Origin of the sequence: Citrobacter braakii, assembly GCF_002075345.1 — a bacterium.
Classification (GTDB): domain Bacteria; phylum Pseudomonadota; class Gammaproteobacteria; order Enterobacterales; family Enterobacteriaceae; genus Citrobacter; species Citrobacter braakii.
In genome coordinates this window covers 400,964-631,649 of record NZ_NAEW01000001.1, presented here as the reverse complement: position 1 = coordinate 631,649, position 230,686 = coordinate 400,964, and the positions used below count along the sequence as shown (strand labels likewise).

The 230,686-nt window shown below is 50.9% G+C and carries 221 protein-coding genes, 2 tRNA genes, 1 other RNA gene, 4 pseudogenes and 1 other annotated feature (2 of these 229 cut by a window edge); of the genes and pseudogenes, 114 read left to right on the top strand and 114 right to left on the bottom strand.

Annotation, left to right across the window (positions count from 1 at the left end; translation table 11 throughout):
* Positions 1-283 carry the final stretch of a multidrug efflux MATE transporter MdtK gene (gene mdtK, locus BZK42_RS03295; RefSeq protein WP_016152981.1) on the top strand. Its footprint begins 1,091 nt before the window's first position, so only the last 283 of its 1,374 coding nucleotides appear in the window; its start codon lies beyond the left edge, outside the window; the stop codon is at positions 281-283.
* Between the two features lie 38 nt (positions 284-321).
* Here mdtK and BZK42_RS03290 read toward each other — a convergent pair whose 3' ends face one another.
* Positions 322-1,020 carry an RluA family pseudouridine synthase gene (locus BZK42_RS03290; protein WP_016156422.1) on the bottom strand — a complete coding sequence of 233 codons (699 nt, stop codon included), beginning with the start codon at positions 1,018-1,020 and terminating at the stop codon, positions 322-324.
* 133 nt (positions 1,021-1,153) lie between these two features.
* On the opposite strand from BZK42_RS03290, the gene BZK42_RS03285 reads away from it, so the two are divergent.
* The 7 genes from BZK42_RS03285 (at position 1,154) to BZK42_RS03255 (ending at position 7,675) form a co-directional block, all read left to right on the top strand.
* Positions 1,154-1,945 carry a PhzF family phenazine biosynthesis protein gene (locus tag BZK42_RS03285; RefSeq protein WP_080858748.1) on the top strand — a complete coding sequence of 264 codons (792 nt, stop codon included), beginning with the start codon at positions 1,154-1,156 and terminating at the stop codon, positions 1,943-1,945.
* 36 nt (positions 1,946-1,981) lie between these two features.
* The gene (locus BZK42_RS03280) at positions 1,982-2,290 is read left to right on the top strand and encodes a monooxygenase (RefSeq protein WP_016152978.1); all 309 of its coding nucleotides are present in this window, start codon (positions 1,982-1,984) and stop codon (positions 2,288-2,290) included.
* A gap of 245 nt (positions 2,291-2,535) precedes the next feature.
* Positions 2,536-2,931 carry a RidA family protein gene (locus tag BZK42_RS03275; RefSeq protein ID WP_016152977.1) on the top strand — a complete coding sequence of 132 codons (396 nt, stop codon included), beginning with the start codon at positions 2,536-2,538 and terminating at the stop codon, positions 2,929-2,931.
* A gap of 27 nt (positions 2,932-2,958) precedes the next feature.
* Positions 2,959-3,927, top strand: a complete 969-nt coding sequence (locus tag BZK42_RS03270) for a threo-3-hydroxy-L-aspartate ammonia-lyase (protein WP_080858747.1) — start codon at positions 2,959-2,961, stop codon at positions 3,925-3,927.
* 124 nt (positions 3,928-4,051) lie between these two features.
* A complete protein-coding gene (locus tag BZK42_RS03265) occupies positions 4,052-4,693 on the top strand; it encodes a helix-turn-helix transcriptional regulator (RefSeq protein ID WP_080858746.1) in 642 nt (213 codons plus the stop codon).
* Between the two features lie 541 nt (positions 4,694-5,234).
* Positions 5,235-5,729, top strand: a complete 495-nt coding sequence (locus BZK42_RS03260; protein WP_016152974.1) for a putative pterin-binding protein — start codon at positions 5,235-5,237, stop codon at positions 5,727-5,729.
* 17 nt (positions 5,730-5,746) lie between these two features.
* Positions 5,747-7,675, top strand: coding sequence for a putative bifunctional diguanylate cyclase/phosphodiesterase (locus BZK42_RS03255; protein WP_080858745.1), 1,929 nt, complete (start codon positions 5,747-5,749; stop codon positions 7,673-7,675).
* 155 nt (positions 7,676-7,830) lie between these two features.
* On the opposite strand, the gene BZK42_RS03250 is transcribed toward BZK42_RS03255, so the two are convergent.
* Positions 7,831-8,790, bottom strand: coding sequence for a YbgA family protein (locus tag BZK42_RS03250; RefSeq protein WP_075849136.1), 960 nt, complete (start codon positions 8,788-8,790; stop codon positions 7,831-7,833).
* A 203-nt stretch (positions 8,791-8,993) separates the two neighbouring features.
* Between BZK42_RS03250 and BZK42_RS03245 the strand changes: the two genes are divergently transcribed.
* The 5 genes from BZK42_RS03245 to BZK42_RS03230 all read left to right on the top strand — a co-directional run bounded on the left by BZK42_RS03245 (position 8,994) and on the right by BZK42_RS03230 (position 14,783).
* Complete coding sequence (locus tag BZK42_RS03245; protein WP_016156415.1) at positions 8,994-10,103, top strand: AI-2E family transporter; 1,110 nt, start codon at positions 8,994-8,996, stop codon at positions 10,101-10,103.
* Between the two features lie 119 nt (positions 10,104-10,222).
* Entirely contained in the window at positions 10,223-12,007 is a 1,785-nt protein-coding gene (locus tag BZK42_RS03240) for a diguanylate cyclase (RefSeq protein WP_047417683.1), read from the top strand.
* A 218-nt stretch (positions 12,008-12,225) separates the two neighbouring features.
* Positions 12,226-13,230 (top strand): tryptophan--tRNA ligase, encoded by a 1,005-nt coding sequence (gene trpS / locus BZK42_RS03235; RefSeq protein WP_080858744.1) that lies wholly within the window; start codon positions 12,226-12,228, stop codon positions 13,228-13,230.
* Positions 13,231-13,578: 348 nt separating this feature from the next.
* Entirely contained in the window at positions 13,579-13,740 is a 162-nt protein-coding gene (locus BZK42_RS28905; RefSeq protein ID WP_016156412.1) for a hypothetical protein, read from the top strand.
* A gap of 290 nt (positions 13,741-14,030) precedes the next feature.
* The gene (locus BZK42_RS03230) at positions 14,031-14,783 is read left to right on the top strand and encodes an SDR family oxidoreductase (protein WP_080858743.1); all 753 of its coding nucleotides are present in this window, start codon (positions 14,031-14,033) and stop codon (positions 14,781-14,783) included.
* A gap of 700 nt (positions 14,784-15,483) precedes the next feature.
* Here the strand turns inward: BZK42_RS03230 and BZK42_RS03220 are convergent.
* Entirely contained in the window at positions 15,484-16,356 is an 873-nt protein-coding gene (locus BZK42_RS03220) for a LysR family transcriptional regulator (protein ID WP_016152964.1), read from the bottom strand.
* Between the two features lie 108 nt (positions 16,357-16,464).
* Between BZK42_RS03220 and BZK42_RS03215 the strand changes: the two genes are divergently transcribed.
* The 7 genes from BZK42_RS03215 to BZK42_RS03185 all read left to right on the top strand — a co-directional run bounded on the left by BZK42_RS03215 (position 16,465) and on the right by BZK42_RS03185 (position 24,169).
* Positions 16,465-17,655, top strand: a complete 1,191-nt coding sequence (locus BZK42_RS03215; protein ID WP_016156407.1) for an MFS transporter — start codon at positions 16,465-16,467, stop codon at positions 17,653-17,655.
* A complete protein-coding gene (locus tag BZK42_RS03210) occupies positions 17,652-19,514 on the top strand; it encodes an FAD/NAD(P)-binding protein (protein ID WP_080858741.1) in 1,863 nt (620 codons plus the stop codon). The genes BZK42_RS03215 and BZK42_RS03210 overlap by 4 nt, the downstream gene beginning before the upstream one ends.
* A complete protein-coding gene (locus BZK42_RS03205) occupies positions 19,504-20,844 on the top strand; it encodes a hypothetical protein (RefSeq protein WP_047417697.1) in 1,341 nt (446 codons plus the stop codon). The genes BZK42_RS03210 and BZK42_RS03205 overlap by 11 nt, the downstream gene beginning before the upstream one ends.
* Positions 20,845-20,858: 14 nt before the next feature.
* Positions 20,859-21,062 (top strand): tautomerase family protein, encoded by a 204-nt coding sequence (locus tag BZK42_RS03200; RefSeq protein ID WP_016152960.1) that lies wholly within the window; start codon positions 20,859-20,861, stop codon positions 21,060-21,062.
* Positions 21,063-21,208: 146 nt separating this feature from the next.
* Entirely contained in the window at positions 21,209-21,838 is a 630-nt protein-coding gene (locus BZK42_RS03195) for a 2OG-Fe dioxygenase family protein (RefSeq protein WP_016156404.1), read from the top strand.
* Positions 21,839-21,846: 8 nt separating this feature from the next.
* A complete protein-coding gene (locus BZK42_RS03190; protein WP_080858740.1) occupies positions 21,847-23,079 on the top strand; it encodes an ATP-grasp domain-containing protein in 1,233 nt (410 codons plus the stop codon).
* A gap of 31 nt (positions 23,080-23,110) precedes the next feature.
* Positions 23,111-24,169, top strand: coding sequence for an AbrB family transcriptional regulator (locus BZK42_RS03185; RefSeq protein ID WP_249025126.1), 1,059 nt, complete (start codon positions 23,111-23,113; stop codon positions 24,167-24,169).
* Between the two features lie 549 nt (positions 24,170-24,718).
* Here BZK42_RS03185 and BZK42_RS03175 read toward each other — a convergent pair.
* Positions 24,719-25,830 (bottom strand): annotated as a pseudogene (locus BZK42_RS03175) (IS3 family transposase).
* A gap of 35 nt (positions 25,831-25,865) precedes the next feature.
* Between BZK42_RS03175 and BZK42_RS03170 the strand changes: the two are divergent.
* Both BZK42_RS03170 and BZK42_RS03165 read left to right on the top strand, forming a co-directional pair.
* Positions 25,866-26,327, top strand: coding sequence for a branched-chain amino acid transport system II carrier protein (locus BZK42_RS03170; protein ID WP_019076709.1), 462 nt, complete (start codon positions 25,866-25,868; stop codon positions 26,325-26,327).
* Between the two features lie 258 nt (positions 26,328-26,585).
* On the top strand, positions 26,586-27,098 hold the full coding sequence (locus BZK42_RS03165; RefSeq protein ID WP_016156401.1) for a GNAT family N-acetyltransferase: 513 nt from the start codon (positions 26,586-26,588) through the stop codon (positions 27,096-27,098).
* 51 nt (positions 27,099-27,149) lie between these two features.
* On the opposite strand, the gene BZK42_RS03160 is transcribed toward BZK42_RS03165, so the two are convergent.
* The gene (locus BZK42_RS03160) at positions 27,150-28,040 is read right to left on the bottom strand and encodes a LysR family transcriptional regulator (RefSeq protein WP_016152950.1); all 891 of its coding nucleotides are present in this window, start codon (positions 28,038-28,040) and stop codon (positions 27,150-27,152) included.
* A gap of 172 nt (positions 28,041-28,212) precedes the next feature.
* Between BZK42_RS03160 and BZK42_RS03155 the strand changes: the two genes are divergently transcribed.
* On the top strand, positions 28,213-29,349 hold the full coding sequence (locus BZK42_RS03155) for an alpha/beta hydrolase (protein ID WP_080858739.1): 1,137 nt from the start codon (positions 28,213-28,215) through the stop codon (positions 29,347-29,349).
* A 141-nt stretch (positions 29,350-29,490) separates the two neighbouring features.
* Entirely contained in the window at positions 29,491-30,684 is a 1,194-nt protein-coding gene (locus BZK42_RS03150) for an MFS transporter (protein ID WP_016156399.1), read from the top strand.
* A gap of 98 nt (positions 30,685-30,782) precedes the next feature.
* Here the strand turns inward: BZK42_RS03150 and BZK42_RS03145 are convergent, their stop codons facing one another.
* The gene (locus tag BZK42_RS03145; RefSeq protein ID WP_046274913.1) at positions 30,783-31,253 is read right to left on the bottom strand and encodes a GNAT family N-acetyltransferase; all 471 of its coding nucleotides are present in this window, start codon (positions 31,251-31,253) and stop codon (positions 30,783-30,785) included.
* A 248-nt stretch (positions 31,254-31,501) separates the two neighbouring features.
* Here BZK42_RS03145 and BZK42_RS03140 point away from each other — a divergent pair, with 248 nt between their 5' ends.
* The 6 genes from BZK42_RS03140 to BZK42_RS03110 all read left to right on the top strand — a co-directional run bounded on the left by BZK42_RS03140 (position 31,502) and on the right by BZK42_RS03110 (position 35,580).
* On the top strand, positions 31,502-32,482 hold the full coding sequence (locus BZK42_RS03140; RefSeq protein WP_016156397.1) for a GlxA family transcriptional regulator: 981 nt from the start codon (positions 31,502-31,504) through the stop codon (positions 32,480-32,482).
* Positions 32,483-32,560: 78 nt separating this feature from the next.
* Positions 32,561-33,571: a type I glyceraldehyde-3-phosphate dehydrogenase gene (gene gap / locus BZK42_RS03135; protein WP_080858738.1), complete on the top strand. Its 1,011-nt coding sequence runs from the start codon at positions 32,561-32,563 to the stop codon at positions 33,569-33,571.
* A 246-nt stretch (positions 33,572-33,817) separates the two neighbouring features.
* A complete protein-coding gene (locus BZK42_RS03130; protein ID WP_080858737.1) occupies positions 33,818-34,300 on the top strand; it encodes a glutathione peroxidase in 483 nt (160 codons plus the stop codon).
* Positions 34,301-34,499: 199 nt separating this feature from the next.
* Positions 34,500-34,576 (top strand) — tRNA-Val (locus BZK42_RS03120).
* Between the two features lie 4 nt (positions 34,577-34,580).
* Positions 34,581-34,657: transfer RNA gene (locus BZK42_RS03115), tRNA-Val, on the top strand.
* Between the two features lie 200 nt (positions 34,658-34,857).
* Complete coding sequence (locus BZK42_RS03110) at positions 34,858-35,580, top strand: substrate-binding domain-containing protein (RefSeq protein WP_080858736.1); 723 nt, start codon at positions 34,858-34,860, stop codon at positions 35,578-35,580.
* Here the strand turns inward: BZK42_RS03110 and BZK42_RS03105 are convergent.
* The 4 genes from BZK42_RS03105 to puuE all read right to left on the bottom strand — a co-directional run bounded on the left by BZK42_RS03105 (position 35,567) and on the right by puuE (position 39,800).
* Positions 35,567-36,319 carry an ABC transporter ATP-binding protein gene (locus BZK42_RS03105; RefSeq protein ID WP_080858735.1) on the bottom strand — a complete coding sequence of 251 codons (753 nt, stop codon included), beginning with the start codon at positions 36,317-36,319 and terminating at the stop codon, positions 35,567-35,569. The two genes, BZK42_RS03110 and BZK42_RS03105, sit on opposite strands and share 14 nt — an antisense overlap.
* The gene (locus tag BZK42_RS03100; RefSeq protein WP_080858734.1) at positions 36,316-37,320 is read right to left on the bottom strand and encodes a FecCD family ABC transporter permease; all 1,005 of its coding nucleotides are present in this window, start codon (positions 37,318-37,320) and stop codon (positions 36,316-36,318) included. Before BZK42_RS03100 ends, BZK42_RS03105 begins: the two co-directional genes overlap by 4 nt.
* Positions 37,307-38,362: an ABC transporter substrate-binding protein gene (locus tag BZK42_RS03095; RefSeq protein ID WP_080858733.1), complete on the bottom strand. Its 1,056-nt coding sequence runs from the start codon at positions 38,360-38,362 to the stop codon at positions 37,307-37,309. The genes BZK42_RS03100 and BZK42_RS03095 overlap by 14 nt, the downstream gene beginning before the upstream one ends.
* A gap of 175 nt (positions 38,363-38,537) precedes the next feature.
* A complete protein-coding gene (gene puuE, locus BZK42_RS03090) occupies positions 38,538-39,800 on the bottom strand; it encodes a 4-aminobutyrate transaminase (RefSeq protein ID WP_016152939.1) in 1,263 nt (420 codons plus the stop codon).
* Between the two features lie 106 nt (positions 39,801-39,906).
* Between puuE and pdxR the strand changes: the two genes are divergently transcribed.
* On the top strand, positions 39,907-41,382 hold the full coding sequence (pdxR, locus tag BZK42_RS03085; protein ID WP_080858732.1) for a MocR-like pyridoxine biosynthesis transcription factor PdxR: 1,476 nt from the start codon (positions 39,907-39,909) through the stop codon (positions 41,380-41,382).
* 47 nt (positions 41,383-41,429) lie between these two features.
* Here pdxR and BZK42_RS03080 read toward each other — a convergent pair whose 3' ends face one another.
* From BZK42_RS03080 to BZK42_RS03065, 4 genes are all read right to left on the bottom strand, one after another.
* Complete coding sequence (locus BZK42_RS03080) at positions 41,430-42,638, bottom strand: c-type cytochrome (protein ID WP_080858731.1); 1,209 nt, start codon at positions 42,636-42,638, stop codon at positions 41,430-41,432.
* Positions 42,639-42,641: 3 nt separating this feature from the next.
* On the bottom strand, positions 42,642-44,534 hold the full coding sequence (locus BZK42_RS03075; RefSeq protein ID WP_016156387.1) for a flavin monoamine oxidase family protein: 1,893 nt from the start codon (positions 44,532-44,534) through the stop codon (positions 42,642-42,644).
* A gap of 88 nt (positions 44,535-44,622) precedes the next feature.
* A complete protein-coding gene (locus BZK42_RS03070) occupies positions 44,623-45,096 on the bottom strand; it encodes an ester cyclase (protein ID WP_080858730.1) in 474 nt (157 codons plus the stop codon).
* An 11-nt stretch (positions 45,097-45,107) separates the two neighbouring features.
* Entirely contained in the window at positions 45,108-46,535 is a 1,428-nt protein-coding gene (locus BZK42_RS03065) for an aminobutyraldehyde dehydrogenase (protein ID WP_080858729.1), read from the bottom strand.
* A gap of 314 nt (positions 46,536-46,849) precedes the next feature.
* Here BZK42_RS03065 and BZK42_RS03060 point away from each other — a divergent pair, with 314 nt between their 5' ends.
* Together BZK42_RS03060 and BZK42_RS03055 are read left to right on the top strand one after the other, a co-directional pair.
* Positions 46,850-47,575 carry a FadR/GntR family transcriptional regulator gene (locus BZK42_RS03060; protein WP_016152933.1) on the top strand — a complete coding sequence of 242 codons (726 nt, stop codon included), beginning with the start codon at positions 46,850-46,852 and terminating at the stop codon, positions 47,573-47,575.
* 24 nt (positions 47,576-47,599) lie between these two features.
* On the top strand, positions 47,600-48,298 hold the full coding sequence (locus BZK42_RS03055) for a cache domain-containing protein (protein WP_080858728.1): 699 nt from the start codon (positions 47,600-47,602) through the stop codon (positions 48,296-48,298).
* A gap of 21 nt (positions 48,299-48,319) precedes the next feature.
* On the opposite strand, the gene BZK42_RS03050 is transcribed toward BZK42_RS03055, so the two are convergent.
* A complete protein-coding gene (locus BZK42_RS03050) occupies positions 48,320-49,801 on the bottom strand; it encodes an APC family permease (protein ID WP_016152931.1) in 1,482 nt (493 codons plus the stop codon).
* Positions 49,802-50,132: 331 nt separating this feature from the next.
* Between BZK42_RS03050 and BZK42_RS28170 the strand changes: the two genes are divergently transcribed.
* The 5 genes from BZK42_RS28170 (at position 50,133) to BZK42_RS03030 (ending at position 53,583) form a co-directional block, all read left to right on the top strand.
* Positions 50,133-50,273, top strand: coding sequence for a hypothetical protein (locus tag BZK42_RS28170; protein ID WP_016152930.1), 141 nt, complete (start codon positions 50,133-50,135; stop codon positions 50,271-50,273).
* A 204-nt stretch (positions 50,274-50,477) separates the two neighbouring features.
* Complete coding sequence (locus BZK42_RS03045; RefSeq protein ID WP_047417771.1) at positions 50,478-51,311, top strand: ABC transporter substrate-binding protein; 834 nt, start codon at positions 50,478-50,480, stop codon at positions 51,309-51,311.
* Between the two features lies 1 nt (position 51,312).
* Positions 51,313-52,131 (top strand): amino acid ABC transporter ATP-binding protein, encoded by an 819-nt coding sequence (locus BZK42_RS03040; RefSeq protein WP_047417775.1) that lies wholly within the window; start codon positions 51,313-51,315, stop codon positions 52,129-52,131.
* A complete protein-coding gene (locus BZK42_RS03035) occupies positions 52,131-52,916 on the top strand; it encodes an amino acid ABC transporter permease (protein ID WP_080858727.1) in 786 nt (261 codons plus the stop codon). The genes BZK42_RS03040 and BZK42_RS03035 overlap by 1 nt, the downstream gene beginning before the upstream one ends.
* Complete coding sequence (locus BZK42_RS03030; RefSeq protein WP_019076692.1) at positions 52,906-53,583, top strand: amino acid ABC transporter permease; 678 nt, start codon at positions 52,906-52,908, stop codon at positions 53,581-53,583. The genes BZK42_RS03035 and BZK42_RS03030 overlap by 11 nt, the downstream gene beginning before the upstream one ends.
* A 9-nt stretch (positions 53,584-53,592) precedes the next feature.
* Here BZK42_RS03030 and ydhT read toward each other — a convergent pair whose 3' ends face one another.
* From ydhT to ttrS, 9 genes are all read right to left on the bottom strand, one after another.
* Positions 53,593-54,405, bottom strand: a complete 813-nt coding sequence (ydhT, locus tag BZK42_RS03025) for a protein YdhT (protein ID WP_016152925.1) — start codon at positions 54,403-54,405, stop codon at positions 53,593-53,595.
* 3 nt (positions 54,406-54,408) lie between these two features.
* On the bottom strand, positions 54,409-55,194 hold the full coding sequence (phsC, locus tag BZK42_RS03020; RefSeq protein WP_046274688.1) for a thiosulfate reductase cytochrome B subunit: 786 nt from the start codon (positions 55,192-55,194) through the stop codon (positions 54,409-54,411).
* Positions 55,191-55,859 (bottom strand): 4Fe-4S dicluster domain-containing protein, encoded by a 669-nt coding sequence (locus tag BZK42_RS03015; RefSeq protein ID WP_016152923.1) that lies wholly within the window; start codon positions 55,857-55,859, stop codon positions 55,191-55,193. The genes phsC and BZK42_RS03015 overlap by 4 nt, the downstream gene beginning before the upstream one ends.
* 64 nt (positions 55,860-55,923) lie before the next feature.
* Complete coding sequence (locus tag BZK42_RS03010; protein ID WP_046274687.1) at positions 55,924-56,589, bottom strand: YdhW family putative oxidoreductase system protein; 666 nt, start codon at positions 56,587-56,589, stop codon at positions 55,924-55,926.
* Positions 56,590-56,599: 10 nt separating this feature from the next.
* Positions 56,600-58,702, bottom strand: coding sequence for an aldehyde ferredoxin oxidoreductase (locus BZK42_RS03005; protein WP_019076689.1), 2,103 nt, complete (start codon positions 58,700-58,702; stop codon positions 56,600-56,602).
* 120 nt (positions 58,703-58,822) lie between these two features.
* Positions 58,823-59,449: a ferredoxin-like protein gene (locus BZK42_RS03000; RefSeq protein ID WP_016152920.1), complete on the bottom strand. Its 627-nt coding sequence runs from the start codon at positions 59,447-59,449 to the stop codon at positions 58,823-58,825.
* Positions 59,450-59,931: 482 nt separating this feature from the next.
* Positions 59,932-60,141 carry a fumarate hydratase FumD gene (fumD, locus tag BZK42_RS02995; protein WP_003029345.1) on the bottom strand — a complete coding sequence of 70 codons (210 nt, stop codon included), beginning with the start codon at positions 60,139-60,141 and terminating at the stop codon, positions 59,932-59,934.
* Positions 60,142-60,233: 92 nt separating this feature from the next.
* On the bottom strand, positions 60,234-60,818 hold the full coding sequence (gene ttrR, locus BZK42_RS02990) for a tetrathionate respiration response regulator TtrR (RefSeq protein ID WP_049268696.1): 585 nt from the start codon (positions 60,816-60,818) through the stop codon (positions 60,234-60,236).
* Complete coding sequence (ttrS, locus tag BZK42_RS02985; RefSeq protein ID WP_227021734.1) at positions 60,793-62,526, bottom strand: tetrathionate respiration histidine kinase TtrS; 1,734 nt, start codon at positions 62,524-62,526, stop codon at positions 60,793-60,795. The genes ttrR and ttrS overlap by 26 nt, the downstream gene beginning before the upstream one ends.
* Positions 62,527-62,753: 227 nt before the next feature.
* On the opposite strand from ttrS, the gene ttrB reads away from it, so the two are divergent.
* From ttrB to ttrA, 3 genes are read left to right on the top strand one after another with little or no spacing between them, the layout of a single operon-like run.
* Positions 62,754-63,488, top strand: a complete 735-nt coding sequence (gene ttrB, locus BZK42_RS02980) for a tetrathionate reductase subunit TtrB (protein ID WP_019076686.1) — start codon at positions 62,754-62,756, stop codon at positions 63,486-63,488.
* Complete coding sequence (gene ttrC / locus BZK42_RS02975; RefSeq protein WP_080858725.1) at positions 63,489-64,511, top strand: tetrathionate reductase subunit TtrC; 1,023 nt, start codon at positions 63,489-63,491, stop codon at positions 64,509-64,511.
* The gene (gene ttrA, locus BZK42_RS02970) at positions 64,504-67,575 is read left to right on the top strand and encodes a tetrathionate reductase subunit TtrA (protein WP_080858724.1); all 3,072 of its coding nucleotides are present in this window, start codon (positions 64,504-64,506) and stop codon (positions 67,573-67,575) included. Before ttrC ends, ttrA begins: the two co-directional genes overlap by 8 nt.
* A gap of 74 nt (positions 67,576-67,649) precedes the next feature.
* Here the strand turns inward: ttrA and BZK42_RS02965 are convergent, their stop codons facing one another.
* Genes BZK42_RS02965 through BZK42_RS02955 form a run of 3 tightly spaced genes read right to left on the bottom strand, consistent with a single transcriptional unit; the run spans position 67,650 to position 70,167 of the window.
* Positions 67,650-68,462: a MetQ/NlpA family ABC transporter substrate-binding protein gene (locus BZK42_RS02965; RefSeq protein WP_003029358.1), complete on the bottom strand. Its 813-nt coding sequence runs from the start codon at positions 68,460-68,462 to the stop codon at positions 67,650-67,652.
* Positions 68,463-68,483: 21 nt separating this feature from the next.
* Positions 68,484-69,152 carry a methionine ABC transporter permease gene (locus tag BZK42_RS02960; protein WP_016152914.1) on the bottom strand — a complete coding sequence of 223 codons (669 nt, stop codon included), beginning with the start codon at positions 69,150-69,152 and terminating at the stop codon, positions 68,484-68,486.
* Positions 69,145-70,167: a methionine ABC transporter ATP-binding protein gene (locus tag BZK42_RS02955; RefSeq protein WP_080858723.1), complete on the bottom strand. Its 1,023-nt coding sequence runs from the start codon at positions 70,165-70,167 to the stop codon at positions 69,145-69,147. Before BZK42_RS02955 ends, BZK42_RS02960 begins: the two co-directional genes overlap by 8 nt.
* An 896-nt stretch (positions 70,168-71,063) precedes the next feature.
* Between BZK42_RS02955 and ynhH the strand changes: the two genes are divergently transcribed.
* The 3 genes from ynhH (at position 71,064) to lpp (ending at position 73,260) form a co-directional block, all read left to right on the top strand.
* Positions 71,064-71,294 (top strand): protein YnhH, encoded by a 231-nt coding sequence (ynhH, locus tag BZK42_RS29610; RefSeq protein ID WP_419095934.1) that lies wholly within the window; start codon positions 71,064-71,066, stop codon positions 71,292-71,294.
* Positions 71,295-71,301: 7 nt separating this feature from the next.
* Positions 71,302-72,714: a pyruvate kinase PykF gene (pykF, locus tag BZK42_RS02940; RefSeq protein WP_016152912.1), complete on the top strand. Its 1,413-nt coding sequence runs from the start codon at positions 71,302-71,304 to the stop codon at positions 72,712-72,714.
* Positions 72,715-73,023: 309 nt separating this feature from the next.
* Complete coding sequence (gene lpp, locus BZK42_RS02935) at positions 73,024-73,260, top strand: murein lipoprotein Lpp (RefSeq protein ID WP_003029373.1); 237 nt, start codon at positions 73,024-73,026, stop codon at positions 73,258-73,260.
* A gap of 68 nt (positions 73,261-73,328) precedes the next feature.
* On the opposite strand, the gene ldtE is transcribed toward lpp, so the two are convergent.
* The 7 genes from ldtE to sufA form a co-directional block, all read right to left on the bottom strand.
* Positions 73,329-74,333 carry a L,D-transpeptidase LdtE gene (gene ldtE, locus BZK42_RS02930; protein ID WP_016152911.1) on the bottom strand — a complete coding sequence of 335 codons (1,005 nt, stop codon included), beginning with the start codon at positions 74,331-74,333 and terminating at the stop codon, positions 73,329-73,331.
* Between the two features lie 117 nt (positions 74,334-74,450).
* On the bottom strand, positions 74,451-74,867 hold the full coding sequence (gene sufE / locus BZK42_RS02925) for a cysteine desulfuration protein SufE (protein ID WP_016152910.1): 417 nt from the start codon (positions 74,865-74,867) through the stop codon (positions 74,451-74,453).
* Between the two features lie 12 nt (positions 74,868-74,879).
* Positions 74,880-76,100: a cysteine desulfurase SufS gene (gene sufS, locus BZK42_RS02920; protein WP_080858722.1), complete on the bottom strand. Its 1,221-nt coding sequence runs from the start codon at positions 76,098-76,100 to the stop codon at positions 74,880-74,882.
* Positions 76,097-77,368 (bottom strand): Fe-S cluster assembly protein SufD, encoded by a 1,272-nt coding sequence (gene sufD, locus BZK42_RS02915; RefSeq protein ID WP_016156369.1) that lies wholly within the window; start codon positions 77,366-77,368, stop codon positions 76,097-76,099. The genes sufS and sufD overlap by 4 nt, the downstream gene beginning before the upstream one ends.
* The gene (sufC, locus tag BZK42_RS02910) at positions 77,343-78,089 is read right to left on the bottom strand and encodes a Fe-S cluster assembly ATPase SufC (RefSeq protein ID WP_019076682.1); all 747 of its coding nucleotides are present in this window, start codon (positions 78,087-78,089) and stop codon (positions 77,343-77,345) included. Before sufC ends, sufD begins: the two co-directional genes overlap by 26 nt.
* Positions 78,090-78,105: 16 nt before the next feature.
* Entirely contained in the window at positions 78,106-79,593 is a 1,488-nt protein-coding gene (gene sufB / locus BZK42_RS02905) for a Fe-S cluster assembly protein SufB (RefSeq protein WP_016152906.1), read from the bottom strand.
* An 8-nt stretch (positions 79,594-79,601) separates the two neighbouring features.
* Positions 79,602-79,970, bottom strand: a complete 369-nt coding sequence (gene sufA, locus BZK42_RS02900) for a Fe-S cluster assembly scaffold SufA (protein ID WP_016152905.1) — start codon at positions 79,968-79,970, stop codon at positions 79,602-79,604.
* A gap of 724 nt (positions 79,971-80,694) precedes the next feature.
* Here sufA and BZK42_RS02895 point away from each other — a divergent pair.
* Both BZK42_RS02895 and BZK42_RS02890 read left to right on the top strand, forming a co-directional pair.
* Entirely contained in the window at positions 80,695-81,177 is a 483-nt protein-coding gene (locus tag BZK42_RS02895) for an Hcp family type VI secretion system effector (protein WP_016156368.1), read from the top strand.
* Positions 81,174-81,653 carry a DUF2778 domain-containing protein gene (locus BZK42_RS02890; protein ID WP_016156367.1) on the top strand — a complete coding sequence of 160 codons (480 nt, stop codon included), beginning with the start codon at positions 81,174-81,176 and terminating at the stop codon, positions 81,651-81,653. The genes BZK42_RS02895 and BZK42_RS02890 overlap by 4 nt, the downstream gene beginning before the upstream one ends.
* 701 nt (positions 81,654-82,354) lie before the next feature.
* Here BZK42_RS02890 and BZK42_RS02880 read toward each other — a convergent pair.
* Complete coding sequence (locus tag BZK42_RS02880) at positions 82,355-83,242, bottom strand: LysR family transcriptional regulator (RefSeq protein WP_016156365.1); 888 nt, start codon at positions 83,240-83,242, stop codon at positions 82,355-82,357.
* A 122-nt stretch (positions 83,243-83,364) separates the two neighbouring features.
* Between BZK42_RS02880 and BZK42_RS02875 the strand changes: the two genes are divergently transcribed.
* Positions 83,365-84,216 carry a Vmh family MBL fold metallo-hydrolase gene (locus BZK42_RS02875; protein WP_049040477.1) on the top strand — a complete coding sequence of 284 codons (852 nt, stop codon included), beginning with the start codon at positions 83,365-83,367 and terminating at the stop codon, positions 84,214-84,216.
* A 67-nt stretch (positions 84,217-84,283) separates the two neighbouring features.
* On the opposite strand, the gene BZK42_RS02870 is transcribed toward BZK42_RS02875, so the two are convergent.
* The 3 genes from BZK42_RS02870 to ydiJ form a co-directional block, all read right to left on the bottom strand.
* Positions 84,284-84,472: a YdiH family protein gene (locus BZK42_RS02870; RefSeq protein ID WP_029139522.1), complete on the bottom strand. Its 189-nt coding sequence runs from the start codon at positions 84,470-84,472 to the stop codon at positions 84,284-84,286.
* Between the two features lie 77 nt (positions 84,473-84,549).
* Positions 84,550-84,960: a 1,4-dihydroxy-2-naphthoyl-CoA hydrolase gene (gene menI, locus BZK42_RS02865; RefSeq protein WP_016152900.1), complete on the bottom strand. Its 411-nt coding sequence runs from the start codon at positions 84,958-84,960 to the stop codon at positions 84,550-84,552.
* On the bottom strand, positions 84,957-88,013 hold the full coding sequence (ydiJ, locus tag BZK42_RS02860; RefSeq protein WP_049040476.1) for a D-2-hydroxyglutarate dehydrogenase YdiJ: 3,057 nt from the start codon (positions 88,011-88,013) through the stop codon (positions 84,957-84,959). Before ydiJ ends, menI begins: the two co-directional genes overlap by 4 nt.
* A 213-nt stretch (positions 88,014-88,226) precedes the next feature.
* Between ydiJ and ydiK the strand changes: the two genes are divergently transcribed.
* The 9 genes from ydiK (at position 88,227) to BZK42_RS02815 (ending at position 97,494) form a co-directional block, all read left to right on the top strand.
* Entirely contained in the window at positions 88,227-89,336 is a 1,110-nt protein-coding gene (gene ydiK, locus BZK42_RS02855; protein WP_016156362.1) for an AI-2E family transporter YdiK, read from the top strand.
* Between the two features lie 190 nt (positions 89,337-89,526).
* Positions 89,527-89,634, top strand: an RNA gene (gene rprA, locus BZK42_RS02850) — antisense sRNA RprA.
* Between the two features lie 158 nt (positions 89,635-89,792).
* Complete coding sequence (locus BZK42_RS02845) at positions 89,793-90,149, top strand: YdiL family protein (protein WP_019076677.1); 357 nt, start codon at positions 89,793-89,795, stop codon at positions 90,147-90,149.
* A gap of 48 nt (positions 90,150-90,197) precedes the next feature.
* Positions 90,198-91,418, top strand: a complete 1,221-nt coding sequence (locus BZK42_RS02840; protein WP_080858721.1) for an MFS transporter — start codon at positions 90,198-90,200, stop codon at positions 91,416-91,418.
* 240 nt (positions 91,419-91,658) lie between these two features.
* Positions 91,659-92,894 (top strand): MFS transporter, encoded by a 1,236-nt coding sequence (locus BZK42_RS02835; RefSeq protein WP_047417810.1) that lies wholly within the window; start codon positions 91,659-91,661, stop codon positions 92,892-92,894.
* A gap of 21 nt (positions 92,895-92,915) precedes the next feature.
* Positions 92,916-93,782, top strand: coding sequence for a quinate/shikimate dehydrogenase (gene ydiB, locus BZK42_RS02830; protein ID WP_016156358.1), 867 nt, complete (start codon positions 92,916-92,918; stop codon positions 93,780-93,782).
* Positions 93,783-93,818: 36 nt separating this feature from the next.
* On the top strand, positions 93,819-94,577 hold the full coding sequence (gene aroD, locus BZK42_RS02825; protein WP_016152893.1) for a type I 3-dehydroquinate dehydratase: 759 nt from the start codon (positions 93,819-93,821) through the stop codon (positions 94,575-94,577).
* 156 nt (positions 94,578-94,733) lie between these two features.
* On the top strand, positions 94,734-96,329 hold the full coding sequence (locus BZK42_RS02820) for an acyl CoA:acetate/3-ketoacid CoA transferase (protein ID WP_046274671.1): 1,596 nt from the start codon (positions 94,734-94,736) through the stop codon (positions 96,327-96,329).
* 13 nt (positions 96,330-96,342) lie between these two features.
* A complete protein-coding gene (locus BZK42_RS02815) occupies positions 96,343-97,494 on the top strand; it encodes an acyl-CoA dehydrogenase (protein ID WP_003836610.1) in 1,152 nt (383 codons plus the stop codon).
* Between the two features lie 54 nt (positions 97,495-97,548).
* Here the strand turns inward: BZK42_RS02815 and BZK42_RS02810 are convergent, their stop codons facing one another.
* On the bottom strand, positions 97,549-98,439 hold the full coding sequence (locus tag BZK42_RS02810) for an AraC family transcriptional regulator (protein WP_016152891.1): 891 nt from the start codon (positions 98,437-98,439) through the stop codon (positions 97,549-97,551).
* 505 nt (positions 98,440-98,944) lie between these two features.
* Here BZK42_RS02810 and BZK42_RS02805 point away from each other — a divergent pair.
* From BZK42_RS02805 to fadK, 5 genes are all read left to right on the top strand, one after another.
* Positions 98,945-99,709: an electron transfer flavoprotein gene (locus BZK42_RS02805; RefSeq protein ID WP_080858720.1), complete on the top strand. Its 765-nt coding sequence runs from the start codon at positions 98,945-98,947 to the stop codon at positions 99,707-99,709.
* A gap of 21 nt (positions 99,710-99,730) precedes the next feature.
* A complete protein-coding gene (locus BZK42_RS02800) occupies positions 99,731-100,666 on the top strand; it encodes an electron transfer flavoprotein subunit alpha (RefSeq protein WP_019076670.1) in 936 nt (311 codons plus the stop codon).
* 53 nt (positions 100,667-100,719) lie between these two features.
* Positions 100,720-102,009, top strand: a complete 1,290-nt coding sequence (locus BZK42_RS02795) for an FAD-dependent oxidoreductase (RefSeq protein WP_049040471.1) — start codon at positions 100,720-100,722, stop codon at positions 102,007-102,009.
* Positions 102,006-102,299, top strand: a complete 294-nt coding sequence (locus BZK42_RS02790) for a ferredoxin family protein (RefSeq protein ID WP_016152887.1) — start codon at positions 102,006-102,008, stop codon at positions 102,297-102,299. The genes BZK42_RS02795 and BZK42_RS02790 overlap by 4 nt, the downstream gene beginning before the upstream one ends.
* An 83-nt stretch (positions 102,300-102,382) precedes the next feature.
* Complete coding sequence (fadK, locus tag BZK42_RS02785; protein WP_047500314.1) at positions 102,383-104,029, top strand: medium-chain fatty-acid--CoA ligase; 1,647 nt, start codon at positions 102,383-102,385, stop codon at positions 104,027-104,029.
* Positions 104,030-104,124: 95 nt separating this feature from the next.
* On the opposite strand, the gene ppsA is transcribed toward fadK, so the two are convergent.
* Positions 104,125-106,503 carry a phosphoenolpyruvate synthase gene (gene ppsA / locus BZK42_RS02780; protein ID WP_019076667.1) on the bottom strand — a complete coding sequence of 793 codons (2,379 nt, stop codon included), beginning with the start codon at positions 106,501-106,503 and terminating at the stop codon, positions 104,125-104,127.
* A 328-nt stretch (positions 106,504-106,831) separates the two neighbouring features.
* Here ppsA and ppsR point away from each other — a divergent pair, with 328 nt between their 5' ends.
* From ppsR to BZK42_RS02740, 8 genes are all read left to right on the top strand, one after another.
* Positions 106,832-107,665 (top strand): posphoenolpyruvate synthetase regulatory kinase/phosphorylase PpsR, encoded by an 834-nt coding sequence (gene ppsR / locus BZK42_RS02775; protein ID WP_016152884.1) that lies wholly within the window; start codon positions 106,832-106,834, stop codon positions 107,663-107,665.
* 126 nt (positions 107,666-107,791) lie between these two features.
* Entirely contained in the window at positions 107,792-108,838 is a 1,047-nt protein-coding gene (gene aroH / locus BZK42_RS02770; protein WP_016152883.1) for a 3-deoxy-7-phosphoheptulonate synthase AroH, read from the top strand.
* 124 nt (positions 108,839-108,962) lie between these two features.
* The gene (hemP, locus tag BZK42_RS29555) at positions 108,963-109,193 is read left to right on the top strand and encodes a hemin uptake protein HemP (protein WP_072034386.1); all 231 of its coding nucleotides are present in this window, start codon (positions 108,963-108,965) and stop codon (positions 109,191-109,193) included.
* Positions 109,194-109,267: 74 nt separating this feature from the next.
* Positions 109,268-111,253, top strand: a complete 1,986-nt coding sequence (locus BZK42_RS02760; RefSeq protein WP_080858719.1) for a TonB-dependent hemoglobin/transferrin/lactoferrin family receptor — start codon at positions 109,268-109,270, stop codon at positions 111,251-111,253.
* 47 nt (positions 111,254-111,300) lie between these two features.
* Entirely contained in the window at positions 111,301-112,332 is a 1,032-nt protein-coding gene (gene chuS, locus BZK42_RS02755; RefSeq protein ID WP_075847337.1) for a hematinate-forming heme oxygenase ChuS, read from the top strand.
* Complete coding sequence (locus tag BZK42_RS02750; RefSeq protein WP_047358877.1) at positions 112,329-113,150, top strand: heme/hemin ABC transporter substrate-binding protein; 822 nt, start codon at positions 112,329-112,331, stop codon at positions 113,148-113,150. Before chuS ends, BZK42_RS02750 begins: the two co-directional genes overlap by 4 nt.
* Positions 113,150-114,142, top strand: a complete 993-nt coding sequence (locus BZK42_RS02745) for a FecCD family ABC transporter permease (RefSeq protein ID WP_053389675.1) — start codon at positions 113,150-113,152, stop codon at positions 114,140-114,142. Before BZK42_RS02750 ends, BZK42_RS02745 begins: the two co-directional genes overlap by 1 nt.
* The gene (locus tag BZK42_RS02740; RefSeq protein ID WP_080858718.1) at positions 114,135-114,914 is read left to right on the top strand and encodes a heme ABC transporter ATP-binding protein; all 780 of its coding nucleotides are present in this window, start codon (positions 114,135-114,137) and stop codon (positions 114,912-114,914) included. Before BZK42_RS02745 ends, BZK42_RS02740 begins: the two co-directional genes overlap by 8 nt.
* Here BZK42_RS02740 and selO read toward each other — a convergent pair.
* The 6 genes from selO to btuC all read right to left on the bottom strand — a co-directional run bounded on the left by selO (position 114,911) and on the right by btuC (position 120,331).
* Positions 114,911-116,353 (bottom strand): protein adenylyltransferase SelO, encoded by a 1,443-nt coding sequence (selO, locus tag BZK42_RS02735; protein ID WP_080858717.1) that lies wholly within the window; start codon positions 116,351-116,353, stop codon positions 114,911-114,913. The genes BZK42_RS02740 and selO overlap by 4 nt on opposite strands.
* A 61-nt stretch (positions 116,354-116,414) precedes the next feature.
* A complete protein-coding gene (locus BZK42_RS02730) occupies positions 116,415-117,128 on the bottom strand; it encodes an EAL domain-containing protein (protein ID WP_019076659.1) in 714 nt (237 codons plus the stop codon).
* A 319-nt stretch (positions 117,129-117,447) separates the two neighbouring features.
* Positions 117,448-117,912 (bottom strand): NlpC/P60 family protein, encoded by a 465-nt coding sequence (locus tag BZK42_RS02725; RefSeq protein ID WP_003832591.1) that lies wholly within the window; start codon positions 117,910-117,912, stop codon positions 117,448-117,450.
* Positions 117,913-117,989: 77 nt separating this feature from the next.
* A complete protein-coding gene (gene btuD / locus BZK42_RS02720; RefSeq protein WP_080858716.1) occupies positions 117,990-118,739 on the bottom strand; it encodes a vitamin B12 ABC transporter ATP-binding protein BtuD in 750 nt (249 codons plus the stop codon).
* Complete coding sequence (locus BZK42_RS02715) at positions 118,739-119,290, bottom strand: glutathione peroxidase (RefSeq protein WP_047500296.1); 552 nt, start codon at positions 119,288-119,290, stop codon at positions 118,739-118,741. Before BZK42_RS02715 ends, btuD begins: the two co-directional genes overlap by 1 nt.
* A gap of 60 nt (positions 119,291-119,350) precedes the next feature.
* Positions 119,351-120,331 (bottom strand): vitamin B12 ABC transporter permease BtuC, encoded by a 981-nt coding sequence (gene btuC, locus BZK42_RS02710; protein WP_032931198.1) that lies wholly within the window; start codon positions 120,329-120,331, stop codon positions 119,351-119,353.
* A gap of 304 nt (positions 120,332-120,635) precedes the next feature.
* On the opposite strand from btuC, the gene BZK42_RS02705 reads away from it, so the two are divergent.
* The 5 genes from BZK42_RS02705 (at position 120,636) to BZK42_RS02685 (ending at position 125,073) form a co-directional block, all read left to right on the top strand.
* On the top strand, positions 120,636-120,794 hold the full coding sequence (locus tag BZK42_RS02705; protein ID WP_016152871.1) for a DUF1427 family protein: 159 nt from the start codon (positions 120,636-120,638) through the stop codon (positions 120,792-120,794).
* An 85-nt stretch (positions 120,795-120,879) separates the two neighbouring features.
* On the top strand, positions 120,880-122,094 hold the full coding sequence (locus BZK42_RS02700; protein ID WP_080858715.1) for a PfkB family carbohydrate kinase: 1,215 nt from the start codon (positions 120,880-120,882) through the stop codon (positions 122,092-122,094).
* A 31-nt stretch (positions 122,095-122,125) separates the two neighbouring features.
* Positions 122,126-122,860, top strand: a complete 735-nt coding sequence (locus BZK42_RS02695) for an outer membrane protein OmpK (RefSeq protein ID WP_080858714.1) — start codon at positions 122,126-122,128, stop codon at positions 122,858-122,860.
* A gap of 17 nt (positions 122,861-122,877) precedes the next feature.
* A complete protein-coding gene (locus tag BZK42_RS02690) occupies positions 122,878-123,840 on the top strand; it encodes a nucleoside hydrolase (RefSeq protein ID WP_080858713.1) in 963 nt (320 codons plus the stop codon).
* Positions 123,841-123,843: 3 nt separating this feature from the next.
* Entirely contained in the window at positions 123,844-125,073 is a 1,230-nt protein-coding gene (locus tag BZK42_RS02685; RefSeq protein WP_049281905.1) for a NupC/NupG family nucleoside CNT transporter, read from the top strand.
* A gap of 40 nt (positions 125,074-125,113) precedes the next feature.
* Here the strand turns inward: BZK42_RS02685 and ihfA are convergent, their stop codons facing one another.
* The 8 genes from ihfA to thrS form a co-directional block, all read right to left on the bottom strand.
* Entirely contained in the window at positions 125,114-125,413 is a 300-nt protein-coding gene (gene ihfA / locus BZK42_RS02680; protein WP_003030571.1) for an integration host factor subunit alpha, read from the bottom strand.
* A gap of 4 nt (positions 125,414-125,417) precedes the next feature.
* Positions 125,418-127,805: a phenylalanine--tRNA ligase subunit beta gene (pheT, locus tag BZK42_RS02675; RefSeq protein ID WP_080858712.1), complete on the bottom strand. Its 2,388-nt coding sequence runs from the start codon at positions 127,803-127,805 to the stop codon at positions 125,418-125,420.
* Between the two features lie 15 nt (positions 127,806-127,820).
* On the bottom strand, positions 127,821-128,804 hold the full coding sequence (pheS, locus tag BZK42_RS02670; RefSeq protein WP_016152865.1) for a phenylalanine--tRNA ligase subunit alpha: 984 nt from the start codon (positions 128,802-128,804) through the stop codon (positions 127,821-127,823).
* Positions 128,805-128,971: 167 nt separating this feature from the next.
* Positions 128,972-129,096, bottom strand: a sequence feature (Phe leader region).
* A complete protein-coding gene (pheM, locus tag BZK42_RS29040; protein WP_001386830.1) occupies positions 129,047-129,091 on the bottom strand; it encodes a pheST operon leader peptide PheM in 45 nt (14 codons plus the stop codon). Its footprint overlaps the feature before it by 45 nt.
* Positions 129,097-129,216: 120 nt before the next feature.
* Positions 129,217-129,573, bottom strand: a complete 357-nt coding sequence (gene rplT, locus BZK42_RS02660) for a 50S ribosomal protein L20 (protein ID WP_003030578.1) — start codon at positions 129,571-129,573, stop codon at positions 129,217-129,219.
* A gap of 55 nt (positions 129,574-129,628) precedes the next feature.
* Entirely contained in the window at positions 129,629-129,826 is a 198-nt protein-coding gene (gene rpmI / locus BZK42_RS02655) for a 50S ribosomal protein L35 (protein ID WP_003030583.1), read from the bottom strand.
* Positions 129,827-129,922: 96 nt separating this feature from the next.
* On the bottom strand, positions 129,923-130,465 hold the full coding sequence (gene infC / locus BZK42_RS02650; RefSeq protein WP_048997935.1) for a translation initiation factor IF-3: 543 nt from the start codon (positions 130,463-130,465) through the stop codon (positions 129,923-129,925).
* A gap of 3 nt (positions 130,466-130,468) precedes the next feature.
* A complete protein-coding gene (gene thrS / locus BZK42_RS02645; RefSeq protein ID WP_080858711.1) occupies positions 130,469-132,397 on the bottom strand; it encodes a threonine--tRNA ligase in 1,929 nt (642 codons plus the stop codon).
* Positions 132,398-132,983: 586 nt separating this feature from the next.
* Between thrS and BZK42_RS02640 the strand changes: the two genes are divergently transcribed.
* A complete protein-coding gene (locus BZK42_RS02640) occupies positions 132,984-134,051 on the top strand; it encodes an acyltransferase family protein (RefSeq protein ID WP_158083348.1) in 1,068 nt (355 codons plus the stop codon).
* Positions 134,052-134,080: 29 nt separating this feature from the next.
* Here BZK42_RS02640 and BZK42_RS29035 read toward each other — a convergent pair whose 3' ends face one another.
* Both BZK42_RS29035 and BZK42_RS29605 read right to left on the bottom strand, forming a co-directional pair.
* Positions 134,081-136,138, bottom strand: a complete 2,058-nt coding sequence (locus tag BZK42_RS29035) for a tail fiber/spike domain-containing protein (protein ID WP_211280436.1) — start codon at positions 136,136-136,138, stop codon at positions 134,081-134,083.
* Between the two features lie 457 nt (positions 136,139-136,595).
* Positions 136,596-137,207, bottom strand: a pseudogene (locus tag BZK42_RS29605) (Arm DNA-binding domain-containing protein); the annotation flags it as partial.
* 456 nt (positions 137,208-137,663) lie between these two features.
* Between BZK42_RS29605 and yniD the strand changes: the two are divergent.
* Positions 137,664-137,771: a small membrane protein YniD gene (gene yniD / locus BZK42_RS28155; RefSeq protein ID WP_003030590.1), complete on the top strand. Its 108-nt coding sequence runs from the start codon at positions 137,664-137,666 to the stop codon at positions 137,769-137,771.
* A 167-nt stretch (positions 137,772-137,938) separates the two neighbouring features.
* Here the strand turns inward: yniD and BZK42_RS02625 are convergent, their stop codons facing one another.
* Positions 137,939-138,697, bottom strand: a complete 759-nt coding sequence (locus tag BZK42_RS02625) for a DUF481 domain-containing protein (protein ID WP_016152863.1) — start codon at positions 138,695-138,697, stop codon at positions 137,939-137,941.
* Between the two features lie 287 nt (positions 138,698-138,984).
* Here BZK42_RS02625 and pfkB point away from each other — a divergent pair, with 287 nt between their 5' ends.
* Together pfkB and BZK42_RS02615 are read left to right on the top strand one after the other, a co-directional pair.
* Positions 138,985-139,914 (top strand): 6-phosphofructokinase II, encoded by a 930-nt coding sequence (gene pfkB, locus BZK42_RS02620; RefSeq protein WP_016156336.1) that lies wholly within the window; start codon positions 138,985-138,987, stop codon positions 139,912-139,914.
* A 269-nt stretch (positions 139,915-140,183) separates the two neighbouring features.
* A complete protein-coding gene (locus BZK42_RS02615; RefSeq protein ID WP_016152861.1) occupies positions 140,184-141,044 on the top strand; it encodes a fructosamine kinase family protein in 861 nt (286 codons plus the stop codon).
* A 64-nt stretch (positions 141,045-141,108) separates the two neighbouring features.
* Here BZK42_RS02615 and BZK42_RS02610 read toward each other — a convergent pair whose 3' ends face one another.
* Positions 141,109-141,645, bottom strand: coding sequence for a YniB family protein (locus BZK42_RS02610; RefSeq protein WP_019076635.1), 537 nt, complete (start codon positions 141,643-141,645; stop codon positions 141,109-141,111).
* A gap of 168 nt (positions 141,646-141,813) precedes the next feature.
* Here BZK42_RS02610 and hxpB point away from each other — a divergent pair, with 168 nt between their 5' ends.
* The 4 genes and pseudogenes from hxpB (at position 141,814) to tcyP (ending at position 144,845) form a co-directional block, all read left to right on the top strand.
* Positions 141,814-142,482: a hexitol phosphatase HxpB gene (hxpB, locus tag BZK42_RS02605; RefSeq protein WP_016156335.1), complete on the top strand. Its 669-nt coding sequence runs from the start codon at positions 141,814-141,816 to the stop codon at positions 142,480-142,482.
* A gap of 30 nt (positions 142,483-142,512) precedes the next feature.
* A pseudogene (locus BZK42_RS02600) lies at positions 142,513-142,635 on the top strand (SDR family oxidoreductase); the annotation flags it as partial.
* 83 nt (positions 142,636-142,718) lie between these two features.
* Positions 142,719-143,318, top strand: coding sequence for a metal-dependent hydrolase (locus BZK42_RS02595; protein ID WP_087121839.1), 600 nt, complete (start codon positions 142,719-142,721; stop codon positions 143,316-143,318).
* Positions 143,319-143,453: 135 nt separating this feature from the next.
* On the top strand, positions 143,454-144,845 hold the full coding sequence (gene tcyP / locus BZK42_RS02590) for a cystine/sulfocysteine:cation symporter (RefSeq protein WP_019078417.1): 1,392 nt from the start codon (positions 143,454-143,456) through the stop codon (positions 144,843-144,845).
* Between the two features lie 66 nt (positions 144,846-144,911).
* Here the strand turns inward: tcyP and cedA are convergent, their stop codons facing one another.
* Complete coding sequence (gene cedA, locus BZK42_RS02585; protein ID WP_369707928.1) at positions 144,912-145,157, bottom strand: cell division activator CedA; 246 nt, start codon at positions 145,155-145,157, stop codon at positions 144,912-144,914.
* A 209-nt stretch (positions 145,158-145,366) separates the two neighbouring features.
* Between cedA and katE the strand changes: the two genes are divergently transcribed.
* Positions 145,367-147,625, top strand: a complete 2,259-nt coding sequence (katE, locus tag BZK42_RS02580; protein WP_053389169.1) for a catalase HPII — start codon at positions 145,367-145,369, stop codon at positions 147,623-147,625.
* A gap of 36 nt (positions 147,626-147,661) precedes the next feature.
* Here katE and chbG read toward each other — a convergent pair whose 3' ends face one another.
* The 7 genes from chbG to osmE form a co-directional block, all read right to left on the bottom strand.
* The gene (gene chbG / locus BZK42_RS02575; protein WP_019076632.1) at positions 147,662-148,420 is read right to left on the bottom strand and encodes a chitin disaccharide deacetylase; all 759 of its coding nucleotides are present in this window, start codon (positions 148,418-148,420) and stop codon (positions 147,662-147,664) included.
* A gap of 12 nt (positions 148,421-148,432) precedes the next feature.
* Positions 148,433-149,788, bottom strand: coding sequence for a 6-phospho-beta-glucosidase (locus BZK42_RS02570; RefSeq protein WP_016152854.1), 1,356 nt, complete (start codon positions 149,786-149,788; stop codon positions 148,433-148,435).
* 124 nt (positions 149,789-149,912) lie between these two features.
* Positions 149,913-150,755 (bottom strand): transcriptional regulator ChbR, encoded by an 843-nt coding sequence (gene chbR / locus BZK42_RS02565; RefSeq protein ID WP_085951046.1) that lies wholly within the window; start codon positions 150,753-150,755, stop codon positions 149,913-149,915.
* A gap of 10 nt (positions 150,756-150,765) precedes the next feature.
* Complete coding sequence (gene chbA / locus BZK42_RS02560; protein WP_003030618.1) at positions 150,766-151,113, bottom strand: PTS N,N'-diacetylchitobiose transporter subunit IIA; 348 nt, start codon at positions 151,111-151,113, stop codon at positions 150,766-150,768.
* A 55-nt stretch (positions 151,114-151,168) separates the two neighbouring features.
* Entirely contained in the window at positions 151,169-152,527 is a 1,359-nt protein-coding gene (chbC, locus tag BZK42_RS02555; protein ID WP_003030619.1) for a PTS N,N'-diacetylchitobiose transporter subunit IIC, read from the bottom strand.
* An 87-nt stretch (positions 152,528-152,614) separates the two neighbouring features.
* Entirely contained in the window at positions 152,615-152,935 is a 321-nt protein-coding gene (chbB, locus tag BZK42_RS02550; RefSeq protein WP_003832547.1) for a PTS N,N'-diacetylchitobiose transporter subunit IIB, read from the bottom strand.
* Between the two features lie 297 nt (positions 152,936-153,232).
* The gene (osmE, locus tag BZK42_RS02540) at positions 153,233-153,574 is read right to left on the bottom strand and encodes an osmotically-inducible lipoprotein OsmE (RefSeq protein ID WP_003030621.1); all 342 of its coding nucleotides are present in this window, start codon (positions 153,572-153,574) and stop codon (positions 153,233-153,235) included.
* 210 nt (positions 153,575-153,784) lie between these two features.
* Between osmE and nadE the strand changes: the two genes are divergently transcribed.
* Positions 153,785-154,615 (top strand): ammonia-dependent NAD(+) synthetase, encoded by an 831-nt coding sequence (gene nadE / locus BZK42_RS02535; protein ID WP_046275873.1) that lies wholly within the window; start codon positions 153,785-153,787, stop codon positions 154,613-154,615.
* 160 nt (positions 154,616-154,775) lie between these two features.
* Positions 154,776-155,636: an excinuclease Cho gene (cho, locus tag BZK42_RS02530; protein WP_233616910.1), complete on the top strand. Its 861-nt coding sequence runs from the start codon at positions 154,776-154,778 to the stop codon at positions 155,634-155,636.
* Here the strand turns inward: cho and ves are convergent.
* From ves to astC, 7 genes are all read right to left on the bottom strand, one after another.
* The gene (ves, locus tag BZK42_RS02525; protein WP_046275875.1) at positions 155,596-156,171 is read right to left on the bottom strand and encodes an environmental stress-induced protein Ves; all 576 of its coding nucleotides are present in this window, start codon (positions 156,169-156,171) and stop codon (positions 155,596-155,598) included. The two genes, cho and ves, sit on opposite strands and share 41 nt — an antisense overlap.
* Positions 156,172-156,522: 351 nt before the next feature.
* Positions 156,523-157,008, bottom strand: a complete 486-nt coding sequence (gene spy / locus BZK42_RS02520) for an ATP-independent periplasmic protein-refolding chaperone Spy (RefSeq protein WP_003030629.1) — start codon at positions 157,006-157,008, stop codon at positions 156,523-156,525.
* Between the two features lie 349 nt (positions 157,009-157,357).
* Complete coding sequence (gene astE, locus BZK42_RS02515; RefSeq protein ID WP_080858708.1) at positions 157,358-158,323, bottom strand: succinylglutamate desuccinylase; 966 nt, start codon at positions 158,321-158,323, stop codon at positions 157,358-157,360.
* Positions 158,316-159,659, bottom strand: coding sequence for an N-succinylarginine dihydrolase (gene astB / locus BZK42_RS02510; RefSeq protein WP_080858707.1), 1,344 nt, complete (start codon positions 159,657-159,659; stop codon positions 158,316-158,318). The genes astE and astB overlap by 8 nt, the downstream gene beginning before the upstream one ends.
* Positions 159,656-161,134 carry a succinylglutamate-semialdehyde dehydrogenase gene (gene astD / locus BZK42_RS02505; protein ID WP_080858706.1) on the bottom strand — a complete coding sequence of 493 codons (1,479 nt, stop codon included), beginning with the start codon at positions 161,132-161,134 and terminating at the stop codon, positions 159,656-159,658. The genes astB and astD overlap by 4 nt, the downstream gene beginning before the upstream one ends.
* Positions 161,131-162,165, bottom strand: a complete 1,035-nt coding sequence (astA, locus tag BZK42_RS02500) for an arginine N-succinyltransferase (protein ID WP_016152846.1) — start codon at positions 162,163-162,165, stop codon at positions 161,131-161,133. Before astA ends, astD begins: the two co-directional genes overlap by 4 nt.
* A complete protein-coding gene (astC, locus tag BZK42_RS02495; protein ID WP_080858705.1) occupies positions 162,162-163,382 on the bottom strand; it encodes a succinylornithine/acetylornithine transaminase in 1,221 nt (406 codons plus the stop codon). The genes astA and astC overlap by 4 nt, the downstream gene beginning before the upstream one ends.
* Positions 163,383-163,826: 444 nt before the next feature.
* Here astC and xthA point away from each other — a divergent pair, with 444 nt between their 5' ends.
* The 7 genes from xthA to BZK42_RS02450 all read left to right on the top strand — a co-directional run bounded on the left by xthA (position 163,827) and on the right by BZK42_RS02450 (position 170,957).
* Positions 163,827-164,633, top strand: coding sequence for an exodeoxyribonuclease III (gene xthA, locus BZK42_RS02480; RefSeq protein WP_080858704.1), 807 nt, complete (start codon positions 163,827-163,829; stop codon positions 164,631-164,633).
* 223 nt (positions 164,634-164,856) lie between these two features.
* Positions 164,857-165,513, top strand: coding sequence for a TVP38/TMEM64 family protein (locus BZK42_RS02475; protein WP_169922377.1), 657 nt, complete (start codon positions 164,857-164,859; stop codon positions 165,511-165,513).
* Entirely contained in the window at positions 165,510-166,220 is a 711-nt protein-coding gene (locus BZK42_RS02470; RefSeq protein ID WP_080858703.1) for a TVP38/TMEM64 family protein, read from the top strand. The genes BZK42_RS02475 and BZK42_RS02470 overlap by 4 nt, the downstream gene beginning before the upstream one ends.
* 33 nt (positions 166,221-166,253) lie before the next feature.
* Positions 166,254-167,423 (top strand): ABC transporter substrate-binding protein, encoded by a 1,170-nt coding sequence (locus BZK42_RS02465; protein WP_080858702.1) that lies wholly within the window; start codon positions 166,254-166,256, stop codon positions 167,421-167,423.
* On the top strand, positions 167,396-168,931 hold the full coding sequence (locus BZK42_RS02460; RefSeq protein WP_080858701.1) for an ABC transporter permease family protein: 1,536 nt from the start codon (positions 167,396-167,398) through the stop codon (positions 168,929-168,931). The genes BZK42_RS02465 and BZK42_RS02460 overlap by 28 nt, the downstream gene beginning before the upstream one ends.
* On the top strand, positions 168,931-169,563 hold the full coding sequence (locus BZK42_RS02455) for an ATP-binding cassette domain-containing protein (protein ID WP_049271258.1): 633 nt from the start codon (positions 168,931-168,933) through the stop codon (positions 169,561-169,563). Before BZK42_RS02460 ends, BZK42_RS02455 begins: the two co-directional genes overlap by 1 nt.
* 86 nt (positions 169,564-169,649) lie before the next feature.
* The gene (locus BZK42_RS02450; protein ID WP_080858700.1) at positions 169,650-170,957 is read left to right on the top strand and encodes a sulfurtransferase; all 1,308 of its coding nucleotides are present in this window, start codon (positions 169,650-169,652) and stop codon (positions 170,955-170,957) included.
* Positions 170,958-171,057: 100 nt separating this feature from the next.
* On the opposite strand, the gene BZK42_RS02445 is transcribed toward BZK42_RS02450, so the two are convergent.
* The gene (locus BZK42_RS02445) at positions 171,058-171,681 is read right to left on the bottom strand and encodes a CDP-alcohol phosphatidyltransferase family protein (protein ID WP_047358607.1); all 624 of its coding nucleotides are present in this window, start codon (positions 171,679-171,681) and stop codon (positions 171,058-171,060) included.
* Positions 171,674-172,243 carry a carboxymuconolactone decarboxylase family protein gene (locus tag BZK42_RS02440; protein WP_016156315.1) on the bottom strand — a complete coding sequence of 190 codons (570 nt, stop codon included), beginning with the start codon at positions 172,241-172,243 and terminating at the stop codon, positions 171,674-171,676. Before BZK42_RS02440 ends, BZK42_RS02445 begins: the two co-directional genes overlap by 8 nt.
* 79 nt (positions 172,244-172,322) lie before the next feature.
* Here BZK42_RS02440 and BZK42_RS02435 point away from each other — a divergent pair, with 79 nt between their 5' ends.
* On the top strand, positions 172,323-172,736 hold the full coding sequence (locus BZK42_RS02435) for a pyrimidine (deoxy)nucleoside triphosphate diphosphatase (protein ID WP_080858699.1): 414 nt from the start codon (positions 172,323-172,325) through the stop codon (positions 172,734-172,736).
* Here BZK42_RS02435 and BZK42_RS02430 read toward each other — a convergent pair.
* Positions 172,696-172,971 carry a YnjH family protein gene (locus tag BZK42_RS02430; RefSeq protein WP_016152834.1) on the bottom strand — a complete coding sequence of 92 codons (276 nt, stop codon included), beginning with the start codon at positions 172,969-172,971 and terminating at the stop codon, positions 172,696-172,698. The genes BZK42_RS02435 and BZK42_RS02430 overlap by 41 nt on opposite strands.
* Before the next feature lie 237 nt (positions 172,972-173,208).
* Here BZK42_RS02430 and gdhA point away from each other — a divergent pair, with 237 nt between their 5' ends.
* Positions 173,209-174,552: an NADP-specific glutamate dehydrogenase gene (gdhA, locus tag BZK42_RS02425; protein ID WP_016152833.1), complete on the top strand. Its 1,344-nt coding sequence runs from the start codon at positions 173,209-173,211 to the stop codon at positions 174,550-174,552.
* A gap of 63 nt (positions 174,553-174,615) precedes the next feature.
* Here the strand turns inward: gdhA and topB are convergent, their stop codons facing one another.
* The 3 genes from topB to BZK42_RS02410 all read right to left on the bottom strand — a co-directional run bounded on the left by topB (position 174,616) and on the right by BZK42_RS02410 (position 178,278).
* Positions 174,616-176,562, bottom strand: a complete 1,947-nt coding sequence (gene topB, locus BZK42_RS02420) for a DNA topoisomerase III (protein ID WP_019076618.1) — start codon at positions 176,560-176,562, stop codon at positions 174,616-174,618.
* A 4-nt stretch (positions 176,563-176,566) separates the two neighbouring features.
* Positions 176,567-177,610, bottom strand: a complete 1,044-nt coding sequence (selD, locus tag BZK42_RS02415; protein WP_016152831.1) for a selenide, water dikinase SelD — start codon at positions 177,608-177,610, stop codon at positions 176,567-176,569.
* A gap of 116 nt (positions 177,611-177,726) precedes the next feature.
* Positions 177,727-178,278, bottom strand: coding sequence for an NAD(P)H nitroreductase (locus BZK42_RS02410; protein ID WP_016152830.1), 552 nt, complete (start codon positions 178,276-178,278; stop codon positions 177,727-177,729).
* 175 nt (positions 178,279-178,453) lie between these two features.
* On the opposite strand from BZK42_RS02410, the gene sppA reads away from it, so the two are divergent.
* The 3 genes from sppA to pncA are packed head-to-tail and all read left to right on the top strand — an operon-like array spanning position 178,454 to position 182,035.
* A complete protein-coding gene (gene sppA / locus BZK42_RS02405) occupies positions 178,454-180,310 on the top strand; it encodes a signal peptide peptidase SppA (RefSeq protein ID WP_080858698.1) in 1,857 nt (618 codons plus the stop codon).
* A gap of 55 nt (positions 180,311-180,365) precedes the next feature.
* The gene (gene ansA, locus BZK42_RS02400) at positions 180,366-181,382 is read left to right on the top strand and encodes an asparaginase (RefSeq protein WP_080858697.1); all 1,017 of its coding nucleotides are present in this window, start codon (positions 180,366-180,368) and stop codon (positions 181,380-181,382) included.
* A gap of 14 nt (positions 181,383-181,396) precedes the next feature.
* Positions 181,397-182,035, top strand: a complete 639-nt coding sequence (pncA, locus tag BZK42_RS02395; protein ID WP_080858696.1) for a bifunctional nicotinamidase/pyrazinamidase — start codon at positions 181,397-181,399, stop codon at positions 182,033-182,035.
* Between the two features lie 38 nt (positions 182,036-182,073).
* Here pncA and BZK42_RS02390 read toward each other — a convergent pair whose 3' ends face one another.
* The 8 genes from BZK42_RS02390 to BZK42_RS02355 form a co-directional block, all read right to left on the bottom strand.
* Positions 182,074-183,432, bottom strand: coding sequence for an MFS transporter (locus tag BZK42_RS02390; RefSeq protein ID WP_080858695.1), 1,359 nt, complete (start codon positions 183,430-183,432; stop codon positions 182,074-182,076).
* Between the two features lie 140 nt (positions 183,433-183,572).
* The gene (locus BZK42_RS02385) at positions 183,573-184,331 is read right to left on the bottom strand and encodes a DeoR/GlpR family DNA-binding transcription regulator (RefSeq protein ID WP_016152825.1); all 759 of its coding nucleotides are present in this window, start codon (positions 184,329-184,331) and stop codon (positions 183,573-183,575) included.
* 136 nt (positions 184,332-184,467) lie between these two features.
* Entirely contained in the window at positions 184,468-185,451 is a 984-nt protein-coding gene (gene ydjG, locus BZK42_RS02380; RefSeq protein WP_065554659.1) for an NADH-dependent methylglyoxal reductase, read from the bottom strand.
* Positions 185,452-185,460: 9 nt separating this feature from the next.
* On the bottom strand, positions 185,461-186,408 hold the full coding sequence (locus tag BZK42_RS02375) for a carbohydrate kinase family protein (RefSeq protein ID WP_047358601.1): 948 nt from the start codon (positions 186,406-186,408) through the stop codon (positions 185,461-185,463).
* A gap of 4 nt (positions 186,409-186,412) precedes the next feature.
* Positions 186,413-187,249 (bottom strand): ketose-bisphosphate aldolase, encoded by an 837-nt coding sequence (locus BZK42_RS02370; RefSeq protein WP_016152822.1) that lies wholly within the window; start codon positions 187,247-187,249, stop codon positions 186,413-186,415.
* A 24-nt stretch (positions 187,250-187,273) separates the two neighbouring features.
* On the bottom strand, positions 187,274-188,317 hold the full coding sequence (locus BZK42_RS02365; protein WP_047498905.1) for an NAD(P)-dependent alcohol dehydrogenase: 1,044 nt from the start codon (positions 188,315-188,317) through the stop codon (positions 187,274-187,276).
* Positions 188,318-188,334: 17 nt separating this feature from the next.
* Positions 188,335-189,714: an MFS transporter gene (locus BZK42_RS02360; protein ID WP_016152820.1), complete on the bottom strand. Its 1,380-nt coding sequence runs from the start codon at positions 189,712-189,714 to the stop codon at positions 188,335-188,337.
* Between the two features lie 27 nt (positions 189,715-189,741).
* A complete protein-coding gene (locus BZK42_RS02355) occupies positions 189,742-190,818 on the bottom strand; it encodes a zinc-binding dehydrogenase (RefSeq protein WP_080858694.1) in 1,077 nt (358 codons plus the stop codon).
* A gap of 294 nt (positions 190,819-191,112) precedes the next feature.
* Between BZK42_RS02355 and chiD the strand changes: the two genes are divergently transcribed.
* Together chiD and yajD are read left to right on the top strand one after the other, a co-directional pair.
* Positions 191,113-192,366: a chitinase ChiD gene (chiD, locus tag BZK42_RS02350; RefSeq protein ID WP_080858693.1), complete on the top strand. Its 1,254-nt coding sequence runs from the start codon at positions 191,113-191,115 to the stop codon at positions 192,364-192,366.
* Positions 192,367-192,459: 93 nt separating this feature from the next.
* Complete coding sequence (yajD, locus tag BZK42_RS02345; RefSeq protein WP_003832478.1) at positions 192,460-192,804, top strand: HNH nuclease YajD; 345 nt, start codon at positions 192,460-192,462, stop codon at positions 192,802-192,804.
* Positions 192,805-192,848: 44 nt separating this feature from the next.
* Here the strand turns inward: yajD and BZK42_RS02340 are convergent, their stop codons facing one another.
* Positions 192,849-193,124: a YeaC family protein gene (locus BZK42_RS02340; protein ID WP_016152817.1), complete on the bottom strand. Its 276-nt coding sequence runs from the start codon at positions 193,122-193,124 to the stop codon at positions 192,849-192,851.
* Between the two features lie 42 nt (positions 193,125-193,166).
* Positions 193,167-193,580, bottom strand: coding sequence for a peptide-methionine (R)-S-oxide reductase MsrB (gene msrB / locus BZK42_RS02335; protein WP_016152816.1), 414 nt, complete (start codon positions 193,578-193,580; stop codon positions 193,167-193,169).
* A gap of 341 nt (positions 193,581-193,921) precedes the next feature.
* Here msrB and gapA point away from each other — a divergent pair, with 341 nt between their 5' ends.
* Both gapA and BZK42_RS02325 read left to right on the top strand, forming a co-directional pair.
* Positions 193,922-194,917, top strand: coding sequence for a glyceraldehyde-3-phosphate dehydrogenase (gene gapA / locus BZK42_RS02330; protein WP_003030697.1), 996 nt, complete (start codon positions 193,922-193,924; stop codon positions 194,915-194,917).
* A 199-nt stretch (positions 194,918-195,116) separates the two neighbouring features.
* The gene (locus BZK42_RS02325) at positions 195,117-196,001 is read left to right on the top strand and encodes a D-hexose-6-phosphate mutarotase (protein ID WP_080858692.1); all 885 of its coding nucleotides are present in this window, start codon (positions 195,117-195,119) and stop codon (positions 195,999-196,001) included.
* A 95-nt stretch (positions 196,002-196,096) separates the two neighbouring features.
* Here BZK42_RS02325 and BZK42_RS02320 read toward each other — a convergent pair whose 3' ends face one another.
* The 4 genes from BZK42_RS02320 to BZK42_RS02305 form a co-directional block, all read right to left on the bottom strand.
* On the bottom strand, positions 196,097-196,951 hold the full coding sequence (locus tag BZK42_RS02320) for an aldo/keto reductase (RefSeq protein ID WP_080858691.1): 855 nt from the start codon (positions 196,949-196,951) through the stop codon (positions 196,097-196,099).
* A gap of 178 nt (positions 196,952-197,129) precedes the next feature.
* A complete protein-coding gene (locus tag BZK42_RS02315) occupies positions 197,130-197,483 on the bottom strand; it encodes a hypothetical protein (RefSeq protein WP_080858690.1) in 354 nt (117 codons plus the stop codon).
* 10 nt (positions 197,484-197,493) lie between these two features.
* Complete coding sequence (locus BZK42_RS02310; RefSeq protein ID WP_053389182.1) at positions 197,494-197,736, bottom strand: hypothetical protein; 243 nt, start codon at positions 197,734-197,736, stop codon at positions 197,494-197,496.
* Between the two features lie 579 nt (positions 197,737-198,315).
* Positions 198,316-199,062 carry a MipA/OmpV family protein gene (locus BZK42_RS02305; protein WP_016152811.1) on the bottom strand — a complete coding sequence of 249 codons (747 nt, stop codon included), beginning with the start codon at positions 199,060-199,062 and terminating at the stop codon, positions 198,316-198,318.
* A 434-nt stretch (positions 199,063-199,496) separates the two neighbouring features.
* On the opposite strand from BZK42_RS02305, the gene yeaG reads away from it, so the two are divergent.
* Together yeaG and BZK42_RS02295 are read left to right on the top strand one after the other, a co-directional pair.
* Positions 199,497-201,431, top strand: coding sequence for a protein kinase YeaG (yeaG, locus tag BZK42_RS02300; protein ID WP_016152810.1), 1,935 nt, complete (start codon positions 199,497-199,499; stop codon positions 201,429-201,431).
* Between the two features lie 123 nt (positions 201,432-201,554).
* Positions 201,555-202,838 (top strand): YeaH/YhbH family protein, encoded by a 1,284-nt coding sequence (locus BZK42_RS02295; protein WP_016152809.1) that lies wholly within the window; start codon positions 201,555-201,557, stop codon positions 202,836-202,838.
* Positions 202,839-202,913: 75 nt separating this feature from the next.
* Here the strand turns inward: BZK42_RS02295 and BZK42_RS02290 are convergent, their stop codons facing one another.
* Genes BZK42_RS02290 through BZK42_RS02280 form a run of 3 tightly spaced genes read right to left on the bottom strand, consistent with a single transcriptional unit; the run spans position 202,914 to position 204,791 of the window.
* Positions 202,914-203,552 carry a CatB-related O-acetyltransferase gene (locus BZK42_RS02290; protein WP_016156305.1) on the bottom strand — a complete coding sequence of 213 codons (639 nt, stop codon included), beginning with the start codon at positions 203,550-203,552 and terminating at the stop codon, positions 202,914-202,916.
* Positions 203,553-203,587: 35 nt separating this feature from the next.
* A complete protein-coding gene (locus tag BZK42_RS02285; RefSeq protein ID WP_080858689.1) occupies positions 203,588-203,998 on the bottom strand; it encodes a hemerythrin domain-containing protein in 411 nt (136 codons plus the stop codon).
* 22 nt (positions 203,999-204,020) lie between these two features.
* Positions 204,021-204,791, bottom strand: a complete 771-nt coding sequence (locus tag BZK42_RS02280; protein WP_047358594.1) for a class I SAM-dependent methyltransferase — start codon at positions 204,789-204,791, stop codon at positions 204,021-204,023.
* Positions 204,792-204,956: 165 nt separating this feature from the next.
* On the opposite strand from BZK42_RS02280, the gene dgcJ reads away from it, so the two are divergent.
* The 3 genes from dgcJ (at position 204,957) to BZK42_RS02265 (ending at position 207,579) form a co-directional block, all read left to right on the top strand.
* Positions 204,957-206,447 (top strand): diguanylate cyclase DgcJ, encoded by a 1,491-nt coding sequence (gene dgcJ, locus BZK42_RS02275; protein ID WP_016156302.1) that lies wholly within the window; start codon positions 204,957-204,959, stop codon positions 206,445-206,447.
* Between the two features lie 44 nt (positions 206,448-206,491).
* The gene (locus BZK42_RS02270; RefSeq protein WP_080858688.1) at positions 206,492-206,995 is read left to right on the top strand and encodes a YbaK/prolyl-tRNA synthetase associated domain-containing protein; all 504 of its coding nucleotides are present in this window, start codon (positions 206,492-206,494) and stop codon (positions 206,993-206,995) included.
* A gap of 137 nt (positions 206,996-207,132) precedes the next feature.
* Positions 207,133-207,579, top strand: a complete 447-nt coding sequence (locus tag BZK42_RS02265) for a DUF441 domain-containing protein (protein WP_016152803.1) — start codon at positions 207,133-207,135, stop codon at positions 207,577-207,579.
* On the opposite strand, the pseudogene BZK42_RS02260 reads toward BZK42_RS02265, so the two are convergent.
* A pseudogene (locus BZK42_RS02260) lies at positions 207,556-208,354 on the bottom strand (AraC family transcriptional regulator). The gene BZK42_RS02265 and the pseudogene BZK42_RS02260 overlap by 24 nt on opposite strands.
* 99 nt (positions 208,355-208,453) lie before the next feature.
* On the opposite strand from BZK42_RS02260, the gene BZK42_RS02255 reads away from it, so the two are divergent.
* Positions 208,454-209,641 (top strand): CynX/NimT family MFS transporter, encoded by a 1,188-nt coding sequence (locus BZK42_RS02255; protein WP_080858687.1) that lies wholly within the window; start codon positions 208,454-208,456, stop codon positions 209,639-209,641.
* A gap of 37 nt (positions 209,642-209,678) precedes the next feature.
* On the opposite strand, the gene BZK42_RS02250 is transcribed toward BZK42_RS02255, so the two are convergent.
* On the bottom strand, positions 209,679-210,386 hold the full coding sequence (locus BZK42_RS02250; protein WP_046275924.1) for a CTP synthase C-terminal region-related (seleno)protein: 708 nt from the start codon (positions 210,384-210,386) through the stop codon (positions 209,679-209,681).
* Between the two features lie 198 nt (positions 210,387-210,584).
* Here BZK42_RS02250 and BZK42_RS02245 point away from each other — a divergent pair, with 198 nt between their 5' ends.
* Positions 210,585-210,932, top strand: a complete 348-nt coding sequence (locus BZK42_RS02245; protein ID WP_080858686.1) for a DUF488 domain-containing protein — start codon at positions 210,585-210,587, stop codon at positions 210,930-210,932.
* A 7-nt stretch (positions 210,933-210,939) separates the two neighbouring features.
* On the opposite strand, the gene BZK42_RS02240 is transcribed toward BZK42_RS02245, so the two are convergent.
* Positions 210,940-211,188, bottom strand: coding sequence for a putative hemolysin (locus BZK42_RS02240; protein ID WP_080858685.1), 249 nt, complete (start codon positions 211,186-211,188; stop codon positions 210,940-210,942).
* Positions 211,189-211,374: 186 nt separating this feature from the next.
* On the opposite strand from BZK42_RS02240, the gene BZK42_RS02235 reads away from it, so the two are divergent.
* The 3 genes from BZK42_RS02235 to yoaJ are packed head-to-tail and all read left to right on the top strand — an operon-like array spanning position 211,375 to position 212,623.
* The gene (locus BZK42_RS02235; protein WP_080858684.1) at positions 211,375-212,400 is read left to right on the top strand and encodes a sensor domain-containing diguanylate cyclase; all 1,026 of its coding nucleotides are present in this window, start codon (positions 211,375-211,377) and stop codon (positions 212,398-212,400) included.
* Between the two features lie 47 nt (positions 212,401-212,447).
* A complete protein-coding gene (locus BZK42_RS28150) occupies positions 212,448-212,546 on the top strand; it encodes a YoaK family small membrane protein (protein WP_032941789.1) in 99 nt (32 codons plus the stop codon).
* A 2-nt stretch (positions 212,547-212,548) separates the two neighbouring features.
* Complete coding sequence (gene yoaJ / locus BZK42_RS28145) at positions 212,549-212,623, top strand: protein YoaJ (RefSeq protein ID WP_101700011.1); 75 nt, start codon at positions 212,549-212,551, stop codon at positions 212,621-212,623.
* Between the two features lie 49 nt (positions 212,624-212,672).
* Here the strand turns inward: yoaJ and BZK42_RS02230 are convergent, their stop codons facing one another.
* Positions 212,673-212,921, bottom strand: coding sequence for a GlsB/YeaQ/YmgE family stress response membrane protein (locus BZK42_RS02230; RefSeq protein ID WP_016152796.1), 249 nt, complete (start codon positions 212,919-212,921; stop codon positions 212,673-212,675).
* Positions 212,922-213,280: 359 nt separating this feature from the next.
* Between BZK42_RS02230 and fdhF the strand changes: the two genes are divergently transcribed.
* A complete protein-coding gene (gene fdhF / locus BZK42_RS02225) occupies positions 213,281-215,428 on the top strand; it encodes a formate dehydrogenase subunit alpha (RefSeq protein ID WP_080858683.1) in 2,148 nt (715 codons plus the stop codon).
* A 49-nt stretch (positions 215,429-215,477) separates the two neighbouring features.
* Here fdhF and BZK42_RS02220 read toward each other — a convergent pair whose 3' ends face one another.
* The 10 genes from BZK42_RS02220 to BZK42_RS02175 all read right to left on the bottom strand — a co-directional run bounded on the left by BZK42_RS02220 (position 215,478) and on the right by BZK42_RS02175 (position 223,302).
* Positions 215,478-216,125, bottom strand: coding sequence for a hypothetical protein (locus tag BZK42_RS02220; protein WP_080858682.1), 648 nt, complete (start codon positions 216,123-216,125; stop codon positions 215,478-215,480).
* Between the two features lie 215 nt (positions 216,126-216,340).
* Positions 216,341-216,523 (bottom strand): DUF1869 domain-containing protein, encoded by a 183-nt coding sequence (locus tag BZK42_RS02215; RefSeq protein WP_003832433.1) that lies wholly within the window; start codon positions 216,521-216,523, stop codon positions 216,341-216,343.
* 3 nt (positions 216,524-216,526) lie between these two features.
* Positions 216,527-216,889, bottom strand: a complete 363-nt coding sequence (gene yeaR, locus BZK42_RS02210) for a DUF1971 domain-containing protein YeaR (RefSeq protein ID WP_005120376.1) — start codon at positions 216,887-216,889, stop codon at positions 216,527-216,529.
* Between the two features lie 173 nt (positions 216,890-217,062).
* Positions 217,063-217,701: a leucine efflux protein LeuE gene (gene leuE / locus BZK42_RS02205; protein ID WP_016152793.1), complete on the bottom strand. Its 639-nt coding sequence runs from the start codon at positions 217,699-217,701 to the stop codon at positions 217,063-217,065.
* Positions 217,702-217,841: 140 nt separating this feature from the next.
* Positions 217,842-218,492 (bottom strand): metal-binding protein ZinT, encoded by a 651-nt coding sequence (zinT, locus tag BZK42_RS02200; protein WP_016152792.1) that lies wholly within the window; start codon positions 218,490-218,492, stop codon positions 217,842-217,844.
* Positions 218,493-218,577: 85 nt separating this feature from the next.
* Positions 218,578-219,168, bottom strand: coding sequence for an ATP-binding cassette domain-containing protein (locus tag BZK42_RS02195; protein ID WP_049041643.1), 591 nt, complete (start codon positions 219,166-219,168; stop codon positions 218,578-218,580).
* Entirely contained in the window at positions 219,152-219,946 is a 795-nt protein-coding gene (locus BZK42_RS02190) for an ATP-binding cassette domain-containing protein (protein ID WP_080858681.1), read from the bottom strand. The genes BZK42_RS02195 and BZK42_RS02190 overlap by 17 nt, the downstream gene beginning before the upstream one ends.
* Complete coding sequence (locus BZK42_RS02185; protein ID WP_080858680.1) at positions 219,940-220,752, bottom strand: ABC transporter permease; 813 nt, start codon at positions 220,750-220,752, stop codon at positions 219,940-219,942. Before BZK42_RS02185 ends, BZK42_RS02190 begins: the two co-directional genes overlap by 7 nt.
* On the bottom strand, positions 220,742-221,716 hold the full coding sequence (locus BZK42_RS02180) for an ABC transporter permease (protein ID WP_016156289.1): 975 nt from the start codon (positions 221,714-221,716) through the stop codon (positions 220,742-220,744). The genes BZK42_RS02185 and BZK42_RS02180 overlap by 11 nt, the downstream gene beginning before the upstream one ends.
* Positions 221,716-223,302 (bottom strand): ABC transporter substrate-binding protein, encoded by a 1,587-nt coding sequence (locus tag BZK42_RS02175; protein ID WP_080858679.1) that lies wholly within the window; start codon positions 223,300-223,302, stop codon positions 221,716-221,718. The genes BZK42_RS02180 and BZK42_RS02175 overlap by 1 nt, the downstream gene beginning before the upstream one ends.
* Positions 223,303-223,734: 432 nt before the next feature.
* Between BZK42_RS02175 and BZK42_RS02170 the strand changes: the two genes are divergently transcribed.
* Positions 223,735-225,822, top strand: a complete 2,088-nt coding sequence (locus BZK42_RS02170; RefSeq protein WP_080858678.1) for a TonB-dependent receptor — start codon at positions 223,735-223,737, stop codon at positions 225,820-225,822.
* A 284-nt stretch (positions 225,823-226,106) separates the two neighbouring features.
* Here BZK42_RS02170 and htpX read toward each other — a convergent pair whose 3' ends face one another.
* The 4 genes from htpX to BZK42_RS02145 form a co-directional block, all read right to left on the bottom strand.
* Complete coding sequence (gene htpX / locus BZK42_RS02160) at positions 226,107-226,988, bottom strand: protease HtpX (RefSeq protein ID WP_003034964.1); 882 nt, start codon at positions 226,986-226,988, stop codon at positions 226,107-226,109.
* A gap of 192 nt (positions 226,989-227,180) precedes the next feature.
* The gene (gene prc / locus BZK42_RS02155; RefSeq protein ID WP_029139508.1) at positions 227,181-229,229 is read right to left on the bottom strand and encodes a carboxy terminal-processing peptidase; all 2,049 of its coding nucleotides are present in this window, start codon (positions 229,227-229,229) and stop codon (positions 227,181-227,183) included.
* 19 nt (positions 229,230-229,248) lie between these two features.
* Complete coding sequence (gene proQ / locus BZK42_RS02150; RefSeq protein ID WP_003833781.1) at positions 229,249-229,935, bottom strand: RNA chaperone ProQ; 687 nt, start codon at positions 229,933-229,935, stop codon at positions 229,249-229,251.
* A 96-nt stretch (positions 229,936-230,031) separates the two neighbouring features.
* Positions 230,032-230,529 (bottom strand): GAF domain-containing protein, encoded by a 498-nt coding sequence (locus BZK42_RS02145; RefSeq protein WP_016152783.1) that lies wholly within the window; start codon positions 230,527-230,529, stop codon positions 230,032-230,034.
* A 128-nt stretch (positions 230,530-230,657) separates the two neighbouring features.
* Between BZK42_RS02145 and yebS the strand changes: the two genes are divergently transcribed.
* Positions 230,658-230,686 carry the start of a membrane integrity lipid transport subunit YebS gene (yebS, locus tag BZK42_RS02140; protein ID WP_016152782.1) on the top strand. Its footprint extends 1,255 nt past the window's final position, so the window shows 29 of its 1,284 coding nt (coding positions 1-29); its start codon is at positions 230,658-230,660; the stop codon falls past the right edge of the window.

Sequence of the window (230,686 nt, the reverse complement as noted above, 5' to 3'; positions counted from 1 at the left end):
TCAAATATCGGACTCTATCCAGGTTATTGGCAGCGGTATCCTACGTGGTTATAAAGATACGCGTTCCATTTTCTTTATTACCTTTACGGCATACTGGGTACTGGGTCTGCCGAGCGGTTATATTCTGGCGCTGACCGATCTGGTGGTTGACCGGATGGGACCGGCAGGATTCTGGATGGGCTTTATTATCGGCCTGACCTCTGCGGCAGTGTTGATGATGCTGCGGATGCGTTTTCTGCAGCGCCAGCCGTCAGCGGTTATTTTACAACGCGCCGCACGATAATCCCCAAATAGCCGCCATCTGGCGGCTTTTTTATATCCTCAAAACGGGCTGGCGTTTTGGGCCGTCATCCATTCCTGACTGACCGGATGCCTGAAATGCAGTTCACTGGCATGCAGCATCAGTCTCGACGTCCGTTCGGTGCCTGGCAGCAGACGCCCACCATATAAATCGCACCCCAAAATGGGATGCCCCAACTGCTGACAGTGGATCCGCAACTGGTGGGTACGCCCGGTTTCAGGCGTCAGCCGTACCCGCGTCAAAGCGAGTAACGTCCCATCTTGCTGGCGATGATGAAAACGCTCAATAACCTGATAGCGCGAGCGCGCGGGTTTACCGTTAATGGCGCAAATCGACATCAGTGGAAACAGCGCCGGGTCTTTGGCAATCGCTGCGTCTATAACGCCTTCATCGTTTTTCAGATGCCCGCATAACAACGCACTATACACCTTGCTTACCGCGCGCTGACTGAACTGCTGGCAAAGCGCGGCGTTGATAGCCTTGTTACGGGCAATCACCATCAGCCCTGACGTCCCAAAATCAAGCCGATGTACCAGCGTACAGCCGGGGTAAATCTGTACCAGCCGGTGATGTACCGAATCGAGATTCTGCGGATTTTTCCCCGACAAACTAAGCAGTCCGGTGGGTTTATTGATAAGCACCAGATGCTCGTCCTGATAGAGGATCGCTATCTCCTCATGACAAGGCGGGGCAATAAAGGTATCAAGGATCGTAGACATGAGCGGCCAGGATGAAGTGTGGAAACGGATGATAGCGAATTTTTACCACGCAGGCGAATCAGGGCGCTTAACCAATGACAATCATTGCATGATAGAGTGTGGGATATCCTGAGTGCGATGAGAGGGTTACACCGTGCAACAAATCGATTTCTACATGGTAGATGCCTTTACCACTACGACGTTTGGCGGTAATGCCGCAGCAGTATGCCCGCTCGATGACTGGTTGCCCGATGAAATATTATTAAAAATGTCGCAGCAGCATAACCAGTCGGAAACCGCTTTTTTTGTCGCTAGTGAGAATGGCTTCGAGCTGCGTTGGTTTACCACGCAAGGCGAAATTAATCTGTGTGGGCATGCCACGCTTGCCGCCGCACATGTCATCTTTGAACATCTGGATTACCCGGAAGCGACCATTCATTTTGCCACCCGTTTTGTGGGGCCACTGACGGTCACGCGCAGCGGTGATTGGCTGACGCTTGATTTTCCTGCCTGGCAAAGCGAACCTGCCGAACCGCCCGCCTTACTGCTGGAAACATTGGGCATCACCGAATATAAAGAAGTGCGCGTCGCGCGCGATTACATGGTCGTGATGGAGAATCAACAGCAGGTTGAGGCTGTGCGCCCGAATATCCACGCCATGATTCCCCTCGGGAAAATGGTATGTATCACCGCGCCGGGTGACGGGGAATACGATTTCGTCAGCCGTTTCTTCTGCCCGGGTGAAGCGGTCGCGGAAGACCCGGTCACCGGTTCGACGCATAGCATGCTGATTCCTTACTGGGCTGCAAAACTGAATAAAACGCAGATGCTGGCGCGCCAGGTCTCTGAACGCGGCGGCGATTTACGCTGCCAGCTGACAGGAACGCGTGTTTATATTGGTGGACAAGCAGTAACTTATCTGACGGGTAAAGTGCTGTTACGCTAGCAGCCTTACCCGAATTAACCAATCCATGGAGGATTTATGGCAAACAAACTCGTGCAGATACACTTTGATTTTCCTGGTCCGTTTGGCGCTGAGATGTCACATCAACTTGTTGAACTGGCCGAATCCATCAACCAGGAGCCGGGTTTCATCTGGAAAATCTGGACCGAGAACGCAGCAAACCACGAAGCGGGTGGCATCTACCTGTTTCAGGATGAAGACAGCGCTCTGGCCTATATCAAAAAACACACGGCCCGCCTGAAGCACCTGGGTGTGGAAGACGTGACGTGCAAAATCTTCGATATCAATGAACCGTTAAGTAAGATTAACCACGGCCATATCGGCTAATTTTTGGCTTTAACGCCCCGCCCCGGGGCGCTTCTTCACTCCCCTGCTTTACCCTCATCAAAAGCGTTCCCCCTCTTTCACCGCGCCAGGATAGCTATATAACGTGGGTCACGTTTGCCATAGTTCACAAAATCATCACCTGTGAAAACTATCACTAGCCGAACGCGGTATGAAAGCGTATAAAATAATACAAACAGTATTATTTTATACAAAATGGATTATCAATAACTACAGGAGATTCACTTATGTCCGTGGACATTACATTGAACTCATCTGCAGGAGGTTTTCCGCCTGCAGGTCATTACTCACACAGTACAACGGCTGGCGGATTCGTCTTCATTTCTGGTCAGTTGCCGGTCACAAGTGATGGCGAAAAAAAAACGGATGCCTCTTTTGAAGAGCAGACGCGGCTGGTACTGCAGAATATTGATGCCTGCCTGGCTGGCGCTGGGATTTCTCGACAGCACCTGGTGTCAGTACGCGTCTATGTGACAGATATCAACCAATGGCCAACGTTTAACAAAATCTATGGGGAGTGGATCGGTGATTTCCGGCCCTCCCGCGCGGTAGCGGGCGTTGCAGAACTTCATTATGGTTTCGCGCTGGAAGTTGAAGCTATAGCCCTGGCCCCACAAGCATGACGTTTAACGACATACAGGTGAACAACAATGACTGAAATGACACTGCCTGATTATAACGATGTTGCCGCCGCGGCAGAGCGCATCGCCGACTATGCCAACAAAACGCCGGTGATGACCTCCCGAACGGTTAATGACGAATTTGGTGCTGAAGTTTTCTTCAAGTGCGAAAACTTCCAGAGAATGGGCGCGTTTAAATTTCGCGGAGCCATGAATGCGTTACGCCAGTTCACGCCAGAACAACGCGCTGCGGGCGTCGTCACCTTTTCGTCCGGCAACCATGCGCAGGCCATTGCCCTGTCGGCAAAATTGTTGGGGATCCCGGCGACGATTATCATGCCGCATGATGCCCCGGCGGCTAAAGTTGCAGCCACAAAAGGCTATGGTGGAAATGTGGTGATTTACGATCGCTATACTGAAGATCGTGAAAAAATCGGGCGGGAGCTGGCAGAGAAACAAGGATTGACGCTGATCCCGCCATACGACCATCCGCACGTGATTGCGGGCCAGGGTACCGCCACAAAAGAGCTGATTGAAGAAGTGGGTCAGCTAGACGTTCTTTTCGTGTGTCTGGGCGGTGGCGGCCTGCTTTCGGGCTCCTCACTGGCAGCCAAACATCTGTCACCTGACTGCATCATCTATGGTGTCGAGCCGGAGGCAGGAAACGATGGTCAACAATCGTTTCGCAGCGGAAAGATTGTTCATATCGATACGCCGAAAACCATTGCTGACGGTGCTCAGACCCAACATCTCGGGAATATTACGTTTCCGATTATCCAGCGAAATGTGCACGATATTCTGACTGTCTCAGACGATGAATTAGTCGCCTCGATGAAATTTATCGCTGAGCGAATGAAAATTGTCGTGGAGCCGACTGGCTGTCTGGGTTTTGCCGCCGCCAGAGCGCGCAAAGCTGAACTTCGCGGCAAGAAAATCGGCATTATCATCAGCGGCGGGAACGTGGATATCAGCCGCTACAGTGAATTCCTTGCCGGGTAATCAAGAAGGTATCTGCCATGCGGATACCTTATTACCGTCTGAACACTCGCGTCTGGAAAAGCGAACCCTGCTCACTGTAAACTGCCCGCAATCATGGCAACAGGCATCACCGCAGGAGACTGGCATGCCAAAAACCGATAACAACTCACTTCTCAGCCAAATTGACACTATCGCCAGGGGCTTGAGCGAGACCTTCTCTCCGTTTTGCGAAGTGGTGGTTCATGATCTCAAAAATCCTGAACATGCCATTTTATCCATCCATAATAACCTGTCCGGGCGAGAACCCGGCCAACCGGCAACAGAACTGGGTCTGGCGCGAATCGCATCGCCTGAATTTCCCAGCATTATAGCCAACTACAGCAACCAGTTTGCCGATGGCCGCCCGGTGAAAAGTACCTCCATCGGCATCAAGGATGACGAAGGCAAATACGTAGCAGCACTCTGTCTGAACGTGGATATGACGCTGTTTCGTGGCATGCAGAGTGCCCTTGCGCGTTTTACTGAAACCGCTGACTCTCCCATAAAGGAACATATCGATCCCGGCAGTAACGAAGTCATCCGCCAGCGTATCGATGACTTTGCCGCTAAATGCGCAACGACGGCCCGCGCCCTGAAACCTGAAGACCGTAAACGACTGATTCAACAATTACGCAAAGACGGTTTGCTGAACGTACGAAAATCTATGGACACAGTGGCGCAGCATCTGGGCGTCTCCAGAGCAACCGCGTATCTGTATGCCCGCCAGTCGGCTCAGGCTGTCGAATAAACCCGGTTATGCGGCGTTCAGCAAGGTATATCCGCCTGGCTCATGCAGCAAGCCAGCGCGGCATATTCCCCCAATCGCGGTGCATCCAGCCATTGATAAGTTCATTAAGTTGCTGACGATCCTGTAGGTGGTTTTGCGTATTTTGAATTCCTGATAATTGACTATTTTTGAACGTCTGCTACGCCTGTGTAATCTAATCCCGGGAATAGGCAAAAGTTCGATTTATTCAACAAGGTTACCCGCCGATAAAACAACGATTCCCTGTCGCTGCACAAAAAAATAAACCTTTATGATCGTGTGATTTTTTAACAACCACAGAGTGATTGTTTTTTGTACAGACACAACAAAAATCACCGTCCGTTAATAACAGACTTCGCCTGATTTAATAAATATTCATAACCATTAAGCATGGCAACCCATTGATTTAAATGAATTAAAATACAAATAAATTCACATCATCAATAATAGACAGGCGGAATATATAAATAGCGTGATATCTAAATTATAATTCTTTTACATCCGGCTGATTGGTGAGGTTAGAATGCGGTTAATAGTCATGTTGGTAAGCGTTGTGCTCTCCACCCAGCTTTGGGCGGGTGAACTTTCCAGGCCCACCGGTAAAGTTCTTTTAACGTTATCCGGTAATATTGAAAATACAAATGAAGACGGGAAAGCGGTTTTTGATACCGCCAGCCTTGAGAAGCTGGGCATGGTAAGTTTTCAGACCACCTCCCCCTGGTATAATGGACGTACGACCTTTACGGGTATTCCACTACAAAAACTCATGGATTATGTTGGAGCGAGCGGCTCCGTTGTAAAGGTTACTGCGCTTAATGACTACACCACCGTTATCCCTCTCAGTGATTTCAAAAAATACAATGCCATCCTTGCTTTAAAAATCAACGGAAAATATATGCGCATCCGTGATAAGGGCCCATTATTCATTGTGTACCCCTATGACAGCATGCCGGAACTAAATAATCAGATTTATTATTCAAGGTCTGCATGGCAGGTCAGTAGTATGGATATTGAGTAAGCGTTCAGAGGAACATCATGAACAGAATACTGGCTGGCATCATCTTTTTTCTTTTTATATCGACCGGATATATCTCTTTCCTTGTGCATGAAAGGCAACAAGAGCTACAGAAACTGACTCACTACACCGATTCCTGGTCTGCCGCTCAGTTGGTATCTCAATATTACCGATTTGAATCGTTGCTTGGTCTTTACACTATCGATGATACGATGAATCTTGATGATGTACGCATGCGTCTCGACATTATGCTCAGCCAGAGTGATTTGATAAAAGAAGGTGATTTGGGGCGCTACATAGAAAGCAACATTGCCCACCGTGAGCTAGCGGTAACACTTGAAAATACCCTTAGTTATCTGGATGATAATCTCGAGAAAATGAACCGTCCAGCACTCCAGGCGTATCTGAAAAAAATGCATACCCTGGATGCACAACTTGGCCGTCTTTCATCCGGCGCATTAAACAAAGATGTTAACTCGATTAATAACGCCAACCAAAAAATTCAAACGCTGTACTATATTTACTCAACGACATCTGTACTGCTAATAATACTGAGTGCGATTCTGGGCGTGCTCATTTTTTATCAAAACAGAAATATTCTGCGGGCGCACCTTCAGGTCAAGAGTCTTGCCGAAGAACTGCAAAAATCGAAGGAAAAGCTACAAATTCAGAATGCCAAGCTGGAATATGACGTCTACCATGACTCGCTCACCGAGATGAATAACCGCCAGCTATTCTGGAGCGATTTAAATAAAACAATCGAAATGGCAGAGAAAAATAACGATGCTGTGACGGTGATGTTGTTTGATTTAGATCGATTCAAAGAGGTCAATGATACGTATGGTCATGATGCCGGTGATATGTTACTGCGCCAGATATCGGATCGTCTGATTTCGACAAGCCTTACGTCGGATACGTTGTATCGCTTAGGCGGGGATGAGTTTGCGTTTCTCTCAAGTGGTCTGACAGAAAGTCGGGCCGTTTCGCGAGCCCAGAAAATATGTGAGTTTATCAGCCAGCCCTACACCATTTACAACACAATTATCAACATAACCACCTGTGTTGGCATTGTTATCTCAGAAAATGAGCGTCGCTCTGACTATCTTTATAAATTTGCCGATCTGGCCCTTTATGAAGCCAAAAATGAAGGCTCTGGCAAAATAAAAGTCTTCCGGCAACGAATGTTAGAAAAACTGCAGGAAAGCAGAACGCTTGAGCATGATATGGCATTAGCAATAGTGAACAAAGAGTTCGTGGTGTATTACCAGCCTATTGTCGATTCTTTCAGTCAGAAAATATACAGCTATGAGGCGTTAATTCGTTGGGGCCATCCTCTCAAGGGCCTACTGTCGCCGGATAGCTTTATTCCTGTTGCTGAAAAAACAGGGATGATTAATGAGATGGGGAAAGCGGTGCTCGAAATTGCCTGCAGGGAAGCCGCGGGTTGGGCGGTTCCGGCTAAAATTTCAGTCAATGTCTCCCCTGTCCAGCTAAGCAGCAAGGCCTTTGCAGGAATCGTGTTAACCATTTTGAAAGAAACTGGACTTCCACCTGACCGCCTCGAACTGGAAGTGACTGAATCCTCTCTCTTTACCGAGAGTGCTACGCCGATAAATACGCTTAATAAGCTCCGGGCCCTGGGGGTAAAAATCTCCATCGATGATTTTGGTACCGGATACTCTTCTCTTTCGCGCCTCAGCAGACTGGCCTTCGATAAAATCAAAATAGACAAGTCCTTTGTGCATTCGATATCTACGCAGGAAGACGCCCTGACTATCATCAAACTGATCACGGGCATGGCGAAATCTCTCAATATGAAAGCTGTTGCAGAAGGTGTTGAAACGCAGGAGCAACTGACAAGACTTCAGGCTCTGGGCTGCGATTTCGCGCAAGGATATCTGTTTGGCAAACCTCAGCCTTGTATCGATGAAGAAATTAGAAACGGTTAAATCGCGGCCGGCACATTTGCCCGTGGGTGCAGGGCCGCATTTTTATCATCGATTACACACCGTGAAAGTTATCCCTGCTTAAACGCATCAGAAAACAGCAGGGATAACCTTCGCGAACAACGGATATTTTTGCCCCAGATTTACTCGCTATCAGGCTAATTAATCATTAACCGTAGGGCTAAATCCTTCGGATAAGGATCAAAATAGTTCTGGGTAAGTAAATAGCTGTCTGGGTATTCAGCAAGGTAGTGCTTGAGCAGAGTCAGTGGCGCCAATATTGGCAGCAGTCCGCCGCTATAGTTGAGGATAACGTCACGCAACTCTCCGCGCTGGCGGGTGTTCAACCGATCGCGGAAGTAGCCCTGAATATGCATCAGTACGTTGGTATGATTTTTCCGTGAGGCGGGCTTTTTGAGGATCGCCATTAGCTTTTCGCGATATACCACGAAAAAAGCGTCCAAATCATCCCATTGATGGAGCGAGGCCACGAAAGGGCCAATATCCCGGTAACCCGCCTGGTGATGAGCCAAAAGCTGGAGCTTATAGCGGCTATGGAAGTTGAGTAAACCGTGGCGAGTAAGACCAGTGGCTCGCAGCATATTAAGCTCATGTAACGCGAACACTCGCTCGACAAAGTTCTCCCTCAGCACCGGATCGTGCAAGCGGCCATCTTCTTCGACCGGCAACCACGGGTAGGTTTCCATTAAGGTGCCGGTAAACAGACCGGTTCCCTCTTTTCGCCCGCGATTTCCCTTTTCGTCATACAGCCTCACTCTCTCCATTCCGCAGCTCGGTGATTTAGCACAGACGATAAAACCCGACAGACCGCCAAGCCCATTGATATATGAAGCGGTGAAATCGGACATTTTATCGGTTACATCCTCACCAGGCGCATGGCTAAAACACATGCGGATATTCCCCTGGGCGGTTTGAACCAAACGCAACGCGGGGCGTGGTACAGGCAAACCGATAGACATCTCCGGGCAGACAGGTTTAAAAGTCACCCACTGAGCCAGCTCGTCCATCACAAATCCCATCCGTTTATGCCCGCCGTCAAATCGCACGGCTGAGCCGGTTAAACATCCACTAATCCCGATTACAGGTTGAGTGTTCATAACGCCCCCTCTTTTTTTGACGCCCTTTTTCGGGAAGAAAAGTATGACTGTTTCACTAATAAATCATAGCGTACGTTATTTATCTGTCGCAGGCTCCCTACGAAAAACAGGTTAACCAATTTAAGAAAATATGCGCAGCGAAAGTTGGTAATTCCCCTGAACGGTTCTATAGTCGGGACTGCTTCTCATTACAGGGTTCACTAATGCGATTTAACGGACTGACTAAAGGTTTCTTCATTTTCATACTTGCCCTCGTGACCTGGGCGTTCTTCGATGTGTTGTCTCCCTATTTCTCTGCCATTTTGTGGGCCGCAATCTTAACCACCATCTTTAACCCGGTGAAAAACAGACTGCGCAGCGCGCTTGGCGAACGTAACGGGCTGGCGTCACTGCTCACCATCGGCATCATCTGTCTGATTGTTTTTATCCCACTGATGGTGATCTTCTCCTCGTTGGCTATTGAGCTGAACGTGGTGTATGCCAAATTACAACAAAACGACACTCAGTTCCCGGAAGTGGTCACCGCCATTATTTCGTATCTTCCTGACTGGGCCAGAGGATTCCTCGCAGAACATAATCTGGATAACGTCGCGCAGATCCAGAAAAAACTGTCCGACGTTGTACTGCAGGGTGGACAGTACCTCGCCGGCAGCGCGTTCCTGATTGGTAAAGGGACATTCGGCTTTGCTATTAGCTTTGGCATCATGCTGTATCTGCTGTTTTTCTTACTGAAGGACGGGCCGTACCTGGTGCGCCAGATTCTGGACTCATTACCGCTTTCTGATTTTGCCAAACAGCACCTGTTTGCCAAATTCGTCGGCGTGACGCGGGCAACGGTCAAGGGTACAGCGGTCGTGGCGTTGGTTCAGGGTATTCTTGGCGGCATCGCGTTTGCAATTGTCGACATCGACGGCAGCGTCCTGTGGGGCGCGCTGATGGCGTTTCTCTCCCTCGTGCCCGCGGTCGGCTCAGCGATCGTCTGGGTACCTGCGGCAATCTTCCTCTTCGCCACGCACCAGCTGTGGCAAGGGCTGTTTATCGTTGGCTTCTTCGTGATTATCGTCGGGCTGGTGGACAATATCCTGCGCCCGCTACTGGTGGGTAAAGACACCAAAATGCCGGATTATCTGATTCTGATTTCCACTCTCGGCGGAATGGAGATCTACGGCATTAACGGCTTTGTGATTGGCCCCCTGATTGCCGCACTGTTCATTACCTGCTGGAACCTGTTTTCCGGGCGCGATCATGAAGGTAACGTGGAAGGAATCGACGAAGCCTTTATGGAAGAAGGAAAAAATCCTCCAGATTTATGATGGCAGGACGATAACAGAAGGCGGTCCTGAGACCGCCTTTTTTATTTTCACGCAAAATCATACGTTTCCTATAATTTCAATCATGCTTATTCATTAATCGTCGCAGAAGGAACTAATCAGTGCGAATTGCCACAATCACCAACTGGGCCTACAGCGCGACGGTGTGTCTGACCATAGCCTCCGGCGTTGTCATGTTGATGGCCTCCAGCGCCGATAACACCGAACGCCAGGTGGTGGAGCAGCGTTATCAATTCGATCAACTGACCGAAGAAGTCGAGCTCGATGCCTGGTCGCTGTCCGATCTGGCACGCGAATATGTTATTGCAAAAGACCCGGAAGCGCTTAACGCCTACCGCCAGAAAGAAGCGTCGCTGAAAGCCGTTGAACAGCGACTGTCGAAACTAAAAGACATTGGGGCGACGGATGAAGAACTGGCGCTATTGCATGAAGGGCTGCAGATTGTTGATGCCCTGCAGGATGAGCAAGCTGCGGCGCTTGCCAGCGTCGCGCGCGGAGAAGAGTCGCAGGCCATCGCCCTGCTGTATGGCAAATCCTATGAACAGGAACTGGAGCGAGCCCAGGACCGGATAGATCATTTCCGTCAGTTACTCGACAGCCGCGTACGCAACACCATTGAAGATGCCACTCAGACATCGCGCACGCTACGTACGGCTTCGGAAGTGATGGTCGGGCTGACGGCGCTGCTATTTTTGTTCGTTCTCGGCTTTATTTTAAAACGCCGCGTACTGCGTCCCGTGGTGCGTTTGAGCGATGTGGTTAACCGTCTGGCATCGCAGGATTACGCCGTTGAGACACCCAGCTTTAATCAGATCGACGAAATCGGCGATATGGCGCAGGCGATCCGCATTTTTCGCGAGAACGGCCTGGCACGTCAGCGACTGGAGAAAGAACGAGACGCCGACTGGGCAATCCGCGAGCTGCTCGCACGTATGACTCAACGTTTGCAAGGCTGCGAGAATTTTGCCGATGTCATTAATGTGGCAGAGCTGTTTGCGCCGAATGTTGCTCCCGGTATTGCCGGGCGGCTTTACATACTGGATCGAGAGCCCTGGCAGATGCGCTGCGTTGCGCAATGGCTTTCACCGCAGGGCAAAGCGGATGCTTTCCACCCGGACGAATGCTGGGCTGTGCGCCGCGGTCAGAGCCATCCACCGGTGCAAGGCGAACCCGATATCGCCTGCTACCATCTACCGGAATCATGCCAGCAGCATACCCTGTGCGTGCCACTGATTGCCCAGGGTGAAGCCATCGGCCTGCTCTCATTCCAGAACCTCAGCAATGATTCCGCTCCCTCTCGCGCGTATCTGGAACTGATGGCGGAAGCACTCGGTCTGGCGTTAGCCAACCAGCGCCTGCGTGATGCGCTGCTGGAGAAAGCGCTCTACGACCCGCTAACCGGCCTGCGCAACCGTCACCATCTGGAAGATACGCTGCGCACCCAGATGAGCCAGGCAGTGCGTAACAAAGAGCCAATCAGTTGCCTGATGATCGATATTGATCATTTCAAAAATATTAACGACCGCTTTGGCCATGAGGCGGGCGATAGCGTGATAAAAAGTATCGCCACTACTATTCAGCGCGTTGTCCATGACAGCGGCATGGCCTTCCGCTACGGCGGTGAAGAGTTTCTGGTGTTGCTGGCCAATACGGATGAGCAGGCCGCCAACCGCTTTGCGACAGATATTTATAATGGTGTACGCGAACTGTCGCTGCGCTTTGGACTCTCAGAGATTGGTCACGTTGATGTCTCTATCGGCGTTGCCAGCTATCCGCAGCACGCCCAGAGCGACAATCTTCTGCGCGCCGCAGACGTGGCGCTGTATCGCGCGAAAGAGTTAGGCCGTTCGCGCATCGTGAGCTTTGGCATGCTGGAAGCGAGCTAAGATACGCCAGTACGCCGCGCATTGCTTTACCTCTGAGCCAGGCGGTGATATGTTGACTGGATGAACACAAAACACAATATCACCGCGTTTAATCACAACCTGTGGTGGCTGCCTTCTTAAAGGCGGTCAGAATGTGTTTTCCCCATTTTAAATAACCGCCGAAAGGCGGTTATTTGCATTTAAAGACCCCTTTCGGTTTTTTGATTAAGGAGTCTTACATGAACAACAAAACTATCATCCTCACTGGCGATCGTCCCACTGGCCCGCTGCATCTCGGCCACTATGTTGGCTCTCTGCGCCAGCGCGCCACGCTGCAACATGATTATCAGCAGTTTATATTGGTTGCTGACCTGCAAGGGCTAACCGATAACGGCAGCACACCACAAAAGATCCGCAACAATATTCCCGAAGTGCTGGCTGATTACCTCGCCGCAGGAATCGACCCGTCACTCACCACCATTTGTCTGCAGTCGGCCCTGCCCGCCCTCGCTGAGCTGACCGCGCTTTATATGAACATTGTTACCGTGGCTCGCGTGGAGCGAAATCCTACGGTCAAAAACGAAATTGCGCAGAAAGGATTTGCCCGCTCGTTACCGGTTGGCTTTCTGGTTTATCCCATCAGCCAGGCAGCAGATATTACCGCTTTCAAAGCCGAGGTGGTTCCCGTCGGCGACGATCAGTTGCCCATGATCGAACAGACCAATGAGATCGTGCATAAGATGAATAATCTGTTACCGACCTCTGTCTTGTCGCATTGTAAAGCGCTACTGAGTGAGACCAGCCGTCTTCCAGGGATCGACGGTAATGCCAAAATGTCAAAATCGCTCGGCAACACTCTACTCCTGTCCGCCAGCGAAGAGGCCATTCATCATGCGGTCAGCGCAATGTACACCGATCCCAATCATCTAAAAGTGTCCGATCCGGGGCAGATTGACGGCAATATGGTATTTACTTACCTCGATGCTTTTCATCCGGATAAAGCGAAAGTGGCGGAGATGAAAGCACATTATCAGCGCGGCGGGCTGGGTGACCGGACATGCAAAAACGAGCTGGAGATGTGCTTGCAGGAGCTTATCGCCCCGATGCGCGAGCGGCGGACAACCTACATCCAGGATAAAGGTATGCTGATGGCGATGCTCAAAAAAGGAAGCGAAGAGGCGCACGAGGTCACGCAGCAGACATTAAAAGAAGTAAAGCAAGGGCTGGGTTTGCCGGTGTTCTGAACTCGAAGCACTACAGGTTCGATAATTAAAGATAGCTCCCGACGAATGACAATCGCCGGGAGTGGCGCAGCTATGCGTTGACGCGTAAAGATAACCTCTGTCACAGAGGCTAATTAATTCGCTGTTTAATAATCCGCGCAATACGATATGTCGTTTTTTATGCAGTGCTATTTCTACCCGGCCCTTCAATTATTTCAGCTAATCATTATGAATTACCCATTACATGTACGGGTTCGAAATCCTCACCTTGCCTGAGATATGATTATTTGTTAAATTAACCGCATTAGCGTCAAATACATTGAGCATTACACAGACGCTATTTATACAATAATGAATGATGGAGTTAAAATGAAGTATGCGTTTGCATTAATGTTGAGTATTGTATTGTCAGGTTGTACCGCAAATGATTGGGTGGATGCTGCAAGTGGGATAATGCAGGCAAAAGACCAACACGATAAAGACGCAAGAAACAATCGCATCAAAGAAGCCAACAGGGCTGCAGGCTACTGATATCTAAATGATTAGCACATCCCTCTTCTTGTCTTTATAAACAGAAGAGGAATGGTATTCTAAACAAATTTACTGACTAAATAGCACAATTAAAATTGGTGTATAGCGCATACATATCCTTGCAGAGAATATAATAATCTAACGCTCAGTCCGCTCCGCGCCAGATGCTGGCTTTGCAAGTCCCCTATCCCTATTCCTCATGTAAAAATGGCACTAATTGAAAGATGCCAATCCACCTCCTCATGTATATCTATATCCACACATAGTCATAAAGAAAAGGATGGATGAAGATGCTAAGAGGTAAAAGAGCTGTAATTACGGGTGGAGGTGGAGGATTTGGTCAGGCGCTGTGCGTGTGGCTGGCGCAAGAAGGCGTCGAGGTGGATTTTTGCGCGCGGCGTGCTGATGATATTCAAAAAACTTGCAGTATCATCGCGGCTGAAGGCGGGATTGCAAAAGGATATATCTGTGATTTAACCCAGCCTGAATCCCTTTCGCAGTTTTCTTCTCAGTTGTTAACTTCAGACAAGCCCATCGACATTTTAATCCTTAATGCCGCCCAGTGGCTGTCAGGAACGTTAGACGATCAACCAGACGCAGAAATTATCAATACCGTCAGTTCAGGCCTGACAGGTGCGATTTTACTGACTCATGCATTGTTGCCTGGGTTAAGACGTTCAGAAAGCGCGGATGTCGTCTCAATAATATCTTCATGTGGGATTCCGAATTTTACGGATTCAATTGCGCATCCCGCTTTTTTTGCCAGCAAACACGGGCTTAGCGGATTCACATCTAAACTGTCACACCAGTTGTCCGAAGAAAATATACGTGTGACCGGGTTGTATCCACCGGATTTCGAACTTACCGGGTTAGATACGTTTGTCGATAGTCAATCCAGAATGGGGGAACGTTTATTAAATGGACGCTCAGTCTGGGAAACAATTCGTTTTGTGCTCGCTCAACCGCGTAGTTGCCATATAGGTAGTATCTACTTTCAAGGTCCAACTCGCGAGAAACTGAGTTCCAGGGGCTGGCGTTGCTAACTCCCCCAAGATAATAATCATTGGAGCTCTTCTCAAGTACAGAGCGTTTAACTGTTTTGTTAAAGCCTGAACAATAGTACTTTTCCCGCTTTCTGGCAGGAAGCTGAAAATGATTAGAATAGTTTGGCTATGAAATGATGAAATCCAAAAGTAATAAAACACATTAGCCCCTGACTTGAGGGATTTTGCGCCTCTATTACCACAAGCGATATGACAAGCGTCGAAAAGTATTACTGCCAGTCTTACTCGTGGCAGTCCTTGGGTCTGTCAGCGTAGCCGTTAGCCTCGATGTAACTGAAATCAATTTTGTTAGGAACATTTTTGCATATCAACATGTTATTCCCCGTCAGGGTCAATTGCCGTGCAGGATGCTGGAGCACAACAGGATCGCCGTTATCTGGGCATTGAAGTCGATGATGCGTTAGAGATCTCTGAATCGATTGAAGTCTAAGGTTGTCAGGGCTGCAACAGCAGCCCTGTGCCAATGGCAGACTGGCAACGAACGAATCAGAGAGCAGATGCCGTTCTTACTACAAAACAGTGGTCAAATTTCTTGACCAATCCCAGGAAAGAAATCTTCAGCAACTCTATTAAATTGCATTAGTCAATCCTGAAACTGAAAGCCTGCATCGATAATAGATCCATATAGAGTATTTACCAGCCCAAAAGCCCTAACGGCACAATATGGTTGTGGAATACCTCAGTGGGATGAAACAAAGGAAACAAAGCAATTCAATACCCGGCTAACCTCACGATTTTTAAGCCATATCATCATAGTATTGACATTACCAATGTGAGGAGTAATAGAGTGGCACCGTATGGGGAAGCTCGTTTCATACTGTTTGACGACGCTCTCAGGCAATAATGCAATGCCCATTCCGGCACTTACGCAACCAAGTATTGCCTGAAAAGAACCAAACTCCAGCGGGTCGTCATAATCGACATTTTGTAGCCGTAACCATTGCCCAAGCCGGGAACGATAATTACATCCTTTCACAAAGACGAGCGGCCTTGTCACCTCCAGATCGGCTCCCGTCACGACATCACCATGCTCTGCGGCCGTAACCAGAACCAGGGTTTCCTGACACAGCACCTGCGTTTGTAGCCTTGAATTGTCTACGTGCAACGCCTTGTGGTCAGCGACGAAGGCAATTTCAAGTTCACTATTCTGGATCTGACGAACTAACACATCTGTCGGTGACGTTTTTAAGTTTAATTCTACGGAGGGCATTTCACGGTGGAAGTTTGCCAGCAAAGCAGGAAGTCGGACGGCGGCAGTGGTTTCCATTGCGCCAATGCGCAGAGGGCCAGCCGCTTTCGTTCCCTGCATAGACAACTCGGCTTCGTCTAAAAGCGCGAGGATTTTGTTAGCGTAACGCAGAAGCAGTTCACCTTCAGGGGTGATGTGAAGACGATTCTTCTCGCGAACAAACAACGAAACATCCAGGCTGGACTCCAGTTGCTTGAGCCGCGTCGTGACGTTTGAAGAAACGCAGTGCAGATTACGGGCTGCTGCGGTGATAGAGCCGGTTTCCGCGACGGTTTTAAACAAATTTAATGAGGTACTGTTCATCGTGTCTGTCACTCAAAGTGAAGGTTTTCGTCTTTTTTATTAACTTTTTATTATCATTTCTTTATGTAACATAACAATCAAATCTGATTGACATATTGAGCCTGAAAAATGGATCTTGATCACAATGTTATTGGCCATCGCCAGTTGAGCACGGCTGTCTTCGGTATGATTGTTTTAACGCTGGGGATGGGAATTGGTCGGTTTTTATATACTCCGATGCTGCCGGTCATGTTGCATGAAGGCATTTTTAATTTTTCGCAATTATCGTTAATCGCAAGCGCGAATTACGCCGGATACCTGGTTGGCAGCCTCCTGTTCTCGTTTGGTATTTTTGGTGGCCTGAAGAATATCAAAACGATGTTAATTTGTGCTGCATTAGTCACCGGCCTGCTTATTTTTGCGATGGCAGTAGTCACGCACCCTGATATAGTAATTGTTATTCGATTTATCGCCGGTGTTGCCAGCGCAGGCATGATGATATTCGGGTCGATGCTTATGCTACAGCATACCCATAATCCGTTTGTCATTGCTTCTTTGTTTGCCGGCGTCGGGGTGGGTATTTTTATAGGCAATGAATATGTTATAGCCGGTATCGCATATGCATTAAATTCAAAGCTACTATGGATCGGCGCGTCAATCATTTCAGCTGTACTCTTCATCGCGCTGATTATCTTGCTGCCTGCAAATAAACACGTTCTACCTCCTCAGAAAAAAGCTTCGTCATCCGAGCCGAACATCCAGTGGTGGAATTTAGCATTGTTATATGGACTGGCAGGCTTCGGTTATATCATTGTAGCTACTTATCTCCCTTTAATGGCCCGGGGAGTGGGTAATGAATTTCTGGCCAACCATATCTGGTCTATTGTTGGCCTTGCCGTTATCCCAGGATGCTATGGTTGGTTATGGGCTGCACGCAAGTGGAGCATATTGTCCTGCCTGAGTGTTAACTTAATTGTGCAGGCGAGCTGCGTTGTGATGGCCTCGTTTATCCATTCCCCGCTTTTATTGACCTTGAGTTGTATTGGCTTTGGTGCAACTTTCATGGGAACCAGTTCTCTCGTTATGCCACTCGCGAAAAAGATTTCTGCACCACAGAAAATTAATCTTCTGGGTCTGGTGACGTTAACATATGGCATTGGGCAAATTGCCGGGCCATTAATCGTGAGTGCGTTTCAGAACAATAAAAACGGGATGACTATTTCAATATTATCTGGCGCTTGTGCGTTATTTATCGCAGCAGGGATTAGCTATGTTCAACACAGCAAAGTTAAATACTCTCAAAGTTGGAGCAAAGAATGAAAAAGACAACCGTTGCTATTATAGGAATGGGGCCTCGGGGGCTTAGTATTCTGGAAAGGATTTGTGCTCAGCATGCACAACGTAAACAGAACGAACATATTAATATTGTTATCGTTGATAAAAATGCGATGGGTGTAGGTGCGCACAGTTTATCGCAGCCCGACCATTTATTGGTTAACACCGTTGCTTGCCAGATAACATTATTTGGTGATGCGACGGTAAAAAATGCCGGATCTTTCCGTTCAGGGCCATGTTTTCATCAGTGGGTTAATGAGCAGGGCTATAAAAATGTTGATGGCCGTTATTTAAAAGACGTGGCTGGCAAACCAATTGACGCCAACGATTATTTACCTCGTCGATTATTAGGTGAATACTTAAATTGGTTTTATCACGAAACTATCAAAAGTTTGCCTGACAATATCTCGGTTACACAGATAAATCAGCAGGCCAACAACATTCTGATTCAGGACGATGCGAAGTCTATTATTGTCTTGGAAGACAGTCAGCGTGTGGTGGCCGATTACGTCTATTTAACCACTGGTCACAGCGACAACGCCAAAACGTTTGACGATCATCTTGTTGAACGATTTATTGCCAATAATTATAAGAAAAATGAACGCCTGGACTACTATTCGACTCCTTATCCAATAAATAATTTGAATAAAATAACAGCGGAATCAAATGTGATTGTTCAGGGTATTGGTCTGACTGCCTATGATGTCATTTCGCAACTCACTATCGGCAGGGGTGGAAAATTTAGCCGGGAAGAGGGTGAGCTTCGCTATCATCCTTCCGGAAAAGAACCGGGTATTTTTATCTATTCACGTAAGGCTCTACCTTTTAGCAGTCGCGGCGCGAATCAAAAAGGCGTTTCTGGGCAGTACTCCCCACGCTTCTTAACGGCAATGGCTATCAGAGAATTGCGGTTGAAAAATGTGTTTGAGAAAGGATCTTCAAAAATCGATTTTCTTGAACAAGTTTTCCCCTTACTGCATAAAGAAATGTGTTATGCCTATCGTTCAACCCTAAATGGGCAGTGGTTAGATGCTGGCTCTTATGAACCGAGCGCTGAAGACATCGCGGTAATTGACAGTGTGCTTTATCCACATCAATCACAGGAACATCTGAGTTTAAAGGATTATACTCAATGGTTTATGTATTTCCTGCGTAAAGATCTCCAGGAGTCTGAGGAGGGCAATGTCCATGGCCCGATCAAAGCGGCGACAGACATTATTCGTGATGTCAGGGATATTTTACGAGAAGCGATTGATAATTCAGGGCTTGAATCGCGGTCACATCAGTATTTCCTTGAGCATTTTAATCCTATTTTTAACCGCATTGCCGTTGGCCCGCCGAAGTTAAGAAATGAACAACTATTAGCATTAATGGAAGCGAATGTGGTGAGTCTGGCCGGTGGTAAAGATTCAAGGTTAGTATTGAACGACTGCGAAGGAAAATTCGAAGTTCACTCACCTTTTAAAGAAGAGAGTACTGAGATTCAGGCTGATGTTTTAATCAAGGCGAAAATTGCCAGTTTTTCGCCACTACATGACGCTTCACCGTTAATCAGAAATATGACAGCCAATGGTATTGTTCGTCCATTTATGAATGAGGGGTATCACCCGGGTGGGCTGGATATCGATCAATGCCAGCATCCTATTAATCGCATGGGGGAAGCGCAGACGGCTTTTTGGGTGCTGGGCAATCCTGCGGAAGGCGCGAATTTTTACACCTACGTCCTGCCACGTCCGCTGGTTAATTCAAGATTCCTGGTTGATGCAGGCCGTTGTGTCGCAGATATGTATCATCAAATGATGGTGCGGCAGGCTCAGCCAGAGGTAGCGATAAATGCAGACTGAGCAAATCCAGGCCCGTGGCAAGGCGTGGCAATCATTGCAACCTGCGTTAGCGATAACATCATTGCTGGTATTTCTGTTCGCTTGTGCGTTGACGGATAAACATGCGGCGATGTCGGCTATTGCGGGAGTTACCGCCGTGCTCTACTTCGCATCGACATTTGCTTTCTGGTCAAAAAAATCATCCGCCAGAAGTGGTGTGATTATTTTTCTCTGCTCGATGATGTTTCTTCTTGCTACCAACAACCTGAAAGGCATTGTGCTCCCTGCAATTTTTTCGCGATATTTTGATGTGATTTTACTGCTTGTTGGTATTGCCTTATTACGACAAGTCATGGCCTCTCTTAATTTTACAGCTGTTCTAGGAGGATATTTTTCGCGTAGAAAAACATCGAACATGACTTTTGGGGTTACGTTATTGACGGCGTTCTTAACATGGCCAATGAGTCTGGGGGCAATATCATTGCTGCTCGATGGCCTCAAGTCAGTTATTGGGCCAAGATTCAACCTGGCAAAGATTATTACGCGCACCGTATGCATTACGATGGTACTGATGCCAACCACCATCGGCGCTGCTGCCGTTTGGGCGGCAATGCCTGACGTACCGCATCTTAAGGCGATGCTGGTGGGTATCCCTCTCTTTTTATTCAGTATCTTGTTCAACCAAAGCGCAAAAGTGACGGTAATTGCTGAAAACGAGACGGTGACACCCAGCCGTGATGGGATGCGGTATATCCTGCTATGTGTAGGTCTGTTCTGGGGAGTATTCATTTTTTCATTAACGGTACTGAATCTTAATTCACTGCAAAGTATTGCCTTTACAGCAGTCGTGCTCTTTGTTGTCGATCATCTGGTTAAAAAGGATAAACCCTGGGCTGAGCAATTAACTGAATCAGCACAGAATATATCCGGTGAGGTATTGTTGCTTTTAAGCTGTAGTGTGTTGACCTCAGTTTGTTGGCTGCTTTTTTCCCATGTACCTGAGGGTATCACTGCTTATGTTGGCGGGCTGACAACGTTGCAGATCTACGCGATTATTTTGTTCATCGTACCGCTTTTTGGTTTATTAGGTATCCATCCACTGATTATCTTTAGTATCGCATGGTCGATATTTTCTGATTATCTTACGGGGGGGATGGTTGATTATCAGATATGGATTTGCTTATTTATTGCAACTCAGCTTATTTCTCCCGTATCGATCAATGCTATTTTCGCCGCAAACAGTCTGAATGTATCACCCAGTAACACCAGTTTTAAAATGCACTACGGTTATGTTCTATCGTTTAATCTCTTTGCACTTGTTTATCTTGGTGCAATGTCAAAAATTATCTAATAAAAGGAGTTCATATGCCCTACGTAAATATTAAAATTACTAATGAAGGTGCTACCGATCAGCAAAAGAAAAAATTAATGGAGGGAGTGACACAACTATTGGTTGATGTCCTGAATAAAAACCCCAGCACAACCATCGTGGTCATTGATGAAGTGGAGACTGATAACTGGGGAATTGGTGGCGTGCCAGTGACGGAGTTACGTAAAAAAAGCAAGTAGAGTTATTTAAAAAGTAAGGAGCCTGCCTCCTTACTTTTGCCCATAGATTATCAGTATAAAAGAGTCTGCAATATTATTTATTGTTGGATATGCATTTCATATCTTATAAGTAGACTGCTCAAACTACCGTATTAAGGACGTTATCTATGCACGCCTATCATCATATTCGACTGGGGAAGACTTCAGCGAAAGTCAAAAATAGTTTTGATGAATTACTACCCGATCCATGGCTTAAGGCTGAAGATGGTATTTTTCGGTTCAGAAGTTACATGCAGGCCAGGGCCGGACGTGAAAAGTATTTTGATCTGTGCGCAGTGGGTGAGTTTTTTCAAGCGGAAAAACTGAACAATTACGCTGGCGGTATTGCAAGAAAATACCCAGAAATAAAACAAGACGTTGCTGAAGAAGTGATGAATCTGGTGTTTCGTAAGCTTTTGCCATTGCTTCCAGACACGACTTACAATATTGGCATTCATCAAATAAGAATAACGACAGATGACCGAAGGCCTGGATATCCCGCTCCAGAGGGTATTCATAAAGATGGTTTTAAGTACATTGCAATCTATTGCAGCGAAATTGAGAATGTGACTGGTGGAGAAACCACGCTTATTCCTAATCATGATGGGGGCAATGATGCCTCTACGTTCAAACTGCATGCGGGCGATGCAGTAATATTCAATGATGTGAATTATCAGCATTATACCGCGGCAGTGGTTCCTTTGTTGCCAGGAAAAGGTTATCGGGATGTATTTGTCATTACATTTGATATTGAATGAGAAAAACAATGAATATCTTGCTGTGTCCACCAAAAATTATTTTTCAGCACTCACGTGAAGAGTGGCAGTCATTGCAATCAGTGGCCCCGGTTCTGATTGCAACGTGCGCAAGCCAGATCGATAATATTCTTGATCATATGGGGGCAGGTTTTTATTTCCTTTTTTATGAAAACTTTAATGATAATCCCTTCGTGGAAATGGATATTTACCACTACGCCCAGGACAATAAAGCAACGGGTATCTTTTACCTCGCCGAAATCGATGTTCTGAGGGCCGCGCGAATCAGCGATCGTCTGGGTTTGACACACGACCGTGAAAAAAAGGCCATGTTCTTCCGTGATAAATTTATGATGAAATCGCTTGTTCAGTCTCATCAGTTACCGGTTCCTGCTATGGCACGCGTCGACAGTGCGACTGCGATGGCGCGATTCATTGCCGAACAGGGATATCCCTGCGTCATCAAACCTAATGATGGGCGTGGATCACAGGGCGTGGTGGTTCTTAAAAATGAAGGCCAGCTTTATAAATATCTGGCGCAGGTTAAGCCGCAAGAGTATCACAATCTGCTCATTGAAAAATTTATCGAAGGCGAAGCTTATCAAATTAATGCGTTGTATTTAAAAGGAAAGGCGATATTTGTTTCTGCATCTCGTGCAACCGTCTCCTGCCTGGATTTTCTATCCGGGAAAACATTAGGTCTGGTTATGGAAGATGACACGCCGCTGCATCGTAAACTGATTGCCTACACCAAATATCTTGCTGAAGAGGTTTTTCCAACGGAAGAAAACGCATTGCTTCACCTTGAAGTTTTTGTTGATAAAGATAACAACATTATTTTTGGCGAGCTTGCTTGCCGATTAGGTGGCTGCTTTGTCAATGAAGAATTAGGGGCCGCTTTTGGTCTTGATCCTCGAATGACCTGGCTTAAAGCCAGTTTATGCGAAATCTATCCGCAGGATTTATCGCAAAGACAACCCGTTTTACGGGTTGGCCAATTAAATGTGCCGCCTGCACAGGGCACGCTCCTCTCTATTGCGGAAAAATGTCCATTGCCTTTTGTGGTTAAATATCGGGCAACAGGTGTCGTCGGCCGCCAATATGACGCGATGAAATTAACAAATGGCGAGATCGTGAGTGCTATTGTTCAAGCGGAGTCCAGCCGGGAAATACACGAACGTCTTGATGCATTGACCCAATGGGTTGCTGAAAATACCCTTTGGGTTAACGAAACCGTTCACTGAGTATTTAACACTCCCGGTAGCCAGGAGAAAGGTGTATGAAATTATTGTTAGGTTTTGCTCTTTGTATCCTGGCTGGGTTGGGTTTTACCTATTGCAACGTTCCGTTAGGTATGATGTTTGGCCACTTATTACCGTGCTGGTGTTAAAACGTACCGGTCTTTCTGTGCCAGTACTGCCGGGCAGCCTGACGGTGATTCAACTCTCTCTTGGTACGTCAATTGGTCTTTTATTTCGCGATTTTTCTTTTGGGGCGCAAGGAAATATCGCATTTTTACTGGTGTTGTTATTAGTATGCTTATCCCTGCAATTCACCGCATGCTACTTGTGGTGTATTCACCGATTACGCTGGAGTAAGGAAGAGGCGTTATTGGGCGCCGTTCCGGGGGCAATGGCAGCGGTATTAGCGCTAGCGTCCCATGTTAAAACGCCGCCGCAAAAAATTATCATTTCGCACTCGCTACGGCTCATCACATTGACCTTATTTGCCGGATATATTACCGGCGGTGCGCAAACCCATATGGCCATGCCGCCTGTATTGTTTGCAACGACTAATGTGCTCTGGCTATTGGGTATTGTCTTTGCGGGCTATGTGTTGGGCAAATGCCTTGAACGCTTCCACTTTCCTGCGCCCTTTATGATCACGTCGTTGCTTTGTGCAGCACTCCTGCACCCTTTGTCATCTCAGACTGTGTTTTTTCCCGATATTTTCAATCAGTTCAGTATGATCCTGATGGGCATATTACTGGGGCATCATTTTATTGCATTTACGTTGACTGCATTTTTGCGTCATCTTTGGTCTTCAATACAGCTCATTGCTATTGGACTGGGTGTGACGGTCATGATGGCATTTACAGCGGCGCATCTTCTGGATTTTCCATTTTATTTATTGATGCTCTCCTGGGTTCCCGGGAGTGTGGAATCAATGTCCTTTGCGGCACTGGCGCTTAACGCGAATGCGAGTTTTGTGATGGCAAGCCATATTATACGCATGTTGCTCATCCAAACGATCCCTGCAATAGTTATCTACCGCAAAAGAGAGGTTATAGAAGGTAATAGCGCTAAAACCAGTAAGCCGACGAGGCCGCTGTAGGGGGTTATGACCTCCGTTATGAGCATAACGTTCGTTGCGAATTTTATACAGCTCATCATGAACAGCCCGTAGGTGGACAGGGAGATCATTCCGCTGGAAAACGCAAGTGCCATTGCTTTTGGCGAACAAACGTGCGTAGCTGACCACAAAAGCGGTTGTTAACATCTCCTGTTCCATCATCGATTCAGTAGTGATTTCAAACTTGGTCGTACGAAGCCGACGATAAATGTAACTAAGGCTTGTTGTAGTAGGTATTACCTTTATAAGTCTAATCAGACTTTCAATCTCTTTATCGCAACCGCTAATAATCTCCGCCCCTTTCTTCATTATTTGTTCAAAAGGCGCTCTTAGATCAGCTGGTAATTTGCTAAAAAATTCTTCAGAGACGCTCTAATAGTCGTTGCCTTCAAAAATAGGAGGTGGTGACATAGCCATCTGGGTAAACCCTGTGTTGAGAAATTGCACCATTTTCAAACTAACTGGCGGGGTTTATCAAGATAAATTAAAGTCTCCATTTGGCTTAGAAGCGGAAATGTAAATAGACCCGTTTTAGTTCCATGCATTTTTTGAGATCCCGGCCAAATAATGGTGCTGTCGGTATTCCTCCGGTGTCATATTGTTCAGTGATTCATGCGGGCGTTCACAGTTATATTCTGACAACCATTTCTCCGTGATTTCCCGCACTTCATTCAGCGTTCTGAACAGATAAAAATCGAGTATTTCTGTACGGTATGTCCGGTTAAAGCGCTCAATGAAAGCGTTCTGCGTAGGCTTACCTGGCTGGATAAACTCCAGTTTTACTGCATGTTTCTCTGCCCATTCAGCCAGTGCCAGAGAGATAAATTCCGGACCATTATCCATGCGCAGCATGACCGGATAGCCGCGATTTGCCGCAATCCTGTCGAGTACACGGACCACGCGCAGAGCTGGCAGATTCAGATCGATTTCAATCGACAACGCCTCACGGTTAAAGTCATCAACAACATTGAACGTGCGAAAACAACGGCCACAGACCAGGGCATCAAGCATAAAATCGACAGACCAGCTCTGGTTCAGCGCTTAAGGCGTGGCCAGTGGCGAGGGATTACGCACCGGCAACCGCTGTTTGCCCTTACGACGAAAGTTCAGCTTCAGCAGACAGTAAATACGGTGGATCCTTTTGTGATTCCACGGGTGTCCCTGCCGCCTCAGAACCTGAAAAAGTTTCGGAAAACCGTATCGTGGGTATCGCTCTGCCACTGCCTGCAACGCGACAATAACGGGTTCGTCACGCGTGGTATCCGGACGGTAATGGTAAACCGTTCTGCTCAGGTTAAGACTCCGGCAGGCCTGACGGATACTGAGTCCAAATGTCGTTATCAGATGAGTGACCAGCTCACGCTTAAAGGCTGGTTTTAAAGCTTTTTTTCGATAACGTCTTTCAGCGCCCGGTTCTCAAGGCTCAGGTCGGCAAACATCTGTTTGAGACGTCGGTTCTCGTCCTCAAGATCCTTGATCTTTTTAATATCAGAAGCCTCCATGCCGCCGTATCTGGACTTCCAGTTGTAGTAGGTGGCTTCAGAGATACCGGCCTCCCGGCAGACATCTTTAACAGTTCGTCCGGCTTCAACCGACTTAATCACAGCGATGATCTGATGCTCAGTAAAACGGGCTTTACGCATAGCGATCTCCTTCGTTGGCAGATTGATTATGCCGGATGATCTCTAAATGTGAATGGCACGATTATGCGGGATGTTTACAGTCCCACAGCCCGGTGCGGGGCGCAACGAACGGTATGCAGGTGATGAGCGCCTATGTCGAGACTGTTTTTGGCGTTTATGGCCGGGTGTTGTTGGCGGCGATCATTACCCTCGCCTGTCTGGTCACGGCCATTGGTCTGACGACCGGAACAGCGCGCTATTTCAACCAGACGACCGGTGCGTCTTATGGGCTGCTGGTGACGCTCTCCCTGATGGTGTCAGCAGCACTTGCCGTGCTGGGACTGAATTCCCTCACCGCAATGGCGGTTCCCGTGCTGTGCGCCATTTACCCGGCTGCGCTGGTCGTGGTCGCGCTGGGCATCGTTAGAAAATGGACAGACGTGCCGACGAATCTGTATCAGTTGCTTTTCTATAGCGCCCTGGCAGTGGGAATAATGAGCTTGTTTGTAAAATCCTGAATGAACAGCCGCAAGTTCGGAAGATGTCTTTTCATTTTCGCTCAAAGCAGACCAGGCAATCAGTTGGCCTGTCTGCTTCGAGCCAGAAGCTAACATCGATAAAAAATAACTTAATGGTCGAGCTCCACCAACTTCAGACCTTAGATTGCGTATTCAAAGTTTGAGGGTAAGACAGTCACAACGGACATATAGACTTAACAGGCCGTATATATTACAAATTTAAGATCATTTTTCTCTCATAAAGTAAGGGCCTCTCCCATGTCTTTAATCATACGACAAGCAACATTAGCCGATTCGGGATTACTAAATGAGCTTGGCTACCGCTTCTATACTGCGCACTTTAAGCATATGTGGAAGTCAGAATCAGAATTTGATAATTATTTGGAGGGTGAATATTCACTTCCTGTTATTGAGCAGAGTATTAATGATAAAAACATTAGCTGGTATATAGTTGAAATCGAGCAGCCGATTGGTTTTGTGAAGCTGACATGGCAAGCAACTATCCCGAATACAGACATCAGCGGTGTTTTACTTAATAAACTCTACCTTGCCCCAACCAAAACGAATCAGCATTACGGTCAACTAATGTTTAATAAAGTCATAGATCTTGCCCGAAGTCAGGGGAAAAAATATTTATGGCTGGAGGTTCTTGAACAAAATGAACGTGCTCAAAAATTCTATAAAAAGCAGGGAATGAAACACATCAGCGACATCATTTTCGAAACAAATTCACAGAGGAGCATACTCAAGTTAATGGGGATGTGTATATAAGGCCCGCACCTCGCTCAGACCCGTTACCCTGACACGTGTGCAGCCTCGCCTTCATTCATAAATTCTCAGTGTATCGATAACTGCTCGCAGAGCGGGAGACACATTGCGGTGCGGATAATAGAGAAATGAGCCTTCCAGGCGTTGACTGTAGCGTTGTAAAACTCTGATGAGCGAACCCTCTTCTAAATCATCGGACACCAGTTCTTCCGGAACATAAGCCAGCCCCAGCCCCAGTCTGGCGGCTTTGGCTTCCATATAACTGTCAGCAAAAGCCCATTGTCCCTGCGGCTGATGAGTTATTTTTTTACCATCCTGTTGAAGCTCCCATGTATAGAGGCTTCCATCGCCAAATTGATAAGCGATGCAGGGATGAACCGCCAAATCTGCCGGGACTTGTGGAAAGCCATAGCGGCGAAAGTGTTCTGGCGTACCAACAATGGCCATCTCCATGTCGGGGGAAATACGGACCGCTATCATGCCACCGCCAACTTCCGGTCCGAGACGTACACCGGCATCGAATCTTTCCGCAATAATATCGACAAACCGACTTTCGCTAATGAGTTCCAGCCGGATGTCAGGATAGCGTTGCTTAAACACCGCAAGCTTTGGCAGGAGCAGTTTATCAATAGCGTGCTGACTGGCATTAATCCGTACCGTACCTGACGGGGACTGGCGATAATGGGCCAGCGTGGCAAGCCCCATATCTAAAGCGTCGAATCCTGACTCAATAGTCCGGTAGAGTTGTTCGCCGGCATGGGTGAGCGATAGCCTACGCGTAGTGCGAGCCAGAAGCTGAACGCCCAGTCTTTCTTCAAGTTCGCGTACGGAACGGCTTATACCTGATTGTGCCAGGCCGAGTCGTTGCGCCGCAGCGGTAAAACTCCCTTCCCGCACCACCTGCATGAACAGGTATAAATCATTATAGTTTTCCCGTTTCGCCATCACGTTTCCCTCGCTATCGCATCACTATTTAGAACAATATGGTATTAATTCTAGCAATTTTACCCCTCTAATAAGCACTATTACTGCTCACTATAATGCTCGCATTGCAACAAAGCACAGCAGTGTTGTCCGTATGAAACCTGTATCTATCACGTTTTATGAGGGGATTTTGATGACTGCCTTCACCAAAAAACTGACAGCCGCGATACCAGCCATGCTGCTCTGCGCATCATTAAGTGGAGTTACAACGATGAGTTATGCCAATACAACCAATCCGAACGCGCCAGTTTCACTGGTCGAGACATGGGATAAAACCTTCGCTAAAAGTACGAAAGTTAATCACCGTAAAGTGACCTTTCAGAACCGCTTCGGGATCACCCTGGTCGGTGATCTCTACATTCCAAAGGATCGCGGCGAGCGCAAACTGGCGGCCATTGCCATCAACGGGCCTTTCGGCGCGGTGAAAGAGCAGTCCAGCGGTCTGTATGCGCAGACGTTGGCTGAGCAGGGATTTGTTACCCTGGCTTTTGACCCTTCATATACGGGGGAAAGCGGTGGCTATCCGCGTAACGTTGCCTCTCCGGATATCAACACCGAGGATTTCAGCGCGGCTGTTGATTTCCTTGGCCTGCAAAATGAGGTTGATCGAAATCGTATCGGATTACTGGGTATCTGCGGATGGGGCGGGATGGCCTTAAACGACGCCGCGATGGATACCCGCGTGAAAGCGGTGGCGACCAGCGTGATGTATGACATGAGCCGTGCGATGGGGCATGGCGTAGGTGATGGTAAAGACCGTTATACCACTGCGGATCGTCGCGCCGTATTACAGTATCTGAACGCACAGCGCTGGGAAGATGCGAAGAACGGAGCTTTCGCGCCCGGCGGGCATGACATTTATGTTGATGAAAAGGGGGACGTCAGTACGTCGAAACGTATTCTGCCAGAAACGTTACCCGCAAATCCTAATCCGGTTCTGAAAGAATTCTTTGATTATTATCGCATGCCGCGTGGTTTCCATGCGCGTTCGGTCAACTCAACTGGGGCCTGGAATGCGACGATGCCGCTGTCATTTATGAATATGCCGCTGCTGAGCTACGCCAATGAAGTCACTATCCCCACGCTTATCGTGACCGGCGAAAAAGCCCATTCACGCTATTTTGCTGAAGATGCCTTTAGGACGATCGGCAGCAATGAGAAAGAGCTGGTGATTGTGCCGGGGGCAAATCATGTTGATCTGTACGACAACGTTGCGGGTAAGATTCCGTTTGCTAAATTTGAGCAGTTTTTCAATACCAACCTAAGATAATCGCCCCAAGCCGCCTGATATTTGCAGGCGGCTGTAAAACGCCTGCAGATCATTTTCATCCATGTTTTGACGTGATTTCCTGAATGACGTCTGTCCGGACTGCGCCTGAACCTGGCCGATTCGATATTAAGAGATCTGATAATGTCCACAGTAAGACTAAAACCGCATTACGAAAAAAAGCATGCGCATTGGGGGGGCGTGTTTGCCATGACGCTGTGCGTGTTTGTGCTGATCGCTTCCGAGTTTATGCCGGTCAGCCTGCTTACGCTTATTGCCAGTGATTTACACATTACCGAAGGGCTGGCTGGCCAGGGAATTGCAATCTCTGGCGCGCTGGCGGTCATTACCAGCCTGACTATCTCCCATATTGCCGGAGATCTGAACCGAAAACATCTCCTGCAGGGGCTGACGGTTTTAATGGCCATATCGGGGATAGTCGTCGCCCTGGCACCCAGCTATCCGGTTTATATGCTGGGGAGGGCCCTGCTTGGGGTGGTTATTGGTGGATTCTGGTCCATGTCTGCTGCAACCGCCATTCGGCTCGTTCCGCAGCATCAGGTTCCCCGCGCGCTGGCGATTTTTAACGGTGGGAACGCGCTGGCTACCGTTGTAGCGGCACCGCTTGGCAGCTATCTGGGGACGACCGTGGGCTGGCGAGGGGCATTTTTATGCCTCGTTCCCCTGGCTATAGCCGCGTTCATCTGGCAGTGGGTCAGCCTGCCATCGATGGAAAACGATAAAAAACAAAAATCCCAGAGATCTATGCGTCATCTGTTCCGCATCACCATTGTCCCTGCGGGACTTCTGGCCTGCGGATTCTTCTTCATGGGGCAATTTGCCTTATTTACCTACGTGCGCCCCTTTCTTGAGACCGTAACCCGCGTAGGCCCTACTGGTCTCTCTCTGATTTTGCTCGCAATAGGCGTGGCGGGTTTTGTCGGCACACTGGCCGTATCAATATTCCTGAACACAAGTTTTTATCAGACTTTAATCATGATCCCCCTGCTTATGGCAGCGACTGCCGGGGCGTTACTGCTGGTTGGACACAGCATCTGGGCTGTTGCCGTATTGCTCAGCCTGTGGGGACTACTAGCAACGGCTGCGCCAACGGGATGGTGGACATGGATAGCGCGGGCACTACCCGAAGATGCAGAGGCGGGTGGTGGCTTAATGGTTGCGGTGATCCAGCTATCAATTGCTCTGGGTTCAACGGCAGGTGGGATGGTATTCGACACTCTGGGATGGCGCAGTACTTTTGGCTTGAGTGGTTTCTTACTTCTGGCGGCAGCAGCAATGACGATTGTCACATCCCGTCAAAACTGCAAAGCAAACTAGAACTATCCATTCATTTCTGGCGTGCTCTCTGTCATGGCATACGGCAGAGAGCCGAGTGTCCGCCCTCGCTGATCGCGGAACTTTAGCCCAGTTATCTTCTATTTTTTCACCAAATATTTTCGCATCAGTGCATTTTGTAATGTCACTCCGCGACAGGCAGGAAACCCACGTTCCACAACATGAAAGCCGTGTCGTAGAAAGAACGCCTCCGCAGCCTTACTGACATTTGAAGTCAGTTCGCCAATTCCACGTTGTCTGGCTTCTTCATGAATGCGATTCATCAGTAGTGTCCCTACTCCCTGTCTCGGGTAGGTTCCCGAGACAAAGAAATGGTCAATGTACCCATTTGGCTGAAGATCTGCATATCCAGCTATTTCACCATCCACTTCAACAACAAAGGGGCGTAATTCCTTCATATGATTGGCCCATTGTTCCGGGTCGATATCCGTTGGGGCCCACGCATCTATTTGTTCCTGTGTGTAGTAATGTGATGCGAGGGTATGTACAGAAGATAAAAAGACGCTGAATAACGAAATTTCATCTCCATTACTAAACCTTCTGATTTTCATAAGACCTCGTCAGGAGAGTGACTTGTAGAACAATACCATTTTTGGTGTAGCAGAGCGTCAGCCCCTCGTGGTGAGTTTAATGGGTCAATGCAACGCTATTCTTAATCAAGGGAGATGCTCAGGCAACGCCGTTGAGTCAACATCAAACCATCGGCCTGTGGCGGTAATGTCGCTACGCCACGGGTAAGGCTTTTTCCAGTTGAGTATGTAATATTGACTTATTGTGTAAAAAGATTACTTTTCAGGACATGAAGAAGATACTCATTATTGTTCCCGATGGCGGTATGCTGTTTGAGTCCGCCGGTATTGCCGACATTCTGATGCAGGCCAACCGCCTGCATCCCAAAGGCGCTACGGAGACGTGTTACCAGGTTCAGTTAGCGACAACGCAACCGCATCAGGTGATCCATGGTCAGTCCGGCCTAAATCTACTGGCAGATCATCGCCTACATGAGATAGATCCTCGCGAACCTCTCGATACCATCATCATCACTGGCAGAGGTCAAAACCCGCAGGAAGGGATTGCAGTGGTTGACTGGCTACGCCTTGCCGCTCCCCACGCCCGCCGCATTGCATCCATTTGCGGCGGCGCGATGCTGCTGGCAGAAACCGGGCTGCTGGACGGCAGACGAGCCACCACCCACTGGAAGCTACTGGAAACTATGCAGGCAGAATTCCCTAAGGTGCGCGTCGAAAGCGGTCCGCTCTATATCCAGGACGAACACATCTGGACATCAGGTGGCGTCAGTTCCGGCTTTGACCTGACGTTAGCGTTAGTTGAAGAGGATTACGGCTTCAGTCTGGCGCGCGACGTCGCTCAGGATTTCGTCATGTACCTGCGCCGTCCCGGGGGACAACTCCAGTTTAGCCGCTACAACCTTCAGCAGACCAGCACCCTGGGCCCGATTAACGATCTGCTCACCTGGCTGCTTGAGAACCTCACCGCCGATCTCAGTGTGGATAAACTGGCGGAAAAAGTCGCCATGAGTCCGCGTAATTTCACCCGCGTGTTTACCCGAGAAACGGGCGCATCACCGGCACGCTATGTGGCTGAAGCCCGTCTGGCCGCAGCACGACAGCGTCTGGAGCAGACCAACGAGACGCTGGAGCGTATCGCCGAACAAACAGGATTTGGCAGCAGCATTAACCTGCGACGGCTGTTTGAAAAACAGCTTCACCTGACGCCTGGTGAATATCGCCAACGCTTTCACTGTCGTAAAATGGCGTAAAGTGATCCTTTTTTGTCATTTACGCCAACACGTGACCGGCCTAAATTTACTCCAGAGACAACAGATAAGGAGTTCATCATGGTAAAGGTCGGTATTAACGGTTTTGGCCGTATCGGACGTAACGTACTGCGTGCTGCACTGGGTAACCCGGAAATCCAGATCGTGGCAATCAACGATCTGACAGACAGTAAAACGCTGGCGCATCTGCTGAAATACGACTCGCTGCTCGGTAAACTCGACGCCGACGTCACCGCCGGTGAGGGGCAGTTGGTGGTTAACGGTAAATCCATTACCGTGTTCAGCGAACGCGACCCAGCCAACATCCCATGGCGTCAGCGTGAAGTCGATATTGTCATTGAAGCAACCGGCTTCTTCACTGAACGTGACAAGGCGGCGGTGCATATCAACAGCGGTGGCGCAAAACGAGTGATTATCTCCGCCCCCGGTAAGAACGATGATTTAACCATCGTGATGGGCGTTAACGATCACCTCTACTCCGCGGATAAACACTTTGTCGTCAGCAACGGTAGCTGCACCACTAACGGTCTGGCACCTGCCGCACAGGTTTTGCACCAACATTTCGGCATTAAGCATGGTTTGATGAATACCACCCACGCCTATACCAACAGCCAGGCGCTGCACGACCAGCCGGAAAAAGATCTTCGTGGTGCCCGCGCCGCTGCATTGTCGATTGTCCCCTACTCCAGCGGTGCCGCGAAGGCGCTTGGCAAAGTCATCCCGGAGCTGGATGGTCGCTTAACCGGTTACTCGCTGCGCGTACCGGTTCCGGTGGTGTCCATTGTCGATCTGACCGTAACGCTTGAGCGGGATGTTACAGCAGAGGAGGTCAATAATGCGTTTCGTGACGCCGCCGCGACAGGGCCACTGAAAGGGATCCTCGGTTACAGCGATGAACCGCTTGTCTCAAGCGACTATCAGGGTGACCCGCGCTCATCCATCATCGACGGCCTGTCAACGCTGGTGATTGGCGGCAATATGGTCAAAATTCTGGCGTGGTACGACAACGAATGGGGATTCTCTAATCGCCTCGTCGACCTGGCACTGCTAATGGCAAGGCACGAACGTTAATCCCCTGCTCTCACACTCTCTCTAAATCCACGCCAGGCGTGGATTTTTTTATATCTATATCGCGCACAACGTCACGCCCCCCATTTTTAGTCGTCACCTAACGATGCTGCTGGGGTGACGCGTTTAAAAACGTTAGCGATAACCCGACAAAATAATAAATCGCCAGCACTTCAACGGTCAGTTTATTAATCAGACAGTTGCGACCATAATAAAATGAGTAATGCGATCTTATTTGAGGATTCCGGCATGATCACCTTTTATCAACTTACAGCCACCCGTCTGCATGGTGAGCCCGTCACTATGGCCGACTACGCTGGCAAACTGGTTCTGGTGGTCAATACTGCCAGCCATTGTGGCTTCACGCCGCAATATGCAGGCCTCGAAGCGCTTTACAAGAAGTACGCCGCGCAGGGTTTGGTGGTGCTTGGTTTCCCCTGCAACCAGTTCGGTAATCAGGAGCCTGGCGGGGCCGACGACATCTCGCAAACCTGTCACATCAACTACGGTGTGAGCTTCCCGATATTTGAGAAAGTGGAAGTCAACGGTGCGGCTACACATCCGGTGTTTCGTTACCTGAAAAACGAATTACCCGGCGTGCTGGGTGGGCGTATCAAGTGGAATTTCACTAAGTTCCTGATCGGACGTGACGGCAAACCGCTCAAGCGTTTTGCGCCGTTCACTACCCCTGAGAAAATAGAAACCGCGATCCTTGCTGCGCTTAAAGTCTGAGCGCACCTGTCATTCAAACAGTCCCCATTATGCCCAAGCTCACTGTCTGAATAAAAAACACGCTGCAAAATCAACAAAATATAATCAACTTGCTTAATTACTCTGCAATCGCGTGAGTTCAGGAAGAAAAATGCTATTTCCCTCTTGCCTCATTCGGTCTGTGCCGCTAATATTCGTCCCCGTTGTCACCTACAACGTTGCGTTCATAGCTCAGTTGGTTAGAGCACCACCTTGACATGGTGGGGGTCGTTGGTTCGAGTCCAATTGAACGCACCATCTTGCGTCCGTAGCTCAGTTGGTTAGAGCACCACCTTGACATGGTGGGGGTCGGTGGTTCGAGTCCACTCGGACGCACCAAATTATTTCTATGATTTGGTGCTATTTCCCTTCGTTACACCTCATAATTTCTTTTTATTGCCTCCTGTTCGTAACCTTAAGCTTAATCATTACTCCGTATGATGCTGGCACAAAGCGATGCGCCAAAGCCTTCTAAACTCTATGCTCAGCGCGTATCATTTATCCTCTTCGCAAACCTTTTTCGCCAGAGATCGGATACCATGCCCTCTTCCATTCTTCTGTTTGCCGCGGGCAGTTTACGCCTGGCATTTGCCCCTTTAATAAGCCAGTTCTCGCGCCATAGTGGAATAGACGTGAAGGTGGAATATGGTCCGGCCGGTTTATTACGCGAGCGTATTGAAGCCGGTGAACCGTGTGCGCTCTTTGCCTCAGCCAATCGGGAGCACCCGCAACGCCTGCTGGCTTTGCAAAAAGCTGTCCTCACGCAAACCTTTAGCTGGAATCAACTGAGTCTTGTCAGCAACCGAAACGGAGCCTGGCTGGATTTGCTCCGCGACCCAACGCTACGAATAGGTACATCCACGCCCGGCTGCGACCCTTCCGGAGACTATACCTGGGCATTTTTCGACAATATGGATGTAGTGGATCCAGGACTCGGACAACAGCTTAGGGCGCGCGCCATCCCGCTGGTTGGTGGGCGTGATACGGTGAAAATCCCGTCTGGTGAACTGGCGAGCGCCTGGATCCTTCGCCAGGGACTGGCCGATCTGTTTATCGGCTACGCGCATTACGCGAAAACGCTGCGCGCCCAACCCGACGTGCATTATGTAGCTATCCCTGATGAGCACAATATTCGCTGCGAATACCAACTGGCGGTGCTCGACGCATCCAACGAGGTGATGGCGCTGGTTAAATTCATGCTCTCCAACGGCGGTCAGGCGTTTCTTACCGCCGCCGGGTTTTTACCTCTTAACGACGAATAGAAAACAGCGGTGCGATAAACGGCGTCGGGTGGTTCTCCAGACTGAGTTTTCGCAGCGGTAAGCCATAGGCCTGGAACAGATTCTCTTCCGTCACAATGCTGTCCGTTGGCCCTGCCCGCCATTTTCCTTCGGGGAGCAGCAGCAAAGTATGGGTGGCTATTTGTAACGCATGCAGCGGATCGTGGGTCGAAAAAAGAATGCTGCATCCCTGTAGATGGGCCAGATCGCTGATGAGCTGAAGCACCACCTGCTGATTGGCGAGATCCAGCGCGGAGCACGGTTCATCAAGCAGCAGCGTTTGACACTCCGTCACCAGCGCCCGGGCTATCATCACCAGTTGCTGTTGCCCCCCGGAAAGTAAGCTAAAAGAGTGGGAAGCAAGCTGGGCAATATTTAACTGCTCCAGCGCCTGGGTCGCTCTTTGTTGATCCTGCTGGCTGGGTTGCGCAAAAAGCTTCACGTGCTGTACCCGCCCCATCAGCACCACGTCGCTCACCGTATAAGGAAATGGCAGGTGGCAATGCTGCGCCACAATCCCTATCCCGCCGTCAATTTCAATGCTGCCGTCCAAAGCTGGTAGCGTGCCGGTTAGCGTATCGAGCAGCGTACTTTTACCCAGGCCGTTACGTCCCAGCACAGCCCAGATCTCACCTTTCTGACAACTGAATGTAAGCGGCTCAAATAGCGGCGCGCGATACCCATAGGTAAGCGTATTTACACGCAATGCGGCAGGTTTCATGATGTCTCCCGGCGGCTGGAGCGGATGAGTAAAAAAGCAAACAGCGGCGCGCCGAATAATGCGGTGATGATCCCAAGCGGTATCTCCGCGTGCATCAGGGTACGGGCAATATCATCCACCACAATCATAAAACCGCCTCCCATCCAGAAGGCGCACGGCAGTAGACGACGATGATCAACCCCCACCAGCAAACGCGCCAGATGCGGAATAACCAGCCCAACCCAGGCGATACTGCCGCTGACCGCTACCTGAGCGGCAACTAAAAAAGCGCAGCACAGCAAAACGCTGCGTCGCAGAGGAACCACCGCGACGCCTAGCGATCGGGCATCTTTATCATTGAGTGATAACAGGTTTATCCGCCAGCGTAGCTGGTACAAAACTGTCGCAGCGATACCAACTGGAATCGCCAACAGCAGAACTTTATGCCAGTTAGCCGTCGCAAAGCTGCCGAGCAGCCAGAACACGATATTGGGTAACGTTTCTTCGGTATCAGCCTGATACTGAATCAGGCTCACCAGCGCGGCAAAAAAACCACTCAAAATGATACCCGACAGGATCAGCACCAGCGTATTCTCCAGCCCCTGCAGCGCAGCAATGGCATACACCAGGATCAGCGCCGTCAGACCGAAGAAAAACGTTGAACCCATCATCAACCACGGCGACAGGCCGAGCAGAATAGCCAGCGTTCCGCCAAAAGCGGCCCCGGACGTCACGCCAATAATATGCGGGTCGACCAGCGGATTATGAAATACCCCTTGCAGCGTCGCGCCACATAACCCCAACGCACCACCCGCCAGCAGCGCCATCAGAATTCGCGGTAGCCTGACCGTCCAGATAACCTGACCGGCAATCCCTTCAGCGTCGCTATAGTGCATCAGGTGATAAAAGACTTCGCTTAATGACAGCGGATATTGTCCGAGACACAACGAACCAAGGCCCAGCAACAGGACCGTCGCGATTAAGAGTGGTTGCTGGAGTAAAATGCGCTTACTTAACTGCATCAGGCTGCCAGTTCACACGATAAAAACGCTGATAGTAGTCTTGCGCCTGCGCATCAACATCCACGTCTTTATAGGCGTCCGGGTACAGTTTTTTGGCCATCCACAGCTCACCAATCGCCAACGCTTCAGGCATCGGATAGCCCCAGGCTTTGGCGTACTCAGGCATCAACCAGACGCGATGATTTTTCACCGCATCAATCCCCTGCCAGTTAGGATCGTTTTGGATCTCCGTTACCACCTGCGGGTAGCGATCCTGAACAAAAATTACCTGCGGGTTCCACGCCAATACCTGTTCCAGCGCAACCTGACGGGCGCCTTTCACACTGGCAGCCGCCACGTTTAGCCCACCCGCGTGCTGCATCATAAGTCCCGTGTACTTCCCGGAGCCGTAAGTCATCAGGTCGGGGTTAGCCATATAAATACGGACTTTTTGCGCATCCGGGATTTTTGCGACCGGCGCATTGAATTTTGCCCGCGCCGCAAAAACGTAGTCGATCAACGTCTCAGCTTGCGGTTTGCGCCCCACGACGTCCGCAATCAGGCGAATCCCCTGCTTTAACCCTTCGTTGTAGACCTGCTCTTCATCGGCCATGGTCGGGTTCATTTTATTCTGTTGCCCGGCTGCATCCTTGCGCAATGAGATTGCCACGACCGGAATACCGGCGTTCTGAATCTGCTGGATCATCTCCGCAGGCGCATAGTTGGCGACAAAAACCACCTGTGGATGAATCGCCAGTAGGCTTTCGATATTCACGCTGGTGAGATCGCCCGGCGTCGGCAATGTGGCAATTGCCGGCATAAAGCGCGCAAACTCAGGCCCGAGCTGTTTTTTCCAGCTCGACATCACGCCAATAATGTCCTGCTGAGCATTAAGCTGGACCAGAATATTCAGCGTCTGGTGTTGCAGCACGACCACTTTGTCGACGTGGTCCGGAATCGTGACCTGACGACCAAGCTGGTCGGTGATCGTACGGTCGGCCTGGGCAGAAAACGCAAACAACATGCTGGCGCATACCAGCACAAAAGAGCGGAAAGTTAACATGGGATACCATCTGGATAGCGGAGTAAAAACGATGTGTATTAAATTATATAACGATATGACAGGCAACCCATTCGCGATAAATACCGCACGACACACGAGGAAGATCAATTTATGCCGACAAAAAAGCCGACGGTGATGACCACCGTCGGCTGTGGGTAACACTATGACTAACGGATTATTTGGTTGCCGCTTTAATGATATCGAGCGCTTTGGCGAACTGATCCTGCGGGATCGTCAGCGGATAAAGGAAACGAATAACGTTGCCATACTGACCGCAGGTCAGCAGCAGTAATCCTTGCTCAAGGGCTTTCTTCTGCACGCGTTGTGCGGCGGCTGCGTTGGGTTCTCCCGTCGCTGCATCACAGAATTCAGCGGCGATCATAGAGCCTAAGCCGCGCACTTCGGCCAGTTCAGGACACCCGGTTTGCGCGTCAGTCAGAGTGGCGCGCAGTTGTTCGCCAAGAGCTGCCGCACGCTGGCACAGCTGTTCATCACGAATAATATCCAGCACCGCATGAGCTGCCGCAATTGACAGCGGGTTTCCGGCGTAGGTTCCGCCCAGACCACCCGGCGCAGGCGCATCCATAATTTCAGCTTTGCCCACGACGCCAGACAGCGGCATGCCGCCTGCAAGGCTTTTTGCCATAGTCATCAGGTCAGCTTTGTCAGCGTAGTGGTCCATCGCAAACAACTGGCCCGTACGGGCAAACCCGCTTTGCACCTCATCGGCGATCATCACGATGCCATGCTCGTCGCAAATACGGCGGATGGCAGCCACAAACTCCGGCGGCGCCACCACGAAGCCCCCTTCACCCTGGACGGGCTCGAAAATAATCGCCGCGACCTGAGTGGGATCGATATCGGCTTTAAACAGGCGCTCAATCGCTTTGATGGAGTCCGCCGTAGAAATCCCCTGCAACTCGCAAGGATACGGCGCGTGGTAGACGGAGCCAGGGAACGGGCCGAACCCTTTTTTATACGGCGCCACCTTGCCGGTTAACGCCATCGTCATGTAGGTACGCCCATGAAAACCGCCGCCAAAAGCAATAACGCCAGGACGGCCGGTATGTGCGCGCGCAATTTTCACCGCATTTTCGACCGCTTCAGCCCCGGTGGTGAAGAATGTGGTTTTGCGCTTGCCGTCGATTGGCGCAACGGCGTTGATTTTCTCCGCCAAAGACACATAGCTTTCGTACGGGACAATCTGATAAGCCGTATGGGTAAAAGCCTGCAGTTGCGCTTCGACTGCCTGCACCAGGCGAGGATGACGGTGTCCGGTGTTCAGCACGGCAATCCCGGCGGCAAAATCAATGTACTGATTGCCTTCGATATCGGTAATTGTGCTGTTTTCTGCTGACTGGGCATAAAAATCACACATTACACCCACGCCACGCGGGGTGGCATCCAGACGACGTTGTTGCAGGTTTTTATTGTTCATTCTCTACACCTTGTCCATTAATACATTTAGGTTGAATTACCCTTTAAATTTAGACGCCATCTGGTACTTTAATCGAGAGCCAAATCGTTTTATTTTAAGGATCCAAATGCGTTCACTTGCCGGAGATGTGATCAAGCAGGCATTTAGCCAGCAGACCGATGAAAAGCTGCATCGTCGCCTGTATGCCGCCATCTGCAGTTGCATCCTCGAAGGTAGCCTGAAACCGGCTACCCGAATGCCTCCGTCGCGTGACCTGGCAGGCGAACTGACGCTATCGCGCAATACCGTCCTGCGGGTTTACGAGCAATTGCAGGCCGAAGGTTATATTTCCGCGCGCACCAGCAGCGGCACATTTGTCACCGACAGCGTGCTGGACAATCTTGACCTGCGTCCCCACAAAGAGCCCGTTGCCGCCACACTGGAGGATCACACCCGCTTATCTGCCCGCTGCCTTGAGCTGCTGGGCCATGCCAGCGCCAGCCCTCGTCAATGGGGCGCATTTATTCCAGGCGTACCTGATGTGGAGCATTTCCCTCACCGGGTACTCAAAAAAATTCAGGATCGGCTGGCGAGACGGTTGCGCCCGGAGTTTCTCACGTACGATGCCGCAGGCGGCGTGACTGAGCTGAAAGAAGCGCTGGCAGACTATCTGCGCACCGCACGCGGGGTACGGTGTTCACCGGCGCAAATTCTGATTACTGAAGGTATTCACCAGGCGCTGGATCTGGTGACCCGGACGCTATGCAACCCGGGGGATAACGCCTGGATTGAGGAGCCGGGCTACTGGGGAATCAAAAATATTCTGCGCATCAATGCGGTTAACTTTTCGGCGATCCCGGTTGATGAACAAGGTATGGTGCCGCCAGAGGCTGGCGAATCCGCGCCAAAGCTGATTTTTGTGACACCGTCACATCAATATCCGCTCGGTTCGGTAATGAGCCTCAACCGCCGTCGGGCACTACTCTTTCGCGCACGTGAAACGCGAAGCTGGATAGTGGAAGATGACTACGACAGCGAATTTCGCTTTTCCGGCCAGCCAATTCCATCATTGCAGGGACTGGAAGAAGAGACGCCGGTCATCTATATCGGGACATTCAGTAAAACACTCTACCCCGCACTGCGGCTCGGTTATGTGGTACTGCCCAAACCGCTCGCCGCGCCGCTGAAGAAGGTTCATAACGACCTCTATCGTGGTGGACATTTGCTGATTCAGGCAGCGCTGGCGGAGTTTATCCGCGAGGGTTACTACGCGGCGCACATTCGTAAAATGCGCCAGTTGTACAGTCGTCGCCGCCAGACGTTGGTAGAGCTTATCAGTCGCCAGTTGGGCGAGCAGTATCTTGGCTCCTTCAGCAGCAACGCCGGGTTACATATGATTCTACAGTTGCCCGTCGGGAGCGATGACGTTGTCATTGCCCAACAGGCAAATGCGCAAGGGTTGCTGGTGCGCCCGCTGTCTCGCTATTACGTGAATGAAGAGAAACGCAGCGGCCTGCTGCTGGGATTTGCCAGTATTGAAGAGCATGAAATGGCGTCGGCGTTTACCCGACTGGTGGGTATTATCAGAGTAAACGCCGTTTAAGCACTGCCGGATGGCGCTGCAAGCACCTTGTCCATCCGACATGCTGTTTAATGTGACGCTTTTTTAATTCCTGCCAGGTCCTCCTGGCTTACTTCGCCATTCCCTTCTCCCCAACTTTTACGCACGTAATTAATCACGTCGCGCATTTCGTTGTCGCTTAACATGCCACCGTAAGCCGGCATCTTAAAGGAGACGCTGCCACGCGTTGTCGGTGTTTCTGCGCCGTGGGCAATCACTCTGAATAGCGGCGTCGGGTCATCAACCATCACCAGCGGATTGTTGATCAAAGAAGGTGCGTTATCATCCGTACCTTTCCCCTCCAGACCGTGACAGGTGGAGCAGTAACGGTTATAGGTCACTTTGCCCGCCTCGGGTGAATTCGACCAGGACACCGTAGTTGCCGCTGCGCGCACCGTTTCAGGCTTCTCGCTTTTCAGGCTCAGCAGATATTGCGCGATCGCCGTGGCATCGTCATCGGTCAGATACTGTGTACTCTGCGTGACGACTTCTGCCATCGAACCTGAAACCGCGGCATGCTTGCTTTTACCGGTCAGCAACAGCGATTTTAATTCCTGCTCAGACATTCCCGTGCCGCGCAGCGAGGGCGCATACCAGCCGTCGATCATCGCGCCGCTCAGGTACTCGGCATCAGCATTGGTATACGCTTTTTCGTTCATCGCCATGCCTCTCGGGGTATGGCAAGAACCGCAGTGTCCGGGACCTTCCACCAGATAAGCGCCCCGTTTTACTAACGCAGCGTTGTCATCCGTTTTAGCACGCTCTACAGTCGTCGCTGGCGCGTCGGTAAATAGCCAGTTCCAGATATGCAGCGGCCAGCGGGCGGAGAGTAGCCACGGAATGGCATTCTCTTTATTGGGCTGCGCAGAGGGGGTGACATCATGCATAAAATAGCGATACAACGCCTGTACATCGTCATCAGAAAGTTTCGCGTAAGAGGGATAAGGCATGGCCGGATAGAGCGGATGACCATCTTTAGCAATTCCCTGACGTACGGCCTTGTCAAAATCCTCGTATGAGTAATTACCAATACCCTGGGTCTTGTCTGGGGTAATGTTGGTCGAATAAATATCCCCTACCGGAGTAGGAAACTTTTTGCCACCCGCCATCGCCGCCCCCCCTTCGGTGGTATGACAGGCCACACAGTCAGAGATACGGGCGATATATTCGCCATTAGATTCCGCTGCACTCACAGAGGCGGTAAACAAACAGGCGGCAAGAACGGTTACGTTACGCATAGATCACCCCATATCCTTGAGTTCATTAACCGCACGCCATGCCTGGTCGATGGCCGTATGGGCATAAGCGCCCCAGTCAGAATCGGAATTAGCGATGGCAATGCGACCAACTGGCTGACGCGCCCGCTCGATAATTTCTGGCATTTTATCCATATCATCGAACAACGCGTTGGCGTAATACGCATAGCCATGCGCCCAGCGGTTAACTGTAATGGCGGAGATATCGCGTTGATTATCAAAGCCCGTTGAGCCAAACATTTCCTGCAACTGGGAGCGAATCATCTCCTCATGCGTCGCAAATGTGGTCCCCAGTAAATACGCTCGCCCCAGACGGAACTGTTCTCTGGCCGACAAATTACTGCCCGGATAAGTAGGCACATAGACCATGTGAATGACCATCGGATCGTCCGGTGAGGCCGGGTGTTGATACCCGCCGATGCTGACCGGATAGTCGAGCTTAATCCGGCTGTAAGGTGCCGCCGGAGAGTAAAATTCATGCACGCCAAGCTGTTTGAACGCCTGCCAGTTTTTGACCACCACGTTGGTGTACACCAGCGGTGCCTTCACGTTCAGTTTGAGATCCGCCTGCTGCTGTTCCGGCATCTCAGGCACCAGATACGGGATCATCATGTTATAGCCCGCCATGATGGTGTTTTTACCGCGCACGCGATGCATTTTGCCGTCACGCAGATAGGTCACCACCACGCCATCCTTTGTGTTGGCCGCATTAATCACCGTGCTATTCAGACGCAAGCGCGTGGTGTTTTCCGGCAGATCCAGCTTTTCGTAATGCAGTCTGGCAAGGACAGAGTCTTCCATCGTGTTACCCGGTAGCGCATCCGGCAGCATATACCTGACTAACAGTCGGGCCAGCCCGGCGTTACCGTCAGGGAAATGGTAAACATACGGCTCTTCGAGGTCGGCCAGCGACTCGCCGTCCAACGGCGGTATTCCCAGCGCCTCCATGCCGGGTAATGCGCACGCCCTGGCATCGCTACAGGAAATGCCTTCAATGCCGATGGCAAAGAAGTCATTAGAACGCTGCTGAAAATAGAGCAGCGCCATTTTGCTCAAACCAACTTTTGTGGCCAAAAATTCACTGTAGCTGTGGGTATCCAGCCATTCCATTTTCTCATCGACCGTCATGCCCGGAAGATAGTCGCCAGGATGGACGTGCAGGTCGATCAACGCCTTTCGGTCGTGCTCACTTAGCGGAAAATCATTGATAAAGTCTTCAATTTTACGGCCATTGAGCCTGTTCGGCGGGATATCATCAGATACCGCGCGCCCCGGATCGCCGCTGACGATTTTTGTTTCGCCAAAATTCTTTTTGTCGAAGAAAACACCGCGACTGAGCTGCCAGTCGGGGTAGAAGTTTACGTCAAAACTCTCTTTTAACCGCGTGACGCTGACGCCCACGGTTTCCATCAGTTTTTGCACCTCAGGGCTGAAATTGTGCGCGGGCGACTGGAATGCTTCGCTGCCGCCATAGCCGAGTAATTTCTTACCTGAGCTCGTAAATTCGTTACGTTTGGCGTGTCCGCCAAAATCGTCATGGTTATCGAGGATCAGGATCCGGCTATTTTGCCCGGCAAGCTGGCGCCAGAAACAACCGGCAGCCAGCCCGCTAATACCGCCGCCCACAATCACCAGATCGTACTCTTCCTCAACGGGCAGAGCGTTTAAATCAAAATGTTTATGCTCGCGGCCTACTGCATGCGCCATTTCAAACGATCCAGGATGATTACCCCGCAGCCCCGTCAGCCCTGGCGGATAATAATTTCCATCTATAAATGCGTTTCCCTTTCCTGCCGCCCTGACCCATTCCAGCGGGGTAAGCCCCGCCGCAATAGTCACCGCGACGCCGTTGAGAAAATCACGTCTGGTAATTGCCATTAACTTTTTTCCTTATTGCTACACACTGCCCTAAATACGACACAAATAAGAGATGTCCCCCTTCATAGTAATAAAGGGGTACAGCCGACTATTTCCCTGGCTTTAACTCTTCATCCAGTTTTTTAGAATCATAATAATCACCCTGCCAGGTGATTTTACCTGCTTTAACATGAATATAGCTGACACCTTCAAATTTTATCGGATTATTTGTCGGCGGACTCCCTGCCCATTCACCACTATTTTTGCCAGAAAATTCCCAACGAAACGCCACGGTATCTTCGTCGTAAACGGGTTTGCCGACCATTTTCCAGCTCAGGTCTGGCACCGCCTTGATAAAGGCACCGATAACGTCTTTTTCAGCTTTTTCTCTGCCATTTATCGGTTCGCCAGCGGCGGCATCATAATAGACTGCGTCATCAGCAAGATATTGCGCGGCTCGCGAAGCATCGTGTGCATTCCAGGCCGCCATGTACTCTTTAACGGTATTCAGCGATGTGCTTTCTGCCAGGCTATAGCCCGAGAACATCATGAATGAAAGCACCGCTATGTTTAATGTTTTCATCGACATCCTCTCTATTCAGAAATGTCACACATGATATGTTTCACCCGGGTATATTCTTCGAGCGAGTAGGATGAGAGATCTTTGCCATAACCCGATTTTTTGAACCCGCCGTGCGGCATTTCGGCGCACAGAGGAATGTGATTGTTAATCCACACGGTGCCAAAATCGAGGTCAATGCTGAAGCGCTGTGCGCGACCATGGTTACTGGTCCAGACGCTGGCGGCCAGACCATATTCCACATCATTCGCTTTGTGTAGTCCCTCTTCATCAGTCGAAAACGACTGAATAGTCATTACCGGTCCAAATACTTCATGCTGAATAGCTTCGTCATTTTGATGCAATCCGGAGACGATCGTCGGCTCAAAATAGAAGCCCGGACCTGGCCCGGTACGCCCACCTGTTTCAATTTTTGCATGTGCCGGTAAACGCGCAATAAAGCCTTTCACCTGCTCCAGTTGGTTTTTACTGTTCAATGCGCCATATAGCGCAGCCTGATCCGCTGGCGCTCCAAATTTAATACTCTTCGTTTTCTGAACCAGCTTTTCCAGGAATTCAGCGTAGATGGATTGTTCGACCAGAATACGCGTAGCCGCCGTGCAATCCTGGCCAGCATTGAAGAAGCCTGCCGTGGTGATCGTCGCGATCGCCTTGTCCATATCTGCATCAGCAAACACCACCGCAGGCGCTTTCCCGCCCAATTCCAGATGCGCCTTGGTCAGGTTCGCCGCTGCCGAAGCCGCAACCTGTAGGCCCGCTCGGACCGAACCGGTAATCGAAACCAGTGAGGCCTTCGGGTTTGAAACCACCAGCGAACCGGTGCTGGCTTTACCTAATACGACGTTAAACGCCCCTCTTGGGAACAACGGCGCGGCCAGTTCAGCCAACAGCAGCGTGCTGACCGGCGTGGTGTCGCTGGGTTTTAATACGACCGTATTGCCTGCTGCCAGCGCTGGCGCAATCTTCCATACCGCCATCATGAACGGGTAGTTCCATGGCGTGACTTGTCCAACGATACCCAGCGGTTCACGGCGGATAGTCGAGGTAAACCCGGCGGAATATTCCCCTGCCGCTTTCCCTTCGAGACAGCGCGCCGCACCGGCAAAAAAGCGGATGGCATCGCAGGATGCCGCGATCTCTTCCTTCTCAATAAAATGGCGAAGCTGACCGGTCTCCTGACTCTGCGCGTTCACCAGCCGCTCAACGTTTCGTTCAATCTCATCTGCCAGTTGCAATAACGCCTTTTGCCGCTGTGCCGGCGTCGATTTTCGCCAGATGATAAACGCCGCCTCCGCCGCCGAGTAGGCCTGCTCCACCTCTTCCGCATTGGCGTTGGGTGATAATGCGTACGTTTCGCCGTCGACCGGACTCACCAGTTCGAAGGTATCTTCGCTACGACCTGCTACATATTGCCCATTGATAAAATGCTTCAGGGTTTTCATGTCTGTCTCCTGTCCGTTAATACATAAAGAATCTTATGTAATATATATATTGTAAAAGATTTTCAAATGCGCAACATTGACACTATGATAAGCCTCGCATTTTTAACTTAATTTTTACATTTTCGAGATAAGGCTTTTCATCGTGAGCCAACGCGTTTGCTCAGCTCATCATGAGGTTATCGGGACACACATCCGCTTGTGCAGTGACGTTGCGCATAGGCATGTAAAATAACTCGGCCATTCTTACCTTCCTTGCCCGACGGGCATGTGTTAAAAATGGTCGTTGTTTCAGGGAATTGAGTGCAGAAAAGATTATGATTACTCACGCGGTCATATTTGCGCCTATCGGGCAGGTCAGTCGTTCAGACCAGATAGTGCAGCGCCTGTCAAACGCCATTATCACGGGGTTGCTGGAGCCAAAAGAACAGCTCCCCAACGAAACTGATTTGGCAAAGATGATGGGTGTCTCACATATCACTATCAGAGAAGCGCTAAACACGCTTCGGGCTAATAATCTTATCCATACGGTTCGTGGTCGTAATGGCGGGAGCTTCGTTTGCGAAAATATTGATGGCAAAAACAGCGCCCTGCATCCGTTCAAAGCGATCAGTACGGATTATCTTTCTGACCTGGGCGAAATGCATTGCGCCATTATCAGCCATAGCGCAAGGCTGGCTTCCAGACGGATGACCGGCGCGGATATCGCCAAATTTCGCGAGTTTGTTGAGGTGCTCAGCAAGGCAAACTCACCAGAGCTTATGACCCAGGCCGATATGCGCTGTCTACTGGCGATAGCTGCCAGTTCACATTCGGCGCGACTGGCCAATCAGGAGCTGCAGGTCCAGGCTGAATGGGCATCGCTGGTGGCGATACTTTATCGCGCAGACAACATTCATGCCGAAATTATTGCGCTTTACTCGGCACTGGCCGATGCGCTGGCTGCTCACAACGAGGCAGAATCCGTGCAGCTTGCCACACGGATCATCGACTCGTTTACCTATTACCTTATTGAAAAAAAGCTGAAATATAACTCGAACTGACAATCAGTGAAGGCAGGACAGACAATGAGCTCTTCGACATCCTTAAGCGCATTAATTCGTAAGATTGATGATATTACCGCCTCTACCGTAGATTCTACCGTTGCGCTGGCGAGGAGCATCCATGAGGCGATTTCCGGGGTGCAAAAGGCCTCAGCAGAAGTTGTCCTCGATCCATCGGTGAGATCTACCGTTCAGCAACACATCAAGCGCACCCTCAGTAACAATCATTACTGTTCAGGGGCCGGGTTCGCCAGCCATATTGAGAGCACTGCCACCACAAAAGAGTATTGGCTGCTGGAATGGTGGTATAAGAAAGATAATGGTTTGAGTCAGGCGCACCTCGATTTAGATCAGGCCACCCAGCAACGTCTGGATTTCAGAACCTTCGAGTGGTTTAAGCACTCACCTCCGGCAGGAAAAGCCTATATCCACGGTCCCTACGTCGACTATATCTGCAATATTTCCTACACCCTGACCTCGGCAGTGCCGATCTACTACAACGATCAGTTTCTTGGCGTTGCCGCCGTCGATCTGCTGGTCAGTCAGATTGAGGCCGAACTGCTTTCCTACGCTCATCCTGACTATGTCATTCTGACCAATCTGGAAAACAGAATTATCTTTTCCAGTTGGCCACGTTTTCGCGTGGGTGAATTACTCTCTCCCGCAAACAGTACCGTTGTTTATCAGAGCGACTACTTTATCCTTTATCACTATCAAAACTAAGGGCCCGAAGGCCCTTAGTGTTTAGTTATCCTGCCCCATATTCAGCTTGTTAGCGTAGGCAATGGCGTCGTTTTCCGGTGCCGCAGAGCGACCAAACGGTCGGGTCAGGAACATATAGATAAGCCCGGAGCCAACGACAATCGCCAGGCCGAACAGTACCGTCCAACGGTCGATGAAATCGCTACTGTCTGCCGGTTGCGCCAACAACCAGATCCCACACAATCCATAGGCTAGCGCCAGCACGTTCACAATCACGCCCCAACCGCCAATGGTCCACTCCCCGGCCGGTTTCCAGCCTTTCAGGCGCTGGCGCAGTGCGGCAAGCACAACCATCTGGAACGAGATATAAATACCGATGACGGCAAACGCGGTAATACGCGACAGATTGTCTGGCTGGAAATAGACCCAAACGCAGATGATGACTGGCAGCAGACAGCTAACAACCATCGCATTATCCGGAACACCATTTTTAGAGATCTTTGACATCCACTCACTTCCCGGCAGCATTCTGTCGCGGGAGAAAGAAAAGATAAGGCGGCTTAACGCAGCCTGCAGAGACAAAATGCACGACAGCATCGCCACAATCGCGACGATGATAAAGATAGTTGCGCCAGTTTCACCAAGAGCTTCATTAAGGATGGCCGGAATCGGGTCAGACGTTTTGCCATTCACGATACTGACCAGATTTGGTGAAGCCAGGAGGTATCCCATGACGGAAATAATCGCCGAAATCGCACCAAATACGATGCTTAAAATCATCGCAACCGGGATCTTTTTACTTGGATTCTGTACCTCTTCCGCAACGTTACCGCAGGCCTCAAAGCCAAAGAACATAAACAGCCCCATCAGCGCGGCAGACATAAATGCGGTGGAATAGCTGCCGTCATGCGCCAGCACGCCCATCGAATCAAAAATTACGGAGAATGGCTGCGAACGGTGGAATATTAGCAGATAAATTCCCAGCGCAATCACGCTAACGATTTCACACCAGAAGCCAATTTTTGCGACCCGAGCCAGATTTTTAGTCCCGGACATATTAACAGCCATCATCAAAAGCAGCAGCAGGACGGAAGTCGCCAACATAGTGGCTGGCGTCTGACCATAGTGAAAGAGCGACTCAACAAATGTTGAAGTATATTCCGCGATTGACGTAATGGTGACCACCAGTGCCCACAGGTAAATCCAGGCAGCGATCCACGCATATTTCTTGCCCCATAACCTTCTGGCCCACGGATAAAGCCCGCCGGTTATCGGATACTGGGAAGCGACCTCACCAAACACCAACGCCACCAAAAGTTGTCCACATGCGACGATTAAAATCCACCAGACTGCGGGCGGCCCCGCCAGCGTTACGGCCAGTGCAAACAGCGAATAGACGGCGGTAAGCGGCGAAAGGTAGGTAAAACCCAACGCAAAATTTGAAATAAGACCGATCGAGCGATTGAACTGTTCTTTGCCATCTTTTTGAAAATTATCGTTTTTCTTATCAGGTGTCTGTTCCATATAGCTTTCTCTTTTGTGGAATAGTCGCAGGGTTGAACAATTAATGTATAAAAGATATTAAGTTATATGTATAGTGATTTTGTCGCTAATTTGTTAAAAATGATCGCACATCACGTTAATGAAAAAGTGAAAGTAGAACAGTCGAGGGCACAAGCATTTTTCGGTATTTACGCTTCACGGTTCTTTAGCAATTGCGAATTGTTGACCAACTGGCGGGTAAACAGGCACCTCGAATTGAGTTCGACGCTAAGTAGCAAGAATCGCTGCTGTTAAGCAACATTTTTGCAATATAATAATGTGATGTTAAACGCTGAACCTGAGCAGGTGAATGATGGAAATTGATCTCGATAATCTGGTCTTTGATGGACTGGAAGAAGCGCAAGAGCGTAATGCTGAACGTCTGGAAGATGCTGACAAGAAAGCGCAGGACATTATTGCTGATAATGACTGCGGCGACGCCTGTAAAATCTGATTTCCAAACCGGCGCAATGCCGGTTTTTTTACCGCCAGACTATGCCCCTCCTCTTATCTACATTTCCCATCGCGTTTACCCATTTTTAACACCGCTTTCACTAATAACATTTTGTAAATAGATAAGAATTTTTTCTTATTTTGTCCTGAACGTAAGGTATGGGAGCGTAAAAAGCACAAACCAAAAACGACAGGGATTTACATCATGATGGCAACGAAAACTTACCGCGCTAAAAAAACACTGTTGGCACTCGGCGTGCTGCTGGCCACCGGCATTGCCGCCTCGCAGGCTCAGGCTGACCAACTGGCCGATATCAAAGCCGCAGGTGTAGTAAAAGTTGCGACATTCGACGCGAATCCGCCGTTTGGCTCCGTCGATGCCAAAACGCATAAGATTGTCGGCTATGACGTTGATTTTGCTGAAGCGCTGGCAAAATCCCTCGGCGTAAAACTGGAACTGGTAGCGACTAATCCGGCAAACCGCATTCCGTTATTACAATCCGGTAAAGCCGATTTAATCGTGGCGGATATCACGATTACGCCTGAGCGGGCGCAGGTCATTGACTTCTCCGTCCCCTATTTTGTTACCGGGCAGCAGTTCCTGGTACCGGCCAAATCCCCGGACCAGCTCGATGCATACAGCAAAGCGCGAATCGGTGCGGTGAAAGGCACTACCGGTGAGCAGGCGCTCCATCAGCGCTTCCCGCAGTCGCGTGTGCTGGCCTACGACGATATTCCACTGGCGTTAACCGCGCTACGCAATGGCAATGTTCAGGCCATCACCCAGGACAGTACGATTCTGGCCGGTCTATTAAGCGGTGCGCCGGATAAAGCAGATTTCAAAATTCTGCCAGACCTGCTGAGCAAAGAAGAGATTGGCGTGGGAGTGAAAAAAGGTGAGCCAGCGCTGTTAAAAGCCGTCAATGATGAGCTTTTGAGGCTGGAATCTACCGGGCAGGCGGCAAAAATATATGATGTCTGGTTTGGCCCTGAAACCAAAAATCCGCAACCCCGCGCCTTTAAAATAGAAGCGAAGTAATATGCTCTCAGCCCTGTTTCATCGTTGTGCAGTTTCCGCGGCGGATTTTACCCATTTGCGCCAGGCAAGCGTCGAACTGCGCAATGTCATCAAACAGTTTGACACTCACACTGTACTTAACGGCGTCAGCCTGTCAGTTGAACCCGGTGAAGTGGTGACTATTCTGGGCCCTTCTGGCTCAGGAAAATCCACGCTTATACGCCTTATCAACCAGCTTGAGTCGCTCAGCGGTGGCGAAATTTTCATTGATGACAAACCAATTAGTCAGTTGCGCGGGGCAGCATTACGCCAGTTACGCAGCCGTATCGGTTTCGTTTTTCAGCAATTCAATCTCTATTCGCATCTGACAGCGCATCAGAACATCTCACTGGCGCTGGAATATGTTCACGGCTGGAACAAGGCGGCAGCGGCGCGTCGGGCACTCGAATTGCTGGATCAGGTGGGACTGGCAGAAAAAGCGAGCGCTTATGCCGCACAGTTGTCCGGTGGGCAGCAACAGCGCGTGGCCATCGCCCGCGCGCTGGCCTCATCGCCGCAAATCCTTCTGTTTGATGAGCCCACCTCCGCGCTGGATCCAGAAATGATCGGCGAGGTATTACAGGTGATGAAAAACCTGGCCCACAGCGGTATCACCATGATCGTCGTGACCCATGAAATGCATTTTGCCCGTGAGATTGCCGATCGCGTGGTATTCATCGATGGCGGAGAAATTCTTGAAGTGGCCGCGCCGGAGGATTTTTTCACCCGGCCACAGCACCCGAGAACCCAGCGTTTCCTGAAAAAAGTGCTCGACCCGTTACACCAGGAGTCATCGCTATAATGCTTGCAATGGACTGGCAGGGAGTGCTGAGCGGGCAACCTCTGCAATGGATAATTTCCGGTTTTCTCACCACGCTCTGGGTGACACTGGCAGGTGTCGTACTCGCCACGCTCATTGCCATCTTCCTACTCGGGCTGCGTCTGACGGGCCATCGCTTCAACAAAGCGGTGGTCAGTGTATGGGTTTCGGTGTTTCGCAACACGCCTTTACTGGTGCAACTGATGTTCTGGTATTTTGCCGCATGGAACTGGCTGCCCCGCAACGTCATTACCTTCATCAATGCAGAGCATCCCTGGTCTATTCTGCCAGGCGATGTCTGGTGGTTAACACCAGAGTTTATCTGTTCAGCATTGGGGCTGGGCGTATTTACCTCGGCATTTTTGGTCGAGGAGATCGCCTCTGGTTTACAGGCGGTTTCTGCCGGACAACGTGAGGCTGCCGTGGCGCAGGGTTTTTCATCCTGGGCAACGTTTCGTCACATTCTGCTTCCTCAGGGACTGACGAACGCCTGGCAACCCATTGTTGGGCAATACCTTAACCTGATGAAACTTTCCTCGCTTGCCAGCGGTATTGGATTTGCTGAGCTCACCTACCAGGTGCGGCAAATTGAGAGCTACAACGCGCACGCGCTGGAAGCCTTTGCTGTTGGCACTGCGCTCTATCTGTTCACCGGCATCGTTCTGGGTATGCTGCTTACGCGTCTTGGCCCACGGCCTGCATCGGGTAAATCGTCCAAGGTTAAAACGCGTATCTTCAGCGTCAGGAGCATACTGCATGATCGCTAACATTTCGGTCATTACCGACAATCTTGATTATCTCCTGTGGGGACGGGTGGCGGATGGACAACCCGGCGGCGTTCTGCTCACGTTGTTGATGGCTCTCGGCGCGGCGCTGCTGGCCTTGCCTGGTGGGATAGTTCTTGCCTGCTGCGCCTGGCGTTTTCCGGGCACGGTTCGCAACGGGTTGTTTATCTGGGCGGAGTTTATTCGCGGCATTCCGCTAATCTTTGTGATTTTCTGGATGTGGTATTTGCTACCCATGCTGACCGGAAGCGATCTCCCCGGAGCCGTTACCGTGACGCTGGCGCTGGCATGGTTCACCGCTGCCTCGGTCATGCACTCAGTGTATGCAGGAATTAGCGCGCTGCCTGGCGGGCAATATGATGCTGCCGTGGTTCAGGGTTTTCGCCCGTATCAGGCCCTGTGGCTTATCTTATTGCCGCAGGTGCTGCGTAACGTACTGCCATCGCTGACGGGGATTTTTATTGGATTACTGAAGGACACGTCGCTGGCGTTTATCGTTAACGTGCCGGAACTCACAACGGTTGCGGGTCAGGTTAACAGCCGGGTACAAATCTATCCGGCAGCCATTTTTATTTTTACGGGACTGGTCTATTACCTACTGTGCCTGAGTCTGGAGAAAATCACCCAACGCCGCTTCGCGTTAAAATGAGATCACGGCTCAACATTCCACAAACTGGTGGTCTTCGTTGAGCCGATATTTCACGCCCGCCCGGATGTTATTTTCCCCCTCAACGGCAAGCGCAAAACGCATTCTCTCGCCATCGTGATAGGCCAGCGCCGCACAGCCGCCGGGACCGAGTATTATCGAATCGACAACACCGGTACTGGCAACAACGGCGTTCTCTCCGCTGGCAATAATGTGGATGTTGTCGGCGCAGTTGGCGATTTTAGACTCTGCGCCAAAACAGGCCAACTGAGTTAAATCACCACCGCAAGCAATCCGATTTCTGTCGCCGAGCGAACTGATGCGTACGCGCATGCCGGTACTGGCGATACGCGTCCCGTCACCCACGCTACTGATACGTGCCGAATTTCCCGCAACCGCAATTCGCCCGCGATCGCCTGAACTGCCGATATGCGCGTTATAGCCTACGCTACCAATACGTGCGCTGTAACCTGCGCTGGCGATCTGTGCGGCATACCCGGCGCTGGTGATTTTAACGTTATCGCCTGCACAACTGAATCGGGCATTATCTTCTGCACTCGCCAGCGGACGGCTGATTTCCCCCGCCGTTTGCACACGGGAAATATTCCCCATCGCGCGAATATCCTGCTGGGCAAAACTCGCCTCTTCCCGCCATTTTGACCAGCCGTATTCCACCAGACTATTTGCCCAGTCTGTATACCCTTCCCGCTGGAGCGCACGATGGACATCAGCATAGCTTCCGCCAGTTGGAAACGCGCGTAGAAACCAGCGATACATTACGGGCCCAACGCGCCAGGCCCGTAAGTCACTTCGCGTAATCATCATCGCTTAATGCCGGTGATAGCCATCCACCATACACTTGAAGGTTTCGCCCGGCGTACGACCTGTCGTGCAGAGATAAAGATGCCCAAAAATGAAAAACAGACTGATTATTGCCAGCGCGAAGTGCGCCTGGAGCAACCAGTAACGCACGCCGGGGAACAGGTCACCGACAACCGTCGGATAGAGCGATAACAACCCTGAGATCAGCAGCAGTGGCAGTAAGCCATACATCACGCCAACATAGGCCGCCTGCTGTAGCGGGTTGAATTTACAACGCTTTGATGCCGGGAATGGGTGTGACTCGCCCTGCATAATGCCAAACAGGTAAAAACGCGTTTGTCTTTGCGCTCGTCCGATCCAGCCCTGACGTTGAATAATATAGTGATGCCCGTTGCCGCCAATCAGATTGATCAGGACAAAACCAATCCAGCAGGCGAGCAGCAAAAAGCCGCAGATCTCATGCACGGTAAGCAGGCTTTTCATCACCGACGCACTGACGACGGAGAAGTGATTGACCAGGCCACTGACCAGAAGTAGCAGAAATAGCAGCGCATTCGACCAGTGCCACAAACGAACGGCCTTCGAGTATAAATAGACTTTCTCACCGTGCCCTGCCGACGCTTTATGTGCGGCCCGAAAGCGCAGCATGGCGTGTAGCGCCAGCACCAGCCACATCCCCACCAGCATTAATCCGGCGATGACCAACCACACAGGCCAGTAGTCCGGTGAAAACAGGGGAACATACTGCGCAAGCTGGGCGTGAAACTGTTCGGCATTCTGCGACGCGTTCATACATTTTCCTTTTTAATCAAATGTTGACCGAACCGACGATACAGATGGGGTTTCCCGGCGCCTGCAAGTTGATGCTCGTAATACTTATTTTCTCTCAACCAGGTCTGAATTTCCGGGCTATCTTCGCGACCAAAAATCAGCGCATGTTCCGGGCAGGCGTTAACACAGATCGGCGGGAAACCTTTCGCCAGACGAGATTCAGCGCAGAAGTCGCATTTATCCGCCACTTTGGTCTGCGGGTTGAGATAACGCACCTGATAAGGACACGCGCCAATACAGTAACTGCAGCCGATACAGGAAGACGTGTCTACCCGCACAATGCCGTTGTCATCTCGCCATGAGGCGCCGGTCGGACACACCTCAATACAGGGGGCATCATCACAGTGCTGGCAGGACTGACGGAAGTAGTGATACAGCGTTTCGTTGTCGTTGTCCGAAACCGGAATATGAGCTATCGACAAACGGCTACCCTGCGCAGGAACATGGTTGGTTTTCCTGCATGCGCGGGCGCAGATATTACATCCGTTACACAGTGATTCATCGTGAATCATGACGTAATGTACGTCTTTAGAACTCCTGGTACTCGCTAACAGATTTTGACCTGGGCCAGTGAAAAAAATCACCGTCCCCATGCCAATGACAAATTTTCGTCGGGTGAAGGACATCGGGTTATCCTCTAATACTGTGACAGTGGTCGTCCACACGTTCCATGACATCAACCTGAATAATTCAGGGGTTCTGATACTGCTCAACCTCAAGCCATTCGCACAGGCCGTACGCTTTGCCATAACTCATAAAACGTTCGCTGAACAAATAAGGCTCCGCATTTGACGATTCCACAGTCCGTATATCTGCATAATCAGGATGCGTTTCCATGGCCGTGAGCGCAGCGGCAATCTGTTGAGACTCAAAGCGATACGGCGGTTGCGTCAACATGGCGACCTTATAAGGGCGAGGATACGTTCGACAGTCGAAGCGTACCGCCTCGGCAATCGCACGGCAGATGTCGTTTTCCACCACCTGCACACACATGTCGGCGTAATTTGCCGTCATGGTTTGCGTCGAATAGAAATATGCTTCTTCCGCACCCTGCACACAGGTGATATCCGCACCATTCGCGTCCTGGCCCAGCACATCCAGCAGCGCGGAAAGATCGGTTTCAGGAACCGAATAAGGCGGCAGCAAAAAGACACTGCGCGCCACCAGTTGCCCCGATGCTGAATGCTGACGGATAAAATCTGCCACAATCGACTCCGGGCTGGCTGGTTCCTGAACCTGGGGCGCATTCATCTGTTCTACAGGCGGGTGAAACGCCTGCAGCCACTGTCTCTTTCGGCTATCCACTTCGTCAGGAAACGCCTCAACGGGGGTCAGAACGTCGCTCACGTTAGTCATCTCGCATTCCTTACGCCGGCAACAGATCTTGTGCAGCCAAATCAGCGGCTACATCTTCAAGTCCGAGTCGGTTCAGGGTTTCACGCGTTGGGCAACCCAGCTCTGGATCCCAGCCCATTTCCTGATAGAACATCGTCAGCGACTGACGCATATCTTCCCTGTCCATCTTGTCGGTCCCTTCAGTGAAGACCGGGATCTTCGGATCTTTATCAAACACCCAGGAGCAGATGAGATCGTGCTCATTGCGCATATCTTTGGTTTGCATCAATTTGACCGTATAGGCACGGTGCAGGGTAAAGATGCGTTCAGCGGCCAGGTCCAGACTCTCCTGCGTGGTTTCATCGCCGGTGACCGCCTGGAAGAATTTTGCTTCCAGATCCAAATCTCCGCGATAGTTACGGCTCTTGAGTGGTGAAACCGTCATCGGCCACACCCAGTTGCACAGCGTAACCGCGTTATGCAGGCAGACTTTCAGCAGCGTCCATTTGGCATATTTGATCTTGGCGGCATTGATCGGGGTGTAGTTTTTGGTTTCGTCGTATGCATCCTGCGAACCAAATAGCTCGCCCGCCACTTCGCGCTGTAATTTCAGCGGTAAACCGGAACCGATGAAGTTGATATGGGTGTGCGCCATACAGTCACGGTTAAACATACAGTTGGTGATCGCCCCCACCTGTGCAGAGGCCTCGTTTGCATGGTGGACAGGAAAACCAAACGGCGACCACAGTTTATTTTTGGCATAACCCCAGTACTCTTCGCCCAAATTCCAGCGTTCAGCAATGGCATACGATCCGTCCGCAAGATGGCTGAGTTCCCCCACGCGATGCGCCAACCGGTAGTAAAAATCCTTAATAAAATGAGGATCGCCCGCTTCCAGCTGATCCCAGCGGATCTCCGCATACTCTTCAGCTGGCAGTACGCGCTTAAAGACGCCTTTCGAATAGCAGTAAGTAAAATCACGGTGCAACTGCCCGTAGTTACACCAGATGCCATAATCGTCAAACAGGTTCAGACCAATCAGATTTCCCACCACGCGCCCATCGTCTTTATCGTCGAAATCTTTCGGGCCATTGGGGAAAATGGTGGTGTGGACAAAGTTCGCCACGCAGGTGTTACCGCCAGTACTTGGCACGCCAAAATCTTTCACCCGCGGGACATTGAGCTGCGACATACAGCGAATGGGGCATGAATGGCAGCCGCTCATTTTGACCGTGTATTTCTCAGCGGCTGGCCCCAGATCGAACACGGATTTATAGGTACGGAAACCCACGGTATTCTGGTTACCCGGCGGGATTTCCCCGGTTTCGATTGGTCCCCCTTCTGCCGCGCCCCAGAACAGTCCCTTACGGGCCGTCCAGCGCGAGTTTGGCGAAGAGTATTCTGCCCAGGCCTGCGGGGTGCTTGGCACAACGTGGTTGTTGTTGGCACCGATGAGCTCGGTCATCATGTAATCATTGAGCCGCTTCATCTCTTTACGATCGGCAATATTGACCCCTTTGGTCCCTTCTACCGCAATAGCCTTCAGGTTTTTCGACCCCATTACCGCGCCAGTACCGGCGCCTCCGCTGTGGTTGCGACTGTTGATCATGCAGGAGAGCGGCACCAGATTTTCACCCGCCTGACCAATAGCGGCGACGCAGGTTTCCGGGCTGGTAATGCGGCAAATCTCTTCGGTTGTGGCACGCGTTCCCTTACCCCACAGGAAATCGGCTTTTTCGATGCTGACCTTTTCGTCTTTAATGTTGATCCAGACAGGCGTCGCGGACTTGCCTTCGATAATAATGGCGTCGTAACCGGCGAATTTCATTTGCGCAGCAAAGAAGCCGCCCATATGAGCATCCACCACTAAATTGCCTTTGGTAAAAGTCGATAAGGAGGTGATATTGACGCGGGAGCTACAAGGGGCACCAGAGCCCGTTAATGGCCCGGTGGCGAAAACCAGTTTATTCCCTTCATCGAAAGGCATGGTGCCTGGCGGGACTTCGTCGTACATAATTTTATAACCAAAGCCCATCCCGCCGACAAATTTTTTAAATTTACTGGAATCTTCAAGGGTGATATTCCCCGTGGTGAGATTGACCCGTAAAATATTACCTGTCCAACCATTAGCCATCATGTTTTCCTTTGCAAGAAGGTTTAATAGATATACCCGCCATCCTTCAGGCAGTTTTTTTTTGCAAAACTGCGATATTTTTGGCAATTAATGACGCGTATCAGGCATACCTGCTATCTATCAAACAGTAATATCTTTCCACTCGATAATTTTTAATGCCCCAGTCGGACAAGCATTGGCGCACTCCCCACATAACACACATTTTGAGGATTTTTTTGTTTCAGTATTCACGGTCGCCATCATCCACGGGCAGGCGGTGGTACAAGCGCTGCAGCCAATACAACGTTTATGATCCACCGCAATACAGCCGTCTTCCTGTTTCCAGGTAATAGCGCCAATGGGGCAGACCTTCATGCATTGCGGATCTTTGCACTGACGGCAGGTATCAGCGGTATAGTTTAAATCGCCATACAGTCCGCCACCGGACCCGACGCCATCATCGCCAAAGAAGAAGTTGCGATGGATTTTTATACGGGAAAAGAAAGTCCCCACGGCACCATCGTTATAATTGGTACAGGAAATTTCACAGCGGTGGCAGCCAGTACAGCGCGCTCGCTGGGTCACCAGCACCCCTTTCGGCGTATTGATAAGCCCCACGGTACCGCTGTCGATATCTTCCTGCTTACAGCCAAAAAGTGATAACAGTGCAGGGGCGATGGTTAATCCCGCCAAACCTTTTCCTGATATCCGCAGAAATTCAAGCCGCGTTAAACCACAATCTAAAAATGGACGATCAACCTGATTCATTTATTTCGCATCCTCTTCGCAAACGCTGTGTTAGCAACACCTCCAGGCTAAATTAAACCCGTGCAACTCAAGCCATTTCGGGCGGTTAATGTTGCCAACAACACGTAAATTTTTGCCCTAACCTGATCGCGTAAAATGACGGTGGTTAAACTGAATGAATCTAATCCTTTAGGGTTAGGCGTAAAGATAATGTGGTTATTCAGCGCTCATAGTTTTGATCGTCATCAATTAAAAAACGGAAGGGAAATAATAAATGCGGAGTGAGATTTATTATCATTAAGATAAGTTGAAATAATATTTCACATGCTTTGCAAATATTTGTGACTCTACTCGCATATATATTTTAATATATCATTCGGAATATAACTCAATATACAGCGAAGGTTACTCCTCTAATTGCAGCACTAAATTATATATATTGATAAATTAACGTGACGAGAATAAAAGGACGGCGAACGAGACCACCATCCTCTTTTTGTGGATTAACCGGCTAATGCTTTAATGACGGTCTCAATAGCCTGTTTTTCTAACTCGCTGCGCTTCACACGCTGGTTGGCGAGGGTGGTTCTCAGTACTCCCGCAATGACGATATGCTTAGGCTCTTGTCCCAGATCGCGCATTTCCAGCACTACTTTACCGACTACTCTGCACATTTCACGGTACAACTCATCGTCTTTGGTCTGATTTCCCATTTTTTCCCGCTCGTCATTAACTCAAACCAACAGCATATATCAGTCTGACGGATTAGACAAAATTCAATGAAAATCAAATAAATGTCATAAATTTACTGAATCCTCTGCAGTCGATTAACCAGTTCAGCAAGACTCCCCGCCTGCATTTTTTCCATCACCCGCGCCCGATGAACCTCAACCGTGCGCACGGCAATATTCATGGCATCAGCAATTTCCCGATTCATTAACCCTTTTGCTACCAGTTGCGCCAGCTCTCGCTCCTTTGGCGTAAGCTGCTGATAGCAAACCACGATCTCTTGTCGCGAAAAGGCGGCGTGAGAAATCTGCACTGCATGCTCTAACGCCGCTTGCAGAGGCGCGGCGGAAACCGGCTTTTGCAAAAAATCGACCGCACCGCGTTTCATTTGCTCAACCGCCATCGGCACATCGCCATGCCCGGTGAGAAATACCACCGCCAGCGTACTCTCACGCTGGCGCATGGCTTCATGCACAGCATGCCCATCCAGTACAGGCATACGCATATCCAGCAAAAGTACGCCCACCTGATGCAGATTTGCCTCGGAGAGGAATGTTTCGCCTTGCTCCCAGCAACACACCTCATATCCCAGACTTTCCAGTAAAAACGCGCAAGCCTGGGTGACGGCGATATCGTCATCCAGCAGATGAATGATTGCCACGACGGCCTCCCTCCGGATTTTGCTTAAAATGTAATGTCACTACCACGCCCGCTTTTTCATCTGGAGCCTGATGATTTTTGATCTCAATGTCTCCGTTTGCGTAGCGCACCAGCCGCTGGCAAATGGCTAGCCCCAGCCCCATGCCCTCTTTACGGGTGGTCATAAACGGCTGAAAAGCCTGGTACAGCTGCACCTCATCAATACCTCCGGCGTTATCCTGCACCTGAATACTCATATCACCATCCTCACGCTGAGCGCTAAACCACACGGTGGTTGCCCCCGCCTGGGCGGCGTTGAGAACCACATTGGCCAGTACCTGTTCGAGGAGAACACTTGGCAACGTTAATGTTAACGCCTTACCGATCTGCGTTTGCAGCGCTACCGCCGGGAATTGCTGTGGCATGCGTAATAATTGCCAGACGTGATGGATAGCATCGTGAACGTTGACGACCTGCCAGTCATCGGTCATCACCGGATTGCCCTGTGCCTGGCTGACCCACTGGCGAAGATTGTGCAGCGTATCAGCCCCCCGCTGCGCCTGGGTATCAATGTGCTCCAGCGCGGGCAGCAGCGGATGCTGTTGATCCTGACTACGCAGGCGGATCAGACAGCCCTGCGCATAATGACGGATAGCCGATAGCGGCTGATTGAGCTCGTGGGCAAAACCCGACGTCATCTCGCCAAGCACGCTCATTTGGCGAGCGGTTTCCAGCTCCTGTTCCTGTTTGCGCAACAATACGTTGTTTCGCTCCAATTGCCTGCCGCGTCGGCGGACCAGCAACATCACCCAGATGTAATTGAGCGTCAGCAACAACAGTACGAGAGCCGCGGCCCCCATCGCCAGCCGATGTTGAATAAACCAGCTTTTGACATCCAGCCACAACTGGCGCTGCTGCGGATGCTGGCGGACATCGCGCAGCAACGCTTCCACCTCGCGGGTCGAGGCGGGCGCCCCCCAGCGAAACGTCGCGTTTTGCGGCGCATTGAACAGGGCCCGCGTGACGCGATCGGCCAGCTCGTCGCTTACCGCAGGCAGTGCCGCAAATGACCAGTCAGGATAGAGCGGCGTACTGGTTAAACAGGGAATCGACGTTGGATGGTTAAGTACGGCCGTAAAATCTGTTTTACGAATAAGCCCTTCTTCGTCCATTTTTTCCAACAGGCACACCGGCACAATCACCGCCTGTACGGCTTTTTCACGTAATAAATAGAGTAAGGCATCGGCGGGAAATCCGGTAAACGTCAGGCGCAAATCGCGCTCCGGGCGCAGGCCGGCATCGCTGAGCGCTTTATATCCCAGCAAATAGCCGCCAAATGCCTGAGCATCAATGGCACCCACCGTTTTGCCGATCAGATCGTGTGCGGAGGTTATCCCGCTATCGCGCCTGACGAGGATCGCGCTGCCAATCACATTACTGGTGGCTTTCCCCCCGCGAGTAGAACGGAGTGACGCCAGCCAGCGTAGCGCAGCGCGGCTGTTTAGTTGAACAAATTGCGCCGGATTCGTGACCACAAATTGTACCGTTCCACGATTCACCGCCTCCTGCATTTGCCGCAGGTCCAGCGGTTGAATATGAAACTGTTCGCCGGGAATTTGCTGATTCAACAGGGTTTCCAGCGGCTGCCAGTGATTACGCGTGGAGACCTCCCCACGCATCGCCAAAACGCCAATGTTCCATGTCTGAGCCCTGACCACACCGCTTAGCATCCATAGCGACACCAGCACCGTCAGACATTTTGCTACGTTGCGTCCCACTCAATTATCCCTGTCAATTATGTTGTTTTAGATCAACAACAAGCCGGGTATGTGGTTAACCACAATAGAGTACCCCCCGTCACGATTTTTACACTGTAAATCATCAAGATTCTTTATTCATCACACGCAAACCAACGGCGTGACCAATGTTTCGTTGTTGCATCGTGACGGGAGAAAATATGGACAGTAGTAAACGGCAGTTTCTCCAGCAACTGGGCGTCCTGACCGCTGGCGCATCACTGGTACCCTTGGCTCAGGCGCAATTTCCCTTCTCGCCTGAACGCCATGAAGGCTCACTTCAGCATCGCTACGCCATGCTGGTTGACCTGCGACGCTGTATCGGCTGCCAGGCCTGTACTGTCAGTTGCGCCATTGAAAACCAGACGCCGCAGGGTGAATTTCGCACCCTCGTTAACCAGTACCAGGTGCAGATTGAAGGTCAGCAGAGCGTCACCAACGTCCTGCTGCCGCGGCTGTGCAACCATTGTGATAATCCTCCCTGCGTGCCCGTTTGCCCGGTACAGGCTACCTTCCAACGCGAAGACGGCATTGTGGTGGTCGACAACACGCGCTGCGTGGGCTGCGCCTACTGCGTGCAGGCCTGCCCTTATGATGCGCGGTTCATCAACCATGAAACACAAACCGCCGATAAATGTACCTTTTGCGTTCATCGCCTCGAAGCTGGCCTGCTCCCGGCCTGCGTGGAATCCTGCGTCGGCGGCGCGCGCATCATAGGCGATATCAAAGATCCGCACAGCCGGATTTCTCAAATGCTGCGTGAACACCATGACGCCATCAAAGTCCTGAAACCGGAAAACGGGACATCACCGCACGTGTTCTATCTGGGTCTGGACGAAGCGTTTGTAACCCCGTTGATGGGACGTGCTCAACCCGCTCTCTGGCAGGAGGTTTAAATGAACCATTCACTGGTTATTGAAGAGGTTCTGGCCCATCCCCAGGACGTAAGCTGGTTACCCTGGGCCGTACAATATTTCTTTTTCATCGGCATTGCCGCCTGCGCCGCGCTGTTCGCCTGCGTGCTTCACTGGCGTAAACAAGAGATGCCGGAACTGGAAAACCTGACGCTGTTAATCGCCCTGACCTGCGCGATTACCGCGCCGCTGGCGCTGACCGCTGACTTACACCAAACCGCCCGCGTCTGGCATTTCTACGCCTGGCCGACGCCGTGGTCCTGGATGCCCTGGGGCGCGCTGTTTTTACCGCTCTTTACCGGCTTCTTAGGTCTGTGGTTTCTGGCGCAGCATGTTAAACGGTTAACGCTTAAAAGTTACAGCGTCACTAAGTGGCTGGCGATAGGTAGCGCCTTGTCAGCCATCGGGTTGCTGGTATACACCGGCCGCGAAGTGTCGGTAGTGCAGGCGCGTCCCGTCTGGTTCAGCTACGCCTTTCCGGTTGCGATGTTCCTCAGCGCGCTGCAAACGTTTCTCGCCCTGCTCATCGCCGCGACAAAACGCGAGGGAACATTGACTCGCAAACTGGCGTGGGGGCAGACAGTCACCCTGATAGTACTGGCTTTGGTCGTGGTGATATGGATGAGCGGCAACACGCTTTCCGGTTCGGCTATTCGCCAATGGCTGAACGTTGCCCCATTAGCACGACACTACGCTATCGGTTGGGTTACGCTATGGCTTGTTTCGCTTGTCCTGTGCGGGCTGGTGCTCCGTAACCCCTTATCGCTGCCGCTGCGCATATTACTTGCATTTAGCGCGATGGCGCTGTGCTGGCTGATGCGCTGGACGTTACTTATCCAGGTGCAGACCGTACCGAAATTTAACGCGCTGTTTAATCCTTACACCCTGCCCGGTGGTACCGATGGCTGGCTGGCCATTGTGGGCACCTTCGGCCTGTGGATAGCACTGATCATTATTGTTCGTGAAGCCCTGAACGCGATCGCAAGGAGAATGCAACATGGCTAATTTAACCCGTCGTCAGTGGCTTAAAGTAGGCCTTGCCGTAGGTGGCATGGTGACTTTTGGCCTGAGTTATCGGGATGTGGCAAAGCGCGCGATAGACGGTTTGCTGGACGGCTCCTCGGGCAAAATTACCCGAGACCGCATCTTTGGTAACGCCCTCATCCCCGAAGCCAATGCCCAGCCGCGCTGGCAGCAGAACCCGCAGCAGGTTATCTCCATGACACAGTGCTTCGGCTGCTGGACGCAGTGTGGCGTGCGGGTGCGCGTTGACAGCGAACAAGGCAAGGTGTTGCGCATTGCGGGCAACCCCTATCACCCATTGTCTCACGAGCACCATATTGACGCCTCCGTCCCCTTTGCCACCGCAATGGAACAACTGGCGGGCGAAACGGGTCTTGACGCTCGTTCCACGGCCTGCGCCCGTGGCGCAACCTTACTTGAAGGTTTATACAGCCCGTTACGCATTCTCCAGCCCATGAAACGTGTCGGCAAACGCGGTGAGGGAAAATGGCAGAGCATCAGCTTTGAACAGCTGATCAAAGAGGTGGTGGAAGGCGGCGACTTGTTTGGTGAAGGCCACGTTGACGGCTTGCGGGCAATCCATGACACCAACACACCGCTTGATGCCAGGCATCCCGGCTTTGGCCCTAAATCCAATCAACTGCTGGTCACCAATACCAGCGATGAAGGACGTGATACATTTTTGCGCCGCTTTGCATTAAATAGTTTTGGCAGTAAAAACTTCGGCGCTCATGGCGCTTACTGTGGTCTGGCATACCGGGCCGGTTCCGGTGCGTTAATGGGCGATCTGGATAAAAATACCCATGTGAAGCCCGACTGGGACAATGTCAAATTCGCGCTATTTATGGGAACGTCTCCGGCGCAATCCGGTAACCCGTTTAAGCGCCAGGCTCGCCAACTGGCCAGCGCCCGTTTACGCGACGACTTCCGTTACGTGGTGGTGGCACCGGCCCTGCCATTGACCACGGTGCAGGCTGACAATCGCGGCCACTGGCAGCCTGTACGTCCGGGAAGTGACTCCGCGCTGGCGATGGGGATGATCCGTTGGATTATCGAAAAACAGCGTTATAACGCCGATTATCTCACCATTCCCGGCGTACAGGCCATGCAGCAGGCCGGAGAAAAAAGTTGGACTAACGCCACGCATCTGGTGATTACCGATGAGCTTCCAACCCTTGCCGGACAGCATTTAACCCTCGCGCACCTGAGTGCAAACGCCGCCCAGGAGCCGGTGGTCATTAACGAGGCCGGCGAAATTGTCGCCGCCAGCAGTTGCCCACGCGCGCAGCTGTTCGTCACCCGCCAGGTCACGCTGGCAGACGGTCAGACGGTGACGGTAAAAAGCAGCTTCCAGTGTCTGAAAGAGTCCGCCGGGAAACTAACGCTGACGCAGTACAGCCAGCAATGCGGCGTGTCTGAAGCTGACATTGGCGCCCTGGCCGACGCGTTTACCCGCCATGGCCGCCAGGCAGCGGTGATTACGCACGGTGGAATGATGGCAGGCAATGGATTTTATAACGCCTGGGCGGTGATGATGCTCAATGCGCTGATTGGCAATCTCAGTCTTGAAGGCGGCGTATTTGTCGGCGGCGGCAAGTTCAATGGCGCCACCGACGGTCCGCGCTATAACATGGACAGCTTCGCCGGGAAGGTAAAACCAAAAGGATTAAGCATCGCGCGCAGTAAAACTGCTTATGAGTCTTCCGAAGAGTATCGCAATAAGGTGGCCGCCGGACAATCGCCCTTCCCGGCCAAAGCCCCGTGGTATCCGTTTGTCGCAGGCCAGCTTACCGAACTCCTCGTCTCGGCGCTGGAAGGCTACCCTTATCCACTGAAAGCCTGGATCTCCAACATGACTAACCCGTTCTACGGCATCGCAGGGTTGCGCGGCGTGGCGGAAGAAAAGCTCAAGGATCCTGCGCGTCTGCCGCTGTTTATCGCTATTGACGCCTTTATGAACGAAACCACGGCGCTGGCTGATTACATCGTGCCGGATACCCACAACTTCGAAAGTTGGGGATTCAGCGCCCCGTGGGCCGGCGTTGCCAGTAAAGCCACCACCGCGCGTTGGCCGGTAGTGACAGCGGCAACCAGCAGTACCGCTGATGGTCAACCCGCCTCGATGGAATCTTTCTGTATCGCAGTGGCAAAACGTATCGGGCTCCCCGGATTTGGTGACAATGCGATTACCGATCCGCAGGGCAATCACTATCCGTTGAATCGTGCGGAAGATTACTACCTGCGACTCGCCGCCAATATTGCGTTTATGGGCAAAGCACCGGTCGCTGAAGCGCAACCGGAAGACCTGGCGCTGACTGGGGTACAGCGGATCGTGCCTGTGATGACCCAAACGCTGAAAGCCGATGAAATCAGCCGGGTGGCATTTATCTACTCCCGCGGTGGGCGTTTTGCGCCGGACAACAGCGGGCGGGTTGAGAATCGGATAGGCAATGCGTGGGAAAAACCGCTACAAATCTGGAATGCGGACGTCGCCGCGCACCGCCATGCAATTACCGGCGAGCGCTACAGCGGCTGCCCGGCCTGGTATCCTTCACGCCTGTCAGATGGGCGTGCGGTCGAGGAGTTGTTCCCGGAACAAGAGTGGCCGCTGAAACTGATTTCTTTTAAATCCAATACCATGTCCAGCGCCACGGCGGTGATCCCACGTTTGCATCATCTGAAGCCGGTTAATCTGGTGGCGCTTAATCCGCAGGATGGTCAACGATATGGTTTAGCGCACGGCGATATGGTGCGTATCACCACGCCTGGCGGTCAGGCGCAGGCGCAGATAAGCCTGCTTAATGGCGTGATGCCGGGCGTGATCGCCATTGAACACGGTTATGGGCATAAAGAAATGGGCGCGGCGCAGCATACGCTCGACGGCAAGCCGATGGCGTTTGACGCACAAATAAGGTCGGGGATTAATCTCAACGATTTGGGCTTTGCGGATCCTACCCGGCAGGTAGCCAATACCTGGCTTGACTGGGTGTCAGGTGCAGCGGTGCGCCAGGGGTTGCCAGCGAGGATTGAGCGAGTGAAACTCTAGCGCCGGATGGCCACGCCAACGCGTTTTATCCGGCCTACAGAACATCGTAGGCCGGATAAGGTAACGCCAGCGGATCAGTTATTTACCGGGATCACCGCACCTTTATATTTGGTGCGGATCCAGTCCTGGATCTCTTTTGAGTGCAGGACATCAACCAGCGCCACGATATCTTTTTTCTTCTCGTCGCCACGATGCACGGTAATGATGTTGGCATACGGGTTGTTTTCACCACTTTCGACAGCGATAGGATCTTTCACCGGATCCAGCCCGGCGTCGATGGCGTAGTTGGCGTTAATCACCACCGCATCGCCTTCGTCGTTGTTATACATCTGCGGTAACAGCGCGGCTTCCACGTTAGGCAGGAACTTCAGTTTTTTCGGGTTCTCGACGATATCGCTAATGCGCGCGGTGACTTTATCCACGCCCGGCTTCAGCTTGATTACGCCCTCTTTTTCGAAAATCGACAGAATACGGCCTTCCTCAGATACCGCATCGCGCATGATGACCTTGCCGCCTTCCGGCAGATCTTTAAGCGATTTCACTTTTTTCGAATAGATCCCAATTGGCTCGATGTGAATCGCTCCGGCACTGACGAAATCATAGGTTTTATCGCCCGCATGATCTTTAATCACGCTGTTCAGGTACGGAATATGCTGGAAGTAGTTAGCGTCAATCTCACGGCCAGCCAGCGCGGTGTTGGGCAGAATGTAATCCTGGAACGGTTTAATCTCTAAATCGATCCCCTGCTTCGCCAGAATAGGCTTAGCCTGCTCAAGGATCTCCGCGTGCGGCACGTTAGAGGCGCCAACGGTCAGAGTATCTGCCCAGGAGGCAAAGCTCAGGGCGCTTAAGGTTGCTGCGGCGAGTAACGTCAGTGATTTTTTCATGATAATGGTTTCCGTATTTTATTAGCGTTTATCTAACAGAGAGGTGATCACATCGCCGCAAAGCTGGATGATGAAGACAATGAGCAAAATCGTCACCGTCGCCACCAGCGTGACGTCGCTGTGGTTGCGCTGGAATCCTTCCAGATAGGCCAAATTCCCTAAACCACCGGCGCCAATCACCCCTGCCATCGCGCTGTAGCTGACCAGCGCAATCAGCGTCACGGTGATCCCGGACACCAGGGCAGGAGAGGATTCCGGCAGTAAAACCCGAAAAATAAGCGTGCTTAGCCGTGCGCCCATCGAACGCGTCGCCTCAATAACGCCTTTGTCGACTTCACGCAGGGCAATTTCGACCAGACGCGCATAAAACGGTGCCGCCCCTACGATCAGCGCAGGCAACGCGGCATTAGCGCCGAGAATGGTGCCAACCATCGCTTTGGTAAACGGGATCAGCAGCACGATCAGAATGATGAACGGGATGGAACGAAAGATATTCACCACCAGCGAAATAACGCTATACACCGCGCGATTGTGAAACAGTCCGCCGCGTGCGGTCAGGAACAGCGCCAGACCAAGTGCAACGCCCAGGACAAAGGTCGCCGCGCCAGAAAGGACCGTCATGTAGAGCGTTTCCTGGGTTGCTGCCAGCAGTTGTTCCCACTTCAGATGAGGAAACAGTTCTTCAGCCATGGTTGATTACCTCGCCTTCAATGTCGCTCTGGCGCAGATCGGCCAAAATATTGTTCAATTGTTCCTCAGAGGCCACAACGTGCACCCAAAGCTGACCAAACACGCCGTGCGCGGTTTGCGTCATCTTGCCGTGTAAAATGTTAAACGGCAGGCCATAGCGCAGGGTCAATTCGCCAACCACCGGCCGATGCGTACGTTGCCCGGTAAACGTTAGCTTGATCACCACACCGCCCAGCTCGCGGGCCAACTGTGGGTTAAACTCGTCTTCCTCGGTGTACTGACTCACCTGACGAACAAACTGTCGGGTGATCGGCTGCTGCGGATGGGTAAAGACGTTGAGCACGTCGCCTTCCTCAACGACCCTGCCGTTTTCCATTACCGCGACGCGATCGCAGATTTTGCGTACCACGTGCATTTCATGCGTGATCAGCACAATGGTTAATTTGAAGCGGCGATTAATATCGAGCAGCAAATCGAGGATCTGATCGGTAGTTTGCGGATCCAGCGCCGAAGTGGCTTCGTCACACAGCAGAACGTCAGGATTGTTCGCCAGCGCACGGGCAATTCCTACCCGCTGTTTTTGCCCACCGCTAAGCTGGGACGGATACGCATTTTCACGACCGCTCAGCCCCACCAGCGAAATCAGTTCAGCAACTCGCGCTTTAATTGATGCTTTTGGCGCTCCAGCAATTTGCATAGAGAACGCAATATTTTCACTAACCGTTCGTGACCACAGCAAATTGAAGTGTTGAAACACCATGCTGATTTTCAGTCGCGCCTGACGTAACGCTTCCCCACGGGCGGCAGAGATATCGTGGCCGTTAATCGTTACGCTGCCTGAAGTCGGTTTTTCCAGACCATTAAGTAAGCGTATTAAGGTGCTTTTCCCCGCCCCGCTGTAACCAATAATTCCGTAAATCTGTCCCTGTTCAACCGTCAGGTTGACGTTATCGACAGCGGTAATGGCAAGCCGACCTGGTGTAAACACTTTCGAAATATTTTTCAGGACAATCATGTCGTTTAGGTATCCGCTGCTGCTTATTGTTCTGCTGCTAGCGCTTTTGGCTGTTTAGCAGTATGGATGTCCAAACGAGTGTAATCAGTGAGATTGGCTTTTAAAATGAATTAAAACGCATTTGATATAACTTTTAGAAATATGTCGGTTTGATCGGCGTTATACACAAAAAGTCAGGGATTGGGATGTAATGCTTGTCAGTTAAGCATTATTGAGAACATATGATTTCGGCTCAGGGTTCCGTTCACCTCAGTGGTATCAATTCTATGAGGCTCAGATACCCGTGAACGCGCAAGGGAGGCTCATCGATTTTCAGCCGGACCGGGGTCATCGCTGCAACGCACTGACTTCCAGTTAACTCTGTTTTGCTGTTCAGATAAAAAACGCAGGTGGTCAGGTGTGGGCTGGTCCGGCTGAAAATTGCCGACGTGTTTCCGTAAGGCCGGGAGAACCCGCAGGGATGCGGGTTCAGGGCGCGTTTTGCAGGGACGCTACCTCGCGCCCGGCCCGGTAGCCTGGAGGAATAAACGGAGGGGACCGCGGAGCGGCAATTTTCCTGCCGGGAGCCGGGATTGTTAAGGGTACGGCGATAGTACCCTTAACACGTTCGCAGGAATCGGTGTTTCAGAGAAACGATGAACATGAGGTGAACGGAACCCTTTCTCTGCGATGGGATGTTCATTACCTCCGCCAACACATGTTGATGCTTTCTGAAACTAAGGTGTTAGCTGAACGGGATTGGGATGACAATTACACCTTGTTGCGCAACAAATGCTGCTGCGAACAACCTCTTTATCCATACCTGGAAACAAATTAATGAATATTTTCTGTAAAACTGCACAGAAGTGTTTTGAAACGCTGTTTCCATTTTCCTTTTTGATAATTTTCAGCGTATAATGCGCGCCAATTGTCTCTTGAATGGTTTCAGCACATTGACCTGTAAAACTCAACGACTACAAAACTCACCATCCCGTTGGGCTGAAACACAAGCACACATTCCTCTGCACGCTCTTTCGATGTCACCTATCCTTAGTGCGAGGCATCACAACTTTCGTAACTCAGGTTTAGCTTCCCGTCCGTGCGCGGCGGGAGCCAGATTTCCATATCCTTCTCAACTTAAAGACTAAGACTGTCATGAAAAAGACGAAAATTGTTTGCACCATCGGTCCGAAAACCGAATCCGAAGAGATGTTAACCAAAATGCTGGACGCGGGCATGAACGTCATGCGTCTGAACTTCTCCCACGGGGACTATGAAGAACACGGTCAGCGCATCAAGAATTTGCGCAACGTCATGAGCAAAACCGGCAAGAAAGCCGCAATCCTGCTCGACACCAAAGGTCCGGAAATCCGTACCATCAAACTGGAAGGCGGTAACGACGTTTCCCTGAAAGCGGGCCAAACCTTCACCTTCACCACCGACAAATCTGTCGTCGGCAACAACGAAATCGTTGCTGTTACTTATGAAGGCTTCACTAAAGATCTGTCCGTCGGCAATACCGTTCTGGTTGACGATGGTCTGATCGGCATGGAAGTTACCGCTATCGAAGGTAACAAAGTTATCTGTAAAGTGCTGAACAACGGCGATCTGGGCGAAAACAAAGGCGTTAACCTGCCGGGCGTTTCCATCGCGCTGCCAGCACTGGCTGAAAAAGACAAACAGGACCTGATCTTCGGTTGCGAGCAAGGCGTTGACTTCGTTGCAGCATCCTTTATCCGTAAACGTTCTGACGTCGTTGAAATCCGTGAGCACCTGAAAGCGCACGGCGGCGAAAACATCCAGATCATCTCCAAAATCGAAAACCAGGAAGGCCTGAACAACTTCGACGAAATCCTCGAAGCATCTGACGGTATCATGGTTGCTCGTGGCGACATGGGCGTTGAGATCCCGGTTGAAGAAGTTATCTTCGCGCAGAAGATGATCATCGAAAAATGTATCCGTGCACGTAAAGTCGTTATCACTGCGACCCAGATGCTGGACTCCATGATCAAAAACCCGCGTCCGACCCGCGCTGAAGCCGGTGACGTAGCGAACGCCATCCTCGACGGTACCGATGCAGTAATGCTGTCTGGCGAGTCTGCAAAAGGTAAATACCCGCTGGAAGCCGTCACCATCATGGCAACCATCTGTGAGCGTACCGACCGCGTGATGACCAGCCGTCTGGACTTCAACAACGACAGCCGCAAACTGCGCATCACCGAAGCCGTTTGCCGTGGCGCGGTTGAAACTGCAGAAAAACTGGATGCTCCGCTGATCGTTGTAGCAACCCAGGGCGGTAAATCTGCTCGCGCAGTACGTAAATACTTCCCGGATGCCACCATCCTGGCGCTGACCACCAACGAAACTACCGCGCGTCAGCTGGTGCTGAGCAAAGGCGTTGTTGCACAGGTAGTTAAAGAAATCAGCTCTACCGATGATTTCTATCGTCTGGGTAAAGAAGTCGCTCTGGAAAGCGGTCTGGCTCAGAAAGGTGACGTTGTGGTGATGGTTTCCGGTGCACTGGTTCCGAGCGGCACGACCAACACGGCATCCGTTCACGTACTGTAATAATTCCAACGCGAATTAATTTGCTTAAAAAAGCGCCCTGGTGGCGCTTTTTTTATTTTATCGATAGCTACAATTAATAAAAAATCAAATCGGATTTCACTATCTAATCCGTGATTATCTAAGATGAATCCGATGGAAGCTTTCTGTTTTCACTCGGGTTTTTAGCCGTTTTTGCACAATTCGATGCTTCTTTGAGCGAACGATCAAAAATAAGTGCATTCCCATCAAAAAAATATTCTCAACATAAAAAACTTTGTGTAATACTTGTAACGCTACATGGAGATTAACTCAATCTAGAGGGTATTAATAATGAATCGTACTAAACTGGTACTGGGCGCGGTAATCCTGGGTTCTACTCTGCTGGCAGGTTGCTCCAGCAACGCTAAAATCGATCAGCTGTCTTCTGACGTTCAGACTCTGAACGCTAAAGTTGACCAGCTGAGCAACGACGTGAACGCAATGCGTTCCGACGTTCAGGCTGCTAAAGATGACGCAGCTCGCGCTAACCAGCGTCTGGACAACGCAGCTACTAAATACCGCAAGTAATAGTATCTGTGTAATAAAAATGGCGCACATTGTGCGCCATTTTTTTTGCTCTGAATTTCCCTTCCCTGTTATTGCGTAGCACGCACCTCTGCATCCTCTCCCGGCACGCCATTCTGTGCAGACTTCACTTCCGCGCCATTGCTTACGACCGACGCTTGCCCGGCCGTTACGGTGACCGGATAGCCGGCACGACGATACAAGGCTCTTTCCACCAAACTATTATCCACGGCTTTATTGTCTTTAAACTGGGTAAAACCGGCTGGCAGCACATACGGCATGGTCTGGACGTTTTGCTCCTCCTCCGGCGACAGCGGTCGATGCACCTCGACATAGCGCATTCCGTTCGGCTCTATCGAATATTTTATCGGCTCATTAATCACCCGAACCGGCGTTCCTGTCCGGACCTGAGCAAACAGTGCTTTGATGTCCGGCGCGTTCATGCGAATACACCCAGAACTTACGCGCAGTCCCACGCTGTCCGGTGCACTGGTGCCATGGATCAGATATTCACCATTTCCATGTGCCAGACGCAGTGCAAAGCGTCCTAACGGGTTATTTGGCCCGGCAGGTACTACCGGCGGTAATGTTATGCCGCGCTCCAAAGAGCGTTTACGGATGCCTGCTGTAGGGGTCCAGGTCGGATTCGGGATTTTCTGCCCAACCCGGGTTTCCATTACCGGCGTTTCCAGCCCCTGCAAACCGATACCAATTGGGAAAACCTGAACAATATTCTCTCCCGGCGGGAAGTAATACAGACGCAGTTCCGCCAGATTCACAATAATGCCTTCTCGGGGTGCATCCGGTAGCAGTAATTGCGAGGGAATAGTAATCAGCGTTCCGGGTTTAGGTACGGGGGCAATAGTATTATTGGCTTCAAGGATCAGCATTGCGGCGGTATCAAACTTACGGGCAATCGCCTGTAGGTTTTTATCGCCTTCCTGCACGGTGTAGGTTTGATTTTGCCCAACAAGACGGCTGTTCGCCTGAGGCAAAGGATAATCGACCGCCCATGCGGCCTGAATAGCGCTGTAAGCGCCGATTAGCATTAACGTAATAACAGACGCGCGTTTCATACTCACCCCCCTGGCGTTCCTGCCGGACGGCGTCGAGCGCCCGATCCGGCCTACGAGTCACTGCGTTGCACTACCTCACTCTTTCACGTCGAGCTGAAATTGACGTGTTTTATCAGTTTAGCTAAGAGTTGCGGCTTTGGTGCGAATAGCCCGAATCATCGCCTCCAGCCCTTGTGAACGAGACGGTGTGAGATGCTGTGCGAGCGCCATTTTTTCAAACCACGGACGCACATCAAAATTCACAATATCCTGGGCCGTCATGCGGTCATATAAAATGAATACGACAGCGATAAGCCCTTTCACAATTGCCGCATCGCTGTCGCCTTGTAATTCAATAATTCCTTCAGCATTCTGACGCATGACAATCCATACCTGACTTTGACAGCCCTGGATGCTATTTTCCGTATTACGATCGTCGTCGTTTAATTCCGGCAAACGCTGACCCAGTTCAATAATGTACAGGTATTTCTCTTCCCAATTAGCGCAACGCAGAAAATTACGCAACAACTTTTCTTTATCCGGCAGCGCAGCCATAACGCCTCCCTGTTATCCCAGTAAGTGATGAATACGCTTGAGGCCCGTTACCAGGCGATCCACTTCTTCGTGGGTGTTGTACATGGCAATCGACGCCCGGCACATCGCAGGAACGTTATAGTGGGCCATCAGCGGCATAGCGCAGTGATGCCCTGTCCGCACGGCGATGCCATAGTTATCAAGAAAACTCCCGACATCATAGGCATGATGTTTGCCGAGGTTAAACGCAATCACCCCCAGACGGTTATCCGGCCCGTAGAGCGTTAAATCCGGCACATCCGCCAGCTGTTCCAGCGCATAGCGCATCAGGAATTGTTCATATTCGCTGATTTCAGTAAGCCCCAGCGCGGAAACATATTCAATAGCCGCGCCGAGTCCAATAATTCCCCCGGTGTTTGGCGTTCCGGCTTCAAACCGCCAGGGGGCTTTGGCCCACGTCGTCCCCTGGCTCAGGCTCACCGTCGCAATCATCGACCCACCGCCTTCCCACGGCGGCATCTCCTGCAGCAACGACTCTCTGGCATACAGAACGCCAATACCGGTTGGCCCGTAGAGCTTGTGCCCAGAGAAAACATAGAAGTCGCAATCCAGCGCCTGCACATCAACCTGATGATGCATAACTGCCTGTGCGCCATCCACCAGCACTTTCGCGCCGTATTGATGCGCCAGCTCAATCATCTCAACCAATGGGTTTTCCGTGCCCAGCACGTTAGACACATGGGTAATCGCCAGCAGTTTCGTGCGATCGTCAAACAGCGTCGGCAGCGTTTCCAGTTGCAACGTACCCTCTGTATTGAGCGGAATAACGCGCAGTTCTGCACCTACGCGGGCGCACAACATCTGCCAGGGCACAATATTGGCGTGGTGCTCCATTTCGCTGATGATAATGTTATCGCCCGCCCGCACATTGCTGCCGCCCCAGCTGTTAGCTACCAGGTTGATACCTTCCGTTGTGCCGCGAACAAACACCAGTTCTTCAGCTGAACGGGCATTGATAAACAGCGAGGCGAGCTTGCGCACATTCTCCATTTTTTCCGTGGCCTGCGCGCTCAGCGTATGGATCCCGCGGTGGACCGCGGCATAGCCGTGACGGTAAAACTCGGCTTCGGCATCAATCACCTGGTTAGGCTTTTGCGCACTGGCGGCGCTATCCAGATACGCCAACGGTAAACCGTTCACTTCACGCGTCAGGACCGGAAAATCAGCCCGCACTTTTTCAATGGGAAATGTCATGCTACGCCTCCCGGCAAGCGTTGGGCGATCCGTGCCAGGACCTGTTGTTTCAGCGTTTCCTCGCCCAGGGCTTCCGTCAGCTCAGCGGCAAACGCATAGAGAATCATTTGTTGGGCATCCTGCTGGCCGATCCCGCGCGAACGCAGATAGAACATCTGCTCGTCGTCGATCCGCCCTACCGTCGCCCCGTGGCTGCATTTCACGTCGTCGGCATAAATTTCAAGCTGCGGTTTGGTATCTACTTCCGCCAGTTTTCCGAGCAGCAAATTATTGTTGGTCATCTGACCGTCGGTTTTAATGGCGTGCTGAGCGACGTTGATCAGGCCATTGAATACCGCCCGCCCCTTATCGCTGACAATCGTTTTATGCAGTTGTCGACTGTTGCAATATCCCTTGTTGTGCGCAAGCCAGGTGCGGGTATCGCAGACTTCATTTTTCACCGGCATCGCCAGGCTGTTAAGCCGAAGCGTGGTGTTTTCGCCGTTAAGCTGGGTGCTGGTGTTATGGCGCAACACCGCATCACCGAGTAAAAAGCTGTGGCTGGCGGCCGTGGCATCAGCGCCCAACTGAATATCATTATGCGCGAAGTGGTGGCTGAGCGGATTCTCAAACGCCAGTTTGATGTGACGCAAGTGTGCGTTTGCCGCGACGTTCATCGTTAATCGTGCACCGGTAAAATGGCGATATTCGCTGAGGCTGACATAGTGTTCAATGACGGTGGCTTCTGCGCCTTCTGCCAGATCCAGATGGTGGCGATAGTGCGCCGTGTTCACCTCATCACCCGCCAGCCCCTGGGTAATGTGCAGCAGCAGCAACGGTTTTGCCGGTCGCTGGTTACGCTTCACCTGAATGTGCGTTACGCTGCGGGAGAGGCTTTCGGTCAGGTGCAGAAAGACTTCCGGTTGGATAGCCGCCGGTAGCGACTGGCGCACATCATCAACGGTAATGTTAAACCCGCTACCTTCCACGCTGTCGCTGAGCGTTGGACAGAATTGCCCGTCAACAAACACCAGGCGGACAGCATCAATAGCCGGCGCTAACGCTTCACACTGGGCGGACGTTATCTCAGTGACATGACTGACAAACTGGCTGTTGGTTAATCCTTCCAGCGGTGTGTATTTCCAGTCCTCATGCTTACGCGTTGGCAGTCCCAGACGCAGCATCTGCTGCAGGTGCTGATGGGCATGGTGCGAGCGCGTCTCCCCTTGCGTTTCAAACAGATGATGCCACTGTTGCAGCACGTTACTGCTGTTCGCTAAGCCAGCCATAACCTTGCTCCTCCAGTTGTTTGACCAGCGTGAAATCACCGGATTTCACAATTCGCCCCTGGTAGAGAACGTGCACATAATCGGGTTTGATGTAATCCAGGATGCGCTGATAGTGGGTGACGATAATGAATGAACGTTGCCCGTCGCGCAGCGAGTTCACGCCATCCGCAACGACTTTCAGCGCGTCGATATCCAGCCCGGAGTCCGACTCATCAAGAATGCACAGCTGAGGTTCCAGCACCGCCATTTGCAAAATGTCATTACGCTTTTTCTCGCCACCTGAGAAACCAACGTTGACCGAACGCGTTAGCAAATCTTCCGGCATCTTCAATAACGCGATTTTCTCTTCCATCAGATCCTGGAAGTCAAACCTGTCCAGAGACTCTTCGCCACGGTAGCTGCGCACCGCATTCAGTGCCGTTTGCAGGAAAAACTGATTACTGACGCCGGGGATTTCTACCGGATACTGAAATGCCATAAAGATCCCTTCACCGGCCCGGTCTTCGGGTGACAGTTCCAGTAAATCCTTACCGTTAAATTCTACCGTCCCGCCGGTGACTTCGTAGTCATCGCGCCCGGCGAGCGTTGCGGAAAGCGTACTTTTCCCGGAACCGTTCGGCCCCATAATGGCGTGTACCTCTCCGGGGCCAATATCCAGGCTCAGCCCACGCAGGATCGCCTTATCTTCCACACTGACCTGTAAATCTTTAATGCTTAACATGTGCTTTCCTTAAATTTTAACCGACGCTGTGTTCAAGACTTATGGCGAGAAGTTTTTGCGCTTCAACGGCAAATTCCAGCGGCAGTTCAGAGAACACGTCTTTACAGAAACCATTGACGATCATCGAAATGGCATCCTCTTCGCTGATGCCGCGCTGCAAACAGTAAAACAGCTGGTCTTCACCAATGCGCGAGGTCGTGGCTTCATGCTCAAGCTGGGCGCTATTGTTACGACACTCCACATACGGGAAGGTGTGCGCTCCACAATCCGCGCCAATCAGCATCGAGTCGCATTGGGTATAGTTGCGGGCGTTGGTTGCGGTCGGCATGATCTTCACTAAGCCGCGATAGCTGTTTTGACTGTGTCCCGCAGAGATCCCTTTCGAGATAATGGTCGATTTGGTGTTCTTGCCGATGTGGATCATCTTGGTGCCGGTATCGGCCTGCTGATAACCACTGGTCAGCGCGACGGAGTAGAATTCGCCGATAGAGTTGTCGCCGCGCAGAATACAGCTTGGGTATTTCCAGGTAATGGCCGAGCCGGTTTCCGACTGCGTCCACGACATTTTGCTGTTTTCGCCTTCGCACAGAGCGCGCTTGGTGACGAAGTTCAAAATGCCGCCGGTGTTACCATCACCAGGGAACCAGTTTTGTACCGTCGAGTATTTCACTTCGGCATCTTTGTGGATGATGACTTCTACCACCGCGGCATGCAGTTGGTAGCTATCGCGTACCGGGGCTGAACAGCCTTCGATATAGCTGACGTAACTGCCCTCATCCGCAACCAGAATGGTGCGTTCAAACTGACCGGTTTTTTCCGCATTTATACGGAAATAGGTCGACAGTTCCATTGGGCAACGCACACCTTTCGGGACATAAATAAACGTGCCGTCGGAGGCCACCGCCGCATTTAGCGCCGCAAAGAAATTGTCATTACCCGGGACAACCGTACCCAGATATTGTTTTACCAGCTCAGGGTGATCGTGAATCGCCTCACCAAACGAACAGAAAATAATGCCCTGTTCCGCCAGTTTATCGCGATAAGTTGTCGCCACCGACACCGAGTCAAAAATGGCATCAACCGCCACCTCTTTGCCTTCGCGGACCGGCACGCCAAGCTGCTCGAATGCGTCCTCAACTTCTTTACTTAAAAACGCATTTGCCCCCGTTTGCTGCACCGCGCCCGGCTCAGACGCGCAGGTTTCATCGCAATTACCGCAGGACGGCGCGGAGTAATAACTGTACTCCTGGTAGTTCAGCTTATCGTAATGCGCTTTTAGCCAGTGCGGCTCTTCCATGGTTAGCCACGCTTTAAAGGCATTCAGGCGAAATTCCAGCATCCAGTCGGGTTCATTACGTTTTGCCGAAATCGCGCGCACGACATCTTCGTTGATCCCTTTCGCCAGCTCATCGGTTTGTAGATGGGTGAAGAAGCCCTCTTTGTAATTAAGGTGCCCGCCAGCCCAGGTGTTGACATCGTCAGTTGCTTCAGTATTACGAGACATAGTACCGCCTATACCCCAAAACTTTCGCCACAGCCGCATTCGTTCTGGGCTTTCGGGTTATGAAATTTAAATAGCTGATTTAATCCTTCGCGCACGAAATCAACTTCTGTGCCGTCGATAAACGGCATCGCCTGTAACGGTACATAAAGTCTGGCCCCCTCCGTTTCAAACAGCAGATCGTCTTTTTCCGCCTGGCGAACGGTGTCCAGCACGTAGCCAAATCCCGCGCATCCCGTTTGCTTCACGCCTAAACGCACGCCTAACATGTCGGGTTGCTTTGCCACCAGCTCGCGGATGTGCGCCGCAGCCGCTGGCGTTAACGTCAGACCACGCCAGGCAAAATCGTCCGGGTTAAATGTTCCTGAATGCAATTCCATAGGGTTACCTCGAGTCACTAGCTTTCAAGCTATAACAACATGTTAGTGATAATGATTATCACTTCAACCCCTCAACAGCAGGGGCATTCGGGTTAATCGCCCTTTTTGCCCCCTTTTACTAAGCATAGACCCTGCTGCGTGGGTTAACAGGGATGGATTTTTTTGTTCAATGCATTGATTAATAATGGATTTTAACAATTGAATCGTACAGACAGGTCAAAGACTAAAAGATGTATAGATAATGTCTATTTAAGTGATAAGTTTTAAAAATTTAATGAAATCATACGACTATTGTATAATCATTCTCTTAATCTCTTCTTGTTATAGACAAAAACGGACTAGTTAATCCTCTAAATTGCGCCCCAGTGCGTTTTTGCCCCCCAAACTTCACCCTTTTTCATGCGCCCTCTGCGCGTGATTTATCCCAAACACCACAACACCTTCCGAACAAAATCGACAGTACGGTTTGCGCGTCTACTTTTAAGATCCTGCTTGATAGCATTACAAAGACTTTCTCAATATCAGAATTAAGAAATATATTTCGCTTCAAAATCTCACTATTCTTATATGTGCATCATTACTATTCATTTTTAATTCTAAGCTTTTTATTCCTCTCATAAATATCAATAAAACATAATAAAAATGTATGACATTTATTGCCTTGCGTATTCATGCGTCATGTCGTTTATTACAGTTACCTTGCGTATGTGAAATGGAGTTTTAAATGGCTATACCTGCGTATTTGTGGTTAAAAGATGATGGAGGAGCAGACATCAAGGGTTCTGTAGATGTTCGCGACCGTGTGGGGAGCATTGAGATCTTAGGGTTTAGTCATGGCCTGCACCTCCCTACCGACAACAACACAGGGAAAATAACAGGAACACGAGTACACACCGCTCTTATATTTGAAAAGGAGTTTGATAGCTCCAGTCCATATTTTTACAAAGCAGTAGCCACTGGACAAACCCTTAAAGAGGCCGAATTTAAATGGTACAAAATCAATGATGCAGGACAGGAAGTTGAATACTTCAATATGCTACTCGAAACAGTGAAGGTGGTTTCAATTTGTCCTCTAATGCATGACGTGAAAAACGCAGCCACTGAAAAACACAATCACCTTGAAAGTATTGCTCTTAGATATGAACGAATAACCTGGAAACACTGCGACGGGAATATAATATTTTCTGATTCCTGGAGTGAACGGTGATTCGTTGCACATTTCATTTAAACGGTGGGCAGCTATCAAGTCTTAGCTGCCCCGGAGTTGGCTTCTTCCCTGCATATTCAGGTAACAGTGGGGAGCATAGAAACAACCCTGAATCGATAGCAATTAAGGATATCGGGCCGCTTCCTCCCGGTAAATACTATATTGTTTCGCGTCCGAAAGGCGGGATTTTCAGCGCAATTAAAGATTATACTGCGTCAGAGATTAGCGGTTCAGACCGCGATATCTGGTTCGGATTATTCAGAGAGGATGAAAAATTAGATGACGTTACGTTCTATAACAAGGTCAGCCGTGGGTATTTCAGATTGCACCCTGCGGGGTATACTGGCGTCAGTAATGGCTGCATAACTCTTCCCAGCAGAGCTCATTACAACATACTCCGGGAAGCACTTTTAAGCACTCCACAAATGCTGGTTACCCCCAGTCTTCGTGCATACGGCACTATTCAGGTGTATTAATGAAACATATTAAAAAAGTCATCACATGGTATTTATTTGCAATATCTTGGGTTTGTTTTTTTCTATTTATTTTCAAATATTTACCTGAAAATAAATTATTTGATTTAATCTATCCCGATGTGAAAGAGATGGACCCCAGCGTCTGGGACAATACACACATGACCATTATCTTTATGGGCGCATTATTATTGAACGGAATTTTTATATTGTTCATGTCAATGATAATGGAAAGATGCAAAAATTAAATGAAAATGCTGAACAGTGGGACTTCAGTCCCACTGTTTTCAGTATCGAACCTACCCCACTGCCAATTTAGGCGAGTTCACATTCCACAACCCAATTGGCTGGCAACAAGGTCATCTAGTCAGTATGCGTCGTTGATAGCCAGTTGCCTACAGCACTGTCCTCAATCGCAAGGCTGGTAAAAAAAATTCTTTAGATTTAGATATATACTCATTTTACAGAATTAATATCTATTTAGAGAGACGTAGGAATGACGGGAGGGAAAAAATTCAAATTATGAACAAACAACAAAAAACCCTTAAGGCTGCTTGCTGGCAGGCTTAAGGGTTCCGGCCCCATCCGGCGCTTATCTCCGGCACTCACGATGGCTTAGCTCTTGAAGGGGCGATAAGAATAATCTCACTTCCGGATATGTTTTGTTTAACACAAATTGCGATTTGACTATTTTATAAGCGTATTCAATCAATTATTAGGCGCTGTTTTTCACTGAGCGCGTCCAGCAACAGGCGCAGTCCTGCAGGCTGATGCTCCCGCGAAAGATATAAACCATAAATTGGCAGGCTTTTTGGTTGAAGCTCGGGCAAGAGTCTAACCAGCTTTCCCTGTGCCAGCCCTTCCCGCGCCTCCAGTTCCGGCACCAGCGCAATGCCCGTTCCCGCCAACGCCGACTCACAGAGCAACGAAGAGATCCCGGCGCTCAAATTGCCTTTAATCGCAACAGCGGCAGCCCGCCCCTGGGCATCCAGAAAGTGCCAGGATTTTCCGGCAAACCCGCTGTAGTAGAGACAATTATGCTGCGTAAGGTCGTCGATAGTCTCAGGAGTGCCATGTTGATGCAGGTACTCTACAGACGCGCACAGTACCGATTTACAGTCGCCAAGGCGACGGGCAATAGTTCCAGGTTCAGGGTTTTCCGTTATACGGATCGCCACATCAATGCGTTCTCCAACGAGGCTTACCGGTTGATTATTGATCTCCACCTCGATACGCAGTTGCGGATACTTCGTCAGAAACGCGGGCAGTACCGGCGCTAAAATATGCATAGCTGTAAAATGCGCACAGGCCACACGTAGCGTGCCAGAGGGAGTTTGCGCGGCGCTGGCGGCACCAATATCCAGCGAAAGCTGCGCCAGAGAACGCGTTTTCACTAATGCCTCTTCACCCGCTGGCGTGATTGTCAGACGGCGCGACGAGCGATGGATAAGCCTTGCACCCGCCCATTTCTCCATCTCGTCGAGGTAACGACTGACCATCGGACGGGAAAGCCCCAGCGCACGCGCGGCGGCGCTCAGACTGCCCAAATCACAGATATGGTTGAATACCGTTGCCGCCATCACTCTGTCCATTGCATCCCATCCGATCGTTTTATGAAACTCAGCATGTCCTAATAAGGGAATTCTAACAGATCCGAATTTCCTTAAAATACAGGAACTATCAAAAGACAATTTCCTGCACAAGGATACCTGGCATGAAAGTTAAAACGCTGGCCCTGCTGTTACCTCTGTTCGCCTCTTCATCCTTTGCCGCGACGCTACAGCTGGACGTCTACAATCCACAGGACAAGGCTATTTTCCCGGTCTCTTCAACGCTGGTTTCAGGACCGAAAGAAGCAATATTGTTTGACGCTCAGTTCAGTACTAAAGATGGTGAACAGCTGGTGCAGATGATTCGCGCCAGCGGTAAAACGCTAAAGGCCATCGTGATCACCTCCGGCGATCCGGATTTCTATTTCGGACTGCAGCCTATCGTCAAAGCCTTCCCACAGGTAAAAGTCCTGGCAACACCGCACGTAGTAGACCATATCCGTGCCACCAAAGAGGCCAAACTGCAATTCTGGGGTCCGCAAATGAAGGATGGCGCGCCAACATCGCTCACCGTTCCGCAGGCGACAACGCAAACGCATTTCACAGTTGATGGTGAAACGCTGGAGCTGCGCCACCCTAATGATTATGCAGCCTATGTCTGGATCCCGGCGAACCGTGCCATTATTGGCGGTACCGGCGTGGCGTCTGGTATACACGTCTGGACGGCGGATACGCAATCTGCAGAACAGCGTAGCGCGTGGCGTAGCGTACTGAGCGAAATGCAGAAGTTACAACCCACCCAGGTGGTCCCGGGGCATTACATCGGCGAACGCCCTGTGGGCGATAAAGCGATTCGCTTCACACAGGACTATCTGCAATCGTTTGAGCAGGCGTTAGGGGCGAAGAAAGGTTCGGATTATGTGATTAAAACCATCACCGCGGCATGGCCAGGTCTTGCAGACGCAAGTTCTCTGGAGCTAAGTGCGAAGGTTAATACTGGTGAGATGAAGTGGTGATTGAGATTTAACGCAAAAAATAACCCCGAACGCGTGTCGGGGTTTCATTACGATAAGCATACCGGAATCAATGAACGCCCATGCGCCAGGCAAAATAGATCTCTTCTTTAAGTTCAGTCGAAGAAAGCGTCAATAAATCCGCGAACTCCAGCTCTAACTGTTTCAGTCTTTTCAGGTACTGAGCTGGTGAAAGATCGGTTTTATCACGACGTAAAAACTCTATTGCCAGTTGGGCCGGGTCTAATTGGGTAGACATATCATCCTCGCTTGTGTTCAAAACCTGCACAGTATAACACCATTCCCTGTGCAGATAATGACCAAAAGCAATATGCATCACAAAATTGCTGTTGTCAGACGCGACGTGCAGCACAATCGTCCCTGCTCATCGAAGATTTCGATTTGCCATACCTGATGACGGGAGCCGGTATGCACCGCGCGACATACCCCTCTGACGCGCCCTTCCCGCGCCGAGCGAATATGGTTGGCGTTGACCTCCAGGCCCACCACTTTCTGCTCACCCTGAGTACACAGATAACCAGCCACCGAACCAATGCTCTCAGCCAGCACCACGGACGCGCCGCCGTGCAGCAAACCAAATGGTTGTTTAGTACGGTGGTCTACCGGCATTGTGGCTTCCAGCGTGTCATCGCCAATGTGCACAAAACGAATATCAAGCAGCCCAACCATATTTCCTTCACCCATGGCGTTGAGCGCTTCGAGTGTGACTTCACGTTTCCAGATCATCCTATAATCTCCAGCAGTGCCTGTAATGGATGGCGAACGCCCGTGCCTTCAACGCGTTTAACCTGACTGCGACAGGAGTATCCGGTAGCCAGACAACGGTTACGCGGCAATCGTTGCATTGCCTGGTGCCATGATAGCTCATAGATCCCCAGTGAGTTCTGATGATTCTTCACTTCGTGGCCATAGGTGCCCGCCATACCACAGCACCCTACGCTGATGTTCTCCAGCTTCGCGCCAAAGCGGGCAAAAATAGCCGCCCACTGAGCAGGCGCGCCCGGCAGGGCCGTCACTTCGGTACAGTGTCCAAAGAAGTACCACGGTTCACCGCCCACAGCGACTGGCGGCTGTGACTCCACAACTGTCGATAACCATTCGTTGGCGAGTAACACATGGAAATCGCCCCGATGTTCCCCGAGCGCCAGTTTGTATTCATCGCGATAGCAAAGCACCAGCGCCGGATCGACACCCACCATCGGAATATTCAGCTTCGCCACCCGATTGAGAAACTCAGATGTTTTCTTTGCGGTTTTAGCAAAACGGTTTAAAAAGCCCTTAATATGCTGGGCCTTGCCGTTTGGCGAGAACGGCAGCAGTACCGGCTGCAAACCCAGCTTTTCAACCAGACGTATAAAATCAGCCACCACCTGTGCATCGTAATAGCTGGTGAACGGATCCTGCACTACCAGCACCGTACGGGCTTTTTGCTCAAGGCTGAGTAATTCGAGCTGTTCCAGCGTCATATTGGCGGAACGATGGCCAACCAACTGACGTTGAAGCGACGGCGCAGACAGCAGCGGTAAGTCGACCATGCCGATGTGCTTTTTAGCCAGATTACGCACCAGCGGCTGGTTGATGAAGAAGTTAAACGCGTTGGGCGCCCGCGCCATTAACGGCGCATAACTCTCAACGGTCGCCACCATGTGATCGCGCAACGGCCGCAGATAACGCGTGTGATACAACTGCAGGAAGCGTGAGCGGAACTCCGGCACATCGATTTTAATCGGGCACTGTGTGGAGCAGGCTTTACACGCCAGACAACCCGACATTGCCTCTTTCACTTCGTGCGAGAAATCGTATTCACCTTTGCGCGCATGCCAGCTGTTGCGGGTACGGGCAATCAGCGTACGTAAACTGGCACGTTTTTCCGGTAGCTCTTTTTCCAGCTGTAGCGGGTCAATCCCGCGATCTGCCAACAGACGCAGCCATTCACGCACCAGCGTAGCTCGCCCTTTCGGTGAATGGATGCGGTTGAGGCTGATTTTCATCGACGGACACATCGGGCTTTTCGCATCAAAGTTAAAGCATAACCCGTTGCCGTTACACTCCATCGCCCCACGCCACTCCTGGCGTACGGCCAGCGGGATCTGACGGTCATACGTTCCGCGCTTCACCGCGTCCACTTTCATCATCGGCGCATCAACATCTTCCGGTGGACAGATTTTGCCAGGATTGAGCCGGTTTTGCGGATCAAACACCGATTTCACTTTACGCAGTTCGCGATACAGTTCCTCACCGAAGAACGCCGGGCTATATTCTGCACGAAAACCTTTCCCGTGCTCACCCCACAGCAGACCGCCATATTTTGCCGTCAGCGCGACAACATCGTCAGAAATGCGTTTCATCAGCACTTCCTGCTGCGGGTCGCACATATCCAGCGCCGGTCTGACGTGCAGCACGCCTGCATCCACGTGACCAAACATGCCGTAACTCAGGCCGTGGCTATCGAGCAGCGCACGGAACTCGGCAATATAGTCAGCCAGATGTTCCGGTGGAACGCAGGTATCTTCAGCAAACGGAATCGGCTTCGCGGCCCCTTTCGCATTCCCCAGCAGACCGACGGCTTTTTTACGCATCGCGTAAATGCGCTCGACGCCCGCCAGCTCAGTACATAGCTGCCAGCCTATAACGCCCGCTTCCTGACGCGCGATTAAGCCATCCAGCCGTTCGCACAGTGCGCTGACTTGCGAATCAATCAATGCTTCATCGTCACCGGCAAACTCCACAATATTCAGACCCAGCATCTCTTTATCCGCCACATCGGTAATCAATTCACTTACCGAGTGCCAGACAATATCTTCCCGTGCCAGGTTAAGCACTTTGGAGTCGACGGTTTCTACCGACAGCGCGCGCGCTTCCACCATCACCGGGGCATTACGCAATGCCGAGTCGAAAGAGTCGTACTTAACGTTAACCAGTTGTCTGACTTTGGGTAGCGGCGTGATATCGAGACGGGCTTCGGTGATAAACGCCAGCGTACCTTCAGAGCCAGTAAGAATGCGGGTTAAATCAAATTCGGTCATCTCATCGTTAAAGACGTGCCGCAGATCGTAACCAGTCAGGAAGCGATTAAGTTTCGGGAATTTATCAATGATCAGCTGTCGGTTGTCGCGGCAACGCTCATAAACCGTCTTGTAGATGCGGCCAATAGTGGTGTTGCTATTACCCAGCGTTTGGGCAAGTTCGACCGGCATTGGCTGGGTATCAAGAATATCGCCGCCCATCAGCACCGCGCGGATACCCAGCACGTGATCGGAGGTTTTACCGTAAACCAACGAGCCTTGTCCGGATGCGTCGGTATTGATCATCCCACCCAGCGTTGCCCGGTTACTGGTGGATAACTCGGGGGCAAAGAAATAGCCGTAAGGCTTCAGAAACTGGTTGAGCTGGTCTTTTATCACCCCGGCTTCGACCCGCACCCAACCTTCCTGCGCATTGATTTCAATGATGCGGCTCATGTAGCGGGACATATCAACAATAATGCCCTGATTCAGCGCCTGACCGTTGGTCCCGGTGCCGCCGCCACGTGGGGTAAAAATCAACGAAGAGAAAAGAGGTTCCGCCGCCAGACGAGCGATGAGCGCCACATCTGCGGTTGAACGAGGGAATACGACAGCATCGGGAAGCAGCTGATAAATACTGTTATCCGTCGACATTGTCAGACGATCGGCATAGCTCGTTGCCGTATCGCCCGTAAATCCTTGCTGCTCCAGTGCCTGCAAAAAATTGAGCACCAGTTGAACGACACCTGGCGCCTGAGAAATTTGTGGAATCATTATAGTGACCCTTTCCTGCGGTCTGTGTTGTGAATTTAATCGTTTGCGTGTTGCTTTGTTTGTTGTATCACATTTTTTTCTAATACGCTCAGCAGATTTACAGGCAGAATCCGCCTGTTAAAAACCGCTGAAATTGCTCATCATTACAGGGTGTCATTAAAGTGTTCACGTCGCGTCAACGTTCTGGCGCAAAGACAAAGGTGAAAAGTATTTATGGTAAATTTCCGCCAGCCCAAGGATATTGCACAAGTGCTGCTATCGGCGCTGTTTTTAGCCGTCATGATTGTGGCCTGTCTTTGGATTGTTCAGCCCTTTATCCTCGGTTTTGCATGGGCGGGGACGGTGGTCATTGCGACCTGGCCGATCCTGCTACGCTTACAAAAATTGCTCTGGGGCCGTCGCTCGCTGGCCGTGCTGGTGATGACCCTGCTGCTGGTGCTGTTGTTCATCATTCCTATCGCGCTACTGGTCAATAGCATTGTTGATGGCAGCGGGCCATTGATCCATGCCGTAACCGCAGGCGATATGACCCTGCCGGATCTGGCGTGGCTGAACAGTATTCCGTTGGTCGGCGCAAAATTGTATGCCGCGTGGCACAGTCTGCTGGATATGGGCGGCGCGGCCATCATGGCCAAGGTTCGTCCTTATATCGGCACGACGACGACCTGGTTTGTTGGCCAGGCTGCACATCTTGGCCGCTTTATGATGCACTGTGGTCTGATGCTGCTGTTCAGCGCCCTGCTGTACTGGCGCGGTGAACAGGTGGCGTTAGGTATTCGCCACTTCGCTTGTCGCCTGGCATCCAAACGTGGCGATGCCGCCATTCTGCTGGCAGCACAAGCCATTCGCGCCGTCGCATTAGGCGTTGTGGTCACCGCGCTGGTGCAGGCAGTGCTCGGTGGCATTGGTCTGGCGGTAACCGGCGTGCCGTACGCCACGTTGCTGGCGGTATTGATGATCCTGTCTTGTCTGGTGCAACTGGGACCATTGCCGGTGCTGGTCCCGGCCATTATCTGGCTGTACTGGACGGGCGATTCAACCTGGGGCACGGTGCTGCTGGTGTGGAGCGGCGTGGTCGGAACGCTGGATAACGTTATTCGCCCGATGCTGATTCGCATGGGGGCCGATTTGCCACTGATCCTGATTCTCTCAGGGGTCATCGGCGGACTGATTGCCTTCGGCATGATTGGTCTGTTTATCGGCCCGGTTGTACTGGCCGTGTCCTGGCGTCTGTTCTCCGCCTGGGTAAACGAAGCCCCTGCGCCAGGTAGCGATCCCGACGAAATCCTCGAAGAAATTGCTGAAATCGAACGCAATAAGTAATCCCAATCCCACGTCAGGCGGCACCGCCGCCTGATTGTTTAACAATACTAATCAATTCCGCCCGCTTACTGAATAAGACCCAACGTTATCCTTCTTTAAATACTCATTTGCTTCGCAAATTATTTACAGTTTTTAAACTATTGAGATGAATCTGATCGACGTAAAAAATCAGTATGCCTACTATTAGCCCATGGCTTTAGATCAACACATTGATTTATAAGCATGGAAATCCCCTGAGTGAAACAACGAATTGCTGTGTGTAGTCTTTGCCCATCTCCCACGATGGGCTTTTTTTTGTCCTTGGCGCGCCTCGCCACCAACCTTACCGCACCACAGCTCATCTCTTCCCCGTTGATAAACAAATAATATTGCACAAGATACTGTGACTCTCTTCAAGCCGAAATATCCACAGCAATGTTATTACTATTCCACCGTCTTTTATGAGGTGATCAAATAATGAACGCATTAGAACTCCAGGCTATCCGCCATATTTTTGCTATGACGGTAGAAGAAAGCGCTATGTATATCTCGCGGGATCACAATGTTGCCGCCTGGCAACAATGGGAGAATGGCGAAAGGGAAATCCCGGAAGACATCACGCGCATTTGTGCAGAAATGAAAGCCAGACGAAAGTTAAGAATTAACGCCATTATCGAAAAAATAAATAACCGTATCGGTAATAACACCATGCGTTTCTTTCCCGATCTGAACTCTTTTCAGGCGGTTTATCAGCACGATGATTTTCTCGACTGGAAAATCTATCAATCGGCCGCTGTTGAACTGTATGCCCACGACCTTGAGCGTTTGTGTTAAGAGACCGCAGCGCCACACTCATTTAGCCTCTTCGCTGAGTAACATATTATGAAAAACACCTATTTCTCCACTGCGATAGGGCTGTACTTTAATTACCTGGTACACGGCATGGGGGTCATTCTGATGAGCCTCAATATGTCTTCACTGGAACAACAGTGGCACACCGATGCCGCAGGCGTCTCAATTGTTATTTCCTCACTCGGCATTGGCCGTTTAAGCGTGTTATTGGTGGCGGGCATGCTTTCCGATCGCTATGGCCGCAGACCGTTTATTATTTTCGGCATGGCCTGCTACCTGCTGTTCTTTGTAGGCATCATCAATACTCACAGCATTTATATTGCCTATGCTTTTGGATTTTTAGCCGGAATGGCAAACAGTTTTCTTGACGCCGGAACTTACCCCAGCCTGATGGAGGCGTTTCCCCGCTCTCCCGGCACGGCTAATATCTTAATTAAAGCGTTTGTTTCCATCGGTCAGTTTCTGCTGCCGATGATTATCAGTCTGCTGGTGTGGGCAGAACTTTGGTTTGGCTGGTCCTTCCTTGTGGCGGCCGCGGTGATGCTAATCAATGGCGTATTTTTGTTTCGCTGTCGATTCCCGGCCCATCCTGGGCATCAAGCCCCCCTCAAGGCATTACCCGTTGAACAGAAAAGCATACAATCTGAACATCGTTGTTCTCTTCTTGATCTCGCCAGTTACACTCTGTACGGCTACATCGCCATGGCGACATTTTATCTGATAAGCCAGTGGTTGGCACAGTACGGACAGTTTGTCGCCGGGATGTCCTACACCTTATCGATCAAGCTGTTAAGCATATATACCTGCGGTTCTCTACTGTGTGTGTTGATCACCGCGCCACTGGCACGAAAGACGGGGCGCGCAACCTCTCTGTTAATGCTGTACACCTTTATCTCATTTATCGCCTTGCTGATGGTTTGCCTGCATCCGTCGATCTACATGGTGATCGTCTTCGCGTTTGTCATCGGTTTCTCTTCAGCCGGAGGCGTTGTACAAATCGGTTTAACGCTGATGGCCGCACGCTTTCCCGATGCGAAGGGCAAAGCCACCGGGATTTACTACAGCGCGGGCAGCATTGCGACCTTCACCATCCCACTGATAACGGCAAGACTCTCGCAGACCAGCATTGCTCACATCATGTGGTTTGATACCGGTATAGCCGCGGTAGGCTTCCTGTTAGCATTGTTTATTGGCTATCGCAGCCGTATCACGACAAAGCAGCAACTAAACATGGCGACGGTCGTAAAATAACGCGGATGCAATATTGTTCTCCCCCGCTGCAAAATAATTGGTCGCGGTTTTAAAACTTCAGCAAAATCTTGGTTGAAAGAATTAAGTTTCACAGTTGAGCATGCAACATACCTGGTAACTTAAACGCCATGCTATGTAGGCACAATATCAGCACCCCAGTATATTAATCACAAGGTCGCCGCAATTTAAACAATATCGACGAGCACAGAACAATTTTAAAATCCGCAAGGAGTTGTGAACATGTCTCAAAATAAGACCTTTAATACGCCATTTCTTTTGGCGATAATCTGTATTTATTTAAGTTATTTTTTACACGGCATTAGCGTCATTACACTGGCGCAAAACATGAGTTCTCTTGCAGAAAAATTCTCCACCGACAATGCTGGGATAGCCTATTTAATTTCCGGCATTGGTCTTGGCCGCCTGGTGAGTATTTTATTCTTTGGTGTGCTCTCAGATAAATTTGGTAGACGGGCTATCATTCTGTTAGGGGCAATTCTGTACATGCTGTTTTTCTTCGGCATTCCCGCCAGCCCGAATCTGATGATTGCCTTTATTCTCGCTGTTTGTGTCGGCGTCGCTAACTCGGCCCTGGATACAGGGGGCTATCCGGCATTGATGGAATGCTTCCCTAAGGCATCTGGGTCAGCGGTTATCCTGGTTAAAGCGATGGTCTCATTCGGGCAGATGATCTACCCCATCGTCGTCAGCACCATGCTGCTCAACCATATCTGGTACGGCTATGCGGTCATTATCCCGGGGGTACTGTTCGTCGTCATAACGTTGATGCTGCTCAAAAGCCGTTTCCCCAGCCAGATGGTGGATGCGGGCATTGCAAAAGAGCTACCGCAGATGAACAGTAAACCGCTGGTCTGGCTGGAAGGCGTAGCCTCCGTTATGTTTGGGGTGGCCGCATTCTCGACCTTTTACGTCATCGTAGTCTGGATGCCGAAATACGCGATGGCATTTGCCGGCATGGCAGAAGCCGACGCGCTGAAAACCATCTCTTACTACAGTATGGGTTCGCTGGTCTGCGTGTTTATTTTTGCTGCACTGCTCAAGAAAATGGTTCGACCCATTTGGGCGAATGTGTTTAACGCCGGGCTGGCAACCCTCACCGCAGCGGTTATCTATTTATATCCATCCCCATTGGTGTGTAACGCCGGTTCATTTCTTATCGGGTTTTCTGCCGCAGGCGGTATTTTACAGCTCGGCGTTTCGGTGATGTCAGAGTTTTTCCCCAGGAGCAAAGCCAAGGTCACCAGTATTTATATGATGATGGGGGGCGTAGCCAACTTTATTATCCCATTAATCACCGGATACCTTTCAAACATTGGTCTGCAGTACATCATTTTGCTGGACCTTGCATTTGCTTTGCTGGCCTTCATCACCGCCATCATCGTCTTTATTCGTTACTACCGCGTATTTGATATTCCCAAAAATGATGTGCGGTTGGGCGAACGTTATTTTCAATAAATTGCTTAGAAGGAGTATCAAATGGACGTAACTGCAAAATATGAACTGATTGGTCTGATGGCCTACCCGATCAGACACAGCCTGTCGCCTGAAATGCAAAATAAGGCATTAGAAAAAGCGGGATTACCTTTTACCTACATGGCATTTGAAGTCGATAACTCCACGTTTGCTAATGCGATTGCCGGGCTGAAGGCCTTAAAAATGCGCGGTACCGGAGTCTCAATGCCCAACAAGCAACTGGCATGTGAATATGTTGATGAATTAACGCCTGCAGCCAAACTGGTCGGCGCGATTAATACTATCGTCAATGATGATGGTTACCTGCGCGGCTACAATACTGATGGCACGGGTCATATTCGTGCCATCAAGGAAAGCGGTTTCGATATCAGGGGTAAAACCATGGTACTGTTGGGCGCAGGCGGCGCGTCAACGGCCATTGGCGCCCAGGCGGCGATTGAAGGCATCAAAGAAATCAAACTCTTTAACCGTCAAGATGAGTTCTTTGCCAAAGCGCAGGAATTCGCCAAACGTGTTAATGAAAATACCGATTGCGTGGTCACCGTTATCGATCTCGACGATCGACAGGCTTTTGCGGACGCACTGGCAAGCGCGGATATTCTGACCAACGGTACGAAAGTGGGAATGAAGCCGCTGGAGAACGAATCTCTGGTGACCGACGTTTCCCTGCTACGCCCGGATCTGCTGGTGACTGAATGCGTCTACAACCCGCATATGACCAAATTATTGCAACAGGCACAACTTGCCGGTTGCAAAACGATTGATGGTTACGGCATGTTGTTATGGCAAGGGGCTGAACAGTTTAAACTCTGGACAGGGAAAGATTTCCCTCTTGAGTATGTGAAACAGGTTATGGGTTTTGCAGCCTGATGGGCAAGCATTTGTAAAATATTTAAAGGGTAATCGATGAAAACCGTAACCGTAAAAAACCTCGTCATTGGCGAGGGTGCGCCGAAGATCATTGTCTCACTGATGGGTAAAGACATCGCAACGGTAAAAAGCGAAGCGCTGGCCTATCGCGAGGCGGATTTCGACATTCTGGAATGGCGCGTTGACCATTTCACCGAGGTGTCCTCCGTTGATGCCGTACTGGAAGCTGCACGCGCCATCCGCGAGGTGATGGCTGACAAACCGCTGCTGTTCACCTTCCGTAGTGCCAAAGAAGGTGGTGAACAGGCGCTGGCTGTCGAAAACTATATTGCGCTAAACCGTGCGGCGGTAGATAGCGGTCTGGTCGATATGATTGACCTGGAGCTTTTCACCGGTGACGAACTGATTAAAGCCACCGTCGAATATGCACATGCAAAAAATGTCGCCGTCATTATGTCGAATCATGATTTCCATAAGACGCCAGCGGCACAAGAGATTGTCCTGCGCCTGCGTAAAATGCAGGAGCTTGGCGCTGATATCCCGAAAATCGCCCTGATGCCGCAAAACAAGACGGATGTATTGACCCTGCTTGGCGCAACTCTGGAAATGCAGGAACGCTATGCCGATCGCCCGATCATTACTATGTCGATGGCTAAAACAGGGGTGATTTCACGTCTGTCCGGTGAGGTTTTCGGTTCAGCGGCAACCTTTGGCGCGGTGAAAAAAGCCTCTGCCCCTGGGCAAATTTCGGTCACCGACCTACGTACCGTTTTGACCATATTGCATCAGGCGTAATAGTACTGTTTATCCATATTAATATCAGTAATGCCCTGCCCCAGATATTCGCTTAATCCCGAATATCGGGCAGATGGCCGGACATTATTAAATAACTCACATTATTATTGTCGAATATAGCGACAGGTAGTCGCACGCATATAATCTGGAGTTCACATGAAATTATCAAGACCAAAACGCATTGATGGTCGGGTCCCCGTATTATCCGCAGCGGATGCCATTAATTATATTCCTGATGAGGCAACGCTCTGCGTATTAGGCGCAGGCGGCGGTATTCTCGAAGCAACAACATTAATTAACGCGCTGGCTGAAAAATATAAAAATGCACACTCACCCCGAAACTTATCATTGATTAGCCCAACGGGATTAGGTGACCGTGCTGACCGTGGAATTAGCCCGTTAGCACAGGAAGGTTTAGTCAAATGGGCATTATGCGGCCACTGGGGACAATCACCACGAATTTCTGACCTCGCTGAGCAGAATAAAATTGCCGCCTATAACTATCCTCAGGGCGTATTAACCCAGACCCTGCGTGCCTCGGCAGCCCACCAGCCGGGTATTCTGAGCGAGATCGGTATCGGAACATTTGTCGATCCCCGCCAACAGGGCGGAAAGCTGAATGAAGTGACCACCGAAGATCTGATCAAGCTGGTGGAAATTGATAACAAAGAGTACCTCTACTACAAAGCCATTGCGCCAAACATCGCCTTTATTCGCGCCACCACCTGCGACAGCGAAGGTTACGCCACGTTTGAAGATGAAGTTATGTATCTCGACGCGCTGGTGATTGCTCAGGCCGTTCACAACAACGGCGGTATCGTCATGATGCAGGTGCAAAAAATGGTGAAGAAAGCCACACTGCACCCAAAAGCCGTGCGTATTCCGGGCTATCTGGTCGATATTGTGGTCATCGATCCCGATCAAACTCAATTGTACGGCGGTGCGCCGGTTAACCGCTTTATCTCGGGCGATTTTGTCCTTGATGACAGCCAGCAGACTGCCCTGCCGCTCAATCAGCGTAAACTGGTGGCCCGACGCGCCCTGTTCGAAATGCGCAAAGGCGCGGTCGGCAACGTTGGCGTGGGTATCGCCGATGGTATTGGTCTCGTTGCTCGCGAAGAAGGCTGCGCTGACGACTTTATTCTGACGGTCGAGACCGGCCCGATTGGCGGAATTACCTCCCAGGGCATCGCCTTTGGCGCCAACGTCAACACCCGCGCGATTCTGGATATGACCTCCCAGTTTGACTTCTACCACGGCGGTGGGCTGGATGTATGCTATTTAAGCTTCGCCGAAGTGGATCGCCACGGCAATGTCGGCGTACATAAATTCAATGGCAAAATTATGGGGACCGGCGGTTTTATCGATATTAGCGCCACCTCGAAGAAAATAATATTTTGCGGCACCTTAACTGCCGGAAGCCTGAAAACGGAAGTTGCCAATGGCAAATTAAATATCGTGCAGGAAGGCCGGGTGAAAAAATTCGTCAACGAATTACCTGAAGTCACTTTCAGCGGAAAAATTGCACTCGAGCGCGGACTGGATGTGCGTTACATCACCGAGCGTGCTGTATTTACGTTAAAAGAAGATGGCCTTCATTTAGTCGAAATTGCGCCAGGAGTCTCTTTGCAGGAAGACATTCTGGACAAAATGGATTTCCCTCCGGTTATTTCTCCGGAACTGAAACTGATGGACGAAAGATTATTTATCGATGCTTCGATGGGTTTTATATTGCCCGATGCCGCCAATTAAAAGGAGTACCCTGATGGATTTTTCATTAACTGAAGAACAAGAGCTGCTGCTTGCCAGCATTCGCGAACTGATTACCAGCAATTTCCCGGAGGAATATTTCCGTACCTGCGATCAGACGGCTACCTATCCGAAAGAGTTTATGCGCGCCCTTGCGGACAACGGTATTTCAATGCTGGGCGTTCCGGAAGAGTTCGGCGGTATCCCGGCAGATTACGTCACGCAGATGCTGGCACTGATGGAAGTTTCCAAATGCGGCGCACCCGCTTTTTTAATCACGAACGGTCAGTGCATTCACAGTATGCGTCGTTTTGGCTCCGCCGAGCAGTTACGTAAAACGGCAGAAAGCACCATGGAAACGGGCGATCCGGCTTATGCGCTGGCATTAACCGAACCGGGAGCAGGTTCAGACAATAACAGCGCCACCACCAGCTACACCCGCAAAAACGGCAAGGTATATCTCAACGGGCAAAAAACCTTTATCACCGGCGCTAAAGAGTATCCTTATATGCTGGTACTGGCTCGCGATCCGGAGCCGAAAGATCCGAAGAAAGCCTTTACGCTGTGGTGGGTGGATTCGAAGAAACCCGGCATTAAGGTTAATCCGCTGCATAAAATCGGCTGGCACATGCTCAGCACCTGCGAAGTCTATCTTGATGATGTTGAAGTAGACGAAAGCGATATGGTCGGCGAAGAAGGCATGGGCTTCCTCAACGTCATGTACAACTTTGAGATGGAACGGTTGATCAACGCCGCGCGTAGTACCGGTTTCGCCGAGTGCGCCTTCGAAGATGCCGCCCGTTACGCTAACCAGCGCATCGCATTTGGTAAACCGATTGGCCATAACCAGATGATCCAGGAAAAACTGGCGCTGATGGCGATTAAAATTGAAAACATGCGCAATATGGTGTTGAAAGTCGCCTGGCAGGCCGATCAGGAACAGTCGCTGCGGACCAGCGCGGCGTTGGCAAAACTGTACTGCGCCCGCACGGCAATGGAAGTGATTGATGACGCCATTCAGATCATGGGCGGGCTGGGTTACACCGATGAAGCGCGCGTTTCCCGATTCTGGCGCGATGTTCGCTGCGAGCGCATTGGCGGCGGCACCGACGAAATTATGATTTACGTCGCCGGACGCCAAATCCTGAAAGATTACCAGAATAAGTAAGCGGTAATTCGTGCCGGATAGCACACAAGCGTTTTCCGGCACGAGCCAGGGTAATCAGACCTCTGGCATCAAACATTCCTGCTCAACAAGATTATTTTTAAACTGCTTGCGATAATCACTGGGGGTACAACCCACATGCCGCTGAAAGAGTTTGGCAAAGTGATCGACATTTTCATACCCTACCCGCCAGGAGATTTCCGCTAACGAAGCTTCCGTATTCGTCAGGGCAAATTTCGCCTCGGTCATTCGTCGCTGAATCACATAATTGATCGGCGAAATTCGATACTCCTTAGTAAATTCATGGCAGATATAACTCACGCTGGCCCGGAATTTTTTGGATAACTGATCGAGAGTAATTTTTTCACGGAAGTTATTATTTAAATAAACCAGCACATCTTTAATTAAGACATCTTTTTTAATATAACCTTGCTCAGAACGATAGGCATTTTTAAAGTTTTCGTAAAATAAAACGGTTAAAGCATAAGCAAAAGCGTCGTAGGCTGAAGATGTCAGGTTATTTTTGCTCTGGGGGAGCATAACCCCCAACTCATTAAAGATACTCTTAATAACTTCCTTCCCCTGAGTAACGCTAATCACCGGACACGAGTGCATCTGCAATAGCTGATTATCCTGCCAGCCGTTGAAACGAAAACCGTAGAGCGCGCAGGTGTAAGTCGTTGCAGGTGCGCTACTATCCGAAGCAACCGCATGAAGTCGCCCTTGCTCTATCACCACGATATCCCCGGCATGCGCGACATACAGCGACGAATCGATAATTAATCTTGCGACCCCTTTTTTGACATAAATAAGCTCTGTTTCATTATCGTGAACGTGATGACCCGACTCCCAGTTAGGGTCATCACTGATGACGAATCGCGAGAATCTCGGGGTTTTCCCCTGTTCAAAAAGGGTCTCCACGGCATTATCAAAACAGCGTTGATACATGACAACCTCCACCTAAAGGCAGCAATTTTGGGATTATTAATATCAGAAAATAAAAATGATAATGACGTTATACAACGTTATTCCTTCCCGGCGAAACAAAATTATTTGCGCCGTCTGCAAGATGACACCTTTTGCTTTGGTACATTGCTGTCATTGATTATTTGCGTTTTATAATAATCAAAAAGAATAAATGTTATTAAGCCTGCATTAATAATTTACATATAAGAAACAAATTCAGCGCAGAGGCGATTAAAAACATGATGCATTTCGCAATTATTTTCACTGTCTTTGTGTTCCCGTTTTTTCCTCTGGGACGCACCGTCTGATTATTGCTGATAAACCAGGCATTCCCGGGACGTTTTTTTTGCAAGATTGTTGGCAATGAAAACAGATTTCCCCGTCGAAAACAGCCCTCCCTCTGTCGCACACTATTTTCAGTCAATTTTCCCTACTGTCGATAATGACGCACCACGTCATCATCCACACGAGAATCACTGGAGATGCCATGAAAATAATAACCTGCTTTAAGTTGGTGCCTGAAGAACAGGACATTGTTGTTACCCCACAGCGCTCGCTTAACTTTGACCGGGCCGATGCCAAAATCAGCCAGTTTGACTTAAATGCGATAGAGGCCGCAGCGCAGCTTAGCGCGGAGGGTGATGAAATCATCGCCTTAACGGTGGGCGGGTCGCTACTACAAAACTCCAAAGTGCGTAAAGACGTGCTGTCCCGCGGGCCGGACAGTTTGTATATGGTGCAGGATGCACAACTGGAGCATTCATTACCCCGGGATACCGCTCAGGCGCTGGCCTGTGCGGCCAACAATATGGATTTCGACCTGATGCTGTTCGGTGAAGGATCGGGGGATATCTACGCGCAGCAGGTCGGCTTACTGGTTGGCGAACTATTACAGCTCCCGGTGATTAATGCCGTCAGCAGCATCCAACGTAACGGCGATCGCCTTGTGGTTGAGCGCACACTTGAAGATGAAGTCGAAGTAATTGATCTGCCGCTCCCCGCCGTACTGTGCGTGACGTCGGATATCAACACACCGCGTATTCCCTCGATGAAGGCGATTCTGGGCGCGGGTAAAAAACCGGTCACCCCGTGGCAAGCCAGCGATATTGGTTGGATACCTGCATCACCGTTAGCGGAACTGGTGAGCCTTACCGTGCCGCCGCAAACCGAACGTCAGCACATCATTCTGGAAAATGACTCAGCAGAAGCCATTGTCGAACTGGCTGAACACCTGAAAAAAGCCCTGAACTAAGCCCAACGGAGAGAAATCATCATGAGTAAATTAGCCAACGTCTGGGTGTTCAGCGATAACGTAGAACGCTATGCAGAATTAATGGCCGGCGCTCGCCTGTGGGGTGAGCAGGTACACCTTATCGTACAAGGCAGCGACCAGGCCAATCAGTTGCAAGCCTTGGGTGCCGATAAGATAGTCGTGCTCGACGCAACCTCCGGTTTACAGCGTGTTGAAAATTACGCTGAGACCATCGCCGCCCTGATGCAGGAACACGCCGGGCTGCTGCTGATGTCCGCGACTAAACGAGCCAAATCCCTTGGCGCACGCTTAAGCATTCAGCTCAACGCAGCGATGGTGAACGACGCCACATCGGTAACGCTGGATGCAGGCATTTTGTTCGCCGAACACCGGATGTATGGTGGTCTGGCATTTGGCAAAGAAAAAATCAAAAGTACGCTGGCGATTATCACGCTTGCTCCAGGCCAGCTTGAACCGGTCGCGGAAAATGCCTCGCACAACTGCCCGGTTGTCTCAGCAACGTACATCGCGCCGCACCATGAAGTGATGTGCCTGGAGCGTCGTGCCAAATCCGTGAGCAGCGTGGATCTCAGCAAAGCCAGGCGCGTGGTGGGTGTGGGTCGCGGTCTGGTGGCGCAAAACGATCTGGAAATGGTGCGCCAACTGGCATCTGTGCTGGGTGCTGAAGTGGGTTGTTCACGACCGATTGCCGAAGGCGAAAACTGGATGGAACGCGAACGCTACATTGGCGTTTCTGGCGTGTTATTGAAATCAGACCTGTATCTCACGCTGGGCATCTCAGGACAAATTCAGCATATGGTCGGCGGTAACGGCGCGAAAGTCATTGTCGCCATCAACAAAGATAAAAAAGCCCCTATTTTCAATTACGCCGATTACGGTCTGGTGGGCGACATCTACAAAGTGGTTCCGGCCCTTATCGACCATCTCAGCCGCTAATCCCGTTAACGCACATCTCCCGCTGCCCTCGCGGCGGGAAAGGAGCATAAAGCATGTCAGATGAAAAATTTGATGCCATTGTGGTCGGGGCTGGTGTAGCGGGTACAATGGCAGGTTACGTTATGGCCCGGGCCGGACTGGACGTACTGGTCATTGAGCGCGGCAACAGTGCTGGCAGTAAAAATATGACCGGCGGGAGACTCTACGCGCATAGCCTTGAGCGCATCATGCCCGGATTCGCGCAGGAAGCGCCTCTCGAACGTAAAGTCACCCGCGAAAAAATCTCCTTCCTGACCGAAGAGAGCGCCGTTACCCTCGACTTCCATCGTGAAAAAGACAACGCGCCAGCGCAGGACTCTTATACCGTTTTGCGCAACCGGCTTGACCCATGGCTAATGGAAAAAGCGGAACAGGCTGGCGTGCAGTTCATCCCCGGCGTGCGCGTCGACGCGCTAATTCGCGAAGGCAATAAGGTCACCGGTGTGCAAGCCGGGGACGATATCCTTGAAGCCAATATTGTCATCCTTGCCGATGGCGTTAATTCTATGCTGGGACGGTCGCTGGGAATGGTTCCCCCCTCTTCTGCGCAGCACTATGCCGTTGGCGTAAAAGAGCTGATCGGCTTACCGTCGGCGGTGATTGCGGATCGGTTCAATCTGTCAGGCAACGAAGGTGCAGCCTGGCTGTTCGCAGGTTCACCGTCTGATGGACTGATGGGAGGCGGATTTCTGTATACCAACCAGGATTCCATCTCTCTGGGCCTGGTGTGTGGTCTGGGGGATATTGCCCATGCCACGAAAAGCATTCCGCAAATGCTGGAAGACTTTAAGCGACACCCGACTATTCGTCCGCTGATTGCCGGCGGTGAACTGCTGGAGTATTCCGCACATATGGTACCGGAAGGCGGTCTGGCAATGGTTCCGAAACTGGTTGATGACGGGGTAATGATCGTCGGCGATGCCGCTGGTTTCTGTCTGAATCTGGGTTATACCGTGCGCGGCATGGATTTGGCGATAGCTTCCGCAGAAGCCGCCGCCCAAACAGCCATTGCAGCAAAAGAGCGCCAGGATTACTCGGCCAGTAGCTTGATGGATTACAAACGCGCCCTCGAACAGGGCTGTGTGATGCGTGATTTACAGCATTTTCGCAAGATCCCGGCGCTGATGGAAAACCCGCGCCTGTTCACCCAGTATCCCCGCATGGTGGCCGATATCATGAACGATATGTTTACCGTCGACGGAAGCCCAAATCAGCCCGTTCGCAAGATGATCATGTCCCATGCCAGGCAGATTGGGCTGATGAACTTACTGAAAGACGGCATCAAGGGGGCCACCGCACTATGAATCAGGACACTAACGTTAACGTCGACGTCAAACTGGGCGTCAATAAATTTAATGTTGATGAAGGCCACCCGCACATCATTCTGGCTGAACATCCCGACCTTAATGAATTTCGCAAGTTGCTGAAAGCCTGCCCCGCCGGACTGTATAAACAGGATGAGAGTGGAAATATTCATTTTGATTCCGCAGGCTGCCTGGAGTGCGGCACCTGCCGGGTGCTGTGCGGTGACACGATCCTCACACAATGGGAATACCCGCTCGGAACATTTGGCGTTGATTTCCGCTACGGCTAACGGATTTTGCATGTTGTACGCCGGATTGGCCCCGCCTGGCCATCCGGTCAGATGTATGCCGAAATAATCCTGGGAATAACTTCATGAGTATCACACTTACGTTTAACGCCGAACGTCGCCAGGCCTGGCGACAACTGGGTTTATGGGGAGATGCTTCGCTTGGCGATTACTGGCACCAAACCGCCAGAGCCATGCCGGATAAAATCGCCGTGGTTGATAATCATGGCGCTTCATATACCTACGCTGCACTCGACGATGCTGCCAGCAGTCTGGCAACCTGGTTTGTAGCCTGCGGGATCCAACCCGGCGATCGCATTGCCTTTCAGTTGCCTGGCTGGTGCGAGTTCACCATTATCTACCTGGCCTGCCTGAAAACCGGAGCCGTTTCCGTACCACTGCTGCCTGCCTGGCGCGAAGCGGAACTGGTGTGGGTACTGAACAAATGCAAAGCGAAGATTTTTTTCGCACCGACGTTGTTTAAACAGACCCGACCGGTTGATCTGATCCTCCCCTTGCAAAACCAGTTGCCGCATCTGCAACAGATTGTTGCCGTAGATAAACTGGCACCGGCCACCGCCTCGCTGGCGTTCAGCCAACTGCTTCTGGCTCCGCCATTAACCCAGGTTATTAACGTTCACGCCGATGAACTGGCTGCCGTGCTATTTACCTCCGGGACCGAGGGAATGCCGAAAGGCGTAATGTTAACCCACAACAATATCCTTGCCAGCGAACGCGCCTACTGTGCCCGACTCAATCTCACCTGGCAGGATGTGTTTTTGATGCCCGCCCCACTGGGACACGCTACCGGTTTTTTGCATGGCGTTACCGCGCCGTTTTTAATCGGCGCACGCAGCGTATTGTTGGATATATTCACCCCAACCGCGTGTCTTGAACTGCTCGAGCAACAACGCTGTACCTGCGTGCTCGGTGCAACCCCCTTCGTCTACGACATGTTGTGTAGTCTGGAAAAACGGCCCTGTGATCTCACATCACTACGTTTTTTCTTATGCGGTGGCACCACCATTCCGCAAAAAATTGCCCGTGACTGCCAACAGCGCGGCATTAAATTGTTAAGCATCTATGGTTCGACGGAGAGCTCGCCGCATGCGCTGGTCAATCTCGACGATTCACTTTCACGCATGATGAACACCGATGGATATGCCGCCGCAGGCGTGGAAATTAAAGTCGTCGATGAAGCGCGCAATACGTTGCCTGCAGGGGTCGAAGGTGAAGAGGCCTCGCGTGGCCCCAATGTTTTTATGGGCTACCTCGATGAGCCTGAACTGACCGCCCGCGCGCTGGACAAAGATGGCTGGTATTACAGTGGCGACTTATGCCGCATGGACGAAGCGGGATACATCAAAATTACCGGGCGTAAAAAAGATATTATTGTGCGCGGTGGGGAAAACATCAGTAGCCGCGAAGTGGAGGATATTTTATTACAGCATCCGCGCATTCATGATGCCTGCGTTGTCGCGATGCCAGACGATCGGTTAGGTGAACGATCGTGCGCTTATGTGGTGCTGAAACCGCCGCATCATTCGCTGTCGCTGGAATCAGTGGTGGCCTTTTTTAGCCGCAAACGGGTGGCAAAGTATAAATATCCGGAACACATCGTCATTGTCGAAACGTTACCGCGCACGGCGTCAGGCAAGGTACAAAAATACCAGCTGCGTCAGGATATCATTCAGCGTTTAAGCGTGGAGAGTGTGGAAAGCGTTGAAGGGTAAAGTACCGGATGGCGATGCTAACACCTCTAATCCGGCCTACGTTGCATACTAACCGTAGGCCGGGTAAGGCATTTACACCACCATCCGGCATGATGTTACTTCTTCAGTTCAGCCAGGCTCAGCCAGGTCTGCACGACGGTGTCCGGGTTCAGCGACAGACTGTCGATCCCCTCTTCCATCAGCCAGGCGGCGAAGTCTTCGTGATCGGATGGACCCTGACCGCAAATACCCACGTATTTGCCCTGTTTCTTGGCTGCACGAATCGCCATCGACAGCAGCGCTTTCACCGCGTCGTTACGCTCATCAAACAGTTCAGAAACCACACCAGAGTCTCGGTCCAGTCCCAACGCCAGCTGCGTCATGTCGTTTGAACCGATGGAGAAGCCGTCAAAGTACTCAAGGAACTGCTCGGCCAGCAAGGCGTTGGACGGGATCTCGCACATCATGATGATCTTCAGTCCGTTCTCACCGCGTTTCAGCCCCTGACGCGCCAGCTCTTCCACTACCGCTTTCGCCTGGGCAACGGTACGTACAAACGGTACCATCACTTCTACGTTAGTCAGGCCCATATCGTTACGGACACGTTTCACTGCGTCACATTCCAGCGCGAAACAGTCGCGGAAGCTATCAGCAATGTAACGGCCCGCCCCGCGGAAGCCCAGCATCGGGTTCTCTTCATGCGGCTCATAACGCTCACCGCCGACGAGGTTGGCATATTCGTTGGACTTAAAGTCTGACATACGCACGATAACGCGTTTTGGATAGAACGCCGCACCCAGCGTGGCGATCCCTTCCGTCAGACGACCAACGTAGAATTCACGCGGGGAATCAAAACCTTTCATCATGCCGCGGATTTCGTTTTGCAGCTCAGGCGTCTGGTCATCGAACTCCAGCAACGCACGCGGGTGTACGCCAATCATGCGGTTGATGATAAATTCCAGACGCGCCAGGCCGACACCTTCGTTTGGCAGACAGGCGAAGTCGAAAGCCCGGTCCGGGTTACCCACGTTCATCATCACCTTCAACGGCAGATCCGGCATGGTCTCCACGCTGGAACTCTTCACGCTGAAGTCGAGCATCTCAGCGTAAACATAACCGGTATCACCCTCGGCACAGGAGACAGTGACTTTCTCACCGTCCTTCATACGCTCGGTGGCATCACCACAGCCAACCACGGCCGGGATCCCCAGTTCACGGGCAATGATCGCCGCGTGACAGGTACGACCGCCACGGTTGGTGACAATCGCCGCCGCTTTCTTCATGATCGGTTCCCAGTCCGGGTCGGTCATGTCGGTAACCAGGACGTCGCCAGGTTCGATACGGTTCATTTCGCTGATGTCCTGAATGACTTTGACCGGACCCGCGCCAATGCGGTGACCGATAGCACGACCTTCAGCAATAATTTTACCCTGAGCATGCAGCGTATAACGCTCCATCACCTGGCCGCGCGAGCGCACGGTTTCCGGACGCGCCTGCACAATGAACAGCTTGCCGGTATGACCGTCTTTCGCCCATTCGATGTCCATCGGACGACCGTAGTGCTTCTCGATCTGTACCGCCTGCTTCGCCAGCTCCTGCACTTCTTCGTTGGTCAGGGAGAAAATGTCGCGCTGCTCCTGCGGTACATCTTCAATCGTCACCTGCTTGCCGTGTTCCTGGGTTGGCGCGTAGACCATACGGATTTTTTTCGAACCCATTGTGCGACGGACGATCGCCGGACGGTTTGCCGCCAGAGTCGGTTTGTGCACGTAGAATTCATCCGGGTTAACGGCACCCTGCACGACCATCTCGCCCAGGCCCCATGCGGAAGTGATGAACACCACCTGATCGAAACCGGATTCGGTATCGATGGAGAACATTACGCCGGAAGACGCGAGGTCTGAGCGCACCATCCGCTGAACGCCAGCAGAGAGCGCTACGCCACGATGGTCATAACCCTGGTGAACGCGATAAGAGATTGCTCGGTCGTTAAACAGCGAGGCGAAGACGTGTTTGATAGCAACCAGTACGGCATCAAATCCCTGGACGTTGAGGAAGGTTTCCTGCTGACCGGCAAATGACGCATCTGGCATATCTTCTGCGGTGGCGGAAGAGCGCACGGCAAAAGAGGCATGGGCATCGTCTGCTGACAGCTGCGCGTAGGCATCGCGGACGGCATTTTCCAGCTCCGGCTGGAAAGGAGTGTCGATAATCCACTGGCGGATCTGTGCGCCGGCTTTCGCAAGCTCGGTGACATCGTCAATATCCGTTTTATCCAGCAGCTCATAAATGCGCTGGTTTACACCGCTCTGGTCCAGAAACTGGTTAAACGCATCGGCGGTCGTTGCAAAACCATTCGGTACGGAAACACCCATACCGGAAAGGTTAGTAATCATTTCACCCAGGGAGGCATTTTTGCCCCCAACTCTGTCTACATCATTCATGCCGAGTTGGTTATACCAAAGCACCAGCGGTGACGAGCCATTGTTGGACATCGAACAATCCTTATATATGAACGAGGTTAGGAAACTCAATTTTGCGTAATTATCTTTGCATATTTACTTCAGCGAAAAAAACGGTGAATCGTTCAAGCAACTTTATTTTTTATTTTTTCAGATTGTTTCCGCATTTGCGCAAACCCGCGAGCCACAGGGGATCACCACAAAAACTACCGGTATAAACATTTGTTCCGAAAAATGAAATGTACTTTTCAGTAAATATAAAAATACCGTTTCATTTTACAAAATAGATGCAGCAATATTCGCTTCTGGCGAATTTTAATTTATGCTTTCAGAGAATTATGTCAGCCCCAGGATGAGCAAAATGGATAATGCTGTTGATCGTCACGTATTTTATATTTCTGATGGTACGGCCATCACCGCCGAGGTATTGGGCCACGCGGTAATGTCGCAATTTCCGGTTACGATCAGCAGCATTACGCTGCCGTTTGTGGAAAATGAGAGTCGTGCGCGAGCGGTTAAAGACCAGATTGACGCGATCTATCAACAAACTGGCGTGCGCCCTCTGGTGTTTTACTCAATCGTTTTGCCGGAAATTCGCTCGATCATTTTGCAAAGCGAAGGATTTTGTCAGGATATCGTGCAGGCGTTGGTGGCCCCACTGCAGCAAGAGATGAAGCTCGACCCTACGCCGATCGCCCATCGTACCCACGGCCTGAACCCCGGCAACCTTAACAAGTACGACGCGCGCATTGCCGCCATTGATTATACCCTCGCCCATGACGACGGCATTTCGTTGCGCAACCTCGATCAGGCGCAGGTGATCCTGCTTGGCGTTTCCCGTTGCGGTAAAACCCCGACCAGTTTGTATCTGGCCATGCAGTTTGGCATTCGCGCGGCCAACTACCCCTTTATTGCCGATGATATGGATAATCTGGTGCTGCCAGCGTCCCTGAAGCCGTTACAGCATAAATTGTTCGGCCTGACCATTGACCCTGAGCGCCTGGCGGCCATCCGCGAAGAGCGCCGGGAAAACAGCCGTTACGCCTCGATGCGCCAGTGCCGGATGGAGGTTGCTGAGGTGGAAGCGCTATACCGGAAAAACCAGATCCCATGGCTGAACAGTACCAATTATTCGGTAGAAGAGATTGCTACCAAGATCCTCGACATCATGGGGCTGAATCGCCGCATGTACTAGAATGCTAGTGCATTGGTTCGATTTTTTGTTATTATGCTCGCCACCAGGCAGGATGAGTATGATATTGTGATATACATCACTTCCCGGTAGTCCTGCCGTTGAAGCAACAAATTTCTGAGACAAGTAATGAACAGAACCGATGAACTCCGTACTGCGCGTATTGACAACCTGGTCACTCCAGCAGAGCTTGCGCAACGGCATCCTGTTTCGTCCTCCGTCGCCCGTCATGTTACGGACTCCCGACGCCGGATAGAAAAAATTTTAAATGGTGAAGACGCTCGTTTACTGGTGATCGTAGGTCCCTGCTCGATTCACGATCTTGATGCCGCCATGGAATACGCGACGCGTTTACAGGCGCTGCGCGAAAAACATCAGGCGCGTCTGGAAATCGTGATGCGCACTTATTTTGAAAAACCGCGCACCGTAGTGGGCTGGAAAGGCTTAATTTCCGACCCGGATTTAAACGGCAGCTACCGCGTGAACCACGGCATTGAACTGGCGCGCAAACTGCTGTTGCAGGTCAATGAACTGGGCGTACCCACGGCAACAGAATTCCTCGACATGGTGACCGGTCAGTTTATTGCCGATTTAATCAGTTGGGGAGCCATTGGCGCACGCACCACCGAAAGCCAGATCCACCGTGAAATGGCCTCTGCGCTTTCCTGCCCGGTCGGCTTTAAAAACGGTACGGATGGCAATACGCGTATTGCCGTCGATGCGATTCGCGCCTCCCGTGCCAGCCATATGTTCCTCTCTCCGGATAAAACCGGCCAGATGACCATTTATCAGACCAGCGGTAATCCTTACGGGCATATCATCATGCGCGGCGGTAAAAAGCCGAATTATTATGCTGAAGATATTGCCGCCGCCTGCGATACCCTGCACGAATTTTCCCTGCCTGAACATCTGGTGGTCGATTTTAGCCATGGCAATTGCCAGAAGCAGCATCGTCGTCAGTTGGACGTTTGTGATGATGTGTGCCAGCAAATTCGCAATGGTTCGACGGCGATTGCCGGGATTATGGCGGAGAGTTTCCTGCGTGAAGGTACGCAAAAAATCGTTAGCGGCCAGCCGCTGGTTTACGGCCAGTCCATTACCGACCCGTGCCTGAACTGGGAAGATACTGAACTGCTTGTTGAAAAACTCGCCTCTGCGGTTGATAGCCGTTTTTAATGCTGTTCGCCGGGTAACATCACGTTGCCCGGTGCTAATCCTTTGTTTTCCCCCTCCTTATTGTACAAAATCTATTCTCGTCACAATTATTTCACAAAAAGGCTTGCCGCAATTTTGCAGTTTGATGATAATGATTATCATTGTTAAATTGATTGTTATTTTTAAACACTATTCACGTATGGATAACACAACAACGCCCGCAAAAGAAAAAACACCGCCTGCCGTCGCGCCAAACGAGCGCCGAATTGACAGTAAAAGTCTGCTGGGCAAAGAGGGGCGCGTGATCATAGAACACGATGGTCAGCTCTATCTGCTGCGCCAGACACAAGCCGGAAAACTCATTCTGACCAAATAAACACCACTTTTCGCCAGCCACCCAGGTAGTACCCAGGCAGCCAGCGCTTTTCGATTTCCTAATGGAGAGTTGCTATGCCACACCTGCACACTGCATCCCTGCGCCCTTCGCTCTTGGCGCTGGCGATTATCAGTAACCTGCCCGCCGTCGCGTATGCGGCGGTAGAAGATATGACCGTCACCGCTACCGGCAATGCCCGAAGTGCTTTTGAAGCACCGATGATGGTCAGCGTGATTGATGCCACCGCGCCGGAAAACCAGACCGCCAGCTCGGCAGCCGACCTGTTGCGTACGGTTCCGGGCCTGACCCTTGACGGCACCGGTCGTACTAACGGCCAGGACGTGAATCTGCGCGGCTACGATCGACGTGGCGTTCTGGTGCTGGTTGATGGCGTTCGTCAGGGAACCGACACCGGACACCTGAACAGTACCTTCCTCGATCCGGCGCTGATCAAACGCATCGAGGTCGTCCGTGGCCCTTCTGCACTGCTGTACGGTAGCGGCGCGTTAGGTGGTGTGATCGCCTATGACACTGCGGATGCCAAAGATCTGCTGGAAGCCGGTCAAAACAGCGGTTATCGCGTGTTCGGTACCGCGGCAACCGGCGATCACAGCCTCGGTATGGGCGCCAGCGCGTTTGGTCGCACCGATACGCTGGACGGACTGCTTGCCTGGTCCAGTCGCGATCGCGGTGATTTGCGCCAGAGCAACGGCACTACGGCACCAAACGACGAAGCGATTAACAATATGCTGGCGAAAGGCAGCTGGAAAATTGACAGCGCCCAGACGCTGGCCGGCTCGCTGCGTTACTACAACAATGACGCCCGTGAACCTAAAAACCCGCAAACCAGCGCGGCGGATGCCACCAGCAACCCGATGACCGATCGCTCAACCATCCAGCGCGACGCGCAACTGACCTACTCGATTGCTCCAGCCGACAATGACTGGTTGAACGCGGATGCCCGCGTCTACTGGTCCGAAGCACGCATTAATGCGCAAAACACGGATAACACCGGCGAGTTTCGCAAACAAACCACCAAAGGCGGCAAAATCGACAACCGCAGCCGCCTGTTTACCGACTCTTTTGCATCTCATTTGCTGACCTACGGCGGGGAATACTATCGTCAGGAACAACAGCCAGGCGGCGCAACCACCGGTTTCCCGGAGGCAAAAATCGATTTCAGCTCCGGTTGGCTACAAGATGAAATCACCCTGCGCGACCTGCCGGTTACGCTGCTGGGCGGTACCCGTTATGACTCTTATCGTGGCAGCAGCGACGGCTATGAAGATGTCGATGCCGATAAATGGTCGTCCCGCGCCGGGCTCACCGTTGCGCCAACCGACTGGCTGATGCTGTTCGGATCATACGCTCAGGCCTTCCGTGCGCCGACCATGGGCGAGATGTATAACGATGCGAAACACTTCTCGATTGGCCGTTTTTACACCAACTACTGGGTGCCGAACCCTAACCTACGCCCGGAAACCAACGAAACCCAGGAATACGGATTTGGCCTGCGCTTTGACGATCTGTTGATGGCGAGCGATGCGCTCGAATTTAAAGCCAGCTATTTCGACACCAAAGCGAAAGATTACATCTCCACCAGCGTCGACTTTGCCGCCGCGACAACCATGTCCTATAACGTACCCAACGCCAAAATCTGGGGCTGGGACGTGATGGCGAAATATTCCGCCGATCTGTTCAGCCTCGACATGGCCTATAACCGTACGCGCGGCAAAGATACAGACACCGGCGAATACATTTCCAGCATTAACCCGGATACCGTCACCAGCAAACTGAACGTACCGGTTGCGCACAGCGGTTTCTCCGTTGGCTGGATAGGTACATTTGCTGACCGTTCAACGCATATCAGCAGCAGCTACACGAAACAGGCCGGTTATGCGGTAAACGATTTCTACGTGAGCTATCAGGGCCAACAAGCGCTGAAAGGCATGACCACCACGCTGGTACTGGGCAACGCCTTCGACAAAGAGTACTGGTCGCCGCAGGGCATTCCGCAGGATGGTCGTAATGGCAAAATTTTCGTGAGTTATCAGTGGTAATCACTTTTCCCCGGTTCGCCGGGGCAGCAATCTGGAAGGAAGAGACAATGAATCATTACACACGCTGGCTGGAACTGAAGAAAGAAAATCCGGGCAAATACGCACGTGATATTGCGGGATTGATGAATATTAGCGAAGCCGAACTGACCTTCGCGCGCGTCGGTCATGACGCCTGGCGCTTACGGGGCGAAGTGCGTGAAATCCTCGGCGCACTGGAAGCTGTCGGCGAAACCAAATGTATATGCCGCAACGAATATGCGGTGCATGAGCAGGTTGGTGCGTTTACCAATCAGCACCTGAACGGTCATGCCGGACTGGTACTCAATCCGCGCGCTCTCGACCTGCGCCTGTTCCTCAATCAGTGGGCAAGCGTGTTCCATATCAGCGAAACAACCGCCCACGGTGAGCGTCAGAGCATTCAGTTCTTTGACCATCAGGGGGATGCGCTGCTGAAGGTCTATACCACACAGAATACCCTCATTGAGGAATGGGCTGCGTTGCTGACCCGTTTCATCTTCGCGGAAAACCCGCCTCTGGCGCTGCAACCCGCCCCCCCTTCTGCTCCAGCCACCGTCACGGTCGATGCGCAGACCGTGGATCAAGAGTGGCGAGCCATGACCGATGTACACCAGTTCTTCGGTCTGCTGAAACGCCACGATCTCACCCGCCAACAGGCGTTTAACCTGGTGGGCGACGATCTGGCCTGTAAAGTCGCAAATAGCGCTCTGGCGCAGTTACTCGACACCGCGCGCCAGGATGGCAATGAAATTATGGTCTTTGTAGGTAATCGTGGCTGCGTACAGATTTTTACCGGTGTGATAGAAAAACTGGTGCCGATGAAAGGCTGGCTGAACATATTCAACCCGACATTTACCTTACACCTGCTGGAAGAGAGCGTGGCAGAAACATGGGTAACGCGCAAACCGACCGCCGATGGCCACGTCACCAGCCTGGAACTGTTTGCTGCCGACGGCACGCAAATCGCCCAGTTGTATGGTCAACGAACGGAAGGCGAACCAGAGCAGACGCAATGGCGCGCGCAAATTGACGCACTGACGCCGAAGGGGCTGGCCGCATGAAAAAACTGCTGGTCCTGATTGCGCTACTGCCCATCGTCGCGATGGCTGCGTCCAGGGAACGGGTTGTTGCTCTCGGTGGCGATGTCACCGAGATTGTATACGCACTGGGAGCACAGTCTTCCCTTGTGGCGCGAGACAGCACCAGCCAGTGGCCTGAAGCAGCAAACGCCCTACCTGATGTCGGTTATTTGCGCCAGCTCAACGCCGAAGGGATCCTTGCCACCCGCCCTACGCTGGTCCTTGCCAGCGCGCAGGCGCAGCCCTCTCTGGCGCTAAAACAGCTCGAACAGAGCAACGTCAGGGTTGTGACAATCCCGGCAAGCAACGCGCTTAATGTGATTGATGAAAAAATTCGCGTCATCGCCGAAGCCACCCATAGGGAGGCCGATGGCGAAACGCTGCGCACCCGCTTACGTCAGGAACTGGCGGCGTTGCCGTCATCTGAACTTAACAAACGCGTGCTGTTTATTCTCAATCATGGCGGGATGACCGCGATGGCGGCGGGCCAGCAAACCGCAGCCGATGCGGCTATTCGTGCCGCCGGTTTGCGCAACGCAATGCAGGGTGTTAACCGCTATCAGCCGCTGTCGCAGGAAGGTGTCATTGCCAGCCAGCCCGATCTGGTGGTGATTTCACAGGACGGCGTTAAGGCGATGGGGGGCGAAGATAACCTGTGGGCGCTGCCGGGCCTGGCGCAGACGCCTGCCGGACGAAATAAACAGGTATTGCAGGTTGACGATATGGCGCTGCTCGGCTTAAGCGTACGCACCCCGCAGGCCATTTTGCAGCTTCGCGCTAAAGCAGAGCAATTGCCCTGATGTCGCGACGTATCCGTTGTTCTTTATGGACACTCGCACTCATGTTGGTCGTGATGACAATTATGGCTACCGGTTTTGGCGCGTTGCGCCTGCCGGTAAGTCTGCTGTGGCGTGATGGCGATGAGGCACTGCGTCAAATCTGGCTCACCATTCGCCTGCCCCGCGTCCTGCTGGCGCTGGTGATTGGCGGTTCTCTGGCGCTCGCGGGCTGCGTGATGCAGGGCCTGTTTCGCAACCCGCTTGCCGATCCGGGATTACTGGGGATAAGCAGCGGAGCCGCCTGCGCCGTCGCCCTGTGGGTAGTGCTGCCGGTCTCTTTGCCCGCGCTGTTGATGCTGTACGCCCCCATGCTGGCCGCTTTTCTCGGTGCGCTGGCGGCAACGGTGGTTATTTTTATCCTTAGCCAACAGCGCGACGCTTCACTCTCACGTCTGCTGTTGGTCGGTATTGCCATCAACGCGCTGTGCGGGGCGGCGGTTGGCGTTCTGTCGTGGGTCAGTAATGACGCGCAACTGCGCCAGCTGTCGCTATGGGGGATGGGCAGTCTGGGGGCCGCGCAATGGTCCACGCTGTTGGCTGTCACTTCATTGACTGTCCCGACGGTGCTGATCATCTGGCGTCTGGCGCCGGCGCTGAACCTGCTGCAGTTAGGTGAGGAAGAGGCGCATTACCTCGGTGTAGATGTGCGTATTGTTCAGCGTGTTTTGCTACTTTGTAGCGCACTGCTGGTTGCCGCAGCCGTGGCGGTAAGCGGCGTAATTGGCTTTATCGGGCTGGTTATCCCGCATCTGATGCGCATGTGGCTCGGCTCAGACCATCGGGCCGTTATCCCAGGTTCCGTGCTGGCGGGCGCATTTTTATTGCTGATAGCCGACACGCTGGCCCGTACGGCGGTTGCGCCTGCGGAAATGCCGGTCGGTTTGCTAACCAGTCTTCTGGGCGCACCGTGGTTTTTATGGCTTATTTTTCGTCAGCGAGGACCTCATGGCTGAACATTTCATCGCTGAAGGGCTTCACTATCGCGTCGCGGGCAGAGCGGTGATTGACGACGTCACTCTTGCTCTCGAAAAAGGTGAACTGGTGGCGCTCATCGGCCCAAACGGTGCGGGGAAATCCACCCTGCTGCGCCTGCTGACCGGTTTTCTGAAACCGGCTACAGGGCGCTGCGTGCTGGCGGGTAAACCGCTGGATGAATGGCATAGCCAAACACTGTCGCGGCATCGGGCGGTGATGCGCCAGCAAACACAACTGGGATTTGACTGGCCGGTAGAGGCCGTCATCGCGATGGGGCGTGCGCCCTGGACCCAGCGGTCGGAACCTCGACTTATCGCTCAGGTGATGGAAATGACCGGATGTACACCGCTGGCGGGCCGGCAATACGCCGCGCTTTCCGGCGGCGAACAACAGCGAGTACAGTTAGCCCGTGCACTGGCGCAACTTTGGTGCGACGGCGCGCCTCGCGGCTGGTTATTCCTTGATGAACCGACCTCTGCGCTGGATCTTTACCACCAGCAGCATCTGTTGCGCTTGCTGAAGACGCTTACCGCTTCACAAGAGCTGCATGTGTGCATTGTGCTTCACGATCTGAATCTCGCCGCACTGTGGGCAGACAGAATAGTGTTGCTGCACAACGGCAGGCTGGTGTCGCAGGGAACGCCAGAGGCCGTGTTACAGGCCGATGACCTGAAGCGCTGGTATGGCGCCCAGGTACACGTTGGCCAGCATCCGGCCAACGGATCCCCGCAGGTGTTTCTGGCCCCTTAGCTTGAACAGCTCACCTCCAGCCGTTTGCCCCAGTCAGGTGGACGGCTGACATAGTCATCATCACGATCGACAAATGGGGTACGCAACGCTTCGTGTAACCGATGCAGCTCGGCGTAATCCCCCTGCTCTGCCTGATTAATCGCCCGTTGCGCCAACCAGTTACGCAATACCATCGCCGGATTAGCCGCCTTCATCTGCGTTTGTCTGACTGCGTCGGCAATGTTGTCTTGCTGCAGGCGTGAGCGATACCGTGTGAACCAGTCATCAAACGCTGCGCGTTCGATAAACTCATCGCGCAGCGGGGATTGCGCGCTGTGTTGTTCCGTCTGACTGAGCATGCGAAACGTTCGCGTATAGTCGCTTCTTTCCCGCGCCATCAGGTTAAACAGTTCACTAAGCAGTTCGTTATCGTTTTTTTGCTCGCTAAAGAAGCCAAGCTTTTGTCGCATCCGCTGACCGTAGCGAGTTAACAGCGCCAGTTGATAACTGTCCAGCGCATCATTAAGCGCCTCGACCGGGATAAATGGCGACAGAGTTTGCGCCAGACGTTGCAGGTTCCAAAGCGCCGCGGCCGGTTGATTATCGAAACTGTATCGCCCCTGGTTGTCTGAGTGGTTGCAGATAAAATCGGGCACGTAGTCATCAAGGAAACCGAATGGGCCGTAATCCATCGTCAGTCCCAGAATCGACATGTTGTCCGTGTTCATGACACCATGCGCAAATCCCACCGCCTGCCAGTCCGCGATTAACGTCGCAGTACGCGTGACAACATCGTTAAACCACAGCTGATACTTATCGGCTTCTTCCTGCCATTGCGGCCAATAATAGCGAATCGCAAAGTCAGCCAACTGGCGCACTTTTTCCGGCTCGCGGCGATAGTAAAAATGCTCAAAATGGCCAAAGCGCATATGGCTTTGCGCCACGCGAATGAGCATCGCCCCTGATTCTACCGTTTCGCGATACACCGGCGTGTCGCTGGTAACAATCGACAATGCCCGCGTGGTCGGTATTCCCAGGTAATGCATCGCTTCGCTGGCCAGGCTTTCGCGAATTGTCGAGCGCAGTACGGCGCGACCATCCCCCATACGGGAATAAGGCGTAAGTCCGGCGCCTTTCAGGTGCCAGTCACACGTTGAGCCGTCAGCGAGCTGTTGTTCGCCCAACAGTATCCCGCGTCCATCGCCAAGCTGGCCCGCCCAGACGCCAAACTGATGTCCGCTATAAACTTGCGCTAAAGGCGACATCCCGGGAAGCAAAGATTCACCGCCCCAAACACCGGCTCCGGTTGGAATATCAAATAGCGTCTCTGGAATAGCTAATTGCTCCGCCAGCGCATCGTTATGCCAGATCAGGCGCGCGTTTTTCAGGGGAGTGGGTGAAAGTGCTGTATAGGTTGCTGGTAATTCATCACGCCAGCGGGTGGTAAAAGACAGGGTCATAGGGCCTCCTGTCTCTAGTGTAGACTGTTAAAAGCCTGTTAAACACCAGCAAATATGAGGGTTATATCTTCGCGAGCGAAATTATCTGCGCGGGGGGCACAGCAGGCCACAGCGCGCCCTGCATGGCGCTGAATCCCAGAGGCAGTACGCGCGCTAACATCTCGGGTGTATCAATACCGCTAATGATAATTGACTCACTGCTGGGAAATAGCTGTGCCAGGATAGCCCGCATAAACGGCTCAAACGAAATATGTGTAATCCTTTGTTGAACAAAGTTTTTATCGAGCACGACGCGTTTGAACAGCCCATCAAAAATTGCCCGGTTTGATATGCCGCCAGCACCATAGTTTGTCAGTACTAATGGAAATCGCGCCGCCAGTGCTGCCAACGTTGGATTCGCTTTTCCATTATTTAACTCTGGATAGTTTTCATTAATAGCCAGTTCCAGAAATGACAATCGTTCAACTTGTGAAGCAAATTTAGCATCTGATAATAAAGTATTAGCAATTGCCGGCGTTAAATTAATCCAGGCAGAAACCTTTCGTTGAATAAAAAAATGTTGGCATGTTTCGATTAATTCAAGCTTTTCGGTAAATAAGCGACATTGCTCTTCGTCCGACATCCGAGGTAGGACCAGCTCGGTGGGTATACGCACATCCCCCTGCGCACTGGCAAAACTGGTAATGATATCTACGTATTCAAGATCGCCTTTTTCGTTTCTCGCAGGGAGAAAAGAGAACTCTGAATGGTAAAGAGTATCCATTGAAACAATCATCGTGCCAGCCCCTCTGCATAGGTGTTATCCGGCATCCTGTAGCAAAGGATGGAGAAATACGTTATTGCTGATGCAAGTAGAGGCCCTTTCATTTTTCCCTTTATAGCCAGTAAATCGAATCCCTTTTTTTTAGCTTATCCTGATTATAAGCGAATATCCAGCTTTGCACTTTTTAATATCTCGGAATAAATCATATTTTTAGCAAGATACGCTCTTAATGTTCAGGGGTATTGTCCGGCTGGCTGCAGAAATAAGAAGTTACTAACAAATGGAAATGTCGAGGCTGCTCAGCCGTAGGCAGCCTCGTGACTGATGAGGATTAAATACGTCGCGCCTGCCAAAAGTTTTTGCGCCAGTAAACGTTGTCCAGTGATGAGCGCATCACACCACGGCTGGTTGAGGCATGAATAAATTGATTATTGGTATCATAAATTCCGACATGCAGACCGCTTTCCCCAGACCCGGTTTTAAAGAACACCAGATCGCCGGGCAGCAAATCATCTTTATCAATTTCGGTACCAATCTTTGATTGCGTGCGGGTATCACGCGGGAGTTGCAGATCGAATTTATCGCGCATTGTCATCAATACAAATCCAGAACAATCCACTCCGCTACGGCTCATGCCGCCATAACGATAGGGTGTGCCATGCCAGGTTTGTAGCTGGTCATTAAGCCCGGCGATAACGGCGATAGAATCCGACAAGCGGGCATTTGGCGCAGGAGCACGATGGCTGCTGCAGCCCGCCAAAAACAATGCTGTGATGAAAAGAAGCCAAAAGCGCATTCAGGACGAATCCTCTGAATTATATTTTTATGTCAATTTAGCGTGGAAATTATATGATTTTCAAGAACCCATTTAACTTAAGTGGTTGATATGAGCATTCTGTGGCCTTCAATATCCAAACGACGGAAGTTCACGCCATAAGCCGCAGACAAATTGGCTGGCGTTAGTACCGTATCACGAGCACCACTGGCAAGCAGCTTCCCGCGTTTGAGGAGCCAGGCCTTGTGCGCATGACGTAAGGTGTGATTAAGGTCATGACTGCTCATTACAATCGCGATGCCCTGTAAACACAGCTGACCCAGCATCCGGTCCAGCGCATTTTGTTGCGCCACGTCCAGGCTGTTCATCGGCTCATCCAGCAGTAAAAGCTGGCCGAATGGATTCGCTTGTGGGCAAATCTGCAGGATAACCGCAGCCAGGCGCACGCGCTGCCACTCACCGCCGGAGAGCTGATTCACGCTGCGTCCCAGCTTATCTCCAAGCCCAAGCGCATCGGCGATTTCCTGTAACAGATCGGTGCGTGCTTTATCGGGTTGATGCAGCGTCAGAAAATGCCAGACCGGCATCGCAAACGGCGGGTTTTGCTGTTGCGCAAGATAAGCACGATATTGCGCCAGCTTTGCTGCCGGCCATTCATCCAATGACACATCACCAAAGGTGATGCTGCCCTTGCCGGTCGTCAGCCCCGCCATTCGCGCCAACAGCGTGCTCTTTCCTGCGCCGTTAGGCCCCACTAAATGCAGGATCTCCCCTGCTTTTATCTCACCAGAAAGCGGGCCAAGTCGGGTCGATTCTGCTACGTCCTGTAGCTGCATCAATCGAGACATTAGTTTGCCAGCGCCATCTTGATGGATTGCACCAGAACAGGATCCTCAGGCGTCATATCAGGTGAAAATCGTTGCAGTACCTGACCATCCCGACCCACTAAAAACTTCTCGAAATTCCACAGAATATCGTCCGGGTAGAGCGGCGCCCGACCTTTACTCGCCATACGCTCATAGAATCCACTATCCGCAGGCGCGACGGCGGTTGGCGCGGCATCAATCAGTTTCTGATACAGCGGATGGCGTCCCTCGCCATTGACCTCAATTTTGCTGAACATCGGGAAGGTAACGCCCCAGGTGGTACTGCAGTACGTTTTTATTTCCTCTTCACTGCCCGGCTCCTGGCCCAGAAACTGGTTGCAGGGGAACCCAAGAACGGTAAAGCCCTGCTGATGCCAGGCTTTCTGCAGATTCTCCAGTTGCTCATATTGCGGCGTTAGCCCACATTTTGAAGCAACGTTGACGATTAACAGCACATTTCCGGCATACGGCTGCAGTGAGGTCACCTCGCCGTCGATGGTCGTCACGTCTGTATCGAGGATAGTGTTTTGCATAGCATCTCCAGAACAACAGGTGGATTTTCAGTTTTTAATCATAGACCGAATCAACGCGTTCTAGCGCGCGGCTTTTAACAATAGCCAGATAAATACCGGTGCGCCCATGGTGGCCGTCACCACGCCAATTGGCAGCTCAGCCGAGGCCAGCACCAGACGCGCGACAACATCAGCCAACAGTAATACGATAGCGCCAGCCAATGCGCAGCCCGGCAGTAACACGCGATGATCGGTTAAGCCGCACAGCCGCAGAATATGTGGGATCACAAGCCCAATAAAGCCAATCGCTCCTGCCAGAGCCACGCTTACGCCAACCATCCAGCCTGTGGCGACCACCAGCAAGTTGCGCCAGAACCATAATGGCAATCCCAACTGACGTGCAGAAGTCTCCCCCAGCGCCAGCATATTCATCGGCTGCGACTGACAGCATATCCACACCAGCACCGGAATCAACGCCACCATGAGCCAGGCCTGATGCCAGTCAACGCCGCCAAAGCCCCCCATCATCCAATACATTAGCTGTCGCAAATCAAAAGAAGTGGAGAAGTAGATGGCCCATGTCATTAGCGCGCTACAGATAATCCCCAGCGCCACCCCCGCCAACAGCAGACGGCTGGTAGACAAATGACGGCGGGCAAAACGGAGCAGAATAAGCGTGATAATCAGCGCCCCAGCGATGGCGCATAAACCCAACGCCCAGCCGGGGAGCTGCCCCTGCCCCAGCAACACCGCCGCGATGAGCCCGACTCCCGCGCCATTAGACACGCCCAGTAATCCAGGCTCTGCGAGCGGGTTTTCAAAGAGAGCTTGCATCACTGCGCCAGATAAGGCCAACGCAGCGCCTACCAGCAAAACGGCGAGGGTACGGGGAAATCGGATTTGCCAGACGAACAGATCACCGCGGGCGCTGAACCAGTCGCCGGGGGCGATCCACTGTTCTCCTGCGCATAAGCTAATCACGAGCATGACCAATAGCAACAGCGATAAAGTGCCTAACCAGTATCGGTCTCGCCGACGTTGTAATTGTGCAAAAGGTTGCATGTTTATACTTTTTTTATGGGTTATCTCATTAATTTTACGATGAAAGCAAAAAACATGGAAGGAAGCTCTACCGCAAATGAGGCAATGGCCCAAAACAGCATGAACCTTAGACTTTTGCCTAATGCAATGCTGGCAGCAATACCAGGTAGTAGCTGTCATTATTAATATCGTTCCTGAGATTAAATAAATAACCACAACCGGACAGGATGTCCGGTTGCAGAAGTTTTGTGTGATTGTCTTCTCATCAATACGTAAATATATTGTGTAGTCTTCATATCATCATAACACCCTCAGGAATTATCTTATGGATATAATTCTTTCGCTTATTGCCGGTGCAATTATTGGTTTCATATTTACATTAATAAAACTCCCCATTCCAGCCCCTGCTGCCTGGCCTGGTGTATTTGGTATCATCGGTGTACTTAGTGGTAATCAGATCTTTAATTATTTATTCAACAAATAAATTCATTCACCAAAGAAATTAACGTATAGACAAAATAAACTTATTACATGGACCTCTCATCACATTCATGAAAAGTGAGGATTAGATGCCCTGTCGTTACAAAAAACAGCGTCTTCGCTATATTTTAACACTACTCAAAAAACAAGGAAGTGTAAAAATATCATCTCTTGTTAAGGTACTTGATGTTACGGAAAGAACACTCCGCCGCGACATCAATGACCTCGTAAAAACAGGACATGTCCGCTCATGCTATGGAGGTGCTGTATATAATCACGACAATGCATTCCCATTATATGAGAACAACTCTCTTTATTTGCACCAAAACATCATCATTAACCAATCAAAGATCGAACGAGAAATATCAATGAACGAAAACAATGGGAAAGTTTACATTCTGGGTTCATTTAATACCGACTTAGTATATCGGCTTCACCGTTTTCCTATTTCAGGAGAAACCACGCGCGCGCTTTTTTCCTGTTGTTTACCCGGAGGGAAAGGCAGCAACCAGGCGATAGCATCCGCACAAGCCAATGCTCGCACTTATTTTACAGTCAAATTAGGTGAAGATGAGTTTTCAACCAAAGCCCAGCATTTTTTAAATGGCGTAGGATTAGAAAAACTAACAATCTTTACCAAAAATGATGCACCAACCGGCAGTGCCGTAGTGATGATATCCGAAGAGGCTGGCGATAATGTAATCGTTATTAATCCAGGGGCTAATCAGGAAATAACGAGTGAAGAAATTATATCCTGTTATGACGAGATAGGCACCGCCAATGTTTTTTTGACGCAGATGGAAAACAATCCTGATGCTACAGCTCAAGCTATTAAGTTCGCACATACCGCCGGGGTGATGACAATCCTGAATCCAGCACCATGGCGCAAGGAAGTGACAGATCTTCTCCGCTGGACACACATCCTGACCCCAAACCTCACAGAAGCAGAGGCGATAATTGGCAAGGCTATTCGTACGCCAGACGATATTCGTCAGGCCGCCGAAACCATGCACCAAATGGGACCACAATATATTCTAATTACGTTAGGCAAAGATGGGTGCTGCTTATTTGATGGTTCTACTCACCAACAGTTCCCGGCATATCCCGCCGTTAATATTGATACATCCGGCGCCGGTGATGCATTTAATGGTGCACTCGCTGCACGACTTGCCTGTGGAGAAAATATTGCCAACGCAATTCATTACGCCTGTGTATTTGCAGCACTGGCCGTAGAGCGTGAAGGCGCAGCCAATATGCCATCCCATGAACTCGTATTAAAACGATTAGCTTGTACTAAATACTGATATTAACCCACCACAAAAATAGGGATATAAAATGAAAAAAATCGCCTTCGGGGCTTTATTATCGTGCGTAGCTTTTTCCTCATTAGCTGAACAACAATACGGTTGGGGAAATATACATTTTGACTATCAATCCTGGGATGCCGGTGTTAAAGACCTCGAATATGAACAAGCCTTAATTGGTATTGAGGGAGGTATTGGTTTTGATTGGGGTGAAATGTACGGTTTTTATGATTTTGAAAATATTCTAGATGACGAGGGAAATCAGGGGCAGACTGCGAATGGTGAAATCCATACCTACCTCTGGAAAACAGGTGCCAGCTTATTTACAAAAGTCTATAATTCGCAAAGCCCCAATTTTAAAGAGACGAATCAATTTATTGGGCTTGGCTATACCGACCTGAAAGGCGATGGATGGTGGTTTAAACCCTGGATTGCTCGTCAGTACATTACCGCACACAGTAATTTTGGCCCAGCTTATGATATTAATGGAATCAATGGTTTCTCAATTGGATGGAACGCTGGTTATGCTTTCAATCTTCTCAACCAGGACTTCTTACTGTCCAATTGGAATGAAATAGAACTTGACCGTAATGATGACTATACCGCTAACAATCATGGTAGCAATGGTTTAAACGGCGGCCTGAATATTACCTGGAAAATCATGCCTCATATATCCACCACATTAATGTATCGGTACTTTTATAACAAACTTGGTGCGGATGGATATGGCGATATTCTCATTTATCGACTGGCCTACGACTTCTAACTTAAGGAACATTAACGATGTTAAGTATCCACTGGCCTGAATTAACTTCAGCGCAGCGTATTGCCTTAATTACGCCACCTAAGTATGGCAAAGTGCCTATCGTTATTGACAGCGATACCTACAATGAAATTGACGATCAGATGGCCATTGCCTGGGCATTCTTACACCCGGAGCGCCTCGATCTGCAAGCTGTATACGCCGCTCCGTTTACCAACCACTATTTTGGTAAAGAGGGCTCGCACACATATGTTGACGATCCCGCAGTAGGCATGCAACTGAGCGTCGATGAGATCTATCGCGTATTTAACAAACTCCCCCGCCGCGAAAACATACCGCAAATATTCCAGGGTTCAACACGCTATCTGAAAGATAGCAACCAGCCGGAGATGTCAGCAGCAGTACAGGATTTGATTAACCGGGCAAGAACGGCTGAGCAAACATTACATGTACTCGCAATCGCCGCGCCGACCAATATCGCTAACGCACTGCTCCTCGCGCCGGACATCGTCACAAAGATTCATGTCATCTGGCTTGGGGGTAACAGTTATGCCTGGAAAGATAATCATGAATTCAACCTGATGCAGGACATTGCGGCGAGTCGGGTACTTTTTGATAGCGGCGTAGCGCTCACCCAAATCCCCTGCTTTGGCGTGGCTAACACTATGGCCTCATCGGTCCCAGAGATGCAGCACTATTTTGCAGAGACCAGCCGCATTGGTAGCTACTTTGCTGAAATTGCCCCGCGATGCCCCTGGATTGGTTTTGCATCCCGCAAAGTCATTTGGGATATCACTACGGTTGGCTATGTCCTGAATCCTGACTGGTTCACCTGTGAATACCGTACATCCCCTTTGATCAATGACAATCTGAGCTGGAGTTTTGATAACCGCCGTCACGTCATTCAGGTCGCAAAATTTATTGAGCGGGATGCTCTCTTTAAAGATCTTTTCCGTAGCATCATTGATGCCGATGAGGGATAAACCATGCAGATACTCATCGTCATACTTGGCATTGTTGTCCTGTTACTCGTTGCCTGGCTATGTTCAGAAAATCGCAAAGCTATCCGGTTTCGCACCGTTGGCGGCGCCTTTGCAATCCAGGCTCTTTTTGCTGCATTTATCCTGTATGTCCCCTTAGGGGAAAAAATCTTACTCGCCATATCAAACAGTCTGTCAGGCATGCTGAACTATTCGTCGGAAGGGATTAACTTTCTCTTCGGGAATCTCGGACAGTTCAAAATGGGGTTTGTATTTGCCGTGCATGTTCTGCCGATTATCATTTTTATGTCAGCATTGTTCTCCGTGCTGTACTACCTGGGCATCATGCAGTGGATTATCCGCCTCATCGGTACGGGTATCCATAAACTGCTGCGCACCAGCCCGGCAGAATCCATGGCTGCAACGGCCAATATTTTTGCGGGCAATACTGACGTCTTCGTCCTGATGAAGCCTTATGCGCCACGCATGACGCGCTCAGAACTGTTTGCCCTCATGACAGGTGGTGTGGCCTCTATCGCAGGCTCTGTGTTGGTTGGCTATGCCAGTATGGGGATCGAAATTCGCTATCTGGTAGCCGCCTCTTTTATGTCAGCACCAGGCGGTCTGTTAATGGCGAAAATGCTGTTTCCAGAAACGGAACCCGAAAACACTGCCGACGTGACGGGCGATATGCTTGGTCAAGATGAAAAGCCCATCAACATCGTTGAAGCGGCGACAAATGGCGCGACTATCGGGCTGAAGCTCGCCGCTAACGTGGGGGCAATGCTTCTGGCACTGATTGCATTAATTGCTATGGTGAACGGCTTGTTGGGCTGGTTTTGTGGCTTTTTCGGCTATGGTAACGTCACGCTACAATTTATCTTTAGTTACCTCTTTGCTCCGGTTGCCTGGCTGTTGGGCATTCCCACTAACGAAGTCTTGCAAATTGGCAGCCTGTTAGGTCAAAAATTGGTGTTGAATGAGTTCGTCGCGTATACCAGCTTTATTCCAATGAAAGACCAACTGTCGGAATATTCGCAGATAATAACGATCATGGCGCTGGCTGGGTTTGCCAATTTGTCCTCTCCTGCCGCATTGATTGGCGTACTGGGGGGGATTGTGCCGGGGAAAAAAAGTTTCATTGCTAAAATGGGGCTTAAAGTGATCCTGGCGGGCACGTTGTCTAACCTGCTGAGCGCAGCACTGACCGGGCTGTTTTTCCTTCTGGCCCACTAAGAAAAAAGGCCGCATTCGCGGCCTTTTTAGTTAGTTCAGATTACTCTTCTTTCGGCGTTGCGTTTTCAACCCGGCTTTTTAACTTCTGTCCGGGTCTGAAGGTCACCACGCGCCGTGCTGTAATGGGAATATCTTCGCCCGTTTTCGGATTACGGCCCGGACGTTGATTCTTATCACGCAGATCGAAGTTACCAAAACCAGAGAGTTTTACCTGCTCACCATTTTCCAGAGCACGACGGATCTCTTCGAAAAACAGCTCGACCAGTTCTTTGGCATCCCGCTTGCTAAGCCCAAGCTTATCAAACAGATATTCTGACATTTCAGCTTTTGTAAGCGCCATAGGTTCAATCCCTCAATGATGCCTGGAATCGCTCTTTTAATGCCTCTACACATTTGGCGACGGTAGCGGCAATCTCCTCTTCTTCAAGTGTACGGCTGGTATCCTGAAGGATCAGGCTGATAGCGAGGCTCTTATAACCCTCCGCAACACCCTTACCGCGGTACACGTCAAACAAGTTTACGCCAACTACCTGATTTACGCCAACTTTCTTACATTCGGATAAAATATCCGCAGCGGGAACGTTTTCTGCCACAACGACCGCGATGTCGCGGCGGTTCGCCGGGAAGCGAGAAACTTCACGCGCCTGAGGCACCACGCGGTCTGCGAGCTTGTTCCACTCCAGTTCAAACACCAGAGTGCGACCGTTCAGATCCAGTTTACGTTCCAGTTCAGGATGAACAACCCCAATGAAACCAATGCGTTCACCTTTCAGATAAATCGCCGCAGACTGCCCCGGATGCAGTGCTGGATTCGCTTCAGCTTTGAATTGAATATCCGCCAGCTTGCCGGTCAGGTCGAGAACCGCTTCCAGATCGCCTTTCAGATCATAGAAATCAACAGTCTCTTTTGCCAGATTCCAGTGTTCATCATGACGGTTACCGCAGATCGCGCCCGCCAGCATCAGATCCTGACGAATCCCGAGGTTGGCCTGCGTGTCCGGTACGAAACGTAAACCCGTTTCGAAAATACGCACGCGGTTTTGCTGACGATTCTGGTTGTACACTACCGTAGACAGCAAGCCGGTCCACAGGGATAAACGCATTGCCGACATATCAATCGAGATTGGGCTTGGCAGCAACAGCGCTTCTTCACCCGGGTGCAGCAGCGCCTGGACTTTCGGGTCGACAAAGCTGTAGGTAATAACTTCCTGGTAGCCTTTGTCATTCAGCATGGTTTTTACGCGTTTCAGCGACAAATCCGCTTCACGATGCGTACCCATGATAAGACCCGCCTGAATTGGCATATTCGGGATATTGTCATAACCGTATACGCGGGCGACTTCTTCGACCAGGTCTTCTTCGATCTCCATATCGAAACGCCAGCTCGGCGCTACCGCTTTCCACTCATCTTGCCCTTCCGTGACATCACAACCCAGACGGCGCAGAATATCGCTCACCTGCTCATCTGCAATATGGTGTCCGATCAGACGATCCAGTTTGCTACGGCGCAGCGTAATGGTTGCGCGTTTTGGCAGCGAGGCTTCGTTCGTCACGTCAATGATTGGACCCGCTTCGCCGCCGCAGATATCAATCAGCAGGCGCGTAGCACGTTCCATGGCTTTATGTTGCAGCGCCGGATCGACACCACGCTCATAGCGGTGAGACGCATCGGTGTGCAGACCGTGACGACGTGCGCGACCGGTAATAGACAGCGGGCTGAAGAACGCGCATTCCAGCAGGACGTTTTGCGTTTCATCATTCACACCGGAGTGCTCGCCACCAAAGATGCCACCCATTGCCAGCGCTTTGTTATGGTCCGCAATCACCAGCGTATCCGCATTCAGCTTCGCTTCACTGCCGTCCAGCAATACCAGGGTTTCACCTTCTTTTGCCATGCGGACAACAATCCCGCCTTCAATGCGGTCTTTGTCGAATGCGTGCATCGGCTGGCCCAATTCGAGCAGCACATAGTTAGTCACGTCAACCACAGCATCGATCGAGCGGATGCCGCAACGACGCAGTTTTTCTTTCATCCACAGCGGGGTTGGCGCTTTAACGTTAATGCCTTTCACCACGCGGCCCAGATAGCGTGGGCAGGCTTCCACCGCGTCGACCTGAATCGGCAGGACGTCGCTAATGGTTGCGGCTACTGGCGCTATTTCCGGCTCAACCAGAGGGGCTTTGTTCAGTACAGCAACGTCACGTGCCACACCGATAATGCCTAAGCAGTCGGCGCGGTTCGGAGTGACGCTGATTTCGATAGTATTATCGTCAAGCTTCAGGTATTCACGGATATCGGTACCAATTGGTGCATCGACAGGCAGTTCGATAATACCGTTGTGATCGTCGGAAATGCCCAGCTCGGAGAACGAGCACAGCATGCCTTCAGACGGCTCACCGCGCAGTTTCGCGGCTTTGATTTTGAAATCGCCCGGCAGAACGGCACCAACGGTTGCTACAGCCACTTTCAAACCTTGACGGCAGTTTGGCGCACCGCAGACGATATCCAGCAGGCGGTCGCCGCCGACATTCACCTTGGTGACGCGCAGTTTGTCAGCGTTAGGATGCTGAGCGCACTCAACCACTTCACCCACTACAACGCCGTTGAACGCGCCAGAAACAGGATCCACACCGTCAACTTCCAGACCCGCCATCGTGATTTGGTTTGACAACGCATCGCTATCAATCGCCGGGTTTACCCATTCGCGTAACCACAGTTCACTGAATTTCATTGTTTTATCCTGCCTTTATTTAAACTGTTTGAGGAAACGCAGATCGTTTTCGAAGAAAGAACGCAGATCGGTTACGCCGTAACGCAGCATGGTCAGACGCTCCATACCCATACCGAATGCAAAGCCAGAGTAGATTTCCGGATCGATACCGACGTTACGCAGCACGTTCGGGTGAACCATTCCGCAACCCAATACTTCCAGCCATTTGCCATTTTTACCCATCACATCGACTTCCGCAGAAGGTTCGGTGAACGGGAAGTAGGAAGGACGGAAACGAACCTGCAGGTCTTCTTCAAAGAAGTTGCGCAGGAAATCATGCAGCGTGCCTTTCAGGTTGGTGAAGTTGATGTTGGTATCAACAATCAGCCCTTCCATCTGATGGAACATTGGGGTGTGCGTCTGATCGTAGTCGTTACGATATACGCGGCCCGGAGCGATAATACGGATCGGCGGCTGTTTTTCTTTCATGGTGCGGATCTGCACGCCGGAAGTCTGCGTGCGCAGCAGACGCGTCGCATCAAACCAGAAAGTGTCGTGGTCAGCGCGCGCCGGGTGATGGCCAGGAATATTCAGCGCATCGAAGTTATGATAGTCATCTTCGATTTCCGGACCGGTCGCCACGGTAAAGCCCAGCTCACCAAAGAAACTTTCAATGCGATCGATAGTCCGCGTTACCGGATGCAAACCGCCGTTTTCGATACGACGCCCAGGCAAGGAGATATCGATCGTTTCTTCAGCCAGACGAGCATTCAGCGCGGCATTTTCTAATTCGGCTTTACGCGCGTTCAGCGCTTGCTGAACCTGCTCTTTGGCTTCGTTTATCACCGCACCTGCTGCCGGGCGCTCTTCTGCCGGCAGTTCACGCAGGGTAGTCATCTGAAGGGTCAGGTGCCCTTTCTTGCCCAAATATTCGACGCGGACATTGTCTAACGCGGCAACATCTGAAGCCTGGTTAATGGCGGCCGTTGCACTGGCAACCAGCTCTGCGAGATGTGACATGGTTTTCCTCGTTATGTTGCGATATTCACTAGTCGCTCGTATATACACAAAATCATTCAGGCTGAGTCAAGGCAGCAGTAGAGCGCTAATCCTCAGGAGCGTACACACGTACGAGACTGGGGGAAGCGACTGCAGCCAATGCAGAGGCAGCCTGAAGGATAACGTGTATAAAAAAAGCCTCCACCAGGGAGGCTTTTAGGCGCTGTTTTCCGTTTCTTCTTTCACGCGCAAGCCTCCTGAGTTCAGGTGCTAAAGTAAAAGAAGAAGCGGAAAATAGCAGCATTCATGCTTGCGTTACCTTGTGTGGTAAAAACCGGACAACCTTTATTGAAAAGGCTTACGGATAAATTGTCAACCAATTGATTGCACTACAAATAAAAGAGAGGGAGCCAGGCTCCCTCTTTTCACCGGCTTATGCCAGAGCTGCTTTCGCTTTTTCGACCAGAGCGGTGAACGCTACTTTGTCGAATACTGCGATGTCAGCCAGGATCTTACGGTCGATTTCAACAGAGGCTTTTTTCAGGCCGTTGATGAATTTGCTGTAAGAAATACCGTTCTGACGTGCTGCTGCGTTGATACGCGCAATCCACAGTTGACGGAACTGACGCTTTTTCTGACGACGGTCACGATAAGCGTACTGACCAGCTTTGATAACAGCCTGGAAGGCAACGCGGTATACGCGAGAACGCGCACCGTAGTAGCCTTTAGCTTGTTTCAAAATTTTCTTGTGACGTGCACGGGCAACTACACCACGTTTTACGCGAGCCATATGTGCTCTCCTGTATCTATATTCTTAGTAAAAAAATTAATTAAACGTTAACGGCTTATGCGTACGGCAGGCACGCGATAACCAGACCCAGATCGCCTTTAGAAACGAGGCCTTTTGGACGCAGGTGACGTTTACGCTTAGTAGATTTTTTGGTCAGAATATGACGCAGGTTTGCGTGCTTACGCTTAAATCCACCACCACCGGTTTTTTTGAAGCGCTTAGCAGCACCGCGTACGGTCTTAATTTTTGGCATTTTAATAACTTCCACTTCGCATTGTTAATAAACGAAACGTAGGCGAACAACGGCTGTGGAACTCGCAGGCTCCACAGACATTGCTACTTGAAGGCCTTACTGTTTCTTCTTAGGAGCGAGCACCATGATCATCTGGCGGCCTTCGATCTTCGTAGGGAAGGATTCGACTACTGCCAGTTCACTCAGATCGTCACGGACGCGGTTGAGCACTTCCATACCGATCTGTTGGTGGGCCATCTCACGACCGCGAAAACGCAGCGTGATCTTAGCCTTATCGCCATCTTCCAGAAAGCGTACCAGGCTGCGGAGTTTTACCTGGTAATCGCCATCGTCGGTGCCAGGACGGAATTTAATTTCCTTAACCTGGATAACTTTTTGCTTTTTCTTCTGTTCCTTAGAAGACTTACTCTTTTCATAAAGGAACTTGCCGTAGTCCATAATACGACAAACTGGCGGTTCGGCGTTAGGGCTGATTTCAACTAAATCTACTCCAGCTTCTTCAGCTTTTTCGATCGCTTCTCTCAGACTCACAATACCCAAAGCTTCGCCTTCCAGACCTGTTAAGCGAACTTCCAGGGCGCGAATCTCGCCATTGATACGATTCGGACGTGCCGTTTGAACTCGTTTTCCGCCTTTAATACCTTATTCCTCCAGTTGTTGAAGACTGCGGCTGCGAATCTCTTGTTGCAGCTTCTCAATCACTTCATTTACGTCCAGGCTGCCCAAGTCTTTGCCACGACGGGTGCGCACGGCAACTTTGCCTGCTTCTACCTCTTTGTCGCCACAGACCAACATGTAAGGGACACGACGTAAAGTGTGCTCGCGGATTTTAAAGCCAATCTTCTCATTTCTCAAGTCTGCTTTTACACGAATACCCGCATTTTGTAGTTTCTGCGTTAATTCGTTGACGTATTCAGACTGTGAATCGGTGATGTTCATGACGACAACCTGAACTGGCGCAAGCCAGGTCGGGAAGAAGCCAGCGAACTCTTCGGTCAGGATACCGATGAAACGTTCCATCGACCCAAGAATTGCGCGGTGAATCATAACCGGCACCTGACGCTCGTTGTTTTCGCCAACATAAGAGGCGCTTAAACGGGACGGCAGAGAGAAGTCCAGCTGTACAGTACCGCACTGCCATGCACGATCGAGGCAGTCATACAGGGTAAATTCAATTTTCGGACCGTAGAATGCGCCCTCACCCAGTTGGTACTCAAACGGGATGTTGTTTTCTTCCAGCGCAACGGCCAGGTCAGCTTCAGCACGGTCCCACATTTCATCGCTACCGATACGTTTTTCGGGGCGAGTGGACAGTTTGACGACGATTTTCTCGAAGCCAAAGGTGCTATACATATCGTAGACCATACGAATGCAAGCGTTAACTTCATCACGGATCTGCTCTTCTGTACAGAAGATATGTGCATCATCCTGAGTGAAGCCACGAACACGCATCAGGCCATGCAGCGCGCCTGACGGCTCATTGCGGTGGCAGCTACCAAACTCGGCCATACGCAACGGCAGATCACGATAGGATTTCAGACCCTGATTGAAGATCTGCACGTGGCCCGGGCAGTTCATGGGCTTAATGCAGTATTCACGGTTCTCAGAGGAGGTCGTGAACATCGCATCTTTGTAGTTATCCCAGTGACCTGTTTTTTCCCACAGCACGCGGTCCATCATGAACGGACCTTTAACTTCCTGATACTGGTATTCTTTCAGTTTTGAGCGAACAAAGACTTCCAGTTCACGGAAGATTGTCCAGCCATCATTGTGCCAGAACACCATACCCGGCGCTTCTTCCTGCATATGATACAGGTCAAGCTGCTTACCGATTTTACGGTGGTCGCGTTTGGCCGCTTCTTCCAGACGTTGCAGGTAGGCACTCAGGGCTTTTTTATCGGCCCACGCAGTACCATAAATACGCTGCAGCATCTTGTTATTGCTGTCGCCACGCCAGTATGCCCCAGCGGTCTTCATCAGTTTGAAGTGATGACAGAAACGCATGTTCGGCACGTGCGGGCCACGGCACATATCGACATATTCTTCATGATGGTACAAGCCAGGCTTGTCATCATGGGCAATGTTTTCATCAAGAATGGAGACTTTATAGGTCTCGCCACGCTTCACGAAGGTTTCACGCGCTTCGTACCAGCTGACTTTCTTCTTAATGACATCGTAGTTTTTCTCAGCGAGCTCGTGCATCCGCTTCTCGAGCGCCTCGACATCTTCCTGGGTTAGCGTACGGTCAAGATCGATATCGTAGTAAAAACCGTTATCAACAACCGGTCCGATCGCCATTTTGGTGTGCGGCCAGAGTTGTTTGATCGCGTGCCCTAACAGGTGCGCACAGGAGTGACGAATGATCTCCAGACCTTCTTCATCCTTCGCGGTGATGATGGAGAGCTTCGCATCATGCTCAATCAGATCGGAAGCATCTACCAGCTCACCGTCAACACGGCCAGCAATAGTGGCTTTCGCCAGACCTGGACCGATGTCCAGCGCAACATCCATGGGGCTTACAGCGTGGTCGTAATGGCGTTGGCTGCCATCAGGAAGAGTAATAACAGGCATGTTATATCCTTATTTGCAGTGGTGACCCACACGTAAGATCACATACAAAGAGAAAATTTATTTGTTTACAGTAAGTTGTGCAACCATCTAACCAACAATCGCTAAATTGGTACACAATCTGGTACACAAATGAAAAACTGACATCCTCAGTCCCTCACCCGGTAAAATGATGGTAACACTAAAAAAGTGGTGATTGCACCACTCTGTTTCACATTGATTCAAATTGTCTTGCAACAATTGATGCGATCGACTAAGCGAGAACAGCACAAAGCCTTGCAAACCGATGCCACGCTTTGAGTGCCCAGTTTTTATCTCGCGTAACATGAAGCTCTAGCGCAAATGAATCACATCGTCATATGTTTCGCGATTTTGCCCAGTATATCATTGCCAAGATTCGCATTATTACAATCGGCATTGCTTCCTTAGATGTTAGGCTAATAATTAAACCATGTGCATGGAAAGCAATCCTCCACTGTTAGTGCATGCCAATTTCTATCACATGGATCGCATAAGTAGATTACAAGTTATAGAAGTGAAATTCTGCTTATGTTATGATCGGATTACTCCTATTAAAGCATATAACCATATGAACTCTAAAATAAATTCACTCCAAGCATTACGAGGTATAGCTGCAATAATGGTTATGTTTTTCCATTATCGCTATCTGCTGAATATTAGTTACGATGGCCTTGGTGACAGGCTATTTATTTATGGTGGTTACGGAGTAGATATATTCTTTATAATTAGTGGGTTTGTAATTACTTTATCATCAGTTAATAAACCAACTGGTATTAGAGGTTCTATTGATTTTGTAAAAAATAGAGCCAGGAGATTGCTTCCTGCTTATTATGTGATTCTTATATTAACTGCGGCGGCACTTGGTGGATTCGAGTTATTAAAATCTCCAGAAAAGGCAAGCAATTTACTCAGCGCCTTTTTATTTATACCTGAATTTGCAAACAGACCACCAACACTTATTAATACATCTGAGCTATTTAGCATAAGATGGACGCTTAACTATGAAATTTATTTCTACATAGTTATGGCGTTTTCAATGATTTTCCATAAGAGATGGACCGTTCTTTTTGCATGGTTTTTTATCGCATTAATTGTTATCCCAGTATGCATATCTGGAAATATACCAAATAATGCAAGTTACGCATTAACAACAAATGCATACATTAACCTTGCGACAAACCCTATGGTTTTTGAGTTTTTGATTGGTGTTATGTTTGGATTGTATTACAAACAGATCAAAAATTTACCTTATAACATTAGGTTGATTATCACAGCATTTTGTATTGTTACAATATTTGCTTTGTATCTTAAGTACGATAGTTTTACTCGCGCTGACATGCAGATGGGATATGTATCCGCATTGTTATTTCTTGCTTTGCTTGTTAACCAAGACTTTCTTGACAGAGCAACACCAAAATTCATGGTGTTTCTTGGTGAGATATCATATTCACTCTACCTAATTCACTTGGGTCTGAGTTCAATAATGAACAACCACTTCCCAATACTAAAAAACGTTGACGGTCTGGTAAAGTTCATTCTTTATTGTGGTATTTCGATCTTTTTATCTTGGTTATCTTATAGGTTTGTTGAAAACTCATTCCTGCTCAAGAAAAAGAAAAAATTGGCAAAAGCATAAAATTAAAGGCCGGATAATCCGGCCTTTTTTCATGACCTCAATATCACTCCAACCCAGTCATTACCCATACGCGTAAGCTCAATTGTTGTGAATGCTACTATAGTAACGTTAGTATTACCAGGAAGCCTAATTCCTCCCTGGTTTGCTGTAATTGTGATTGTTCCTCCGGCACTGAGATCACTCCTTCCGATTAATCTTATTTTGTAACCGTCAGGCTTTGTGTTGAACTGCTCTGTAAACCCAACAATGTTAACCGTCGATCCAGTCTGGTTCGGATACACATAAACTGTAATTTCATTTCTAGACGCACCAGGGATTGGAACGCTCTGGTTTCCTCCAGCTGTTGCAGACCACCTATAAATATTTGGAGGCGAAGGCTCTGTGATTGATAATACTGTTCCAGAATCAAGTATTGCATTATCAACTATATCTAAAGCAGTGTTTCCATCAAGATACGTTTTACCAACATTAGCACGGTGGCGCAGAACTGTACCAACCCCTTCACCTGTGTTTGATATGAAAAAATTACCATCAAGAAGGTTTGGTGAGCTTGCATAAAGTTCACCAATATAATCAGCCGTTCCGTTGAAAACACGATATTTTATATCACGAATCTTATTGCGTTTAACCTCCTGACCATAATCAGAGCGAATGTTTACGATCCTGTTGTTGGCACCAGGTCCATTAATGGTAACTGTTCCACCAATAATTTCATTGTCATTTGCCGGGGTCAGTGATTCTTGATGGTCAAAAATACCAAATGCCGACTTAAACCCTCCATTGTTAAACATCTCAATATCTGGGTTAATCGCCTTACATTTGCTTACTCCTTGGAAAAATATAACATGGTCATTACCGTTGAAATCACCATTCTTGATGCTGGTAAACTTACCTCTGATGACTCTACAACCAGTACACCCCCTTGAAAACTTAACATTATTGAGTCCTCCAACTGCACCTTCAACATTACCGAGAATAGATGAATTATGTATGCAAATCGGGTCAATAAAATCAAAATCTGTAGTTGGGTAGCCAGTACCGGAAGCAGATGTGCAATGCAAGTTTACAAGCAATCCATTCTCTGCATAAGGTTTAACACATGAACCACCAGAACACCCAAGAACCTCAATATTCCCTCCAGCCTTTGATTGTCCTATAAATCTTGGTGATCTAATATCTGGATCAACAGCACCAATTATGACAAGATTACCGTGGTTAGGACCTTTATGACCGGTTCCGTCAAAGGTGCATCTTGTGGACCTAACTTTTGTTCTCCGGGTGGAATCTGATGGCCCATAAGATGTATTCCCCATTCTCAATGGGGTAACATCTGCAGATCCTGTAAAATATAAATCGCGAACCTCAACATTATTACCAGTCATTTCAATGGCACCAAAACTCTGGTTAAAACTGGATCCTGACAAAGTAATCCTAGACTGGTTAATATTGAAAATCTTTTTGTTGTCACTGCTAATGATTACGTTATTTGTTAGTGTAACATCTATATCCTGATCAATACGGTCAAACACAGCCCACAGAGCAGGAAGAAGTGTTGTTACATCTGACCCACTGTCCACATATGATGATAATTTCGCAGACCTTCTGTTTGCCAATAAATATTCATGAAGAGTACTAACATTTCCATAAACATCAGTTGTTCTAATAAGCGTATCACCATCCGCGCTATCAAGATCCTTTCTCAATACATCGCTTATATCTACTGACTGCCATTTCCCTTCTCCCGTTCCACCAGAAGACGATGGTGTTGAGCCAGGTGGAACTGTTTTTGGCAGTGTTGCCAGATCGTCCCATCGATACCAGATATTTGTCGAAGTATCCTGCAGAACGTCGCCAGCAGCAGTAACTGTTCCACCACCCTGAAATGTTCCTGCCAGATTCCATCCAAGATTGTAGATTTGCTGAAGTGTTAACTGCTTAAGGCCTTCAATCGTGTAATGAGTATTACCAAAACGGTCAATATATTGTTGAGCCATTGAAGTAACAAACTCGTCAATTTTCCCTGCGTTAAATTTCAGGTCGCGCGGCGATTCACTTGGTACTGGCATGTTTGTCGGTTGCGTAGCCATATTGATTCCATAAAAAAACCCGGCGCAGTGGCCGGGTTGTGCTGTGAAAGTTGGTGTTCTATTCGTAGATCTTGTCGCTGTACTCAGCGAGAGTTAATGCGGTACTCCCCTTTCCATCTGGTTGCTTAGCAGTGACAGTCCATCGCCCGGAATCAAGCTCCTCTGAGGTAGCAATTGCGTATCGCGAAGGTGACTGAACGTCGAAGCCGTCATAAAGGTTGAGAGTGATAGCGGGAATTTCAGCAGTGAATCCGAATGGCGTGTCTGCGCGTGGTGATGCTGGATAGCGCGCCGTAGTCGCCCCCATCGAGTCGGTTATCTGAACGAACATCGATCCGGAGAAGGTGATCCTCTCATTGGTTTCAAAGTCATTACCGGTACGCGACACGATATAGCCAGCCTGCTGATTGGTGTCGTATGTATCTGGCACCTGGACCATATCCCCGATATTCACCCATTCCCCATCATCCGGGCGGCTACCGACATCATTAATTTCGAGTAACATTAGCGAATTTGAAGTTATACGTTTTCGGCGCAGCGCATAGCGGATCACCTGTTTCATCTTCACCAGAACGTTACCGGCCTGAACCGGCGAGCCACCTTTCGTTATGCGCAGGAATATCTGCTCCCACTCAACGGGGCTCATCTCATCTGCTATCAGTCGGCCGTAATTGTCGGTAACGTGAAGCTTCAGCATCCGCTTCCAGTATTCGTACTTCACCATCTCTTTCACTGATGGTGTTTCCAGCCACTCATCAACGAGAGTGCTGATGCTCGGCGAGTTGGATACGATGTCCCTGGCTTTCTTCCTCTGCATTGCCGGGTCGCGTCCCTCTTCCAGCCAGCCCTTGCATTCCTCCATAGCGTCACGGGCTTCTTTAATCGACATCTTGCCGTAGGTGCCAAGTTTTAGCCTGGCCGGTTTCCCGTTGAAGCGATAGCGGTACTGAAAGGTGATAAGTCCCTTTGGGCTGATCCTGGCAGAAAGTCCACCTCCGTCAGCTATCTCCTCTGGTCCATCATATGGCTTGCCAGCTATACGCCTGAGCTTGGTATCGTTGAGAGGCATGCTTGTCCCTGTTCAGCTTTATCGGAATTGGTACACGATTTGGTACACAGATTCTACGACACGAACAAGGACAACATGAACTAAATTGAAACGGGTAAATTGAATAAAGTCAGGTGTGATGCGGAATTGGTGAAACAGGTAGAAACAGGCAGGAATGAGGTGAAATTCTGGATGGTACTTACACGTAAGATCACATACAAAGATTCAATATTTAAAATCATCAAAAAGGTGTGGGCTGATTCCCGCTTCACTCTGCGAAATATGTCACTGGTCGCCTTAATGGCTACACTGGACCTACACCCGCTTTTTGATAACACCGTTTGACAGTGTACACGGCATTACGAGCCGATCAAAGCAACAATCAACGCGCACTCTATGATGTAAATCAATTCACTGACACCCTGACGTTTTTGTTACACTTGTATAAAGTCATCTAACCTGAGCAGGAAAAGGACAATGCCAACAAATCGCTTTGCGAAGAAACACTGGAAGATGGTTGTGATACTGCTCGTTATTTGTGCGGCAATGCTGATGCTACGTTGGGCTGCGATGATCTGGGGTTAAAATACTGGCACACGCTGTTCCGGTTCCGTTGTATTTATCAATTAAATCGAATTCGTCTGAAAATAGCGCGTTATTGATAAGTATTAAAAATAAAACACAGATTTAATATTAAATAAATTTAACGTTAATTGAGAAAAGCCGGGCCAATTATTTGACCCGGCTTGTCATTACATACGATAGCCGAGTGACACAGTAGTACGACGATCGGTATGCTCCGGCGCTGTTGCCGGTGGTTCAGAGTTCCAGGTAACGTTGTAAGCCACCTTTAACCCAAAGTGTTCGTTGATGGCAACGTTCAAGGCTGTTTCAGAATTGAGCGTTGTATCGTCAGCACCAAATACCGACACACCTTGCGTAAACTTAGTATTGTCCGTCATCTGCCACGCATAGGCCCCGGACGCATAGCCCAGCGGCTGTGTTTCGGTGGTGCCATCCGTGTGCTCGTCATAGCGCACACCAGGACCGAATTCAAAACGGAAGCTGTGCACTGGTCCGTTGAGGAACTGACGACCATAACCTGCGGTCAGCACGTCACGCTCGCGATAGCCGTTGTAACGGTCGGTCAGCCAGCTTGCCTGCCCAAAGAGATAATCATAGTCGGTCATGTTGTAACGACTACGGCCACCTACGGCATATTTCTCTGATGAACGCTCATCATTTGAGGAGGTATTGCTGGCATTTCCCCACAAAGACCACGCCGTAGTTTGACCGTACCAGGTCATGGTGGTGTCTGCAGTTAAAGAAGAACTTTTTGTGTTGCCTGACTGGGCGAGATATCCCGCGTTCAGGTTACCTTCAAAGGGTTTTTTCGCGCTGGAAGGGTCATCCATGACAGTAAAAACGGAATCATCGGCGGCAGCCTGCATTGACGCAAGCAGGCCACCCGTCAGCAGTAACGCTGCGGGCACTGTCTTCAAAAGCTTCATTTATTAAGAGTCCGTACAACAAAAAAAGAGACCATAACGGTCTCGGAAACTTTCATATGGATCAATGACAAAAGACCCTTGAAAGGTAACAAATTATAAAAAGACTCGAATAACATAGCAATAAATTCTTATTTCATTTTTTGAATAAGAGCGTTCCTAAACCGTTTTTTTATTTATATATCTTTAACGCGATTATTTTAAATAAAGATATGAAAAATCATGTTGTTAATTACTTCACTTTCGGGGGGTTAAGTGCCAGACTGAGGACAGCCTAACAGGAGGTAAAGATGGTACGTATCTATACGTTAACACTTGCGCCCTCTCTCGATAGCGCAACAATCACGCCGCAAATCTACCCGGAAGGTAAGCTTCGCTGTACCTCGCCGGTTTTTGAACCCGGCGGCGGCGGTATCAACGTCGCTCGCGCAATTGCCCATCTTGGCGGCACCGCTACGGCCATCTTCCCTGCGGGTGGCGCCACCGGAGAGCATCTTGTTGCTTTGCTCGCCGACGAAAATGTTCCCGTATCCACCGTCGAAGCTAAAGACTGGACCCGACAAAATCTCCATGTCCACGTTGAGTCCAGCGGCGAACAGTATCGCTTCGTCATGCCAGGCGCTGCGCTCACCGATGATGAGTTCTACCAACTTCAGGATCAGGTGCTGGAAATTGAGTCTGGCGCACTGCTGGTTATCAGCGGCAGTTTGCCGCCTGGCGTACAGCTTGAGAAGCTGACCCGGCTCATTACCACAGCACAAAAACAAGGGATTCGCTGTATCGTCGATAGTTCTGGCGAAGCGCTGGCGGCAGCATTAACCATCGGCAATATCGAACTGGTCAAACCCAACCTCAAAGAACTGAGCGCGCTGGTGAATCGCGAACTCACGCAGCCCGATGATGTGCGCAACGCCGCACAGGAAATCGTGCAAAGCGGAAAAGCGCATCGCGTAGTGGTCTCGCTTGGACCACAAGGAGCGCTGGGCGTTGATCGTGAAACCTGTGTCCAGGTGGTTCCGCCACCGGTGAAGAGTCAAAGTACCGTAGGTGCGGGCGACAGTATGGTCGGGGCCATGACGCTTAAACTGGCGGAGAGCGCACCTTTTGCAGATATTGTTCGTTACGGCGTCGCCGCAGGTAGCGCCGCCACCCTGAATCAGGGTACGCGTCTGTGCGCTTTAGACGATACGCAAAAAATATACGCGTATCTGGCTCAGTAATGACGGCTTCCCCTTGTCTAGATACAAGGGGATTTCCCCGTAAAACTGTCGGCATGGGTGTTATACGTCTATGATAAAAAATCACATGATTACAAAGCAGTGAATCATGTGCGACCAGGCGTCTTCACAACTATGCGAGGTGAAGAAGAACGACACACATTAAGTGCCTTTCCAGCGATGACGCGTCCGTGGTGTGCGTCAGTTCGTGTTTTTTAACCGCATTCTTGCGCTAACCTTATGATCTGGCAGACAACATGGGGAGAGACATCATGTGGCAGGCTATCAGTCGTCTTTTAAGCGAGCAATTAGGTGAAGGCGAAATCGAACTGCGTAACGAACTGCCCGGCGGAGAGATCCACGCCGCATGGCATTTACGCTATGCGGGGCGCGATTTTTTCGTTAAATGCGATGAAAGAGAGCTGTTAACCGGCTTTACGGCGGAAGCCGATCAGCTGGAGCTACTTTCTCGCAGTCAAACCGTATCTGTACCGAAAGTCTGGGCGGTAGGCGCAGACAGAGATTACAGCTTTCTGGTGATGGATTTCCTCCCTCCCCGTCCGCTTGATGCGCACAACGCGTTTATCCTCGGCCAACAGTTGGCGCATTTGCATGAATGGAGCGATCAGCCGCAGTTTGGGCTCGACTTCGATAATGCGCTCTCTACCACGCCGCAGCCCAACACCTGGCAACGTCGCTGGTCAACCTTTTTTGCCGAGCAGCGTATTGGCTGGCAGTTGGAACTCGCCGCTGAAAAAGGCATTGCGTTTGGCAATATCGACGCCATTGTCGAGCATGTTCAGCAGCGTCTCTCTTCCCATCAGCCGCAGCCATCTCTTCTGCATGGTGATTTGTGGTCCGGGAACTGCGCCCTCGGCCCGAACGGCCCGTACATCTTTGACCCTGCCTGCTACTGGGGGGACAGAGAGTGTGACCTGGCAATGCTGCCGTTACATACCGATCAGCCGCCGCAACTCTATGACGGTTATCAGTCTGTTTCTCCGCTACCATTGGATTTTCTCGACAGACAGCCTGTCTACCAGCTCTATACGCTGCTGAACAGGGCTATTCTGTTCGGGGGACAGCATCTGGTCGTGGCGCAGAAAGCGCTGGACAGGTTACTGGCGGCTTAGCAAAGTCGCACGTTGCTTATCTGGCCTGGCGTTTCGCAACGCGTCAGGCCTGATAGTGCAGCAGTTACAAAAAGCCCAGTAATGAAAAGAAGAAGTAGCCAATCACGATAACGATCACCGGCAAAATATAAAGCGGGAAAATTTGTAAAAAGATCGTATGGTGCGGTACCACAATACGCGACTCAAGTTGCTCGCGTGATAACCCTTCACTGCCCTTTGCCTGTTCCAGAATCAACTGATCCTCAACGCCCTCGCGTAAATAACGCGCCTGACGGCTCATTCTGGCGCCTGAATCCTGCAACGCCAGACCGATAAAAATCAGAATGAAAATCAGCCAAAAAACGAGATTCAGTCCACTTTGAAAATCGGGCGTCGGCGAGTTATACCAAAACACGTTAAGAAAAGGTGTGTTCACACGCATCATGTCGATCATCACGTGAGCAAAATCGAGCATGACCGCGTTAATCCCTTCCTGCTTTTCGCTGTGCGCATACATAAACTTCAGTACTGAAACCAGGGTTGAAATCAGCGCGGGAATGAAAATCACCCATCCCACCAGCCTTTTCAAGATGGCAATGCGTCCAGCTTGTTGATACGTCATGAGTTCCCCTTGATTAAGACGTGTCATTTTGGCCTAAGTTTACCCGTTGATTATCGTTTTCGCCTGATCTTTAAAGGCGGTATACTGCTGAATTAGCCATAATGAACGCTCAGAGCCCGTCCAGGCTGGCTCTTAATCCCTTTTATCACCCGTAAAGGAGAGGTTGTGATGTCAACCCCGCGTCAAATTCTTGCTGCAATTTTCGATATGGATGGATTACTGGTCGATTCTGAACCGCTTTGGGATCAGGCCGAACTGGATGTGATAGCAAGTTTAGGCGTTGATATCTCCCGCCGCCATGAACTTCCCGATACACTTGGCTTACGCATCGACATGGTGGTTGATTTGTGGTTTGCACAGCAACCGTGGAACGGTCCCTCACGTCAGGAAGTAACCGAGCGCATCATTACCCGCGCAATTGCGTTAGTTGAAGAAACAAAACCACTGCTGCCGGGCGTGCGTGAGGCCGTGGCATTGTGTAAATCTCAGGGGTTGAAAGTAGGACTGGCATCCGCCTCGCCGCTGCATATGCTGGAAAAAGTGCTAACCATGTTTGATCTGCGCAGCAGCTTCGATGCACTGGCTTCTGCGGAAAAACTGCCCTACAGCAAACCGCACCCGCAGGTTTATCTCGATTGCGCGGCGAAACTGGGCATTGACCCTATAAACTGCGTAGCACTGGAAGACTCGGTGAACGGCATGATTGCTTCGAAAGCCGCCCGTATGCGTTCCATCGTAGTACCTGCGCATGAAAATCAGGACGATCCTCGCTTCGTTCTGGCCGACGTCAAACTGGCCTCGCTCACCGAACTCACTGCCGCTCACCTGCGCGGCTAATCCTGCGACGGGCAATGATCGCATTGCCCGCCTGCCGGACGCTGGGGCACGCCTGATGATCTGAAAGGCCCGGTCGTGTTCCTCGCAAGTGCTGCCTCGGACTATATACATGGCTATACGCTGGTCGTGGATGGCGGTTGGCTGGCGCGGTAAAGGCGCACTTGTGACAAAGGGTTACAACGTCACCTCTTCCGCCTACTGTATAAAACCCCTATACTGTATGAATCGACAGTTTATTGGGTTTTATCATGACGGCGGAAGGTCACCTTCTTTTTTCTATTGCCTGTGCGGTATTTGCCAAGAATGCCGAGCTAACGCCCGTTCTTGCGCAGGGTGACTGGTGGCATATTGTTCCTTCAGCCATTTTGACGTGCTTACTGCCGGATATCGATCATCCCAAATCCCTGCTGGGGCAGCGTCTGAAGTGGGTATCAAAGCCCATTGCCCGGGCATTTGGTCATCGCGGGTTTACGCATAGCCTGCTGGCGGTTTTTGCCCTGCTGGCCACGTTTTACCTGAAAGTCCCTGATACCTGGATAATTCCGGCTGATGCCTTACAAGGTATGGTTCTCGGTTATCTCAGCCACATTCTGGCCGACATGTTGACCCCGGCGGGCGTCCCCTTGCTTTGGCCCTGCCGCTGGCGTTTTCGTCTGCCTATCCTCGTGCCGCAAAAAGGCAACCAACTGGAGCGGTTTCTGTGCATGGCGCTGTTCGCGTGGGCAATCTGGATGCCGCAGACCGTACAAGAGAACAGTGCGGTGCGCTGGTCATCACAAATGATAAATACGCTGCAAATGCAGTTTAATCGTTTTATAACGCACCAGGTTGACTAATAAATCAGCCAAAAAGTTATTTTTGGCATAAACAATTCCATTTGAATATAAGAGGCAAGTCACAGTTCTGCTAATCTTGCGCCAACAGAATCACCGTCACACGGTGATACGCATAATAAGATCAGGAGAACGGGGATGAACTATCCATTAATCGCGAACATTATCGTGTTCGTAGTGCTGCTGTTCGTGCTGGCGCAAGCCCGTCACAAGCAGTGGAGTCTGGCAAAAAAAGTACTGGTCGGTCTGGTCATGGGTGTGGTGTTTGGCCTCGCCCTGCACACCATTTATGGTTCCGACAGCCAGGTTCTTAAAGATTCCGTACAGTGGTTCAACATTGTCGGCAACGGTTACGTCCAACTGCTGCAGATGATTGTCATGCCGCTGGTGTTTGCGTCTATTCTCAGCGCCGTTGCGCGTCTGCACAACGCCTCTCAGTTAGGTAAAATCAGCTTCCTGACCATCGGTACGCTGCTGTTTACTACGCTGATTGCCGCGCTGGTAGGGGTTCTGGTGACCAACCTGTTCGGCCTGACCGCAGAAGGTCTGGTGCAAGGTGGGGCCGAAACCGCTCGTCTGAACGCGATTGAAACCAACTATGTTGGCAAAGTAGCTGACCTCAGCGTTCCACAGCTGGTGTTGTCGTTTATCCCGAAAAACCCGTTTGCCGATCTGACCGGAGCTAACCCGACGTCAATTATCAGCGTGGTTATCTTCGCTGCATTCCTCGGTGTTGCCGCACTGAAGCTGCTGAAAGATGATGCGCCGAAAGGCGAGCGTGTGCTGGTCGCTATCGATACCCTGCAAAGCTGGGTGATGAAGCTGGTTCGTTTGGTGATGCAGTTGACGCCGTACGGTGTTCTGGCGCTGATGACCAAAGTGGTTGCGGGCTCCAACCTGCAGGACATCATCAAGCTGGGTAGCTTCGTCGTGGCCTCTTATCTCGGTCTGGGCATTATGTTTGTGGTACACGGGATCCTGTTGGGTGTTAACGGCGTTAGCCCGCTGAAATACTTCCGCAAGGTGTGGCCGGTGCTGACTTTCGCCTTCACCAGCCGTTCCAGCGCAGCCTCAATTCCTCTGAACGTTGAAGCGCAAACCCGTCGTCTGGGCGTGCCTGAATCCATCGCCTCTTTTGCCGCCTCCTTTGGCGCCACCATTGGCCAGAACGGTTGTGCAGGGCTGTACCCGGCAATGCTGGCAGTAATGGTCGCCCCGACCGTCGGGATCAACCCGCTGGACCCGATGTGGATTGCCACGCTGGTTGGTATCGTAACCGTCAGTTCCGCAGGGGTTGCGGGTGTGGGTGGCGGTGCAACGTTTGCCGCGCTGATCGTCCTGCCAGCTATGGGTCTGCCGGTCACGCTGGTTGCGCTGCTGATTTCCGTTGAGCCGCTGATCGATATGGGTCGTACCGCGCTGAACGTGAGCGGTTCTATGACAGCCGGTACGCTGACCAGCCAATGGCTGAAACAGACCGATAAAACAATTCTGGACAGCGACGATAACGCCGAACTGGCGCATCGCTAAGTCTGTTAGACTGAAAAACAAAAAAAACCGCCGGAGTGTCATGCTCCGGCGTTTTTTTTATATCCATTAATCGCTCAGTTCATTTTCCTGGCGAACCTGATTAGCCCAGCGTTGCGCTGATTCCGGGACCGTAAATGCAGGTGAACGCTGAAACGCCTCCCCTATTAAGACAAAAGCGACATATTTTCCGCGCAGTATCCATACGTCACGAAACGCATCCATTTTAACTGCATGCTCTGGTGGGGCTGGCTCCACGCGAGGAACATAGCTAATTACCGGACGATTTTGTTGGCGAAGAGGTTTCATAATCAGTTGCTTCACTAAAGACTAATTCTAAAAATCAGAAAACGGCTATCTTAGCCGATTTTGCCTCCTGACGTCCTGCCTTGCGTGCGCTGTTTGCCTGGTTCATCGCGCTTTACGCCCTCGGTCAGTTCCTGCACCACTGAGCAAGTGGTCTATAGTTAAAGCTTTTGACGGCAACAACGACCTTTAAGCGATGAAAACAGGAGACGAGTTTAATGTCACAGAATGATAAGCACCCACTCCATCACTCAGCGCCGGTTCATGATGCCAGCGAATCCCAGCCAGGACTTGACTCACTGGCGCCAGCAGACGGTTCACATCGGCCAACACCTGAACCCACGCCACCAGGCATGCAGCCCACCACGTCCGGTAGCTTAAAAGCGCCTGACACCAGAAGTGACAAACTCAACGCGCTGGAAAGTTTTCGCAAAGGCAGCGAAGATTTTGCTCTGACAACCAATCAGGGAGTGCGCATCGCGGACGATCAAAACTCTCTGCGCGCAGGAAACCGTGGGCCAACTCTGCTGGAAGACTTTATCCTGCGGGAAAAAATCACCCATTTTGATCACGAACGCATCCCGGAGCGGATCGTACATGCCCGAGGTTCTGCTGCTCATGGTTACTTTCAGCCCTATGCCAGCCTCAGCGCGACAACGAAAGCGGACTTTCTGAGTGATGAAAATAAAATCACCCCGGTTTTTGTCCGTTTCTCTACGGTTCAGGGCGGCGCAGGCTCAGCGGATACGGTCAGAGATATTCGAGGATTTGCGACCAAATTTTATACTGAGGAGGGCATTTTCGATCTGGTGGGAAACAACACGCCAGTCTTCTTCATTCAGGATGCCCATAAATTCCCGGATTTCGTTCATGCGGTAAAACCGGAGCCGCATTGGGCTATCCCACAGGGTCAAAGCGCCCACGATACCTTTTGGGATTATGTCTCGTTACAGCCAGAAACGTTGCACAACGTTATATGGGCGATGTCCGACCGGGGTATTCCACGCAGCTATCGCACGATGGAAGGCTTTGGCATTCACACGTTCCGGTTGATAAATGCGCAAGGGAAAGCCACCTTTGTCCGTTTTCACTGGAAACCGCTGGCGGGCAAAGCTTCGCTGGTATGGGATGAAGCGCAAAAACTTACCGGTCGTGATCCCGACTTTCATCGCCGCGATCTGTGGGAAGCTATTGAAGCAGGCGATTATCCAGAATACGAACTGGGGCTGCAGCTCATTCCTGAAGAAGACGAATTCAAGTTCGATTTTGACCTGCTCGACCCGACCAAGCTGATCCCAGAAGAGCTGGTTCCGGTGCAACGCGTCGGTAAAATGGTGCTGAATCGTAATCCGGATAATTTCTTCGCCGAAAATGAACAAGTCGCTTTTCATCCCGGACACATCGTCCCTGGTATCGATTTTACCAACGATCCCTTGCTGCAAGGCCGCTTGTTTTCGTATACCGATACCCAAATCAGCCGCCTGGGCGGGCCCAACTTCCATGAAATCCCGATTAATCGCCCGACCTGCCCGTACCATAACTTCCAGCGTGACGGTATGCATCGTATGGACATCGATACCAACCCGGCCAACTATGAACCTAATTCCATCAATGATAACTGGCCGCGTGAAACGCCGCCGGGGCCAAAACGCGGTGGATTTGAATCGTATCAGGAACGGATTGAAGGAAACAAAATCCGCGAACGTAGCCCCTCTTTTGGCGAATACTATGCGCACCCTCGCCTGTTCTGGCTAAGTCAGACGCCAATTGAACAGCAGCATATTATCGGCGGATTCAGCTTCGAACTCAGCAAAGTTACGCGCCCCTATATTCGGGAAAGAGTGGTCGAACAGTTAGCCCATATTGATACAGCCCTCGCCGAGGCGGTTGCCGATAATCTCGGTTTTGAGCTAACCGAGGAACAGGCCAAAATCGCCCCACCGGCCAACGTCAATGGTTTGAAAAGTGCGCCGTCACTCAGTTTATATGCGGGTGCGCAAGGTGAGATTAAGGGCCGCGTGGTCGCCATTCTACTTAATGACCAGGTGAAATCAGGCGACCTGCTTGCCATCATGCAAGCCTTACAGGCCAAAGGCGTTCACGCCAAACTGCTCTATTCCCGAATGGGTAATGTGGTTGCCGATGATGGTTCCGTCCTGACAATCGCCGGTACCTTTGCGGGTTCACCATCGCTGACCGTCGATGCGGTTATCGTTCCGTGTGGCAATATCGCTGATATCGCTATGAACGGTGATGCCCGATATTACTTACTCGAAGCGTATAAGCACTTAAAACCTATCGCACTGGCTGGCGATGCGCGTCAGTTTAAAGCAACGTTGAATATCAAAAATGAAGGAGAAGAAGGCGTGGTGGAGGCAGACAGTGTAGACGCACAGTTTATGGATACCCTGCTGACGCTAATGACTGCGCACCGCGTCTGGTCACGCGCCGGAAAAATCGACACGATCCCTGCCTAAAAAAATGCGGCGCATTATGCGCCGCAAACTCAGGAGTTAGACGTTCAGAAAACTGCCAAGACGATAACCGCGCTCCGCAATAGCATATTTCAGTGACGGAGACGTCAGCACGTCGAGCTCAGTTAAGCGGGGGTAACAGTAGGCACTTTGACGAATAATGTCATCGATAAAGGCCGGATGACACATCACTTCCAGCGAGGACTCTCCCCGGTCTGCTGACGCGTCAAGCGTTTGCAAAAACAGGGCTTCAGAAATCGCTTCACCATAAAACTCGCTGCTGAATCCCTGGGAAGTCCGTAACGTCTGCGGAAAGTCAGACGCCTGGAATACCGTCTGACGATCGATCCGTAACGCAATCCCCCGTTGGGCAGCAAACCCGGCCACGATAGGGAAAATCTGCGGGAACATATGCACATGGTGATGGCTATCCAGATGCGTTGGCTCCCGCCCGAACAGGTCAATAAAACGCTGATACTGCGCGGCCAGTTCCTGAGAAATTTCATCCAACGGCAAGGTGTCTTCTTCAGCCATCTGCCAGATCCATTTTCCCAGTAACCCGTCACGAGTAAGGCCTGGCATTGCCGTCAACGGCCTGCCCAGCGTCAGAACAAAATGCATCCCAACGGCAAGTTCAGGAATGTCGCGACTCAGCTGTACCGCATGGTCAATGGCTGCGCCATTAACCAGTGCGGTTGTCGAGGTGACCACGCCATTGCGACAGGCTTCAACAATGCCGTAGTTTTGTCCTTTACTCAGGCCAAAATCATCCGCATTTACAATCAGTACGCGTTCCATAGCCGACCTCAGTTAGTGTTGTTCGCTTTTGAGTTTCTCGATACACCCGGCGAAGTTTGGCAGCCATTTTTCATGCGCCAGAATCAGCTCACGCGCCAGAATCTCGGCATCGCTGTCAGAATGCACCAGCGGACTCAGGTTCAACGCCAGCAGCACATCATTCAGCTCACCGCTCAGTGCCGCATTGCTCGCCGCGACTTCAAAGCCTTTTATGGTATAGATAAGGCCCAGCACTTTCTCATCAAAATGGGTAATACGTGGGTGCGGCGTGGCGCCGTTGCGTCCCAGTGTACAGGTCATCTCAACCGCCCAGTCCGCCGGGATATTGTCAACATGCCCATGGTGCGGAACGTTGACATAGTGCTCGGTCTGTTTGTCGTTGTAGATGGCGTTGATCACTTCACAGGCCGCATCGGAGTAATAGGCTCCACCACGCTGTTCCAGCTCTTTCGGTTTCACGTTCAAATCCGGGTTTTTGTACAGATCAAACAGTTGTTTCTCCACTTTCTGTACCACCTGAGCGCGAGCGCCGCCCTTATAGTATTCACCCATTTCAATCGCCAGCATCTCTTTTGGCTTGAAGTAATAGAGCAAATATGAGCACGGCAGCAGCTTCAGCGAGCGAATCAACCCTTCACTGAACGGCAGATCGAAGATGTTCTTCACGGTGGAGGCTTTCAGTTGACCTGAAGCCACGCCATCCAACAGTTCATCAAAGCGTGATTTACCATTCACCAGCACGTCTTTAATGAAGACCATATGGTTCAGACCGAACAGATCGATGGATAAGTCATCGCTCTCTTTCAGCGCCAGCACATCGCTAATGAACATTTTCATGCCAACAGGAATATTACATACACCGATGAATTTCTTAAAATTCGTATGGCGATAGACCGCTTCCGTCACCATCCCGGCCGGGTTAGTAAAGTTAATCACCCACGCATTCGGGCACAGTTCTTCCACATCTTTGACAATATCAAAGATAACCGGAATAGTACGCAGACCTTTGAACAGCCCACCAGCGCCGTTGGTTTCCTGCCCCAGATACCCGTGACTCAGCGGAATGCGTTCATCCTTTTCGCGGGCTTTCAGTTGCCCTACGCGCAGCTGGGTGGTAACGAAATCAGCATCTTTCAGCGCTTCACGGCGGTCCAGCGTTTTAAACAACTTCATCGGCACGCCAGCTTTATCGATCATGCGCTGGCAAAGGTCAAAAATAATGTCCAGCTTCTCTTTTCCATCGTCGACATCAACCAGCCACAATTCAGAAACCGGTAATTCATGATAGCGCTTAATAAAGCCTTCAAGTAACTCAGGGGTGTAGCTGCTCCCGCCACCGATAGTGACGACTTTTAATTTCTGGCTCATACTTTCTCCCTTCAGTGTCAAAACACTGACGTGTATTATGCTCAACCCGTTTGTCAGGTATAGCGTGGCTGTCCCGACGCTATTTTGGGCAAGCTATAAAAAATGGGTTATTGGCAAATAATATCTACTGATTAAATTCAGTTAATTTCTTACGATAGCTATTAGGTGTAAATGACGTCAGCTTTTTAAACGTTTTAATAAACAGACTTGGACTACTGTAGCCAGATTCGTAAGCAATATCCGTTACAGAATAGTTAGTCATTTCCAGCTGTTTTTTAGCAAAGTTAATGCGGATTTCATTAATGATCTGCATCGGCGTTTTGCTGTAATAACGCTGGGTTGCGCGGGTCAGATACTCCTGGGATTTCGCGGACAGGTGTACCATGTTTTCCAGCGCATTCTCGCTAAACTGCCGTTTGTCATGCATGGTCTCCACGGTGGTTTTAAGCCACTGCGGAATATCATCCAGCACCTGCTCTTCGCGATGATGGCGCAACCGGTTAATAATATAGAAGGTGACCACTTCTACAAATTCATCCAGTCCACTCTCGCGAAAGTTCAATGATGCAATAACCGTTTCAATGTAAGTGAGAAACGAATTATTCGCCCGATAGACCTGCGATGCAACGAAACAAAATGGCAGCAGCGGGTGGTAGTGCTGTTCAAAAAAGCGTTTACTGATACCGACGTTCAGGATCCTTGTCGCCCCAAAATCATAAAAACTCTGGTGGTGCGATCCCAATGGAATAAAAACAAAGTCCCCGCGTTCGAGCAATACGCGTTTACCGTTGATTTCCTGATAATAGCGCCCGGTTAAAACCAGGGTAAATTCGTAGTAGTCATGCTGATGCAGCCCGCTGATGCTCTCAGTTTTGTTATAGATGAACACATGGAAATTTTTGCCATTAAACAGCTGCTGCTCATAGACGGTTTTGATTTCCGGTGCGTTAATCTGTAGCTGCATTATGCACTCCTCGCTATTTCAGCTTTTCGTGAAGCTCAATCAGTTCAGTCACCAGCTCACGCGCCAGCATTGATGTCATCAGGTGGTCCTGAGCATGAACCAGCACCAGGCTAACTTTCATTTTACCTTCGCCCTGATCGCCTTCAATCAGTTTCGTTTGCACGAGGTGCGCTTCATTCAGCGCCAGACGAGACTGGTCCATCATAGCCTTAGCTGACTCGAAATCGCCTTGCTTGGCCATTTTGAGCGCGCCGTACGCCAGGCTACGCGCCTGACCGGAGTTGATGATGAGACCCATCACCACTTCTTCGAGTTCTTCTGCTTCTGACTGCGTGTCGACGATGTTTTCGATATCCAACATACTTTTTTCCTCTGGTTCAGTCCGGCATGACCGTGAAGCCATGCCGGATTAAATTTTAGAATTTCAATGCGTTAGCGATATCTTCTTCGCTTTCTTCTTGATCAATAACGTTCTGCGCTTTGTTGGCTACCACCACGAACGGCAGATAAACCAGCGTGGCGATACCAAGGTTGAACAGCGCAACCAGCAGAGCTGCGACGCTACCGTTGGTGTTAAAGAACGCGCCCAAACCGGTTGGCATGGTCCACGGTGCGATGTTGGTAATCGGTGGAATAATGCCGGAGTAATAAGCTGCCAGCGTAATCGCCGCCAGAATCGGTTGCACCAGAATGAACGGGATAAACATCACCGGGTTCATGATGATCGGCAGACCGAACAGGATAGGTTCGTTAATCTGGAACAGGCCTGACGGCAGTGCCAGTTTAGCAACCTGACGATAATCCGGACGACGCGATGCCAGGAAGATAGCGATAATCAGACCCAGCGTAGCCCCGCTACCCCCGAGGAAAATATAGGAGTCGAGCATCGGTTTCGCCCAGACGTGGAAGGTCTTTCCAGCTTCCAGCGCGGCGTCTACGGAACCAAACTGTTGGTAAATGGAGATGTTTTCCAGCGCCCATGGCGTCATGATACCGCTGTCCAGCGCGGTCAGCGCCAGTGAACCGTGAATACCGAAGAACCACAGCAGCGGAACAAAAATCACGTAGGCCCAACCCACCACGCTGCCCAGCGATGCCAGCGGAGTTGAAATGGAATCCATGATGATCTGGTGGAAGTTCGTACCCCAGGTGTTCAATGCCCAGGCGATGATCCCCATAATGGAGAGGATAAGGAAGCCAGGAATCAGCGCAGAGAAAGAGCGCGACACGGATGTCGGTACGCTATCAGGTAATTTAATCACCCAATTGCGACGGACCACAAAGGTGAACATTTCCGCGACCGCGAGGCCGATAATAATACCGGAAATAATATTGGCACCGCCGAGCCAGTTCGCGCCAACGGCATAGGCTTCACCCACGCTATATGGCGTTACGGTCATAAACGCGGCGACGGATAACAGCCCGGCAGCCAGAGAGTCGACTTTGCGTTCTTCTGCCAGCGCCATACCGATAAAGAACGGCGCCATCAATGACATGATACCCAGCGTACCGTTATAGACGTTTCCACCAATGCCTTTCAAACTATTCAGCGTTTCAATAGTTGAAGCATCAAGTCGAATGCCCATTGAATAAAAAAACGACCCCTCCCCAAAGCTCAGGAAAACGTTATTGATTAATACAAACATGGCCCCTGCGAGGGTTAACGGCATTAAACGAATAAAACCGTTTTTGATTGCATTAACGTGTGGCTGCTTTCCAATTTTTACAGCAAAAGGAAGGAGTACCTTTTCAAGTGAAGCAATAGCGTTACTCATAGAAAAATACCCTTAAATACCGCAATTAATAATTGCGGTGAATGTTAATGAAATAACTCTTTGACGGGAAAAATTAAAATAAAATAATTAATTTGCTGCGGCTTTTTTAATTGCTGCAACCGCAGCCTTAAGCACGCCTAAACCATCGACTTTGCCATACAGCAGCGAGTCAATCACTTCCACAGGCTTGTTGGGTAACAAACGCTGAATTTCGGGCAACATATAAGCAATTTGTGGACCTAATAATACAACATCGGCCACTGGACCTTTTTCTCCGGCCAGCGTTTCAGGAAACGCTTCAATAATAACCGGTACTTCGTATTTTTCGGCCTGAGCACGCATCTTCGAAACCAACAATGAAGTCGACATGCCCGCAGAACAAAACAGATAAATGTGTTTCTTTTCCATTAAAACGATCCTCATGTGCGATTATCTGTCACCAGACACTCCGCAAGCCCTAACCTGCATCCATGCTCTGGGTAACTTGCGTCAGCTAAATTACTTTTTTAGGTGGCTGAAATGAGTATACGGGATTGCACCGGCGGATGGTATTTCCTTGACCAACTAAATTGTCTCTCCTTGACCTGGCGTTATGACCACCCTCACACTTCAGGCAAATAATTCGCGTCAATAATTAAGATCGTGTGACATAAAAAAACCGGCGCAGTGGCCGGTTTTCCCGAGTGCTCAGGCAATAAACAGTTGTTACTTCTTCGCTGCCTGCGGGTCGGTGTCGTACTCTGCGCAGGTCTGGTAGCCAGAGTTAATCACGTGTCCGGTGTCATCTAAAGCAACAAAATAGGTCTCAGCTTTACCATCTCGTTGACCCAGGATGTAGGTCTGACACGTCCCACGCGCATGGATCATACTGACTTCGGAAGACGGTTTACCGGCAATCTGCGCTACCTGCGCCCGGCTCATCCCTTTCTTCACATCTTTCACCACGGGCTGAACAAATTGGTCTTTCGTACGATCGTAGGCCGTACACCCTGCCAGCATAGTCAAAACAGCCGCTGCGCTCAGAATTCCTGTTAGATTCTTGTTCATATTCCGTCCTCTTGTATTTCAGCGTGTTATATAAGCCTGGAGCACAACAACGCATTTTTCAAGCAATCAGAGGATACTTAGGTGGTTTCGGAAAATTCTATTAAAACAAAATGATGCTATATCAGGCTCGCATCCCTTGTCGTTTGGGCCTCAACGCGTTAGCTTTAACACATCATTTTTTTGATCATTTTATTTTTCGGAGGGGGTTAAATGACTCTGCAGCAAGAGATAATCCAGGCGCTTGGCGCAAAACCGCACATCAATGCAGAAGAAGAAATTCGCCGCAGCGTGGATTTCCTGAAATCGTATCTGCAGACCTACCCCTTTCTGAAATCGCTGGTGTTGGGAATTAGCGGCGGACAGGACTCAACGCTCGCGGGAAAACTGTGCCAGATGGCGATCACCGAGCTGCGAAAAGAAACGGGTAATGACGCACTGCAGTTTATTGCCGTACGCCTACCGTATGGCGTTCAGGCCGATGAGCAGGACTGCCAGGATGCCATCGCCTTTATTCAACCGGACCGCGTACTGACCGTCAATATTAAGGGCGCGGTGCTGGCCAGCGAGCAGGCCCTGCGTGAAGCGGGTATTGAACTGAGCGATTTTGTGCGTGGCAATGAAAAAGCCCGTGAACGTATGAAGGCACAATACAGTATCGCCGGCATGACCAGCGGGGTTGTCGTGGGTACCGATCATGCTGCAGAAGCCATCACCGGATTTTTCACTAAGTACGGCGATGGCGGTACCGACATTAACCCACTATTTCGTCTGAACAAGCGCCAGGGCAAACAACTGCTCGCCGCGCTGGGGTGCCCGGAGCACTTATATAAGAAAGCACCAACTGCTGACCTCGAGGACGATCGCCCTTCTCTGCCGGATGAAGCCGCACTGGGCGTCACTTACGACAACATCGACGACTATCTGGAAGGAAAAACGCTGGATGCCGACGTCGCAAAAAAAATTGAAGGCTGGTACGTGAAAACTGAGCATAAACGTCGCACACCGATCACCGTGTTTGATGATTTCTGGAAAAAAGCGTAATCCTTTTCCCTTCAAAATGCCGGGTAGCGCCAGGATTGGCCCTATCTGGCATTAGCCTGCTGAATCTCATGCCGCTTTTTTAATCGCCCTCAAACTGCTACACTGGATGAATAACCAGCATCTGGAGTCAACAGTGGTACAGCGTCAATCAGCCCCTCGTATGACATTTGAGGCAGCGGCAATCTATGAATATCCCGAGCACCTGCGCCCGTTTTTGAGTGCGCTTCCCACCGCGCCAGGCGTCTATCTGTTTCACAGTGATAGCGACACCATGCCGCTTTATATTGGTAAAAGTGTCAATATTCGCAGCCGTGTGCTGGCGCATCTGCGTACCGCAGACGAAGCGAGTATGCTGCGTCAGGCCAGGCGCATTAGCTGGATTTGTACGGCCGGAGAAATTGGCGCCCTGCTGCTGGAAGCGCGGCTTATCAAAGAACAGCAGCCCCTGTTTAACAAACGGCTGCGACGCAATCGCCAGCTGTGTGCCTTGCAGCTTACCGACCGAACGGTTCAGGTGGTTTACGCACGAGATATTGATTTCTCCCACGCCCCCAATCTGTTTGGCCTGTTTGCCAACCGCCGCGCAGCGCTACAGACGCTGCAAAGCCTCGCCGATGAACAACAGCTGTGCTACGGCCTGTTGGGACTGGAACCCCTCAGCCACGGGCGCGCCTGTTTTCGCTCCGCGCTTAAACGCTGCGCCGGAGCCTGCTGTGGGAAAGAAAGCCCTGAAGCGCATCATTTGCGTCTGGTAGAAGCCCTGGAAAGAGTGCGCGTAATCTGCTGGCCGTGGAGCAATGCCATTGCGCTGCAGGAAACCCGCGCTGAAATGACGCAGTACCATATCATCAATAACTGGCTGTGGCTGGGAGCCGTTTCAACGCTGGATGAGGCAGCTACACTGGCGCGAATGCCGGCCGGCTTTGATCAAGATGGCTACAAAATTCTCTGCCGGCCTATTCTGTCTGGTCAATATGACATTATTGAACTGAGTCCGGAGAATGCCCCGGCATCCAGTTAATCTCGCTGAACAGCAGTTTCCCCTCGCGCTCCAGCAGTCGTAACGTGTGTTTACCGTCGTGCCAGCTTGCACCCTGATCGACGGTCAACAACTTATCACCCAGTTGCCAGGCTCCGCTGATAACAAACACCACGCCGCCGCGCGAACCAAAGGTCGTAAAGGTGCGATCGGCAACTCTGACTTTTGCCTGGCAGACATCCCGTCGGGTCATGATATTAAAATCCATCGACATCTGCCCTTCCGTCAGCTTCGCTTTTACCACCTTGTCACCGGCAAAGGTAAAAGGCTGATGCTGTTTCAGGGTATGCGTGAAGGTGTTCGACTCTTCCAGCGTCACTTCTCCGCCTTCCAGCAGAGTAATCACGCGTTCTACGCCGGGAAAAAGAGAAAACTCTCCATTCGCTGCGATGGAGGCGATACTCGCCCGCCAGTGAAAATCTCGTGTTGCTGGCGGAAAACAGCAAATCTCACGCGTTTCTCCCGCACCATTTCGCCACAGATTGACCGGCATTTTGCGGATATCAAAGTATTCCATCATCCCTCCAGAAAGGCGCAGCACGGCAGCCCACCGTAAACAGGCAGCCATAATTCATCATTGTTATGTTCACCCTGCAGATTATTGTTATCGGCAGCAGAGTTGATTTGCCTTAGCGATGAACCCGGTGTTTTGCAAAAAAGAACAACGCGCCCTCCAGGTGGAATTTTCGCGGGCTTCAGGAGAATAACGTGTCACAAGCGCGGTGCAAGAGGCAGCAAAGAAAAAACCGCCGATCCTGCCCACCTCGTTAAACGTGTTGTGGACAAGAGCGGCGGTCTTGAGTTTGGTTTCACACTGTGCGGCAATCAGCCCACACAGCGTGAATGATATAGTGTAGACGCTGAAAGATTACTCAGCAGCTTGCGGCATTTTACCCTTCTGCGCGGCACGTTCTGTCAGACGCTTCTCAAAATTGGCATTAAACTGCTTTTTCTGTTCCGGGGTCAGAATGTTGTAAATCTTGTTCTGAGTTTCCATGTGCGCCAGCATGTTGGCTTTGCGCTGTTCTTCCATCTTCGCAATCTGCGCTTCCGCTTTCGCTTTATCGAAGCTATCGCTGGCGATGATGTCGTGCATTGCGCGGCGCTCTTCCAGCGGCGGACGTTTCATCTGATCGCGCTGACCTTTCATGATCTCGCGAATCTGCTGTTTCTGCGCATCGGTCAGGTTCAGGTCTTTAAACATCATGTCATGATGCGGGGCAAACTTACCGTTGTGGTGCATCATTGGTTTGGCATCAGCTGGCGCAGCTGTTGTCGTGTCAGCGGCGTGGGCCAGGTTAGCAGCGCCCAGCGCCAGGGTAGAGGCAACAAACAGAGCAGTCAGTTTACGCATAATTTCTATCCTTTCTTTCAGTTATTTTGACGACACTCATGCGACTCTTATGCAATGTGATGTCGTGTTGACGAGATTAACTTTACCGGCTTAAGCGTCAATTAATCAGAGCAACGGTAAAACAATGAAAGTGTAAAAAACAAACTTTCATCAATTATGGAGAAAAAAAGAATAAATTGCGCAGAGTTGCAATAAAAAATTACAACAGGATGATTTTGAAGGGATTATGAAGAACTATACCTCATCCCTGATTATTAAGAAAGCAATTCACCAGGAATAATCTGTAATAAATAAAAACAGCACGTAAAAATAAGCCCTTAGGGATAAACCAAAAGGGCATATATATTTGTCACAATTTTTCGAGCATCAATCCGGCGCGTAAACCACAGGCCACGTTTGGATTTGGAAAAAGAACGTATTCAACATCATGGGTGACGGTAAAACGTTCATCACCGTCCTGCGCCAGCAAGGTGCCCTCTGTAAAAGGGGTAAAGTTGAGCGTCTGGTTATCCATGTGAAGAATGAAATCGTCGCTACGCCGCGTGATTTGCGACACCACGCGGTAACGCAGCGGAGATGTTTCTCCCAGTGACATTCGCTCGCCCTTTAGCAGCTTCGCCAGCGCATCTGCCGTCTGCGCAAACTGAGTCAGATCGTTTTGTCCAAACGGCAGCGCTTTACCCAGTTCCAGCGTGCAGGCCAGCGCGCCAAAATGTTCAGCGCTAAAATGGGTGAACGTGCCGCCAGGTGTCTGATGGAAAACCAGCGCCTCCAGCCCTGCCTCTCCCAGCCATCCCAAAAAATCTTCGTCCCAGGCAACGTTGCGTTGTGGCAACACGCCAAAGCGCAGATGCTGCGAGCCGCGAATCGCGGTGTGCAGATCCAGATGCCAGCGGACTGGCTCTTTCGCCCGCGAATAAAAATCCTCCAGACACAGCTCAAGCTGATGGGCTCGGTGCGTTTCTTCACTCGCGGCAAAAATCTGCCAACGGCCGCCAAACATACGGTTCAGGTCGCTATGACAATAACGTTGTCCCGCCGCCAGCGCCTGCGGGTTCCCCAGAATCACCAGCAGCCGCCATGTGAGCGTTAGTTCACCGCTAAACAGCCTGGAGAGAATTGAATCAAGTATCTCTACCGGGGCCGTTTCATTGCCGTGGATCCCCGCAGACAGCACCAGCGAATATTCCGCCGGAGTGACCGGCGTCAGCTCCAGAATTCCGTGACCAATCCACTGCCAGGAAAAGCCGCGAGCTGTGCCCTCGGTTGTCTCGGGGGTTATCCCTGCCAGCGTCTGGGCCAGAAAATTATCCATGGCTGGTCCTCTCCTGCTGGAAGGGATACACAGAGCCGAGGTTGAGCAATTGCGTCAACGTATCCAGCGCTTCACGCCCCTCACGCAACAGCTGCGGGTCGGCAAGGTCGGCGGCGGTAAGACGATCGCGATAGTAACGGTCGATCCAATTATTCAGCGTGTTAAACAGATTATCGTTCATGATAACCGCCGGATTTACGGCCTGCAGCTCCTGTGGAGTAAGCACCACTCTCAGGCGCAGACATGCCGGACCGCCGCCGTTGGACATACTTTCACGCAGATCGAATACCTGCAGGTCATCGATCGGATTGTCTTCCTCGAGCAGACGGTTCAAATACCGCCACACGCCCGCATGCTCCCGACACTCCTGCGGCAGGACCAGCATCATCGAACCGTCATCACGGCTCAGTAACTGGCTGTTAAACAGATAGGTAGTCACCGCATCCTGCACCGACACTTCCGCAGCAGGGACTTCCAGCGGGGTAAAACCTGCCACCTGACTGCGTAACTGCTCGAACAACGCCTGCTGTCTGGCAAACGCCAGCTGATGACAAAACAGTACCTGGCGATTCGACACCGCAATCACATCGTTATGAAACACGCCAAGATCGATAACGTCCGGGTTTTGCTGGGCAAAAATGCGCTGATGCGGGTTAACCTGATTCAGTCGGGCGACCGCCTCGCTGGCCTCACGGGATTGCCTCGCCGGATAGCGCTTCGGATGGGATGCATTCCCTTCTTCACGACCGTAAACAAACAGCTGTACGCCAGGGTCGCCGTAATCCCCGCCGAGGCGGTTATGGTTTGCCGCACCTTCATCACCGAATAGCGCAACCTGGGGTAACGCACCGTGGACCGTAAAACTATTCTCATCACGGAAAATCGCCCGTAGCAACGCTTCGGTGGTCGGCGCTTCCAGCGAACGGTGAAACTTATTATTCAGATTCGCCACCGTCAGATGCACTTTCCCGTCCAGCGCATCGGCTGAAGGGCAGACCGTTGCCGCATTCGCCACCCACATAGACGATGCGGAGCTGGCGCTGGAGAGCCAGTGAGGCGCCTGACGCGCCACGTTCTCCAGTATCTGTTCGTCGCGGCCGGTAAAGCCCAACTGACGCAGCACCGGAATATACGGCCGCTCATGAGGCGGGATCACCGCCTGGGGAAATCCCGCATCCGCCAGCGCTTTCATCTTTAGCAGACCCTGCTTCGCCGCCAGACGCGGGTTCGATACCTGAAAACGATGTTTGGTTGAGGCCTCATTACCAAATGACAGCCCCGCATAGTGGTGGGTCAGCCCCACCAGACCATCAAAATTTACCTCACGGGCTTTCATAACTTATCCTCGCGAGAAAAATCCAGGCCGGGGCTAAGCGTCGTTGGCAGCGTTAAGGCCGGTGATTCCAGACTTGCCATCGGCCAGGCGCAATAATCTGCGGCATACCACGCGCTGGCGCGATGGTTCCCGGAAGCGCCAACGCCGCCAAACGGCGCTGTACTCGCCGCGCCGGTTAACGGCTTATTCCAGTTGACGATCCCGGCCCGCGCCTCGAGCAGCAGTTGATCAAACTGGCTGCGATCGGGGGAAACCAACCCACACGACAATCCAAAGCGGGTGTTGTTCGCCATACGAATTGCGTCATCAAAGCTGTCATAACGCCAGACGCCAAGCAGCGGTCCAAAGACCTCTTCATCGGGTACGTTCGCCGCCCCGGTCAGTTCGATGATCCCTGGGGTGAGCAGTGACGTTCCGGCTTGCACCAGACGTGGCGCTAACAGCGTCCGGCCCCCTAACGATTCCAGACGCTGCCAGGCATCATAGACATGCCGCGCGGCCTGTTCGGAAATCAGCCCGCCAATAAATGGCTGCGGTTCTGCGTCCCAGTTGCCGGGCATTAAACGCTGGCTGACGTCCACCAGGCGCGTCAGGAACGCATCCCCCTGCGCGCCTTTTTTAACTAACAGGCGACGGGCGCAGGTACAACGCTGTCCGGCGGTGACAAACGCGGACTGAATAGTCAGATGCACTGCGGCATCAATATCTTCCGGGTTCTCAATAATCAGCGGGTTGTTGCCCCCCATCTCCAGAGCGAGGATTTTTTCCGGCTGGCCGGATAGCTGTCGATGCAGTTGATAACCAGTATTGGCACTGCCGGTAAACAGCAGGCCATCGAGATCGTCCTGCCCGCTCAGCGCCTGCCCCGTATCGCGACCGCCCTGCACCAGGTTCAGCACACCCGGCGGCAATCCCGCCTGCTCCCACAGCTTTGTCACGGCTTCACCGGTCCACGGCGTCAGCTCGCTGGGTTTGAAAATCAATGTGTTGCCTGCCAGCAGTGCCGGAACAATATGACCATTGGGTAAATGGCCAGGGAAGTTATACGGGCCAAAAACCGCCAGCACGCCGTGCGGGCGATGGCGCAACGTCGCTGCGCCATCCGGTAATTCGCTGTGATGCTCTCCGGTACGCGCATGCCAGGCTTTCACGGAGATGGCAATTTTATTGATCATCGCCGTCAGTTCCGTAGCGGCTTCCCAACGGGGTTTGCCGGTTTCCCGGGCGATAATCTGTGTGAGTTCGGCTTTATTGCTTTCCAGCAATGAGGCAAATTTTTCAACAATGGCCTGGCGTGCGCCAAAGGGCTGTTTAGCCCAACTGGCAAAGGCTGCGCGCGCGGCCCGGCACGCCTGCGCTACCTGGGCTGCATCGGCATCATTGCCCTGCCACAGCACATCACCGCTTACGGGATTGGTTTTCACCCGACGCTCGCCCAGCCCCGTCACCCAGTCGCCGCTTATCCATAATGTCATGCTGTTTTCTCCTCTGCACAAAGACGCACAAAACGTACATGGTCGCCCGCGTGACATTTCAGGGCGTCCAGTTGCGCCGCCGTCAGCACCAGACGCTGAGTATCCGGGTCGGCACGAACCAACATGACGCGGAAGTTTTGATAATTTTCATTGGCAACCAGACAAGCAGGATAATCGCCCGGCGCAGGCTGCCCTTCAGCCACCTCCACCAGCCTGCTTTTACGGATAGCCCGTACCCGGTCAATATCGCACTCCAGGGTCGGTCCGCCGTCGAAAATATCGACGTAGTTGCGGTAGCGAAATCCTTCTTTCTCCAGCACCGCCCGCGCAGGAGCCGTTTGCGGATGCACCTGACCAATCACGCTTTGCGCTTCGTCAGACAGGAAATGGGTATAAATCGGATGCTTAGGCATCAGTTCAGCAATAAAGGCTTTTTGCCCGGTTCCGCAGAGAAAATCCGCCCGGCTGAACTCCATTGAGAAAAAACGTTTGCCGAGGCTTTGCCAAAACGGAGAGTAGCCGTGTTCATCGATCACGCCGCGCATCTCGGCCACGACCTTCTCATTGAACCGGTCACGAAAGGCCGCCATAAACATAAAGCGCGACTTCGACAACAAATAGCCGTTGCCTTCTTTACGCCAGTCCGGATCGAGAAACAGAGAACAAAGTTCGCTACTGCCCGTGTGATCGTTACTCAGAAACAGCGTCGGCAGCGCGTTATACACGTTCAGCTCTTTCGAGGCGTGCACCAGTGTACCGACCCGGTAGTTGTACCAGGGATCGTTAAGCCCCACCGCCACCTCAATGGCGCAAATCCCTGCCACGGTTCCGCTGGCGCTGTCTTCAAGCACAAACACATATCCCTGCTCACTTTTGGGCAACTCACCGCGCCAGGTTTGTAGCGAACGTTCGATACGCGCCATCAGCGTAGCTTCATTCGCCGGTAGCGAGGTCAACCCGCCGCCGGTCTTACTGGCAAGCTGCATCAGCGCGGTGATATCAGCGCGTTCAATGGGACGAATCACCATCATGATGAACCTCCTGCTTTAATGCGTTCGCAGGCCAGCGCAAAGCGATCCAGTCCGGTGGCGATTTCTTCTTCGCTGACGTTTAACGCTGGCGCAAACCGCACCACATTAGCGCCAGCAATCAGCACCATCACTCCGGCAACGGCCGCTTCTTGCGAGATGAGTTTTGCTTTCCCGGCAAATTCCGCGTTCAGCACACAGCCAATCAGCAGTCCGAGCCCACGAATTTCACTAAACAGTCCAAAACGTTCGTTAATGGCGTTAATACGCTCCACAAACCAGTCGTGGCGCTGTTTCACTCCGTTAAGCATTTCCGGCGTGTTAACAATTTCCAGCAGTTTTCCCGCCACCGCAGTGGCCAGCGGGTTTCCGCCATAGGTTGTACCGTGCGTACCGACCGTCATCACACTGGCGCAACGCTCTGTCGCCAGCAGTGCGCCGATGGGGAAACCACCGCCCAGCGCTTTTGCTGTCGTCAGCAGGTCCGGCGTAACGCCGTAGTGCATGTAGGCATACAGTTCGCCGGTACGGCCAACCCCGGTCTGAACTTCATCAAAAATCAACAGCGCATTATGGCGATCGCATAATTCACGCAACCCCTGCAAAAAGGCGTTTGTTGCCGGCACTACGCCGCCTTCTCCCTGCACCGGCTCCACAATAACCGCACAGGTGTTGTCATCAATCAGTTGGCTGGCAGAGTCGAGATCGTTATACACGGCATGGCGGATATCCGGCGGCAGTGGCGCGAAGTCCTGTGAATAGGCGGGCTGTCCTCCGGCACTGACGGTAAACAGCGTGCGACCATGGAAAGCATTTTTAAACGCCACAATGCCGCTCTTCTGGCTACCAAAACGATCGTGGGCATATTTACGTGCCAATTTTAATGCCGCTTCGTTAGCTTCTGCGCCAGAGTTACAGAAGAAAATACGCTCGGCAAAAGTGGCATCAATCAGCTTTTTCGCCAGGCGCAGCACCGGCTCGTTGGTGTAGCCATTTCCCGTATGCCAGAATTTGCTCGCCTGGTCGTTTAATGCCTCGTGCAATGCCGGATGTGCATGACCCAGCGCGTTAACCGCAATGCCTCCCGCGAAATCGATATACTCTTTACCCTGCTGATCCCACAGACGTGAACCTTCGCCACGCACCGGAATAAAAGGGGCCGGAGCGTATACGGGCATCATCCATTCATCAAAATTTTCACGCGTAATTGACAGAGACATAGCGACCTCAACGGTAAATAAAAGGTTATTTATATGTTAATAAATATAGTGTTTGCGGTGTAAATGTAGATTGCAGGCTTCGTGCCAGCCAGCGAAAAAAGTGCATAAACGGAGGGCGGTGACGGAATATCAACGAGTTACAACCTGACGATATTCACTGTATGTGCATATAAAGTGAATATGTTTGCGTACCAGATGACTAAACAGAGGAAAAAACGCAATTTTATTCAGTCGCCAAATATAATTCTGGAATTGTGATCGTATACGAAATTTATCGGAAATTATTGCTCTATTCCGACGCGCTACGCGCCAAAACGGTGCAGTTTTTGCTCCATCGTTAACACCATTAGCAATCATTGTTGGAATCAGGTGACAAGAAGCAGTCAGCCTGCAGAAATTCTGCTACCATCCTTGCACTATTCATCTTGCAAAGTGGCAGCGACTATGAAATTTGTCTCTTTTAATATCAACGGCCTGCGTGCCCGTCCCCATCAACTGGCAGCCATTGTCGAAAAACACCAACCGGATGTTATTGGCTTACAGGAGACAAAAGTCCACGACGATATGTTCCCTCTCGAAGAGGTAGCAAAGCTGGGTTATAACGTCTTTTATCACGGTCAGAAAGGCCACTACGGCGTAGCACTATTAACGAAAGAAACGCCGATTGCGGTGCGTCGTGGCTTCCCGGGTGATGGCGAAGAAGCGCAGCGTCGTATCATCATGGCGGAAATTCCGTCGCCTCTGGGCAGTATCACGGTGATCAACGGCTATTTCCCGCAGGGTGAAAGCCGTGACCATGAAACCAAGTTCCCGGCTAAAGCCGCGTTTTATCAGAACCTACAAAACTACCTGGAGACTGAACTGAAGCGCGACAATCCGGTATTGATCATGGGCGATATGAATATCAGCCCAACCGACCTCGATATCGGTATTGGCGAAGAGAACCGTAAACGCTGGCTGCGTACCGGCAAATGTTCCTTCCTGCCAGAAGAGCGCGAGTGGATGGAACGTCTGCTGGGCTGGGGTCTGGTAGATACCTACCGTCACGCCTGGCCTGAAAAGAACGACCGGTTCTCGTGGTTTGATTACCGCTCAAAAGGCTTTGACGATAACCGTGGTCTGCGTATCGATCTGCTGCTGGCGAGCAACCCGCTGGCGGAGCGCTGCGAAGAAACAGGCATCGACTATGAAATCCGCAGCATGGAAAAGCCGTCCGACCATGCGCCTGTATGGGCTAAATTCCGCGTCTGATCGTCTGCGTATTTTCACTCTCCGGGCCTGGCCTGGAGAGTCTGTTTATTCTGTGCAAAATCAATAAAGCCACGGTAATACATTGTTGCGGCCGGAAATTTATTATATCTTCGCGCGCACTTTTCGCTGACGAAAACGCCACATTGCACTCGGTTTTACAGGAGAACCCCCATGAAAAAGAAGTTCACATAACGCAGAATACCGGCTGCTAATTGTTGCGGTATTGTTCTGCGTTCTGGCGGGAGTTTTCCATCATTACGGTCTGACCGATCTGATCATCAATTTCCATCATTTACAAGATGTCATCCGCCAAAGCGGCCTGTTCGGCTATACCCTTTATATCCTGTTGTTTATAGTTTCCGCGCTGTGTCTGATCCCAGGCAGCATTCTGGTGATCGTCGGCGGTGTGCTGTTTGGCCCGGTGACAGGGACGCTTATCTCGTTAGTGGCGGCAACCATGGCTTCGGCGCTGTCATTTATGCTGGCTCGCTGGCTTGGCCGGGAATTACTGCTGAAATACGTTGGCCATACGGCAACGTTTCAGGCTATCGAAAAAGGCATTGCCCATAGTGGAGTAGACTTTCTGATCCTGACCCGGCTCGTGCCACTGTTCCCCTATAACATTCAAAACTATGCCTATGGACTGACGGCCATTCCGTTCTGGTCATTTACCGTGATATCTGCGCTAACCACCTTGCCCGGCATCTTTATCTATACGCTGATGTCGCACGAACTGGCCAGCGAAGGGATTAGCTGGGCATTTATCGGTAAGCTCAGCGTTGCGGGGCTGGCGCTATTCGTCCTCGTTCAGGCAGCCAAAGCCTGGGCGCGACATAAACATGTCGATCCGGCGCCCGGTCACGAGTACGCGGGTAAATGATCAAGATGAATAAAGCGCGGCGGACACGCTATTACCGTATAAGCTTGCTTGCCCTGCTGCTGCTCGCCCTGATGGCGTGGGCGTGGATACCTGGCGTGAGTGATTTTCTTCACGGCAGTCTGGCGGCATTTACCACGCTCGATCAGCATGCTCTTGAGAACTTCATTCGTTCTTACGGAACCCAGGCGGCGGTCGTGTCGTTCTTCCTGATGATCTTACAGGCCATCGTCGCACCGCTTCCCGCCTTTGTGATCACCTTTGCCAATGCCTCGCTGTTTGGCGCATTTTGGGGCAGCGTTCTGTCCTGGAGCAGCGCGATGGCAGGCGCGGCGCTGTGCTTTTTTATTGCCCGCGTTTTAGGTCGCAGCGCGGTGGAAAAACTGACCGGAAAAACGGTGCTGAACAACATGGACACTTTTTTCGAGCGCTATGGCAAGCACACAATTCTTGTCTGTCGCCTGTTACCTTTTGTGCCGTTCGACCCGGTAAGCTACGCAGCAGGCCTGACCTCGATTCGTTTTCGCCATTTCTTCATCGCCACCGGCATCGGTCAGTTACCGGCCACTATCGTCTATTCATGGGCTGGTAGCCTGTTAACCGGCGGCACATTTTGGTTTGTTACCGGCCTGTTCTTCCTGTTCGCTCTGAGCGTGGTGATTGCCGTGGCCAGAAGCCTTTATCTTGAGCATCAACGGAAAAAGACCTGAGTCTTTCCCCCCATTTTTAGCAATGGAGATATTATGCGTTACTGCTTATTGTGCCTGAGTTTGCTGCTCTCTCCGCTGGCGGCTTTCGCCGAGGACACCAGTTGGCAGCAAATCAAAAATGACGCCCGCGGTCAGACGGTGTGGTTCAACGCCTGGGGTGGCGACAACGCAGTTAACCAGTATCTCGACTGGGTTAGCGGCGAGATGAAAACACACTATGCCATTAACCTGAAAATCGTACGCCTGGCGGATGCCGCCGACGCCGTAAAACGTATCCAGACGGAAGCGGCATCCGGGCGAAAAACCGGTGGCTCGGTCGATTTACTGTGGGTGAACGGCGAAAATTTCCGCACGCTGAAAGAAGCCGGGCTGCTACAGACCCAGTGGGCACAAACGCTGCCTAACTGGCGCTATGTTGATACCCAGAAACCGGTGAATGAAGACTTTTCCATTCCAACGGAGGGGGCTGAATCACCGTGGGGCGGCGCACAGCTTACATTTATTGCCAGGCACGATCTCACCGCGCAGCCGCCGCAATCCCCGCAGGTACTGCTTGAGTTTGCCCAAGCGCACCCTGGCACGGTGACCTATCCGCGTCCGCCAGACTTTACCGGAACGGCTTTTCTTGAGCAGTTGTTAATTTCGCTCACCAACAAGCCGCAGGCGCTGAAAACAGCGCCCGATGCGTCCACATTCGCCGATGTTACCGCTCCATTGTGGCATTACCTTGATGCTTTGCATCCTGCCCTGTGGCGCGAAGGTAAAGATTTTCCGCCCACGCCAGCGCGAATGGATGCGCTGCTCAACGGTGGCACCCTGCGTTTATCAATGACCTTTAATCCTGCCCACGCGCAGCAAAAAGTGGCCAGCGGTGAATTACCCAAAAGCAGCTATAGTTTTGGTTTCTCACAGGGCATGCTCGGCAACGTGCATTTTGTCACCATTCCAGCGAATGCGCGTGCCAGCGCCGGAGCGAAAGTCGTGGCAAATTTCCTGCTTTCACCCGAAGCGCAGTTGCGTAAAGCCGACCCGTCTGTCTGGGGAGATCCTTCGGTGCTTGATCCACAAAAATTGCCTGTCGACCAGCGTAATGCGCTGCTGGCGCGGATCCCACAAGGGCTCCCTGCCATGCTGCCAGAACCGCATGCTGCATGGGTAAACGCTCTGGAACAAGAATGGCTACGCCGCTACGGTACACATTAATTCTGCTACTCTGGGCCATCATGGCGGGCGTTTACCTGCCGCTGGCACCAGCGGCTTTTTCTCTGATAACGCCGGCGCTGAGTACCAAACACTGGCTGGCGCTATTTAGCGATCCTCAACTCCCGCAGGCGTTACTGGCAACGCTGGTTTCCGTAAGCCTCGCGGCTGGTGGCGCGCTGATCATCGCCCTGCTGGCGATCCTCGCCTTATGGCCCGGCGCAGGCTGGGCGCGTCTGTGCACGCGTCTTCCGTGGCTGCTGGCGATTCCGCACGTTGCCTTCGCCACCAGCGTACTGTTGGTTTTTGCCGAAGGCGGCATGCTCTGGCAATGGCTCCCGTTCCTCAGCCCCCAGCCTGACCGCTACGGCATTGGGCTTGGCGTGACGCTGGCGGTAAAAGAGAGTGCCTTTTTGTTATGGATCCTCTCAGCTCTGCTGAGTGAAAAACAGCTTTCGCAGCAGGTTATCGTCCTGGATTCGCTGGGTTACAGCCGACTGCAATGCCTGAACTGGCTGGTTCTGCCCTCTCTCGCCCCCGCGTTAGGCAAAGCCATGCTGGCGATTGTCGCCTGGTCGCTCTCGGTAGTGGATGTAGCAATCGTCCTTGGCCCCGGAAACCCACCAACGCTTGCCGTGTTGAGCTGGCAATGGCTCAGTCAGGGCGATGCCGAGCAACAGGCTAAAGGAGCACTCGCCAGCCTGCTGCTGGTACTGCTGCTACTCATCATCGCGCTGGCGGGGTATCTGCTCTGGCGCGCCTGGCAACGCACTATTCCCGCAGTAAACGGGGAACGCCTGCGTTTTTCATCCTGTACAATCGGACGTTCGCTGGTACAACTTTTGCCCTTTGGCGGTGTGGTGTGCGCGCTGGTTCTGGCGCTGATCGCCAGCTATTCGTCGCTAAATAGCGAGGCGCTCAGCACTAGCCTGCAACTGGGGCTTCTCTCCAGCGTGCTGGCGCTGCTGATACTTTTTGCCTGGCTGGAATGGGGTCCGCAAACCGGACACCGTTGGGTCTGGCTACCGCTCATTTTGCCTGCGCTGCCGCTGGTAACTGGACAGTATCTGTTGGCGTTATATGCCGGACAGGATGGGCTGATGATAACCATTGTCTGGGGACACCTGCTGTGGGTGATGCCATGGATGCTGTTTGTGCTCAAACCGGCGTGGCGACGCATTGACCCACGATTGATTTTGATTGCGCAAACGCTGGGTTGGACCCGGGGGCGCATATTCTGGCAAGTAAAATGTCCGCAGCTGGCGCGCCCGGCGCTGGTTGCCTTCGCGGTAGGGTTCTCAGTCAGTATCGCCCAGTATATGCCGACGCTGTGGTTAGGCGCCGGGCGCTATCCCACGCTGACCACCGAAGCGGTGGCATTAAGCAGCGGCGGCAGCACCGCCATTCTGGCAACCCAGGCGCTATGGCAGCTTCTGTTACCGCTTATAATTTTCGCACTGGCGGCGTTTCTCGCTGCGTGGATTGGCCGCTTTCGACAAGGACTCCGCTAATGCTCATTGTACAAGGCGTTTCGTTGTACCAGGGTACGACGGCGCTACTGAAGGACGTTAATTTCCAGGTTAATAAAAGTGACATTGTCACCATTATGGGGCCTTCCGGCAGCGGTAAGTCTTCGTTATTTTCGTGGATGATCGGGGCGTTGTCTCCTCAGTTTCAGGCGTCAGGCGAACTGTGGCTCAACGAACAGCGCGTAGACACACTGCCTACTGCGCAGCGCCAGATTGGCATTCTGTTTCAGGATGCGCTGCTGTTTGACCATTTCAGCGTTGGGCAGAATTTACTGCTGGCCTTACCCGCCAGCGTGCAAGGTCCCGCCAGACGCCATGCGGTGGAAAGCGCCCTCGCACGCGCGGGCCTGGCAGGATTTTATTCACGCGATCCGGCTTCGCTCTCCGGCGGGCAACGCTCGCGTGTCGCCCTGCTTCGCGCGCTACTGGCACAACCCCAGGCGCTGTTACTCGATGAACCCTTTAGCCGGCTGGATGCGTCGCTGCGCGATACCTTTCGCCAGTGGGTCTTCACCGAGGTACGTAAACTGGGTATTCCGGTGGTACAGGTTACCCACGATGCGCAGGACGTTCCGCCAGCAGGTCGCGTATTACAGATGGAAAACTGGGCGTGAATGTGGCGATATGCTGCGTTAACGCAAGGTTTTTACTTAACTGGCGGCACAGAATGTCGTCCTCTTTTTCAACGTCGGGCTATTCGATGAAACGTGTTTCTCAAATGACCGCGCTGGCACTGGCTTTAGGGCTCGCTTGCGCTTCTTCCTGGGCTGCTGAAACAGCACAGACGCTCACCCTCAACCAGTTACAGCAAAAGCAAGGCGCGGCGATCGATACCCGTCAGAGCGCTTTTTACAACGGCTGGCCGCAATCGCTTAATGGTCCTTCAGGACACGAGCCTTTCGCACTGAACCTGTCTGCCGCCTGGCTCGACAAGATGAATGATGAACAACTCAGCGCCTGGGTTAAGGCACATCACCTGAAAACCGACGCGCCTGTGGCATTGTATGGCAGCGATACTGACATGCAGGCCGTCAAATCCCGCCTGCAGAAAGTCGGCTTTAACGCTATCTCAACCCTCAGCGATGCGCTTACGGACCCTGCCCGCCTGCAACGTCTGCCGCACTTCGAACAGTTGGTTTACCCGCAGTGGCTGCACGACCTTCAGCAGGGTAAAGAGGTGACCGCCAAACCGGCCGGTGACTGGAAAGTGATTGAAGCCGCCTGGGGCGCGCCGAAGTTGTATCTGCTCAGCCATATCCCTGGCGCGGGCTACATTGATACCAACGAAGTCGAAAGCGAACCGCTGTGGAATAAAGTGTCCGACGCGCAGCTCAAAGCGATGCTGGCGAAACACGGCATCCGCCACGACACCACGGTGATTTTATACGGCCGCGATGTCTACGCCGCCGCGCGCGTGGCACAAATTATGCTGTATGCAGGTGTGAAAGATGTTCGTCTGCTCGACGGCGGCTGGCAGACCTGGTCTGACTCAGGTTTACCGGTCGAACGCGGTACGGCACCAACGGTGAAGCCTGAACCTGATTTCGGCGTGACGATCCCTGCCCAACCGCAACTGATGCTGGATATGGAACAGGCTCGCGGTCTGCTGCATCGCCAGGATGCGTCTTTGGTGAGCATTCGTTCATGGCCGGAATTTATCGGTACGACCAGCGGCTATAGCTACATTAAGCCAAAAGGTGAGATCGCAGGGGCGCGTTGGGGCCATGCAGGCAGCGACTCCACCCACATGGAAGATTTCCATAACCCGGATGGCACCATGCGCAGCGCCAATGACATCGCCGCCATGTGGAAGCAATGGAATATCCTGCCAGAGCAACAGGTCTCATTCTATTGTGGTACCGGCTGGCGTGCTTCGGAAACGTTTATGTATGCCCGCGCAATGGGCTGGAAAAACGTCTCCGTCTACGACGGTGGCTGGTATGAGTGGAGCAGCTCTCCGAAAAACCCGATCGCCAGCGGTGAACGGGGTCCGGACGCCAGCAAGTAAGATTGCCATTGTTGCCGGATGCAGCGAGAACGCTTTACCCAGCCTACATAAACCATCGCTGTAGGCCGAATAAGCGAAGCGCATCCGGCAACGCACTACGTTACGCCTGACGCTGGACCGCTTTCAGCGTCAGATATCCGCTCCAGATCCGGGTGAACGTCGTCATCCAGCACAGCGCGCCAAAGACCCACGCCATTACGGCAAAATATTCCGGGAACAGACATCCCAACACAAACAGCAAAATCGTCTCGGTTCCTTCAGTCAGTCCGCCCAGATAATAAAACGATTTATGCGCATAACCGGGGTTATCAATCTGATGCTTTGCCGCCAGCGCGGCGAAGGCCAGAAAGCTGCTGCCGGTGCCAATAAACGCGAACAACAGCCAACCGCCTGCCAGCGCATTTTGCGCCGGCGCAGCAAGAATAAAACCAAACGGCACTAAGGCGTAAAACAGAAAATCGAGCGAGATATCGAGAAATCCTCCCGCGTCCGTTAGCCCTCTGCGCCGTGCCAGCGCCCCATCCAGCCCGTCAAACAGCCGATTGAGTACAATGGCCACCAGCGCCGCCATATACCAGCCTAACGCCAGAAATGGCAACGCCAGCACGCCAATAGCAAAACCGACCAGCGTAAGTCCGTCCGGGGTAATCGCCGGTTGATCAATGATGCCCACGCAGCGATGCAAAAGCGGTTTTAATCGCGGATGAAGATGGCGGTCAAGCATGCGGGCGTCCTTTAAAACTGTCGCACAGTCCCTGGGAGGGAATATCGAGAGCGGCATTAAAACGCGCCGAGAGATTTTGAAACGCAATCAGCGCGGTCATTTCAGTAATGGCGTCATCGGTAAAATACTGCTTCATCTGCGCTTTCAGCGCATCGTCAACCTGTGGTGGCGTTGCGGTGACCGCATCAGCATAGGCCAGCCCTACACGTTCTTCTGCGCTAAATAGCGTTGATTCTTGCCAGTTGGCAACCTGTAAGACTTTATCCAGCGCGCCGCAGCGTTCAGCCAGCCGTAAACTGTTGGCGTCAACGCAGAAAGCGCAGTGGCACACCTGAGAAACGCGGGTCATCAACAGCGCGCGCATCACTGGCGACAGGCGCGCCTTTTTACGCTCCAGAAACCCGACAAACAGCGCCACCAGCCAGAACAGGAACGGCATCCGCCCCCACCAGCGCGTGGGATGCAGCACATCACCATAATGTTTTTTCTGCGTAGCAACGAGCGGTTGCAAACTGGAAGGGATACGCGTTAACGGTTTTACCCACGACTGAGGATCGTTCAACGGTGGCTCCTGAATACTTTAGATAAAACAAAGATAACGATAGTATGTCATTTTCTACCGTTAGATCTTGATGAATATAATGAAAACCCTCGACGTGGTCGCCGCTATCATTGAGCGTGATGGCAAAATTTTACTGGCTCAACGCCCGCAGCATGCGGATCAGTCAGGTATGTGGGAGTTTGCTGGCGGTAAGGTTGAGCCGGGGGAAAGTCAGCCAGAGGCGCTGGTCCGTGAACTGCGTGAAGAGTTGGGCATCGAGGCGGTCGTTGGACGCTACATTGCCAGCCATCAACGCGAGGTTTCGGGCCGACTCATTCACTTACATGCCTGGCATGTACCGTCATATCAGGGGGAGCTGAAAGTGTATGAACATCAGGATATCGTCTGGTGTTCAACCGAAGAGGCGCTGCGTTATCCGCTGGCGCCTGCCGATATCCCGCTATTAAAAGCGTTTATCCTTTTACGCGACGCCAGACCAGCGGATTCGTGCTGATCGTTTTATCATCACGCTGGCACTGAAGCAAAACGCCATCCGCTTTAATCACCGCCCCTTCTGAGTAGTTTTGATCCTGATAAATACAGCACTGACTACAGGGTTGCGCCCGCTGACCGCTGGAACTGAACACTTCCGGCGGGACATTCACCTGCACGTCCGGGCGATAGAGCTGATTTGCCAGCGTCGCGCTGGACACCAGTGCCAACGCTCCTGCCATGATTATACGGCGCATATTCTTTCCTTTTTGACTGACAGCTATGCTCAGTATAACGGTATAAACCGGCAGAAACTTTAGCCCTTGCCATCATCGCTTTTGGTTATGACCCACGCCGCAATATTAATTTACTTAGCGCGGTTAATTTTTTCTTGCGTCCCGTCACACTGCTGATGTTATAGTCAAAAACTGCAAAACACTTAACACAAAAATCAAAAATATAACCATATCAATACATAAGAGGTACTTATATCTATGGATCAGACACGTTCTCTGGAGTCATTCCTTAACCATGTGCAAAAGCGCGACCCGAATCAGACCGAGTTCGCGCAAGCCGTTCGTGAGGTAATGACGACACTGTGGCCCTTCCTCGAGCAAAACCCGCGTTATCGTCAGATGTCGTTGCTGGAACGTCTGGTTGAACCGGAGCGCGTGATCCAGTTCCGCGTCGTCTGGCTGGACGATCGCAATCAGGTGCAGGTCAACCGCGCGTGGCGCGTGCAGTTTAGCTCCGCCATTGGCCCATACAAAGGCGGGATGCGTTTCCACCCTTCCGTGAACCTGTCGATCCTGAAATTCCTTGGCTTCGAGCAAACATTTAAAAACGCCCTGACCACGCTGCCAATGGGCGGGGGTAAAGGCGGGAGCGATTTCGATCCGAAAGGTAAAAGCGAAGGCGAAATCATGCGTTTCTGCCAGGCGCTGATGACCGAACTGTTCCGCCATTTAGGACCCGATACCGATGTTCCGGCGGGCGATATCGGCGTAGGCGGTCGTGAAGTCGGCTTTATGGCCGGGATGATGAAAAAACTGTCCAACAACAGCGCCTGCGTTTTTACCGGTAAAGGTCTCTCTTTCGGCGGCAGCCTGATTCGCCCGGAAGCTACCGGCTACGGTCTGGTGTACTTCACCGAAGCGATGCTCAAACGCCATGGTCTGGGCTTTGAAGGCATGCGCGTGGCCGTCTCTGGTTCCGGTAACGTGGCGCAATTCGCCATTGAGAAAGCCATGGAGTTTGGCGCGCGAGTAGTTACCGCCTCCGATTCCAGCGGAACCGTGGTCGACGAAAGCGGATTTACCAAAGAAAAACTGGCGCGTCTGTGCGCGATCAAAGACAGCCGCGACGGCCGCGTGGCGGATTACGCCCGCGAATTTGGCCTGACCTATCTGGAAGGCCAACAGCCGTGGTCGGTTCCGGTTGATATCGCCCTGCCGTGCGCCACCCAGAACGAACTTGATGTCGATGCGGCACGCGTGCTGATCGCCAACGGCGTGAAGGCTGTCGCCGAAGGGGCAAACATGCCTACCACCATCGAGGCCACCGATCTGTTCCTGGAAGCGGGTGTATTGTTCGCGCCGGGTAAAGCGGCCAACGCGGGAGGCGTAGCAACATCCGGTCTGGAAATGGCGCAGAACGCCGCACGTCTGGGCTGGAAAGCGGAGAAAGTGGATGCGCGCCTGCACCACATCATGCTGGATATTCACCATGCCTGCGTCGAGTACGGCGGCGAAAGCAAGCAAACCAACTACGTACGTGGCGCCAACATCGCGGGATTCGTGAAAGTTGCCGACGCGATGTTGGGCCAGGGTGTGATTTAATTCAGATCTATTGTTCCCGTCGGCTTGATGCGGCACACATGCCTTATCCAGCCTAAGAGCGCACTACAGGCCCGCCTCTTCAGATGGCGGGCTTTTTTTCGCCGTGCGTTTACGCGGCGCGCTCTTTTTCTTGTCACCACCACTACTACCCGGTGCGGCAATACCACGGAAGCGTCGTACCGGCGTGCTGCGCGCCTGATCGATTAGCTGATACAGCGTCCCCACCAGCGGCTGCATGAAATCCTGATATCGACACTGCTTTTCGCTGATTTGGGTCAGGATAGATTCCCAGTGCGCGGTCATATCCGGGCGCGTCGCCATTTCAGGCAGCGAATGAAACAGCGCTTTTCCGGCATCGGTAGAATGGATATAGCGCCCCTTCTTCACCAGGAAACCACGCTTAAACAGCAGCTCGATAATCCCGGCGCGCGTCGCTTCCGTTCCCAGTCCGTCCGTTGCGCGCAGGATCTTTTTCAGATCTTTATCCTGCACAAAGCGCGCGATTCCGGTCATCGCTGACAGCAGCGTGGCATCGGTAAAGTGCCGCGGAGGCTGGGTCTGTCGTTCAACCACTTCGCCTTTTTCGCACAGCAGCTCGTCGTCTTTTGCCACCACCGGCAGCGGCGTCCCGTCGTTATCTTCGTCGCGCTCTTTGTTGCCAAGCAGCGTACGCCATCCGGCCTCCGCCAGAAAACGGGCTTTGGCGACAAACTTACCTTTCGCGATGTCCAGCTCAATAACGCACTTCCTGAATACCGCATCCGCGCAAAACTGCATCAGATATTGACGGGCAATCAGGTTGTATATCTTCGCTTCATTATCGTTCAGGTTGATGGACGAACTGCGCGCGGTTGGAATGATGGCATGGTGGGCATCCACTTTTTTATCATCCCAACAGCGGTTTCGCGTATCGGGATTGACCGCCGGTTGCGGAAGCAGATCCGGCGCATGGACACTAATCGCGTTCAGCACCGCGTGACGTCCGGCAAAGTGTTCTTCCGGCAGATAACGGCTATCCGAACGCGGATAGGTGATCAGTTTATGGGTTTCATACAGCTTCTGGCAGATATCCAGAACGTTTTGCGCACTTAAGCCAAAGCGTTTCGCCGCTTCAATCTGCAACGCCGACAGCGAAAACGGCAGCGGCGCGGATTCTGATTCCCGTTTATCGTTATAGCTGGTGACGATCGCCGGCTGACCGTTAATGCGGTTTACCACGTGTTCAGCCAACGTGCGGTTTAGCAAGCGCCCTTCTTCATCCTGATACGGCTCACACGCTTCGCTCGGCTGCCAGATAGCGGTAAACCGCTCATCGGCGGGCGTCACGATATGCGCCTTTACCTCGAAGAAGTCTTTGGCAACGAAGTTTTCAATCTCTTCATCGCGACGCACAACCAGTCCGAGCACCGGCGTTTGCACGCGCCCGACCGAAAGTACGCCCTGATAGCCCGCGTTACGCCCCAGAATGGTATAAGCGCGCGTCATGTTGATACCGTACAGCCAGTCCGCCCGCGCTCGCGCCAGTGCCGACACGCAAAGGGGGATGAACTCACTGTTGGCGCGCAGACGCTCAATCGCCCGCTCGACGGCCTGCGGGTTGAGGTCGTTAATCAGGCAGCGTTGCACCTGCTGGCGCTTTTCAGGGGCCAGTTGCAGGTAATCCAGCACTTCATCCACCAGCAGTTGTCCTTCACGATCGGGGTCACCTGCGTGAATGACTTCACTGGCCTCATGCAAAAATCGCTTAATAACGTTGAGCTGTTTGGTCACCGAGGGACGCGGCTGCAGTTGCCACTTTTCCGGGACAATCGGCAGATCAACCAGACTCCAGCGAGCATAACGACTGTCGTAGGCATCTGGCTGCGCCTGTTCAAGCAGGTGACCAATACACCAGGTCACCACTTGCCCGTTTCCGCATTCGATAAAACCGTCACCTTTGCGATGCGGCTTCGGCAGCACATCGGCGATAGCGCGCGCCAGACTCGGTTTTTCGGCAATAAACAATCGCATCGAGTTAACGGATCTCAACCATGGCGCGACCGCCACGAGCTTCCACTAACTCACCAATCGCGGTGAGGTCGATGCCAAACTGCGCCGCTGCCGCTTTAACTTCGGCTTCAGCTTCCGGCGTTACCGCTAACAGCAGACCACCGGAAGTTTGCGGATCGCAGAGCAGATCGCGAACCGACTGCGGCATTTCACCCATCAGGTGTCCGTAGCTGGCAAAGTTACGCTGGGTACCGCCCGGCACCGCGCCCTGCGCGATGTATTCTTCAACACCTGGTAGCTTAGGAATAGCCTGGTAGACGATCTGCGCCTGAACGCCGGCCCCCTGACACATCTCGCTCAGATGCCCCAGCAGCCCAAAACCGGTAACGTCGGTCATGGCTTTCACGCCGTCGATATCGGCAAATGCCGCCCCGGCAATGTTCATCCGGCACATCACTTCCGTCGCCAGCCCTTTGTGCTCGTCCTTCAGCAGCGATTTTTTCTCTGCGGTGGTCAGGACACCAATACCCAGAGGCTTGGTCAAAAACAGCTTGCATCCCGCCTCGGCGGTGCTGTTTTTCTTCACGCGCTCAGTTGGAACAACGCCGGTTACCGCAAGACCAAAGATAGGCTCAGGCGCATCGATAGAGTGCCCCCCCGCCAGCGCGATACCCGCCTGACGGCAGGCAAAGCGTCCGCCTTCGGTTACTTCGCGGGCAATTTCCGGCGCCAACTTATCAAGCGGCCAGCCCAGGATAGCAATTGCCATAATCGGTTTGCCGCCCATGGCGAAAATATCGCTGATGGCGTTGGTGGCGGCGATGCGGCCAAAATCAAACGGATTATCGACAATCGGCATAAAGAAATCGGTGGTGCTGATTACGCTGGTGCCGTTTCCCAGATCGTATACAGCCGCGTCGTCGCGGGTTTCATTACCCACCAGTAAGTTTGGATCAACAAACTTCGCCTGCTCGCTGTGCAGGATGGTTTCCAGCACTTTTGGGGAAATTTTACAACCGCAACCGGCTCCGTGGCTGTATTGCGTTAAACGAATAGCTTGCTCGCTCATGGACATCTCCTGTCATTGCAATCCGGATATGGTAGCGCTCATTCCATGATGTGGTAAGAGTGACTGTCTGAATTCGGGTGCCTTTGCTCATAATCCAGACAGTTTTGCCGTTGATATCAGAAATAACGGACGAATGCGCTCGGATCGGCAAGGGTAATCGTCGTGGATGCTTTCAACTGTGGTGTGCCCAGATAGAGAAAACCGACGATTTTATCCTGTGGGCGACAGTCAAACGCTTCGCGGACGACCTCACTTTCGGTTAATGCGCCACTGCGCCAGATACCGCCAAAGCCCTGGGCAATGGCAGCCATCTGCATGGCCATCACCGCACAACCGGCAGACATTTCCTGTTCCCATAGCGGAACCTTGTCGTTTGCTTCACATTTCGCCACCACGGTAATAATCAGCGGTGCGCGAAACGGCGCGCTGCGCGCTTTTTCCTGGGCCTTCTCATCGCTGCCAGATGCAATAGCGCCTTTTTCAAGCACGGCGGCAAAGCGTTCACGCCCTTCGCCCTCAATGACAAAGAATTGCCACGGTTGCAGCGTTTTGTGGTCCGGCGCGCGCATTCCCGCGCGCAGAATATTTTGCAGTTGCTCTCCTGCCGGGGCCGGTTCGACGAGACGAGAGGCGCTACGACGGGTCATAAGTAATTCGAGTGCATCCATTTGCTTAACTCCAACAATGAAATTTATTCACAAAATTAACACGTGAGCGGATTTTGTTACAGCACAGGCGGTGATTCCTGCTGACAAGTGCCTGTCGGGTCATTACGATAGCCTCATCTTATCGCCTTTCTCCGGGATTTCGGGGTGGCGTGTTGTTAATTGGTAGGGAGAATACATGCGAACCCTGTGGCGATTTATTGCCGGATTTTTTAAATGGACATGGCGATTACTCAATTTCGTCCGTGAATTTGTGCTTAACCTGTTCTTCATCTTTTTGGTGCTGGTTGGCGTGGGCATCTGGATGCAGGTCAGCAGCAGCAACACCAGCGAACACGCTGAGCGAGGCGCGCTGCTGCTGGATATCTCCGGGGTGATTGTCGATAAGCCTTCGAGCACCAGTCGTTTAAGCGTTATTGGTCGTCAGCTGTTTGGCGCCAGTTCCGATCGTCTGCAGGAAAACTCCCTGTTCGATATCGTGAATACGATTCGCCAGGCAAAAGATGATCGCAACATCACCGGCATCGTGATGGATCTGAAAAATTTTGCCGGGGCAGACCAGCCTTCCATGCAGTATATCGGCAAAGCACTGCGGGAATTCCGCGACAGCGGTAAACCGGTCTTTGCCGTGGGCGATAACTTCAGCCAGGGGCAGTATTACCTCGCCAGTTTTGCTAACAAAATTTACCTCTCTCCGCAGGGTTCCGTTGATCTGCACGGCTTTGCCACCAACGGTCTGTACTACAAGTCCCTGCTCGTTAAGCTGAAAGTTTCCACGCACGTATTCCGCGTCGGGACCTATAAGTCTGCCGTAGAGCCGTTTATCCGCGATGATATGTCTCCTGCCGCGCGTGAAGCCGACAGTCGTTGGATCGGCGAGCTGTGGCAGAACTATCTCGACACGGTCGCCGCCAACCGCCAGATCCCAGCTCAGCAGGTGTTCCCTGGCGCACAGGCGATGCTGGACGGTTTGACGAAGGTCGATGGAGATACGGCGAAATATGCGCTCGACAACAAACTGGTGGATGCACTCGCCTCCAGCGCCGAAGTCGAAAAAATGCTGACCAAACAGTTTGGCTGGAGCAAAGCGGATAAAAACTATCGCGCCGTCAGCTATTACGATTATTCGCTGAAAACACCGGCGGATACCGGAGACAGCATTGGCGTTATCTTCGCGAACGGCGCGATTATGGACGGTGAAGAAACCCCAGGAAATGTGGGGGGCGACACCACTGCCGCACAAATCCGCGAAGCACGTCTCGATCCGAAAGTGAAAGCTATTGTACTGCGCGTGAACAGTCCTGGCGGCAGCGTCAGCGCCTCGGAAGTCATTCGTGCTGAGCTGGCTGCGGCAAAAGCGGCGGGTAAACCGGTTGTCGTGTCCATGGGCGGCATGGCGGCCTCCGGTGGCTACTGGATCTCCACCCCAGCCAGTTACATTGTGGCGAACCCCAGCACTTTGACCGGTTCAATCGGGATCTTTGGTGTGATCAACACCGTAGAAAACAGCCTGGGTTCCATTGGTGTACATACCGATGGCGTGGCCACTTCCCCGCTGGCGGATATCTCCATCACCAAAGCGTTACCGCCTGAAGTGCAGCAAATGATGCAATTGAGCATTGAAAATGGCTATAAGCGCTTTATCACGCTGGTCGCGGATGCACGTAAGACAACCCCTGAGCAGATTGACAAAATCGCGCAGGGTCACGTCTGGACCGGTCAGGATGCGAAAGCCAACGGACTGGTAGACAGCCTCGGTGATTTTGACGACGCCATCGCGAAAGCGGCTGAGCTTGCCAAGCTGAAACAGTGGCACATTGCGTATTATCAGGATGAACCGACATTCGTCGATATGATAATGGACAGCATGTCAGGCTCCGTTCGCGCCATGCTGCCCGAAGCTATTCAGGCCATGCTCCCGGCGCCGCTTGCTTCTGCGGCCAGTGCAGTTAAAGCGGAAAGCGATAAGCTGGCCGCGTTTAACGATCCGCAAAACCGATATGCGTTTTGCCTGACCTGCGCCAACGTTCGCTAACAATTGCCCCCTCTTCGGGATGAAGAGGGGTTTTCATTGAGACAGAAGAAAAGTCATGCAAAAGAAATCGATTTACGTTGCCTATACCGGCGGTACCATTGGTATGCAGCGCTCAGAACAGGGTTATATTCCTGTTTCTGGTCATCTCCAGCGTCAACTGGCATTGATGCCTGAATTCCACCGCCCGGAGATGCCAGACTTCACCATCCACGAATACGTCCCGTTGATGGATTCCTCCGACATGACGCCGGAAGACTGGCAGCATATTGCGGAAGACATTAAAGCACACTACGACGATTACGATGGTTTTGTCATTCTGCACGGCACCGACACCATGGCGTTTACGGCTTCAGCGCTCTCTTTTATGTTGGAGAACCTGGGTAAACCGGTAATTGTGACAGGGTCACAAATTCCGCTGGCAGAGCTACGTTCAGACGGGCAAATCAACCTGCTCAATGCGCTGTACGTTGCGGCAAATTACCCGATCAATGAAGTAACCCTGTTTTTCAACAATCGACTGTTTCGCGGCAACCGTACCACTAAAGCGCACGCCGATGGCTTTGACGCCTTTGCCTCACCCAACCTTGCGCCGCTACTGGAAGCCGGGATCCACATCCGTCGACTGGGAACACCGCCAGCACCGCACGGCGCAGGTGAACTGCTTGTTCACCCTATTACTCCACAACCGATTGGCGTAGTCACCATTTATCCAGGTATCTCCGCTGATGTGGTGCGTAACTTCCTGCGCCAGCCGGTGAAAGCGTTAATTTTGCGCTCCTACGGCGTGGGCAATGCACCGCAAAATAAAGAGTTTCTGCAAGAACTTGAAGATGCGAGCTCACGTGGCATTGTGGTGGTGAACCTGACCCAGTGTATGTCCGGCAAGGTAAACATGGGTGGCTACGCGACGGGTAATGCCCTCGCCCACGCTGGCGTGATTGGCGGCGCGGATATGACTGTCGAAGCCACGCTCACCAAATTGCACTATTTACTGAGTCAGGGACTGGATGTGCAGAGCATTCGTAAAGCTATGACGCAAAATCTGCGCGGCGAGCTCACCCCGGACGAATAAAGGAGTCTATGCCCATGGCCCGAGCCTTACTGTTGGTCGATTTACAAAATGACTTTTGTGCCGGCGGCGCTCTCGCTGTTCCGCAAGGCGACAGCACAATCGAGATTGCCAACCGTCTGATTGACTGGTGCGCCCTACGCGGCGACACGGTTGTTGCCAGTCTGGACTGGCATCCGGCTAATCACGGTAGTTTTGCCAGCCAGCATCAGGTCCCCCCCTACAGTCAGGGACAACTGGATGGTCTGGCGCAAACGTTCTGGCCCGATCATTGCGTGCAAAACAGCGAAGGAGCGGCCCTGCATCCGCTGCTGAACCAGCGTGCGATAGCGAAAACCTTCACCAAGGGCGAGAACCCGCTGGTCGACAGTTACAGTGCGTTTTTTGATAACGGTCGTCGTCAGGCAACCGCGCTGAACGCCTGGCTGCTCGAACACCGTATTGCTGAGCTTATTATCATGGGTCTGGCTAGCGACTATTGCGTTAAATTCACCGTTCTGGATGCCCTCGATCTTGGTTATACCGTCAGCGTTATTACCGACGGCTGCCGTGGCGTCAATATTCAACCCCAGGACAGTGCAGAGGCGTTTATGGAAATGGCCGCAGCGGGCGCAACGCTGTATACGCTTGATGACTGGCTGGAAACCCATCGCTAATTGATGTCGACAGGATCCCCCCCTGTCGGCACGTTATCTCAAGCCAGTGTCGAAATCTCCTCCAGCGAAATTTTGCGTGTTTCGATGCCAAAGCAAAAAAGAATCAGCGCGCACAGCACCAGCATTATGCCTAGCACGATAAAGACCGTAATCGAGCCGTAGCGGGTCAACAAGATAGCGACGCCATAGGGCGTAAATACTGCGACAATTCTTCCCACGGCATTCACAAAGCCCGATCCCCGCAATCTAAGGTGTGTGGGCCACAGTTCGGGGACATATACCGCAGAGGCAAAGCACACGTACATATACAAAAAAAAGATCATCACCAGCCCATAGCTCAAAATAGCCCACTCTTCGGTTTGAATCGAATAGAAATATCCGAGCAGCGCGATAATAATCAACAAGAATGAACCAAACAATCGACGTGGAAAACGATCAATAATCAGTGTGGCAATAAATATCCCAACGGGTGCGCCAATCATAATTATCGCGGTCATAAAAATAGATTTCGTCACATCGATTCCCGAGTTAACAAAAATCGTCGGGATCCATACCGTAATGGTATAGAGCGAAATATTCATCGCGATAAGCACGGTGATTGCCACCAGCGTACAACGCAACATCGGCCCTTTGAACAAGAGCCAAAATGAATCACTTTCCGTGCTTATATCCGCCGTCAGGCAATCGCTATGGCAGGAAGGTAAAGTGATGTTTTTTTCTTTCTGAATTTGCAGTTCCACCTGTAGAAGATGTTTTTCAGCTTCGTTTCTCTTTCCTTTGCCAGCCAGCCAACGAGGAGATTCAATATAATACTTTCCCGACAGATACCATGCTAAGAGCATCGCCATGCCACCGAGTAAAAACATCATCCGCCAGCTTAGAAAGGCGATAATCACAACGCCAATCGCCGCTGAAAGCATCGGCGACCAGTTGCCGACAAACGACAGGCGAGCAGACCACTTCCCACGCACCCCGGGCGGAATAAATTCAGTAAATGAGGCATAGCCCACCATAATCAGCGCACCCATTCCGCTCCCCATTAGGAAGCGGAAAAAGATAAGCCAATACATGTTAGGCACAAACGTTGCCGCACAGGCAGAGACCCCGACGATCAGCAAATTGAAGCGGAACGCTTTGCGTCGACCAAGATAATCACCAATAAAGCCACCGGTTAGTGAGCCAATAAAATAGCCAAACATCAGAGCCGAGGTAAACGCGGCGTTGAGGTAATTATTTGACCAACCGGTACTGACTAATTTTGCCAACACCACATTCCCGGAATAGCTGAGAAAACCGGTGACTAATAAACTAAAACTGATAATGCCGAAAATACGAAAATGAAATCGAGATAAAGGCAAGCGATCTAATCTTGCACCGATAGGGTCACATTGTTCCATCTGGATGCCTCAAATTAAGCTAAATAGAAAGTATGGCGATCGCGGCAGAAAAAATCTCACCGCGCCATCCATCATCATTAGATTCTTATGGCATTTTCCAGGTGCAAACTAAAATAATATCGACACGACCCACGTTAAAATTAATATACGAGTTGAATATTATTTTCTTTGCAAAATGCAATCCACTCTGCACCCGGTGCCTTATTGGTTATTAGGTAATTAATATGGCTAAAGTCCACGAGCTGGACGAACGCTTTACGATCGAACTTAGAATGATCAACCAACAGAGCCACCTCGGTCGCCTGGCGGATCATCGTCTTTTTGATTTCCGCTTCCGCTTCGTTAGAGTCAAGCGCTCCGCTCTGCATATCCAGACCTTTGCAGCTCATCACCAGGATATCAACATGATAGCGGCTGATAATCTCCTTGGTGATCCTTCCCTGAAGCGACAGCGTATTCTTATTTAATTCACCGCCAGTAGAAACAACGTTAATTTCTGACTGTGCAAGTTCATGAAAAGCTTCAGCCGAGTTGGTCAGTAGCGTCAGATCGTTTCTTTCCTTCAACAGTTTCAATAATTCCATCGCGGTACTGCTGGCGTCGGCAGCCATGGTGGTCTTATTTTTAATGAACGGTAATGCATTACGGGCAATGATCTGCTTTTCTTCAAAAAAAGATTTTGCACGCTTATAAAAATGGATATTGTCGGACAACGCGGTTGTATTGAGTACAGCACCGCCATATGTTCGGGTCAAAAAACCTTCATCTTCCAGTTTTTCCAGATCGCGGCGAATCGTTTCTTCAGTCACCTGAAAGATCGAACTTAAATTAGATACCGCTACTTTCTTATCATTCACCACCATTTGCTTAATGGCCTGAATCCTGTCTTTTGCCGCCACGATGACACCTCTGTTTGCTGCAAAGTAATAATAAGACCCAAGTATCTCACAGGCCATGTTTATTTTCAAAATAACATGTCTGAATCACAGATTTTAGTGCTATTTTACACAGAAACAGAGGTGAACCCCATTTGGCTTATTTTGTATCCAACGCCTCAGCCATTCGCCTCATCAATAAAGAATCATCATCGGTCAGGGGAATCGTTAACGCCTGAACATTATCACGGACCTGTTCAGGTGCGGTTGCGCCGCTCAGCAAGGTGATTAAATCGCTTTGCTTTAAAATCCACGCCAGTGCCAGCGCGGGGATTGTGCAGCGGTATTTTTCGCACAACGGCCGCCATTGCTCAAGCATGTCAATCACCCGTAGCATATTGTCTCGTTGGAACCAGACTTTGTTGGCCCGCGCCCCGCCAGGGACATAATCGCGATCAATAGTTCCGGTCAGTAGACCCTGCTCAAGCGGTGAATATACCTGCACCACGATGCCATGCTGCTGACATAACGGCAGCAGTTCAGCTTCCAGTGCCCGGTCAAGGATGCTGTACTTGGCCTGGATGATATCCAGCTCACCGTGTTTGAGATACTCCCTGATATGTTCCGCATCGACGTTAGCCGCACCGATAGAACGAATTTTCCCCTCTTTCTTGAGTGCGTTTAGTGTATCGACCGTTTCCGCAATCGGCGTAAAACAGGGTTCGACCGACTGCCAGTGGGTCATGTAGATATCAATGCTCTCAATACCCAGTCTTTGCAGACTGGCATCCACCTCTTCGCGAATCGACTCGGGTGTGAGATTTTTATACAACTGCCGGTCGCCCACTTTGTTAAACAAACTTCCTGTTCGCTCCCAGACGATGCCGCATTTGGTTTCAACAACGATATCGTTACGCGGCAGTTTTTTCAGCGCCAGCCCGACAATCACTTCACTATTGCCGAAGTTGTAACCTGGCGCGGTATCAATCAAATTAATACCGCAGCGATGCGCCTCAACAATGGTATCAATACAGACCTGCAGATCGAGATCGCCGTTCCACGCCGGACCGCCGCCAATCGCCCATGTGCCTAATCCCATGCGGGAAAGCGTAATATCCGTACTGCCTAAAGGAATCATTTTCATCTGCCGCTATTATCCTTCATATTCATCGAGAAGTTGTTCAACCAGCTTTCTGTTCTTCACACCCGTCGTGGCCCCTACGCTCAAAACCGATATGGCCGCCGTTGCATTAGCAAACAGCGCGCACTCACGCAGTGTTTTGCCTTCAAGCAGCGCGGAAATAAATCCCGAGGCAAAATTGTCTCCCGCGCCGATAGTGTCGATGGCGGTAATTCCCGAAACGGCTGGAACCTCGATTTTCATATCGACACGTTTGATAAAGCAGCCTCTCTTGCCGGTCTTAATCACGACTGTTTTCACGCCGCAGTTCAGGAAACTGTCGGCAATGTCATCCAGCGTCTCTTTCCCGGTGAGCAGTTTGGCCTCCTCAAAATTAGGAAACAGATAATCCACGTAGCTCAATGCCTGTCGAATATCTTTCAGTGTTTCATTAAGCCGCGGTTTTATCATATCCGCACAGATAATTAACCGATGCGCTTTCGCCTGAGCGAAAATTGCCGTCAGTGCATCGCTATCCAGTAACGGGCTATTAAAAATACTCGCCAGCGACAGCAGCTTTGCTTGAGAGAAGCGGTCAAAATCAACATCGCTGATATTCAGCTTCCACAGGCTGCCGTTACGGTTAGTCACGAAAGTACGCTCGCCATCGGCGGTGACTAATCCCACGTTAATAGATGTATCAATTGCGGCATCCTGCTTCAGGCTCTGAATATCTATATTCTCCCGACGACAGTGGTCGAGAATAAAATGACCTGCTGCATCAGCACCTACCCGGCTCATTAACGCTGTACGATGACCGAGACGAGAAATAATAGTCGCTTCATTAATTGCGTCGCCGCCGGTTGTCATCGCTATTCTTTCTAACGGATAAGAATCAACATCAAAAATATTTTTACTCACCGGCTGTAAGGGAATATCAACAATAGCTGCCCCTATACAAATAACCTCGATATTATCCATGTTGTCATTCCGCTTTACCGTCAGAACCAAACAATTTAATTTTCTCCAGCGCGCGCTCTTTTACCGCTTTGCGAACTTCACGTTCAACGTGCAGGAAGGGCTGATTCTGGTTCTCCTGCACTGCCACCATGGCAGCCTGGCACAGTTCGGTATGAATGTTGATTTTAGAGATACCTAATGAAATGGCTTTTTTGATATCCGCATCGCTGATACCCGACGCACCATGCAACACCAGTGGCACGGATACGGCTTCCCGCACGCGTTTAACCACGTCGAAATTCAGTTTCGGCTCTGAGGTATAGACGCCGTGCTGGTTACCAATCGCCACCGCCAGAGAATCGCAGCCGGTACGCTCGACAAATTCCGCCGCCTGGTTCGGATCGGTATAGTGATAACCCGCCAGCGCTTCTTCGTACACCGTTTCATTGCCCACATGGCCCAGCTCAGCTTCGACCGGCACACCCAGCGGATGGAAAAAATCCACGGCCTCTTTTGTCAGACGAATATTCTCTTCGAAATCAAAGGCAGAGGCATCACGCATCAGCGAATTCATACCATGAGTCCAGGCGTTATGGATAATCTCCATGCTACGTCCGTGATCCCAGTGGGTAATAACTGGAACCGAGGCCTTTTTAGCCATTGAAACCATCATGTGCGAAAAATCTTCGAACGAGGTATTACCCACAAAACCAGTACCGAAAGAGATAATCACCGGCGATTTCGATTCTTCCGCCGCATCAATCACCCCCATTAGCATTTCCGCATTCCACACGTTAAAGTGAGCAATCGCATAATGTTTATTTTGGGCATCATTTTCCCAATATTTAATATCTGCCAGCATAGTTATTTCTCCCTTTCCGATAAATTAATGATTTACTTTAATTACGCCTTTAATAATTTCGCTTTTGTTATTCACGGATTCATCAAACGCGCGCTGAACATCTGCATAATCGTAAATATGCGTCACCATCGATTTCACATCGAACCGACCGGAGGATATGGCTTCAATAGTAACCGGATAGCGGTTGGCGTAACGGAAAACGGTCTGAATAGACACTTCACGGTTAATTTTGAGGAAATTAATTGCGGAATCACCAGGTACTGTACCAACGATCATGATTTTCCCGCCGCGCATCACCAGATACGGCGCCTGCTTAACGGTTATGGCTGAACCGGCAGTTTCGAAAACAATGTCCGCGCCCATATCGCCAGAGAACTGCTGGCAGCGGACAATGGTGTCCTCTTTTGCACCGTTTATAACGGTTGTCGCCCCGAGTTGTTCAGCCATCGCCAGACGTTTTTCCAGCACATCAACCACCGCGATCTCGGTTGCGCCCAAACATTTACACGCCTGCAAAGTCATTAAACCAATACACCCCGCCCCAAGAATGACGATTTTCTTACCCGGTTTAACGTCTGCCAGCATTGCAGCATGCATACCCACCGCCGCTGGTTCCACCAGCGCACCTTCCAGGGTGTCCATGTTATCGGGCAATTTGTAAGTGAAACTCTCCGGATGACACAGATAGTGGGTTAGCGCGCCGCGGTAGTTGGGCTGCGTAGCCATAAAATCGACGTCCGGGCAGATATTGTATTTCCCTTCCAGGCAGTAGCGGCAGTGACCGCACGGTACACCGGGTTCAATATTCACCCGATCACCCGGTTTAAATTTGGTGACACGGTTCCCTACCGCCACCACCGTACCGGCGCATTCATGCCCCAAACCAATTTCCTGATTAGGATCTTTCGGCGGAATAAAAGGACCTGATTCAAAACCGTGAACATCTGAACCGCAAATCCCAACGTATTCAACTTTGATCAGCACTTCATGCTCATTGGGCACCGGAATATCGGCGGCGATGATTTTCATCGTGCCCGGCGTTTTTAATATCGCTTTCGAGTTTTTCATTTTATTTCCCGTCAATATTATTTGCTTGTAACTGCATCAATCCCGAGACTTTCGACAGAGACGCCTTTGGTTTCAATTCCGATGGTAGCAATGGCAATGGCGACAATAATGGAGACCGCACCTAGCAGTACAAACACCCCTGTCACGCCGTAACCATTAAGTAATACTGCGACTGCATAAGGTGCGGCGATACCACTGACACGCCCGACAGCGTTGGCCAGTCCCGAACCGCGAAGTTTCGCTTCGGTCGGCCATATTTCCGGAACGTATACAGCGGAGGCATAACAAACATACATATAGACAAAAGTAATCAGGAAAAAACCTATTAATGTAATTAGCAGCATACTGGTTTGCAGCGAATAGATATAACCCAGCACAGCAATTAACACTAATAACCCCACCCCCATTGTTTTTCTCGGAATTTTATCCATTACCAGCATGGCGATAAAAATCCCAAATGGCGCACCGAACATGCTCATGGTATTTAAGACAATGGAGTCTTTCAGATTAATACCCTGGGTCATAAATATTGTCGGTAGCCAGTTAATTAAGGTGTACTGAACGACGTTCATGGCAATCAGAACAAAAGAACCCAAAATAACCCGCTTCAGCAATACACCTGTTAATAAGGCGGAGTACGGTACAGAACGAGGTTGTTTACCATCATCCTTTATCACGACTGGCGGAAGAGGCTTACCGGTCTGTCGAATGACACCTTCTTCAATTGCCCGCATCACCTTTTCGGCTTCCTGGTAGCGCCCGCGAGACTCCAGCCAGCGAGGCGACTCAGGGAAACTGCGCCAGGCAATAACAGTTGCTATGAGCGACAGCACCGCAGGAATCAACAGCTGTACGCGCCAGTTCCATTCCGCGCTGATAAGTGGCGTCAGCCCCATCGCGATCAGTGAACAGAGCGGATAAGACCAGTTGCCGATAAACGAGACCCGACTCGACCAGGTACCACGATTTCTGCCAGGCATATATTCGGTAAACCCGGCAAATAAGGTGACCAGCAGCGCGCCTAATCCAACTCCCATCACAAAACGACAGGCGATCAGGAAGGTCATATTGGGTGAAAACGCACCAACGATCATAGAAAAAATATGAATCGCTTCATACAGAATAAATGCATTTTTACGCCCGATCTTATCGCCAATAATTCCCCCACCGAGCGCACCGAGAAACATTCCAGCCGTCGTAATGGCAGAGAATGTGGCGGTGGTGGAATTATCAGTCCAGCCAAGTTCTTTTAATTGCGCGAGAATTAATCCGCCGACGGCATTACTCCAGCAAACCAGTAATCCGAAGGCAACCATGGCAAACATAGACGTATGCCAGCGACAGTCAGGCAGCCTGTCCAACCTCGCGCCGCAGTGTGGTTTTGCTATCTGTTCCATCCGGGAACCTTCCTTTAATAAATGGGGTTATTCATCAAAGTCGTAGGTCATGATGACCTTAATCGCGGTCTTATCGACCATCGCGTCAAAACCTTCTCGCCATTGCGATAAGCCGATACGGTGAGTGATCATCGGTTTGACTTTTATCGCACCGCTAGCGAGCAGGCGAATAGCATTGCGCCAGGAAGTGGAATCGTAGGCCATATGACCAATGATGCTTTTATTCCACGCAGTGATGTCGTTAATAGAAAAATCGAGAGGTTTGAAGCCCATCCCCACGCGGACGACTTCACCGTTAGGACGCAGCATTTCGATAGATTGTTTCAGGGCTATATTGGCACCGGAACATTCGATGACCAGTCCCAGATTGTCTTTCCCGCAGATCTCCTGACAAAGTGCGACCACATCTTCGGTTGAACCGTTGACAACAGCCGTGGCCCCCATTTCTTTGGCTATCGGGAAACGTACCGCGACATCGTCTTCCAGCCCAACCATCACGATATTAACGGCCCCCATAATGCGCGCCATTTGTACCGAAAAAAGTCCCAGCGGGCCGGTACCAAAAACCACCACATCCTGACCCGGAAGAAATTTGGATTGCTGGGCGATAGATTTGTAGGCATTGCAGATGGGATCGAGTACAGCCGCCTCTTCATAATCAACGCCTGTTGGGATTTCCCACAGCGCATGACGGTGAATTTTGAGGATCTCCCCAGGGACCAGACAGTATTTCGAAAACCCACCTCCCCAGGTATTGTTATCCAGACCTAAATTCACCTTTTCTGTACAACAAAGAAAATCACCTTGTTCGCAAGACGGACAAACGCCGCAGACGTGCCCGCTGTTGTCAGAAACCACTCGCTGACCGACTTTCCAGTCCTTAACCTTATCGCCAACCTGCACAATTTGGCCGGCAAATTCGTGACCACGAATCGAATTGAACTGGTCGGACCCACTTTCGACATTGTAGTGTTTCATGTCCGCGCCGCAGATAGCTGCCGCCTTGATTTCAATCACTACGTCTTCCGGGCCGCATATCGGTTCCGGGACATCAATCATCTTGTAGCCGCCAAAGCTCTTGCCAAATCTTGCCAGTGCTTTCATTGAATTTTCCTTTGTGTTTAGTTTTGCATCACCTGGCATCATACTTATCCATATAATTTTTGAGGTCAACACAAAATCTTTAAAACACAGATTATGATCTGCATTTCACAACTTAGATCACAAATAAGTGCCAAAATGAATTGAAAGCCAAAGACACAGCAGCCGCTTGGTTAAAATGACGTGAACACCTTCGCATTTTTCCTGTTATGTAACTGTTAACCTGCAAGTGCTGTTTTTTTCGCCACGCCATTTCCGTGGCGTGTTTGCTTGTTTAAATGTCAAAGAGGAACACCGATGAAACCATTGCCTTTGTTGGCAGCATTACCCCTGCTTTGCGCCAGCGTTGTTTCCGCCAGTTCACTGATGTCAGTTGGCTACTTCAATGGTGGCGGCGACGTCACTGCCGGTCCTGGTGGTGACATCAATAAACTGGATGTTCGTCAGATAACCCATCTCAACTATTCGTTTGGCCTTGTCTACAACAACGAAAAAGACGAGACCAATGACGCCTTAAAAGACGCCAGTAAGCTGCATCAGATTTGGCTTTCACCGAAAGTGCAGGATGATTTACTGAAAATTCCACAGCTGCGTAAACAGAATCCGAACCTGAAAGTATTGCTTTCCGTCGGTGGTTGGGGGGCTCGTGGATTCTCCGGCGCGGCAGCAACGAAAGAATCGCGCGCGGTGTTTATTCAGTCTGCTCAGGAGATAATTGCGAAATATGGCCTTGATGGCATCGACCTCGACTGGGAATATCCGGTCAACGGCGCCTGGGGACTGGTCGAAAGTCAACCGGCCGACCGAGCTAACTTTACCGCGCTGTTAAAAGAGCTCCGCGCCGCATTGGGGCATAAAAAACTACTGACTATCGCCGTGGGCGCAAATGCGGAAAGCCCGAAAAGCTGGGTGGATGTGAAAGCCATTGCGCCGTCGCTCGACTACATAAACCTGATGACCTATGACATGGCTTACGGTACGCAGTATTTCAACTCGAACCTGTACGATTCGACACAATGGCCGACAGTCGCCGCGGCGGATAAGTACAGCGCTGATTTTGTGGTCAACAACTATCTTGCTGCCGGTCTAAAAGCGAGTCAGATGAACCTGGGCATTGGTTTTTATGGTCGCGTACCGAAACGCGCTGTTGAGCCAGGCATTGACTGGAGCAAACCTGACGCACAGAAAAATCCTGTTACCCAGCCCTATTTCGAGCCCGCGCAAATTGAATTGTTCAAATCACTGGGCATCGATCTGAGAAAAGATACCTATGTGAAGTACAACGACATTGTGGCGAAATTGATCAACGATCCGCAAAAGCGCTTTAGCCAGCATTGGGATGATGAAGCAAAAGTGCCGTGGCTGTCAGTGCAGTCTGTGGAGGGAAAAGCGCTCTTTGCCCTCTCTTATGAAAACCCGCGCTCGGTAGCGATCAAGGCTGACTACATCAAGAGCAAGGGGCTGGGAGGCGCCATGTTCTGGGAATACGGTGCGGATGATCAAAATCAGTTGGCGAAGCAGTTAGCCGATTCGTTAGGCATCAAACACTGATCCCAACGCCTGACACAATAGGTTATGATTATCGCATTCTGCTGCGCCAGCTTTTGGCGCAGCTTTTCATTTTCTACTGGAGGCATGAGCTTTATGGCTTTTATCCCTAAAAATTACGCCCGTCTGGAAGTCGGTTACCGGGAAAAGGCGCTTAAACTCTTCCCCTGGGTCTGCGGACGTTGTTCCCGTGAGTTCGTGTATTCAAATTTGCGCGAATTGACGGTACACCATATCGATCACGATCACTCCAATAACCCGGAAGATGGTAGCAACTGGGAAATGTTGTGCCTGTACTGCCACGATCACGAACATTCCAAATATACGGAAGCGGACCAGTATGGTTCAACGGTGGTTGCAGGCGAAGATGCACAGAAAGCGGTGGGCGAAGCGAAATATAATCCATTCGCCGATCTGAAGGCGATGATGAACAAGAAATAACTTCAACTGCGGGCCCGACATAGATGTTTGCCGGGCCTGAGTAATCAGGATTTAAACGTCGCAATGGGTTCGGGCGTAATACCAAACTCCACTTTCAACTGCTGCTTACTCTTCATCACCATCTCACCGTTGGTATCAATCGTCATATGCTGCGCGTCAATATTGTTTCGCGCCTGCCATAACATCACCAGCTGTAAGCAGTTCTCTTTTTGTTCTGCCGTTAGCGCCACGCCATCCGGCCATTTTCCGAGTTCAACGGCAGTTGATAAGCGCTGATAAACTTCCGGCGTCATGCTGTTGATCATCTCATCAAGATTCATGTTAAATCCACTCTCCGTAGAATAATTTGCTGAATCGTTTCTTCAGCCTTTGGTCTGCTCACCGTTTTCACCATCGGTGAAGTTCAAAGAGGCTGAGTTAACGCAGTAACGTTCACCGGTAGGTTGCGGACCATCCGGGAAAACGTGCCCCAGATGCGCATCACAGTTACCACAGCGGATTTCAATGCGCTGCATACCGTGTGAAGTATCTTTAATGTAACGGATAGCCTCTGCGCTGACAGGCTCGTAAAAGCTGGGCCAGCCGCAGCCAGAGTCATATTTTGTCTCGGAACGAAATAGCGGTTTGTCACAGACCAAACAGTGGTAGATGCCGTCACGCTTGTTGTGCAGCAAACGCCCGGTAAATGGCGGTTCTGTCCCGTGATTCTGCGTTACGTAGAACTGCATTTCGGTTAAATTTTTTTTTAGTTCTTCTGGAGAAGGTTGATTAGCCATTTGCTCACATCTCGCTTTATCTAAACTCACATCGCGAGACAGATTCTAACAAAACATTAACACCAGAGTGCGAACTTTTGTTCTAAACTTGATCCGTGCGAAATGGCAGCCTGCAATTCGTGATCACAATCACGTTTTTATCTTGATTGCCCTTTAAAATTCGGGCCGCCGACCCCATGTGGTTTCAAGCCCAAAGGAAGAGTGAGGCGAGTCAGTTGCGCAAAGCTTAAGCAGCAGATTGATTTGTCGCAATGATTGACACGATTCCGCTTGACGCTGCGTAAGGTTTTTGTAATTTTACAGGCAACCTTTTATTCACTAACAAATAGCTGGTGGAATATATGACTATCAAAGTAGGTATCAACGGTTTTGGCCGTATCGGTCGCATTGTTTTCCGTGCTGCTCAAGAACGCTCTGACATCGAGATCGTTGCAATCAACGACCTGTTAGACGCTGACTACATGGCTTACATGCTGAAATATGACTCCACTCACGGCCGTTTCAACGGTACCGTTGAAGTGAAAGACGGTCATCTGATCGTAAACGGTAAAAAAATCCGTGTTACCGCTGAACGTGATCCGGCTAACCTGAAATGGGACGAAGTTGGTGTTGACGTAGTAGCTGAAGCTACTGGCCTGTTCCTGACAGATGAAACCGCTCGTAAGCACATCACTGCTGGCGCGAAAAAAGTGGTTCTGACTGGTCCGTCCAAAGATAACACTCCGATGTTTGTTAAAGGCGCTAACTTTGACAAATACGAAGGTCAGGACATCGTTTCTAACGCTTCCTGCACCACTAACTGCCTGGCTCCGCTGGCTAAAGTTATCAACGACAACTTCGGCATCATCGAAGGTCTGATGACTACTGTTCACGCGACCACCGCTACTCAGAAAACCGTTGATGGCCCGTCTCACAAAGACTGGCGCGGCGGCCGCGGCGCATCCCAGAACATCATCCCGTCCTCTACCGGTGCTGCTAAAGCTGTAGGTAAAGTACTGCCAGAACTGAACGGCAAACTGACTGGTATGGCGTTCCGCGTTCCTACCCCGAACGTATCTGTTGTTGACCTGACCGTTCGTCTGGAAAAAGCTGCTTCTTACGAAGAAATTAAGAAAGCAATCAAAGCTGCTTCCGAAGGCCCGATGAAAGGCGTTCTGGGTTACACCGAAGACGACGTAGTATCTACCGATTTCAACGGTGAAGTTTGCACTTCCGTGTTCGATGCTAAAGCTGGTATCGCACTGAACGACAACTTCGTGAAACTGGTATCCTGGTACGACAACGAAACCGGCTACTCCAACAAAGTTCTGGACCTGATTGCTCACATCTCCAAATAAGTTGAGATGAAACAGTAATCTGTAAGAGCGACTCAGGTCGCTCTTTTTTTTGCCTGAAGATACCCGTCATACTTCAAGTTACCGGTGTGTTGGCAATGCTCTCTCACCCGAATCACTTACTTCTGTAAGCTCATCGGGATCGTTCACTTGCCGCCGTCCTGCAACTCGAATTATTTAGGGTAAAAAAAAGGATTGCATAATGATTAATAAAATTTTTGCACTTCCGGTAATCGAACAAATTACCCCGGTCCTCTCCCGCCGCCAGCTTGATGAACTTGAGATTCTTGTGGTCGATCATCCACAGGTTAAAGCATCTTTCGCACTGCAGGGCGCACATCTTCTTTCCTGGAAACCCAACGGCGAAGAGGAAGTCCTGTGGCTAAGTAACAATACCCCGTTTAAAGCCGGCGTAGCGCTGCGTGGCGGCGTACCAATTTGCTGGCCGTGGTTTGGCCCGGCTGCTCAGCAGGGTCTGCCTTCTCATGGTTTTGCCCGCAACCTGCCATGGACGCTGAAAGCGCACAACGAAGACGACAATGGCGTGGTGCTGACGTTTGAATTGCAAAGCAACGCTGAAACGCGTCAGCTATGGCCGCACGAGTTCTGCCTGCTGGCCCGTTTCAAAGTAGGTGCCACCTGTGAAATGGAACTGGAAGCCCACGGTGAATTTGAAACCACCTCTGCGCTGCATACCTATTTCAACGTCGGTGACATTGCGGCAGTAAAAGTCAGTGGACTTGGCGATCGCCTGATCGACAAAGTGAATGATGCTAAAGAAGATGTGCTGGCTGATGGTATCCAGACCTTCCCGGACCGCACCGATCGTGTCTATCTGAATCCGCAAGCGTGCAGCGTTATCCATGATGATGCGCTCAACCGCAATATTGACGTTGTCCATCATCACCATCTGAATGTCGTGGGCTGGAACCCGGGTCCGGCGCTGTCCGTTAGCATGGGCGACATGCCGGATGACGGCTATAAAACGTTTGTTTGCGTAGAGACGGCTTACGCAACCGCGCCGCAGAAAACCCGCGAAGAAAAACCATCACGCCTGGCACAAACTATCCGCGTTGCTAAACGCTAAAATTGTGTCTGTAGCCTGACGGAACTTGCGCCTTATCCGGCCTACCAAACATTGCGTTGGCCGGATAAGAAGCGTGAGCATCGCCATTCGGCAAATCAGGCCATATCCAGCGCCGTTTTACCCTTTGGCGCTGGATATGCTTTATCTAACTGCTTCAGCTCATCAACAGAGAGCGTTATCTCCAGCGCGGCGGCATTTTGTTCGACATGCGCTATGCTTGCCGCTTTTGGAATCGCCATCACGCCCGGCAGACGAATCACCCATGCCAGCAAAATCTGCGCAGCACTAACATTGTGCGCGTGCGCGATGTCGTTCACCACAGAGTGAGAAAGCAAGTCACCGCGCAATCGCCCCGCCTGAGCCAACGGACTGTAAGCCATGACCGGCATCTGCTGCTGCTGGCACCACGGCAGTAAATCATATTCAATACCGCGCGATGCTAAATGATAAAGCACCTGGTTAGTGGCACATTCCCGCCCACCTGTGACTTGCCATAACGCCTGCATGTCATCGTAATCGAGATTAGAGACGCCCCAGCGGCGGATTTTCCCCTGCGCAATGAGTGCTTCCATGGAATCCACGGTCTCAGCAAATGAAAAACTGCCCGTCCAGTGGAGCAAATAGAGATCCAGATAATCGGTTTTTAGTCGACGCAGGCTCGCTTCACAGGCGGCAATGGCTTTCTGACCACCGGCATTCCAGGGGTATACTTTCGAGACTAAAAAAGCGCTATCACGACGCCCGGTTAATGCTTCACCCACTACCTCTTCCGCTGCACCATCTGCATACATTTCGGCGGTATCGATCAACCGCAGACCGAGATCCAGACCAGCCCGCAGCGCTGAAACCTCTTCCCGGCGTCGGCCAGGATCCTCGCCCATGTACCATGTTCCCTGCCCAATAGCAGGCAGCGATACCTGCTTTGTAAACATCACCTGTTTCGCTGTCATCGCGCCCTCCTGTGTTAATGCACCACAGTAAAGCAAAACAACTGGCATGTGTCCTGTTAGGGTGCACAAATTGCACCTTCTAAGATTGGAAGTTGACCGCTATGGCAACGGCAATAAAAAACCCGGGAACAAACAATGCTCCCGGGCCGAATGACAGAAAATCTTAACTGCACTGCGGTTATTTTAAGCGACCTAAATATTTCCCCTCTTTCATCGCGTTAATTTTCCCGTTTTTATAGACAATGACGGAAATCAAGCCCGCGCTATAAGACTGAGCGTCTGCATTGTTCTCATCATTTGCCGCAGCTTTGCCATTAATATAAGCAATACCATCAGCGCCACGTTTAAAGTCTACGCCCAGTTTATTCACATTCACGGGTGTGATTTTACTGGCTTGCAGCGGAGCATTAGCATCGCTGACCATCGTTTTATGTTCATGCTGTAACTGCTGACGGTAAGCCTCGCTGATGGCATAGGCTGGTGCAGCAGCAGATGTTGCGACCAGTACAGCGATAATTATTAATTTCTTCATAAGTTACACCTTAATAATTATTGTGTTTGTGGTGATGACTGGAATTAGTATCATTTGAGTTATATAAGTTTTGCGCGTTCTCCATAGCTTGTTTTTCAGCTACGGCATTGATTGTCGCCTGACGGTTTTGCTCAGCGATATAGCAGGCATCGCGGCTCACGCCCTTGCTTTCGCAAGCACTCATGCGTGAAGCCTCGGTGGAACATCCCGTCAGAATCCCACCCATCACTGCTATCATGATTAACTTTTTCATTATCTCTACCAGGTTTATTCGCAAGAAAACCACATGACATTTAATATCTGAGCCATGCAGCGTTACTGTCTTTACTTATTAAGTTGGAGTAATATCTGCAATCGCTTATTTAATGTCAATTTTAATTTTTTCAGATAAATACCTAAAAGATGTAAAATAAAAATTAACTTAATGATTTTATTTTTTTCAAATGAAAGTTAACTTTCATCGTTACACAACAATAATAAAATAGTTACCTTGCTATTTTTAGTGGCGAGAGTTTCACGATAAAATTATACCGTGATTATAAAATAGAATATTATCAATATATTGCGCAACCAGAAATCACTCTCCCAGAACAATGATTCGTGAAACTGTACAGATACTCTTCCATTCACAAACGAATAGATTTCAGTCTCATCAAACAACAGGTTTAATTTTGGTAATTGCGGCAGGAAAAATACGTTAACTATTTGTTGCGGCCGATGTAATGCCAAAACAGCACAAAAAATCAAATCACATGTTTTGGATCAATATTCATCTCTGATATGCACAAAAAAGCCCGCATCTCTGCGGGCTAGTGTTTGACACGCAGTGGCATCAGAACTTGTAGGTAACACCCGTTGAAATCAGACCCGTCCAGGATTTGTCCACCATCGGGCTGTCTGTCACTTCATCAGACAGGCGGGTATAACGCGCAGTACCGTATACGCTCCAGTTGCCCAGGAAGTTATAGTTTGCGCTGAGCTCCAGATACGGGTTCCAGGAGCTTTCAGGATCGTAGCTACGCAAGCCGCTACGGGCAGATTCATGGCGTGAAACACCATAATAGTATTCATTCTGGTTTTCACTGTTCCACTCGACACCAATCCCCGGAGTCAACGTCAAACCGCCATTGGTATAGCGGTATAACCACGCCAGATCCCATACAATACCATTGCTGTTATCCAGCGTATCGCCTGCAAGGCTGGTACGCAGGAAACCGTATTGCGTGTTGTGAATGTAAGAAAGGCCAGCCATCATGGTGCTCTTACGTTTATCCAGACTACGCAGACGGTTGTCGTCGCTGTCACCCGGTTTGAAGTACATTGGCGACCAATAGGCCATCACCGACAGCTTATCGGTATCGTCATTCCACAGGTAGTAACCACCGCCCAGACCACGGAACCAGAAGTTATCGCTTTCATAAGTCACAACCGGGACCGGGTAAACGTCACTATCGTAATCTTTGTAAGGGTGCTCAACCACACCAACGCCTGCGCCCAGCGTCAGGTTGCTCTCTGCCTGTGCGACGTTAGCGGAAGTGGCGATAAGCACGCTAAGTGCCAGAAGTTTGAGTTTGGTCACAGTCAATAATTCCTTATTTAAATGTGTAGCGGTCAAAGTTTAACCGTCAATACGCTTCAGCCCAACTATTTTACGGATTCGCCCCAGAATGTAACCCCCTAATTTCTCAGCGAGTGATGACATTTTGCTTGCAGGACAGTGAACACCGCATGAATCCTGCCCCATAGATTTACAAAAGATATGCTTTTTTTGCTGATGAGTTATTGATATGCCATTGAAATTCATTTGCGCACACAGGCAAGTTTTGCAAATGCCATCTACGCTTAATTTTAGAAGGTGTATCACCGAATACGTTGATCTCCTGACCACCACAATGGCATGAGAGTTGCTTATTTCTTCAGCAGCGACGTCGTTCAGTTTACCTCTTCAGGGGCCTCTACTATTCATATGAACGGCTCTTAACATGTGCTAAAAAAACGAAAGGACGGCATACCATGAATATATTCGATCACTATCGCCAGCGTTATGAAGCTGCCAAGGACGAAGAGTTCACGCTGCAGGAGTTTCTTACCACTTGTCGGCAAGATCGCAGCGCTTATGCCAATGCGGCAGAGCGGCTATTAATGGCTATTGGTGAGCCTGTCATGGTCGACACTGCCCACGAACCTCGTCTTTCTCGACTCTTTTCGAATCGGGTGATTGCACGATACCCTGCTTTTGAAGAGTTTTATGGCATGGAAGAGGCCATTGAGCAGATTGTTTCTTATTTGAAGCATGCGGCTCAGGGTCTGGAAGAGAAGAAGCAGATTCTGTATCTGCTGGGGCCTGTGGGAGGGGGGAAATCATCTCTTGCTGAGCGGCTGAAGTCGCTGATGCAGCGAGTACCGATTTATGTCCTGAGCGCCAACGGCGAGCGTAGCCCGGTAAACGATCATCCGTTATGCCTGTTTAACCCGCAGGAAGATGCGCAGATCCTGGAAAAAGAGTATGGGATCCCACGTCGTTATCTCGGTACGATCATGTCGCCCTGGGCTGCAAAACGTCTGCATGATTTTGGCGGGGACATTACAAAATTCCGCGTTGTCAAAGTCTGGCCGTCTATTCTGGAGCAGATCGCTATTGCCAAAACGGAGCCTGGTGATGAAAACAACCAGGATATCTCTGCGCTGGTCGGGAAAGTGGATATTCGTAAACTCGAACACCACGCCCAGAACGATCCTGATGCCTACGGTTATTCGGGCGCACTGTGCCGCTCAAACCAGGGGATTATGGAGTTCGTTGAGATGTTTAAAGCACCAATTAAAGTGCTGCATCCTCTGCTGACCGCAACCCAGGAAGGAAACTACAACGGGACAGAAGGTATCTCTGCCCTGCCGTTTAACGGAATTATTCTTGCCCACTCGAACGAGTCCGAATGGGTGACGTTCCGTAATAATAAAAACAATGAGGCGTTCCTTGACCGTGTTTACATCGTCAAAGTGCCTTATTGCCTGCGGATCTCCGAAGAGATCAAAATTTACGAAAAACTGCTTAACCACAGTGAGCTGACCCATGCGCCTTGCGCACCGGGCACGCTGGAAACACTCTCTCGCTTTACCATTCTTTCTCGCCTGAAAGAGCCTGAGAACTCGAGCATTTACTCGAAGATGCGTGTTTACGATGGGGAAAGCCTGAAAGATACCGATCCAAAAGCGAAGTCCTATCAGGAATATCGGGATTACGCCGGGGTCGATGAGGGAATGAACGGTCTTTCCACGCGCTTCGCGTTTAAGATCCTCTCACGCGTCTTTAACTTTGACCACGCCGAAGTGGCAGCTAACCCGGTGCATCTGTTCTACGTACTGGAGCAGCAAATCGAGCGCGAACAGTTCCCGCAGGAGCTGGCAGAACGTTACCTTGAGTTCCTGAAAGGCTATCTGATCCCGAAATATGCTGAGTTCATCGGCAAAGAGATCCAGACGGCTTATCTCGAATCCTATTCCGAATATGGACAAAACATTTTCGACCGTTATGTCACTTATGCGGATTTCTGGATTCAGGATCAGGAGTATCGCGACCCGGATACCGGTCAGCTGTTTGACCGCGAGTCGTTGAACTCAGAACTGGAGAAAATTGAGAAACCGGCGGGTATCAGTAACCCCAAAGATTTCCGTAACGAGATCGTCAACTTTGTTCTGCGTGCCAGAGCGAATAACAGCGGTCGCAATCCAAACTGGACCAGTTACGAAAAACTGCGCACGGTCATTGAGAAGAAAATGTTCTCCAATACCGAGGAGCTGCTGCCGGTCATTTCGTTCAACGCCAAAACCTCAACTGACGAGCAGAAAAAACACGACGATTTTGTCGACCGGATGATGGAAAAAGGCTACACGCGTAAGCAGGTACGTTTACTGTGCGAATGGTATTTGCGCGTACGTAAATCGTCTTAAAAAAAGTGCCCGGAGGCGTGTACGCTTGCCGGGCCTACAATACACATCCGTAGGCCGGATATGCTCAGCGCATCCGGCGTTACTGATGTAGCATAAAGTTGGCAAATGCAGTACGGGGGGCTTATGACCTGGTTTATTGACCGGCGTCTTAACGGCAAAAACAAGAGCACGGTAAACCGCCAGCGCTTCTTACGCCGTTATAAATCGCAAATTAAACAGTCGATCTCCGAGGCCATTAACAAGCGTTCGGTGACTGATGTGGATAGCGGCGAATCTGTCTCTATTCCGACTGATGATATTAGCGAACCGATGTTCCATCAGGGGCGTGGCGGCTTGCGCCATCGCGTGCATCCGGGTAACGACCATTTTGTGCAGAACGACCGCATTGAACGCCCGCAGGGCGGCGGCGGTGGTTCAGGAAGCGGACAAGGCCAGGCCAGCCAGGATGGCGAGGGTCAGGATGAGTTCGTCTTCCAGATCTCTAAAGATGAATATCTCGATCTGTTGTTCGAAGATTTAGCACTTCCTAACCTGAAGCAGAATCAGCAGCGTCAGTTAACGGAGTACAAAACGCACCGGGCAGGTTTCACCTCTAACGGCGTGCCTGCCAACATTAGCGTGGTTCGCTCCCTGCAAAACTCACTGGCGCGCCGCACAGCGATGACGGCAGGTAAGCGTCGCGAACTGCATGCGCTCGAAGCGGATCTGGAAACCATCGCAAAAAGTGAACCAGCGCAGTTGCTGGAAGAGGAACGGTTACGCAAAGAGATTGCCGAACTACGGGCAAAAATCGAACGCGTGCCGTTTATCGACACCTTTGATTTACGCTACAAGAATTATGAAAAACGGCCCGATCCTTCCAGCCAGGCAGTGATGTTCTGTCTGATGGACGTCTCCGGTTCAATGGATCAGTCGACCAAAGATATGGCCAAGCGTTTTTATATCTTGCTGTATCTGTTCTTGAGTCGGACCTACAAAAACGTGGAAGTGGTTTATATTCGCCACCATACCCAGGCGAAAGAGGTGGATGAGCACGAGTTCTTCTACTCTCAGGAAACCGGGGGAACCATTGTTTCCAGCGCGCTGAAGTTAATGGATGAAGTGGTAAAAGACCGTTACGACCCGGCCCAGTGGAACATCTATGCCGCACAGGCCTCGGACGGTGATAACTGGGCGGATGATTCCCCGTTGTGTCATGAGATTCTGGCGAAAAAACTGCTGCCGATGGTGCGATATTATAGCTATATCGAAATCACCCGCCGCGCGCACCAGACCTTGTGGCGTGAATACGAACATCTGCAATCAACGTTTGAAAACTTTGCGATGCAGCATATCCGCGACCAGGATGATATTTATCCGGTCTTTCGCGAACTGTTTCATAAGCAAAGTACAACCAGCAATAGCTAATCACATACATAAATCAGCCAGAGGTTATCTCCTCTGGTTGATTTTTATGACCTCGCGTTTCGACCACATGTTATGTCATTTAGCATTTTGTCTCAGGCTAGCCACTTCCACTTCGAGCGCGGAAATATCGCCAGAAGACAACAGCGGTTGCATTTTCACGAGCGACTCTTCCGGAAGTTGATACAAATTAAGGGCCAGTATTCGTTCAATATCCCCCACCGGCAGGCGATATTTTATTATTTTTGCCGGATTACCGCCGACTACCGCATACGGTGGCACATCTTTAGTCACCACCGCACCTGCTGCGACAACAGCGCCCTCCCCGAGCGTAACGCCTGGCATGATCATGGCGCGCATGCCTAACCAGCAACCATCATGCAACACCGTGTCACCCCGAAACTCGTAGGCATCTTTGATCGACGCCATAAAGGGATAAAGACTGATCCAGTCAAGCCGGTGCGTACTATTTCCCCCCATCAGAATAACGCTCTCAGCGCCAATGCAGACGAAATTCCCAATAATCAACTTATCCAAATGCCCAAGCGGTTCCCAGTCCCGGCTGATCTCATCACCGAGTAAATACCGCACCACCGAACGTTCGAATCCATGATCCCAGCAGTCACTGTAATAGCTATGCGTACCCTTAATAACTATATTAGGGTTGGTCACTGTCTGATGAAGGTACTCCATTCTCGACCAGTGTTTTTCTGACACTTCGCCATCCTTTTATCATTGTGTTTTAAAACACCCTACATCCTTTCCACCAGCGGATAGAAGTCTTTATTTTCTTTTTGCATACGCTCATACACTTTGCGTAGAACATTGTTGGCATCACGTCTGAATGCCTCATCATTACCTTTTAATTTACTGGCAATATTCCAGCGCCGGGAAAAAACTTCATATTCGCTGACGATATCCGTCATTTCACGTTGAAATTTTGAGCTAATCTGTCTGAGCGTACTATTTCCATCCTGCTCAATATGTGGATAAAGGAACTGATCTTCAGCAGACAAATGTGTTTTTATAATGGCACTCATGCTAACGATCGCAGTTGCAATTTCCTGGGCATTGGATGATACGCCTGCATGGCTCAAGGTACGTAGAAATGATATTTTTTCCAGAATTTCAACATGCTGATTTTTCATTTTATCAATATTCATCCTTTTATCCTTTTATCCTTTTTTATTTTCCCTTTACGGAGCAGCAGGCAATGTAGTTTAGCTGGTGACGTTGCGAACGGAAGAAGCGAAACATTTTCAGGAACCGGCGACGATTTTCGCGTGTGCGTAAGCCGTTAAACACAATTTTAACCGCCCCAGTCAGCCCTTCATCACGAATTAATCCTCGCGGCGACATCAGCGACATATCACCATTCTGCTGCAAGACCTGTGCAAACCCACCGTTCAGAAATAAATCGCGCCAGCCTTGGCTGGTCATCGGGCTAACGTTTGATTTCACTACCTCTACAAGCTGGCCCTGCTCGCCCGTGCCCAGTTTTTGTGCGGTGAACATAATGTCGTGAGTTAACAGACGCCCGCCGGGCTTCAATACGCGATAATATTCGGCAATTAACTTCGCCTTCGCTTTATCGGCATACATTGTCAGCATGGCTTCGTTGATCACAACGTCGAAACTGTTATCCGCAAATGGAAGGGTGTTAGCGTTAGCTGCCATAACGTGAATGTGATTTTCCAGACCATTTGCCGCCACGTTATTTCTGGCGTTTGCCAGTGCGGTTTTATCCATATCAATGGCGTATACCGTACAACCAAAACGTTGAACTAACTCTATCGCCGTAGTGGCCATGTTACACGCCACTTCCAGCACCTGGCTGTCGGGCGTCAGTTGTGACTGGCTGAACAACCACTCTGTTGCTTCAACGCCCCCCGGACGCAGACGGGTTTTGCCCAGACTGGCTAAGAACGTATGGCCCGCTTTATCAGTCGCGCTCATCTGCTTGTCTCCTTTCTTATAAGTTGCATTATAAATACAACAATAAGAGTTAAAGGTGAAGCACGCGAATGATTTTTATTACAAAATGCCCTTCCCAGTAGCGTTAGAGCGGATGAATGCCGTGTGATAGACTGAAGTATCAGACTTACAGGGCTGTACATCATTATGCAATTGCATCATAAAGCGCTCAGGCTCTTTATCTCCGTCAGCGTAGTTGTTTTGACATTTTCTTTTTTGGTTTATGAGCTCATTGCCAGCGATAAAGCAATGAATGCGTACATGCGCTATATCAATGAGAAAGCCGACTCATCGTTTCTCTATGATAAGTATACTAATCAAAGTATTGCAGCCCATCTGATGCGCACATTTTCATCCCCCCAGGTACCCGCTTCTATCGAGCAACAAAAAGCACTTTGCAACGCTTTCGACAGCGTTAACGGCACTCATGGGCTCAACCTCACCCAGCATAACTACCTACCATTACACGGTACGTTGCAAACCCCCACCACAAAATGTAGCGAGAAACTTGAAGACATATTTCTACTGCCCTCTTTTGACCGGGCGGTAAACGTTAATCGTGAGCAGAAAGATTACGGTCATGGTTTAGGTATGCAGGAGTATAAATTTCGATATTACGTCGATCTCAAAAATAACTACGTCTATTTCTTTGATCTGGTCGATTCGCGGAAATTTGCGATACACAACTGGTCGTTTTTGCAAAAAGGAAACCTGGGTATCAACCAGAATGATATTGACGGTATTTTCACTGGCCGCACGGTAATCTCCCGTATTTATGAAGATAACCTGACCGAGAAAAAAGTGATGAGCTTTTTAACACCGGTCTACTATGCCGGTAAGTTAAAAGGCGTGGTGATGGTGGATATTAACAAAGAGAATTTAAAGAATATTTTCTATACCAGCGACCGCCCTCTCGTCTGGCGCTATCTTAACGTGACGCTTTCGGACATCAACTCAGGTAAAGAGATACTCGTTCACCAAAGTGAGAACAATCTGTTTAGCTATGTTCACTACCAGGAGGACATGCCCGGCGGTATACGCATCACCTTATCGCTTGATTTTATGTACTTTATTGTCTCCTCCTGGAAAGTATTCGCCTTCTATCTGCTAGCGACAATACTGTTGCTGAATATGGTCAGAACGCATTTTCGGCTGTATCACAACGTCACGCGTGAAAATATCAGTGACGCGATGACCGGGCTCTACAACCGCAAAATTTTAACGCCGACGCTCGAACAGCGTTTACAGCAGTTAGTAAACGCGGGCACCCTCGTGACCTTTATCGCCATTGATTGCGATAAACTAAAAGTCATTAATGATACGCTGGGGCATAAGGAAGGCGATCGAATTATCACCATTCTGGCTAGAGCCATTCAAACCTCGATTCGCAAAAACGACTATGCCATCCGCCTCGGTGGGGATGAGTTTTGCATTATCCTCATCGATTACCCCGCTGAATTAACGCCACGTCTGCTGGAGAGGATTCGCTATAACTTACAAATTATTGCGCAAGATAGAGCAATCAGCTTCTCCGCAGGGATTTATAATATGCAGCCAAACGACACCATTGATGATGCCTACAAAGCATCCGATGCACAGCTCTACCTGAACAAACAGAAAAAACGCGCGGATGCGTAATCATTTTTCTGACAGGATTTTCATTGTTGTACCAGGAGTAAGTCATGACGGAAGTGAACAAAGGTAACGCAACGCATCAGCGTTTAATTTCGCTGTTGTCAGAACAAGGCGCGACGTATCGCGTGGTAAGCCATGAAGCGGTCGGCAAATGTGAAGCGGTTTCTGAAATTCGCGGTACCGCACTGGGCCAGGGAGCAAAAGCGCTGGTTTGTAAGGTCAAAGGCAACGGCGTTAATCAGCATGTCCTGGCGATTCTTCCTGCCGACCAGCAGGCCGACCTGAGCCTGTTAGCCAGTCATATCGGCGGGTTAAGAGCATCACTTGCCAGCCCGGCGGAAGTCGATGCACTGACAGGTTGCGTATTTGGCGCTATCCCACCGTTTAGCTTCCATCCAAAACTTAAGCTGGTCGCCGATCCGCTATTGTTTGAGCGTTTTAATGAAATTGCGTTCAATGCCGGAGTGCTGGAAAAATCCGTGATCATGGATACCGCAGATTACCTACGTATCGCGCAACCGGAATTACTCCCGTTCCGCCGCGTACAATAGCCGCCCGAGTCAGGTGTAAAAGCGTAGCATCGTGCATTAGCCCAAAAAAAATCATAATCATTAAAAAAAGCCTGTTCCGTCACGCGTTTACGCGTACAGTAAGCAGGCTTATTTTTTCTTTTGGCAAGGAAACTACGATGTTTGATGTCACTCTGCTGATCCTGCTCGGACTGGCAGCTCTGGGCTTTGTCAGCCACAACACCACTGTCGCTGTTTCAATTCTGGTGCTGATCATTGTTCGTGTTACCCCTCTGAATACTTTCTTTCCATGGATAGAAAAACAGGGCCTGACCGTCGGGATTATAATTCTAACCATTGGCGTCATGGCGCCGATCGCCAGCGGAACGCTCCCCCCCTCCACGCTCATCCACTCCTTTGTGAACTGGAAATCACTGGTCGCTATTGCCATCGGGGTATTCGTCTCCTGGCTTGGCGGGCGCGGTGTCACGCTCATGGGTAGCCAGCCTCAGCTTGTGGCTGGTTTACTGGTGGGTACAGTTCTGGGCGTGGCGCTATTTCGCGGTGTGCCGGTGGGACCGCTCATTGCGGCAGGTCTGGTGTCATTGATTGTTGGGAAGCAGTAGCCAGTCCAGCCAGATAACGGCCTGGAGTCTGTCCCAGGCCTTTTTTGAACATGGTGATAAATGCCGTGGTCGAATCGTAACCGAGCATTTGCGCAACCTGTTGCACGTTATGACCATCTATCAGCGCCTGCAGCGCCAGAATCAATTGAAGCTGGTGACGCCAGCGGCGAAAACTCAACCCCGTCTCTTTAACGACCAGACGGGCGAGGTTCCGCTCACTCATCGCAAATACGCTGGCCCACTGTCCCAGCGTCTGCCACTGCGCGGGCTCCCGCGCCATCGTCGCGACCATTCTGCGGATTTTCGGGTGATCGGAAACCGGCAACTGCATTTGCTCCTGCGGCTGCTGCGGGAGTTCATCAAATAGCACTTGTGTCAGCCGCTGGGTAGACGGCTCCAGCCGTTGATCATCCGTTTTGGACGCCAGCGCCAGAATGAGCTCCCGACATAATGGGGCGATTTTCAGGGTGCAGCAGCGTTCAGGCATCACTACTGCCTGCGGCTCAATAAACAAAAAGCACAGTTGCGCCCCAACGGTAACGTGATTGCTGTGTGGAATTTCACCGGGGATCCATACCGCATATTGTGGAGGCACCATCCACATGGCATTTTCAACCTCACAGGTGATCGCGCCATGCAAGGCCAGAATCAACTGCCCCTTACGGTGCTGATGCAGCGGACTGAAGAGTTCATCTTCCCGGGCCTGTATACAAAACGCCACCGCCGCATCGTGGTAAAGGTCGGGCTCATACCCATCCAGCCTCAGTCCTAACATAAAAATGTCCGTTTTTAGCGATAAACTGTCATTTTAGCTTGATTCATCCATTGAGTAAAAACGCTAAAGTATCGCCTCGCCTGACGATATGAGAAAAAAATGACAAATATGCCTTCCTCCCGCGGCAAAAACGCAGCCTGGCTGATCGCGGGGATCCTGATGATTGCCACCACGCTGCGCGTCACCTTTACCGGAGCCGCCCCGCTGCTGGATGCAATTCGCACCGACTACGGCCTGAGTACCGCCCAGACGGGACTTCTGACCACCCTGCCGCTGCTGGCCTTCGCACTGGTATCGCCTCTGGCCGCCGCCGTTGCACGCCGTTGGGGTATCGAACGCAGCCTGTTTGCCGCAATGCTACTGATTTGCGCAGGTATTGCGATACGTTCTCTGCCCACGCCAGGTTTCCTGTTTAGCGGTACCGCTATCATTGGTTGCGGAATCGCGCTGGGAAATGTGCTGTTACCTGGGCTGATTAAGCGTGATTTTGCTCAGCATGTGGCAAAACTCACTGGCGCATACTCGCTGACTATGGGCGCAGCGGCGGCACTGGGTTCAGCTATTGTGGTTCCGCTGGCGCTGAACGGGTTTGGCTGGCGCGGTGCGCTGATGGTACTGATGGTCTTTCCGCTGCTGGCGCTGATTATCTGGTTACCCCAATGTCGCCAGACGGCCAATGCCAGTTTGAGCAACTCGCGCGCTTTGCATTCCCGCGCGATCTGGCGCTCGAGCCTCGCCTGGCAGGTGACGCTGTTTCTCGGGATCAATTCACTTATCTACTACGTGATTATTGGCTGGCTACCTGCCATTTTAATCAGCCACGGCTACAGCGAAGTGCAGGCCGGTTCGTTGCATGGTTTACTGCAACTGGCAACCGCCGCGCCGGGGTTATTGATCCCTCTCGTCCTGAACAGATTTAAGGATCAGCGCGCCATCGCCGCACTGGTTTCGTTAATGTGCGCCGTCGGCGCAGCGGGATTCGCGGTAATGCCCGGGCAGGCTTTGCTGTGGACCATACTGTTTGGCTTTGGCTCAGGCGCCACGATGATCCTTGGTTTGACCTTTATTGGCCTGCGCGCAAGCTCAGCGCATCAGGCCGCGGCCCTGTCCGGCATGGCACAGTCCGTCGGGTATTTACTGGCCGCCTGTGGGCCACCGCTGATGGGTAAGATTCACGACCTCAATGGTAGCTGGCTGATTCCATTAGCTGGGGTTGCCGTGTTAGCGATACTGATGGCGGTGTTTGGTCTGTGCGCAGGGCGTAATCGGGAGATCGCAAGCGCATAATGCAGCGGGCAGGTTTGGGTACAACCTGCCCGTTTTTTTATCCTCGCGCAGCGCGCAGCATTGCCTGAACTAACAGCACGGGTTTTCCCGCCAGCGCTCCACGTTCATGCTGAAAGAGTGTGCCGACAAAAAAAGGATGCGTCACCAGCTCAATGGCACGGATATCACCCGCCTCATCCCAGCCAGTCACACGAAGATCACCGCTCTCAAGCTCGGCGGCAAAATCTTCCGATACGCCATAGTTACAGTGATACCCCTCGGAGATAACACCCCGTCCGTAGGCTTTGGCAATCAGCGTATTGGCCCTCAGTTCAATATCATCCGTTTTTTCTACCAGCGAGCAGGTCAACGGTGCGATGACCATCCGCCCCGTGGTATCCGTTTCCGCATGGGCAGCATCACTCCAGCCCAGCACGTTGCGGGCATACTCCAGAATCGCATGTTGAAAACCGCCACAGGTCCCGAGGAATGGGATGCTGTTTTCACGCGCGTAGCGGATCGCGATCAGTGCGCCTTCCAGGTGCCGATATGGACTGCCAGGAACGACCCAAATAGCATCATAGCCAATCAGATCTTCACTGCTGCTAATATCAGAGGTGGTTAGCCAGTCATAATCAGCCACTAATTCCAGGACGGCAGCGGCATCATCGATAGCAAGAGGAATGGCCTGATGCGCCACAATATCAGGGCTGTAATCACCCACCAGCGCAATGCGAAGCGTATCTTTAAACGGGGAAATTTCCATTAAGCTTTCCTTATGTCCAGACAATGAGGGACAATATAAGGAGCCTCAGCCTACCGATTTTTTGTTGGTATCACAATCCCTTAAATTGGGAGTCAGGACGGGCAGAATGTTACAATTGTCACGTTTTACGATCTTATTTAACCGTAATAAAGGTGTCGAAATATATCAAAGCAGTGGATTAATGGAGCGGATGAAAAGATGAAAATTCAATGTAAACGCGTGTATGACCCAGCAGAAAAAAATGATGGTTATCGCGTACTGGTCGACAGGCTGTGGCCTCGCGGGGTAAAAAAGACCGACCTTATTTTTAACGAATGGAATAAAGCGCTTACGCCGTCATCTGATTTACGCAAGGCGTTCCACGCAGAATTGATTGATTTCACACACTTTTCCGAGCAATATCGCGCTGAACTCGCCCTACAGCAGCAGGAAGGAAAGCGTCTCGCAGAGATTGCCCGACAGCAAATTTTAACGCTACTGTATGCGGCGAAAAACACCCAGCAAAACCACGCGCTGGTGCTGGCTGAATGGATACGTCAATGCTAACCGGATTTCATTTGCCCGTTGTCGGATGCGCTCTGCGCCAGAGCGCCCATTCATCAATCACTTCCCCGCCCGGTAATTTGCAGTCCGACCTTACGCCTTGCGGGGTCTGCACCGCAATCAGCGAGCCGCCCTTTTGTTCGCAATATACCGAAGCCGGATTCGCCAGACCAATCTTCGGCGGTTTGGGGGCTTCGGGCTGAGTGGTACATCCCGCTAACACCAACAAGCCGGGCAAAATAATAGACGCCAGTTTCATATCGACTCCTGTTAAAAACCTTATCCCGGCAGGTTACCCCGACTTTCCATCTATCTCCATGTTTTACTGTCAGCTTTCAATTTAATGTTTAAGTTTTGAGCGGGATGGCGTGTTTCATCTTTCATCTTGATGTTCTATCATGCGGGCCACGTCAGCCCAGTCATTACTCAGGAGCATTTACACCTCATGTCGGACATGATCCTTGCCAGAGTCTCACAATCCTTAGCCACGGAGCAGTCAGTTGAGAGCCTGGTTCGGCAACTTCTGGAGATGCTGGAAGTGGTGACTGAGATGGAATCCACCTATTTAACTAAGGTCGATTTAGATGCCCGCCTGCAGCATATTTTGTATGCGCGCAATAGCAAGCAGATGCAGATCCCTGAAGGGCTGTCCGTACCCTGGGATGAGACGCTATGCAAACGCGCCATAGACGAAAACTGTCTGTACAGCGACAACGTCCCCGCTCGCTGGCCGGAGTGTACCGCCGCCCGCGCGCTGGAGATAACCACTTTCCTGAGCACGCCGGTTCATCTTCCCGACGGAACGTTTTACGGTACGCTCTGCGCCACCAGTCGCCACCAGCACGCATTAAGCCAACGTGGCGAACAGGTGTTACATCTGTTTGCAGGCCTGATCGCCCAGTCAATTCAAAAAGAGTCGCTGGTTGCTCAGTTACGCGAAGCGAATGCCGCGCTGATTGCGCACTCTTACACCGATGCTCTGACCGGATTACCGAATCGGCGCGCCATTTTTGAGAATGTTGAGACTCTTTTTTCCCTTGCCCGACATCTCAGGCAGAAGATTATTTTTGCCTATATTGATTTGGATGATTTCAAATTGATCAATGACCGCTTTGGCCACGAGGTTGGCGACCAGTTTCTGATCCAGATTGGTCAGCGTCTGCTTCGCGAATGCGGTGATAATGATATCCTTGGGCGACTGGGTGGTGACGAATTTTTAGTCGTGAGCCTGTCACCGGAAGATGACAGGGATCCGCGGGACCGCCTGCAGCAGGTGAAAAATCAGCTACAACAGCAAATTTGCGGTGACTACCACCTGGGTGACATTCATCTATTTTATCCTGGCGCCAGTCTTGGCATCGTGGAAATTAATCCGTTGGAGACTGATGTAAACTGCGCGCTTCACCTCGCAGACAGCGCAATGTACAAGGATAAAAAGCGTCAGGATAAAACCACTTTTGTCGTACATTAAGCCCTGCTATGCTAACCCGTCTTTAAATAACTCTGGCAGATAATCGTATGCGACTCGGTATTATTTTCCCCGTCATCATTTTCATTTCCGCTGTCGTTTTCTTATCCTGGTTTTTTATTGGCGGCTACGCTGCGCCGGGAGCATAACGATGAAAAAAACAACGCTTATTATGATTGGCGTGGCTATCATCGTCGTTCTGGGAACAGAATTCGGCTGGTGGTGACCTAAGAAAAAGGCCACATATTAGTGGCCTCTATTGTCTGTATGTTTACTTAGCTTTTGATTTTTCTGTAGATAAACAACACCACAATCGCACCGATCACCGCCACGGCGAAACTGCCGAAGTTGAAACCATCGACTTTACCAAAACCAAAGAAGGTGCTGATCCAGCCACCCACTACCGCACCGACAACCCCTAAGATAATGGTCATAAAGAATCCGCCGCCATCTTTACCCGGCATAATCCATTTTGCCAAAATCCCAGCAATAAGACCGAAAACCACCCATGAAATAATGCCCATAATTTCCCTCACTTATGTTTTTAAATTAACGATTCACTCGTCGTATAAAAGCATAGCATAGCGCTGAAAAATTAAAATTTGTGATCGCTATCACTTCTGTTTTTCATCTTTTTCCGATGTTTCATAAGGTTACACCGCTGACTGGCAGACCAATTTTGTCGCACCTCGTCATTAATGTCGAATCGTCAGTCATTCTGCTTAACGCTTTGGCCGTCAGCCCCTGCTATTGCTGGGTTTTCACTTCTGGCACACTTTATGCTTAAACAGCCCGTCACTACGACACATCGTAGTCCGCGATGCGTATCGCGTGACTGCGTCTACAATTCGCGCTATTTCAGCATTTAACAGGTCTGTTATTGATGAAAAAAATCACCAGTGTATGCCCATACTGTGGGGCCGGGTGCAAGCTCAAGCTTGTTGTTGAGAATAACAAAATCATCCGCGCTGAGGCCGCAGAGGGTGTAACGAACCAGAATCAGTTATGCCTGAAAGGCTATTATGGTTGGGACTTTCTTAACGACACTCGCCTTCTGACTCCCCGTCTGACCCGCCCGATGATCCGTTATGAAAAAGGTGGAAAATTCACTCCCGTTAGCTGGGATGAAGCCATTCGTTACACCGCAAAACGCTTAACTGAAATCAAAAATACCTATGGCCCTCGTGCCATCATGACCACCGGATCTTCCCGTGGAACAGGGAATGAGACCAACTACGTGATGCAAAAATTCGCACGTGGCGTGCTCCATACCAACAATGTCGATTGCTGTGCCCGCGTCTGTCACGGCCCTTCCGTGGCCGGGTTACAGGAAACGTTAGGCAATGGCGCCATGAGCAATTCCATCAGCGACATTGAAAACTCAAAATGCCTGCTGATCTTTGGTTATAACTGTGCCGATTCACACCCAATTGTGGCCCGCCGGGTAATTAAAGCTCGCCAGAACGGCGCAAAAATCATTGTCTGCGACCCACGCCGTATTGAAACTGCCCGTATCGCTGACCAACATTTGCAGTTGAAAAACGGTTGCAATATGGCGCTGGTCAACGCGTTTGGCCATGCTCTCATCGAGGAGCAACTCTACGATCGCGAGTATGTACAAAAGCATGCGGAAGGACTGGAAACATACTGGGAAACCGTTAAGGAGTATGCGCCTGAAGACGTTGAACATTTAACCGGTGTTCCCGCACAGCAGGTTCGTCAGGCGATGCGTACATTTGCTGCGGCGCCATCGGCCACCGTGATGTGGGGGATGGGCGTCACCCAGTTTGGTCAGGCCGTTGACGTGGTTCGTGGTTTGTCGAGCCTGGCCTTGCTGACCGGAAATCTGGGACGCCCTAACGTCGGTGTTGGCCCGGTGCGCGGGCAAAATAACGTGCAGGGCGCGTGCGATATGGGGGTGCTGCCTAACCAGTTTCCAGGGTATCAGGACGTAACCGATTTCGCCGTCAGGGAGAAATTTGCCGCCGCATGGGGCATTGACGTTAATCAGATGGATGACAAGGTTGGGACCCGCATCACCGAAGTTCCGCATCTGGCTATCGAAGGCAAAATCAAAGCCTACTACATCATGGGAGAAGATCCGCTGCAAACCGAGGCCGATTTGGGTCTGGTCCGCGAAGGATTTAACGCGCTCGATTTTATCGTCGTGCAGGATATCTTCATGACCAAGACGGCGGAAATGGCCGATGTCCTCTTGCCAGCCACCTCATGGGGCGAACACGGTGGCGTCTTTACCTGCGCCGATCGCGGTTTCCAGCGTTTTGAGAAAGCGATTGAACCCACTGGTGATGTAAAGCGTGACTGGGAGATTATCAGCCTGCTGGCCAGCGAAATGGGCTATCCAATGCAGTATCAAAATAACCAGCAAATCTGGGATGAGATGCGCGAGCTGTGTCCACTGTTCTACGGCGTGACCTATGAGAAAATGGGTGAGATGGGTCATGTTCAGTGGCCATGTCCCGATCTCGATAGTCCTGGTACGCCCTACCTTTACGCGCACAGCCAGTTTGATACCGCCAATGGCAAAGGCAAACTGTTTGCCGCACCGTGGCGAGCGCCAGCAGAAGTTCCTGATGAACAATATCCGCTGGTTCTGTGTACCGTGCGTGAAGTTGGGCACTACTCCTGCCGTTCGATGACCGGCAACTGCGCAGCGTTGCAAGCACTGGCAGACGAGCCTGGGTATGTGCAAATCAATACCCATGATGCTGAAAAATTGGGTATTCGTCATCGCGATCTGGTATGGGTCAGCTCGCGCCGCGGTAAGGTCATCAGCCGTGCGGATGTCTCCGAGCGCATCAATGCCGGAACGGTCTATATGACCTATCAATGGTGGATTGGCGCGTGTAACGAGTTAACCCAGGACAATCTCGATCCTATTTCGAAAACGCCGGAAACCAAATATTGCGCCGTAAATATTGAGCACATTACCGATCAGGGTTGGGCAGAAAAATATGCCGCACAAACGTATAGCGATATGAAGTCACGTCTGTGTGAGGCTATTGCGTAAGTCACCGCCATCATCGCCTGAGTCTGGCTTTCCAGACTCAGGCCTTATCTCATGACTTCGCCAGCTGTGGTTCACTGAAGCGGATGGATGCAGCTTCCTCCTGCTTATCCCGCCGCATAAAGCCGAGATTCATCAGAAACAATCCCGCCATAAACGGTAGTTCGTACAGTTCTTCAATCAGATCGCCATACTGAGCATTGTGCAGAAAGATGGGAGCCAGCAGACGATGATGCTCTACCGTATCGGAGATCAAAAATGCACAGGTGGTGATCGCTAACAGCCACAGAGGTAGCGGTTCATTGCGAAAGCGACGGGCAATATCCTGGCGTAAGCGCTTCGAAATCAGCACTGGCAGAATAATCATGGCAATCAATACCACTGAGATAGCCCGGAACAGGAGTTTAGGATGCTCAGGAAAATAATCGCGGCCCCAACTTGTGCTTCGGCCCAGTAATACCAGCCACCACGCTGCCGCCCAAAGCCAAAATTGCTTCTCGCCTTCGGGACGTGATAAGGGCCTGATGTAGCTGAGTGTAAATATGGCACCAAACAGCAGCCATAGCGCCTGGCCATTTTCAATCCAGCTGACGACAGTACCGTTGAGTAGCGGGAGATGCCAGTTCGCGGCGAACGGGATCGCCACGATGGTTAATCCGAGAATTATTGTGGGTAATGTAAGTCGGGTATTGAGTTTCATAAGCGCGATGTTCTGTTTTATATCTGTTTCGCGATCATAACTCCTGTGAATGATCAACTATTAGCAATCAATGCGAATCTCTTAATGTATTCTTAAGGAATCCTTTCTGGATATTTCCCTGTTTCGCCCAGAAAAAAACCGCACTGCGCCGTCAAAGCGCAGTGCGGTTTTTAGATTAAAAACTAATATATTCAATCAGTAACAGTGACTAATACCTACCACCCGCAGACTTCGTGCTCATTTTCGGTATCGTACGAACGCACGGTATTGACCAGATCTTTGACCACTTCTGCTGCCACATCCGGCACCAGTAATGTCATTGGCGCCTCTGTTTCATAATCAACAGAAACACCGTTGCTGTTATTGGTCACGGTTACGGTATAGGTTGCTTTACCCATAATTTACTCCTTGCCGGTGCGCACGACTTTTCGTTGATTTGCACTCTCCATCAGAACTTCCGGGGCGACGAAAAAATCGATATTAAAGTAAGTGTCGTCGGTCATCACTTCGATGTTATGCCATTTTTCCGGTGGAAAAACGCCAAACTGACCGGCTTCAATAATCATCACCTCTACTGGCTCCGGACTGTGTTCGTCTGCGTATCCGAGATATTTGACCGCCCCCTGCATAACCGAAAGTCGAGGATAAACCCCGGCACGGGTCCCTTTATCAAGGTGGCGTTCGAAAATTCCGGCAGGCGCCGTTTCTTTGTTCCAGAATGGCGTAGAGCGTGTATGGATATGATTCTGTGGAATTTGAAGCATTTTTCTTCCCTTTTCCAGTCGACAACCAGCGAGTCATAATGAACCGCTGCTGTACACAGGGTACGCTTCAAAATATACATTTAAAATACCATTTATTGGTTATAACCCTACGATTATAAATGAAAAGCAGAGCGCAATATTAAAGGCCCGCCGCACTCAGCGGGCCGATGGCATCACGATTGAAGCGTGGCCAGACGGGCGGCAAAACCAACGAAAATCAGGCCGATAAGGGAATTACCCACTTTGGCCAGTTTCTTCTTCGTACGGATATATTGCGTCACAAACGCGCCGGAGAAAATAAGGAAGCTCAAATAGAAAAAGCTCACTATCTCAAGCGTAATAGCCAGAATAAAGAATGACAGCCCTGAATGCGGCGCATTGACATCAATAAACTGCACGAAAAACGACACATAAAACAGAATAGCTTTGGGATTGGTCAGGCTCAGGATTAATGCGCGCTTAAAAATAGCGCCAAACGGGACTTCCTCAGGCGCGGCGTCGCTTGCTTTCGATTTCAGTGTTGCATACAGGATCTTCGCGCCAAGATACAGTAAATAGAAAGCGCCAAGATAACGAACGATATTGAACAAAACGGGCGTTGTTTTAATCAATGCAGCAACACCGGCATAGGCCAAAAACATCAACACGGCATCACCAATAAACACACCGCTGGCGGCGAGATACCCCCCCTTTACTCCCCTACCGACGCTGTTTTTCAGCACAAATATCGTATTTGGCCCCGGTACCAGCACGATAAAAATAGCCCCCACCAGATACGTCCAGTAATTCAGAACTCCATACTCTGCGAACACGTTAACCTCTTCCTGAAAAAACACATGCACTTGCTGCGATACAATATGCTAACGAATGCGACAGGTGATGGAAAGAGCAGGTTATTAATTAAAAAAACCCGCCACTGGTGGCGGGTGTGTACAGATAAGGTTAGCCCAGATTAATGGTGCAGCATCTCATCCACTACTTCTTCGCCCTTCAGCTGATAAGGGTAGTAGGTAGGCCAGTTTTCCATCTCCTCAAGCAAGGCAGCCTGCGAGGTATTTCCCATAAAGATATGGAAGTGGCTCGATTTACGCGGCGCGATAATATGATCGCTGAATTGCACGTATTTAGGCGCTTTGCTGTCAGCGGCTTTACACTCAAACAGATACCGTACACCTTTCTTGCCTGATTTATAGTGCAAGATTTTATACCCGGCATAATCGTATTTGCACGATGCGACCTGATTACCGGTGTGAAATTCCATCACGCCATCTTCGATGCCGATGGTGTCTACATTGGTTGCATAGCCTGTACGGTAATAAGCTTTAATTTGTTCTGCCGTTTTGCTTTTATCTTTCTCCGCTTTCTTTTTGAAAACCGGATCAAGTTCGCCACTGACCAGATACGGATAGACAGATTGCCACATGCCATCCCAGTCGGACAGCGCTCGGTTCTGCACCTGGTTATCATCAAATACCCCTTCCGACGCCTTTTGTTCTGCTTCACTCATCGGCGCACCATGGGAATGATGACCATGCGCCAAAACCTGCCCACTGACTAAAAGCATCCCCAGAGCGATTGTCAGTTTGTTAAAACGAATAGCCAAAATTTCACCCTCAAATCGTTTGCGAGTGAATTGTTATAATATAACGTAACAATTTAATCAATAGACATTACTGCACGTTATTGCCTCACGCTTCAATGAGTTTTCTGGAGCAAATCTGCTCAAGCAGAGCCTGCTGATGGCTGATAATGAGCATACCTAATGGCCGACGCTGGCACTCTTCAAGCAGCAATACCCAGATATCTTTTTGAATGGAAGGATCGAGCTGGGCGGTAATTTCATCGGCAATAAGAAAACGTGTCCGCGGATCCAGCGCGCGAAGTAAAGCAATTCGCGCCAGTTCACCGCCAGAAAGCTGTCCGGGACGGCGGGTTAACCACTCAGGGTTGATGTGAAGACGGGTAAGCAGTTCAGCATCAGGTCGCCAGGCATCATAAACCGCATCGCCGGTGCTACGCCGCGGGTTAAAGGTTAATTCCGGATGCTGTGGCACCAGTTGCACCGGGCAATACTGGTGCATTGGCAGCGGTTGGTCATCAACCAGAATGTCACCCGAGGTCGGTTTTTGCCAGCCCGCCAGTACGCGTCCCAGCGTTGTTTTGCCGGTTCCGCTGGGTGCACAAACCCCAATGCGTTCTCCGGGGCGCAGAGAGAAGTTCAGATTTTGCCATAGCACCTTTCCTCCCTGACAAATCGTCACTTCACGACAGCACAGCATCGCGCTCTCCAAAAAGTTGATTTCTTTCAGGCAGCGCCCGCCATTGGCGTTGCAGATGCTCGCTTATCTCTCCGCGTAACAGCTGTTCCCGGCTGACGTTATCCGACACCCTTCCCTGATGCAGCGCGACAATGCGGTCCGCGTGGCGAGCGGCCAGCGTAAGGTCGTGCGTTACCCATAAAACGCCAGCCCCTTGCTCACATTGCTCACGTAGCTGTTCAAGCAGTTGATTAGCCAGCGGTGCATCAAGCCAGGCGGTAATTTCATCCGCCAGAATATAGCGAGCCTGGCTCAGCGACGCGTGACAGGCCAGAACACGTTTCGCCATCCCCCCTGAAAGCTGGCGCGGGAAGGCATCTAATACGCGACTTTCCAGTTGGCTGCGCTGGAGCAATCGTTCAATTTTTCCGGCATTCCAGGCCTGGCCGGAGAGCTGACTTGCCCTGCGCAGATGCTTTTCAATCGAGAGCAGCGGGTTAAGCGCCTGAATACCTTGCGGGACATAGCTGAAAGCATTACCACGACATTTGCGAATATCATCACTGTCCAGCGTTTTCCCCTCCAGGGTGATGGAGCCGTTGAAACGCAAATTGTCCGGTAAGAGATCAAGCAGACATTGCAGCAACAGGCTTTTACCTTCCCCACTTCCCCCAACTAACGCCACCATCTGACCTGGCGCTACGTCGAAAGAGATATCCTGCAACAGCGAAGACCAGTTTCTCGCGCCATACCAGCGATAACGCGCCACGTCCAGCGAGACCTGTCTTAAACTCAACATGCGTCACCTCGTAACCATAAACGATGCACTGCCCTTGCGAGCTGATCGAATAACATAACCAGACTGAATAGCATCAGCCCGGGAAACAGCACTAACCACCAGTCGCCATGACTGATAAACCTCAGCGCATCAGCCAGCAACAGGCCCAGCGATGGTTCATGCGGCGCCAGCCCAAAACCGAGGAAGCTCAACGCCGCGCTGTGCAACACCGCGTGGGGAAACATCAGCAAGGTTCCCGTTAACCACTGGGGTAACAATGCCGGGAAATAGTGATGCCGCCAGCAGTAAAAATGTCCGTGTCCCAGACGCCAGGTTAACGTCAGATAGTCACTGTGGGCCACGCGCTGCGCTTCGGCACGCAGGATTAGCGCCAGCCGCGGCCAGTGGGTCAACGCAACCGCCATAATCACCCCATTTTTTCCGCCGCCCAGCGTGAAACAGATCAATATGAGCAACAGCAAATGCGGCATTGACAGCATGGCATCGGTAATCAGACGCATTAGTACATCCAGACGCGGATGTATACGTGAAACCGCCGCCATCATTAATGCGATGAAGCCGCTGCACAACGCCGCGCCAATACCAATTTGCAGACTGGTTAACGCGCCCTGAAAGCAACGAATCCACAGATCGCGACCGAGGTTATCGGTGCCAAACCAATACAGCGCATCAGGCGGTAAATGACGGGCAAGCAGATTAACGCTCAATGGGTTATCCAGCGTCGCTGCGCCATACACCGCAATGCATAGCAGGCAGCTAAAAGAGAGCAGAAGACGAATCAGCGTCGGCGTCGGATTATAGAGCATCAGGTCGCTCCAGAGCACGGTTCAACACATGGACAAGCCAGGTAGACAGCGAGTTGCCAATGAACACTAACACGGTACTGAACAACACAATTCCCATCAGTAACGGCAGATCGCCGCGTAATCCGGCATCAATAGTGGCCTGTCCCAGTCCCGGATAAGCAAAAACTTTTTCCGCTAGCAGTGCGCCGCCCAGCAGTTCTCCCAGCGAGGCGAACTGCAGGCACAGCGCGGGCGTGATAGCGTGGCGCAGAACCTGATGACGCAACAGCGACCAGCCTTTATCTCCCTGAGAACGCGCAAAACGGACAAAATCGCTTTTCATCACGCTGGCGATACTTTCCCGCGTATGAAGTGTAATTTGGCCAAGTCCCAATAAACTTAGCGCGCAAACGGGCAGCACTAAATGGCGCAGACGCTCAGCCAGCGTGGCCATATCACCACTGTTGCCCGGCTCCCACGCGCAGCAGACCGGAAATACCGGCCAGCGCACGGCAAATAACGCCAGCAGCAGCATGCCAATCCAGAAGGTCGGCAACGACGAAAGCAGATAGCTGAGTCGACAGATTGCTTTATCCGGCCAGCGATTCAGATAACGACCCGCGACAAACCCCATTGCCGTTCCCAGTATGCCGGAGAGCAGCCACGCGCCGCCAAGCAAGGCAAACGAAGTTGCAAAGCGCTCCTTGATTACGCTGGCAACCGGTGCATTAAACAACATTGAGTAGCCGAGATCGCCCTGCAATACACGTATAAACCAGTGACCAAAACGCTCCCATAACGGCTGGTCTAATCCCCAGCGAGCAGCGATACGCGCATATTGTTCCGGCGGCACGTGCAGGAGATCGTTGCCAATATAGGCGCGAATCGGATCGACAGGAGAAAAGCTGAGCAGCATAAAAGTGCCAGCCGCAACCAGCACTAATAACACTATCAGCCGTAGAAAATGGCCTACAACAGACTTCATCAACGGCAGGTCCAGGTCCATTCATCCAGATTATTGAGCAGTGACCAGCTACCGTGGATCTCCGGCGCGCCTTTGCCTAAGTCAATACACGGATTTGCCAGATAAGTGTGCTGAATGTTCAGCAGCCATGCCCAGGCGGCATCGCCCTGCACCCCAGCCCCTTGCTTGCCATCCCACTCCACCTGTTGCCAGAAAGGCAACGCTTTTTGCCAGTCCGGAGCATCAATGGCCTGTTTAAGATGTTGTTCAACGACGGGATTGCTGTAATAGCCTGGATTGTAGTATTCCACGCCCGCGGCCTGATTGCTGTAGTGATGGAAAAGCTCCATCGGATCCAGGCTTCCCCAGCCAAACAGCGTCGGATTCGAATGCATATGCCGCTCAACGGTTTCCCAGCTTCCGGATTGCAGCGAGACCTGAATACCCACGGGCTCCAGCATCGCACGTACGGCCTCGGCTAAATCCCGGCGCGTACTGTCACCGCTGGCGTACCACAGAGTCAGGCGAGCCTCTTTACCGTCTTTCACACGTACGCCATCTTTCCCCACCTTCCAGCCGGCTTCTTCCAGAATCATCCGTGCTTTTTCGCTGTCGCCATCTTTGAACGCAACTGACTGTCCCTGCCATGGCAGGCCCTGAACCGCGCTATACGCCGGAATCGCATGACCTTCCATGACCTGATCGGCAAGTTGTTTACGATCGATGGCGTAGTTGATGGCGCGTCTGATGGCGATATCAGCCGTGATATCGTTGCCGACCGGATAACCATTGGCGTCTTTTTTACCCGCAGGGACCATCGGAAACACAATGCCACGGTTTTCCACGCTGTCGCGTACCCAAAGCTTCAAATTCTGCTGTTGAGGGGCGACCGCCATCGAAGGCGCAATACGCACGAGTCCCAGTTGACCACTGCGCGCTGCGGCATAAGCGTTATCTTCATCAAGGAAGACAAACACCAGCTTACTGAAATCATTTTTCTTACCGGCATACCAGGGGTTCGCCTCCACGATCAGCTGCTGCCCCGGCTGAAAACTCACCAACCGATAAGGGCCCGCGCCAATCGGATTTTTGGCGAATATTTTTTCGTCATACCGTTTTTCGGGAACAATACCCAAAGAGCCCAGCACGTTCACAAAGGTGCTCTGCGGGCTGCGCAGCGTGATTTCTACCGTGCGGTTATCTTTCAGGCTGGCATGAGTAAAGTTTCCCATGTCGATTTTGCCGCCGCTCTTTGCGGCTTTATTATAGGTGAACACCACATCTTCAGCGGTTAGCGGGGAACCATCGGAGAATTTAAGGTCGGGTTTTAACGTCAACGTCCAGGTTTTGCCGTCAACGCTGGTTTCAACTTTTTCCGTCAGTAGGTTACCCCAGCTCATATCTGCGTTTTGTTTTAATAATGGTGCATGCAAAAGCAAATAGCTGCCATGACTCCAGCCCAGCATCGGGTCAAACCCTTCCGTTGGCTCAGGTCCAATTGCCAGCTTCAACGTCTGACCCGCGCTCACATTTTGCGCGGCGAGAAGTGGTGAGGTTAATGCGAGAGTCAATGCGCACGTAAGCAGTGCCAGCTTGCCTTTAATCATTATGTTATCCAGATTTGCGTTATTTTTATGCCGCTCAACGATTCATTGCCGTTAAACGGTCTCCTGGGGAAGGGATTATGGCGGACTGAAATGACGAAAAAAATGACGCGGCGCAGAAAAGTATGACGATTTTCTAAAATTATCATACTTTTTTCTGATACTCCTAATTGAGTACCCTCTGAATCAGAGAAAATAGATTAAATGTTAGCCATTCAATTAATGGCAAATTAATTACAACCTAATGATTACAAATACTAATTATTGGTCATTTCAGCTATTTACTTAGCTAAAATTAATGACAATTTATGTATATTTATTCAAGAAAAACACCAGAAGTGATAAGTTATGTAAACATATAATGATAATTATTTTTATTATCATTCCCATCAATTATCTTACTTCCTTTGAATTTTTAACAAAGGAAGTTTGACTATGCGCTTAAAACCTATTGCTTCTGTTGTTCTGTCCTGTCTAGGATTTTCCAGTCCCCTGGCCTTCGCTGAAGATGTTATGGTGGTAACCGCTTCCGGTTACGAAAAGAAAATCACCAACGCTGCCGCCAGCGTCTCCGTTATTTCACAGCAAGAGTTACAAACCAATAAATATAATGATCTAGGCGAAGCCTTGCGTTCTGTTGAAGGGGTGGATGTTGAAAGCAGCACTGGTAAAACCGGTGGCCTGGAGATCAGCATCCGTGGCATGCCCGCCAGTTATACCCTGATCCTGATTGACGGTATTCGTCAAAACGGCAGCAGCGATGTGACGCCAAACGGCTTCTCAGCTATGAATACCAGCTTTATGCCTCCACTGGCGGCAATCGATCATATTGAGGTGATCCGCGGCCCGATGTCGACGCTTTACGGCTCCGACGCAATCGGTGGCGTGGTGAATATCATCACCAAAAAAAGCACCGATAAATGGAGCACCTCCATCAATACCGGCGTTAACCTGCAAGAGAGTAATAAATGGGGTAACAGCACGGTCGCCAACTTCTGGTCAAGCGGCCCGTTAATCGCTGGCGTACTGGATATGCAGGTTCGGGGTAGCACCACCCAACGTCAGGGTTCCAGCGTTACCTCCCTGAGCGATACCTCCTCCACCCGCGTACCTTATCCTACCGAGTCAGAAAACTATAACATCGGCACGCGACTCGACTGGAAAACGAATGAAAGCAATACGCTATGGTTAGATCTCGACTCCGCCAGACAGCGCTATGATAACGATGACGGTCAGTTGGGTAACCTGACGGGGGGTTACGATAAAACGCTGCGCTATGAGCGTAACAAAGTCACCCTCGGCCACGATACCGCCTTAACGTTCGGCACATGGAAATCCTCCCTCGGCTGGAATGAAACTGAGAACAAAGGACGACAACTGGTCTCCTCCGCACTCACGCCAGAGAACGCAGGCCGGGCCGGTGACGCACGTGAACTGAAGAACACTAACGTCATTCTGGACTCAGTACTGCTGACGCCATTAGGTGATTCGCACCTCTTAACCCTCGGCGGGGAATATTGGGATGCGCGGATGAAAGACGGTGTGGTGCTGGCCAATACCGGCGAAACGTTCCATCAAAAAACGTGGGCAGCCTATGTAGAAGATGAATGGCATATTCTCGACTCGTTGGCCTTAACCGCAGGGACACGCTACGAGCATAACGATGTCTTTGGCGGTCATCTCAGCCCACGCGCGTATATGGTTTGGGACGTATCCGACGAATGGACGCTCAAAGGCGGCGTGACGACAGGTTATAAAGCGCCATCACTGAGCCAGTTACATAACGGGATCAGCGGCGTAACCGCGCAAGGAACCGTGAATACGGTCGGTAATCCGGACCTAAAACCTGAGGAAAGTATCAGCTACGAAACCGGGCTGTATTACGAGAACGACACCGGACTGAACGCCAACATTACCGGCTTCTATACCGAATACAAAAATAAAATTGTCTCGTATTCTATCGATGATAATACCAACAGCTATACCAACAGCGGCAAGGCAAGGACCGATGGCGTTGAATTTGCCAGCACCTTCCCTCTGTGGTCGGATGTGCTGACTTTATCCCTCAACTACACCTACACCCAGAGCAAGCAAAAAGATGGTGACAATAAAGGCGCGCCGTTAAGCTACACGCCAAAACATATGGCTAACGCTCGCCTGAACTGGCAGGCAACGGAAGATATGAATGCCTGGCTGAGCGCACGTTATCGCGGTAAAGCCCCACGCTTTACCGAAAATTACAACAACCTCAGCGCAGTACAAAAGGCCGTCTATGACGATAAAGGCGCTGATTTAAAAGCCTGGACCGTTCTCGACATGGGAATGTCTTATAAGCTGACCAAAGATCTGACGCTGAATACGGCGGTCAATAACGTGCTGGATAAAGACTTTAGCGAGGTTAAACTTTATCAGGTAGGCCGTAATACCACCTACGCAGGAGATTACTATCAGACTGCGCAATCCACTACCGGATATGTAAACCCGGGCCGTAACTATTGGGTATCATTAAACTACCAGTTCTGATTTAGTTTTTTCCTACCAGACGGGCTGTCAATGATAGCCCGTCTACCACTGGGTTTCATCAAATGCCCGGCACTGTTCTTTTTGCCAGCCAGCGGGGCTCCAATGTTTTTACCAGAGATAAAGCGGCAAGGAATATTTTCGTCCCCGGCAGATAAAAATGACGGAATGAGAGGTAAAGCTGAACTGGGACAGAATATGCTGGGTGAGGCTTTAATCGATAGCTTTAAATAGCCATTATATTTTATGAGTCACGGAGCAACGAGTGCCCCGTGACAGTCATTAACTTACTTCAAATACTCTCCGCTGCGCAGCGCTTCAATACGTTTATCCAACGGCGGGTGAGTCATAAACAGCTCACTCAACGACTTGGATTTACCGTTGATGCAGAACGCCATCATGCTGGTCGCTTCCTGCGGCTCATAGCTGGTTTTCAGACGCTGCAGCGCGGCGATCATTTTCTCACGCCCCACCAGTTTTGCTGAACCGGCATCCGCATGGAATTCACGATGACGTGAGAACCACATGGTAATAATGCTCGCCAGAATACCAAACACCAGTTCCAGCACCGTCGCCACTGCAAAGTAGATCAATGGATTGCCATTACTGCCCTCACCCTCATCGCGGTTTCCGCCCATAAAGCCAGCGGCAATTTGCGCCAGAATACGTGAGATAAAGATAACGAAGGTGTTCACCACACCCTGAATGAGCGTCATGGTAACCATATCGCCATTGGCAATGTGGCTGATTTCATGCGCGATAACGGCTTCGGCTTCGTCCGGGCTCATGTTTTGCAACAGGCCTGTACTCACAGCCACCAGCGAAGCATCCCGGCGCGCACCGGTAGCAAACGCGTTAATATCTGGCGCATGGTAGATTGCAACCTGCGGCATAGCGATCCCAGCCTGGCGAGCCTGATTCGCTACCGTATTCATCAGCCAGCGTTCTCTTTCATTGCGAGGCTGTTCGATCACTTCCCCACCAACGGATTTTAACGCCATCCATTTGGACATCAGCAGCGAAATGAAGGAACCACCAAAACCAAACAGCAGTGCCATGATCAACAAGCCTTGAACGCTGCTTGACTGAATCCCTGTCAGGCTCAATACCAGCCCGAAAACGACCATCACAGCCAGGTTCGTCAGCAGGAAGAGCGCGATTCGCATCATAATTTTCTTTTAACCTCAATTTAACAAAACGCACTATGCGATTACCCATATCGTATGGGTCTTATGGCTATTTTCAAGCATCCATAGGTGCTAAGTCACCAGAAAGACACAACTTTACATTTTATCGTATCACACTGACGTCTTCATGCGTTTGTTAAAAAAACAGGCACAATTTCTTGTGCCTGTTGGAGGTTATTTACTGGTTGCGGGCTGTTCCGCTGGCTTTTCTTTTTCAAGATGCGCCAGGTCAAGCGCAATTTTTACCGTTTCATCCAGGTAGGGATCTGGTTCCTGGTAATCCTTCGGTAAATCGTCCAGTTTCTTCAGCGGCGGCTTACCTTCTCGCTTAAACCGATCGTTGATACGCGCCAGACGCATTGCGTCATCTTCGTTATTCTCTTTCTCACGCTGAGCGTAATTGAGAGAAGCGATGTTGCGTTTATCCTTCATCGCATTGAAACGCGCAATATCCTTCATGATGTACTGGAACTCAGGATCGTTGGCAATACGTGCATTGTGCTCTTTTAACAATTCAGGTCCGAATGGCGTCAGATTCTCTGATTTGGTGTAAGTCGCAGCATCAATGCTATCCCACGGCAGCGCGTTATCTTCAAACTTCTCACCGGTTTCCGTTTCTTCATTACCTGTCGGCATGATGATGTCCGGCGTAACGCCCTTACGCTGTGTACTGCCACCGTTTACACGGTAGAATTTCTGGATCGTATACTGAACAGAACCCAGCGCCGGCCATTCCGGACGCAGCATCTGATCATAAATACGGTTCAGAGAGCGATACTGCTGTACAGTGCCTTTCCCGAAAGTCGGTTCACCAACGATCAGCGCACGACCATAATCCTGCATTGCCGCAGCAAAAATCTCTGATGCCGAAGCACTGAAGCGATCGACTAACACTACCAGCGGGCCTTTGTAGTACACAACGCCGTCGGTATCGCTGTCTTCACGCACTTTACCGTTATTGTCACGAACCTGAACCACCGGGCCGGAAGGAATGAACAGACCGGAGAGCGAAACGGCTTCGGTCAGCGCACCGCCACCGTTAGTGCGCAGATCGATAATGATGCTGCTGACGTTCTGTTTTTCCAGCTTCTGCAACTGAACTTTGACATCATCCGTCAGGCCAACATAGAAGCCAGGGATATCCAGCACACCGACTTTTTCTTTGCCAACGGTTTTCACGGACATTTTCACGGCGCGGTCTTCGAGACGAATACGTTCACGCGTTAACGTGACGGTACGCGTCTTAGTACCTTTACCGGCAGGAAGGATTTCAAGGCGAACTTTGCTGCCTTTGGGTCCTTTGATCAGCGCAACAACGTCATCCAGACGCCAGCCAATCACGTCGACCATTCCCTTACCGGTCTGACCCACGCCGACAATACGGTCGCCAACGCTTATTGCTTTGCTCTTGGCTGCCGGGCCGCCCGCCACCATGGAGTTAATGACGGTGTAGTCATCATCCATTTGCAAAACCGCGCCAATACCTTCCAGAGACAGGCTCATTTCAGTATTGAACTGTTCGGTATTGCGTGGAGAGAGATAGTTAGTATGCGGGTCGATCTCACGGGCGAAAGCCGTCATCGCCAGAGAGAACACATCTTCGCTGTTGGTCTGCGCCAGACGGCGAATCGCAAACTTGTAGCGACGCGTCAGCGTTTCACGAATTTCCGCATCGGTTTTGCCGGTCAGCTTCAGGCTGAGTTCGTCAAATTTAACCTTGCCGTCCCACAGCGCGTTAAGCTCTGCTTCGCTCTTCGGCCATGGCGCTTTGCTCCGGTCGAGGTTAAAGGTGTCGGTACCGGTGAAATCCATTGGACGAGCCAGTACGCTTAAAGCGTACTGATAACGTTCAAATCGGCGTTTTTGCGCCAGATTATAGAGATCGTAAAAGACATCCAGCTTGCCGGTACGCAGTTCATCGCCAAGGACCGTTTTCTTTTTTGCATACTGTTCGATATCGCTCGCCAACAGCACGTTGTGGCTGTAGTCGAGCAGATTCAAATAGCGGTCAAAAATTTTTGCCGAAAACGCCTGATCCAGATCGAACTGGCGATAGTGCGAACGCGTAAAACGCGATGTCACACGTTCACTTACCGTCGCATGCTGGGTTTCTTCCTTTAAAACGGGGATTTGATCGGCACGCGTGATATCTTCCACAGCAAGTGCCTGGCCTGCTAATGCAAGCAGACCAGCTAACGCAGTAAGCCTAAAAAAAGTGTTCATGCCAGGCCTGGCCTCCGTTTCAGAACACCAGGTGTTCTGCGCGTACAATCAAAGACATACCCGAATTCAGCTGTACACGGACGCCATCTTTGGTGATTTCTAATACGGTGGCATCCATCGCATTATTACCTGCTTTCACCTTCAGAGACTGCCCTACCGTCAGTACTGAAATATCAGATACCGGGGTATGCTGTTCTTCACGAGGAGCACGCGGTGCTTTTGCTGCTGGTTTCTCAGCGCGAGGTTTACGCTCAGCGCCTTCTTTACGACGCGGTGCAGGACGCGGCTTACGCTCGCGACGCGGTGCGTCTTCTTTTTCACCGGCAGCAGCGGCTGCTTCGCGTTTTTTCGCCTGTTGCTCTGCACGTTGCGCCTGAACGCGGGCTTTAGCTTCTTCCAGCTGTTTGCGAGCATGTTCAACGTGCTGCTCATCCAGCTCACCACAAGGGTTGCCGTCGAGATCAACACGCGTTGCGCCCAATTTAACGCCATACAGATAGCGCCAGCTTGAAGTATAGAGACGTAAGGCAGAGCGGAGCTGCGTCTTGCTGAGGTTCATTTCGCCCTCAACACGCTCTACCAGATCCTGAAAAATGCCAATTTTCAGTGGGCGCGCTTCGCCTTCCGCACTAAAACACTGCGGGAAGCGTTCGGCCAGAAACGCGATGACTTCTTTACTGCTATTCAACTTAGGTTGATTTTCCATGAAATTTCCTGATTACAACGGACGTAGCCAACAAGCGCAGGCATGAACAGGCGACATTATAATGACGTCATCAGTAATTGCTACGTTATCCGTTGATTATCCTGCGACGCGCGCAAAGAATTTTTTGTAATCCGTCGTTGCAAGCACGGTTTCAAGCTGTGCCACCAGCGTTCGCAGCCCCTGTTCATCCTCGTCAGTAAAGCGGCCAAACGCCGTGCTATCGATATCCAGCACGCCGATTATCTGATTTTCGACGGTGATTGGCAGGACGATTTCAGCGTTGCTGGCGGCATCACATGCGATGTGTCCGTCAAAAGCATGAACGTCCTCAATGCGCTGAACCTGGTTCTGCGCTACTGCGGTCCCACACACCCCGCGTCCTACCGGGATCCGCACGCAGGCGATTTTTCCCTGGAAAGGCCCCAACACCAGCGTATCGTTTTCGAGCAGATAAAAACCGGCCCAGTTCACTTCTGCAAGACGTTCGTACAACAACGCGCTGGTATTTGCCAGCGTTGCCAGAAAACTGGTTTCACCTGCCATTAATGCCTGAAAGTCACGGTTCAGATCCGTGTATAGCTCTGTTTTGTTCATTATGTAATCACTTAGTTGTCTTACTTAAAGCTGCAGCCTACTAAAATAAACATTAAATGCGTTAATGCTCAAGATCATTCCCGTCATGAGTTAAGATAACATTACTTCAACAATTTGATTCGCGATACATGGCCTTAACGACACCACGCATCACGCC

Excerpts from the sequence above, each read along its gene's own strand:
- BZK42_RS03290 (WP_016156422.1), bottom strand. The coding sequence starts at position 1,020 with ATGTCTACGATCCTTGATACCTTTATTGCCCCGCCTTGTCATGAGGAG.
- BZK42_RS03280 (WP_016152978.1), top strand. The coding sequence starts at position 1,982 with ATGGCAAACAAACTCGTGCAGATACACTTTGATTTTCCTGGTCCGTTT.
- BZK42_RS03275 (WP_016152977.1), top strand. The coding sequence starts at position 2,536 with ATGTCCGTGGACATTACATTGAACTCATCTGCAGGAGGTTTTCCGCCT.
- BZK42_RS03270 (WP_080858747.1), top strand. The coding sequence starts at position 2,959 with ATGACTGAAATGACACTGCCTGATTATAACGATGTTGCCGCCGCGGCA.
- BZK42_RS03265 (WP_080858746.1), top strand. The coding sequence starts at position 4,052 with ATGCCAAAAACCGATAACAACTCACTTCTCAGCCAAATTGACACTATC.
- BZK42_RS03260 (WP_016152974.1), top strand. The coding sequence starts at position 5,235 with ATGCGGTTAATAGTCATGTTGGTAAGCGTTGTGCTCTCCACCCAGCTT.
- BZK42_RS03255 (WP_080858745.1), top strand. The coding sequence starts at position 5,747 with ATGAACAGAATACTGGCTGGCATCATCTTTTTTCTTTTTATATCGACC.
- BZK42_RS03250 (WP_075849136.1), bottom strand. The coding sequence starts at position 8,790 with ATGAACACTCAACCTGTAATCGGGATTAGTGGATGTTTAACCGGCTCA.
- BZK42_RS03245 (WP_016156415.1), top strand. The coding sequence starts at position 8,994 with ATGCGATTTAACGGACTGACTAAAGGTTTCTTCATTTTCATACTTGCC.
- trpS (WP_080858744.1), top strand. The coding sequence starts at position 12,226 with ATGAACAACAAAACTATCATCCTCACTGGCGATCGTCCCACTGGCCCG.
- BZK42_RS28905 (WP_016156412.1), top strand. The coding sequence starts at position 13,579 with ATGAAGTATGCGTTTGCATTAATGTTGAGTATTGTATTGTCAGGTTGT.
- BZK42_RS03230 (WP_080858743.1), top strand. The coding sequence starts at position 14,031 with ATGCTAAGAGGTAAAAGAGCTGTAATTACGGGTGGAGGTGGAGGATTT.
- BZK42_RS03220 (WP_016152964.1), bottom strand. The coding sequence starts at position 16,356 with ATGAACAGTACCTCATTAAATTTGTTTAAAACCGTCGCGGAAACCGGC.
- BZK42_RS03215 (WP_016156407.1), top strand. The coding sequence starts at position 16,465 with ATGGATCTTGATCACAATGTTATTGGCCATCGCCAGTTGAGCACGGCT.
- BZK42_RS03210 (WP_080858741.1), top strand. The coding sequence starts at position 17,652 with ATGAAAAAGACAACCGTTGCTATTATAGGAATGGGGCCTCGGGGGCTT.
- BZK42_RS03205 (WP_047417697.1), top strand. The coding sequence starts at position 19,504 with ATGCAGACTGAGCAAATCCAGGCCCGTGGCAAGGCGTGGCAATCATTG.
- BZK42_RS03200 (WP_016152960.1), top strand. The coding sequence starts at position 20,859 with ATGCCCTACGTAAATATTAAAATTACTAATGAAGGTGCTACCGATCAG.
- BZK42_RS03195 (WP_016156404.1), top strand. The coding sequence starts at position 21,209 with ATGCACGCCTATCATCATATTCGACTGGGGAAGACTTCAGCGAAAGTC.
- BZK42_RS03190 (WP_080858740.1), top strand. The coding sequence starts at position 21,847 with ATGAATATCTTGCTGTGTCCACCAAAAATTATTTTTCAGCACTCACGT.
- BZK42_RS03170 (WP_019076709.1), top strand. The coding sequence starts at position 25,866 with ATGATCTCTAAATGTGAATGGCACGATTATGCGGGATGTTTACAGTCC.
- BZK42_RS03165 (WP_016156401.1), top strand. The coding sequence starts at position 26,586 with ATGTCTTTAATCATACGACAAGCAACATTAGCCGATTCGGGATTACTA.
- BZK42_RS03160 (WP_016152950.1), bottom strand. The coding sequence starts at position 28,040 with ATGGCGAAACGGGAAAACTATAATGATTTATACCTGTTCATGCAGGTG.
- BZK42_RS03155 (WP_080858739.1), top strand. The coding sequence starts at position 28,213 with ATGACTGCCTTCACCAAAAAACTGACAGCCGCGATACCAGCCATGCTG.
- BZK42_RS03150 (WP_016156399.1), top strand. The coding sequence starts at position 29,491 with ATGTCCACAGTAAGACTAAAACCGCATTACGAAAAAAAGCATGCGCAT.
- BZK42_RS03145 (WP_046274913.1), bottom strand. The coding sequence starts at position 31,253 with ATGAAAATCAGAAGGTTTAGTAATGGAGATGAAATTTCGTTATTCAGC.
- BZK42_RS03140 (WP_016156397.1), top strand. The coding sequence starts at position 31,502 with ATGAAGAAGATACTCATTATTGTTCCCGATGGCGGTATGCTGTTTGAG.
- gap (WP_080858738.1), top strand. The coding sequence starts at position 32,561 with ATGGTAAAGGTCGGTATTAACGGTTTTGGCCGTATCGGACGTAACGTA.
- BZK42_RS03130 (WP_080858737.1), top strand. The coding sequence starts at position 33,818 with ATGATCACCTTTTATCAACTTACAGCCACCCGTCTGCATGGTGAGCCC.
- BZK42_RS03110 (WP_080858736.1), top strand. The coding sequence starts at position 34,858 with ATGCCCTCTTCCATTCTTCTGTTTGCCGCGGGCAGTTTACGCCTGGCA.
- BZK42_RS03105 (WP_080858735.1), bottom strand. The coding sequence starts at position 36,319 with ATGAAACCTGCCGCATTGCGTGTAAATACGCTTACCTATGGGTATCGC.
- BZK42_RS03100 (WP_080858734.1), bottom strand. The coding sequence starts at position 37,320 with ATGCAGTTAAGTAAGCGCATTTTACTCCAGCAACCACTCTTAATCGCG.
- BZK42_RS03095 (WP_080858733.1), bottom strand. The coding sequence starts at position 38,362 with ATGTTAACTTTCCGCTCTTTTGTGCTGGTATGCGCCAGCATGTTGTTT.
- puuE (WP_016152939.1), bottom strand. The coding sequence starts at position 39,800 with ATGAACAATAAAAACCTGCAACAACGTCGTCTGGATGCCACCCCGCGT.
- pdxR (WP_080858732.1), top strand. The coding sequence starts at position 39,907 with ATGCGTTCACTTGCCGGAGATGTGATCAAGCAGGCATTTAGCCAGCAG.
- BZK42_RS03080 (WP_080858731.1), bottom strand. The coding sequence starts at position 42,638 with ATGCGTAACGTAACCGTTCTTGCCGCCTGTTTGTTTACCGCCTCTGTG.
- BZK42_RS03075 (WP_016156387.1), bottom strand. The coding sequence starts at position 44,534 with ATGGCAATTACCAGACGTGATTTTCTCAACGGCGTCGCGGTGACTATT.
- BZK42_RS03070 (WP_080858730.1), bottom strand. The coding sequence starts at position 45,096 with ATGAAAACATTAAACATAGCGGTGCTTTCATTCATGATGTTCTCGGGC.
- BZK42_RS03065 (WP_080858729.1), bottom strand. The coding sequence starts at position 46,535 with ATGAAAACCCTGAAGCATTTTATCAATGGGCAATATGTAGCAGGTCGT.
- BZK42_RS03060 (WP_016152933.1), top strand. The coding sequence starts at position 46,850 with ATGATTACTCACGCGGTCATATTTGCGCCTATCGGGCAGGTCAGTCGT.
- BZK42_RS03055 (WP_080858728.1), top strand. The coding sequence starts at position 47,600 with ATGAGCTCTTCGACATCCTTAAGCGCATTAATTCGTAAGATTGATGAT.
- BZK42_RS03050 (WP_016152931.1), bottom strand. The coding sequence starts at position 49,801 with ATGGAACAGACACCTGATAAGAAAAACGATAATTTTCAAAAAGATGGC.
- BZK42_RS28170 (WP_016152930.1), top strand. The coding sequence starts at position 50,133 with ATGGAAATTGATCTCGATAATCTGGTCTTTGATGGACTGGAAGAAGCG.
- BZK42_RS03045 (WP_047417771.1), top strand. The coding sequence starts at position 50,478 with ATGATGGCAACGAAAACTTACCGCGCTAAAAAAACACTGTTGGCACTC.
- BZK42_RS03040 (WP_047417775.1), top strand. The coding sequence starts at position 51,313 with ATGCTCTCAGCCCTGTTTCATCGTTGTGCAGTTTCCGCGGCGGATTTT.
- BZK42_RS03035 (WP_080858727.1), top strand. The coding sequence starts at position 52,131 with ATGCTTGCAATGGACTGGCAGGGAGTGCTGAGCGGGCAACCTCTGCAA.
- BZK42_RS03030 (WP_019076692.1), top strand. The coding sequence starts at position 52,906 with ATGATCGCTAACATTTCGGTCATTACCGACAATCTTGATTATCTCCTG.
- ydhT (WP_016152925.1), bottom strand. The coding sequence starts at position 54,405 with ATGATGATTACGCGAAGTGACTTACGGGCCTGGCGCGTTGGGCCCGTA.
- phsC (WP_046274688.1), bottom strand. The coding sequence starts at position 55,194 with ATGAACGCGTCGCAGAATGCCGAACAGTTTCACGCCCAGCTTGCGCAG.
- BZK42_RS03015 (WP_016152923.1), bottom strand. The coding sequence starts at position 55,859 with ATGTCCTTCACCCGACGAAAATTTGTCATTGGCATGGGGACGGTGATT.
- BZK42_RS03010 (WP_046274687.1), bottom strand. The coding sequence starts at position 56,589 with ATGACTAACGTGAGCGACGTTCTGACCCCCGTTGAGGCGTTTCCTGAC.
- BZK42_RS03005 (WP_019076689.1), bottom strand. The coding sequence starts at position 58,702 with ATGGCTAATGGTTGGACAGGTAATATTTTACGGGTCAATCTCACCACG.
- BZK42_RS03000 (WP_016152920.1), bottom strand. The coding sequence starts at position 59,449 with ATGAATCAGGTTGATCGTCCATTTTTAGATTGTGGTTTAACGCGGCTT.
- fumD (WP_003029345.1), bottom strand. The coding sequence starts at position 60,141 with ATGGGAAATCAGACCAAAGACGATGAGTTGTACCGTGAAATGTGCAGA.
- ttrS (WP_227021734.1), bottom strand. The coding sequence starts at position 62,526 with ATGCTAAGCGGTGTGGTCAGGGCTCAGACATGGAACATTGGCGTTTTG.
- ttrB (WP_019076686.1), top strand. The coding sequence starts at position 62,754 with ATGGACAGTAGTAAACGGCAGTTTCTCCAGCAACTGGGCGTCCTGACC.
- ttrC (WP_080858725.1), top strand. The coding sequence starts at position 63,489 with ATGAACCATTCACTGGTTATTGAAGAGGTTCTGGCCCATCCCCAGGAC.
- ttrA (WP_080858724.1), top strand. The coding sequence starts at position 64,504 with ATGGCTAATTTAACCCGTCGTCAGTGGCTTAAAGTAGGCCTTGCCGTA.
- BZK42_RS02965 (WP_003029358.1), bottom strand. The coding sequence starts at position 68,462 with ATGAAAAAATCACTGACGTTACTCGCCGCAGCAACCTTAAGCGCCCTG.
- BZK42_RS02960 (WP_016152914.1), bottom strand. The coding sequence starts at position 69,152 with ATGGCTGAAGAACTGTTTCCTCATCTGAAGTGGGAACAACTGCTGGCA.
- BZK42_RS02955 (WP_080858723.1), bottom strand. The coding sequence starts at position 70,167 with ATGATTGTCCTGAAAAATATTTCGAAAGTGTTTACACCAGGTCGGCTT.
- ynhH (WP_419095934.1), top strand. The coding sequence starts at position 71,064 with ATGCGCGCCAATTGTCTCTTGAATGGTTTCAGCACATTGACCTGTAAA.
- pykF (WP_016152912.1), top strand. The coding sequence starts at position 71,302 with ATGAAAAAGACGAAAATTGTTTGCACCATCGGTCCGAAAACCGAATCC.
- lpp (WP_003029373.1), top strand. The coding sequence starts at position 73,024 with ATGAATCGTACTAAACTGGTACTGGGCGCGGTAATCCTGGGTTCTACT.
- ldtE (WP_016152911.1), bottom strand. The coding sequence starts at position 74,333 with ATGAAACGCGCGTCTGTTATTACGTTAATGCTAATCGGCGCTTACAGC.
- sufE (WP_016152910.1), bottom strand. The coding sequence starts at position 74,867 with ATGGCTGCGCTGCCGGATAAAGAAAAGTTGTTGCGTAATTTTCTGCGT.
- sufS (WP_080858722.1), bottom strand. The coding sequence starts at position 76,100 with ATGACATTTCCCATTGAAAAAGTGCGGGCTGATTTTCCGGTCCTGACG.
- sufD (WP_016156369.1), bottom strand. The coding sequence starts at position 77,368 with ATGGCTGGCTTAGCGAACAGCAGTAACGTGCTGCAACAGTGGCATCAT.
- sufC (WP_019076682.1), bottom strand. The coding sequence starts at position 78,089 with ATGTTAAGCATTAAAGATTTACAGGTCAGTGTGGAAGATAAGGCGATC.
- sufB (WP_016152906.1), bottom strand. The coding sequence starts at position 79,593 with ATGTCTCGTAATACTGAAGCAACTGACGATGTCAACACCTGGGCTGGC.
- sufA (WP_016152905.1), bottom strand. The coding sequence starts at position 79,970 with ATGGAATTGCATTCAGGAACATTTAACCCGGACGATTTTGCCTGGCGT.
- BZK42_RS02895 (WP_016156368.1), top strand. The coding sequence starts at position 80,695 with ATGGCTATACCTGCGTATTTGTGGTTAAAAGATGATGGAGGAGCAGAC.
- BZK42_RS02880 (WP_016156365.1), bottom strand. The coding sequence starts at position 83,242 with ATGGACAGAGTGATGGCGGCAACGGTATTCAACCATATCTGTGATTTG.
- BZK42_RS02875 (WP_049040477.1), top strand. The coding sequence starts at position 83,365 with ATGAAAGTTAAAACGCTGGCCCTGCTGTTACCTCTGTTCGCCTCTTCA.
- BZK42_RS02870 (WP_029139522.1), bottom strand. The coding sequence starts at position 84,472 with ATGTCTACCCAATTAGACCCGGCCCAACTGGCAATAGAGTTTTTACGT.
- menI (WP_016152900.1), bottom strand. The coding sequence starts at position 84,960 with ATGATCTGGAAACGTGAAGTCACACTCGAAGCGCTCAACGCCATGGGT.
- ydiJ (WP_049040476.1), bottom strand. The coding sequence starts at position 88,013 with ATGATTCCACAAATTTCTCAGGCGCCAGGTGTCGTTCAACTGGTGCTC.
- ydiK (WP_016156362.1), top strand. The coding sequence starts at position 88,227 with ATGGTAAATTTCCGCCAGCCCAAGGATATTGCACAAGTGCTGCTATCG.
- BZK42_RS02845 (WP_019076677.1), top strand. The coding sequence starts at position 89,793 with ATGAACGCATTAGAACTCCAGGCTATCCGCCATATTTTTGCTATGACG.
- BZK42_RS02840 (WP_080858721.1), top strand. The coding sequence starts at position 90,198 with ATGAAAAACACCTATTTCTCCACTGCGATAGGGCTGTACTTTAATTAC.
- BZK42_RS02835 (WP_047417810.1), top strand. The coding sequence starts at position 91,659 with ATGTCTCAAAATAAGACCTTTAATACGCCATTTCTTTTGGCGATAATC.
- ydiB (WP_016156358.1), top strand. The coding sequence starts at position 92,916 with ATGGACGTAACTGCAAAATATGAACTGATTGGTCTGATGGCCTACCCG.
- aroD (WP_016152893.1), top strand. The coding sequence starts at position 93,819 with ATGAAAACCGTAACCGTAAAAAACCTCGTCATTGGCGAGGGTGCGCCG.
- BZK42_RS02820 (WP_046274671.1), top strand. The coding sequence starts at position 94,734 with ATGAAATTATCAAGACCAAAACGCATTGATGGTCGGGTCCCCGTATTA.
- BZK42_RS02815 (WP_003836610.1), top strand. The coding sequence starts at position 96,343 with ATGGATTTTTCATTAACTGAAGAACAAGAGCTGCTGCTTGCCAGCATT.
- BZK42_RS02810 (WP_016152891.1), bottom strand. The coding sequence starts at position 98,439 with ATGTATCAACGCTGTTTTGATAATGCCGTGGAGACCCTTTTTGAACAG.
- BZK42_RS02805 (WP_080858720.1), top strand. The coding sequence starts at position 98,945 with ATGAAAATAATAACCTGCTTTAAGTTGGTGCCTGAAGAACAGGACATT.
- BZK42_RS02800 (WP_019076670.1), top strand. The coding sequence starts at position 99,731 with ATGAGTAAATTAGCCAACGTCTGGGTGTTCAGCGATAACGTAGAACGC.
- BZK42_RS02795 (WP_049040471.1), top strand. The coding sequence starts at position 100,720 with ATGTCAGATGAAAAATTTGATGCCATTGTGGTCGGGGCTGGTGTAGCG.
- BZK42_RS02790 (WP_016152887.1), top strand. The coding sequence starts at position 102,006 with ATGAATCAGGACACTAACGTTAACGTCGACGTCAAACTGGGCGTCAAT.
- fadK (WP_047500314.1), top strand. The coding sequence starts at position 102,383 with ATGAGTATCACACTTACGTTTAACGCCGAACGTCGCCAGGCCTGGCGA.
- ppsA (WP_019076667.1), bottom strand. The coding sequence starts at position 106,503 with ATGTCCAACAATGGCTCGTCACCGCTGGTGCTTTGGTATAACCAACTC.
- ppsR (WP_016152884.1), top strand. The coding sequence starts at position 106,832 with ATGGATAATGCTGTTGATCGTCACGTATTTTATATTTCTGATGGTACG.
- aroH (WP_016152883.1), top strand. The coding sequence starts at position 107,792 with ATGAACAGAACCGATGAACTCCGTACTGCGCGTATTGACAACCTGGTC.
- hemP (WP_072034386.1), top strand. The coding sequence starts at position 108,963 with ATGATAATGATTATCATTGTTAAATTGATTGTTATTTTTAAACACTAT.
- BZK42_RS02760 (WP_080858719.1), top strand. The coding sequence starts at position 109,268 with ATGCCACACCTGCACACTGCATCCCTGCGCCCTTCGCTCTTGGCGCTG.
- chuS (WP_075847337.1), top strand. The coding sequence starts at position 111,301 with ATGAATCATTACACACGCTGGCTGGAACTGAAGAAAGAAAATCCGGGC.
- BZK42_RS02750 (WP_047358877.1), top strand. The coding sequence starts at position 112,329 with ATGAAAAAACTGCTGGTCCTGATTGCGCTACTGCCCATCGTCGCGATG.
- BZK42_RS02745 (WP_053389675.1), top strand. The coding sequence starts at position 113,150 with ATGTCGCGACGTATCCGTTGTTCTTTATGGACACTCGCACTCATGTTG.
- BZK42_RS02740 (WP_080858718.1), top strand. The coding sequence starts at position 114,135 with ATGGCTGAACATTTCATCGCTGAAGGGCTTCACTATCGCGTCGCGGGC.
- selO (WP_080858717.1), bottom strand. The coding sequence starts at position 116,353 with ATGACCCTGTCTTTTACCACCCGCTGGCGTGATGAATTACCAGCAACC.
- BZK42_RS02730 (WP_019076659.1), bottom strand. The coding sequence starts at position 117,128 with ATGATTGTTTCAATGGATACTCTTTACCATTCAGAGTTCTCTTTTCTC.
- BZK42_RS02725 (WP_003832591.1), bottom strand. The coding sequence starts at position 117,912 with ATGCGCTTTTGGCTTCTTTTCATCACAGCATTGTTTTTGGCGGGCTGC.
- btuD (WP_080858716.1), bottom strand. The coding sequence starts at position 118,739 with ATGTCTCGATTGATGCAGCTACAGGACGTAGCAGAATCGACCCGACTT.
- BZK42_RS02715 (WP_047500296.1), bottom strand. The coding sequence starts at position 119,290 with ATGCAAAACACTATCCTCGATACAGACGTGACGACCATCGACGGCGAG.
- btuC (WP_032931198.1), bottom strand. The coding sequence starts at position 120,331 with ATGCAACCTTTTGCACAATTACAACGTCGGCGAGACCGATACTGGTTA.
- BZK42_RS02705 (WP_016152871.1), top strand. The coding sequence starts at position 120,636 with ATGGATATAATTCTTTCGCTTATTGCCGGTGCAATTATTGGTTTCATA.
- BZK42_RS02700 (WP_080858715.1), top strand. The coding sequence starts at position 120,880 with ATGCCCTGTCGTTACAAAAAACAGCGTCTTCGCTATATTTTAACACTA.
- BZK42_RS02695 (WP_080858714.1), top strand. The coding sequence starts at position 122,126 with ATGAAAAAAATCGCCTTCGGGGCTTTATTATCGTGCGTAGCTTTTTCC.
- BZK42_RS02690 (WP_080858713.1), top strand. The coding sequence starts at position 122,878 with ATGTTAAGTATCCACTGGCCTGAATTAACTTCAGCGCAGCGTATTGCC.
- BZK42_RS02685 (WP_049281905.1), top strand. The coding sequence starts at position 123,844 with ATGCAGATACTCATCGTCATACTTGGCATTGTTGTCCTGTTACTCGTT.
- ihfA (WP_003030571.1), bottom strand. The coding sequence starts at position 125,413 with ATGGCGCTTACAAAAGCTGAAATGTCAGAATATCTGTTTGATAAGCTT.
- pheT (WP_080858712.1), bottom strand. The coding sequence starts at position 127,805 with ATGAAATTCAGTGAACTGTGGTTACGCGAATGGGTAAACCCGGCGATT.
- pheS (WP_016152865.1), bottom strand. The coding sequence starts at position 128,804 with ATGTCACATCTCGCAGAGCTGGTTGCCAGTGCAACGGCCGCCATTAAC.
- rplT (WP_003030578.1), bottom strand. The coding sequence starts at position 129,573 with ATGGCTCGCGTAAAACGTGGTGTAGTTGCCCGTGCACGTCACAAGAAA.
- rpmI (WP_003030583.1), bottom strand. The coding sequence starts at position 129,826 with ATGCCAAAAATTAAGACCGTACGCGGTGCTGCTAAGCGCTTCAAAAAA.
- thrS (WP_080858711.1), bottom strand. The coding sequence starts at position 132,397 with ATGCCTGTTATTACTCTTCCTGATGGCAGCCAACGCCATTACGACCAC.
- BZK42_RS02640 (WP_158083348.1), top strand. The coding sequence starts at position 132,984 with ATGAACTCTAAAATAAATTCACTCCAAGCATTACGAGGTATAGCTGCA.
- BZK42_RS29035 (WP_211280436.1), bottom strand. The coding sequence starts at position 136,138 with ATGGCTACGCAACCGACAAACATGCCAGTACCAAGTGAATCGCCGCGC.
- yniD (WP_003030590.1), top strand. The coding sequence starts at position 137,664 with ATGCCAACAAATCGCTTTGCGAAGAAACACTGGAAGATGGTTGTGATA.
- BZK42_RS02625 (WP_016152863.1), bottom strand. The coding sequence starts at position 138,697 with ATGAAGCTTTTGAAGACAGTGCCCGCAGCGTTACTGCTGACGGGTGGC.
- pfkB (WP_016156336.1), top strand. The coding sequence starts at position 138,985 with ATGGTACGTATCTATACGTTAACACTTGCGCCCTCTCTCGATAGCGCA.
- BZK42_RS02615 (WP_016152861.1), top strand. The coding sequence starts at position 140,184 with ATGTGGCAGGCTATCAGTCGTCTTTTAAGCGAGCAATTAGGTGAAGGC.
- BZK42_RS02610 (WP_019076635.1), bottom strand. The coding sequence starts at position 141,645 with ATGACGTATCAACAAGCTGGACGCATTGCCATCTTGAAAAGGCTGGTG.
- hxpB (WP_016156335.1), top strand. The coding sequence starts at position 141,814 with ATGTCAACCCCGCGTCAAATTCTTGCTGCAATTTTCGATATGGATGGA.
- tcyP (WP_019078417.1), top strand. The coding sequence starts at position 143,454 with ATGAACTATCCATTAATCGCGAACATTATCGTGTTCGTAGTGCTGCTG.
- katE (WP_053389169.1), top strand. The coding sequence starts at position 145,367 with ATGTCACAGAATGATAAGCACCCACTCCATCACTCAGCGCCGGTTCAT.
- chbG (WP_019076632.1), bottom strand. The coding sequence starts at position 148,420 with ATGGAACGCGTACTGATTGTAAATGCGGATGATTTTGGCCTGAGTAAA.
- BZK42_RS02570 (WP_016152854.1), bottom strand. The coding sequence starts at position 149,788 with ATGAGCCAGAAATTAAAAGTCGTCACTATCGGTGGCGGGAGCAGCTAC.
- chbA (WP_003030618.1), bottom strand. The coding sequence starts at position 151,113 with ATGTTGGATATCGAAAACATCGTCGACACGCAGTCAGAAGCAGAAGAA.
- chbC (WP_003030619.1), bottom strand. The coding sequence starts at position 152,527 with ATGAGTAACGCTATTGCTTCACTTGAAAAGGTACTCCTTCCTTTTGCT.
- chbB (WP_003832547.1), bottom strand. The coding sequence starts at position 152,935 with ATGGAAAAGAAACACATTTATCTGTTTTGTTCTGCGGGCATGTCGACT.
- osmE (WP_003030621.1), bottom strand. The coding sequence starts at position 153,574 with ATGAACAAGAATCTAACAGGAATTCTGAGCGCAGCGGCTGTTTTGACT.
- nadE (WP_046275873.1), top strand. The coding sequence starts at position 153,785 with ATGACTCTGCAGCAAGAGATAATCCAGGCGCTTGGCGCAAAACCGCAC.
- cho (WP_233616910.1), top strand. The coding sequence starts at position 154,776 with ATGACATTTGAGGCAGCGGCAATCTATGAATATCCCGAGCACCTGCGC.
- ves (WP_046275875.1), bottom strand. The coding sequence starts at position 156,171 with ATGGAATACTTTGATATCCGCAAAATGCCGGTCAATCTGTGGCGAAAT.
- spy (WP_003030629.1), bottom strand. The coding sequence starts at position 157,008 with ATGCGTAAACTGACTGCTCTGTTTGTTGCCTCTACCCTGGCGCTGGGC.
- astE (WP_080858708.1), bottom strand. The coding sequence starts at position 158,323 with ATGGATAATTTTCTGGCCCAGACGCTGGCAGGGATAACCCCCGAGACA.
- astB (WP_080858707.1), bottom strand. The coding sequence starts at position 159,659 with ATGAAAGCCCGTGAGGTAAATTTTGATGGTCTGGTGGGGCTGACCCAC.
- astD (WP_080858706.1), bottom strand. The coding sequence starts at position 161,134 with ATGACATTATGGATAAGCGGCGACTGGGTGACGGGGCTGGGCGAGCGT.
- astA (WP_016152846.1), bottom strand. The coding sequence starts at position 162,165 with ATGATGGTGATTCGTCCCATTGAACGCGCTGATATCACCGCGCTGATG.
- astC (WP_080858705.1), bottom strand. The coding sequence starts at position 163,382 with ATGTCTCTGTCAATTACGCGTGAAAATTTTGATGAATGGATGATGCCC.
- xthA (WP_080858704.1), top strand. The coding sequence starts at position 163,827 with ATGAAATTTGTCTCTTTTAATATCAACGGCCTGCGTGCCCGTCCCCAT.
- BZK42_RS02470 (WP_080858703.1), top strand. The coding sequence starts at position 165,510 with ATGATCAAGATGAATAAAGCGCGGCGGACACGCTATTACCGTATAAGC.
- BZK42_RS02465 (WP_080858702.1), top strand. The coding sequence starts at position 166,254 with ATGCGTTACTGCTTATTGTGCCTGAGTTTGCTGCTCTCTCCGCTGGCG.
- BZK42_RS02460 (WP_080858701.1), top strand. The coding sequence starts at position 167,396 with ATGGCTACGCCGCTACGGTACACATTAATTCTGCTACTCTGGGCCATC.
- BZK42_RS02455 (WP_049271258.1), top strand. The coding sequence starts at position 168,931 with ATGCTCATTGTACAAGGCGTTTCGTTGTACCAGGGTACGACGGCGCTA.
- BZK42_RS02450 (WP_080858700.1), top strand. The coding sequence starts at position 169,650 with ATGAAACGTGTTTCTCAAATGACCGCGCTGGCACTGGCTTTAGGGCTC.
- BZK42_RS02445 (WP_047358607.1), bottom strand. The coding sequence starts at position 171,681 with ATGCTTGACCGCCATCTTCATCCGCGATTAAAACCGCTTTTGCATCGC.
- BZK42_RS02435 (WP_080858699.1), top strand. The coding sequence starts at position 172,323 with ATGAAAACCCTCGACGTGGTCGCCGCTATCATTGAGCGTGATGGCAAA.
- BZK42_RS02430 (WP_016152834.1), bottom strand. The coding sequence starts at position 172,971 with ATGCGCCGTATAATCATGGCAGGAGCGTTGGCACTGGTGTCCAGCGCG.
- gdhA (WP_016152833.1), top strand. The coding sequence starts at position 173,209 with ATGGATCAGACACGTTCTCTGGAGTCATTCCTTAACCATGTGCAAAAG.
- topB (WP_019076618.1), bottom strand. The coding sequence starts at position 176,562 with ATGCGATTGTTTATTGCCGAAAAACCGAGTCTGGCGCGCGCTATCGCC.
- selD (WP_016152831.1), bottom strand. The coding sequence starts at position 177,610 with ATGAGCGAGCAAGCTATTCGTTTAACGCAATACAGCCACGGAGCCGGT.
- BZK42_RS02410 (WP_016152830.1), bottom strand. The coding sequence starts at position 178,278 with ATGGATGCACTCGAATTACTTATGACCCGTCGTAGCGCCTCTCGTCTC.
- sppA (WP_080858698.1), top strand. The coding sequence starts at position 178,454 with ATGCGAACCCTGTGGCGATTTATTGCCGGATTTTTTAAATGGACATGG.
- ansA (WP_080858697.1), top strand. The coding sequence starts at position 180,366 with ATGCAAAAGAAATCGATTTACGTTGCCTATACCGGCGGTACCATTGGT.
- pncA (WP_080858696.1), top strand. The coding sequence starts at position 181,397 with ATGGCCCGAGCCTTACTGTTGGTCGATTTACAAAATGACTTTTGTGCC.
- BZK42_RS02390 (WP_080858695.1), bottom strand. The coding sequence starts at position 183,432 with ATGGAACAATGTGACCCTATCGGTGCAAGATTAGATCGCTTGCCTTTA.
- ydjG (WP_065554659.1), bottom strand. The coding sequence starts at position 185,451 with ATGAAAATGATTCCTTTAGGCAGTACGGATATTACGCTTTCCCGCATG.
- BZK42_RS02375 (WP_047358601.1), bottom strand. The coding sequence starts at position 186,408 with ATGGATAATATCGAGGTTATTTGTATAGGGGCAGCTATTGTTGATATT.
- BZK42_RS02370 (WP_016152822.1), bottom strand. The coding sequence starts at position 187,249 with ATGCTGGCAGATATTAAATATTGGGAAAATGATGCCCAAAATAAACAT.
- BZK42_RS02365 (WP_047498905.1), bottom strand. The coding sequence starts at position 188,317 with ATGAAAAACTCGAAAGCGATATTAAAAACGCCGGGCACGATGAAAATC.
- BZK42_RS02360 (WP_016152820.1), bottom strand. The coding sequence starts at position 189,714 with ATGGAACAGATAGCAAAACCACACTGCGGCGCGAGGTTGGACAGGCTG.
- BZK42_RS02355 (WP_080858694.1), bottom strand. The coding sequence starts at position 190,818 with ATGAAAGCACTGGCAAGATTTGGCAAGAGCTTTGGCGGCTACAAGATG.
- chiD (WP_080858693.1), top strand. The coding sequence starts at position 191,113 with ATGAAACCATTGCCTTTGTTGGCAGCATTACCCCTGCTTTGCGCCAGC.
- yajD (WP_003832478.1), top strand. The coding sequence starts at position 192,460 with ATGGCTTTTATCCCTAAAAATTACGCCCGTCTGGAAGTCGGTTACCGG.
- BZK42_RS02340 (WP_016152817.1), bottom strand. The coding sequence starts at position 193,124 with ATGAATCTTGATGAGATGATCAACAGCATGACGCCGGAAGTTTATCAG.
- msrB (WP_016152816.1), bottom strand. The coding sequence starts at position 193,580 with ATGGCTAATCAACCTTCTCCAGAAGAACTAAAAAAAAATTTAACCGAA.
- gapA (WP_003030697.1), top strand. The coding sequence starts at position 193,922 with ATGACTATCAAAGTAGGTATCAACGGTTTTGGCCGTATCGGTCGCATT.
- BZK42_RS02325 (WP_080858692.1), top strand. The coding sequence starts at position 195,117 with ATGATTAATAAAATTTTTGCACTTCCGGTAATCGAACAAATTACCCCG.
- BZK42_RS02320 (WP_080858691.1), bottom strand. The coding sequence starts at position 196,951 with ATGACAGCGAAACAGGTGATGTTTACAAAGCAGGTATCGCTGCCTGCT.
- BZK42_RS02315 (WP_080858690.1), bottom strand. The coding sequence starts at position 197,483 with ATGAAGAAATTAATAATTATCGCTGTACTGGTCGCAACATCTGCTGCT.
- BZK42_RS02310 (WP_053389182.1), bottom strand. The coding sequence starts at position 197,736 with ATGAAAAAGTTAATCATGATAGCAGTGATGGGTGGGATTCTGACGGGA.
- yeaG (WP_016152810.1), top strand. The coding sequence starts at position 199,497 with ATGAATATATTCGATCACTATCGCCAGCGTTATGAAGCTGCCAAGGAC.
- BZK42_RS02295 (WP_016152809.1), top strand. The coding sequence starts at position 201,555 with ATGACCTGGTTTATTGACCGGCGTCTTAACGGCAAAAACAAGAGCACG.
- BZK42_RS02285 (WP_080858689.1), bottom strand. The coding sequence starts at position 203,998 with ATGAATATTGATAAAATGAAAAATCAGCATGTTGAAATTCTGGAAAAA.
- BZK42_RS02280 (WP_047358594.1), bottom strand. The coding sequence starts at position 204,791 with ATGAGCGCGACTGATAAAGCGGGCCATACGTTCTTAGCCAGTCTGGGC.
- dgcJ (WP_016156302.1), top strand. The coding sequence starts at position 204,957 with ATGCAATTGCATCATAAAGCGCTCAGGCTCTTTATCTCCGTCAGCGTA.
- BZK42_RS02270 (WP_080858688.1), top strand. The coding sequence starts at position 206,492 with ATGACGGAAGTGAACAAAGGTAACGCAACGCATCAGCGTTTAATTTCG.
- BZK42_RS02265 (WP_016152803.1), top strand. The coding sequence starts at position 207,133 with ATGTTTGATGTCACTCTGCTGATCCTGCTCGGACTGGCAGCTCTGGGC.
- BZK42_RS02255 (WP_080858687.1), top strand. The coding sequence starts at position 208,454 with ATGACAAATATGCCTTCCTCCCGCGGCAAAAACGCAGCCTGGCTGATC.
- BZK42_RS02250 (WP_046275924.1), bottom strand. The coding sequence starts at position 210,386 with ATGGAAATTTCCCCGTTTAAAGATACGCTTCGCATTGCGCTGGTGGGT.
- BZK42_RS02245 (WP_080858686.1), top strand. The coding sequence starts at position 210,585 with ATGAAAATTCAATGTAAACGCGTGTATGACCCAGCAGAAAAAAATGAT.
- BZK42_RS02240 (WP_080858685.1), bottom strand. The coding sequence starts at position 211,188 with ATGAAACTGGCGTCTATTATTTTGCCCGGCTTGTTGGTGTTAGCGGGA.
- BZK42_RS02235 (WP_080858684.1), top strand. The coding sequence starts at position 211,375 with ATGTCGGACATGATCCTTGCCAGAGTCTCACAATCCTTAGCCACGGAG.
- BZK42_RS28150 (WP_032941789.1), top strand. The coding sequence starts at position 212,448 with ATGCGACTCGGTATTATTTTCCCCGTCATCATTTTCATTTCCGCTGTC.
- BZK42_RS02230 (WP_016152796.1), bottom strand. The coding sequence starts at position 212,921 with ATGGGCATTATTTCATGGGTGGTTTTCGGTCTTATTGCTGGGATTTTG.
- fdhF (WP_080858683.1), top strand. The coding sequence starts at position 213,281 with ATGAAAAAAATCACCAGTGTATGCCCATACTGTGGGGCCGGGTGCAAG.
- BZK42_RS02220 (WP_080858682.1), bottom strand. The coding sequence starts at position 216,125 with ATGAAACTCAATACCCGACTTACATTACCCACAATAATTCTCGGATTA.
- BZK42_RS02215 (WP_003832433.1), bottom strand. The coding sequence starts at position 216,523 with ATGGGTAAAGCAACCTATACCGTAACCGTGACCAATAACAGCAACGGT.
- yeaR (WP_005120376.1), bottom strand. The coding sequence starts at position 216,889 with ATGCTTCAAATTCCACAGAATCATATCCATACACGCTCTACGCCATTC.
- BZK42_RS02195 (WP_049041643.1), bottom strand. The coding sequence starts at position 219,168 with ATGCTGTGCTGTCGTGAAGTGACGATTTGTCAGGGAGGAAAGGTGCTA.
- BZK42_RS02190 (WP_080858681.1), bottom strand. The coding sequence starts at position 219,946 with ATGTTGAGTTTAAGACAGGTCTCGCTGGACGTGGCGCGTTATCGCTGG.
- BZK42_RS02185 (WP_080858680.1), bottom strand. The coding sequence starts at position 220,752 with ATGCTCTATAATCCGACGCCGACGCTGATTCGTCTTCTGCTCTCTTTT.
- BZK42_RS02180 (WP_016156289.1), bottom strand. The coding sequence starts at position 221,716 with ATGAAGTCTGTTGTAGGCCATTTTCTACGGCTGATAGTGTTATTAGTG.
- BZK42_RS02175 (WP_080858679.1), bottom strand. The coding sequence starts at position 223,302 with ATGATTAAAGGCAAGCTGGCACTGCTTACGTGCGCATTGACTCTCGCA.
- BZK42_RS02170 (WP_080858678.1), top strand. The coding sequence starts at position 223,735 with ATGCGCTTAAAACCTATTGCTTCTGTTGTTCTGTCCTGTCTAGGATTT.
- htpX (WP_003034964.1), bottom strand. The coding sequence starts at position 226,988 with ATGATGCGAATCGCGCTCTTCCTGCTGACGAACCTGGCTGTGATGGTC.
- prc (WP_029139508.1), bottom strand. The coding sequence starts at position 229,229 with ATGAACACTTTTTTTAGGCTTACTGCGTTAGCTGGTCTGCTTGCATTA.
- proQ (WP_003833781.1), bottom strand. The coding sequence starts at position 229,935 with ATGGAAAATCAACCTAAGTTGAATAGCAGTAAAGAAGTCATCGCGTTT.
- BZK42_RS02145 (WP_016152783.1), bottom strand. The coding sequence starts at position 230,529 with ATGAACAAAACAGAGCTATACACGGATCTGAACCGTGACTTTCAGGCA.